General features: G+C 56.5%; 207 protein-coding genes, 2 tRNA genes, 4 pseudogenes and 1 other annotated feature. Of the genes and pseudogenes, 92 read left to right on the plus strand and 121 right to left on the minus strand.

Annotated features, from left to right (window positions below; translation table 11 throughout):
• Window positions 1–189: 189 nt before the first annotated feature.
• Window positions 190–4,092, minus strand: coding sequence for an ATP-dependent RNA helicase HrpA (gene hrpA / locus M8013_RS08855; RefSeq protein WP_271267431.1), 3,903 nt, complete (start codon window positions 4,090–4,092; stop codon window positions 190–192).
• 203 nt (window positions 4,093–4,295) lie between these two features.
• On the opposite strand from hrpA, the gene azoR reads away from it, so the two are divergent.
• Window positions 4,296–4,901, plus strand: a complete 606-nt coding sequence (gene azoR / locus M8013_RS08860) for an FMN-dependent NADH-azoreductase (RefSeq protein ID WP_271267432.1) — start codon at window positions 4,296–4,298, stop codon at window positions 4,899–4,901.
• Window positions 4,902–5,664: 763 nt separating this feature from the next.
• Here azoR and paaY read toward each other — a convergent pair.
• The 13 genes from paaY to paaA form a co-directional block, all read right to left on the minus strand.
• The gene (paaY, locus tag M8013_RS08865; protein ID WP_271267433.1) at window positions 5,665–6,261 is read right to left on the minus strand and encodes a phenylacetic acid degradation protein PaaY; all 597 of its coding nucleotides are present in this window, start codon (window positions 6,259–6,261) and stop codon (window positions 5,665–5,667) included.
• A gap of 10 nt (window positions 6,262–6,271) precedes the next feature.
• Window positions 6,272–7,207 carry a phenylacetic acid degradation operon negative regulatory protein PaaX gene (gene paaX, locus M8013_RS08870; protein ID WP_271267434.1) on the minus strand — a complete coding sequence of 312 codons (936 nt, stop codon included), beginning with the start codon at window positions 7,205–7,207 and terminating at the stop codon, window positions 6,272–6,274.
• A gap of 87 nt (window positions 7,208–7,294) precedes the next feature.
• A complete protein-coding gene (gene paaK / locus M8013_RS08875; protein WP_271267435.1) occupies window positions 7,295–8,614 on the minus strand; it encodes a phenylacetate--CoA ligase PaaK in 1,320 nt (439 codons plus the stop codon).
• A 27-nt stretch (window positions 8,615–8,641) separates the two neighbouring features.
• Window positions 8,642–9,847: a 3-oxoadipyl-CoA thiolase gene (gene pcaF, locus M8013_RS08880; RefSeq protein WP_271267436.1), complete on the minus strand. Its 1,206-nt coding sequence runs from the start codon at window positions 9,845–9,847 to the stop codon at window positions 8,642–8,644.
• A complete protein-coding gene (paaI, locus tag M8013_RS08885) occupies window positions 9,847–10,269 on the minus strand; it encodes a hydroxyphenylacetyl-CoA thioesterase PaaI (RefSeq protein WP_271267437.1) in 423 nt (140 codons plus the stop codon). Before paaI ends, pcaF begins: the two co-directional genes overlap by 1 nt.
• A complete protein-coding gene (paaH, locus tag M8013_RS08890; protein ID WP_271267438.1) occupies window positions 10,259–11,683 on the minus strand; it encodes a 3-hydroxyacyl-CoA dehydrogenase PaaH in 1,425 nt (474 codons plus the stop codon). Before paaH ends, paaI begins: the two co-directional genes overlap by 11 nt.
• A gap of 1 nt (window position 11,684) precedes the next feature.
• Window positions 11,685–12,470, minus strand: a complete 786-nt coding sequence (paaG, locus tag M8013_RS08895) for a 2-(1,2-epoxy-1,2-dihydrophenyl)acetyl-CoA isomerase PaaG (RefSeq protein ID WP_271267439.1) — start codon at window positions 12,468–12,470, stop codon at window positions 11,685–11,687.
• 2 nt (window positions 12,471–12,472) lie between these two features.
• Complete coding sequence (gene paaF, locus M8013_RS08900) at window positions 12,473–13,240, minus strand: 2,3-dehydroadipyl-CoA hydratase PaaF (protein ID WP_271267440.1); 768 nt, start codon at window positions 13,238–13,240, stop codon at window positions 12,473–12,475.
• Window positions 13,237–14,307 (minus strand): 1,2-phenylacetyl-CoA epoxidase subunit PaaE, encoded by a 1,071-nt coding sequence (gene paaE, locus M8013_RS08905; RefSeq protein WP_271267441.1) that lies wholly within the window; start codon window positions 14,305–14,307, stop codon window positions 13,237–13,239. The genes paaF and paaE overlap by 4 nt, the downstream gene beginning before the upstream one ends.
• 7 nt (window positions 14,308–14,314) lie before the next feature.
• Window positions 14,315–14,812, minus strand: a complete 498-nt coding sequence (gene paaD / locus M8013_RS08910; protein WP_271267442.1) for a 1,2-phenylacetyl-CoA epoxidase subunit PaaD — start codon at window positions 14,810–14,812, stop codon at window positions 14,315–14,317.
• A 14-nt stretch (window positions 14,813–14,826) separates the two neighbouring features.
• Window positions 14,827–15,573, minus strand: coding sequence for a 1,2-phenylacetyl-CoA epoxidase subunit PaaC (gene paaC / locus M8013_RS08915; RefSeq protein ID WP_271267443.1), 747 nt, complete (start codon window positions 15,571–15,573; stop codon window positions 14,827–14,829).
• Between the two features lie 8 nt (window positions 15,574–15,581).
• Complete coding sequence (gene paaB, locus M8013_RS08920; protein WP_271267444.1) at window positions 15,582–15,869, minus strand: 1,2-phenylacetyl-CoA epoxidase subunit PaaB; 288 nt, start codon at window positions 15,867–15,869, stop codon at window positions 15,582–15,584.
• An 11-nt stretch (window positions 15,870–15,880) separates the two neighbouring features.
• Window positions 15,881–16,810 carry a 1,2-phenylacetyl-CoA epoxidase subunit PaaA gene (gene paaA, locus M8013_RS08925; RefSeq protein WP_271267445.1) on the minus strand — a complete coding sequence of 310 codons (930 nt, stop codon included), beginning with the start codon at window positions 16,808–16,810 and terminating at the stop codon, window positions 15,881–15,883.
• 283 nt (window positions 16,811–17,093) lie between these two features.
• Here paaA and paaZ point away from each other — a divergent pair, with 283 nt between their 5' ends.
• Together paaZ and tynA are read left to right on the plus strand one after the other, a co-directional pair.
• Window positions 17,094–19,139, plus strand: a complete 2,046-nt coding sequence (gene paaZ, locus M8013_RS08930; RefSeq protein ID WP_271267446.1) for a phenylacetic acid degradation bifunctional protein PaaZ — start codon at window positions 17,094–17,096, stop codon at window positions 19,137–19,139.
• Between the two features lie 177 nt (window positions 19,140–19,316).
• A complete protein-coding gene (gene tynA / locus M8013_RS08935) occupies window positions 19,317–21,590 on the plus strand; it encodes a primary-amine oxidase (RefSeq protein WP_271267447.1) in 2,274 nt (757 codons plus the stop codon).
• A 209-nt stretch (window positions 21,591–21,799) separates the two neighbouring features.
• Here the strand turns inward: tynA and M8013_RS08940 are convergent, their stop codons facing one another.
• Window positions 21,800–23,299 carry an aldehyde dehydrogenase family protein gene (locus M8013_RS08940; RefSeq protein ID WP_271267448.1) on the minus strand — a complete coding sequence of 500 codons (1,500 nt, stop codon included), beginning with the start codon at window positions 23,297–23,299 and terminating at the stop codon, window positions 21,800–21,802.
• Window positions 23,300–23,535: 236 nt separating this feature from the next.
• On the opposite strand from M8013_RS08940, the gene feaR reads away from it, so the two are divergent.
• Window positions 23,536–24,444 carry a transcriptional regulator FeaR gene (gene feaR, locus M8013_RS08945; RefSeq protein WP_271267449.1) on the plus strand — a complete coding sequence of 303 codons (909 nt, stop codon included), beginning with the start codon at window positions 23,536–23,538 and terminating at the stop codon, window positions 24,442–24,444.
• Here feaR and M8013_RS08950 read toward each other — a convergent pair whose 3' ends face one another.
• From M8013_RS08950 to M8013_RS08960, 3 genes are read right to left on the minus strand one after another with little or no spacing between them, the layout of a single operon-like run.
• Entirely contained in the window at window positions 24,445–24,765 is a 321-nt protein-coding gene (locus M8013_RS08950) for a YdbL family probable chaperone protein (RefSeq protein WP_271267633.1), read from the minus strand.
• Between the two features lie 7 nt (window positions 24,766–24,772).
• On the minus strand, window positions 24,773–24,964 hold the full coding sequence (locus M8013_RS08955; protein WP_271267450.1) for a YnbE family lipoprotein: 192 nt from the start codon (window positions 24,962–24,964) through the stop codon (window positions 24,773–24,775).
• Window positions 24,961–27,600, minus strand: a complete 2,640-nt coding sequence (locus tag M8013_RS08960) for a YdbH family protein (RefSeq protein WP_271267451.1) — start codon at window positions 27,598–27,600, stop codon at window positions 24,961–24,963. Before M8013_RS08960 ends, M8013_RS08955 begins: the two co-directional genes overlap by 4 nt.
• Window positions 27,601–27,809: 209 nt before the next feature.
• Here M8013_RS08960 and M8013_RS08965 point away from each other — a divergent pair, with 209 nt between their 5' ends.
• Both M8013_RS08965 and hslJ read left to right on the plus strand, forming a co-directional pair.
• On the plus strand, window positions 27,810–28,799 hold the full coding sequence (locus tag M8013_RS08965; protein ID WP_271267452.1) for a 2-hydroxyacid dehydrogenase: 990 nt from the start codon (window positions 27,810–27,812) through the stop codon (window positions 28,797–28,799).
• Window positions 28,800–28,931: 132 nt separating this feature from the next.
• Window positions 28,932–29,348, plus strand: coding sequence for a heat shock protein HslJ (gene hslJ / locus M8013_RS08970; protein WP_271267453.1), 417 nt, complete (start codon window positions 28,932–28,934; stop codon window positions 29,346–29,348).
• On the opposite strand, the gene M8013_RS08975 is transcribed toward hslJ, so the two are convergent.
• The gene (locus M8013_RS08975) at window positions 29,349–29,615 is read right to left on the minus strand and encodes a putative hemolysin (RefSeq protein ID WP_271267454.1); all 267 of its coding nucleotides are present in this window, start codon (window positions 29,613–29,615) and stop codon (window positions 29,349–29,351) included.
• A gap of 266 nt (window positions 29,616–29,881) precedes the next feature.
• Here M8013_RS08975 and nifJ point away from each other — a divergent pair, with 266 nt between their 5' ends.
• The 4 genes from nifJ (at window position 29,882) to M8013_RS08995 (ending at window position 35,483) form a co-directional block, all read left to right on the plus strand.
• Entirely contained in the window at window positions 29,882–33,406 is a 3,525-nt protein-coding gene (gene nifJ, locus M8013_RS08980) for a pyruvate:ferredoxin (flavodoxin) oxidoreductase (protein WP_271267455.1), read from the plus strand.
• A 406-nt stretch (window positions 33,407–33,812) separates the two neighbouring features.
• The gene (gene ompC / locus M8013_RS08985) at window positions 33,813–34,922 is read left to right on the plus strand and encodes a porin OmpC (protein WP_271267456.1); all 1,110 of its coding nucleotides are present in this window, start codon (window positions 33,813–33,815) and stop codon (window positions 34,920–34,922) included.
• 200 nt (window positions 34,923–35,122) lie between these two features.
• Window positions 35,123–35,335, plus strand: coding sequence for a KTSC domain-containing protein (locus M8013_RS08990; protein WP_271267457.1), 213 nt, complete (start codon window positions 35,123–35,125; stop codon window positions 35,333–35,335).
• Window positions 35,336–35,357: 22 nt separating this feature from the next.
• Window positions 35,358–35,483 (plus strand): hypothetical protein, encoded by a 126-nt coding sequence (locus M8013_RS08995; protein WP_271267458.1) that lies wholly within the window; start codon window positions 35,358–35,360, stop codon window positions 35,481–35,483.
• Here M8013_RS08995 and M8013_RS09000 read toward each other — a convergent pair.
• The 3 genes from M8013_RS09000 to M8013_RS09010 form a co-directional block, all read right to left on the minus strand.
• Window positions 35,440–35,784 carry a hypothetical protein gene (locus M8013_RS09000; protein WP_271267634.1) on the minus strand — a complete coding sequence of 115 codons (345 nt, stop codon included), beginning with the start codon at window positions 35,782–35,784 and terminating at the stop codon, window positions 35,440–35,442. The genes M8013_RS08995 and M8013_RS09000 overlap by 44 nt on opposite strands.
• Window positions 35,785–35,829: 45 nt before the next feature.
• Window positions 35,830–36,336, minus strand: coding sequence for a hypothetical protein (locus tag M8013_RS09005; protein ID WP_271267459.1), 507 nt, complete (start codon window positions 36,334–36,336; stop codon window positions 35,830–35,832).
• A gap of 172 nt (window positions 36,337–36,508) precedes the next feature.
• The gene (locus M8013_RS09010; protein WP_271267460.1) at window positions 36,509–36,898 is read right to left on the minus strand and encodes a hypothetical protein; all 390 of its coding nucleotides are present in this window, start codon (window positions 36,896–36,898) and stop codon (window positions 36,509–36,511) included.
• 594 nt (window positions 36,899–37,492) lie between these two features.
• Between M8013_RS09010 and M8013_RS09015 the strand changes: the two genes are divergently transcribed.
• Window positions 37,493–38,143, plus strand: coding sequence for a hypothetical protein (locus M8013_RS09015; protein ID WP_271267461.1), 651 nt, complete (start codon window positions 37,493–37,495; stop codon window positions 38,141–38,143).
• Window positions 38,144–38,260: 117 nt separating this feature from the next.
• Here the strand turns inward: M8013_RS09015 and M8013_RS09020 are convergent.
• Window positions 38,261–38,458: pseudogene (locus tag M8013_RS09020) on the minus strand (hypothetical protein); the annotation flags it as partial.
• Here M8013_RS09020 and M8013_RS09025 point away from each other — a divergent pair.
• Together M8013_RS09025 and ttcA are read left to right on the plus strand one after the other, a co-directional pair.
• A pseudogene (locus M8013_RS09025) lies at window positions 38,459–39,298 on the plus strand (tyrosine-type recombinase/integrase); the annotation flags it as partial.
• Window positions 39,299–39,347: 49 nt separating this feature from the next.
• On the plus strand, window positions 39,348–40,283 hold the full coding sequence (gene ttcA, locus M8013_RS09030) for a tRNA 2-thiocytidine(32) synthetase TtcA (protein ID WP_271267463.1): 936 nt from the start codon (window positions 39,348–39,350) through the stop codon (window positions 40,281–40,283).
• Window positions 40,284–40,328: 45 nt separating this feature from the next.
• Here ttcA and dbpA read toward each other — a convergent pair whose 3' ends face one another.
• From dbpA to M8013_RS09050, 4 genes are all read right to left on the minus strand, one after another.
• Window positions 40,329–41,702, minus strand: coding sequence for an ATP-dependent RNA helicase DbpA (dbpA, locus tag M8013_RS09035; RefSeq protein WP_271267464.1), 1,374 nt, complete (start codon window positions 41,700–41,702; stop codon window positions 40,329–40,331).
• Between the two features lie 28 nt (window positions 41,703–41,730).
• Window positions 41,731–41,907: a proline-rich small protein YnaL gene (gene ynaL / locus M8013_RS09040; protein WP_271267465.1), complete on the minus strand. Its 177-nt coding sequence runs from the start codon at window positions 41,905–41,907 to the stop codon at window positions 41,731–41,733.
• A 275-nt stretch (window positions 41,908–42,182) separates the two neighbouring features.
• Complete coding sequence (zntB, locus tag M8013_RS09045) at window positions 42,183–43,166, minus strand: zinc transporter ZntB (RefSeq protein WP_271267466.1); 984 nt, start codon at window positions 43,164–43,166, stop codon at window positions 42,183–42,185.
• A 153-nt stretch (window positions 43,167–43,319) separates the two neighbouring features.
• A complete protein-coding gene (locus M8013_RS09050) occupies window positions 43,320–44,450 on the minus strand; it encodes a methyl-accepting chemotaxis protein (protein WP_271267467.1) in 1,131 nt (376 codons plus the stop codon).
• 444 nt (window positions 44,451–44,894) lie between these two features.
• Between M8013_RS09050 and M8013_RS09055 the strand changes: the two genes are divergently transcribed.
• The 3 genes from M8013_RS09055 to M8013_RS09065 all read left to right on the plus strand — a co-directional run bounded on the left by M8013_RS09055 (window position 44,895) and on the right by M8013_RS09065 (window position 48,959).
• On the plus strand, window positions 44,895–47,021 hold the full coding sequence (locus M8013_RS09055; RefSeq protein ID WP_271267468.1) for a putative bifunctional diguanylate cyclase/phosphodiesterase: 2,127 nt from the start codon (window positions 44,895–44,897) through the stop codon (window positions 47,019–47,021).
• A 95-nt stretch (window positions 47,022–47,116) separates the two neighbouring features.
• Window positions 47,117–48,346, plus strand: a complete 1,230-nt coding sequence (locus tag M8013_RS09060) for a GGDEF domain-containing protein (RefSeq protein WP_271267469.1) — start codon at window positions 47,117–47,119, stop codon at window positions 48,344–48,346.
• Window positions 48,347–48,392: 46 nt separating this feature from the next.
• Complete coding sequence (locus M8013_RS09065; protein ID WP_271267470.1) at window positions 48,393–48,959, plus strand: DJ-1/PfpI family protein; 567 nt, start codon at window positions 48,393–48,395, stop codon at window positions 48,957–48,959.
• 61 nt (window positions 48,960–49,020) lie between these two features.
• Here M8013_RS09065 and M8013_RS09070 read toward each other — a convergent pair whose 3' ends face one another.
• Window positions 49,021–50,637: a peptide ABC transporter substrate-binding protein gene (locus M8013_RS09070; RefSeq protein ID WP_271267471.1), complete on the minus strand. Its 1,617-nt coding sequence runs from the start codon at window positions 50,635–50,637 to the stop codon at window positions 49,021–49,023.
• Window positions 50,638–50,822: 185 nt separating this feature from the next.
• Between M8013_RS09070 and mpaA the strand changes: the two genes are divergently transcribed.
• A complete protein-coding gene (gene mpaA, locus M8013_RS09075) occupies window positions 50,823–51,536 on the plus strand; it encodes a murein tripeptide amidase MpaA (protein WP_271267472.1) in 714 nt (237 codons plus the stop codon).
• On the opposite strand, the gene ycjG is transcribed toward mpaA, so the two are convergent.
• Complete coding sequence (ycjG, locus tag M8013_RS09080; protein WP_271267473.1) at window positions 51,527–52,492, minus strand: L-Ala-D/L-Glu epimerase; 966 nt, start codon at window positions 52,490–52,492, stop codon at window positions 51,527–51,529. The genes mpaA and ycjG overlap by 10 nt on opposite strands.
• Window positions 52,493–52,597: 105 nt before the next feature.
• Here ycjG and tpx point away from each other — a divergent pair, with 105 nt between their 5' ends.
• Window positions 52,598–53,104 carry a thiol peroxidase gene (gene tpx, locus M8013_RS09085; RefSeq protein WP_271267474.1) on the plus strand — a complete coding sequence of 169 codons (507 nt, stop codon included), beginning with the start codon at window positions 52,598–52,600 and terminating at the stop codon, window positions 53,102–53,104.
• A gap of 39 nt (window positions 53,105–53,143) precedes the next feature.
• Here tpx and tyrR read toward each other — a convergent pair whose 3' ends face one another.
• The 7 genes from tyrR to pspA all read right to left on the minus strand — a co-directional run bounded on the left by tyrR (window position 53,144) and on the right by pspA (window position 58,914).
• Window positions 53,144–54,685 carry a transcriptional regulator TyrR gene (tyrR, locus tag M8013_RS09090; RefSeq protein ID WP_271267475.1) on the minus strand — a complete coding sequence of 514 codons (1,542 nt, stop codon included), beginning with the start codon at window positions 54,683–54,685 and terminating at the stop codon, window positions 53,144–53,146.
• 128 nt (window positions 54,686–54,813) lie between these two features.
• Complete coding sequence (locus M8013_RS09095; RefSeq protein ID WP_271267476.1) at window positions 54,814–55,863, minus strand: YcjF family protein; 1,050 nt, start codon at window positions 55,861–55,863, stop codon at window positions 54,814–54,816.
• A complete protein-coding gene (locus tag M8013_RS09100) occupies window positions 55,860–57,257 on the minus strand; it encodes a YcjX family GTP-binding protein (protein ID WP_271267477.1) in 1,398 nt (465 codons plus the stop codon). The genes M8013_RS09095 and M8013_RS09100 overlap by 4 nt, the downstream gene beginning before the upstream one ends.
• 114 nt (window positions 57,258–57,371) lie before the next feature.
• Entirely contained in the window at window positions 57,372–57,590 is a 219-nt protein-coding gene (pspD, locus tag M8013_RS09105; RefSeq protein ID WP_271267478.1) for a phage shock protein PspD, read from the minus strand.
• Window positions 57,591–57,604: 14 nt separating this feature from the next.
• Window positions 57,605–57,964 carry an envelope stress response membrane protein PspC gene (gene pspC, locus M8013_RS09110; protein WP_271267479.1) on the minus strand — a complete coding sequence of 120 codons (360 nt, stop codon included), beginning with the start codon at window positions 57,962–57,964 and terminating at the stop codon, window positions 57,605–57,607.
• Complete coding sequence (gene pspB / locus M8013_RS09115; protein WP_271267480.1) at window positions 57,964–58,188, minus strand: envelope stress response membrane protein PspB; 225 nt, start codon at window positions 58,186–58,188, stop codon at window positions 57,964–57,966. Before pspB ends, pspC begins: the two co-directional genes overlap by 1 nt.
• A 57-nt stretch (window positions 58,189–58,245) precedes the next feature.
• Window positions 58,246–58,914 (minus strand): phage shock protein PspA, encoded by a 669-nt coding sequence (gene pspA / locus M8013_RS09120; RefSeq protein WP_271267481.1) that lies wholly within the window; start codon window positions 58,912–58,914, stop codon window positions 58,246–58,248.
• Window positions 58,915–59,065: 151 nt separating this feature from the next.
• Here pspA and pspF point away from each other — a divergent pair, with 151 nt between their 5' ends.
• The 10 genes from pspF to pdeR all read left to right on the plus strand — a co-directional run bounded on the left by pspF (window position 59,066) and on the right by pdeR (window position 71,872).
• On the plus strand, window positions 59,066–60,058 hold the full coding sequence (gene pspF / locus M8013_RS09125; protein ID WP_271267482.1) for a phage shock protein operon transcriptional activator: 993 nt from the start codon (window positions 59,066–59,068) through the stop codon (window positions 60,056–60,058).
• Window positions 60,059–60,146: 88 nt separating this feature from the next.
• Complete coding sequence (gene sapA, locus M8013_RS09130) at window positions 60,147–61,787, plus strand: ABC transporter substrate-binding protein SapA (RefSeq protein WP_271267483.1); 1,641 nt, start codon at window positions 60,147–60,149, stop codon at window positions 61,785–61,787.
• A complete protein-coding gene (gene sapB, locus M8013_RS09135; protein WP_271267484.1) occupies window positions 61,784–62,749 on the plus strand; it encodes a putrescine export ABC transporter permease SapB in 966 nt (321 codons plus the stop codon). The genes sapA and sapB overlap by 4 nt, the downstream gene beginning before the upstream one ends.
• On the plus strand, window positions 62,736–63,626 hold the full coding sequence (sapC, locus tag M8013_RS09140) for a putrescine export ABC transporter permease SapC (RefSeq protein ID WP_271267485.1): 891 nt from the start codon (window positions 62,736–62,738) through the stop codon (window positions 63,624–63,626). Before sapB ends, sapC begins: the two co-directional genes overlap by 14 nt.
• Complete coding sequence (sapD, locus tag M8013_RS09145; protein WP_271267486.1) at window positions 63,626–64,618, plus strand: putrescine export ABC transporter ATP-binding protein SapD; 993 nt, start codon at window positions 63,626–63,628, stop codon at window positions 64,616–64,618. Before sapC ends, sapD begins: the two co-directional genes overlap by 1 nt.
• Window position 64,619: 1 nt before the next feature.
• Window positions 64,620–65,426, plus strand: a complete 807-nt coding sequence (gene sapF, locus M8013_RS09150; protein WP_271267487.1) for a putrescine export ABC transporter ATP-binding protein SapF — start codon at window positions 64,620–64,622, stop codon at window positions 65,424–65,426.
• 124 nt (window positions 65,427–65,550) lie between these two features.
• Window positions 65,551–66,339 (plus strand): enoyl-ACP reductase FabI, encoded by a 789-nt coding sequence (gene fabI / locus M8013_RS09155; RefSeq protein WP_271267488.1) that lies wholly within the window; start codon window positions 65,551–65,553, stop codon window positions 66,337–66,339.
• Between the two features lie 184 nt (window positions 66,340–66,523).
• The gene (locus M8013_RS09160; RefSeq protein WP_271267489.1) at window positions 66,524–67,531 is read left to right on the plus strand and encodes a CMD domain-containing protein; all 1,008 of its coding nucleotides are present in this window, start codon (window positions 66,524–66,526) and stop codon (window positions 67,529–67,531) included.
• Between the two features lie 88 nt (window positions 67,532–67,619).
• Window positions 67,620–69,554 carry an exoribonuclease II gene (locus M8013_RS09165; RefSeq protein ID WP_271267490.1) on the plus strand — a complete coding sequence of 645 codons (1,935 nt, stop codon included), beginning with the start codon at window positions 67,620–67,622 and terminating at the stop codon, window positions 69,552–69,554.
• A 326-nt stretch (window positions 69,555–69,880) separates the two neighbouring features.
• Complete coding sequence (pdeR, locus tag M8013_RS09170) at window positions 69,881–71,872, plus strand: cyclic di-GMP phosphodiesterase (RefSeq protein ID WP_271267491.1); 1,992 nt, start codon at window positions 69,881–69,883, stop codon at window positions 71,870–71,872.
• Here the strand turns inward: pdeR and M8013_RS09175 are convergent.
• Window positions 71,869–72,738, minus strand: coding sequence for a crotonase/enoyl-CoA hydratase family protein (locus tag M8013_RS09175; RefSeq protein WP_271267492.1), 870 nt, complete (start codon window positions 72,736–72,738; stop codon window positions 71,869–71,871). The genes pdeR and M8013_RS09175 overlap by 4 nt on opposite strands.
• A gap of 193 nt (window positions 72,739–72,931) precedes the next feature.
• Here M8013_RS09175 and yciZ point away from each other — a divergent pair, with 193 nt between their 5' ends.
• From yciZ to osmB, 3 genes are all read left to right on the plus strand, one after another.
• Window positions 72,932–73,114 carry a protein YciZ/DeoL gene (yciZ, locus tag M8013_RS09180; protein WP_271267493.1) on the plus strand — a complete coding sequence of 61 codons (183 nt, stop codon included), beginning with the start codon at window positions 72,932–72,934 and terminating at the stop codon, window positions 73,112–73,114.
• A gap of 66 nt (window positions 73,115–73,180) precedes the next feature.
• The gene (gene yciT, locus M8013_RS09185) at window positions 73,181–73,933 is read left to right on the plus strand and encodes a DNA-binding transcriptional regulator YciT (RefSeq protein ID WP_271267494.1); all 753 of its coding nucleotides are present in this window, start codon (window positions 73,181–73,183) and stop codon (window positions 73,931–73,933) included.
• 266 nt (window positions 73,934–74,199) lie between these two features.
• Window positions 74,200–74,424 (plus strand): osmotically-inducible lipoprotein OsmB, encoded by a 225-nt coding sequence (gene osmB, locus M8013_RS09190; protein ID WP_271267495.1) that lies wholly within the window; start codon window positions 74,200–74,202, stop codon window positions 74,422–74,424.
• A gap of 103 nt (window positions 74,425–74,527) precedes the next feature.
• Here osmB and yciH read toward each other — a convergent pair whose 3' ends face one another.
• From yciH to pgpB, 5 genes are all read right to left on the minus strand, one after another.
• Complete coding sequence (yciH, locus tag M8013_RS09195; RefSeq protein ID WP_271267496.1) at window positions 74,528–74,854, minus strand: stress response translation initiation inhibitor YciH; 327 nt, start codon at window positions 74,852–74,854, stop codon at window positions 74,528–74,530.
• Window positions 74,854–75,588 (minus strand): orotidine-5'-phosphate decarboxylase, encoded by a 735-nt coding sequence (pyrF, locus tag M8013_RS09200; RefSeq protein WP_271267497.1) that lies wholly within the window; start codon window positions 75,586–75,588, stop codon window positions 74,854–74,856. The genes yciH and pyrF overlap by 1 nt, the downstream gene beginning before the upstream one ends.
• A gap of 183 nt (window positions 75,589–75,771) precedes the next feature.
• Window positions 75,772–76,941, minus strand: coding sequence for a lipopolysaccharide assembly protein LapB (gene lapB, locus M8013_RS09205; protein WP_271267498.1), 1,170 nt, complete (start codon window positions 76,939–76,941; stop codon window positions 75,772–75,774).
• A 6-nt stretch (window positions 76,942–76,947) separates the two neighbouring features.
• Complete coding sequence (locus M8013_RS09210; RefSeq protein ID WP_271267499.1) at window positions 76,948–77,256, minus strand: LapA family protein; 309 nt, start codon at window positions 77,254–77,256, stop codon at window positions 76,948–76,950.
• Window positions 77,257–77,407: 151 nt separating this feature from the next.
• Window positions 77,408–78,172 (minus strand): phosphatidylglycerophosphatase B, encoded by a 765-nt coding sequence (gene pgpB / locus M8013_RS09215; protein ID WP_271267500.1) that lies wholly within the window; start codon window positions 78,170–78,172, stop codon window positions 77,408–77,410.
• A gap of 196 nt (window positions 78,173–78,368) precedes the next feature.
• Here pgpB and ribA point away from each other — a divergent pair, with 196 nt between their 5' ends.
• On the plus strand, window positions 78,369–78,959 hold the full coding sequence (gene ribA / locus M8013_RS09220; protein WP_271267501.1) for a GTP cyclohydrolase II: 591 nt from the start codon (window positions 78,369–78,371) through the stop codon (window positions 78,957–78,959).
• Between the two features lie 48 nt (window positions 78,960–79,007).
• Here ribA and acnA read toward each other — a convergent pair whose 3' ends face one another.
• The 5 genes from acnA to topA form a co-directional block, all read right to left on the minus strand.
• Window positions 79,008–81,683 (minus strand): aconitate hydratase AcnA, encoded by a 2,676-nt coding sequence (acnA, locus tag M8013_RS09225; RefSeq protein ID WP_271267502.1) that lies wholly within the window; start codon window positions 81,681–81,683, stop codon window positions 79,008–79,010.
• A 171-nt stretch (window positions 81,684–81,854) separates the two neighbouring features.
• The gene (ymiC, locus tag M8013_RS09230; protein ID WP_271267503.1) at window positions 81,855–81,956 is read right to left on the minus strand and encodes a small membrane protein YmiC; all 102 of its coding nucleotides are present in this window, start codon (window positions 81,954–81,956) and stop codon (window positions 81,855–81,857) included.
• 300 nt (window positions 81,957–82,256) lie between these two features.
• Window positions 82,257–82,397 (minus strand): YmiA family putative membrane protein, encoded by a 141-nt coding sequence (locus M8013_RS09235; protein ID WP_271267504.1) that lies wholly within the window; start codon window positions 82,395–82,397, stop codon window positions 82,257–82,259.
• A gap of 334 nt (window positions 82,398–82,731) precedes the next feature.
• Window positions 82,732–83,706: an HTH-type transcriptional regulator CysB gene (gene cysB / locus M8013_RS09240; RefSeq protein WP_271267505.1), complete on the minus strand. Its 975-nt coding sequence runs from the start codon at window positions 83,704–83,706 to the stop codon at window positions 82,732–82,734.
• A gap of 184 nt (window positions 83,707–83,890) precedes the next feature.
• A complete protein-coding gene (gene topA / locus M8013_RS09245) occupies window positions 83,891–86,488 on the minus strand; it encodes a type I DNA topoisomerase (protein WP_271267506.1) in 2,598 nt (865 codons plus the stop codon).
• Between the two features lie 398 nt (window positions 86,489–86,886).
• On the opposite strand from topA, the gene M8013_RS09250 reads away from it, so the two are divergent.
• Window positions 86,887–87,138 (plus strand): YciN family protein, encoded by a 252-nt coding sequence (locus M8013_RS09250; RefSeq protein WP_271267507.1) that lies wholly within the window; start codon window positions 86,887–86,889, stop codon window positions 87,136–87,138.
• Window positions 87,139–87,171: 33 nt separating this feature from the next.
• Here M8013_RS09250 and sohB read toward each other — a convergent pair whose 3' ends face one another.
• A complete protein-coding gene (gene sohB, locus M8013_RS09255; RefSeq protein WP_271267508.1) occupies window positions 87,172–88,218 on the minus strand; it encodes a protease SohB in 1,047 nt (348 codons plus the stop codon).
• Window positions 88,219–88,468: 250 nt separating this feature from the next.
• On the opposite strand from sohB, the gene M8013_RS09260 reads away from it, so the two are divergent.
• Window positions 88,469–89,230, plus strand: coding sequence for a YciK family oxidoreductase (locus M8013_RS09260; RefSeq protein ID WP_271267509.1), 762 nt, complete (start codon window positions 88,469–88,471; stop codon window positions 89,228–89,230).
• The gene (gene cobO / locus M8013_RS09265) at window positions 89,227–89,817 is read left to right on the plus strand and encodes a cob(I)yrinic acid a,c-diamide adenosyltransferase (protein ID WP_271267510.1); all 591 of its coding nucleotides are present in this window, start codon (window positions 89,227–89,229) and stop codon (window positions 89,815–89,817) included. The genes M8013_RS09260 and cobO overlap by 4 nt, the downstream gene beginning before the upstream one ends.
• Before the next feature lie 31 nt (window positions 89,818–89,848).
• On the opposite strand, the gene rluB is transcribed toward cobO, so the two are convergent.
• From rluB to rnm, 3 genes are all read right to left on the minus strand, one after another.
• Window positions 89,849–90,733 carry a 23S rRNA pseudouridine(2605) synthase RluB gene (rluB, locus tag M8013_RS09270; protein WP_271267511.1) on the minus strand — a complete coding sequence of 295 codons (885 nt, stop codon included), beginning with the start codon at window positions 90,731–90,733 and terminating at the stop codon, window positions 89,849–89,851.
• 99 nt (window positions 90,734–90,832) lie between these two features.
• Window positions 90,833–91,453, minus strand: a complete 621-nt coding sequence (locus M8013_RS09275; protein ID WP_271267512.1) for an L-threonylcarbamoyladenylate synthase — start codon at window positions 91,451–91,453, stop codon at window positions 90,833–90,835.
• Window positions 91,450–92,331: an RNase RNM gene (gene rnm, locus M8013_RS09280; protein WP_271267513.1), complete on the minus strand. Its 882-nt coding sequence runs from the start codon at window positions 92,329–92,331 to the stop codon at window positions 91,450–91,452. Before rnm ends, M8013_RS09275 begins: the two co-directional genes overlap by 4 nt.
• A 159-nt stretch (window positions 92,332–92,490) precedes the next feature.
• Window positions 92,491–92,585: a sequence feature (Trp leader region), on the plus strand.
• A 24-nt stretch (window positions 92,586–92,609) separates the two neighbouring features.
• Here rnm and M8013_RS09285 point away from each other — a divergent pair.
• The 6 genes from M8013_RS09285 (at window position 92,610) to M8013_RS09310 (ending at window position 99,568) form a co-directional block, all read left to right on the plus strand.
• The gene (locus M8013_RS09285) at window positions 92,610–94,172 is read left to right on the plus strand and encodes an anthranilate synthase component 1 (RefSeq protein WP_271267514.1); all 1,563 of its coding nucleotides are present in this window, start codon (window positions 92,610–92,612) and stop codon (window positions 94,170–94,172) included.
• Window positions 94,172–95,767: a bifunctional anthranilate synthase glutamate amidotransferase component TrpG/anthranilate phosphoribosyltransferase TrpD gene (gene trpD, locus M8013_RS09290; RefSeq protein WP_271267515.1), complete on the plus strand. Its 1,596-nt coding sequence runs from the start codon at window positions 94,172–94,174 to the stop codon at window positions 95,765–95,767. Before M8013_RS09285 ends, trpD begins: the two co-directional genes overlap by 1 nt.
• A 3-nt stretch (window positions 95,768–95,770) precedes the next feature.
• Window positions 95,771–97,129 carry a bifunctional indole-3-glycerol-phosphate synthase TrpC/phosphoribosylanthranilate isomerase TrpF gene (trpCF, locus tag M8013_RS09295; protein WP_271267516.1) on the plus strand — a complete coding sequence of 453 codons (1,359 nt, stop codon included), beginning with the start codon at window positions 95,771–95,773 and terminating at the stop codon, window positions 97,127–97,129.
• Between the two features lie 10 nt (window positions 97,130–97,139).
• On the plus strand, window positions 97,140–98,333 hold the full coding sequence (gene trpB / locus M8013_RS09300) for a tryptophan synthase subunit beta (protein ID WP_271267517.1): 1,194 nt from the start codon (window positions 97,140–97,142) through the stop codon (window positions 98,331–98,333).
• Window positions 98,333–99,142 (plus strand): tryptophan synthase subunit alpha, encoded by an 810-nt coding sequence (trpA, locus tag M8013_RS09305; protein WP_271267518.1) that lies wholly within the window; start codon window positions 98,333–98,335, stop codon window positions 99,140–99,142. Before trpB ends, trpA begins: the two co-directional genes overlap by 1 nt.
• A 153-nt stretch (window positions 99,143–99,295) precedes the next feature.
• Entirely contained in the window at window positions 99,296–99,568 is a 273-nt protein-coding gene (locus M8013_RS09310) for an ElaB/YgaM/YqjD family protein (protein WP_271267519.1), read from the plus strand.
• Between the two features lie 27 nt (window positions 99,569–99,595).
• Here M8013_RS09310 and ompW read toward each other — a convergent pair whose 3' ends face one another.
• On the minus strand, window positions 99,596–100,228 hold the full coding sequence (gene ompW, locus M8013_RS09315; protein ID WP_271267520.1) for an outer membrane protein OmpW: 633 nt from the start codon (window positions 100,226–100,228) through the stop codon (window positions 99,596–99,598).
• 216 nt (window positions 100,229–100,444) lie between these two features.
• On the opposite strand from ompW, the pseudogene M8013_RS09320 reads away from it, so the two are divergent.
• The 4 genes and pseudogenes from M8013_RS09320 to yciA form a co-directional block, all read left to right on the plus strand.
• Window positions 100,445–100,543: pseudogene (locus M8013_RS09320) on the plus strand (YkgJ family cysteine cluster protein); the annotation flags it as partial.
• A 25-nt stretch (window positions 100,544–100,568) separates the two neighbouring features.
• Window positions 100,569–101,312, plus strand: coding sequence for a YciC family protein (locus M8013_RS09325; RefSeq protein ID WP_271267521.1), 744 nt, complete (start codon window positions 100,569–100,571; stop codon window positions 101,310–101,312).
• 56 nt (window positions 101,313–101,368) lie between these two features.
• Window positions 101,369–101,908, plus strand: coding sequence for a septation protein A (locus M8013_RS09330; RefSeq protein WP_271267522.1), 540 nt, complete (start codon window positions 101,369–101,371; stop codon window positions 101,906–101,908).
• 55 nt (window positions 101,909–101,963) lie between these two features.
• Window positions 101,964–102,359, plus strand: a complete 396-nt coding sequence (gene yciA, locus M8013_RS09335) for an acyl-CoA thioester hydrolase YciA (protein ID WP_271267523.1) — start codon at window positions 101,964–101,966, stop codon at window positions 102,357–102,359.
• A 30-nt stretch (window positions 102,360–102,389) separates the two neighbouring features.
• Here the strand turns inward: yciA and tonB are convergent, their stop codons facing one another.
• The gene (gene tonB / locus M8013_RS09340) at window positions 102,390–103,115 is read right to left on the minus strand and encodes a TonB system transport protein TonB (RefSeq protein ID WP_271267635.1); all 726 of its coding nucleotides are present in this window, start codon (window positions 103,113–103,115) and stop codon (window positions 102,390–102,392) included.
• Window positions 103,116–103,378: 263 nt separating this feature from the next.
• On the opposite strand from tonB, the gene M8013_RS09345 reads away from it, so the two are divergent.
• The gene (locus M8013_RS09345; RefSeq protein ID WP_271267524.1) at window positions 103,379–103,675 is read left to right on the plus strand and encodes a YciI family protein; all 297 of its coding nucleotides are present in this window, start codon (window positions 103,379–103,381) and stop codon (window positions 103,673–103,675) included.
• 30 nt (window positions 103,676–103,705) lie between these two features.
• Here the strand turns inward: M8013_RS09345 and leuE are convergent, their stop codons facing one another.
• Entirely contained in the window at window positions 103,706–104,341 is a 636-nt protein-coding gene (gene leuE / locus M8013_RS09350) for a leucine efflux protein LeuE (protein ID WP_271267525.1), read from the minus strand.
• Window positions 104,342–104,410: 69 nt separating this feature from the next.
• Window positions 104,411–104,584, minus strand: a complete 174-nt coding sequence (locus M8013_RS09355; RefSeq protein ID WP_271267526.1) for a YciY family protein — start codon at window positions 104,582–104,584, stop codon at window positions 104,411–104,413.
• 142 nt (window positions 104,585–104,726) lie between these two features.
• Between M8013_RS09355 and cls the strand changes: the two genes are divergently transcribed.
• Together cls and M8013_RS09365 are read left to right on the plus strand one after the other, a co-directional pair.
• On the plus strand, window positions 104,727–106,187 hold the full coding sequence (gene cls / locus M8013_RS09360) for a cardiolipin synthase (protein ID WP_271267527.1): 1,461 nt from the start codon (window positions 104,727–104,729) through the stop codon (window positions 106,185–106,187).
• 32 nt (window positions 106,188–106,219) lie between these two features.
• The gene (locus M8013_RS09365) at window positions 106,220–106,549 is read left to right on the plus strand and encodes an HI1450 family dsDNA-mimic protein (RefSeq protein WP_271267528.1); all 330 of its coding nucleotides are present in this window, start codon (window positions 106,220–106,222) and stop codon (window positions 106,547–106,549) included.
• 42 nt (window positions 106,550–106,591) lie between these two features.
• Here the strand turns inward: M8013_RS09365 and oppF are convergent, their stop codons facing one another.
• The 6 genes from oppF to M8013_RS09395 all read right to left on the minus strand — a co-directional run bounded on the left by oppF (window position 106,592) and on the right by M8013_RS09395 (window position 113,599).
• The gene (gene oppF, locus M8013_RS09370; RefSeq protein WP_271267529.1) at window positions 106,592–107,596 is read right to left on the minus strand and encodes a murein tripeptide/oligopeptide ABC transporter ATP-binding protein OppF; all 1,005 of its coding nucleotides are present in this window, start codon (window positions 107,594–107,596) and stop codon (window positions 106,592–106,594) included.
• Window positions 107,593–108,606, minus strand: a complete 1,014-nt coding sequence (oppD, locus tag M8013_RS09375; RefSeq protein ID WP_271267530.1) for an ABC transporter ATP-binding protein — start codon at window positions 108,604–108,606, stop codon at window positions 107,593–107,595. Before oppD ends, oppF begins: the two co-directional genes overlap by 4 nt.
• An 11-nt stretch (window positions 108,607–108,617) precedes the next feature.
• The gene (gene oppC, locus M8013_RS09380) at window positions 108,618–109,526 is read right to left on the minus strand and encodes an oligopeptide ABC transporter permease OppC (RefSeq protein ID WP_271267531.1); all 909 of its coding nucleotides are present in this window, start codon (window positions 109,524–109,526) and stop codon (window positions 108,618–108,620) included.
• Between the two features lie 14 nt (window positions 109,527–109,540).
• Complete coding sequence (oppB, locus tag M8013_RS09385; RefSeq protein WP_271267532.1) at window positions 109,541–110,461, minus strand: oligopeptide ABC transporter permease OppB; 921 nt, start codon at window positions 110,459–110,461, stop codon at window positions 109,541–109,543.
• An 85-nt stretch (window positions 110,462–110,546) separates the two neighbouring features.
• Window positions 110,547–112,178 carry an oligopeptide ABC transporter substrate-binding protein OppA gene (gene oppA / locus M8013_RS09390; RefSeq protein ID WP_271267533.1) on the minus strand — a complete coding sequence of 544 codons (1,632 nt, stop codon included), beginning with the start codon at window positions 112,176–112,178 and terminating at the stop codon, window positions 110,547–110,549.
• 773 nt (window positions 112,179–112,951) lie between these two features.
• Window positions 112,952–113,599 (minus strand): YchE family NAAT transporter, encoded by a 648-nt coding sequence (locus M8013_RS09395; RefSeq protein ID WP_271267534.1) that lies wholly within the window; start codon window positions 113,597–113,599, stop codon window positions 112,952–112,954.
• A gap of 479 nt (window positions 113,600–114,078) precedes the next feature.
• On the opposite strand from M8013_RS09395, the gene adhE reads away from it, so the two are divergent.
• Window positions 114,079–116,754, plus strand: a complete 2,676-nt coding sequence (gene adhE / locus M8013_RS09400) for a bifunctional acetaldehyde-CoA/alcohol dehydrogenase (protein WP_271267535.1) — start codon at window positions 114,079–114,081, stop codon at window positions 116,752–116,754.
• 84 nt (window positions 116,755–116,838) lie between these two features.
• On the opposite strand, the gene tdk is transcribed toward adhE, so the two are convergent.
• Window positions 116,839–117,453 carry a thymidine kinase gene (gene tdk / locus M8013_RS09405; protein WP_271267536.1) on the minus strand — a complete coding sequence of 205 codons (615 nt, stop codon included), beginning with the start codon at window positions 117,451–117,453 and terminating at the stop codon, window positions 116,839–116,841.
• Window positions 117,454–117,998: 545 nt separating this feature from the next.
• On the opposite strand from tdk, the gene hns reads away from it, so the two are divergent.
• A complete protein-coding gene (gene hns / locus M8013_RS09410; RefSeq protein WP_271267537.1) occupies window positions 117,999–118,412 on the plus strand; it encodes a histone-like nucleoid-structuring protein H-NS in 414 nt (137 codons plus the stop codon).
• A 200-nt stretch (window positions 118,413–118,612) separates the two neighbouring features.
• On the opposite strand, the gene galU is transcribed toward hns, so the two are convergent.
• The 3 genes from galU to rssA form a co-directional block, all read right to left on the minus strand.
• Window positions 118,613–119,521 (minus strand): UTP--glucose-1-phosphate uridylyltransferase GalU, encoded by a 909-nt coding sequence (gene galU, locus M8013_RS09415; protein WP_271267538.1) that lies wholly within the window; start codon window positions 119,519–119,521, stop codon window positions 118,613–118,615.
• Window positions 119,522–119,721: 200 nt separating this feature from the next.
• Window positions 119,722–120,735: a two-component system response regulator RssB gene (rssB, locus tag M8013_RS09420; RefSeq protein WP_271267539.1), complete on the minus strand. Its 1,014-nt coding sequence runs from the start codon at window positions 120,733–120,735 to the stop codon at window positions 119,722–119,724.
• Between the two features lie 89 nt (window positions 120,736–120,824).
• Window positions 120,825–121,727 carry a patatin-like phospholipase RssA gene (gene rssA, locus M8013_RS09425; RefSeq protein WP_271267540.1) on the minus strand — a complete coding sequence of 301 codons (903 nt, stop codon included), beginning with the start codon at window positions 121,725–121,727 and terminating at the stop codon, window positions 120,825–120,827.
• Between the two features lie 115 nt (window positions 121,728–121,842).
• Here rssA and M8013_RS09430 point away from each other — a divergent pair, with 115 nt between their 5' ends.
• The 4 genes from M8013_RS09430 to M8013_RS09445 all read left to right on the plus strand — a co-directional run bounded on the left by M8013_RS09430 (window position 121,843) and on the right by M8013_RS09445 (window position 123,553).
• Window positions 121,843–122,301 (plus strand): YchJ family protein, encoded by a 459-nt coding sequence (locus M8013_RS09430; protein ID WP_271267541.1) that lies wholly within the window; start codon window positions 121,843–121,845, stop codon window positions 122,299–122,301.
• Between the two features lie 48 nt (window positions 122,302–122,349).
• Window positions 122,350–123,192, plus strand: a complete 843-nt coding sequence (gene purU / locus M8013_RS09435) for a formyltetrahydrofolate deformylase (protein ID WP_271267542.1) — start codon at window positions 122,350–122,352, stop codon at window positions 123,190–123,192.
• 156 nt (window positions 123,193–123,348) lie between these two features.
• A tRNA-Tyr gene (locus M8013_RS09440) sits at window positions 123,349–123,433 on the plus strand.
• 35 nt (window positions 123,434–123,468) lie between these two features.
• A tRNA-Tyr gene (locus tag M8013_RS09445) sits at window positions 123,469–123,553 on the plus strand.
• A gap of 122 nt (window positions 123,554–123,675) precedes the next feature.
• On the opposite strand, the gene M8013_RS09450 is transcribed toward M8013_RS09445, so the two are convergent.
• Entirely contained in the window at window positions 123,676–124,119 is a 444-nt protein-coding gene (locus M8013_RS09450) for an Lrp/AsnC family transcriptional regulator (protein ID WP_271267543.1), read from the minus strand.
• A 108-nt stretch (window positions 124,120–124,227) separates the two neighbouring features.
• Between M8013_RS09450 and M8013_RS09455 the strand changes: the two genes are divergently transcribed.
• Window positions 124,228–125,121 carry a DMT family transporter gene (locus tag M8013_RS09455; RefSeq protein ID WP_271267544.1) on the plus strand — a complete coding sequence of 298 codons (894 nt, stop codon included), beginning with the start codon at window positions 124,228–124,230 and terminating at the stop codon, window positions 125,119–125,121.
• A 1-nt stretch (window position 125,122) separates the two neighbouring features.
• Here the strand turns inward: M8013_RS09455 and narI are convergent, their stop codons facing one another.
• From narI to M8013_RS09480, 5 genes are all read right to left on the minus strand, one after another.
• On the minus strand, window positions 125,123–125,800 hold the full coding sequence (narI, locus tag M8013_RS09460) for a respiratory nitrate reductase subunit gamma (protein ID WP_271267545.1): 678 nt from the start codon (window positions 125,798–125,800) through the stop codon (window positions 125,123–125,125).
• Window positions 125,800–126,510: a nitrate reductase molybdenum cofactor assembly chaperone gene (narJ, locus tag M8013_RS09465; protein ID WP_271267546.1), complete on the minus strand. Its 711-nt coding sequence runs from the start codon at window positions 126,508–126,510 to the stop codon at window positions 125,800–125,802. The genes narI and narJ overlap by 1 nt, the downstream gene beginning before the upstream one ends.
• On the minus strand, window positions 126,507–128,042 hold the full coding sequence (gene narH / locus M8013_RS09470; RefSeq protein WP_271267547.1) for a nitrate reductase subunit beta: 1,536 nt from the start codon (window positions 128,040–128,042) through the stop codon (window positions 126,507–126,509). The genes narJ and narH overlap by 4 nt, the downstream gene beginning before the upstream one ends.
• Entirely contained in the window at window positions 128,039–131,782 is a 3,744-nt protein-coding gene (locus M8013_RS09475; RefSeq protein ID WP_271267548.1) for a nitrate reductase subunit alpha, read from the minus strand. Before M8013_RS09475 ends, narH begins: the two co-directional genes overlap by 4 nt.
• Window positions 131,783–132,162: 380 nt before the next feature.
• Entirely contained in the window at window positions 132,163–133,557 is a 1,395-nt protein-coding gene (locus tag M8013_RS09480; RefSeq protein ID WP_271267549.1) for a NarK family nitrate/nitrite MFS transporter, read from the minus strand.
• Window positions 133,558–133,865: 308 nt separating this feature from the next.
• Between M8013_RS09480 and narX the strand changes: the two genes are divergently transcribed.
• Together narX and narL are read left to right on the plus strand one after the other, a co-directional pair.
• The gene (gene narX, locus M8013_RS09485; protein ID WP_271267550.1) at window positions 133,866–135,662 is read left to right on the plus strand and encodes a nitrate/nitrite two-component system sensor histidine kinase NarX; all 1,797 of its coding nucleotides are present in this window, start codon (window positions 133,866–133,868) and stop codon (window positions 135,660–135,662) included.
• Window positions 135,655–136,305, plus strand: a complete 651-nt coding sequence (gene narL / locus M8013_RS09490) for a two-component system response regulator NarL (RefSeq protein ID WP_271267551.1) — start codon at window positions 135,655–135,657, stop codon at window positions 136,303–136,305. The genes narX and narL overlap by 8 nt, the downstream gene beginning before the upstream one ends.
• A gap of 1 nt (window position 136,306) precedes the next feature.
• On the opposite strand, the gene M8013_RS09495 is transcribed toward narL, so the two are convergent.
• The 7 genes from M8013_RS09495 to nasR form a co-directional block, all read right to left on the minus strand.
• On the minus strand, window positions 136,307–137,713 hold the full coding sequence (locus M8013_RS09495) for a YchO/YchP family invasin (RefSeq protein WP_271267552.1): 1,407 nt from the start codon (window positions 137,711–137,713) through the stop codon (window positions 136,307–136,309).
• Window positions 137,714–137,872: 159 nt separating this feature from the next.
• The gene (locus M8013_RS09500) at window positions 137,873–140,401 is read right to left on the minus strand and encodes a nitrate reductase (RefSeq protein WP_271267553.1); all 2,529 of its coding nucleotides are present in this window, start codon (window positions 140,399–140,401) and stop codon (window positions 137,873–137,875) included.
• Complete coding sequence (gene nirB, locus M8013_RS09505; RefSeq protein ID WP_271267554.1) at window positions 140,398–144,384, minus strand: nitrite reductase large subunit NirB; 3,987 nt, start codon at window positions 144,382–144,384, stop codon at window positions 140,398–140,400. The genes M8013_RS09500 and nirB overlap by 4 nt, the downstream gene beginning before the upstream one ends.
• Window positions 144,385–144,394: 10 nt before the next feature.
• Window positions 144,395–145,183: an ABC transporter ATP-binding protein gene (locus M8013_RS09510; RefSeq protein WP_271267555.1), complete on the minus strand. Its 789-nt coding sequence runs from the start codon at window positions 145,181–145,183 to the stop codon at window positions 144,395–144,397.
• A gap of 9 nt (window positions 145,184–145,192) precedes the next feature.
• Complete coding sequence (gene ntrB, locus M8013_RS09515) at window positions 145,193–146,071, minus strand: nitrate ABC transporter permease (protein WP_271267556.1); 879 nt, start codon at window positions 146,069–146,071, stop codon at window positions 145,193–145,195.
• A 1-nt stretch (window position 146,072) separates the two neighbouring features.
• Complete coding sequence (locus M8013_RS09520; RefSeq protein WP_271267557.1) at window positions 146,073–147,320, minus strand: CmpA/NrtA family ABC transporter substrate-binding protein; 1,248 nt, start codon at window positions 147,318–147,320, stop codon at window positions 146,073–146,075.
• 228 nt (window positions 147,321–147,548) lie between these two features.
• Window positions 147,549–148,715 carry a nitrate regulatory protein NasR gene (nasR, locus tag M8013_RS09525; protein ID WP_271267558.1) on the minus strand — a complete coding sequence of 389 codons (1,167 nt, stop codon included), beginning with the start codon at window positions 148,713–148,715 and terminating at the stop codon, window positions 147,549–147,551.
• A 73-nt stretch (window positions 148,716–148,788) separates the two neighbouring features.
• Here nasR and M8013_RS09530 point away from each other — a divergent pair, with 73 nt between their 5' ends.
• From M8013_RS09530 to M8013_RS09540, 3 genes are all read left to right on the plus strand, one after another.
• Window positions 148,789–149,142, plus strand: a complete 354-nt coding sequence (locus tag M8013_RS09530; protein ID WP_271267559.1) for a DsrE/DsrF/TusD sulfur relay family protein — start codon at window positions 148,789–148,791, stop codon at window positions 149,140–149,142.
• A gap of 106 nt (window positions 149,143–149,248) precedes the next feature.
• Entirely contained in the window at window positions 149,249–151,033 is a 1,785-nt protein-coding gene (locus M8013_RS09535; protein WP_271267560.1) for a methyl-accepting chemotaxis protein, read from the plus strand.
• Between the two features lie 211 nt (window positions 151,034–151,244).
• Window positions 151,245–151,487 (plus strand): DUF1883 domain-containing protein, encoded by a 243-nt coding sequence (locus tag M8013_RS09540; RefSeq protein ID WP_271267561.1) that lies wholly within the window; start codon window positions 151,245–151,247, stop codon window positions 151,485–151,487.
• Between the two features lie 41 nt (window positions 151,488–151,528).
• On the opposite strand, the gene M8013_RS09545 is transcribed toward M8013_RS09540, so the two are convergent.
• Complete coding sequence (locus M8013_RS09545) at window positions 151,529–152,224, minus strand: gamma-glutamylcyclotransferase (protein WP_271267562.1); 696 nt, start codon at window positions 152,222–152,224, stop codon at window positions 151,529–151,531.
• 193 nt (window positions 152,225–152,417) lie between these two features.
• Window positions 152,418–152,648 carry a putative cation transport regulator ChaB gene (gene chaB, locus M8013_RS09550; protein WP_271267563.1) on the minus strand — a complete coding sequence of 77 codons (231 nt, stop codon included), beginning with the start codon at window positions 152,646–152,648 and terminating at the stop codon, window positions 152,418–152,420.
• A gap of 269 nt (window positions 152,649–152,917) precedes the next feature.
• Here chaB and chaA point away from each other — a divergent pair, with 269 nt between their 5' ends.
• Window positions 152,918–154,012 carry a sodium-potassium/proton antiporter ChaA gene (chaA, locus tag M8013_RS09555; protein ID WP_271267564.1) on the plus strand — a complete coding sequence of 365 codons (1,095 nt, stop codon included), beginning with the start codon at window positions 152,918–152,920 and terminating at the stop codon, window positions 154,010–154,012.
• A 125-nt stretch (window positions 154,013–154,137) separates the two neighbouring features.
• On the opposite strand, the gene kdsA is transcribed toward chaA, so the two are convergent.
• From kdsA to hemA, 6 genes are read right to left on the minus strand one after another with little or no spacing between them, the layout of a single operon-like run.
• Window positions 154,138–154,992, minus strand: a complete 855-nt coding sequence (gene kdsA / locus M8013_RS09560) for a 3-deoxy-8-phosphooctulonate synthase (RefSeq protein WP_271267565.1) — start codon at window positions 154,990–154,992, stop codon at window positions 154,138–154,140.
• A gap of 36 nt (window positions 154,993–155,028) precedes the next feature.
• The gene (sirB1, locus tag M8013_RS09565; RefSeq protein WP_271267566.1) at window positions 155,029–155,838 is read right to left on the minus strand and encodes an invasion regulator SirB1; all 810 of its coding nucleotides are present in this window, start codon (window positions 155,836–155,838) and stop codon (window positions 155,029–155,031) included.
• 3 nt (window positions 155,839–155,841) lie between these two features.
• On the minus strand, window positions 155,842–156,234 hold the full coding sequence (gene sirB2 / locus M8013_RS09570) for an invasion regulator SirB2 (RefSeq protein ID WP_271267567.1): 393 nt from the start codon (window positions 156,232–156,234) through the stop codon (window positions 155,842–155,844).
• Window positions 156,231–157,061 carry a peptide chain release factor N(5)-glutamine methyltransferase gene (gene prmC, locus M8013_RS09575; protein WP_271267568.1) on the minus strand — a complete coding sequence of 277 codons (831 nt, stop codon included), beginning with the start codon at window positions 157,059–157,061 and terminating at the stop codon, window positions 156,231–156,233. The genes sirB2 and prmC overlap by 4 nt, the downstream gene beginning before the upstream one ends.
• Window positions 157,061–158,143, minus strand: coding sequence for a peptide chain release factor 1 (gene prfA, locus M8013_RS09580; RefSeq protein ID WP_271267569.1), 1,083 nt, complete (start codon window positions 158,141–158,143; stop codon window positions 157,061–157,063). Before prfA ends, prmC begins: the two co-directional genes overlap by 1 nt.
• A gap of 43 nt (window positions 158,144–158,186) precedes the next feature.
• Window positions 158,187–159,443 carry a glutamyl-tRNA reductase gene (gene hemA / locus M8013_RS09585; protein WP_271267570.1) on the minus strand — a complete coding sequence of 419 codons (1,257 nt, stop codon included), beginning with the start codon at window positions 159,441–159,443 and terminating at the stop codon, window positions 158,187–158,189.
• Window positions 159,444–159,653: 210 nt separating this feature from the next.
• Between hemA and lolB the strand changes: the two genes are divergently transcribed.
• The 4 genes from lolB to dauA all read left to right on the plus strand — a co-directional run bounded on the left by lolB (window position 159,654) and on the right by dauA (window position 164,018).
• Window positions 159,654–160,265, plus strand: a complete 612-nt coding sequence (lolB, locus tag M8013_RS09590; protein WP_271267571.1) for a lipoprotein insertase outer membrane protein LolB — start codon at window positions 159,654–159,656, stop codon at window positions 160,263–160,265.
• Window positions 160,265–161,131, plus strand: a complete 867-nt coding sequence (gene ispE, locus M8013_RS09595) for a 4-(cytidine 5'-diphospho)-2-C-methyl-D-erythritol kinase (RefSeq protein ID WP_271267636.1) — start codon at window positions 160,265–160,267, stop codon at window positions 161,129–161,131. Before lolB ends, ispE begins: the two co-directional genes overlap by 1 nt.
• Before the next feature lie 124 nt (window positions 161,132–161,255).
• A complete protein-coding gene (gene prs, locus M8013_RS09600) occupies window positions 161,256–162,203 on the plus strand; it encodes a ribose-phosphate diphosphokinase (protein WP_003856663.1) in 948 nt (315 codons plus the stop codon).
• Window positions 162,204–162,323: 120 nt separating this feature from the next.
• On the plus strand, window positions 162,324–164,018 hold the full coding sequence (dauA, locus tag M8013_RS09605; protein WP_271267572.1) for a C4-dicarboxylic acid transporter DauA: 1,695 nt from the start codon (window positions 162,324–162,326) through the stop codon (window positions 164,016–164,018).
• Here the strand turns inward: dauA and M8013_RS09610 are convergent.
• Window positions 164,004–165,047, minus strand: coding sequence for a MerR family transcriptional regulator (locus M8013_RS09610; RefSeq protein WP_271267573.1), 1,044 nt, complete (start codon window positions 165,045–165,047; stop codon window positions 164,004–164,006). The genes dauA and M8013_RS09610 overlap by 15 nt on opposite strands.
• 124 nt (window positions 165,048–165,171) lie before the next feature.
• Complete coding sequence (gene ychH / locus M8013_RS09615) at window positions 165,172–165,447, minus strand: stress-induced protein YchH (protein WP_271267574.1); 276 nt, start codon at window positions 165,445–165,447, stop codon at window positions 165,172–165,174.
• 274 nt (window positions 165,448–165,721) lie between these two features.
• Between ychH and pth the strand changes: the two genes are divergently transcribed.
• Both pth and ychF read left to right on the plus strand, forming a co-directional pair.
• Window positions 165,722–166,306 carry an aminoacyl-tRNA hydrolase gene (gene pth, locus M8013_RS09620; RefSeq protein WP_271267575.1) on the plus strand — a complete coding sequence of 195 codons (585 nt, stop codon included), beginning with the start codon at window positions 165,722–165,724 and terminating at the stop codon, window positions 166,304–166,306.
• 126 nt (window positions 166,307–166,432) lie between these two features.
• Entirely contained in the window at window positions 166,433–167,527 is a 1,095-nt protein-coding gene (gene ychF, locus M8013_RS09625) for a redox-regulated ATPase YchF (protein WP_271267576.1), read from the plus strand.
• Window positions 167,528–167,612: 85 nt separating this feature from the next.
• On the opposite strand, the gene M8013_RS09630 is transcribed toward ychF, so the two are convergent.
• Window positions 167,613–168,854: a VWA domain-containing protein gene (locus M8013_RS09630; RefSeq protein WP_271267577.1), complete on the minus strand. Its 1,242-nt coding sequence runs from the start codon at window positions 168,852–168,854 to the stop codon at window positions 167,613–167,615.
• A 323-nt stretch (window positions 168,855–169,177) separates the two neighbouring features.
• Here M8013_RS09630 and M8013_RS09635 point away from each other — a divergent pair, with 323 nt between their 5' ends.
• The 6 genes and pseudogenes from M8013_RS09635 to M8013_RS09660 all read left to right on the plus strand — a co-directional run bounded on the left by M8013_RS09635 (window position 169,178) and on the right by M8013_RS09660 (window position 175,324).
• Entirely contained in the window at window positions 169,178–169,816 is a 639-nt protein-coding gene (locus M8013_RS09635) for a vWA domain-containing protein (RefSeq protein WP_271267578.1), read from the plus strand.
• Between the two features lie 21 nt (window positions 169,817–169,837).
• A complete protein-coding gene (locus tag M8013_RS09640; protein ID WP_271267579.1) occupies window positions 169,838–170,479 on the plus strand; it encodes a TerD family protein in 642 nt (213 codons plus the stop codon).
• Window positions 170,479–171,117: a vWA domain-containing protein gene (locus tag M8013_RS09645; RefSeq protein ID WP_271267580.1), complete on the plus strand. Its 639-nt coding sequence runs from the start codon at window positions 170,479–170,481 to the stop codon at window positions 171,115–171,117. The genes M8013_RS09640 and M8013_RS09645 overlap by 1 nt, the downstream gene beginning before the upstream one ends.
• A gap of 87 nt (window positions 171,118–171,204) precedes the next feature.
• Window positions 171,205–172,245 carry a TerY-C metal binding domain-containing protein gene (locus M8013_RS09650; RefSeq protein WP_271267581.1) on the plus strand — a complete coding sequence of 347 codons (1,041 nt, stop codon included), beginning with the start codon at window positions 171,205–171,207 and terminating at the stop codon, window positions 172,243–172,245.
• A 242-nt stretch (window positions 172,246–172,487) separates the two neighbouring features.
• Window positions 172,488–173,798, plus strand: a pseudogene (locus M8013_RS09655) (PP2C family serine/threonine-protein phosphatase); the annotation flags it as partial.
• Between the two features lie 26 nt (window positions 173,799–173,824).
• Entirely contained in the window at window positions 173,825–175,324 is a 1,500-nt protein-coding gene (locus tag M8013_RS09660) for a helix-hairpin-helix domain-containing protein (protein WP_271267583.1), read from the plus strand.
• 73 nt (window positions 175,325–175,397) lie between these two features.
• On the opposite strand, the gene M8013_RS09665 is transcribed toward M8013_RS09660, so the two are convergent.
• Both M8013_RS09665 and M8013_RS09670 read right to left on the minus strand, forming a co-directional pair.
• On the minus strand, window positions 175,398–177,455 hold the full coding sequence (locus M8013_RS09665) for a beta-galactosidase (RefSeq protein ID WP_271267584.1): 2,058 nt from the start codon (window positions 177,453–177,455) through the stop codon (window positions 175,398–175,400).
• 11 nt (window positions 177,456–177,466) lie between these two features.
• Entirely contained in the window at window positions 177,467–178,699 is a 1,233-nt protein-coding gene (locus tag M8013_RS09670; RefSeq protein ID WP_271267585.1) for an oligosaccharide MFS transporter, read from the minus strand.
• Window positions 178,700–179,042: 343 nt separating this feature from the next.
• On the opposite strand from M8013_RS09670, the gene M8013_RS09675 reads away from it, so the two are divergent.
• Window positions 179,043–180,056, plus strand: a complete 1,014-nt coding sequence (locus tag M8013_RS09675; RefSeq protein WP_418939532.1) for a LacI family DNA-binding transcriptional regulator — start codon at window positions 179,043–179,045, stop codon at window positions 180,054–180,056.
• A 23-nt stretch (window positions 180,057–180,079) separates the two neighbouring features.
• Here the strand turns inward: M8013_RS09675 and M8013_RS09680 are convergent, their stop codons facing one another.
• The 6 genes from M8013_RS09680 to ftrA form a co-directional block, all read right to left on the minus strand.
• Entirely contained in the window at window positions 180,080–181,087 is a 1,008-nt protein-coding gene (locus M8013_RS09680; RefSeq protein ID WP_271267586.1) for a LacI family DNA-binding transcriptional regulator, read from the minus strand.
• Between the two features lie 118 nt (window positions 181,088–181,205).
• Entirely contained in the window at window positions 181,206–182,552 is a 1,347-nt protein-coding gene (locus M8013_RS09685; protein ID WP_271267587.1) for an MFS transporter, read from the minus strand.
• 196 nt (window positions 182,553–182,748) lie between these two features.
• Complete coding sequence (locus M8013_RS09690) at window positions 182,749–183,687, minus strand: dihydrodipicolinate synthase family protein (protein ID WP_271267588.1); 939 nt, start codon at window positions 183,685–183,687, stop codon at window positions 182,749–182,751.
• A gap of 10 nt (window positions 183,688–183,697) precedes the next feature.
• Window positions 183,698–185,344: a signal transduction protein gene (locus M8013_RS09695; protein ID WP_271267589.1), complete on the minus strand. Its 1,647-nt coding sequence runs from the start codon at window positions 185,342–185,344 to the stop codon at window positions 183,698–183,700.
• A gap of 20 nt (window positions 185,345–185,364) precedes the next feature.
• On the minus strand, window positions 185,365–186,957 hold the full coding sequence (locus M8013_RS09700; protein WP_271267590.1) for an FGGY-family carbohydrate kinase: 1,593 nt from the start codon (window positions 186,955–186,957) through the stop codon (window positions 185,365–185,367).
• A 294-nt stretch (window positions 186,958–187,251) separates the two neighbouring features.
• Window positions 187,252–188,223 (minus strand): transcriptional regulator FtrA, encoded by a 972-nt coding sequence (gene ftrA / locus M8013_RS09705; protein ID WP_271267591.1) that lies wholly within the window; start codon window positions 188,221–188,223, stop codon window positions 187,252–187,254.
• A 110-nt stretch (window positions 188,224–188,333) separates the two neighbouring features.
• On the opposite strand from ftrA, the gene M8013_RS09710 reads away from it, so the two are divergent.
• From M8013_RS09710 to M8013_RS09730, 5 genes are all read left to right on the plus strand, one after another.
• Window positions 188,334–188,729: a rhodanese-like domain-containing protein gene (locus tag M8013_RS09710; protein ID WP_271267592.1), complete on the plus strand. Its 396-nt coding sequence runs from the start codon at window positions 188,334–188,336 to the stop codon at window positions 188,727–188,729.
• Between the two features lie 108 nt (window positions 188,730–188,837).
• Window positions 188,838–189,341, plus strand: a complete 504-nt coding sequence (locus M8013_RS09715; protein ID WP_271267593.1) for a DUF1993 domain-containing protein — start codon at window positions 188,838–188,840, stop codon at window positions 189,339–189,341.
• Between the two features lie 213 nt (window positions 189,342–189,554).
• Entirely contained in the window at window positions 189,555–191,855 is a 2,301-nt protein-coding gene (locus M8013_RS09720; protein ID WP_271267594.1) for an FdhF/YdeP family oxidoreductase, read from the plus strand.
• Between the two features lie 95 nt (window positions 191,856–191,950).
• Window positions 191,951–192,358, plus strand: a complete 408-nt coding sequence (locus M8013_RS09725; RefSeq protein ID WP_271267595.1) for an antitoxin Xre-like helix-turn-helix domain-containing protein — start codon at window positions 191,951–191,953, stop codon at window positions 192,356–192,358.
• Window positions 192,355–193,050, plus strand: a complete 696-nt coding sequence (locus M8013_RS09730) for an RES family NAD+ phosphorylase (protein WP_271267596.1) — start codon at window positions 192,355–192,357, stop codon at window positions 193,048–193,050. The genes M8013_RS09725 and M8013_RS09730 overlap by 4 nt, the downstream gene beginning before the upstream one ends.
• On the opposite strand, the gene M8013_RS09735 is transcribed toward M8013_RS09730, so the two are convergent.
• Window positions 193,047–193,370 (minus strand): AzlD domain-containing protein, encoded by a 324-nt coding sequence (locus M8013_RS09735; RefSeq protein WP_271267597.1) that lies wholly within the window; start codon window positions 193,368–193,370, stop codon window positions 193,047–193,049. The two genes, M8013_RS09730 and M8013_RS09735, sit on opposite strands and share 4 nt — an antisense overlap.
• 1 nt (window position 193,371) lies before the next feature.
• On the minus strand, window positions 193,372–194,106 hold the full coding sequence (locus M8013_RS09740; protein WP_271267598.1) for an AzlC family ABC transporter permease: 735 nt from the start codon (window positions 194,104–194,106) through the stop codon (window positions 193,372–193,374).
• Window positions 194,107–194,220: 114 nt separating this feature from the next.
• Between M8013_RS09740 and M8013_RS09745 the strand changes: the two genes are divergently transcribed.
• A complete protein-coding gene (locus M8013_RS09745; protein WP_271267599.1) occupies window positions 194,221–195,057 on the plus strand; it encodes an AraC family transcriptional regulator in 837 nt (278 codons plus the stop codon).
• Between the two features lie 381 nt (window positions 195,058–195,438).
• On the opposite strand, the gene M8013_RS09750 is transcribed toward M8013_RS09745, so the two are convergent.
• A complete protein-coding gene (locus tag M8013_RS09750) occupies window positions 195,439–196,575 on the minus strand; it encodes an alpha/beta hydrolase (protein ID WP_271267600.1) in 1,137 nt (378 codons plus the stop codon).
• Between the two features lie 167 nt (window positions 196,576–196,742).
• Between M8013_RS09750 and M8013_RS09755 the strand changes: the two genes are divergently transcribed.
• The 5 genes from M8013_RS09755 (at window position 196,743) to M8013_RS09775 (ending at window position 201,523) form a co-directional block, all read left to right on the plus strand.
• Window positions 196,743–197,627, plus strand: coding sequence for a LysR family transcriptional regulator (locus M8013_RS09755; RefSeq protein WP_271267601.1), 885 nt, complete (start codon window positions 196,743–196,745; stop codon window positions 197,625–197,627).
• A 33-nt stretch (window positions 197,628–197,660) separates the two neighbouring features.
• Window positions 197,661–198,911: an MFS transporter gene (locus tag M8013_RS09760; protein ID WP_271267602.1), complete on the plus strand. Its 1,251-nt coding sequence runs from the start codon at window positions 197,661–197,663 to the stop codon at window positions 198,909–198,911.
• A 129-nt stretch (window positions 198,912–199,040) separates the two neighbouring features.
• A complete protein-coding gene (locus M8013_RS09765) occupies window positions 199,041–200,018 on the plus strand; it encodes a DUF1852 domain-containing protein (protein WP_271267603.1) in 978 nt (325 codons plus the stop codon).
• 27 nt (window positions 200,019–200,045) lie between these two features.
• A complete protein-coding gene (locus M8013_RS09770) occupies window positions 200,046–201,077 on the plus strand; it encodes a methionine synthase (protein WP_271267604.1) in 1,032 nt (343 codons plus the stop codon).
• A 296-nt stretch (window positions 201,078–201,373) separates the two neighbouring features.
• Window positions 201,374–201,523, plus strand: coding sequence for a hypothetical protein (locus M8013_RS09775; protein WP_271267605.1), 150 nt, complete (start codon window positions 201,374–201,376; stop codon window positions 201,521–201,523).
• Window positions 201,524–201,599: 76 nt separating this feature from the next.
• On the opposite strand, the gene M8013_RS09780 is transcribed toward M8013_RS09775, so the two are convergent.
• Window positions 201,600–202,481 carry a LysR family transcriptional regulator gene (locus M8013_RS09780; RefSeq protein WP_271267606.1) on the minus strand — a complete coding sequence of 294 codons (882 nt, stop codon included), beginning with the start codon at window positions 202,479–202,481 and terminating at the stop codon, window positions 201,600–201,602.
• Between the two features lie 108 nt (window positions 202,482–202,589).
• Here M8013_RS09780 and M8013_RS09785 point away from each other — a divergent pair, with 108 nt between their 5' ends.
• Both M8013_RS09785 and M8013_RS09790 read left to right on the plus strand, forming a co-directional pair.
• Window positions 202,590–203,240 carry a DsbA family protein gene (locus tag M8013_RS09785; protein WP_271267607.1) on the plus strand — a complete coding sequence of 217 codons (651 nt, stop codon included), beginning with the start codon at window positions 202,590–202,592 and terminating at the stop codon, window positions 203,238–203,240.
• Window positions 203,241–203,248: 8 nt separating this feature from the next.
• Window positions 203,249–204,100, plus strand: a complete 852-nt coding sequence (locus M8013_RS09790; RefSeq protein WP_271267608.1) for a Vmh family MBL fold metallo-hydrolase — start codon at window positions 203,249–203,251, stop codon at window positions 204,098–204,100.
• Between the two features lie 340 nt (window positions 204,101–204,440).
• On the opposite strand, the gene M8013_RS09795 is transcribed toward M8013_RS09790, so the two are convergent.
• Together M8013_RS09795 and M8013_RS09800 are read right to left on the minus strand one after the other, a co-directional pair.
• A complete protein-coding gene (locus M8013_RS09795) occupies window positions 204,441–204,818 on the minus strand; it encodes a RidA family protein (RefSeq protein WP_271267609.1) in 378 nt (125 codons plus the stop codon).
• A gap of 43 nt (window positions 204,819–204,861) precedes the next feature.
• Window positions 204,862–205,599 carry an SDR family oxidoreductase gene (locus M8013_RS09800; RefSeq protein WP_271267610.1) on the minus strand — a complete coding sequence of 246 codons (738 nt, stop codon included), beginning with the start codon at window positions 205,597–205,599 and terminating at the stop codon, window positions 204,862–204,864.
• A 522-nt stretch (window positions 205,600–206,121) separates the two neighbouring features.
• Between M8013_RS09800 and M8013_RS09805 the strand changes: the two genes are divergently transcribed.
• Window positions 206,122–206,577, plus strand: a complete 456-nt coding sequence (locus tag M8013_RS09805; protein WP_271267611.1) for a hypothetical protein — start codon at window positions 206,122–206,124, stop codon at window positions 206,575–206,577.
• Between the two features lie 67 nt (window positions 206,578–206,644).
• On the opposite strand, the gene M8013_RS09810 is transcribed toward M8013_RS09805, so the two are convergent.
• Window positions 206,645–206,887: a hypothetical protein gene (locus M8013_RS09810; protein WP_271267612.1), complete on the minus strand. Its 243-nt coding sequence runs from the start codon at window positions 206,885–206,887 to the stop codon at window positions 206,645–206,647.
• A 285-nt stretch (window positions 206,888–207,172) separates the two neighbouring features.
• Here M8013_RS09810 and M8013_RS09815 point away from each other — a divergent pair, with 285 nt between their 5' ends.
• From M8013_RS09815 to M8013_RS09825, 3 genes are all read left to right on the plus strand, one after another.
• Window positions 207,173–207,691, plus strand: coding sequence for a DUF2778 domain-containing protein (locus tag M8013_RS09815; protein ID WP_271267613.1), 519 nt, complete (start codon window positions 207,173–207,175; stop codon window positions 207,689–207,691).
• A gap of 248 nt (window positions 207,692–207,939) precedes the next feature.
• On the plus strand, window positions 207,940–208,431 hold the full coding sequence (locus M8013_RS09820; RefSeq protein WP_271267614.1) for an Hcp family type VI secretion system effector: 492 nt from the start codon (window positions 207,940–207,942) through the stop codon (window positions 208,429–208,431).
• 322 nt (window positions 208,432–208,753) lie between these two features.
• Complete coding sequence (locus M8013_RS09825; RefSeq protein ID WP_271267615.1) at window positions 208,754–209,572, plus strand: HAD family hydrolase; 819 nt, start codon at window positions 208,754–208,756, stop codon at window positions 209,570–209,572.
• Between the two features lie 139 nt (window positions 209,573–209,711).
• Here M8013_RS09825 and catA read toward each other — a convergent pair whose 3' ends face one another.
• From catA to M8013_RS09910, 17 genes are all read right to left on the minus strand, one after another.
• On the minus strand, window positions 209,712–210,638 hold the full coding sequence (catA, locus tag M8013_RS09830; RefSeq protein ID WP_271267616.1) for a catechol 1,2-dioxygenase: 927 nt from the start codon (window positions 210,636–210,638) through the stop codon (window positions 209,712–209,714).
• Window positions 210,639–210,682: 44 nt separating this feature from the next.
• The gene (gene catC, locus M8013_RS09835; RefSeq protein ID WP_271267617.1) at window positions 210,683–210,973 is read right to left on the minus strand and encodes a muconolactone Delta-isomerase; all 291 of its coding nucleotides are present in this window, start codon (window positions 210,971–210,973) and stop codon (window positions 210,683–210,685) included.
• Window positions 210,974–210,984: 11 nt separating this feature from the next.
• Window positions 210,985–212,100: a muconate/chloromuconate family cycloisomerase gene (locus M8013_RS09840; RefSeq protein ID WP_271267618.1), complete on the minus strand. Its 1,116-nt coding sequence runs from the start codon at window positions 212,098–212,100 to the stop codon at window positions 210,985–210,987.
• Window positions 212,097–212,864, minus strand: coding sequence for a 3-oxoadipate enol-lactonase (pcaD, locus tag M8013_RS09845; RefSeq protein WP_271267619.1), 768 nt, complete (start codon window positions 212,862–212,864; stop codon window positions 212,097–212,099). Before pcaD ends, M8013_RS09840 begins: the two co-directional genes overlap by 4 nt.
• Window positions 212,865–213,527 carry a 3-oxoacid CoA-transferase subunit B gene (locus M8013_RS09850; RefSeq protein WP_271267620.1) on the minus strand — a complete coding sequence of 221 codons (663 nt, stop codon included), beginning with the start codon at window positions 213,525–213,527 and terminating at the stop codon, window positions 212,865–212,867.
• 9 nt (window positions 213,528–213,536) lie between these two features.
• Complete coding sequence (locus M8013_RS09855; protein WP_271267621.1) at window positions 213,537–214,223, minus strand: 3-oxoacid CoA-transferase subunit A; 687 nt, start codon at window positions 214,221–214,223, stop codon at window positions 213,537–213,539.
• A complete protein-coding gene (locus M8013_RS09860; protein WP_418939533.1) occupies window positions 214,220–215,482 on the minus strand; it encodes an MFS transporter in 1,263 nt (420 codons plus the stop codon). Before M8013_RS09860 ends, M8013_RS09855 begins: the two co-directional genes overlap by 4 nt.
• A gap of 84 nt (window positions 215,483–215,566) precedes the next feature.
• Complete coding sequence (locus M8013_RS09865; protein ID WP_271267623.1) at window positions 215,567–216,061, minus strand: flavin reductase; 495 nt, start codon at window positions 216,059–216,061, stop codon at window positions 215,567–215,569.
• A gap of 10 nt (window positions 216,062–216,071) precedes the next feature.
• On the minus strand, window positions 216,072–217,004 hold the full coding sequence (locus M8013_RS09870; protein WP_271267624.1) for a PDR/VanB family oxidoreductase: 933 nt from the start codon (window positions 217,002–217,004) through the stop codon (window positions 216,072–216,074).
• A gap of 9 nt (window positions 217,005–217,013) precedes the next feature.
• The gene (locus tag M8013_RS09875; protein WP_271267625.1) at window positions 217,014–217,754 is read right to left on the minus strand and encodes an SDR family NAD(P)-dependent oxidoreductase; all 741 of its coding nucleotides are present in this window, start codon (window positions 217,752–217,754) and stop codon (window positions 217,014–217,016) included.
• Between the two features lie 10 nt (window positions 217,755–217,764).
• Window positions 217,765–218,244, minus strand: coding sequence for an aromatic-ring-hydroxylating dioxygenase subunit beta (locus M8013_RS09880; protein ID WP_336264248.1), 480 nt, complete (start codon window positions 218,242–218,244; stop codon window positions 217,765–217,767).
• Window positions 218,244–219,557, minus strand: a complete 1,314-nt coding sequence (locus tag M8013_RS09885; RefSeq protein WP_271267627.1) for an aromatic ring-hydroxylating oxygenase subunit alpha — start codon at window positions 219,555–219,557, stop codon at window positions 218,244–218,246. Before M8013_RS09885 ends, M8013_RS09880 begins: the two co-directional genes overlap by 1 nt.
• Before the next feature lie 4 nt (window positions 219,558–219,561).
• Window positions 219,562–220,098, minus strand: a complete 537-nt coding sequence (locus M8013_RS09890) for a nuclear transport factor 2 family protein (RefSeq protein ID WP_271267628.1) — start codon at window positions 220,096–220,098, stop codon at window positions 219,562–219,564.
• A gap of 11 nt (window positions 220,099–220,109) precedes the next feature.
• The gene (locus M8013_RS09895) at window positions 220,110–220,466 is read right to left on the minus strand and encodes an IacB protein (protein WP_271267629.1); all 357 of its coding nucleotides are present in this window, start codon (window positions 220,464–220,466) and stop codon (window positions 220,110–220,112) included.
• A gap of 21 nt (window positions 220,467–220,487) precedes the next feature.
• A complete protein-coding gene (locus M8013_RS09900) occupies window positions 220,488–221,615 on the minus strand; it encodes an acyl-CoA dehydrogenase family protein (protein WP_271267630.1) in 1,128 nt (375 codons plus the stop codon).
• Window positions 221,616–221,717: 102 nt separating this feature from the next.
• Complete coding sequence (locus M8013_RS09905; RefSeq protein ID WP_271267637.1) at window positions 221,718–222,842, minus strand: amidase; 1,125 nt, start codon at window positions 222,840–222,842, stop codon at window positions 221,718–221,720.
• A 333-nt stretch (window positions 222,843–223,175) separates the two neighbouring features.
• Window positions 223,176–223,640 carry a MarR family winged helix-turn-helix transcriptional regulator gene (locus M8013_RS09910; protein WP_271267631.1) on the minus strand — a complete coding sequence of 155 codons (465 nt, stop codon included), beginning with the start codon at window positions 223,638–223,640 and terminating at the stop codon, window positions 223,176–223,178.
• Window positions 223,641–223,917: 277 nt separating this feature from the next.
• Between M8013_RS09910 and hpaX the strand changes: the two genes are divergently transcribed.
• Entirely contained in the window at window positions 223,918–225,306 is a 1,389-nt protein-coding gene (hpaX, locus tag M8013_RS09915; protein WP_271267632.1) for a 4-hydroxyphenylacetate permease, read from the plus strand.
• Window positions 225,307–225,593: the final 287 nt, after the last annotated feature.

Below are 225,593 nucleotides of genomic sequence, written 5' to 3' on the forward strand. Positions count from 1 at the left end.
TGTGGTGGTACAGCACGAAAGTGGGGGTGATCGACCTGAAGAAAAAGTCGATCACCATGGGTAAAGGGTGTTAAAAAGTGTTCACCATGTCCCCGAACACCTGTTTACCATGTCCCCGGTCTGTACACCCACCGGGAGAGGGAGAAAACAATAAAAACGGTAACCCGAAGGTTACCGTTTTGCGTTTACCTACGCTGAAATCTGCTCCATCGCCTGCAGAATACGCTTATCGGAGATCGGATACGGAGTCCCCAGCTGTTGGGCAAAGAAGCTGACCCGCAGCTCTTCGATCATCCAGCGGATCTCCTGCACGTCCTCGTCGTCGCGGCGCGCAGGCGGCAGTTTGTTCAGCCACTGCTGCCAGCGCTGCTGCACGCTCTCAACCTTCAGCATTTGCACCCGGTCGCGATGCGGATCGACAGCCATCTTCTCCAGACGCTTTTCAATCGCCTGCAGGTAGCGCAGCGTGTCGCCCAGACGTTTGTAACCGTTGCCGGTGACAAACCCGCGGTACACCAGCCCGGCCATCTGCGATTTCACATCGGACAGCCCCAGCGCCATAGTCATATCCACCCGCCCTTTCAGGCGCTTGTTGATATTGAACACCGCGGTCAGTATCTGCTCGACCTGCTTCGCAATGGTAACCACGGTTTCGTTGAGCTCAGCGCGCACTTTTTCGTGCAGCGTCGCAAAACCTTCTTCGGTCCACACCGGGCCACCCGCCGCATTGATCAGCTGATCCACGCCGCAGGAGATGCAGTCGTCTATCAGATCCAGCACTTTGCCGTACGGGTTGAAGTAGAGTCCGAGCTTGGCTTTGTTCGGCAGTTTTTCGTGCAGATACTTGATCGGCGACGGGATGTTCAACAGCAGTAACCGGCGCAGACCGCGCCACATCGCCTGCTGCTGTTCCTGCGGATTGTCGAAAAGCTTGATCGCCACGCTGTCGCGTTCATCCACCAGCGCTGGCCAGGCTTTCACCTTGTAGTTGCCGCGCTTCTGCTCGTAACTTTCCGGCAGTTGACCAAAGCTCCAGATATGCAGCCCGCTCTGTTCGATACCGTCGTCCGCCACAGCGGATAAGGTCTCCTGCACTTTGCCTTTCAGAGCATCTTTCAGTTCGGTCAGGGAACGGCCTTCCTGCAGCTTTTTGTTCTTGTCGTCCAGCACGCGGAAGCTGATTTTCAGGTGATCGGGCACCTGATCCCAGTGCCAGTCGTCCCGGTCAATGGTGACGCCGGTCATCCTGCGCAGCTCGCGCTCGAGCGAATCCAGCAGCGGCAGCTCCAGCGGCGTGGCGCGCCCGAGGAACGCTTCGGCATAGTTCGGCGCAGGCACAAAGTTGCGGCGCACCGGTTTGGGAAGCGATTTAATCAGAGCAATGATCAGCTCCCGGCGCAGGCCTGGGATTTGCCACTCAAAGCCGCTCTCTTCGACCTGGTTGAGCAGCGGCAGCGGAATGTGGACGGTCACGCCGTCGGCATCGGTGCCCGGCTCAAACTGATAGGTCAGGCGCAGCTTGAGGTTGCCCTGATGCCAGAAGTTCGGATAGTCCAGCTTGCTGACCTGCTCCGCCCCCTCTTTAATCAGCATGCTCTTTTCAAAGTTGAGCAGATCCGGGGTCTCGCGGCTGACCGTTTTCCACCAGCTGTCAAAGTGACGGGCAGAGACCACATCGTGGCTGATACGCTGGTCGTAGAACTCAAACAGCGCCTCGTCATCCACCAGAATGTCGCGACGGCGAGACTTGTGCTCCAGCTCTTCGACTTCGTTACGCAGCTTCAGGTTTTCGCGGAAGAAAGCGTGGCGGGTCTGCCAGTCGCCCTCCACCAGCGCGTGGCGAATAAACAGCTCGCGCGACAGAGCCGGATCGATTTGGCTGTAGTTAACCTTCCGCGCGGCCACCACCGGCAGGCCGTAGACGGTGACTTTTTCAGTCGCCATCACCGCACCCTGCGCCCGCTCCCAGTGCGGTTCACTGTAAGAACGTTTCAGCAGATGCTGCGCCACCGGCTCCACCCATTCCGGGTCTATGCGCGCGGCAATACGCCCCCACAGGCGGCTGGTTTCCACCAGCTCGGCGACCATGGTCCACTTCGGCGGCTTTTTGAACAAGCCAGAGCCGGGGAAAATGGAGAAACGGGCGTTGCGCGCGCCGGTAAATTCCTGCTTGTCGGTATCTTTCATCCCGATATGCGACAGCAGCCCGGTCAGCATCGAAACGTGAATTTCACGATACTCCGCCGGTTCGCTGTTCACCGGAATGCCCAGCTCTTTCACCACCTGGCGCAGCTGGGTGTAGATGTCCTGCCACTCGCGCACCCGCAGATAGTTCAGGAAATCCAGCTTGCACTGGCGGCGGAACTGGTTCGACGACAGCGCTTTCTGCTGCTCGCCGAGGTAGTTCCACAGGTTCACAAAGGCGAGGAAGTCAGACTCTTTGTCGTGGAAGCGACGGTGTTTTTCATCCGAGGCCTGCTGCTTGTCCATTGGCCGCTCGCGCGGGTCCTGAATAGAGAGCGCCGAGGTGATAATCATCGCCTCACGCACGCAGCCGTGTTTCTGCGCCTCCAGCACCATTCGCGCCAGACGCGGATCTACCGGCAGCTGGCTGAGCTGACGGCCCATCGGCGTCAGCTTGTAGACGGTGGCCTGCTCATCGGTGGTGATGGCGCCCAGCTCTTCCAGCAGGCGCACACCGTCCTGAATATTGCGCTTATCCGGCGCTTCGACGAACGGGAACGCGGCGATATCGCCCAGCCCCAGGGCGGTCATCTGCAAAATGACCGAGGCCAGGTTGGTACGCAGGATCTCCGGGTCGGTAAACTCTGGACGCGACAGGAAATCGTCTTCCGAATAGAGACGAATACAGATCCCTTCCGAGACGCGACCGCAGCGACCCTTACGCTGGTTGGCCGACGCCTGCGATACCGGCTCAATCGGCAGACGCTGCACTTTGGTGCGGTAGCTGTAACGGCTGATGCGCGCCGTACCAGGGTCAATCACATATTTAATGCCCGGCACGGTGAGCGAGGTTTCCGCCACGTTGGTCGCCAGCACGATGCGACGTCCGCTGTGCGCCTGGAATACGCGGTTCTGTTCGCTGTTCGACAGGCGCGCATATAGCGGTAAAATTTCGGTATGGCGCAGGTCGCGCTTGCTGAGCGCGTCGGCGGTATCGCGGATTTCGCGCTCGCCACTCATAAAGATCAGGATGTCGCCCGGGCTTTCATTGCCCAGTTCGTCCACCGCGTCAAAAATGGCCTGCAGCTGATCGCGATCGGTATCGTCCGCGTCTTCGACCATCGGGCGGTAGCGCACATCAACCGGATAGGTTCGCCCGGAGACTTCGATAATCGGCGCATTGTTGAAATGGCGCGAAAAACGTTCCGGGTCGATGGTCGCGGAGGTGATGATAATTTTCAGATCCGGCCGACGCGGCAGTAACTCCCGCAGGTAACCCAGCAGGAAGTCGATATTCAGGCTGCGCTCGTGCGCTTCATCGATGATGATGGTGTCGTACTGCATCAGCATGCGATCCTGCTGGATCTCCGCCAGCAGGATCCCGTCGGTCATCAGCTTGACCATGGTGTTGCCACTGACGTGATCGCTGAAACGCACTTTATAACCGATACAGCCGCCCGGCTCGGTTTGCAGTTCTTCGGCAATACGGTTCGCCACCGTGCGCGCCGCCAGTCGACGCGGCTGGGTGTGGCCGATCAGGCCTTTGATCCCGCGCCCCAGCTCCATACAGATTTTCGGCAGCTGAGTGGTTTTACCCGACCCGGTTTCACCGGCAACAATTACGACCTGGTGATCGCGCACGGCCTCGAGAATTTCCTGTTTCTTCTGACTGACGGGCAGGTTTTCTGGATAGGTGATCGTTGGTCGTGACGCTTCGCGCAGCACGACTTTACCGGCAGCCTGTTCAATCTCGTTGGCCATCTCCTGATAAATAGCCTGTTGTGCATCAGGATTTTTAACCTTCTTCACGCCCTGCAGGCGGCGGGCAAACCGCTGTTTGTCACGCAACATCAGCGATTCAAGCTGTTGCATGAGCATCGCGAAGGTGAGTTTTTGTTGTTCTGTCATAGCGTTAGGGGGCAGTGCACTGCCGGATAAATTCTCTTTGTAATGATAGGTATAGAGTACCACATCGCAGGTTTTTACGCCTTATTCAAAAAATTCGAACATAGGCTTCGATATATTGCGCTATCCCTGCGACAGGATTGTGAATAGAGTGTCATCAAGCAACGGGGCAACCCCCCTAATCAAATACAAAAAAGGAATCACCCATGAGCAAAGTATTAGTTCTGAAATCCAGTATTCTGGCAGGGTACTCTCAGTCTGGTCAGCTGTCCGATTATTTCGTTGAGCAGTGGCGCGAACAGCACAGCGCAGATGAAATCACCGTCCGCGACCTGGCCGCTCAGCCAATTCCGGTACTGGATGGTGAACTGGTTGGCGCGCTGCGTCCAAGCGATGCCCCACTCACGCCACGTCAGCAGGAAGCGCTGGCGCTGTCCGACGAGCTGATTGCCGAGCTTCAGGCGCACGACGTTATCGTGATCAACGCCCCGATGTACAATTTCAACATCCCAACGCAGCTGAAAAACTACTTCGACCTGATTGCACGTGCTGGCGTAACCTTCCGCTACACCGAGAAAGGCCCGGAAGGTCTGGTAACCGGTAAGCGCGCGGTTGTGCTGTCAAGCCGTGGCGGTATCCATAAAGATACCCCAACCGACCTGATTGCCCCGTACCTGTCCGTGTTCCTGGGCTTTATCGGCATCACCGACGTGAACTTCGTGTTTGCAGAAGGGATTGCTTACGGTCCGGAAGTGGCAACCAAAGCGCAGACCGATGCCAAAGCGGCAATCGACAGCCTGGTTACTGCATAAGATTTCCCACTCCCACCGCCCGGTGGGAGTTTTTTTATCCCCCTGCGCATCCTCCTTTTGGCCAATAAGTCGTGGCATTATTCGGGTTATTTTTTCAATTCAACGGGATAACATGCACTGGCCGCGCACTGAATGGGCATCCGGCAAAACCCCAAAAATGAAAAAGCCCCAGCGATGATTTGCCGGGGCCTTTAGGGTTCTACCAAATTAATATTTAACATTCATCAACTTAATTACACACTACAACTTCTAAAATGTACGTATTCTCACAGGATTACCATTGAAGCCAGTTAACGCTACCTCCTGATAAGTGATTGAAATAACATTTATCCTGTCGTGTACATCACCCTCGCGATATATACTTTTGATGCGTGGCCTTAATGCTTCGCGATATTCTCAACTGCATACTGAATCGTACCCAAATCGCGAATATTACTCTTTGAAACAAGACCTTACATCATCGCGGTTACTTCCCCATTATGCGATTGTCGATATTTACTGCATGGCCTGAAAGCGTGTTCACACTGGTTTGTACTGATTACCAGGACCCAAACTACAATACTTCGTGGCCATTATCGCATCTCGTTACTGCTTTATTACCACACCGTGAAACCTTTATTTCTCTGCGGTGCTTGAGTTCTAATTTACTCATTATAGACGCAGTGTCAACCCTCTAATCACCAACAATTAAATTTTATTGTTTAATATCATTAAATCAGATAATTACGTGATCCCGATCGGGTTTTAGCGGCCATTGTGCTGCTCAGCGAGACGATTTGGGGCGTAAATTTTCGTCAAATACCAGCCTTTTGCGGTCCGGCTCTGCCGCTCGCAGCGGTTCGACCTGGTGCATTGTCTGTTTGCAGCGCTCAACCAGGGTTTGATATTCCCGCGTGCCTTGCTGCTTCCACGCCAGCTCCTGCTCGCTCAGCACCCGTATCGCTTTGGCCGGGCTGCCGATGATCAGATGGTTAGCGGGCATCTCGGCTTTGGCTTTCACAAAGGCCGCCGCGCCCACGATGCTGTTTTCACCGATCACCGCGCCATCCATCACCACCGCATTCATTCCCACCAGCGCGTTACGGCGGATGATGCAGCCATGCAGAATGGCACCGTGACCAATATGCCCCTCTTCTTCCACCACGGTGTCCTGTTCCGGGAAGCCGTGCATGATGCAGTTATCCTGGATATTGGCCCCGTCCTGTACCACGATGCGGCCAAAGTCACCGCGCAGGCTGGCATTCGGCCCCACGTACACGCCCTTCCCCAGGATCACATCGCCAATCAGCACTGCTGTCGGGTGGACATAGCTCTCTTCCGGGACCACCGGCGTCATGCCGTCGATTTGATATACAGGCACATAACCTCCGTTACGCGAGCGTCAGGCCGCCAAAGCGTTGCCAGTAAGAGGAGCCCGGCGACGGCAGTTCACCGACCGTGGTTTCCCCTTTTTCACTGACAAACGCCAGCGCACCCGGCGCCACACGCTGATAAATGTTGATACACAACTGGCGGGCCGTTTGCCCCGCCCAGTGCGACGGGAGTAACTCTTCCGGCAACAGCGGATCTTTGAGCACCACCCGACGATAAAAATGGATCAGCAGTAGCTGGATCTGGAAGCAGCGTTCCGGCGTCAGCTCATCCGACGCGGCCTCCCGCAGCAGCGGCAACAGCGGACGGAACGAGTCGATAAAGGTTTCGTACATTACGTTCTGTTCGCTGAGCTGCCAGCACTCTTCTACCCGGGAACGCAGTGCGGCACGCGAGAGCGCCAGCGGCGAGTGGGCTTCAAAGCAGATCACGTTTTCCGCGACCCCCGCTTCGTGCAGCAGCGCCTGGACATCTGCCAGCTGCTGCGAAGGCGAGGCCATCAGGCTGGGGGCCAGCGTGCCGAACCCCTGCCAGATCAGCTGCTTTTTCACCTCCGCGAGGGTGGTTTTGTCCATCCCTTCGGAGAGCAGCAGCAGCCATTTCCCATCCCAGGCGGGTAATTCTGCGCGATAAATCTTCGCCTCGGCGCGTCGGGTTAAGCGTAGCCCTTTATCGCTCAGCCGATAAAAGCTGCGCCTGCCGATGCGCGACACATCCAGCCAGCCTTCTTTGTTGAGACGAAACAGCGCGGTGCGCACAAAGCGCTCGCCGAATCCCATCCCTTCCAGCAGTGCCGCCAGACTCCCCAACCAGACTTCGCCGCCGCGATGGGATAACGCGTCGCCGTACAGGGAAGCGATCAAGGAGGTGCCGCTGATGGGAACGGAGCTAACCGCGTGCTGAATAAAGCTGTCGAGTTTACTCATGTGATTCATTCTGTTGTGATTATTATGTTGGATGAATCATAGCATAGCCCCCAGGCTGCGGCCCTCCCCTAAAATGGAGAGGGCCGCAGCAGCGGATTAGCCGTTGGCGGCGACCTTACGCAGATCGAACACCCGGCAGGCTTTGCCTTCAGAGCGCGGGATGCTGCCGCAATTAACGATGGTCACGTCGGTGGAGATCCCGACCATTGATTTGATGCGATGGCGCAGCTCGTGGCACACGTGGCAGCGCTGTTCGTGGTTCAACGTCAGGCTGCTCTCTTTCAACTCCACCTTCACCGAAAGCGAATCAAGATGGCCCCGGCGATTGACCTCCAGCTGGTAGTGCGGCGACAGATGCTCAAACTTGACGATCTCCTCTTCCAGCTGTGACGGGAAGACGTTGACGCCACGAATGATCAGCATGTCGTCGCTGCGTCCGCTGATGCGATCCATCCGGCGCATGGTGCGGGCCGTTCCCGGCAGCAGACGCGTCAGGTCGCGGGTGCGGTAGCGGATCACCGGCAGCGCTTCTTTGGTCAGGGTGGTGAACAACAGTTCGCCCTGCTCGCCGTCGTTCAGCGGCGTGCCGTCGTTCGGGTTGACGATCTCCGGGTAGAAATGATCTTCCCAGATGGTCGGGCCATCGGCGGTTTCGATGCACTCCATCGCCACCCCCGGACCCATCACTTCCGACAGGCCATAGATGTCCAGAGCGGTAATGCCGAGGCGTTTTTCGATTTCGCGGCGCATCGCCAGCGTCCACGGCTCAGCACCAAATACGCCGACGCGCAGAGAGCATTTGCTGGCATCGCCGCCCATCTGGCGCTCAAGTTCTTCAATCAGGTTGAGGCAGTAGGACGGCGTTACCATGATCATATCCGGCTGGAAATCGCGGATCAGCTGGGCCTGTTTCTCGGTCTGGCCGCCGGACATCGGGATCACCGTCGCGCCTAAACGCTCGGCGCCGTAGTGCGCCCCCAGTCCCCCGGTGAACAGCCCGTAGCCATAGGCAACGTGAATTTTGTCTTTTGCGCTGCCGCCTGCCGCACGCAGGGAGCGCGCCACAATGTTTGCCCATGTATCAATGTCGTTCTGGGTATAGCCCACCACGGTGGGTTTGCCGGTGGTGCCAGACGAGGCATGAATGCGCACCACCTGCTCCATCGGCACGGCAAAGGTATCAAACGGGTAGTTGTCGCGCAGATCCTGTTTGGTGGTGCACGGGAATTTGCGGATATCCGCCAGCTCTTTGAAATCATCAGGATGGACACCCGCCGCATCGAACTTGCGTTTGTACATCGGCACGTTGTTGTACGCGTGTTCTAAGGTCCATTTCATGCGCGTGGTTTGCAGCGCGCGCAGTTCATCCATGGAGGCGGTTTCGATCGGGTCAAGCTTTGTCGTTGTCGTTGTCATCGTAGGGTACTCACATTTTATTATTGCTTAGACACGCTCAAGGATCAGGGCAATACCCTGACCAACACCGATGCACATCGTGCAAAGCGCATAGCGCCCTTTACGACGATGTAGCTCGTGGCTGGCAGCCAACGCCAGTCGGGCTCCACTCATTCCCAGCGGATGGCCTAAGGCAATCGCGCCACCGTTGGGGTTAACCTGCGAGGCATCGTCCGGGAGCCCCAGCTCGCGCAGGACACCCAGCGCCTGCGACGCAAAGGCTTCATTCAGTTCAATCACGTCCATATCGTGAATGCTCAGACCAGCACGCTCCAGCACCCGGCGGGTGGCGGGTACCGGGCCAAGACCCATCAGACGCGGTTCGACCCCGGCGGTGGCCATCGCCACGATGCGGGTACGCGGGGTTAAGCCCTGTGCGGCCGCCATCTTCTCGCTGGCGACAATCAACGCTGCGGCACCGTCGTTCACCCCGGAGGCGTTGCCTGCGGTGACGACGCCGCCTGCGCGGAACGGGGCTTTCAGCCCGGCCAGCATTTCGAGGGTGGTCTCCGGGCGCAGGTGCTCGTCATGTACCACTTCGGTGACCGCACCTTTTTTACCTTTGATGAGAACCGGCACGATTTCCTGCGCCAGAATGCCGTTGGCCTGGGCCTGCGCAGTACGCTGCTGGCTGCGCCAGGCGAAGGCGTCCTGGTCTTCGCGGGAAATTCGTAACAATTCCGCTACATTCTCTGCCGTTTCCGGCATGCTGTCAGAACCAAATTGTTGTGCCATGAGCGGGTTCACAAAACGCCAGCCGATGGTGGTATCGAAAATTTCATTCTGGCGCTGGAAGGCACTGGTGGCTTTGCCCATCACGAACGGCGCGCGGGACATGGACTCCACACCACCGGCAATCATCAAGTCCGCATCACCGGCGCGAATAGCGCGGGCGGCAAAGCCCAGCGCATCCAGACCGGAGCCGCACAGACGGTTCAGCGTGGTGCCGGAAACAGTCTGCGGCAACCCGGCCAGCAGCAGCGACATGCGCGCCACGTTGCGGTTGTCTTCCCCTGCCTGGTTGGCGCAGCCAAAGATCACATCGTCGATGCACTCGGCGTCGAGATGCGGGTTACGCACCAGCAGCTCGCGCAGCGGGATTGCGCCCAGGTCGTCCGTTCGGACGCCAGACAATGCGCCGCCGTAGCGACCAATAGGGGTACGGATCCCGTCACAAATAAAGGCGTCACGCATTATGCTTCTCCTGTGATCGTGCCGCCGATGCGGTGGGATTTCCCACGGAACAGGGCCACGGTTTTTTGCTGTTGATTAACAATTTCAATGTCGTATACGCCGGTCAGTTTTCCCTGATGGCGAACCTGTGCGGTGGCGGTCAGCTTGTCGTGGGCAAACGCCGGGCGAACAAAATCAATGGTGCAGCCCGAGGCCACCGCCGCCAGCCCCTGGCTGTTGCAGGCGTAGGCGAAAGCGGTATCGGCGAGGGTAAACAGCTGTCCGCCGTGGCAGCTTTTGTGGCCGTTCAGCATCTGTGGGGTCACGGTCATGGTCAGAACCGCCACGCCGTCATCCATCTCGATAATGTCGATGCCATAGGCCTGGGCGCAGGCATCGTTTTCGTACATGGCGCGGGCGTTGCGCCAGGCGTTAGGACTCATAGCTACTCTCCAGAAGCGCACGCTGGCGCAGCAGGGAACATGGGCGGTAACGTTCTTCGCCATAGTGGCGTTGCAGGTTTTCCAGAAGGATCAGCAGCCGCTGCCAGCCGAGCTGCTCGCCCCAGGCCAGCGGACCACGCGGATAGTTGACCCCAAGGCGCATAGCGGTATCGATATCCTGTTCGCTGGCAACCCCTTTTTGCAGGGCATCGAGGGCTTCATTGACGATCATCGCCACGGTACGCCAGATAAGCAGGCCCGGATAATCGGCGACCTGCAGGACGCGCTTCCCCTGCTGCTGCAGGTGATACACTGCTTTACGGGTCGCTGATGTCGGGTTGCTGGCCGCAGCGGCAATCACCGCCACCTCGCCTTCCAGGCGATCGACCACCACCACCGGATGCCCGAGACGGGTGGCCAGCGCCTGGGCCGTTTCGCCCTGAGTTTCAATCAGCAGCACATCGTCCAGCTCGGTGACACCGTCACTTCTCTTCGCCACGTGCACCGCGCTGTCGGTCTCGCTCACGGCCTCCAGCCAACCTGCTGTCGGTTTGTCGCTGTGCCAGCTATAGACGCCCTGGCCGCTCTTCTTACCCAGTCGCCCCGCCAGCACCAGCTCCTGCTGCACCAGCGACGGCAGGAAACGACGCTCCTGCCAGAAGGCGTTAAACACCGAGCAGGTCACGGCAAAGTTGACGTCCTGGCCGATCATGTCGGTCAGCTCCAGCGGCCCCATTGGGAAACCCGCCCCTTCGCGCAGCGCAGCGTCAATCGCTTCCGGGGCAGCAACCTGCTCCTCCAGCGCGCGCCAGGCTTCGGCGTAGTACGCACGCGCCACGCGGTTAACGATAAAGCCAGGCGTGGACTGGCAGCGCACCGGCTGTTTACCCCAGTTCACCGCCAGTTCGCAGAGCTGTGCGACCACCTCTTCCGAGGTCGCCAACCCGCTCACCACTTCCACCAGCTTCATCACCGGAGCCGGGTTAAAGAAGTGCAGGCCAGCCACGCGCTCAGGGTGGCGCACATCGGCGGCAATCGCGGTAATCGAGATTGACGACGTGTTACTGGTCAACAGCGTTTTTTCCGGGCAGATCGTCGCCAGTTCGGCGAACAGCGCCTTTTTGATCTCCATACGTTCAGAGGCGGCTTCAATCACCAGGTCGGCTGCCGCCAGCGAGCGGATGTCGGTCACCGGGATCAAACGCTGCAAGGTCTGATCGCAGACGCTGACGCTGAGCTTGCCGCGCGTCACCCGGGATTGCAGACGAGTACGGATCCCGTCGATGGCGCGGGAGATGGCGTCTGCATTGATATCGTAAATCAGCACCGGGTGACCGTGGCTGGCGGCCACTTCGGCAATGCCGGCCCCCATGATGCCGCTGCCAATCACCGCGACGGTATGAATCGTGGTCATCTTATTTCCCCGTAAACTGCGGCGTGCGCTTGTTGAGAAATGCGCTGACGCCTTCGCGGTAGTCGGCGCTGCGTCCAGCCAGGCGCTGGTAATCGCGCTCGAGATCCAGCTGGGCATCGAGGGTGTTGGTTTCGGCGGCGTTGATCGCCTGCTTGATCAGCCCCAGGCCAAAGGTCGGCTGCGCGGCCAGATGGACTGCCAGCTGCTGGGCGGTAGCGGCCAGCTCGCCGTCATCCACCACCTGCCAGATCATCCCCCAGGCCTGCGCCTGTTCGGCGCTGATTTTCTCGCCGAGCAGCGCCAGGCCCATCGCCCGCGCGCGGCCCGTCAGGCGCGGCAGCAGCCAGGTGCCGCCGGAATCCGGCACCAGTCCCAGCTTGCTGAAGGCCATTACAAAGTTAACCGAACGGGCGGCAATGACGATGTCGCAGCCCAACGCCAGCGTGGCCCCGGCCCCGGCGGCGACGCCGTTCACCGCGCAGATCACCGGCTTGGGCAGTTTTGCCAGACGCTTAACCAGCGGGTTGTAAAATTTCTCGACCGACATACCCAGATCCGGCGCGGGGCTGTTCGGATCGACGTTACGATCGTTCAGGTCCTGTCCGGCGCAAAAGCCGCGTCCGGCACCGGTCACTAACAGACAACGCACGGCATCGTCGCGCTCGGCCTGGGTCAGGCACGCCGCCAGCTGCTGGTGCATCTCCTCATTAAAGCTGTTGAGACGCTCCGGGCGGTTCAGGGTAATCGTCATGACGCCCTGCTCAACGTGACTCAGAATGAAATCCATGGTTAGCGTCCTTTGAATTCAGGGGTGCGTTTTTGCAGAAAGGCGCTGATGCCTTCGCGACGATCTTCGGTGGCCGAGAGCAGCGTAAACAACTGACGCTCCTGGACCAGCCCGGCCTGCAGCGCCATCTCCTGCGACTGGCGTAACGCCTGCTTTGCCGTCTGCAGCGCCAGCGGCGAGTGGCGCGCCATCACTTCGGCCTGCTGCAGGGCATATTCGAGCAGCAGTTCCGGCGGGTAGATGTCGCTCACCAGCCCGGCGGCCAGCGCCTGGCGGGCGGTAATGCTTTCGCCGGTGAGCACCATTTTGCTGGCCAGCGATTTGCCAACGCAGCGGATCAGACGCTGGGTGCCGCCCGCGCCCGGCATAATGCCTAAGGTAATTTCCGGCAGGCCGAAGCGGGCGTTATCCCCGGCCACCACCACATCGCACAGCAGCACCAGTTCGCATCCGGCACCCAGCGCGTAGCCGTTAACGGCGGCAATCAGCGGTTTGCTGAAGGCATTGATCCGCGCCCACAGCTGCGGGCGAACGTCGTTGAGGGTGGCAGGCAGATCTTTGTCGGCCATTTCATTCAGATCGGCCCCGGCAGCAAAAAAACGATCGCTGCCGGCAATCACGCACACTGAGATATCGCTGTCGGCGGCGGCCGCTTCAAGCGTGGTTGCCAGCTCGCTCAGCAGGGCATTGTTCAGCGCGTTACGGGCAGCCGGACGATGCAGCGTCAGCTGCAGGACCCGCCCGTGACGGGTAACGATTAATTCGCTCATGCCATCCCCTTCGCATCAAAGTCCACAACGACATCCGCGGTCAGCGGCAGTGACTGGCAGCTCAGCACATAGCCTGCGGCCACTTCGTCCGGCTCGAGGCTGTAGTTGGTGACCATCTCCACCTTGCCGCGCAGCACTTTGCATTTGCAGGTGGCGCAGACTCCGCCTTTGCAGGCATACGGCAGATCCGCGCCCTGGCGCAGAGCAGCGTCGAGAATACTTTCGTCGTCGGCGTTGAAGGTGATTTCGCGGTCGCGTCCGTCCTGGCGCACCGTCACTTTTTGCCCGTCAACCTGCATCGCGTGCGCCCGCTTCACCGGGGTACCAGGGGTGTTAAAGCGCTCGAGGTGCAGCGATTTTTCCGCCATGCCCAGCGCTTTTAGCGTCAGCTCAGCGTCATCCATCATGGCCGCCGGGCCGCAGATAAAGGCCTCGTCAAACTGGCTAAAGTCGACCAGATGACGCGCCAGCGCGTGCAATTTTTCGCCGTCGATTCGCCCGTGCAGCAGTTCGCTGTCCAGCGTCTCCTGGCTGAAGATGTGAATCACCTGCAGGCGCGTCGGATAGTGGTCTTTCAGGTCGGCAAGCGCTTCGCGGAACATCATGCTCTGGCTGCTGCGGTTGCCGTAAATCAGAGTGAAATGGCTGTTGGGTTCAGTTTTCAGGGTGCTGGAGATGATCGCCAGCATTGGGGTGATCCCGGAGCCTGCGGCGATCGCCAGATAGCAGCCTTCACGCTCGGCCTGCGGCTGGTAACCAAACTGCCCCTGCGGCACCATCACCTCCAGCGCCATCCCTTGTTTAATCTCATCCCGGGCATAGCGCGAAAAGCGCCCGCCGTCGATGGCTTTGACCGCGACACTGATCTCACCCGGCTGGACGCTGCGACAAATAGAGTAGCAGCGGCGCAGCTCTTCCCCCGCGAGGCGGGTTTTCAAGGTCAGGTGCTGACCCGGGCGGAAGCGATACGCCTCCTGCAACGCCTGGGGAACCGCGAAGGTGATGGTCACCGCGTCGCGGGTTTCGGGTTCGACTTTTGCCACCGTTAAGGCGTGAAACGTTGTCATGGCGACCTCAGATACATTTGAAATAATCGAAGGGTTCACGGCAGCTTTCGCAGCGATACAGCGCCTTGCAGGCCGTGGAACCAAATTCACTGATGATGCGGGTGTGGGTGCTGGCGCAGCGCGGACAGGTCACCTCGGCGGGCAGGTGCGCATGGCAGCTGTGTCCGGCTGGCGGGCTGATACCGTACTGGCGCAGGCGTTCGCGCGCATCCGGGGTCATCCAGTCGGTGGTCCAGGCCGGATCGAGCTGGATGGCGATATGCACCGGGGCGAAGCCGTGCGCGGTCAACGTGTCGCGGATCGCACCCATCAGATGGTCAGTTGCCGGGCAGCCGGAATAGGTCGGCGTAAAGCCGATCGCCCAGCCCTCACCCTGCGGCACCACGCTGCGCACCATGCCTAAGTCGGTAATGGTCAGCACCGGAATTTCCGGGTCCGGGATCTGGCTTAACAGCGACCAGATCTGCGGGATTTCTGCGGGGGCGATGTCGGCGAAACGTTGCATGGCGTTCTCCTGCGTTACCACTGCTGACCGGGGTTGACGCGCTGCAGATATTGCATCTCCGCCAGCATCGGTCCCAGATGTTCGGTGTGCAGACCCAGCCTGCCGCCGCTGCGATAGGCAGCTTCCTGCGGCACGCTCAGTTGGGCGGCGTTCAGCCCGGTCAGGACTTCGGCTTCCCACGCGTCGCGCAGGGTGCGCGGATCGACGGCGATGCCCGCATCACTTAAGGACAGGTCAATCTTGTCGGCTTCAAACAGCTCGGCGGTAAAGCGCCACAGGTCGTTGACCGCCTGCTGCATTTTTTGCCGCGACACCTCGGTGCCGTCACCCAGACGCTCAACCCAGCCGCGGCTAAAGCGCAGGTGATAGCGCACTTCTTTCAGCGACTTAGCGGCGATGGCGGCCAGCTGCGGATCGCGACTGCTGGTCAGGCGGGTGTACAGCGCCACGTGCCAGGCATCCATAAAGTACTGACGGGCAATGGTGTCGGCGAAGTTGCCGTTGGGTTGTTCCACCAGCAGCAGGTTGCTGAACTGGCGTTCGTCGCGCTGGAACGCCAGCGTGTCTTCGTCACCGCTGCCTTCCAGCTCGGCGGCGTAGGTTAAGAAATTGCGCGCCTGCCCCAGCAGGTCGAGGCCGATATTGGCCAGCGCCAGGTCGATCTCCAGTTCCGGCGCGTGGCCACACCACGCGCCCAGGCGCTGGGACAACACCAGACCGTTATCACCGAGTCGCAGAACATAAGCCGTTAACGTTTTCATTGGCGACCTCACATGTGCTCGATGCCATCAGGGATGGTGTAGAAGGTCGGATGGCGATAAACCTTGCTGTCCGCCGGATCGAAAAACTCACCGCGCTCTTCCGGCTGGGAGGCAATGATTTCGCTCGCCTTCACCACCCAGATGGAACAGCCTTCGCTGCGGCGGGTGTACGCGTCACGTGCGTTTTCCAGCGCCATGCGGTCGTCGGCGGCGTGCAGGCTGCCCACGTGACGGTGAGATAACCCCTGTTTGCTGCGGACAAACACTTCATATAACGGCCAGTATGTTTTGCTCATCTTGATTCCTCTTACGCGACGTGGCGGGCGTGGTGTTTTTCTGCGTGCGCCAGGGCGGCTTCACGTACCCACGTCCCCTCTTCCCAGGCTTTATTCTTGGCGGCCAGACGCTCGTGATTACAGACACCGCGTCCGTTGATCACCTCGTCAAATTCCTGCCAGTTGATCTCGCCAAAGCGGTAGTGACCGCTTTCGGCATCGAAATGCAGATCGGCATCCGGCACCGTCATCCCCAGCATCTCGACCTGCGAGACGGTGTTGTCGACAAAGCGCTGACGCAGTTCGTCATTGCCAAAACGTTTGATTTTCCACGCCAGGCTGCGGGCGCTGTTCGGCGAGTTGTCGTCGTTCGGGCCAAACATCATCAGCGCTGGCCACCAGAAGCGGTTGATCGCGTCCTGCAGCATCTGCCGCTGCGCGTCGTTGCCCGCCGCCAGCGCCATACAGGCTTCAAAGCCCTGACGCTGGTGGAAGCTCTCTTCTTTGCAGATTTTCACCATCGCACGGGCATACGGACCATAGGAGGTGCGGCACAGCGCCACCTGGTTAACGATGGCCGCGCCATCCACCAGCCAGCCAATCACGCCGATATCGGCCCAGCTCAAGGTGGGATAGTTAAAGATTGAGGAGTATTTCATCTTGCCGTCGAGCATCTTCTGGTAGATGTCTTCCCGGGCGCAGCCCAGCGTTTCCGCCGCGCTGTAGAGATACAGACCGTGGCCCGCTTCGTCCTGCACCTTGGCCAGCAGAATCGCCTTGCGGCGCAGCGTCGGGGCGCGGGCGATCCAGTTACCTTCCGGCAGCATGCCAACAATCTCGGAATGCGCGTGCTGACCAATCTGGCGGATCAGCGTTTTACGATACGCCTCAGGCATCCAGTCCTGCGGCTCGATGGCTGTCTCTTGCGCGATGCGCTGTTCAAAGCGTTGTTCTTCCGTCACGTCATCACCCTTATGATTCGTTTAACAAGTAACTTTAACTCAATGATGAATCACTTCGTTTCTTAAAAGTTACACAAAGGTTAAATATAACCCCAAGGATTGTTTGTTTATTTTGTGATGTGGCTCGCAAGCCTTTTACAGGGCGGCCTATGTGGTGGGCGGTAACACGCGGCAATAGTCAGGTCAGATCACATCATTAACATTTCATTAAAACATTCCTTGCATTTTATGATTCATAATCAAACTATCTATAGTGAAATCACGAACCACCTGGAGAAAGAACATGCAGCAGTTAGCCAGCTTCTTGTCCGGCGCCTGGCAGTCTGGCCGGGGCCGTGAGCGCACTATTTCGCACGCCATCAGCGGCGAAGCCCTCTGGAGCGTTACCAGCGAAGGGCTGGATATGGCCGCCGCGCGCCGCTACGCCATTGAGAAAGGCGGCGAAGCCCTTCATGCGATGACCTTTATCGAGCGCGCCGCGATGCTGAAAGCCGTCGCGAAACATCTGCTCAGCCACAAAGAGGCGTTCTATGCCCTGTCGGCGCAGACCGGTGCCACCCGCGCCGACAGCTGGGTGGATATCGAAGGCGGTATCGGGACGTTGTTTACCTTCGCCAGCCTCGGCAGCCGCGAGCTGCCGGACGACACCCTGTGGCCGGAAGATGAACTGATCCCCCTGTCAAAAGAAGGCGGGTTTGCCGCGCGTCACGTCCTGACCTCAAAATCCGGCGTGGCGGTGCACATCAACGCCTTTAACTTCCCCTGCTGGGGAATGCTGGAAAAACTGGCCCCAACCTGGCTTGCCGGAATGCCAGCCATCATCAAACCGGCCACCGCCACCGCGCAGGTGACCCAGGCGATGGTGAAAACGATTACCGACAGCGGCCTGGTGCCGGACGGAGCGATTAGCCTGATCTGCGGCGGTGCGGGGGATCTGCTTGACCAGCTGGACAGCCAGGACGTGGTGACCTTTACCGGCTCGGCGGTGACCGGCCAGATGCTGCGCGTGCACCCGAACATCGTCGCCCACTCGATTCCGTTCACCATGGAAGCGGATTCCCTGAACTGCTGCGTGCTGGGCGACGACGTCACCCCGGAGCAGCCGGAGTTTGCGCTGTTTATCCGCGAAGTGGTGCGTGAGATGACGGCGAAAGCCGGGCAAAAATGTACCGCCATCCGCCGCATTATCGTCCCGCAGGCGCAGGTTGACGCCGTCGGCCAGGCGCTGATCGCCCGGTTAGGCAACGTCCCGGTTGGCGATCCGGCGCAGGAAGGGATCAAAATGGGCGCGCTGGTCAATGCCGAACAGCGCGCTGACGTGCAGGAAAAAGTGAATACCCTGCTGGCCGCCGGTTGCCAGATTCTGTTGGGCGGGAAAGCCGACCTGAGCGCTGCAGGGGCCTTCTTCCCGCCAACGCTGCTGTTCTGCCCGCAGCCGGATGAAACCCCTGTCGTCCATGCCACCGAGGCGTTTGGCCCGGTCGCGACCGTAATGCCGTATCAGACCCGCGAGCACGCCATGAGCCTGGCCCGCGCCGGGGGGGGTAGCCTGGCCGGTACGCTGGTGACGGCGGATCTGCGTCTGGCACGTCAGTTTATTGCCGGGGCCGCCCGTGCCCACGGCCGTATTCAGATCCTCAACCAGGAGTCGGCGAAAGAATCAACCGGCCACGGCTCCCCGCTGCCGCAGCTGGTGCACGGCGGCCCCGGTCGCGCGGGCGGTGGCGAAGAGCTGGGCGGCCTGCGCGCAGTGAAGCACTACCTGCAGCGCACCGCGATTCAGGGCAGCCCGAGCATGCTGGCCGCCATCAGCCAGCAGTGGGTGCGCGGGGCCCAGGTGCAGGAGGACCGCGTCCATCCGTTCCGCAAACACTTCGAGGAGCTGCAGCCGGGCGACAGCCTGTTAACCCCACGTCGCACTCTGACCGAGACCGATATCGTCAACTTTGCCTGCCTGAGTGGGGATCATTTCTACGCTCATATGGACAAGATTGGCGCGGCAGAGTCCATTTTCGGCGAACGCGTGGTCCACGGTTACTTCCTGATTTCGGCTGCCGCCGGGCTGTTCGTCGATGCGGGCGTCGGGCCGGTGATTGCCAACTACGGAATGGAGAACCTGCGCTTTATCGAGCCGGTGAAGCCGGGCGACACCATCCAGGTGCGCCTGACCTGTAAACGTAAAACGCTGAAAAAACAGCGCACGGCGGAAGAGAAACCGACCGGCGTGGTGGAGTGGTCGGTGGAAATTTTCAACCAGCACCAGCAGCCGGTCGCCCTGTACTCGATCCTGACCCTCGTTTCGCGTCAGCGCGGAGATTTTGATTCCTGATCCCTCCCTTTTCCGGGTAGCGCCGTGCGCGTTACCCGGCTTCTGGCACATCTGACAAATAATCTGGCAAACGCAGGCAAACGGTGCACACCGCGATATTGCTATGTTGGCAATGAATAAACCGCGCGCAGAACAGCGGTCCTGAGTGGATAACAACATAAACAACAGAGGTTAATCATGGGAAGCTCCTCCATCCTTTCTCCACGTAAAACGGCGCTGGCGCTGGCCGTCGCCGGTCTTCTTTTTGCTCAACCGCAGGCGCTGGCGCACGGTGGTGCCGCGCATATGGTCGAGATGGATAAAACCCTGACCGAATTTGGTGCCGACGTGAAATGGGACGATTACGCCCAGCTCTACACCATCAGCAAAGACGGGGCGTTTATCAAAGTGAAGCCGGGCGCGAAAACCGCCATCGTCAACGGCAAGCCGCTCACCCTGCTGGTGCCGGTGGTGATGAAAGATAAAAAGGCGTGGATCTCTGATACCTTCGTCAACGACGTGTTCCAGTCGGGCCTCGATCAGACCTTCCAGGTAGAGAAAACTCCGCACCCGCTGAATGCGTTAAGCGCCGATGAGATTAAACAGGCCGTCGCGATCGTGAAAGCCTCGCCGGACTTTAAGCCGAACACCCGCTTCACCCAGATTGCGCTGGCCGAGCCGGATAAAGCCAAAGTGTGGGATTTTGTGCTGAACGGTACGGCGGTGGATGCCCCGCGCCAGGCCAATATCACCATGCTCGACGGCAAGTACATTGTCGAAGCGTTAGTTGATCTTAAAGACAAGACCATCCTGCACTGGGAGCCGATTAAAGACGCCCAGGGCATGGTGCTGCTGGATGACTTTATGGCGGTGCAGAGCATCATCAACGGCAGCAAAGAGTATGCCGATATCGTGAAAAAACGCGGTATCACTGACCCGAGCAAAGTGATCACCACCCCGCTTACCGTCGGCTACTTCGACGGTAAGGATGGCCTGAAGCAGGAAGACCGGCTGCTGAAAGTGGTGAGCTATCTGGACGTGGGCGATGGCAACTACTGGGCGCACCCGATCGAGAACCTGGTGGCGGTGGTCGATCTGGTCGAGAAGAAGATCGTCAAAATTGAAGAGGGCGCGGTGGTCCCGGTGCCGATGGAGCCGCGTCCGTATGACGGTCGCGACCGCGAACCTGTGGTGCATAAACCGCTGGAGATTACCGAGCCGGAAGGCAAGAACTACACCATCACCGGCAACATGATCCACTGGCAGAACTGGGATTTCCACCTGAGCCTCGACTCCCGCGTTGGGCCGATCATCTCTACCGTGACCTTTAACGACAACGGCAAAAAACGCCAGGTGATGTACGAAGGCTCGCTGGGCGGGATGATCGTGCCTTACGGCGACCCGGATGTGGGCTGGTACTTTAAAGCCTATCTGGATTCTGGCGACTACGGCATGGGTACCCTCACCTCGCCGCTGGTGCGCGGCAAAGATGTGCCGTCTAACGCCGTGATGCTGGATCAGACCATCCCGGATTACACCGGCCAGCCGATGAGCATCCCACGCGCCATTGCCGTTTTCGAACGTTACGCCGGACCGGAGTATAAGCACCAGGAGATGGGTCAACCCAACGTCAGCACCGAACGCCGCGAGCTGGTGGTGCGTTGGGTGAGCACCGTGGGCAACTACGACTATATCTTTGACTGGGTGTTCCACGAAAACGGCACCATCGGGATCAACGCCGGGGCCACCGGGATTGAGGCAGTGAAAGGCGTGATGGCCAAAACCATGCACGACCCGAGCGCCAAAGACGATACTCGATACGGCACGCTGATCGACCACAACATCGTCGGCACCACGCACCAGCACATCTATAACTTCCGTCTGGATATGGACGTGGACGGCACCAGCAACAGCCTGGTGGCGATGGATCCAGAAGTGAAACCCAACACCGCTGGCGGCCCGCGCACCAGTACTATCCAGGTTAATCAGTACAACATCGACACCGAGCAGCAGGCGGCACAGAAGTTTGACCCGGGCACCATTCGCCTGCTGAGCAACACCAGCAAAGAGAACCGCATGGGCAACCCGGTCTCGTACCAGATCATCCCTTATGCTGGCGGTACGCATCCGGTGGCCAGCGGCGCCAAATTTGCCCCGGACGAGTGGATTTATCATCGTCTGAGCTTTATGGACAAGCAGCTGTGGGTGACCCGCTACCATCCGAACGAGATGTACCCGGAAGGTAAATTCCCGAACCGCTCCACGCACGACACCGGTCTGGGCCAGTTTAGCAAGGATAATGAGTCGCTGGATAAGCAGGATAACGTGGTGTGGATGACCACCGGCACAACCCACGTGGCGCGCGCCGAAGAGTGGCCAATCATGCCAACGGAATGGGTCTATACCCTGCTTAAACCGTGGAATTTCTTCGATGAAACCCCGTCGCTGGGTAAAAAGAAAGACGCGCAGTAAGCAGTAAGCAGGTGTTGGCCGGGCGAATCGCCCGGCCTTTTTTTATGTGTGAGTCTGGTGTGGAATGTGAAAGTGTCGGGTGGCGGCTTCGCCTTACCCGACCTACAAGATCGTAGGCCCGTGCAAGCGCAGCGCCGCCGGGCGATTTAGTGCCAGGAAAGTAGGCCCGTGCAAGCGCAGCGCCGCCGGGCGATTTGGGGGGAAGTGTCTCAGTAACGCACGCACACCGATTTGGTTTCGCACCAGCCATCCAGCCAGTCCGGGCCGAAATCGCGGCCAGTCCCCGATTGCTTCATCCCGCCGAACGGTAGGTTGGCATCGATCAGGGTATGGCTGTTGACCCACACGGTGCCGGCCTGCAGACGGTCGGTGTACTCCAACGCTTTGCTGACGTTTTGCGTCCAGACGCTGGCGGTCAGGCCGTATTCGCTGTCGTTCGCCAGGCGCAACGCTTCTTCGCCGTCGGCGACGCGCACCAGGTTGACCACCGGGCCAAAGACCTCTTCACGGGTCAGACGCAGGCTGGCGTTCGGGTTCACCACCAGCGTTGGTGAGACGTAATACCCCTGGCCGTTCGGGCCACGGTTGCCAGTAATCAGCTCGGCGTGGTGCGACTGCGCCTCATCCAGGAACGTCTGCACTTTGTCGCAGTGGGCACGGGAGACCAGCGGGTTGATGTGCGCCTCCGGGGACATGCCCGGTCCGACGCTCAGGGATTTCACCGCCTGCTCAAAGTCGCTCACCAGCGTATCAAACAGCGGTGCTTCGATATAAATGCGCGAGCTGGCGGCACACACCTGGCCCTGATTCAGGAAGCTGCCGGTCATCAGCCCTTCAATGACCCATGACGGATCGGCATCTTTCAGCACGATAGCCGGGTTTTTACCCCCCAGTTCCAGCGTGACGCCAGTCAGACGATCGGCGGCGGAGCGCGCAATCTGCTTGCCGGTCGCCGTCGAGCCAGTAAAGCTCACCTTGGCGATATGCGGATGGGTGGTCAGCGCCGCTCCACAGACCGCGCCGCTGCCGGTCACCACGTTAAAGACGCCGTCCGGGATCCCGGCCTCGCTCGCCAGTTCGGCCACCCGCAACAGGGTCAGCGGCGTGGTTTCCGACGGCTTGATGACGATAGAACACCCTGCCGCCAACGCGGGCATCACTTTCCACATCCCAATCAACAGCGGGAAGTTCCACGGCACGATCCCGGCGACCACGCCAATCGGCTCTTTACGGGTCCACGCCTGATAGCGCGCGCCCTGCGGCATCGGGATCGAGAGATCCAGGGTTTTACCGGCGATTTTGGTGGTTAACCCGGCGGTATAGCGCATCCAGTTCAGGGTGCAGCCCACTTCAAAGGCGCGGGAGATATGAATCGATTTGCCCTGCTCAAGGGTTTCGAGCTGCGCCAGCTCTTCGGTGTGCTGCTCCACCAGATCGGCAAAGCGCAGCAGAATGCGTTCCCGCTCGGCGGGCAGTTTTCCGCACCAGCTGCGGGCGACAAAGGCCCGCCAGCCGGACATCACCGCGCGATCAACGTCCTGCGCGCTGGCATCCGCGGTGAAGGCAATTACCTGACCGGTTGCCGGGTTGAAAACCTCCAGACGCTTGTCGCTGTCGGATGCGGACTGGCGTCCTTCAACCCAGAGGCCGTGTTGCCTGTCTAAAAATTGCTGCACGCTCGGCAGTACTGCGACCTGTGTATCAGACATAGCTTTTCCTTATTATTCTCAGGGGGTCAACGCAGTCTAAGATGGCTTCCGGGATCGCGCTTTTATCTGTGTGACATTCGTTTTGCCGCCTGTGACAGGTACCGCAAAACGCGACAATACTGCCGTTTCGCCCGGGCAGAATGCCGATTTCTTTGCGGGTTTTCGCCCCCTGTCACGGGCAAAAAGAAACATATCTGCAACAATATTTAAACATTGGCAACGTAGCGGGTAACGACATGGTGTGTGCAAGCGAAAAGGACCAGTATCAGCAGTGGCTGGCGCAGATTAACCAGGTGTGCGGCAGCTTTGCCGGCCGGCCGCTGACGGGGGAGTTTTTTGGCGAGCTGGAATCCACCTGGACCGGTAACCTTAAACTCAGCACCGTGACCGCCAGTGGCGTAAACCTGTTTCGCACCCGCCAGGAGATCAAAACCAGCAACGATGCCTGGTTCTACACCGTCTTTCAGATTGAGGGCGAAGCCGGGCTGGAGCAGGACGATCGGCAGATTGTGCTGAACTCGGGCGATATCACCCTGATCGACGCCTCACGCCCCTGCTCGATCTACTGGCCGGAAAAGTCCCGCCAGATCTCGCTTTTGCTGCCGCGTCAGATCCTCGAACAGCATTTTCGTTTTCAGGAAGTGAGCTGCGCGCAAAAGCTCTCGCGCACCCTGCCTACCGTCCAGCTTAGCTATCGGTTATTGCAGGAGAGCATGAGCAACCCGGCGTTGAGCGAAACGGAAAGCGAAGCCGCGCTGGAGGCGATGGTCTGTCTGCTGCGCCCGGTGCTGCAGCAGCGCGACAGCATGCAGCCGCGCAAGGAGCGTCAGTTTACGCAGGTTCTGACCCTGATTGACGACCATATCCAGGCCGAGCATCTGCGCCCGGAGTGGATCGCCTCAGAAAGCGGCATGTCGGTGCGCAGCCTGTACCGGATGTTCGCGGAGAAAGGGCTGGTGGTGGCGCAGTATATTAAGAATCGCCGTCTGGATCTGTGCGCACAGATGCTGCGCGGCACCCGCGACGACGAAAAGCTGGCGGGTATTGGCTACAGCTGGGGCTTTACCGACCATAGCCACTTCTCGACCGCGTTTAAGCAACGTTTTGGTATTTCGCCTGGCGAATACCGCAAACGCCACCGCTAACTACTTCTGCAGCCATTTGCCGTTAATGCCCTGGACATACTCCCCGGGGTTAGCGCGCTCAACCAGCTTGCTGCCGGCCATTTTAGCCACTTCATCTACCGGAATATTGTTGCTGTCGGCAAGCTTTTGATAGCTGTCGGTGCGCGCTTTATTGATCTGCTCAACCAGCGCCAGCGTGTCGCGGTCCCGTTCACGCGGGGCGATATAGCCACTCAAGGTTTCGCCTACCCGCCCCTGGGCGCGAGCCTCGTTAAGCGTCAGCGCGGCGGCCGGGGCGCTGATGCCCAGCGTCAGGATCAGGAGAGCCAGTGTTTTTCTCATCATGACCTCAGAACAGATCGCTGCGCGACTTCAGCAGCGATTCCACGTCTTTATCCACTTTGATGTGGATCTCGTGTTCGATTTTGACATTCATATTGATGGTGATCGGCTCTTTCGACGCCGCCACTTCGATCCTCGGCGTACAGCCTGTCAGCAGCAGTATCATGCTCACGGTGAACCCACCGGCCAGCTTTTTCATGGTTGTTCCTTACATTCCTTGCCTGTCGGGCAGCGGTAATCCGGTAATGCTGCGTGTTGCTCCAGCCAGGTCTGCAGATTGTCGCCAAAACGCAGGCTGCGCCAGAGGGTAAACAGGTTCTCCTGATGGGTGTAGTTGAGATTGACGGCCTGGGTCTGGCCCTCAACGCGGCTGGCGCCACGCAGGGTCGATGCCAGGGTTAATTCACCCAGGTTATCCAGATTAAGTTTCGTCCACGACTGGGATATTTCCATATAGCGAAGCCAGTTAATCGCCCCCGCCGCCGTCTCGTTGTCTTTGACCATCGCATCGGCAGTGTCTTTGTCGATGCGCAGAGTCATCGGGCCGGCGTTAGTCAGCCAGCCATCTTTGATGATCCACTTCTCGTTGTCCAGCCAGAACGGCAGCGCTCCGCTGAACGGCCCGGACATGGCGAACTGTTTCGGATTGATGGCGCCGATCAGCTCGCTGGACGAGATATTCTGCACCCGCAGCAGGGCCGCATCGTGCTGAGGCAACCGCAGCTGCTGCATGGTCACCTTACCACCCAGCAGATCGACGCTGACATCGGTCAGCAGCAGCGGTCTGGCGTCACTCCAGGGGTAATCGCCCTGCAAATCGGCGGTGATGCTGCGCGCCGTGACCTGATTAACCACTTCCCCAATGCGCAGCGTCACCGGGCCCCTGGTACCCAGCGTCCAGGTTCCCTCGCTGAACCGAAACGGCAGGACGAAATCGACGCCGTTGATTTTGTTATCTGGCATCCAGACGCTGCCGCCGGTCAGTACGCCGTGACCGCCAGCCTCAAAGCCCTGATCGGGCGCGGCAGAAAACGCCACCTGGGCATACAGTTCGCCCTCGCGGAGGGTCATTTTCCAGTCCGGGGGGATCAGCGGCTGAAAGACGTTCAGGGATTGCTTCGGCCACCACGCCTGCCCGCGCAGGCGCTCTCCGTCCCAGCGGCCATTAACCTGCACCGGGCCGATAGCCTCGGCGTGCAGCGTGCCTTTGTACTGGAAGAGCGTGGGATTTGTGCCGTCGACGCTGAATTTAAGCGTTGAGGCCGGTAACACGCTGCCGCCGCTGAAGGTGGTTTGTTTGGCATCGAACGACAGCGCGCCGCTAAAGTGCGGCTGGTCGGGATCGCGCTGCCAGCGGATCGGGCTGTCCAGCACCAGACGCGGCTCGCTGGCCAGCATGGTGCCGTACTGCAGTTTGTCGAACCCGGTCGAGAGTTCGCTGAGTTCAATCACGCTGTCACGCCACTCCCCCCGACCCGCCACGTCCCAGCGGGCATTCATTGGCGTAAAGTGGCCGTCGCCCCAGTAGCGCCACTGCCACAAGCCGTTATCCGGCAAGAAATCATTGGCCCGGCCGTCGAGGTGCAGCGTGAAGTCACCCATTTCCTTCTCGTGAGCGCGCAGGATCGCCTGCAGTCGGCCATCAATCCCTTTTTGGGTGAGCGCGACCCCGGCCAGCGGCCAGCGCACTTCGTCGATATTCAGGGAATCAATGATTCGCCCGCGGGAACGCAGCAGCGCTCCTGACGCAAACGTCAGTCGGGGATCGGTCAGGCTGCCGGTCAGCGTTGCCGGCAGCCCGGCATACAGCGTCAGGTCATTCTGTTTGGCCTCGCCGGTTAACTGCAGCGGCATAGCGCTGTTATCCATACTCAGCTTGCCGGGGCCGAAGGTCAGCACCGCGTTGCCTTTCCCGGCATCGCCCTGCGTCAATACGTTCATTCGCCCGCTGATCAGGGCGTTTTCCGTCCCCTGCTGCCAGTTGTCGATTTTTAGCCCCAGCCGTCCACTCAGCGGGATGCCCGCCCGATCCCAGCGCCAGCGCCCGTCACTGATCGTCAACTGCTCGGGGGTGATCTGCCAGGGGAGATCGAGCAGCGGTTCGCCGCTCTCCCGGGCGACAAGCACCAGCTGTCCCTGGTTCTCTTTCCACGCCAGATCGGCATCCAGCAGCGAGGGAATTTGCGGCACCGAGAAGGTCGCCAGCGCATGCCCCTGCACCGGCAAACCGTCCGGCACCAGCGGGAGGGTAAATTCCCCCACCAGCGTGATGGGCTGTTTATAATCAGGCAGATTGAGGATGACATCGCTGATGGTTAACGACTGGCCGCGCAGTTTGCCGCGCAGGCTGAACTGCTCCCCGTCGTAGTGAATATCCTGCATCGTCGGGGTCAACGACGCGGTCAGTTTGCCCTGCCACTGCTGCCAGGGTGACAGCGTCAGGCGATCGATGGTCAGCCAGGTGTTGGGCAACATCGATTGCCATTCGGCGAGGGTTTTAGGCGCGGCAGGCGTGGGCTCGCTGGCGGGGATTTTACTCAGGCAATTGCTGTTAAGATCCAACGCAGCGATGTTGATTTTCCAGCGGCTCGGGTGGCTGAGGGTGGCATCTTCAACGCGGGCAATTTCGCAGTCATCCACCAGATAGCGCAGATCGGAAATCACCAGCGCGTTGCGGGTCAGACGCGGGCTTTTCTCAAAAGCAATTCTGGTGCCTGCGGGCAGCCAGACGCCGGCCAGGGTGGGTACCCACTGCGCAAGCGTAAGCAGCAGCGTCAGCGGCAATAAAATGATTAACAACAGAAGCGCGATCGCGGCTTTATATTTACCCTTCATGGGCAGTTAATATCCTGATTTAGCGAAAAAATTAGCCGGTATTGCCGAATAGTGTGGCATGTTTAGCCGGTCAGTTGAAGCGAACGCCAATTTTAAGGATAGTTGCTATAGAATGAGTTACCGAACTTATTGAATTCAATAATATTTTAAAAATTGTAAGATTATTTTAATCATGCTAACGTAGTTGAAAAATCACTGGAGAAAGTCTTATGAAACTCGCGGTATATAGCACAAAGCAGTACGACAAAAAGTATCTGCAACATGTTAACCAGGAGTATGGGTTCGAACTTGAATTTTTCGACTTTCTGCTTAACGAAAAAACCGCCAAAACTGCGCACGGCTGCGAAGCAGTGTGTATTTTCGTTAATGACGACGGCAGTCGTCCAGTGCTCGAAGAGCTGAAAAAGCACGGCGTTAAGTATATTGCCCTGCGCTGCGCGGGCTTTAACAACGTGGATCTGGATGCGGCGAAAGAGCTGGGTCTGAAAGTGGTCCGCGTCCCGGCCTACTCGCCGGAAGCGGTAGCCGAACATGCGATCGGCATGATGATGTCCTTAAACCGACGCATTCACCGTGCTTATCAACGCACCCGTGATGCCAACTTCTCACTGGAAGGCCTGACCGGTTTTACCATGTATGGCAAAACCGCCGGGGTGATCGGCACCGGTAAAATTGGCGTGGCGACGCTGCGAATTCTGAAAGGCTTCGGTATGCGCCTGTTGGCCTCCGATCCGTACCCAAGTGCGGCAGCGCTGGAGCTGGGCGTGGAGTATGTGGATCTGCCGACCCTGTTCGCGCAGTCCGACGTGATCTCCCTGCACTGCCCGCTAATGGCGGACAACTACCATCTGCTGAACGACGCCGCCTTTGCGCAGATGAAGGACGGGGTGATGATTATCAACACCAGCCGCGGTGGACTGATTGATTCTCAGGCTGCGATTGAAGCCCTGAAAACGCAAAAAATCGGTGCGCTGGGAATGGACGTGTACGAGAACGAACGCGATCTGTTCTTTGAAGACAAGTCTAACGATGTGATCCAGGATGACGTGTTCCGTCGCCTGTCCGCCTGTCATAACGTGCTGTTTACCGGCCACCAGGCATTTTTGACCGCCGAGGCGTTGATCAGCATTTCAGAAACCACGCTGGGTAATCTGCGCCAGCTGGAAAACGGCGAAGCCAGCCCGAACGAACTGGCCTGATTTTATCGCGGGCTCTCTTCTGCGGAAGAGAGCCTTTGCCGCCCTGTTTTCAGATTTTCCTGCATGACATTTCCCCTCCCCGCCATAAACTATGCTGTAGAAATCTATGAAGTGAATACATTGAGAAGAAACATGAAGACGCTCGTCGCAGTAACGATCCTGAGCATGGCGCTGGCTGGCTGTGTCAATCCGGGGAAAGCCTCTGTACAAGAAGAACAACTTCAAAAGCATCGTTTTGTTCTGGAGAATATAAACGGTAAAGCCGTCACGTCAGGGACGACGCCTGCGCCCGAGATTGCCTTCGGGGAAGACATGGCGGTCTCAGGCGTAATGTGTAATCGCTTTAGCGGACAGGCTAAGCTGTCTGATGGCGAACTGAAGGTGAAAGCGCTCGCCATGACGCGCAAACTCTGCGCCGAGCCGCAGCTGAATGAACTCGATCATGCCATTGGCACCATGCTACGTAACGGTACGCAGGTCGATTTGACCGAGGATCAGCTTACGCTGGCCACCGCCGATACCACGATGGTGTTTAAACGCGCAGAGTGATCAGTAATTTCCGCAAGATCCAACGGCAAGCGACTGTTCACTGCAACGTTTGCCGTTTGGCAGCGCACACATGCCGATGGCCGAGCCATCCAGTTGACGCGCAACGGACATTGCGCCGCCAATCATGGCGCAGTTAGCCTGCCCGGAATTGGACATCGCCGCTCTCATTCCCGGCGCGACGTGCGCGGCGGTGGCCTGCTGAACGGGTTCATTGCTACAGGCCGACAGTAACAACGCGGCACACCCAACCCAAAATCCTGCGCGCATATTTTTCCCCAAAGTGAATTGCAAAACCTATGCATAATAGGCATCCCGCCCCTTTCCGTCGAGAGCGACGCTGCGTTTTTCTGCGCTGTCAAAACAAATAGCGCCTGATTTCAGGCAAAAGTTTGATCAAACCCGTGATGGCGGGAATGCACAGGACACAAAAGCGAAAATCGAAAAAGCCGGCCTTTGCTAAAATGAAAGCATAACTACAGGATCCGTCGTTGTGTCACGGGTCCCTTTTTCTTTGCGCAATGTAAGGGTGTCATATGCAAACTATTGACGGGAATGGCGCAGTCGCGTCCGTCGCGTTCCGCGCCAGTGAAGTCATCGCCATCTACCCCATTACTCCGAGTTCTGCCATGGCGGAACAGGCTGACGCCTGGGCGGGCAATGGGCTGAAAAACGTCTGGGGCGATGTCCCACGCGTCGTCGAGATGCAGTCCGAGGCCGGGGCGATTGCCACCGTCCACGGGGCGCTGCAAACCGGGGCGCTGTCGACATCGTTTACCTCTTCCCAGGGGCTGCTGCTGATGATCCCGACGCTGTATAAGCTGGCGGGTCAGCTCACGCCTTTTGTGTTGCACGTTGCGGCTCGTACCATTGCCACCCACGCCCTGTCGATTTTTGGCGATCACTCCGACGTCATGGCCATACGCCAGACCGGCTGCGCGATGCTCTGCGCCAGCAGCGTGCAGGAGGCGCAGGATTTTGCGCTGATCTCGCATATCGCCACCCTGAATAGCCGCGTGCCGTTCATCCATTTCTTCGACGGTTTTCGCACCTCCCACGAAATTAACAAAATCGTGCCGGTCTCAGACAGCACGATTATGAAGCTGCTTCCGCAGGCCCAGATTGACGCCCACCGCGCCCGCGCGCTGAACCCGGAACACCCGGTGATCCGCGGCACCTCGGCCAACCCGGATACCTATTTCCAGTCCCGCGAGGCCACTAACCCGTGGTACAACGCGGTGTATGACCACGTCGAGCAGGCCATGGCCGACTTTGCCAGCGAAACCGGGCGTGACTATAAGCCGTTCGAGTTTTATGGCCACCCGCAGGCCGAGCGCGTGATTGTGATCATGGGCTCCGCCATCGGCACCTGCGAAGAAGTGGTCGACGAGCTGCTGAGCCAGGGTGAAAAGGTCGGCGTACTGAAAGTGCGTCTGTACCGCCCGTTCTCTGCCCGCCATCTGCTGTCGGTGTTGCCGGAAAGCGCGCGCAGCGTCGCGGTGCTGGATCGCACCAAAGAGCCCGGCGCACATGCCGAGCCGCTGTATCTGGACGTGATGACCGCCCTGGCAGAAGCCTTTAACAGCGGTGAGCGCGAGACGCTGCCGCGGGTGATTGGCGGGCGCTACGGCCTGTCGTCGAAAGAGTTCGGCCCGGACTGCGTGCTGGCGATCTTCAACGAGCTGAGCGCGGCGAAGCCGAAGCCGCGCTTTACCGTCGGTATTTATGATGATGTGACCAATCTCTCCCTGTCGTTACCGGAAAATACCCTGCCGTCGAGCGCGAAGCTCGAAGCGCTGTTCTACGGTCTGGGCAGCGACGGCAGCGTGTCGGCCACCAAAAACAACATCAAGATTATCGGTAACTCCACGCCGTGGTATGCGCAGGGGTATTTCGTCTATGACTCGAAAAAAGCCGGCGGCCTGACCGTGTCTCACCTGCGCGTCAGTGAACAGCCGATCCGCTCGGCGTACCTGATTTCGCAGGCCGATTTCGTGGGCTGTCACCAGCTGCAGTTTATCGACAAATACCAGATGGCCGAGCGCCTGAAACCGGGCGGCATTTTCCTGCTGAACACCCCGTACAGCGCCGACGAAGTGTGGGCCCGACTGCCGCAGGAAGTGCAGGCGGTACTGAATCAGAAAAAAGCGAAGCTGTTTGTGGTTAACGCGGCAAAAATCGCCCGCGAATGCGGCCTGGCGGCGCGTATTAACACCGTTATGCAGATGGCGTTTTTCCATCTGACGAAGATCCTGCCGGGCGACAGCGCCCTGATAGAGCTGCAGGGCGCGATCGCCAAGAGCTACAGCAGCAAAGGCCAGGAGCTGGTGGAACGTAACTGGCAGGCGCTGGCGCTGGCGCGCGAATCGCTGGCCGAAGTCCCGCTGCAGCCGGTGAATGCCCACAGCCCGAACCGTCCGCCGGTGGTCTCCGACGCGGCGCCTGATTTTGTCAAAACCGTGACTGCCGCCATGCTGGCCGGACTGGGCGACGCCCTGCCCGTCTCCGCGCTGCCGCCGGACGGCACCTGGCCGATGGGCACCACCCGCTGGGAAAAACGCAACATCGCCGAAGCGATCCCGATCTGGAAAGAGGAGCTGTGCACCCAGTGTAACCACTGCGTGGCCGCCTGCCCGCATTCGGCCATTCGCGCCAAAGTGGTTTCCCCGGAGGCAATGGACAGCGCCCCGGCCAGCCTGCACTCGCTGGATGTGAAATCCCGCGATATGCGCGGACAGAAATATGTCCTGCAGGTCGCGCCGGAAGATTGCACCGGCTGTAACCTGTGCGTGGAAGTGTGCCCGGCGAAAGATCGCCAGAACCCGGAAATCAAGGCCATCAATATGATGTCGCGCCTTGAACATGTGGAAGAAGAGAAAGTGAATTACGACTTCTTCCTCGACCTGCCGGAAATCGATCGCAACGCCCTTGAGCGCATCGACATCCGTACCTCGCAGCTGATCACCCCACTGTTTGAATACTCTGGTGCCTGTTCCGGCTGCGGTGAAACGCCATACATCAAGCTGCTGACCCAGCTGTACGGCGACCGGATGTTGATCGCCAACGCTACCGGCTGTTCGTCAATTTATGGCGGTAACCTGCCGTCGACGCCGTATACCACCGACGCCAACGGTCGCGGTCCGGCGTGGGCGAACTCCCTGTTCGAGGATAACGCCGAATTCGGTCTGGGCTTCCGCCTGACGGTCGATCAGCACCGCGTGCGCGTCATGCGCCTGCTGGAACAGTTTGCCGATACGATCCCAGCCGCGTTAAACGAGGCCCTGCACAGCGAGGCTACGCCGGACGTGCGTCGCCAGCAGGTGGCAGAGCTGCGGCAGGTGCTGGCGGGCGTAGAGGGGGCACAGCAGCTATTAACCGATGCCGATGCGCTGGTCGAGAAGTCGATCTGGCTGATTGGCGGTGACGGCTGGGCCTATGACATCGGCTTTGGCGGTCTGGATCATGTCCTCAGCCTGACCGAGAACGTGAACATTCTGGTGCTGGATACCCAGTGCTATTCCAATACCGGCGGCCAGGCATCGAAGGCCACGCCGCTCGGCGCGGTCACCAAGTTTGGTGAGCACGGTAAACGCAAATCGCGCAAAGACCTCGGCGTCAGCATGATGATGTACGGTCACGTGTATGTGGCGCAGATTTCGCTGGGGGCGCAGCTGAACCAGACGGTGAAAGCTATCCAGGAGGCGGAATCCTATCCGGGTCCGTCGCTGATTATCGCTTACAGCCCTTGCGAAGAGCACGGTTACGATCTGGCGCTCAGTCACGATCAGATGCGTCAGTTGACGGCAACCGGCTTCTGGCCGCTGTATCGCTTTGACCCGCGTCGTGCTGATGAAGGCAAACTGCCGCTGGCGCTGGACTCCCGGCCGCCGTCCGATGCGCTGGCTGAAACGCTGATGCAGGAGCAACGCTTCCGTCGTCTTAACGCCCAGCAGCCAGAGGTGGCGGAACAGTTGTGGAAGGACGCCGCAGCCGATCTGCAAAAGCGCTATGACTTCCTCGCGCAAATGGCTGGTAAAGCCGAAAAAACAGCCAGCGAATAACCGCCTCCGCCCGGCATAGCATTGCCGGGCATGACTCTCTGTATAAAAAAAGCCCAACGCAATAACGTTGGGCTGTTCCTAAAACAAATAAATAACAGCTTAATTTCTTAAAATGTATTTATTCTATAAATGGATAAGACTTCTTCAGGCATATAACAGGCCAGAGTTTACTGCGTTAGTCCATCTAAGAGTAATTTTTATTTTATATAAAACATCTTGATTCATTCATCCAAATTATGACCATTTCACCCGCATTAATTCCTTTAGAATTTACTTAATTGGTAACAATTATATTTTATAAGGAGTGGTAGGGAGTGATTTAGCATGTGACATCTTTCCAGCGCAGAAAGTTCAATGGAAAGTTTTAAAGTAATTAACTATAAAAACAGCATAAGGAATAGTCACAATGCAAAGAAAAGTACTGGCTCTGTTGATCCCTACCCTGCTGATGGCGGGCGCCGCACACGCAGCTGAAATTTATAATAAAGACGGCAACAAATTAGACCTGTACGGTAAAGTCGATGGTCTGCACTATTTCTCTGACGATAGCAGCGCTGATGGCGATCAGACTTATGTGCGTCTGGGCTTTAAGGGTGAAACCCAGATTAACGATATGCTGACTGGCTACGGTCAGTGGGAATATAACGTCCAGGCCAACAACACCGAAGGTTCCGGGAATCAGTCATGGACGCGTCTGGCGTTTGCCGGTCTGAAATTCGACCAGTACGGTTCATTCGATTACGGCCGTAATTACGGCGTGCTGTATGACGTTGAAGGCTGGACCGATATGCTGCCTGAGTTCGGCGGCGACACCTACTCCAAAGCGGATAACTTCATGACCGGCCGTGCGAACGGCGTGGCAACCTACCGTAACGCAGACTTCTACGGTCTGGTCGACGGCCTGAACTTTGCGCTGCAGTACCAGGGCAATAACGAAAGCGAAGGTAACGGTAACGAAGGCACCAACAACGGCCGTGGCACACGCAATCAGAACGGTGACGGTTTCGGTATCTCCTCGACCTATGATTTCGGCATGGGCTTTAGCGCAGGTGCGGCTTATACCTCTTCTGACCGTACCAACCAGCAGGTTACTCGCACCACTGCAGGCGGCGATAAAGCCGACGCCTGGACTACCGGTCTGAAATACGACGCCAATGATATCTACCTGGCGGCCATGTATTCTGAAACCCGTAACATGACCCCGTACGGAAATAACGAAAGTGCGGTGGCGAATAAGACGCAGAACGTCGAAGTAACGGCACAATACCAGTTTGATTCTGGTCTGCGTCCGGTGGTTTCTTACCTGCAGTCGAAAGGTAAAGACCTTGGCAACGGCCAGGGCGATCAGGATCTGGTTAAATATGCTGAAGTGGGCATGGCTTACTACTTCAATAAAAATATGTCCACCTACGTTGATTATAAAATTAACCTGCTGGACGAAGACGAACAGTTCTACAAAGATAATGGCATCAGCACCGATGACATTGTCGCCCTCGGTCTGGTTTACCAGTTCTGATGATATTGGCCCGCGTTTCGACGCGGGCTTACTCTTAATATTCTTAAAACAGTTTTCTGATCATTTAATTCAGTTGCTGAATTTTTGTTCATATCCTTTCGATCTGACCTGCCATCTTTTTCACACTTTTTGTTGCGCCAGCCTGGCCATTTGATAGAAGATAAATCTCATGTCTGCATTGCTGTAAAGGACCCGCTATTGTGAACCACCACGCCGTTAAATCTTCCCGTATCGCCTCTATTGCTTACGATAAATGTAGCGAGACGCTAGAAGTTCGCTTTCGCGATCGCAGCGCCTGGCAATATCAGAGTGTCCCGGTACGGATTTTTAACGATTTTTTGAACGTGGTCTCGAAAGGTCGCTTCTATGACGGCGTGGTGAAAGGTAAATTTAAAGAAACCAAAATTGCCTGATTCGCGCCTTAGGATTTCTACCATGTTTAATCACGTTGCGCTTGCCGCGTTGACCTTACTCACCTGCCTGTGGTTCGCACTTATTTTTGATGTCGCCAATATTGTCAGCCATCTTGGTGACGTGCTGCTGATTCTGGACGACGACTAATCGGCCGCTCTGCCCGGCGAACGATCAGATAAACCACGATGCAGGCCACCACCGGCACCAGAAAGTCCAGCAGGCTGCCCATATTCCATACCCGGTAATCAAAACCCCCGTACCACGGCATATTGGCGCGCTTACCCTGGCCAAACAGGGCAATCCAACGATACTCCGCCTGCGTTTGTTCCCGGGCGATAAACCAGATACAGCCCATTGCGCCCCCCACAATCCATCTTCCGCGGGTGAAGCCTAAAACACACTGCAGTACAACGGCCGCAAGGGCATGCCCCAGCGGCGATAAATCGATCATGTCCTGTCCTTCTTAACCAAAGCAAAACAGTATCAGCAAAACTTAGTGCTTATCCAACTGTTCAGCGCTCTTTTTAAGGTAAGCCTCCTGAAACATTTTTTCCGAGTAGGTCAGCGTCATTTCAGTCGAGAGATGCGGGGCATCGAGTTCAATCACATCATTATCATTTTCGTATCTGGCGTATTTATCCCCCACCACAGAGACGTTATGTTTTTGCACACTGTATTTTTGCGCCAGCATCTGGTGCATTTGATCAAATTTGCTTTTGTCGATATCAATGACCACCGCCGTCACTTTTCCCGCTTTATTGAAGATAACCGCGTTATTTTTGATCCCTTCCAGCACCAGTTCGTTCGTCGGGATCGAGTAGATATCCCCCTCGCTCCACTTGCTGCGCCCTTCGTGCTGAGCGGACGGCCAGGTTTTTGTGAACTGGTTCAAGGTAGTTTGCCCCAGCGTCAACCCTAGTGCCGTGGTGCTCGCATGCGCTGATGAAAACCCGGCGAGCAAAACAAAAACGCCTAACATCAAATGCCATCGCTTATTCATCGTTATCGCCTCAATGTGTCAATGCTGTGTTTTCTCGGCACATTTCGTACCTGCCCCTGTTCAAGCGTACAGGCGACGTCGGCATTTACACATGAGCCTTTATGGTGATTGCGTGAGGCGGGCACCGTACTAGTGAGTGAGTCGCGCAGGCTATAGATGGAAAACGGCCGCCTTAGCGACCGTCTGGTTTGTATCTGTTGAGGGCTTCAAACCAATCGTACTTATTTTGGGTGCCAATCTCCTTTTCACCCTCGTCCAACTTTTGCAGCAACCGGCGTTTGTTGGCGACATCCTGGTTAAAGAACCAGGGCGCCAGCCTTTTGGATAACGATTCATACCGCGTCAACGCAATACCTTCCCCCACATCCGGTTCGTATTGATCAAATTCGTTCTTAATATCCTGAAAATCCTGGTTCATACCACCGCCCTTACTCAGGTGAGAGAAAAATAAGTATGATTTAGCCGCTTCACATTTGCCATCGCCATCTAACCCGCGCATCTGCTGTAAAACGTGCTGACATTCACCGCCGTAATCCGTACCATACACGCCATACTTTTTCATGTTGACCTGCAGTCCCCCGGCCTGAACGGTGGGCGGCATGCACGGCGTTTGCCACGAACGAATTGAGCCATTATTAATGTCGCAAAATCAAGAAGCTACCAAGAAAGACCAGTACAACCTGAACAAGTCTCGCTAACCCCTTCAAAGCGTTGAAAATGGCGGTGTTTCCTTTATTTTCAAATGGTTAACCTCCAGCATTATCTACCTCAACCCCCAATAAGCTACATTTTGCATGCCCCATTTCGTGCCCCAAACAGATTCCAGCCGTTGGTTTGCCCCAATATTTGCCCCACGCTTTGCCACATACGAGAACTTTGCGCAGCTCCTTCCAGAAACAAACCGCCACCCTTTACCCGGCACACCTCCCTGTGCAAAATCACTACCGATCCGTTGTAAGACTTTTGGTGCGCACCGCTTCTTACTCCACATTTTATCTAGTGACTTAAGGAATATAGACAGACTAACATAACGAATTTATCAAAATGAAAGTTGTCACATACTTTCATCAATATGAAACACTTGACTTAACAATCGATTAATGGCTACTTTACCAAATGTGAAATATCTAAAAAAACAAAGGATGACATAGGTTTTATGGAATTTGAGATCAATACCAAATCGCTGGCTATAATCATTCCTGTGGCAATTTCTATCATTGGAGGCTCTTTTTATTTAGGCTTTACTATAAATTCAGCTCGTGTTGAGCATTTTAAAGACACCATTGAAGAATATAAAAAATCGAACCAACTTGATGCCCCAGGATTATTATCATCACTAAGACAGTCAGCGACTGCATTGACTTTATCTGCTACAGAGAGACGTGCACTCGATGAAGCAAAGGTTAGAGTTGACCAATATGCTAGTCGCATAGGTGTTTGTGAAGCGAAACTTAGCAGTACTGAAAATTCTTTAACAAACACAAAAGAAAATTTGGCTAAGGGTGAAGCCCAGTGCTCTGCATCAATCGTTAAGTTAAAGGAACAGATTGAGTCTTATGTGAAAGAATCAGCTGAAATAAAGACTAGAAGAGGTGGTTCGGTTGAATTGATTCCTAACAAGGCCAGGTTAGGATTAAGTGCGGTCTTTACCAATTCCGCAACGATTAATATAAACTCCGAGTCAATGAACATAAACATCGGTGAAGGAAAGGATATATTAATTGACAATATAAAATGTAAACTATGGCTTACGGAACTAGATGTGAGAAATGACCAGGCAACATTTAAATTTAACTGTTCGCTTTAAAATAAGTTATTAAATGCTGAAATTTCCATGTTAAATAAATATGTCCGCCATTCTCTCATTGCGGACCTTAAATTTTACAAAGAATGAGCATCGACTCCTGGTGCTGCGCACCGCTTCTCACACTACCCTCCTATCATCATAAATCTGCGTGATGAAGTACGTCACACGCCCCAATACTTCGACCTCTTCCAGCGCCACGCCCTCGATCGCTTCGCCGTCGTCGCAAATCAGTGACTGCCCCATGAGCTTTGCGAACTGCGTGCGGCCGCTGCTGAGGATTAGCAGCGCATCACCCTGCTTCGGGTGCGTAGCCGGTACCGTACAGAGTTGCTCGAGGGGCAGACGATGTATGAGTTGCATCGACGGTCGAACAAGATTGGGCGCAGCGTCAGGACCGTGGACAATTATATTTCGCTGCTCTGCTCAATTCTGCGATTCGCACATCGCTCTGGGTTTGCCACCGAAAAGGCTTTCACGGGAATAAAGAAGCTACAGAAAAGCAATCCCAAACCTGATCCGCTGTCTCGGGCTGAATTTGATCTGCTCATGGCGGCTAACCACGGGCAGAAGCGTAATCTGTGGCAGTTCGCCATCTACTCGGGTTTGAGACATGGGGAGCTGGCGGCGCTTGCCTGGGAAGATATCGATTTGGCTGGCGGTACCGTGAGCGTAAAGCGGAACCTGAATACACTGGGCATGTTTGGGCCACCTAAAACAGAAGCGGGCTTCAGAACCGTCACGTTACTTCAGCCCGCAATTGATGCTCTGCAGGCCCAGAGTGAATTAACAGCCCGATTCCCAAAAACGGAGATCACCTATCACCACCGTGAATATGGGCTGACTGAAAAGCAGAATGTGCATTTTGTTTTCATGCCCCGGGTAAGAAACGGCGCCCAGAAAGCTCACTACTCACTGGGCAGTATTGCAGCGCGTTGGGACTCTGCTGTAAAACGTGCTGGCATTCGCCGCCGCAATCCGTACCATACACGGCACACTTTCGCGTGCTGGTTATTATCGGCAGGCGCTAACCCGTCTTTTATTGCTAATCAGATGGGGCACGAAAATGCGCAGATGGTGTATGAAATCTATGCTACATGGATAGAAGAATTGAACAATGAACAGGTGGCTATGCTGAACGCGAAGCTGGCGCTTTAAAAGCGTTTTGCCCCACTGGTGCCCCATTTGATATTTGAGTAAAGAATAAATGCAACAAAATCAAGACATTACCAAGAAAGACCAGTACAACCTGAACAAATTACAGAAGCGTCTGCGCCGCAACGTTGGCGAAGCCATTGCGGACTACAACATGATTGAAGAAGGCGACCGGATCATGGTCTGCCTGTCTGGCGGCAAAGACAGCTATACCCTGCTCGAGATCCTGCGCAACCTGCAGCAAAGTGCGCCGATCAATTTTTCACTGGTGGCGGTCAACCTGGACCAAAAACAGCCTGGCTTCCCGGAACATATTCTGCCGGAATACCTGGAAAAGCTGGGCGTTGAGTACAAGATTGTCGAAGAGAACACTTACGGCATCGTCAAAGACAAGATCCCGGAAGGCAAAACCACCTGCTCGCTGTGCTCGCGTCTGCGTCGTGGCATTCTGTATCGCACGGCCACAGAGCTGGGTGCGACCAAGATTGCCCTCGGCCACCACCGGGACGACATCTTACAGACACTGTTCCTGAACATGTTCTACGGCGGCAAAATGAAAGGCATGCCGCCTAAGCTGATGAGCGACGACGGGAAGCATATCGTTATTCGCCCGCTCGCTTACTGCCGCGAAAAAGACATTGAGCGTTTTGCCGAAGCAAAAGGCTACCCGATCATCCCTTGCAACCTGTGCGGTTCGCAGCCAAACCTGCAGCGTCAGGTCATTGGCGATATGCTGCGCGACTGGGATAAACGCTACCCGGGCCGTATCGAAACCATGTTCAGCGCCATGCAGAACGTGGTGCCGTCGCACCTGAGCGATATTAACCTGTTTGATTTCAAAGGGATTAAGCACGGTTCTGACGTGGTAGACGGCGGCGATCTGGCGTTTGACCGCGAAGATATCCCGATGCAGCCAGCGGGCTGGCAGCCAGAAGAAGACGACAGTCAGCTGGATGAGATGCGTTTGAACGTGGTTGAAGTGAAGTAACTATCAGGCGTCTCAGAGGTGACTCTGAGACGCTTTCCCGCCCGCTTATTTCAGCAGACGGACTTTGCAGCTTTTGCCTTTAATCTTGCCGTCCTGCAGCTGTTTCCACGCTTTTTTCGCCACCGACTGACGCACCGCCACATACACATGCGCCGGGTGCACGGCAATTTTGCCGATATCCGCACCGTCCAGCCCAATATCACCGGTTAGCGCACCCAGCACGTCGCCAGGACGCATTTTGGCTTTTTTGCCACCGTCGATACACAGCGTGACCATCTCTGCAGCCAGCGGCACAATACCGACATTGGCAGGGGCTTCTACCCAGTTCAGTTTGATTTGCAGCATTTCAGCCAGAATGTTGGCGCGCTGCGCCTCTTCCGGTGCGCAGAAGCTGATTGCCAGACCGCTGTTACCCGCACGCGCGGTACGACCGATGCGGTGCACGTGCACCTCTGGATCCCAGGCCAGCTCGTAGTTAACCACCAGCTCCAGCGATTTGATATCCAGGCCACGGGCCGCGACATCGGTGGCGACCAACACGCGGGCGCTGCCGTTGGCAAAACGCACCAGGGTCTGGTCGCGATCGCGCTGCTCAAGATCGCCATGCAGAGACAACACGCTCTGGCCTGCTTCGGTCAGGGCATCGCATACTGCCTGACAATCTTTTTTGGTGTTACAAAACACCACGCAGGAGGCAGGCTGGTGCAGGCTGAGTAATTTTTGCAGCAGCGGGATTTTCCCGCGCTGGGTGGTATCGAAAAATTGCTGCTCAATCGCGGGCAGAGCATCAACGGAGTCAATTTCGATCGCCAGCGGATTTTGCTGTACGCGCCCGCTGATGGCGGCAATCGCCTCTGGCCAGGTGGCAGAGAACAGCAAGGTTTGACGCGTTGGCGGCGCAAAACGGGTCACTTCATCAATGGCGTCGCTAAAGCCCATATCCAGCATGCGGTCCGCTTCATCCAGCACCAGCGTTTGCAGCGCCTCGAGCGACACTGTGCCTTTCTGCAGGTGATCGAGCAAACGGCCTGGCGTGGCGACAATAATATGTGGCGCGTGCTGAAGGGAATCACGCTGTGCGCCAAATGGTTGTCCGCCGCAGAGGGTTAAAATTTTGGTGTTTGGCAGGAATCGCGCCAGACGGCGTAACTCACCCGCCACCTGCTCGGCCAGCTCACGCGTCGGGCACATCACCAGCGACTGCGTCTGATACAGGGTGGCATCAATTTGTTGTAACAGCCCAAGACCAAATGCCGCCGTTTTGCCACTGCCGGTTTTTGCCTGCACACGGACGTCACGTCCTTCAAGGATCGCGGGCAGCGCGGCGGCTTGTACAGGGGTCATCGTCAGGTAACCCAACTCGTTAAGGTTATCGAGTTGGGCGGCAGGCAGTACGTTCAGCGTTGAAAAAGCAGTCACAATTATTCTCGCGGTAAAAGGCTCACAGTCAGCAGGCGCGTATCCTCGCAGATCTCCGCCTCTGATGCGACATTTTAATCGGGACTTCGTCCGGCGGCGGATCGGGCATCGGCTGTGGGCGTGGGATCGGATCGGGAACAGGCACCGGATCGGTGGGGACCGGGTCGGATTGCCGTGTTTGCAGCAGTGACAATAGCAAGGTCATATTACCCTCCAGAAGAACGGAATGTCTCTTTTAGGGTAGTCGTTGCTGAGTGACAGGCAAAAAAAAGCCGACTTATTTAAGCCGGCGTCGTACGAATCAATTTTGCTATGCAGTAATTCAAAAAAGGAAGTAAGACAATATGGAGCGCAACGCCCATCGCTTGACGTTGCATTCACCTGCGGGAGTGATAGTGCACCTTGTGGGTAAACGGTTTATTGACTTCGCTCAATTAAAATAGCGTTTTAAGATATTCAGAAAGCGCTAAAAGCGTAAATTTACAACCATTTACTGCGATGCAACCACCATGCAACACCGCCAATCAAAACCACTAACATGATGCAAAATAGCGAGAAACCAAAACGGAACCCGCCACCGGGGATCCCCCCAAGATTGACGCCGAACAGCCCGGTTAAGAAAGTGCTGGGTAAAAAGACCATCGCCATCAACGACATGGTGTAGGTGCGTCGGGAGAGCGATTCCTGCATCACCTGGGCGATTTCATCGGTGAGGACCGCCGTGCGGGCAATACTGGCATCAATCTCGTCGAGGCCGCGTCCCAGTCGGTCGGCGATATCCTGCATTCTGCGACGCTGATCGTCACTCATCCAGCTGAGTCGCTCGCTGGCCAACCGCGCATAGACGTCGCGCTGGGGGGCCATATAGCGACGCATCACAATTAACTGTTTACGCAGCAGCGCCAGAACGCCGCGCGCGGGGGTTACCTGGTCGATCAGGTTATCTTCCAGATCGATAATTTTGTCGTGCAGCTCTTCGATGAATTCGCTGGCGTGATCGGTCAACGCATCGCAGACATCCACCAGCCAGCCACCGCAATCCTGCGGGCCGGAGCCCTCTCGTAAATCGCCGACCACATCGTCCAGTGCCAGGACTTTACGCTGACGGGTTGAAACAATCAGCCTTTCATCCATATACAGGCGCATCGCCACCAGCTGATCTGGCCTTTCATCGGTACTGCCATTTATGCAGCGCAGCGTAATTAAGGTGCCCTCTCCCATCCGGGTGACTCGCGGGCGTAAACTTTCTCCGGCCAGCGCATCGCGCACGTTGTTGGGCAACAGCGGCGTGGTGGCCAGCCAGTGCGCGCTTTCCGGGTGGGTGTAGTTGAGATGCAGCCAGCAGGGGTGCTGCTGGTCGATAATGTCGTCGTCCGTGAGCGGTCTGGCTCCGCCTTTGCCGTCGAATAACCACGCAAAAACCGCGTCAGGAACGTTAACTTCAGATCCTTTAATGCCTTCCACAGCGCCTCCGCTAATAGCAAATCATTGTTGTCAGTCTAGCCACCCTGAGACGTTAATCAACAATTTACCCCGGCATCGCGCTGAATTCGTTAATAAAAGAGAGTAATCCTGAAACTGCAGAGATAAAAAAGCCTGGCGAACCAGGCTGTTTTCTTAGAAGACGTGCTCCGCACGCGTTTGATAGCTAAAAGCGTGGGCGGTGGCTTCCGGTTCAAGATGGAAGTTACGGGTGCGGGTCTGCAGTTCAACCACCTGGCTTTTCAGCACCGCTGACGAGCCGGAAAGCTCTTCCACCATCACCACGTTGCTTTGAGTGATCTGCTCAAGGTCATTCAGCGCCACGGTGATTTGCGCAATGCCCTTCTCCTGCTCGTGGGTTGAGGTGGAGATTTCGTCCATCAGCTTGCTGACCTGCCCGGAACCGGTGACGATCTCATGCATATTTTTCTCGGCTTCGGCTACCACCATCGCCCCCTGGCTGACGTTGCTGTTGGTGACGTCGATCAGAGATTTGATGTTTTTAGCCGCTTCCGCACTGCGATGCGCCAGGCTGCGTACTTCGCCCGCCACAACCGAGAAGCCTTTGCCGTGATCGCCTGCGCGCGCCGCTTCGACGGCGGCATTCAGCGCCAGGATATTGGTCTGGAACGCGATGCCGTCGATCAGGGAGATGATCTCGGTCATCTGCTGGGCGCATTCGGTAATCGAGTGCATATTGTTGGCCACCAGCCCCATCAACTCGCCGCCTTTTCTGGCCTGCTGGGTTGCCAGACTTGCCCGCTCGTTAGCGAGCCGGGTGTTATCAGCGGTATTTTTAGTGGTCGCTGCCATCTGCTCCATGCTGGCAGAGGTCTGGATCAGGGAGGCTGATTGCAGTTCGGTCTTGGCCGACAGCGCCATGCTGCGGGCAGCCAGTTGTTCAGACAGGGTCATCGCCGTCTCGGAAGACGAACGGATTTCGCGTACCAGCGTAGCAAGATTGCCCGACAGCGTATTGATGCCTGGAATTAATCTGCCCGCGCAGTTGTTACCGAATTCAGGAATAGTGACGCCCAGATTGCCGGAGACCACCTCTTCAATACTTTTTTTAACGGTATTGATCGGCTGCACCAGATATTGGGTCATGTAAAACTGCAGGAAGAGATAAGCGACGATAAAAATAACATTAAGTACAATCAACAAAGATGTTTGCTGTGTGAAAAAAAACACCACCCCATCGATTAATAAAAACACAACCACCAGATAACTCAGAATAAAAGTCCTTACGCTAATGTTTCTAAGCATAATAGATCCTGCAACACTCTTTTTTAGTAGATATAAAACTTATAGCACCCGCTTTTTATTTTTTCACCTTCATTTCGTAGAGACAATTTCTTTGCGGTTAAGCACGCGTAATTTACCTTAAGTAGCGACATAAATCCGTGATAACGAAAACCAGCACCATGAGGCACTGTTAAACGCAATTTACGCGATCCAAGCGGATAAACATCGATTCAGCTACACATTAATAAATCTTAACTTAAGCCGTGGACAGTATCTTGCCTCTAAATATTTAGCGTGACTACACAATAGAATATTAAATATATTCTTGGCGTTTCGCCTGAAAAGCTATTAATGTTTTCTCAGACTTAATCCGATAACGCCTCAAATAAAGAATAGTGTGTTTTATAGCGTGGTCCCTTGCGGGCGACCTTTCTGTCTCTCTGAATGTTAAGCGTGAGAATGCTGATGATGTACATTTCGTGGGACCCTATTCTGATAGGGATCTCGTATCTCGTGGCTTTTATAGCCTCATTTGTCGCGCTGGATAGCGCTGGCAAAATACTGCTCGTCGGGCAAAGTACCTCCCTGTTCTGGCGGTTAGCCGGGGGCATTACCCTGGGAATGGGGATCTGGTCGATGCATTTTATCGGCATGCTGGCGATGCGTATGCCGATGATGATGAGTTACGACCTTGGGTTGACCCTTATTTCATTCGCCGTCTCGCTGGTTGCCACCACGCTCGCCATTAATATCGCCGTATCAGGCAGTTCGCTGTCGGCTTCTCGCTTGCTGTTGGCTACCGCGATCCTCAGTACCGGGGTGGTGTCGATGCACTACGTCGGCATGTCCGCCCTGATGAGCCACAGCGACATCCACTGGAATCTCTCCATTGTTCTACTTTCTATCCTGATTTCGATTGTCGCCTCGGGTGTCGGTTTATGGCTGGCCTTTCATCTGCGACACAATCATAAAGGGGCGGTGATGAACCGTATTGTCGCCGCGCTGGTGATGGGGGCAGCGGTCTGCGCCATGCACTATACCGGCATGGCGGCGGCACACTTTCATTCGGGTCAGCACCTGATGGTCGGTGGCGTCAGCGAAGCGGGACTTTCCGTTTGGGTCTCAGCCACCACTCTGGTGTTGCTCGGCATTATGCTGGTGATTTCCCTCGTCGATTCCCATAACCGCACCAACCGTCTGACCGAGAATTTGCGTCAGCTGAACAACCAGCTGGAACTTCAGGCGCGCTATGACGCCCTGACCGGCCTTGCCAATCGCCATCAAATGGATTCTCTCCTCCAGGAGGGATTGCGTCAGGCAAACGACGCGGGGAGCAAGTATGCGCTAATCTTCCTCGATCTGGATCGCTTCAAGGCGGTGAACGACACCTGGGGACACTTTGTCGGCGATGAACTGCTGATTAACGTCGTCGAGCGGATTAACGCCCGCTTAATGCCTGAGATGACCCTCGCCCGGATGGGTGGAGACGAGTTTGTGGTGCTGGGGCCCAACAGCAGCACTGCGCAGGTCACTGAATTATGTACGGCTCTGGTCAGCGACATGGGTAAGCCCTTTTACCTCTGCGGGCACACGCTGAATATCTCGCTGAGCGCGGGAATTAGCTTCTATCCAGACCACGGGCAGACGCTGCACGAGCTTAAGCTGAAAGCCGACACGGCGATGTATAACGTCAAAAATGACGGCCGTAACGGCTGGGCTATCTACCACGTGGGGATGTCACAGGTGCTCTCCGCCACGCCGGGGCTGCTGCAGGATCTTTCTCTGGCGCTCGCTCGCGCGCAGTTCGAAGTCTGGTATCAGCCAAAATATTGCGCCCAGCGCAACGATATCGTGGGTTTTGAGGCCCTGCTACGCTGGCGTCACCCGGAACAGGGCATCTTGCTGCCGGCGACCTTTTTACCGGCACTGGAAAAAACCGGCCTGATTATGCCGGTGGGTAACTGGATGATTGACGAGGCCTGCCGCCAGCTACAGATCTGGGATCAGGCCGGACATCCGTGGACGCTGGCGATTAATTTATCGCCCGTCCAGTTTGAACAGCCCGATATATTCTTCGTGGTGACAGAATCCTTGCGAAAATATGCGCTCCAGCCCGCGCGCCTGATCGTTGAGGTGACAGAGAGCTCCGCGCTTAAAAATCTCGACCGCAGTGTTCAGTTGCTTAATGAATTCAGCAAAGTGGGGATCACCGTTTCTATTGATGATTTCGGCACTAGATATTCAAACATGCTGATGTTAAATACACTGCCGGCGAAAGAGTTAAAAATTGATAAAAGTTTTATTAAGAATATGGGTCACAGTGAATCCAGCACCAATGTGGTGGCCACCATCATTAACGTGGCCCGCAGTATGAACATGAACGTTGTCGCGGAAGGCATTGAAACGCAAGACCAGCTGGCGTTATTAACCACTCTGGGGTGCAGTTACTTACAGGGCTTTTTATTTTCGCACCCCGTGCCCGCCGACAGAATTCAGGTATTAACCGAGCAACAACCCGCAGAAAATAAAACTATTCCAGTTGGTATAATTAATACGAATTACCCGGCAATCTCACAAAAAAATCCTGCCTGAATGCATGAAGTAGAGTATGTTTCAGAGAAACCCACGCGTGCCTGCTCCGTCGTGGACCTCTGGCACATGAATGTGCCGATAAATGGGATCGACATATGCCAGCAGGGTTTGATGCGCTGAATGTTCTGAACACGCCCGTCTGGCTGGTCTCGCCAGTTACCGAATATTTACTGTTTGCCAATTCGGCGGCAAAAGAGATGATGCACGACGCGACGCTGGCAACTCTACGTAAAGGGCCTAACTCCGCTCACGCCCAAAATGCCCTGTCGATGTATGTCCCGGATTTAAAACTCAAGCAGGACATTGTCGAGATCTGGACCATCGGGCCCCACAGCCAGCAGACCAGCCTCACCTGTCGGCTCTCCCTCGCCACCTTTGAAGGGTTCGGCGAAGTGATCGTCTTTGAAGGGATTGTTCGCCAACCGCCCACCGGCCTGAAAGCGACCCGTTCCACCTCCTACCAACGCAAGAAACAGGGTTTTTACGCCCGGTTTTTTCTGACCAACAGCGCGCCAATGCTGCTGATCGACCCCTCCCGCGACGGGCAGATTGTGGACGCTAATCTCGCCGCGCTCAATTTTTACGGTTACACCCACGATGCAATGTGCAATAAGCACACCTGGGAAATTAATACGCTGGGTCGTAACATCCTGCCGGTGATGACCGAGATCGCGCGTCTGCCGGGCGGCCATAAGCCGCTCAATTTTGTCCATCGTCTTGCTGACGGCAGCACCCGCCACGTACAAACCTACGCCGGGCCGATTGAGATCTACGGCGATAAGCTGATGCTGTGCATCATTCACGATATCACAGAGCAAAAAAGGCTCGAGCAGGAACTGGAGCATGCTGCCCAGCGCGATTCATTAACCGGCCTACTCAATCGCCGTCAGTTTTATCACCTCACCGATCAAACCTCGCCTGCCCAGCTTCCGGCGCAGCAGGAGTTCAGCCTGCTGCTGGTCGATACCGATCACTTTAAGCGCATCAACGATATGTTCGGCCACCAGAAAGGCGATGAAGTGTTGATCGCCCTTTCGCGGATGCTGGAAAGCGCATGTCGAAAAGATGATTACGTTTTCCGCTGGGGTGGCGAGGAGTTTGTCCTGCTGCTGCCCCGCACCTCGCTGGAAGCGGCTATGCAGGTCGCTGAAACCGTGCGTGCAGCGGTCGCGCACATTGCGCTGCCTGGCCTGCCGCGTTTTACCGTCAGTATTGGCGTGGCACGCCACAACCCGGACGAGAATATCGACGCGCTGTTTAAACGCGTCGATGATGCGCTGTATCGCGCCAAAAACGATGGGCGGAACAAAGTGCTGGCTGCGTGATGGCGCCCTCTGTACTTCACTTACTATTTTTTGAGGAGTGGTTTAGATGAGCAAAAAGATCCTGATGCTGGTCGGAGATTACGCCGAAGATTACGAAACCATGGTGCCCTTCCAGGCACTGCAGATGATTGGCCACCGCGTTGACGCGGTCTGTCCGGATAAAGCCAAAGGTGATTATATTCAGACCGCGATCCATGATTTTGACGGTGCCCAAACCTACAGCGAAAAACCCGGCCACCGCTTTGTACTGAACGCCGATTTTGCCGAAGCGAAGGAGCAGGATTATGACGCACTGCTCATCCCCGGCGGGCGGGCCCCGGAATATCTCCGCTTAAATGAAGACGTGATCAAGCTGGTGCAGGCCTTTGATAAAGCCGGTAAACCGATTGCTGCCGTGTGCCACGGCCCGCAGCTGCTGGCCGCGGCAGGCATACTGAAAGATCGCACCTGCAGCGCATACCCGGCCTGTGCACCGGAAGTGCGGCTTAGCGGCGGGCATTTCGCCGACATCGGTATCGATCAGGCGCACGTTGACGGCAATCTGGTCACCGCCCCCGCCTGGCCTGCCCATCCCCAATGGCTGGCGAAATTTGCCGAACTGTTGAATAAATAACCCAGATAAAAAAAACGCCAGACCTCGCGACCGAGGCTGGCGCTTTTTTCTGCGCTAACGCTTAGTGTTTCTCGATATACATCGTGCGACTGTAGGCAACGTCTTCCGGATTATTGATCGGGTAACCCTTCACCCACGGCTTGATTAAACGCCCGTTGGTGTACTGGTAGATCGGTGCAATCGGCGCTTTTTCGGCGAGGATTTTTTCCGCCATGTTGTAATCGGTGTTGCGAGCTTTCACCGTTGTCTCCAGCGCAGCCTGGCTAATCACTTTGTCATATGCCGGATCGTTAAAGCGCGAAATGTTGCCGGTATGGGTGGAGGTCAGCAACGAGAGGAACGTTGACGGCTCGTTGTAATCCCCTACCCACGAGGCGCGGATCACATCAAAGTTCCCGGTATTGCGGCTGTCGATGTAGGTTTTCCACTCCTGATTTTGCAGCTTCACCTCTACGCCAAGGTTTTTCTTCCACATCGACGCCACCGCGATGGCAATCTTCTGGTGGTTTTCCGAGGTGTTGTACAGCAGGGTAAGCTTCAGCGGTTTCTGCGCATTGTAGCCCGCCGCCTGCAGCAGGGTTTTGGCCTGCGCATTCATCTCTTCCTGGCTCATTTGCTCGAACGGCGACGGCTCCGGGGTAAACCCGGCGGTCACGTCAGGGGTAAAGTGCCACGCGGGCTTCTCGCCAGTGCCCAGCACTTTATCCGCCATGATCCGCCGATCGATGGTCATGCTCAGCGCCAGACGTACCCGCGCATCCGCCGTCGGGCCTTTCTGGGTGTTAAAGGCGTAATAGTAAGTGCCCAGCTGTGGCGGGGTGTACACCTGGCCCGGAATGTCTTTTAGCAGCTTCTGGTAAAGATTTTTCGGGAAGGATTCGGTGATGTCGATCCCGTCCGCGAGATAGCGTTTAGTGGCAGATGACTCCTGGTTAATCGGCACAAAGGTGACAGTCTGCAGCACCGTTTTGGCGTTATCCCAGTAGTGGCCGTTGCGCTCAACCACCAGCTTCTCATTAACCACCCGATCTTTCAGGGTATAGGCACCATTGCCGACCAGTGCACCCGGGCGAGTCCACTCCAGGCCGCTCTCGACGTTGGCTTTTTGCACCGGATAGAAAGCGAAGCTCGCCGTCAGGTTGGCAAACCACGGCAGCGGTTTATCAAGCTGGATGCGCAGCGTGCGGCTGTCGACTGCCGTCACCCCGAGCTTATCCGGCGTAGCTTTCCCGTCGATAATCGCCTGGGCATTGGTGATGCCCGCCAGTGCGGCAAACCAGGCAAAAGGCGACGTCGTTTTGGGATCGACCAGACGCTGCCAGCTATAGACAAAGTCTTGCGCCGTCACCGGAGTACCGTCTGACCACTGGGCATTATCGCGCAGGGTAAAGGTCCAGACGCGGTTATCGTTGCTCTGCCAACGGGTGGCGACACCGGGCACCAGATCACCCTTTTCGTTCTGATTGACCAGACCTTCAAACAGATCGCGAATCACCTGGATTTCAGGCAGACCCACCGCTTTTGCGGGATCGAGGGACGCGGGTTCGTCTTTAATATGACGCACCAGCTCCTGCTTTTGCGCCAGTTGCGTTCCGGCAGGAACGTCAGCCGCAAAGGCAGAAGAAGAGAGGCCGCAGAGCCACAAGGCAGAACAAATTACCGAAACCGGATGCTTCATGAGATCCCCTTTGAAAGGATGGGTAACGAGCAGATGCGTAATTATTTGTTTCAGAACAGGGTAATGCAAATTACTTCCATCGGAAAGTTGATATGCAGCCAATTTCTCTCCGGGCTGAAACTATTTGATTAACCGCGTGTTTTGCACAACACTGCCATTAAACTCTCTCTTTTTCAGGAACGTCTATGTCCTTTACCCGCCCAAGAACGGAACGCGGCGCTTTTCCACCGGGAACTGAACATTATGGCCGCTCGTTCCTCGGCGCGCCGTTAATCTGGTTCCCTGCACCGCAGGCCGATCGCAACAGCGGCCTGATCATCGCGGGCACCCACGGCGACGAAAACTCCTCGATTGTGACCCTCTCCTGTGCACTGCGCACCCTGGCCCCGGAACAGCGCCGCCACCACGTGGTGCTGACGGTCAACCCGGACGGCTGCCAGCTGGGGTTACGCGCGAACGCCCGTGGGGTGGATTTAAACCGCAACTTCCCGGCAGCCAACTGGCGCACCGGTGAAACGGTCTACCGCTGGAACAGCGCGGCGCAGGATCGGGACGTGGTGTTGCTGACGGGGGACAAACCCGGTTCCGAGCCGGAAACGCAGGCACTGTGTCAGCTGATTCACAAGCTGCATCCGGCTTGGGTGGTGTCGTTTCACGATCCGCTGGCCTGCATTGAAGACCCTAAACATACCCCGTTGGGAAGCTGGCTGGCGGATGCGTTTTCGCTGCCGCTGGTCACCAGCGTGGGATACGAAACGCCAGGGTCGTTTGGCAGCTGGTGCGCCGATTTAAATCTGCACTGTATTACCGCCGAGTTCCCGCCGATCTCGTCAGACGAGGCCAGCGAGACGTACCTGAACGCCATGACCGAGCTATTACGCTGGCAACATCAGAGATGAACCACGCCGGTGGTGAAGTGCAGCGCGGGAGAGACATCCACCGCCAGCCAGGTGGGGCCATCGAGATCGGCAAACATCACCTCGCCCGCCAGCGGTAAGGCAGCACCAATCGCCCGCGACGTGCAAAGCATGCAGCCGAGCATCAGGGCAAAACCGCCTCTGCGAGCCTCGGTCGCCAGTGCCAGTGCTTCGGTGATACCACCGGTTTTATCCAGCTTGATATTCACCATTTCGTAGCGCCCTTTCAGCGCGGGCAAGCTCGCGCGGGAGTGGCAGCTCTCATCGGCACAGATCGGCAGCGGATGGATAAAATTCTCCAGCGCCGCGTCGTCCCCGGCTGGCAGGGGTTGCTCGAGCATGGCGACTTTCAGATCTGCCAACAACTGGCAGCGAGCTGCCAGCCCTTCGCCATGCCAGGATTCGTTAGCATCGACAATCAGGGTGGCCAGCGGGACGGCATCCCGGATTGCCACCATCCGCTCGCTAATCAAATGATCGTCCAGCTTCACTTTCAGCAGTCGCGCCCCGGCGGCGTACAGCGCTTTGGCACTGGCCGCCATCTGCGCCGGTTCACCAATCACCACCGTCTGCGCGGTGACAACCGTCTGCGGCAGCGTCGCGCCGGTCAGGGCGGCAAGCGTCACACCCTGCTGGCGGGCGGCTAAATCCCACAGCGCGCTGTCAACGGCATTGCGCGCCGCGCCGGGCGGCAGCAGATTCTGCAGCGCTTCCCGCGTGAGCCCACGCTCCAGTTCCGGTACCAGCGACATCACCTGCGCCATCACCGAGGCGATACTCTCGCCATAGCGCGGATATGGCGTGCATTCACCGACCCCTTTCACGCCCTCTTCTTCAATCTCGACCACCACCACGCAGGCTTCACTCCGGGTTCCCCGGGAGATGACAAACGGGGTATGCAATGGCCAGGCTTCTTCGTAAACCTTGACGCTTCTCATCACTCACTCCTGTAGGGCGACATCGTGTAAATAGGGTTTGCCGTGTTATCAGCGGATGACATACACTAGCGGCGACGTTAACTATTTGTAAACAGGAAGATATCTATGTCACAACTCGTTCATTTCCAGGGCAACCCGGTTTCAGTTGCAGGATCCATTCCTCAGGCTGGTAGCAAAGCGCAGGCTTTTACTCTTGTAGCAAAAGATCTGTCTGACGTCGTGCTGAGCCAGTTTGCCGGCAAACGTAAAGTGCTGAACATTTTCCCAAGCATCGATACCGGCGTGTGCGCCGCTTCCGTGCGTAAATTCAACCAGCTGGCGACTGAAATGGACAACACTGTTGTGCTGTGCATCTCTGCCGACCTGCCGTTCGCCCAGTCCCGCTTCTGTGGTGCAGAAGGCCTGAGCAACGTAATCACCCTGTCCACCCTGCGTAGCCCTGAGTTTCTGCAGGATTACGGCGTCGGTATCGCTGAAGGCGCACTGAAAGGCCTGGCTGCCCGTGCCGTGGTCGTGGTTGACGAAAACGACACCGTCGTCTTCAGCCACCTGGTGAATGAAATCACCACCGAGCCGGACTACGCTGCCGCGCTGGACGCGCTGAAAGCGTAAGTGCAAAAAGAAAGCCTCCCGACGGAGGCTTTCTTGTTTTTACTCCTCGCCCTTCTTCTGGCTCAGACCATATTCACGCAGTTTATTGGCAATCGCGGTATGTGAAACGCCAAGCCGTTTCGCCAGCTTACGCGTGCTCGGATAGTTGCGATAAAGCTGCGTCAGCACCGAACGTTCAAAGCGGCTGGTAATGTCATCCAGCGATCCTTCCATCGCCTCTTCGCCCACCGCCACCGATCCGGCATCGTAGTCCGGCAGCAGAATATCCTGCGGACGCAGTTCATAGCCTTCGAGCTGGGTCAGCGCGCGATAAATCGCATTCTTCAACTGACGAATATTGCCCGGCCAGCCGTAACGGGTGAGCACGGTATTGAGATCGGCAGAGAACTTCGGTCGCGGGATCCCCTGCTCGTCGGCAAAGCGCGCCACAAACAGTTCAGTCAGCGGCATGATGTCCTGCGGACAGTCGCGCAGCGGCGGAATGTTGAGGGTCAACACGTTCAGACGATAGTAGAGATCTTCGCGGAAGACGCCCTTTTGCACCAGCTCGACCAGGTTCTTCTGGGTGGCGCAGATCACGCGCACATCGACATGTACCTCGTGATCTTCCCCTACCCGGCGGAAGGTCCCGTCGTTGAGGAATCGCAGCAGCTTGGCCTGCATCCGTGGCGACATTTCGCCAATCTCATCCAGCAGCACCGAGCCGCCGTTGGCCTGCTCGAAGAAACCTTTTTTGCCCTCCGGCGCGTGGCCGAAAAGCTCGCTTTCTACGGCATCTTCCGGGATCGAGGCACAGTTCAGCGCCAGATACGGTTTGGCCGAGCGTGGACCGGCCTGATGCACCGCATGGGCAAGCAGATCTTTACCCGTTCCGGTATCGCCGGTAATCAGCAAAGGTGCCGCCAGATTCGCCAGCTTACGCGCCTGATCGACCACATGACGCATTTTCGGGCTCACCGCCACAATCTGGTTGAAGGCGCTGACATCCTGGCTCGCCAGATTTTGTAGCTGACGCCCCATCCGCACTGTGGAGCGCAGCATGATCACTGACCCGGTAAGCGTGCTGAGGTTGTTTTCGCCCTGTAGATACACGGGGGTGATCTCCATCAGGAAATTCTGCCCGTTGATGACCACGTGTTCACTGTGCGTGGACTGCGGGTTACTCTCCAGCCAGCGCTGGAAATTGAAGCCAGGGATCAGCTGGGCGGCATTGTAGCTGCTCAGTTTATCCTGCTCCTCAGCAAACAGCTGGCAGCTCGCCAGATTCGCGCGTTCAATTTTGCCTTTCAGATCAAGGGACAGGAAAGGTTCCGGCATCGCTTCCAGCAGCGCGCTCAGGGCCAGATGCTCACGCTCAGAGGGCATCCAGGGCACGGTGCGAACATCCGTAACGCCAGCGATACGGCGGATTTCAGCCATTAAACTACTGAATGTATCGAAGGCGATTTCAGCAAAGTTCAGGTAAATCTTCCCGATTGGGTCGATCTCGATTCCGCGCAGATCAATGCTACGCAAAACAAGGAGATCGAGTAACTCGCGAGTCAGGCCGAGACGGTCCTTACAAAACACTTCCAGACGCATGGGAAAATCACTCTATAAGCCAGTAACCCTGAAATGATAAGCCAGATATCGACAATCGGGAAGATGGCTGTCAACAAATATTGACAGCCTGAGAGTGGAGTGACGGAGTTTTGTGCGCGCGTCGGCAGTTACTGCGGTTTTTTAGTCAGCGTTTCTTTTAACTGGCCGATTAATTCACGACGGAAATCACCCAGACGCGGTTTATCGTCCTCTGTCCACGGCAGTGGACGGCACAGCTCCATCGCTTTAATCCCCAATCGGGCAGTCAGTAGCCCTGCGCCAATCCCCTGCGCCGCACGCGCCGACAGTCTGGCGGCCAGATCCTGCGACATCCAGTCCATCCCCACTTCACGCACCAGTTCGCTGGCTCCGGCAAAGGCGATGTTCAGCAGCACCAGGCGGAACAGCCGCAGGCGGCTGTAATATCCCAGCTCAATACCATACAGCGTGGCAATGCGGTTAATCAGGCGTAAATTGCGCCACGCGATAAAGGCCATATCCACCAGCGCCAGCGGGCTGACGGCAATCATCAACGTGGATTCGGCGGCCGAGCGGCTGATCTCGCGCCGGGCCTGGGCATCCAGCACCGGCTGGACCAGGTGGATATACAGGGAAACCACTTCCCGGTCGTTTTGGGTTTCGTGGATCGCGGCATACCAGCGCTGCAGCGCCGGATGCGACTGATCGAGCCCGGCCTGCTGCGCCAGTTTTTCGCAAAACGCCCGCCCTTTGCCGGTGCCGTGGCTGTGGAGCAGATCCCGGGCTTCGTCACGCTCGTGCGCACGCTGGCGTAGTCGCCACAGCCGTCGCCACTCGCTGGCAATCGAGCCAATGCCCGCGCCGACGATCAACGCCCCGGCAGCACAGCCGCCCAGCGCGACCCAGTCCTGGGTTTGCCAGGCATTCATTGCCCACTGCACGCCCTGGCCAATCACCGTCACGCCCGAGAGCAGCAGCCCGGCGTTGACCATTTTTCGCCACAGGCTGCGTTTCGGGCGCAGCGCGGCGTCAACCACCGCTTCGGCCTGCCCCTCTTCTGCGGGCAACATCTCGGTGACCGCCGGGGCAAAATGCTCAGCCTCGGCGTCAGCAAAAATTTGTGCCGTTTTAAAAGCTTCGCGATTCTCCTGCTCCAGTGTGCCGGTAAAATCGATGCGCGGTTTCAACGGTTCGGTCATCGCAACTTATCTCCAATTAAAAACTCCAGCGCGGCATCGAGACGAATATGCGGCAGCGGCTGGTCAACATTCATCATCTGCGGGCGAAACGCCTCAAACTGGAAGCCCTGATTTTGCCAGAATGCCTGGCCCGGCAGCCGGGCCGGCACTTCCCCCGGATAGACCGTCAGCGGCTCGCCGTCGCTCAGTCGGTTGCCGCGCAGCGCCGGGATTTTTTCGCCGTTGACGTCAATCAGCCCGCTCTGGGTTGCCTGCACCGAGGCCAGCCCCAGACAGTCCATGCTGATGCCTTCAAAGGCGGCATTTTGCCACGCATCCTGCACCAGTTGTTGCAGCAGGGAGACCATATTGGCGTGCTGATCGACCGTAACGTGGTCAGCCTTGGTAGCGGCAAACAGCAGCTTGTCGATCACCGGGGAGAACAAGCGCCGGAACAGCGTGCGCTGTCCGTAATGAAAGCTCTGCATCAGTTGAGTCAGCGCGAGGCGCATATCGTTGAACGCCTGCGGCCCGCCGTTGAGCGGCTGCAGACAGTCCACCAGCACAATCTGGCGATCGAAGCGCAGGAAATGGTTTTTATAAAAGCCTTTCACCACCTTCTCGCAGTAATAGTGAAAACGCTCGCGCAGCATGCCCGCGTTGGTGTGTTTATCGGCCTGGGCCAGCTTCGACTCGCCCACGCCATCCACATCCGGCCACGGGAAAAATTGCAGCGCCGGCGCGCCCGCCATATCACCGGGCAGCACAAAGCGTCCCGGCTGGATAAAGTGCAGGCCGTGGTGTTTACAGGTATGCAGATACTCGGTCCAGGCATCGGCGATGGCCGCCAGCCGGTTTTCATCGGCCGGGGCCAGCGGATCCAGCCCGGCGCACAGCGCGCGCCATTTAGCCGACCACTCGGCACGCTGTCCGTGCAGCAAACCGGTCATCTGCCGGGACCAGCTCAAATAATCCTGCGCCAGCATCGGCAGGTCGAGCAGCCATTCACCGGGGTAATCGACGATCTCCAGATACAGGGTGGAGGTATCGCGGAAGTGGCGCATCAGGGAGTCGTTTGAGCGGTAGCGCAGCGCCAGGCGGATTTCGCTTACCCCACGGGTCGGCGTCGGCCAGGTCGGGGGCGATCCATACAGCTGCGCCAGCCCTTCATCATAGGTAAAACGCGGAATACCAAAATCGCGCTGCGGCACGCGCTTGACCCCGAGCAGGCGCTCTTCACGCACCGCGCTCAGCAGCGGAAGACGCGCCCCCGCGTGCAGGTTCAGCAGTTGATTGACCATCGCCGTGATAAAGGCGGTTTTGCCGCTGCGGCTCAGGCCGGTCACCGCCAGTCGCAAATGACGATCCACGCCGCGATTGACCAAAGAATTGAATTCGTTTTTAAGTCGCTTCATCGCCGTCCTGTTTTGCCTGAAGGAATTAATAAGATGCTTAAAAATATGACATGGGGACAATCAGAAGGGAATTAAAGCCGCAAAACGGCACCTCCGGGGCTGTGCCGTTGCAGATTATTTCAACTTACCGGAAAGGCGCAGCGCCAGCTTTTTCAGTAACGGCTCCAGCGCCACGGCCAGCAGCATTCTGACCGGTTTACGGGCAACAGACTTGATCGCCCAGCCCGCCACCCCGGCGGGACCATAACGCAGCGCCGTCAGTAAGACTAACTTTCCTGCAATTTTAAGGCCGGGTTTCACTTTTTGACCGGCCTGTTGCCAGCGTTGATTCATCGCATTTCTCTCGGTTAAAGCTGACGAAAACGGCTGCGCAGCGAGAAGGTGTCGGAGGTGACATACCGCTCCATCGTGCGCAGGCGTTGCTCACCTGCCGCCAGTTCGGCGTCGACCGTATCCAGCAGCTCGCTGCTGGTTGGGGCATCTTCACTGTTCATCGCGCTGTCCGGCATCGGATCGAGCACGAAGGATAAAATGATATAGGCCACCAGGGTAATAAAGGCCAGGCCAAAGAAAATGGAGAGCACCGTCACCACGCGTACCAACTTCACCGGCACGTCGAGATAATGCGCCAGCCCGGCGCAGACACCCCGCACCATCCCCTGCTGAGGAATACGCCACAGCTTTTTATTCAGATTAATTCCGCCCATTAACGATCCCTCCAGTTCGGATGTTCCGCATCCAGGATGGCTTCCAGCGCCTGAATACGTTCACGCATTTTTTTCGCGTCGTCAGTTAATTGTCCCAGCCGCTGCTGTTCGCTTTGCGAGAGCTCTCCCCGGGAAGAACGGTTGCTGTAATGCAGCCACAGCCAGATCGGCAAAACAAACAGCACGAAAATGGTCAGCGGAATGGCCAGGAAAAGTGCGCTCATGTCTACTCCTTGTCTTACGATGAGTGGCGGCGCCGGCAAAAGGCGCCGCTGTTGTTATTATTGGTTGTCTTGTTTCATTCTGGCTTTCAGCGCGGCCAGCTGTTCGCTGATTTCATCATCGGCCTGCAGATCGGCAAACTGCTGATCCAGCGATTTCTGTTTGCCAAAGCCGTGGCTTTCCGCTTCGGCTTCCATTTGATCAATGCGGCGCTCAAAGGATTCAAAACGCGCCATCGCCTCATCAATTTTGCCACTGTCGAGCTGACGGCGCACGTCGCGGGAAGAACTCGCCGCCTGATGACGCAAGGTCAGCGCCTGCTGACGCGCACGGGTTTCACTCAGTTTGTTCTCAAGCTCAGCGATCTCTTTTTTCATCCGGGCGAGCGTTTCGTCCACCAGGGTGGTTTCTTGCTCCAGCGTCGCCACGATATCGGTCAGTTTCTGTTTTTCGATCAGCGCCGAGCGGGCCAGATCGTCTTTCTCTTTCCGCAGCGCCAGCTCCGCTTTTTCCTGCCATTCAGTCTGCTGAGCCGTGGCCTGTTCGATACGGCGCGACAACTGTTTCTTCTCTGCCAGCGCGCGGGCAGAGGTGGAGCGCACTTCAACCAGCGTATCTTCCATTTCCTGAATCATCAGACGCACCAGCTTCTGCGGATCCTCGGCCTTTTCCAGCAGCGTGTTGATGTTGGCGTTCACGATGTCGGCAAAACGAGAAAAAATACCCATAATTCAATCCTCACATTTCTGTTATCGGGCTAAGCCCTGCTGAATAGTTAATACAATTCCCGTGCCAGTTTTTTATGTTGTTGATTTAAAACAAGGTGATTGCTTTTTCGCCCGATCAGCCCTACTCTCGCTTAGTGAATCACACCAACAAATGGTTAATTTCATCATGGCAGAATTCAAAGACAATTTGTTAGGGGAAGCCAACAGCTTTCTCGAAGTGCTGGAGCAGGTTTCGCGCCTCGCCCCTCTCAATAAGCCGGTGCTGATTATCGGCGAACGCGGAACCGGCAAAGAGCTGATCGCGAACCGGCTGCACTATCTTTCTGCGCGCTGGGACGGGCCTTTTATCTCGCTAAACTGCGCCGCGTTGAACGAAAATTTGCTTGATACGGAGCTGTTTGGCCACGAGGCTGGCGCGTTTACCGGCGCACAGAAACGTCATCCGGGGCGCTTTGAGCGTGCCGACGGCGGGACGCTGTTCCTCGATGAGCTGGCAACCGCCCCGATGCTGGTGCAGGAAAAACTGCTGCGTGTCATTGAATACGGCGAACTGGAGCGCGTGGGTGGCAGCCAGCCGCTGCAGGTGAACGTCCGGCTGGTCTGCGCGACTAACGCTAATCTGCCGGAGATGGTCGAGCAGGATAAGTTCCGTGCCGACCTGCTCGACAGGCTGGCGTTTGACGTAGTACAGCTCCCGCCCCTGCGCGAACGGCGCAGCGATATCATGCTGCTGGCGGAGCAGTTCGCTATTCAGATGTGCCGCGAACTGGGCCTGCCGCTGTTCCCGGGCTTTAGCGACAGCGCCCGCGAGACGCTGCTGGGCTATCGCTGGCCGGGCAACATCCGCGAGTTGAAAAACGTGGTTGAGCGTTCGGTCTACCGCCACGGCAGCAGCGAGACGGAACTCGATCAGATCGTGATCGACCCGTTTTATCGCCCGGCACCGTCGCAGCCTGACGCGCCGCCATCGGCCCATTCGCCTGCCCTGCCGTTGGATTTGCGTCAGTTCCAGCTGGATCAGGAAAAGCAGCTGCTGGAACGGAGTCTGAACGAGGCAAAATTTAATCAGAAACGCGCGGCTGAACTCCTGGGTCTGACCTACCATCAATTAAGGGCATTGCTCAAAAAGCATCAAATGCGCTGACATTATCGGCACTTACCCGCAGACATTTTTACGAAGCAGGTGTAAGTGCGATACACTTTGCAGATCGTCACTAAAAACCCTAAAAATTATGCGTCTGGTTTTCTCGTCCCTGATTGCGCTCGGTCTGTTATGCAGCCAGGCTTTTGCCGCGCCCACGCCTGCAAACCGTGGCGATATTCGCGACAGCGGCTTTGTCTACTGCGTAAGCGGGCAGGTCAATACCTTCAATCCGCAGAAAGCCAGCAGCGGCCTGATCGTCGATACCCTCGCCGCTCAGCTGTACGACCGCTTGCTGGATGTGGATCCTTATACCTATCGGCTGGTGCCGGAGCTGGCAGAAAGCTGGGAAGTGTTAGACAACGGCGCGACTTACCGTTTCCGGCTGCGCGACGATGTCGAATTCCAGACCACCCCGTGGTTTAAACCGACCCGTAAGCTCAACGCCGACGATGTGGTGTTTACCTTCCAGCGCATCTTTAACCGCACCCATGCCTGGCACTACGTTAACGGCGGCAGTTTCCCCTATTTCGACAGTCTGCAGTTTGCCGATACGGTCAAAAATGTGCGCAAGCTTGATAACCGCACGGTGGAGTTCACCCTCGCGCGTCCGGATGCCTCTTTCCTGTGGCACCTGGCCACCCACTACGCCTCGGTGATGTCCGACGAATATGCCACCCAATTGACGCTACAGGATAAGCAGGAGCAGATTGACCGCCAGCCCGTGGGCACCGGTCCATTCCAGATAGCTGAATATCGCGCTGGCCAGTACGTGCGCCTGCAGCGGCACGAAAAATTCTGGCGCGGTACGCCGCTGATGCCGCAGGTAGTGGTCGATTTAGGCTCTGGCGGGACGGGCCGATTGTCGAAGCTGCTGACCGGCGAATGCGATGTGCTGGCCTGGCCCGCCGCCAGCCAGCTGTCGATCCTGCGTGACGATCCGCGTCTGCGCCTGACGCTGCGCCCCGGCATGAATATCGCCTACCTTGCGTTTAACACCAACAAGCCACCGCTGAATAACCCTGCGGTGCGCCACGCGCTGGCACTGGCGATCAATAACCAACGCCTGATGCAGTCCATCTATTACGGTACCGCCGAAACCGCCGCCTCAATCTTGCCGCGCGCCTCGTGGGCTTACGATAGCGAGGCTAAAATTACCGAATACAATCCGGATAAAGCCCGCGAACAGCTCAAAGCGCTGGGGGCGAGTAATCTCACCCTGCAGCTCTGGGTGCCCACCAGCTCGCAGCCCTGGAACCCCAGCCCGCTGAAAACCGCCGAGCTGCTGCAGGCAGACCTGGCACAGGTGGGGGTGAAGGTGGTGATTGTGCCGGTGGAGGGCCGTTTTCAGGAGGCGCGCCTGATGGACATGAATCATGATTTGACCCTGTCAGGCTGGGCGACGGACAGTAACGACCCGGACAGTTTCTTCCGCCCGTTATTAAGCTGTGCGGCTATTGATTCGCAGACCAACTACGCCCACTGGTGTCACCGCGAGTTCGACGGCATCCTGCGTAAAGCGCTCTCGACCCAGCAACTGGCGGCCCGCATCGATGCTTACGATGAAGCCCAGCAAATTCTGGCCAATGAGCTGCCGGTGCTGCCGCTGGCCTCGTCATTGCGTTTGCAGGCATATCGTTACGACATTAAAGGGCTGGTGCTCAGCCCATTTGGTAACGCTTCGTTTGCCGGCGTGTCCCGCGTCGAACAAGAAGAGGTGAAAAAACCGTGATTATTTTTACCTTACGTCGGCTACTGCTGCTGCTGGTCACCCTCTTCTGTCTGACCTTTATTGGCTTCAGTCTGAGCTATTTTACCCCCCATGCGCCGCTGCAGGGTGCCTCGCTGTGGAATGCGTGGCGATTCTGGTTTGAAGGGCTGCTGCACTGGGACTTTGGCGTCTCCAGTATTAACGGTCAACCGATTGCCGAGCAGCTTAAAGAGGTCTTTCCCGCCACCATGGAGTTGTGCATTCTGGCGTTCGGCTTTGCACTGATGGTGGGGATCCCAGTCGGGATGCTCGCCGGGATCACCCGCAACAAATGGCAGGACAAGCTGATCAGCGCTGTCGCCCTGCTTGGTTTTTCAATCCCCGTGTTCTGGCTGGCGCTGCTGCTGACGCTGTTCTTCTCCCTGACCCTTGGCTGGTTGCCGGTTTCCGGGCGCTTTGACCTGCTGTATACGGTAAAAACCGTCACCGGATTTGCGATTATTGACGCCTGGCTGTCTGATTCCGTCTGGCGAGACGAAATGATTGTCAGCGCGGTGCGGCACATGGTGCTGCCAGTGCTGACGCTCGCCGTGGCACCCACCACCGAAGTGATCCGCCTGATGCGCATCAGCACCATTGAGGTGTTTGACCAGAACTACGTCAAAGCCGCCGCCACGCGCGGGCTGTCGCGCCTGACGATTTTGCGCCGCCACGTGCTGCACAACGCCCTGCCGCCGGTGATCCCACGGCTCGGCCTGCAGTTCTCCACCATGCTGACGCTGGCAATGATCACCGAAATGGTCTTTAGCTGGCCAGGCCTTGGGCGCTGGCTGATCAACGCTATTCGCCAGCAGGACTATGCCGCCATCTCCGCCGGTGTGATGGTCATTGGCGCGCTGGTGATCATCGTTAACGTGATATCCGATATTCTGGGCGCTATGGCTAACCCGCTGAAACATAAGGAATGGTATGCCTTACGATAGCGTTTACAGTGAAAAGCGCACCCCGGGTGCGCTGCGCACCGTGTGGCGAAAATTCTACGGCGACACTACGGCCATGATCGGCCTGTACGGCTGCGGCGGCCTGGTGCTGCTGTGCGTGCTGGGATCTTGGTTTGCGCCCTACGGCCTCGACCAGCAGTTTCTCGGCTATCAGCTGCTGCCGCCTTCCTGGTCGCGCTACGGCGAAGTGTCGTTCTTCCTCGGCACCGACGATCTGGGACGTGATGTATTAAGCCGTCTGTTGAGCGGTGCGGCACCGACCGTCGGCGGGGCATTTGTGGTGACGCTGGCCGCCACCGTCTGCGGGCTGCTGCTGGGTATTTTCGCAGGCGCGACTCACGGGCTGCGCTCGGCAGTTATGAACCATATTCTGGATACTTTGCTGTCGATCCCGTCCCTGCTGCTGGCCATCATCGTGGTGGCCTTCGCCGGGCCGCATCTCACGCACGCGATGTTTGCCGTCTGGCTGGCCCTGCTGCCGCGCATGGTGCGCTCGGTGTACAGCTTGGTTCACGACGAGCTGGAAAAAGAGTACGTGGTCGCCGCCCGCCTGGATGGCGCCACCACCACCAATATTCTGTGGTTTGCGGTACTGCCCAATATCACCTCCGGGATGGTCACCGAAATCACCCGTGCGCTGTCGATGGCAATCCTCGACATCGCCGCGCTGGGCTTTCTCGATCTCGGCGCGCAGCTGCCTTCCCCGGAATGGGGTGCCATGCTGGGCGATGCGCTGGAACTGATTTACGTTGCCCCCTGGACGGTGATGCTGCCCGGTGCGGCGATCATGGTCAGCGTCCTGCTGGTTAACCTGCTGGGCGACGGCATACGCCGCGCCATTGTGGCGGGGGTGGAATAATGCCGTTATTGGATATTCGCAACCTGACGATCGAGTTTAAAACCGGTGAAGGCTGGGTAAAGGCCGTTGACCGGGTGAGCATCACCCTAAGCGAAGGCGAGATCCGCGGGCTGGTGGGCGAATCGGGCTCCGGTAAAAGCCTGATTGCCAAGGCGATCTGTGGCGTGGCAAAGGACAACTGGCGGGTCACTGCCGACCGCATGCGCTTTGACGATATCGACCTGCTGCGCCTCTCCGCACGCGAACGGCGCAAGCTGGTGGGCCATAACGTGTCGATGATTTTCCAGGAGCCGCAGTCCTGTCTTGATCCGTCGGAACGGGTCGGCAAACAGCTGATGCAAAACATTCCCGGCTGGACCTATAAAGGCCGCTGGTGGCGACGTGTTGGCTGGCGCAAACGGCGGGCCATCGAGTTGCTGCACCGGGTGGGCATTAAAGACCATAAAGATGCGATGCGCAGCTTCCCTTACGAGCTGACCGACGGTGAGTGTCAGAAGGTGATGATCGCGATTGCGCTGGCCAACCAGCCGCGCCTGCTGATCGCCGACGAACCGACTAACGCCATGGAACCGACCACCCAGGCGCAGATTTTCCGTCTGCTCACAAGGCTGAATCAGAACAATAACACCACGATTTTGCTGATCAGCCACGACCTGCAAATGTTGAGCAAGTGGGCGGATAAAATCGATGTGATGTATTGCGGACAAACGGTCGAAACCGCGGTCAGTGAAGATCTGATCGCCACCCCGCATCACCCGTATACCCAGGCGTTAATCCGCGCGATCCCCGATTTTGGTAGCTCGATGCCGCATAAAAGCCGCCTCAACACCCTGCCGGGGGCGATCCCACTGCTGGAACAACTGCCGATCGGCTGCCGACTGGGGCCGCGCTGTCCGTATGCTCAACGCGAATGTATTGAAACCCCGCGCCTTGCCGGAGCCAAAAACCATATGTATGCCTGCCATTTCCCGCTGAACATGGAGAGAGAGTGACATGGTCGAAACCTTGCTGGAAGTGCGCAACCTGAGTAAGACCTTTCGCTATCGCACCGGCCTGTTCCATCGCCAGACCGTCGAAGCGGTTAAGCCAATGAGCTTTACCCTGCGAGAAAAGCAGACTCTGGCGATCATTGGCGAGAACGGCTCGGGAAAATCGACGCTGGCGAAAATGCTGGCCGGGATGATCGAGCCGTCGGACGGTGAAGTGCTGATTGACGACCATCTGCTGAAATTTGGCGATTACTCGTTTCGTAGCCAGCGGATCCGCATGATTTTTCAGGATCCGTCAACTTCACTAAATCCGCGCCAGCGCATCTCGCAGATCCTCGATTTTCCCCTGCGGTTGAACACCGACCTCGAGTTTGAGGCACGCCGCAAGCAGATCATCGAAACCCTGCGCATGGTCGGGCTGCTGCCCGATCACGTCAGCTATTATCCGCACATGCTGGCACCTGGCCAGAAGCAGCGTCTGGGCCTGGCCCGCGCGCTGATCCTGCGTCCTAAAGTCATTATTGCCGACGAAGCGCTGGCCTCGCTGGATATGTCGATGCGTTCACAGTTAATCAACCTGATGCTGGAGTTGCAGGAGAAACAGGGTATCTCCTATATCTATGTGACTCAGCACCTGGGGATGATGAAGCACATCAGCGATCAGGTGCTGGTGATGCATGAAGGCGCTGTCGTGGAGCGCGGCAGTACCGCCTCCGTGCTGGCCTCCCCGCTTCACGACCTGACAAAACGTTTAATCGCCGGGCATTTTGGCGAAGCCTTAACCGCCGATGCCTGGCGAAAAGACCGCTGACCCGCCCTGTATCAAGTGGTCGGATTAACACTGTACGCGGCTCATGCTATTATCGCCGCGTTTTAACGACGGTTGTCCATTCAGACGACAGCCGCCACAACAATGAATATAAGGATTAAGAGCTATGGGTTTTCTTTCCGGTAAGCGCATTCTGGTGACTGGCGTTGCCAGCAAACTGTCCATCGCATACGGCATCGCACAGGCTATGCATCGCGAAGGCGCTGAGCTGGCATTCACCTACCAGAACGAGAAGCTGAAAGGCCGCGTAGAAGAATTTGCCGCGCAGCTGGGTTCAAGCATTGTTCTGGAATGTGACGTTGCTCAAGACGAAAGCATCGACGGCATGTTTGCTGAGCTTGCAAAAACCTGGCCGAAATTTGACGGTTTCGTTCACTCCATCGGTTTCGCACCAGGCGATCAGCTGGATGGCGACTACGTGAATGCCGTGACCCGCGAAGGCTTCAAAATCGCCCACGACATCAGCTCCTACAGCTTCGTTGCGATGGCCAAAGCCTGCCGCGAGATGCTGAACCCAGGTTCAGCGCTGCTGACCCTGTCCTACCTAGGTGCTGAGCGCGCGATCCCGAACTACAACGTGATGGGTCTGGCGAAAGCCTCTCTGGAAGCTAACGTGCGCTACATGGCGAACGCGATGGGCCCGGAAGGCGTGCGCGTCAACGGTATCTCTGCCGGTCCAATCCGTACACTGGCAGCATCGGGCATTAAAGACTTCCGTAAGATGCTGGCACACTGCGAAGCGGTCACCCCAATCCGTCGCACCGTGACCATCGAAGACGTGGGTAACTCTGCGGCATTCCTGTGCTCAAACCTCTCTGCCGGTATCTCTGGCGAAGTGGTTCACGTTGATGGCGGTTTCAACATCGCTGCAATGAACGAGCTGGAAATCAAATAAGTTCGTTACCTTCCCGTGAAGACGGGAAGGTCTGCCCGGCAGCAAATGCCTGCCGGGCCTGCTCCTTCCGCCCTCTTCCCCCTTCGTTATTCCGTTCTGCTATTTGTTATCACCTAACAATATTTTTCTGCTTATCCGCCATACGCCAGGATATTGATCGCCATTTTGAGATCAAGGAACGCACATGGAACAACGCCGAATTTCTGGCAAAGGCCACTGGTATCACGAGACCCAGTCCAGCAGCCGCCCGACGGAAGTCCTGCCTTTGGTTCCCGAAGCCGCACAGGTTAACGACCGCTTTTTACTGAACGTGGTGTTACCCGCCTCGCTGTTGACGGCCTGCGAACGCTGGTTGAACCCGGCCAGGGCATTGTGTGACCTCTTTTTCCCGCGCAGCGTAGCGGTATGCCGCCTGCGTACCCTCAGCGCCTATGATCGGTTAAGCACCGCGCTGACCGTGGCTCAGGCGTGCGGAGTACAGCGCCTGTGTAATCACTACGCCGCGCTGCTCGCCCCGCTCCCCGGTCCCGACTCTTCCCGTGAAAGTAATCGCCGCCTCGCCCAGATAACCCAGTACGCCCGCCAGCTTGCCAGCTCCCCCGATGTCATCGACAACAAGGCGCAGCAGCAACTCGATGAAGTGGGCCTGACGGTGTACGACATTGTGACCCTCAATCAGATTATCGGCTTTATCGGTTTTCAGGCGCGCGTGGTGGCGGTGTTTCAGGCGCTACTCGGCCATCCTGTGCGTTGGCTTCCGGGTCATCACATCCCGCCGCACGCCCTGATAAACACGCATGACGGCGAGCTGGATGCGTGGGTTTCGGTGGTGCCGGAAGTCGAACTGCGTTACGCCAGCAGCCAGCAGCTTGAATCGCTGGCACGCTGGCAGGCTGAACCCCTGTTACGGGAACTGACGCCGGTACTGTGCCACGAGCCTGCACAACTTGACTTAGCGGGCGACATTCTGGTCAGTGGGCTTGACGCCCGCCCTCGTCTGGCCGCCGTTGATAGTGCACTGTCGCGCGCGGTCGAACAGCTCTCCCGCTCGCCGGATCAGTTCAGCGCGGCCCATTTTACTCCCCTGACGGATGCAGGTGTTCCGGTGGCGCAGGCGATCAGTCTGCTGACCTGGAGCGCGTTTTGCGGCTGGCTTAATCGCCTGAAAATCGCCATCCGCCGGGGCGAATAACCATACAAATCGCCTAAAGAGCGCTTGCTGTAGTAAGCAGAATCGCGTAAAACTGTCAGCCGCTCAATGGCCACCAAAATAGATCATTATGCTCCAGGATAACCCGCTGCTAGCGCAGCTTAAACAGCAACTGCATTCCCAAACGCCGCGTGCCGAAGGGGTCGTAAAAGCCACGGAAAAAGGCTTTGGCTTCCTTGAAGTCGATGCACAGAAAAGTTACTTCATTCCGCCTCCGCAGATGAAGAAAGTGATGCACGGCGATCGTGTCACCGCGGTTATTCATACTGAAAAGGATCGTGAGTCTGCCGAACCTGAAGTCTTGATTGAGCCGTTCCTGACCCGCTTTGTCGGTAAGATTCTGAAGAAAGATGACCGTCTTTCCATCATTCCGGACCATCCGCTGCTAAGAGACGCGATTCCCTGCCGCGCCGAACGTGGCGTTGAGCACGATTTTAAAGAGGGTGACTGGGCCGTGGCTGAAATGCGCCGCCATCCTCTGAAAGGCGACCGTGGATTTTATGCTGAGCTCACCCAATTTATTACCTTCGGCGACGATCACTTCGTGCCGTGGTGGGTGACACTGGCACGCCATAATCTGGAAAAAGAAGCGCCAGAAGGCGCGGCAACAGAGATGCGCGACGAAGGTCTTGAGCGCCGCGATCTGACCGCCCTGAACTTTGTCACCATCGACAGCGCCAGCACCGAAGATATGGACGATGCGCTGTATGTGGAAGAGGCGGCCGACGGCAAACTGCTGTTAACTGTGGCAATCGCCGATCCTACCGCATGGATTGCTGAAGGCACCAACCTGGACGATTCGGCCAAAATCCGCGCCTTCACCAACTATCTGCCGGGCTTTAACATCCCGATGCTGCCACGTGAGCTTTCCGATAACCTGTGTTCGCTGCGCGCCAATGAAGTGCGTCCGGTGTTGGCGTGCCGGATGACGGTTGCTGCCGACGGGACTATCGAAGAGAACATTGAGTTCTTCGCTGCCTTAATCGAATCCAAAGCGAAACTGGTCTACGACGAGGTTTCTGACTGGCTGGAAAACAGCGGCAACTGGAGTCCTGAAAACGACGCCATTGCCGACCAAATCCGCCTGCTCCAGCGCATCTGCCTGAGCCGCAGCGAGTGGCGTAAAACCCACGCACTGGTGTTCAAAGATCGCCCTGACTACCGTTTTATCCTCGGTGAAAAAGGCGAAGTGTTGGAAATCGTTGCCGAGCCGCGTCGCATTGCTAACCGTATTGTTGAAGAGTCGATGATTGCGGCTAACATCTGTGCCGCTCGCGTGCTGCGCGACAGACTTGGGTTTGGTATTTACAACGTGCATACCGGTTTTGACCCGGCGAACAGCGAAGCGCTGGCTGCCCTGCTGAAAACCCACGATGTGCATGTTGACCCGCAGGAAGTGCTGACCCTCGACGGTTTCTGCAAGCTGCGTCGCGAGCTGGATGCCCAGCCTTCTGGTTTCCTCGACAGCCGCATTCGTCGTTTCCAGTCCTTTGCTGAAATCAGCACTGAGCCAGGTCCGCACTTCGGCCTGGGGCTTGAAGCGTACGCCACCTGGACCTCTCCGATCCGTAAGTATGGCGATATGGTCAACCATCGTCTGCTGAAAGCGATTGTTAAAGGTGAATCCATTGCGCGCCCTGGTGACGATACCACCGTGCAGATGGCGGAGCGTCGTCGCCTTAACCGCATGGCAGAACGTGATGTCGGTGACTGGCTGTATGCCCGCTACCTGAAAGATAAAGCCGGGACCGAAACGCGTTTTGCGGCCGAAATCATCGATGTCAGCCGCGGCGGGATGCGCGTACGACTGGTCGATAACGGCGCAGTGGCGTTTATTCCGGCACCGTTCCTGCACGCCGTGCGCGACGAAATGGTGTGCAGTCAGGAAAACGGTACTGTCCAGATCAAAGGTGAACAGGTTTATAAAGTGACCGAGGTGATCGACGTGACGATTGCGGAAGTCCGCATGGAAACCCGTAGCGTGATTGCCCGCCCTGCCCTCTGACAGATAGCGCATAAAATGTCGGTTTCTTTCGTCCAGAAAGAGCCGACATTTTTTTATCCCGCGTTAAACCTCGCATTCATCACTTTTCCTTAATCTTTTCTCCCCGAAATCGTGAAAAGCGATCACAATTATTATCGGTAGCGTGATGAGCGTTTAATCAGTTACCGGAATATTCATTCGTCTGTATCCTTTTTTGTCATTCTCGTTCTAATATAAGATTACTGGAAAAAACAATAACTTTACGTCGGAACTCGCGCGGCCCCTTTGCGGATCACCCGACTGGAAATGCACACATTGCGTGCAATTAAGCGTGCCCGGGAGATAGCATGATTGACGATCTGGAGCAAAATTTGCTGTTTCGTTACATGGGCACCAATAGCCCCTGGTGGCGACTGACAGCGGACAGCAATGCGCTCCATCTGGCGGCCAGCGAAAACGCCGATACCACTCAGGTCATTGCGCTTGATGATGACCAGGCCGGCAACATCCGCCAGATGACGGTGATCACCTCCAGTATTACCATGACCCTTTCCCTGTACGGTACCGACGTTCCCGTGCATCTCATTGGCCGCAAAATCAGCAAGAAAGAGTGGGCAGGTACTGCCTCCGCCTGGAATGACACCCCCTCCGTGGCGCGCGATTTAGCGCAGGGCCTCTCCTTCGCCGAGCAGGTGGTTTCTGAAGCCAACTCGGTGATTGTGATCCTCGACAGGCTCGGCAACATTCAGCGTTTCAATCGCCTCAGCGAAGAATATACCGGCATGAAGGAGCAGGAGGTTATCGGCCAGAATGTCTTCCGCCTGTTTATGAGCCGTGGCGAAGCGGCAGCCTCCCGCCGCAATATCAGCGGTTTTTTCCGCGACGGCAGCTCCTATGAAGTGGAGCGCTGGATCAAAACCCGCAAAGGCCAGCGCCTGTTCCTTTTTCGTAACAAATTTGTGCACAGCGGCAGCGGCAAAAATGAAATATTTCTTATCTGTTCCGGCACGGATATTACGGAAGAACGCCGGGCGCAGGAGCGCCTTCGCGTGCTCGCCAATACCGATACCATCACCGGCCTGCCTAACCGCAACGCAATCCACGACCTGATCAGCGACGCAATAGACAATCGCGGTGATACTCAGGTTGGCGTGGTTTATCTCGATCTCGATAACTTCAAAAAGGTGAACGACGCCTACGGGCATATGTTTGGCGACCAGCTGTTGCAGGCCGTTGCGCTGGCGATCCTCAGCTGCCTCGAGGATGGGCAGATACTTGCCCGTCTGGGCGGTGATGAATTTATTGTGCTGGCAACCGACACCGCGCAAGGCACGCTGGAAGCGATGGCTTCGCGGATCCTGACCCGGCTGCGTCAGCCGTTTCGCATTGGCTTAATCGAAATTTATACCGGCTGTTCGCTGGGGATCTCACTGGCTCCGCAGCACGGCGTGGATCGTGAAAGCGTAATCCGTAATGCTGATACCGCGATGTACACTGCCAAAGAGAACGGGCGCGGCAAGTTCTGCGTCTTCTCGCCGGAAATGAATCAACGTGTCTTCGAATACCTGTGGCTGGATACGAACCTGCGTAAAGCGCTGGATAACGACCAACTGGTGCTTCATTACCAGCCGAAGGTCACCTGGCGCGGCGAGGTCCGCAGCCTGGAGGCACTGGTGCGCTGGCAGTCACCTGAACGTGGACTTATCCCGCCGCTGGAGTTTATCTCTTACGCCGAAGAGTCCGGGCTTATCGTCCCGCTGGGGCGCTGGGTGATGCTGGATGTGGTGCGTCAGGTAGCGAAGTGGCGCGATAAAGGCATCAATTTACGCGTGGCGGTTAACGTCTCTGCCCGTCAGCTGGCGGATCAGACCATCTTTAGCGATTTGAAACAGGCACTGAAGGATCTGAATTTTGAATATTGTCCGATCGACGTCGAACTGACCGAAAGCTGCCTGATTGAAAACGAAGAGCAGGCGCTGTCGGTTATTCAGCAATTCAGCAAGCTGGGGGCACAAATCCACCTCGACGACTTTGGTACCGGCTACTCCTCGCTCTCACAGTTGGCCCGTTTCCCTATCGATGCCATCAAGCTGGATCAGGCTTTTGTGCGCGATATTCATAAGCAGTCTGTTTCGCAGTCGCTGGTGCGCGCTATTGTTGCCGTTGCGCAGGCGCTGAATTTGCAGGTGATTGCCGAAGGGGTAGAGAGTGCGAAAGAAGACGCCTTTCTGACGAAGAACGGCGTCAATGAGCGACAAGGTTTTTTATTTGCTAAACCGATGCCCGTTGTCGCATTCGAGCGCTGGTTTAAACGCTACCAGGCGCGCAATGCGCGTTAACTGGCTTTACGCAGACCAGATGCCGTGTGGCGATCCTGTAACGTCACCAGGCGCTGCATATAGGCGACATCCTTCGGTTCCAGGCAGAATGCCGCATCCACCCAGTCTTCGGTGATGTCCATTAGCTCGCTGCGCGGCAACTGCAATACCCGCTGCCGGGCGCGCAGCATGGCTCTGACACCGTTCATTTTCGGTTGTAACGTGTCGATAAAAGTCCGCGTTGCCACATAGCCTTGTCCCGGCTCGAACAGCACGTCTACCAGCCCGTATTGCTCATGCCATTCCGCCGTATGCGACTCCCCTTTATAGATCAGCTCTTCCGCCAGCTTCATGCCTGAACGGCGGGCGACCAGCGAGTAGCCCCCCATTCCCGGAAAAAGGTTGAAGGCAATTTCCGGGAATCCTAAGCGTGCATCGCGTTGGGCAAGGATAAAATGGTGCGCCAACGCCGCTTCGAACCCGCCACCGAGCGCGCTGCCCTCGACCATCGATAGCGAAATCGCGCCGGTATCAAAGCCGCGTGAGGCGGCATGAACACAGTCCACGCAGGCGCGAGCATACGCGCGCAGCGCTTCGCGACGACCGTTCTGAATACACTCAACGAAAAAGCGCAAATCACCACCGGCGTTATACATCTCCGGCACCAGCGATCCCGTAACCCAAAAATCGACAGCAAACCCGGACTGTCGCACCAGCCACGACATATTCATGATTTCCTCGATCAACGCGTGGTTGAAGCATGGACGTGGCTGGGCACGCAGCATCATCCACACGGTGTGTCTTTCCTCCTCGTAATAGCCAGCAAGTTGGGTGAATCGTGCAGAATCGGTAAAGAGTTTACAGGTAGCCTGATTGATAATTGTCATAGTCCAATTCCTCATAGAAAAAAGCGCCTTGCGCGCAGAATTAGACTAATCCACTACTAAAGCATGCTGTATAAATATGCATTAAAATATCACTTTCGTTAATGGACTTTGCTTAGCACACTTTTTCCCTTCTCTTTTGCCTTCGTTTTCTGCATCATTAAAATTATTACCTTTACGTTTTAGGGACGAGATTATGTCTGATATCGATGCACTGAAAGTGGCACAACGTATTGATACCGTGCTGGATATTCTGGTGGCAGGTGATGTGAATTCTGCGGTGCGTAATCTTGAGATATTAAAGTCAGAATTACTGTCTCAGGCTGGCGCAGAGAAAATACCTGATACCGTACAGTCTAAGGCCCCGTGGGAAGTATAAACGTCTACCCGACTCTTCTTTATGTCAGTTTTCAACTAACGGTGCTGCCGTTTTAATATGGATGCTATGAACTCCCGACAACAAATTATTCTACAGATGGTGATCGACACAGGGCGAGTGAGTGTCGTTGAGTTGGCAAAAGCAACCGGCGTGTCGGAAGTCACCATCCGCCAGGATCTCAATCTTCTGGAAAAAATGAGTTTCCTTCGCCGTGCGCACGGCTACGCTGAACCGCTGGACAGTGAAGACGTCGAAACGCGAATGATGAATAACTACGCCCTGAAGCGCGAGCTGGCAGAGTTTGCCGCGTCGCTGGTCAACAATGGCGAAACGGTCTTCATCGAGAACGGCAGTAGCAATGCCTTGCTCGCCCGCACGCTGGCAGAGCAGAAAGACGTTACCATTGTTACCGTGAGCAGCTACATCGCCCATCTGCTGAAAGAAACCCGCAGCGAAGTCATTTTGCTGGGCGGCATCTATCAGAAGAAAAGTGAAAGCATGGTTGGCCCGCTGACGCGCCAGTATGTGCAGCAGGTCCATTTCAGCAAGGCATTTATCGGCATCGACGGCTGGCAGCCCGAGACCGGCTTTACCGGCCGGGATATGATGCGTTCAGACGTGGTCAATGCGGTGCTGGAGAAAGGCTGTGAAGCGATCGTTCTGACCGACAGCTCCAAGTTTGGTGCGGTTCACCCTTACACGATGGGTCCTGTATCGCGCTTTAGCCGGGTGATCACCGACGAAGGACTGAAACAGGCGCACTGCGAGAGACTGCAACACGACGGCCTGATCGTCGATATCGTCAGCAAACCTGCCTGACCCCGCCTCTACGCCCGCACCGTCGGGCGAAATCCCCCCTTATTGTCTGAGACTATTCTGAGCAATCCTTTAAGACTATTTACCTGTTGGATCAGTGATAAAGACGTAAAATTAATGTTAGCGATATAACAGGAAGTGACTATCACCTGCGTGATCTTGTTAACACCTGCGCGAACAGGTTTCATAGGAAACGGCGCTTAAGTATCTATTTAGATTATACTTAAAGTGAAATTTTCCCGTGATTCAATATTTCAGGAGAATGAATTATGTCTTTTACTTTAAATAGCAAAAAAATTGCCGCTGCGTTGCTGGCGACCACATTGGTAATGTCTCTGAGCGCATGTTCTAGCTGGGATAAACGTAGCCGCAACACCGCGATTGGCGCAGGTGCGGGTGCTGTTGGTGGTGCAGTCTTAACTGACGGTAGTGCGCTGGGTACCTTGGGTGGTGCCGCAGTTGGTGGGATTATCGGTCATCAGGTAGGCAAATAAATACGACACTGATAGCCACTGCAGTATTTTGAGGCCCCTTAATTTCTGACCTCAACGACGCACAAGAACGTTAAGCCACGGTTCAGACCGTGGCTTATTTATTTCAGCCGCCCGCTAACTTCACTTTCATCCCTTTCGCTTCCAGCAGGGATTTGATCAGGTCGCGTTTATCGCCCTGAATCTCAATGATGCCGTCCTTAACCGACCCGCCGCAGCCGCACTTCTTCTTCAGCTCAGCTGCAATCAGCACCAGCGTGGCGTCGTCGGCATCAATGCCCGTCACCAGACAAACACCCTTCCCTTTGCGCCCGCTTGTCTGGCGCTGAATGCGCACAATACCGTCGCCCTTTGGACGCTCTGCGGTCTCTTTTGGTTCATCGATCCGTCCGGTATCGGTCGAGTAGACCAGGCGGCTATTATTGTCGCGCATTACGCCCCCTTAAGTGATGCGTTGATGGCTTTCAGGGTGTTCGCCGGATCGGCAGACTGGGTCACCGGGCGTCCAATAACCATATAGTCCACGCCGGCCGCAAGCGCCTGCTCAGGGGTCATAATACGGCGCTGATCGCCTGCTTCACTGCCCTGCGGGCGGATACCCGGCGTCACCAGCTTGAAGTCCTGGCCGATGGCGCTTTTAAAACGAACGGCTTCCTGGGCAGAACACACCACCCCGTCGAGGCCGCAGCTGTGGGTCAATCGCGCCAGCCGTTCAGCATGTTCGGCAGGTGACAGTGTCACACCCAAATCCAATAAGTCACTGGCTTCCATGCTGGTGAGCACGGTGACAGCAATCAACAAAGGGGCATCTTTACCAAAAGGCACTAAGGCTTCACGCGCGGCGGTCATCATGCGTGCCCCACCCGACGCATGGACGTTAACCATCCAAACACCCAGCTCGGCCGCTGCGGCGACTGCATGGGCGGTGGTATTAGGAATATCGTGGAATTTCAGGTCGAGAAACACGTCAAAACCGCGCTGCTGCATATCGCGGACGATTTGCGGCCCAAACAAGGTGAACATCTCTTTACCGATTTTCAGGCGACAGTCGCGCGGATCGATACGATCGACGAACGCCAGGGCGTTATCGCGATTGTTGTAATCCAGGGCAACAACAACAGGAGATTCAGTAACTACGCGGGAAGATGATGTTGCTACAGACGTCATGACCGGACCTTCTCGTCGATGAGCGCCGCGTCGGCGCGGGAGTGATAAACGGCGTGCATTCTACCTGCGGATCAGCAAAATTAACAGGTCCGATTTTTATTCCTGCCAGGCGAGAAACCGCACCGTACCATCATGACGAACAAACCATAAGTATGTTGTAACTAAAATGGGAATTTTTTTAAATTACTGTCCATCGAGGCCGCGAATCGGCTTGATGGTGGACCACGCCCGGCAGGACGGACAGTGCCAGTACAGGGTATACGCGGTGAAGCCACACTTCTGGCAGCGATAGCGCGGCTTACTGCGCACTTGCTCACCCACCATGTCGCGCAACACCATCAGGCTCTCTTTGGCGCGCCCTTCTTCGGCATCGTGCAGGTGATAATCCATCAGCTTATGGAAGACACGCATGGTTGGATGACGCTGCAGCTGGCGGGTAATATAGACCTGTGCGGTGTCGCTGCCTTCGTGTTCCTGAACGACGTCGGCCAGCATCAGCTCCGCCATCGCGCCGGTGTTCTGCTCCACGCAACGGCGCAGGAAAGCGACCCACTCATCGGGTTTGCCCAACTGCTGATAGCAGGTTTGCAGCATTTCCAGCGTTTCGCTGACCAGCTCTTTATCCTGGTCAATCACCCGGAGCAGGCTTTCCACCGCTTTTTGATACTCGCCGTTGGCCATGAAGACGCGCCCCATCATGATGGAGATACGCGCGCTGCTGCGATCGGCGGCGGCGCCCTTCTTCAACAGGGCCATGGCTTTATCCATATCGTCGTTGCCCATCTGCTGGAGCGCCAGCTCACAGTAGAAATGGGCAATTTCGCCACGCTGCTTGTCTTTACCCAGCTTCACCAGCCGCTCGGCAACGTCGATGGCTTTCTGCCAGTCGCTGGTCGCCTGATAAATTTGCAGGAGCTGTTGCAGGGCGCTAACGCGAAAATCGGTTTCATCCACCAACTGGTTAAACATGTCTTCGGCGCGATCGTACAGCCCTGCGGCCATATAGTCGCGGCCGAGCTGCTGCACAGCCAAAAGGCGCTGTTCATAGGTTAATGACGCGCTTTCCATTAAGGTCTGATGAATACGGATAGCGCGATCAACTTCACCGCGCGAACGGAACAGGTTGCCGAGGGTAAGATGGGCCTCAACGGTTCCGGTATCCTCTTTTAGCATCTCGAGGAACAGGTCTACCGCTTTATCCTGTTGGTTGCTCAGGAGGAAGTTCACCCCGGTAACGTAGTCACGCGAGAGACGGTTCGCTTCATCCTGTTTTGTTTGTTGCGCACTTCTGCGACCCATATACCAGCCATAGGCTGCGGCGACAGGCAAAAGCAGAAACAACAACTCCAGCATCTTCGATTATTCCTTCGTTACCGGCACACTTGAACTTACCGGAACGTCGGTCGTGGGCGCAATTTGATATTCAAGACGTTTGATTTTACGTTCGGCGCGGGCAAGTGATACCCGGACTTTAAGCCAGAACAGGCCGCAAATTAGCCAGCCGATAACAAACCCCGCGGCGAATAATACCGCCAACAGGCTGGAAATGCGGTACTCGCCCTGTGCCAGCAGGTAATTAAACGTAACCTGTTGATCGTTTTGCGCACCTAATGTGACTGAAATGACAAAAATCGCCAACACCAGTAAGAAAATGAGTAGATATTTCACATTACTTCCCTTTATGTGGTTTGAGCGAATAAAGAGTGTTCAACATAGCGTAACCAGCCCTATAAATTACCATTTTCAAGGCGGCCGCGATACGGAAAAAGCGTCGCGCCCGCCTTAGATCTACGGCTTAATATGATAATTTCAACCTCGGTCAGCTTTCTTCCTCGCGGTTGGCTATTTCCCGGTTCTCTTCTGCAGGCGGCGTCAGCGGCCCACAGACGCGTTGAGCAAGCCAGGTCGCGAGCGTCACCAGCAGCCAGGCTATCAGAGTGGCGACAATCAAATCCCGCGGCCAGTGCATCCCCAGCAGTAAACGACTCCCCATCACCCCTGTCGCCCATACCAGCAGCACGGCGATAGTCAGGGTGCGTCGGCGTGGCCAAAGCAGCCCGACGCCCAGCAGCGCCCAGCTTGCGGCAAACATGGTGTGCCCGGACGGGAAGGCAAATCCGGTCTCTTTCTGCCAGTGCTTACGTAAAAAAGGCGGAACATTCTGTTGTTCAATAAGCTGTTCTTTCACCAACTCACCGCGCGCCTTACGCTTTAAATTGTAGAAGTCGGTGACCGGAACATGGTGCGTTTTTTCCAGCCAGACGACAAAAGGTCGCGGCTCCTGAACGCGATCCTTGACCCAGGACTTAACGCCCTGGCCAATCAGGATCGCCGCGCCGAGAATGGCGAACAGCATGATGGCGGCGCGCAGGCGAAAGCGCAGGCACCACAAAAACCAGCCGCACAGTAACGTGTGCGTGATGATCCCCCAGGGCTGGGTGACCGTTTCGGTTATCCAGAACAGCGCTTTTAGCCATCCACTGTTAGCTCCTGGCTGCCACTGCCAGCCCGAGATCCAGACGGCTGCGGGCATGATGAGCAAGATCCCCGCACCAACCGCCGTGCGGCGGGCAATATTAAGCATGTCGTCTCCTTTTTCGATAAGCCTCACAATCATAACCGAAAATTAACATCAGGGTAAAAATGTCGGATTGTGCGTTTAACGTTCGTATAGGTGGGCGTAACTAGGTGAACCCGCGCGGCTTGTGGCAAAATAAGAGGATACCGACAGCCAAACAGGCGAAAGACACCCCGCGTGTCAGCATTTTCTGGAGAATCACATGCAGCTTAAACGTGTGGCAGAAGCCAATCTGCCAACCCCATGGGGCGATTTCCTGATGGTGGGTTTTGAAGAACTGGCAACCGGGCAGGACCATGTGGCGTTAGTGTTCGGCGATACGTCCGGGCAGATGCCGGTTCTGGCTCGCGTTCACTCTGAGTGCCTGACGGGTGATGCGCTGTTTAGCCTGCGCTGTGATTGCGGTTTTCAACTGGAAGCAGCCCTCTCGCACATCGCTGAAGAGGGTCGCGGCATCCTGCTGTATCACCGCCAGGAAGGTCGTAATATCGGCTTGCTGAATAAGATCCGTGCCTATGCTCTGCAGGATCAAGGGTATGACACCGTCGAAGCTAACCATCAGTTAGGCTTTGCTGCCGATGAGCGTGATTTCACCCTGTGTGCGGATATGTTCAAGCTGCTGGGTGTGAATGAAGTGCGTCTGCTGACCAATAACCCACGCAAGGTCGAGATCCTGACCGAGGCGGGCATTAACATCGTTGAGCGCGTACCGCTGATCGTGGGCCGTAATCCGAAAAACGCGCACTACCTGGATACCAAAGCAGCGAAGCTCGGGCATCTGCTGAGCGAGTAAACGCGTTAGGCCCGGCGACGACAGGCTCGCCGGGCAGTTTTACCCGCATTAATTCAGCATATTACGAATCACGTAGTGCAGTATGCCGTCGTTCTGGTAGTACGTTAGCTCTGTAGCCGTGTCGATGCGGCAGCGACAGTCCAGCATCTCGATTTGCCCATCCGCGCGCGTCAGTTTGACCGGTACGGTGGCACCCGGCGTCAGGTTCTGCAGATCCGCCACATCAATACGTTCCTCCCCCGACAGCCCCAGCGTTTTACGCGATGCCCCCAGCGGAAACTCAAGCGGCAAAATCCCCATTCCGATCAGATTTGACCGGTGGATACGCTCAAAGGATTCGGCGATCACCACCCTTACCCCCAGCAACCTGGGTCCTTTGGCCGCCCAGTCGCGACTGGAGCCTGAGCCATACTCTTTCCCGGCAATAACCGCCAGCGGCACACCCGCCTGCTGATATTTCATGGCGGCGTCATAGATCGAGACCACCTCGGTACCCGGTAGATAGCGGGTCATCCCGCCCTCGATGCCGGGGACCATCTCATTGCGGATACGGATGTTGGCGAAAGTGCCGCGCATCATCACCTCGTGGTTACCACGCCGCGAACCGTAGGAGTTAAAATCGCGGCGCTCCACGCCACGCCCTTGCAGATAGCGCCCTGCCGGACTGTCCGCTTTGATGCTCCCCGCCGGGGAGATATGGTCGGTAGTGACCGAGTCGCCGAGGATGGCCAGCACCCGCGCGCCGTGAATGTCTTCCAGCGGTTTAGGCTGCGCCTGCATCTCGTCGAAGAACGGCGACAGGCGAATATAGGTGGAATCATCCTGCCAGCTGTAAGTGTCTGAGCGCGCAACGTCGATAGATTTCCACTCCGGTGTACCTTCAAACACTTCGGCATACTCTTTGCGGAACATGTCGGTGGAAACCTTCTCAACCGCACGGGCGATCTCCTGCGCCGACGGCCAGATATCTTTCAGATAAACCGGATCGCCTTTGCGGTCCTGTCCCAGCGGGTCGGTCGCCAGATTGATGTTCATGTTCCCGGCCAGCGCATAGGCCACCACCAGCGGCGGTGAGGCCAGCCAGTTGGTTTTGACCAGCGGATGAATACGCCCTTCAAAGTTACGGTTGCCCGACAACACCGCCCCGACCGTTAAATCGCCCTGCTTGATGGCGGTTTCGATCGGGTCGGGAAGTGGCCCTGAGTTGCCGATACAGGTGGTACAGCCGTAACCCACGAGGTTAAAGCCCAGCTCATCCAGATACGGCGTGAGCCTGGCCTGCGCCAGATAGTCCGACACCACTTTCGATCCCGGTGCCAGCGAGGCTTTTACCCACGGCTGGCGTTTTAATCCAAGGGTGACGGCTTTTTTCGCCAGCAGCCCCGCCGCCATCAACACGCTCGGGTTGGAGGTATTGGTGCAGGAGGTGATCGCCGCGATCACCACGGCGCCGTCCGGCAGTTGATACGAGTGCCCGTTCATCACGTAATCAATCGGTCGCCGATCTTTCTGCGCGCTGTTGACCTCCAGCTCATTGCTGGCAGCAAACGCCTTCGGCACATCACCTAACGCCACACGATCCTGGGGACGTTTAGGCCCGGCAAGACTGGCTTCCACGATGCCCATATCCAGCTCGAGGGTACTGGTAAAGACTGGTTCATCCCCGGTATTTCGCCACATCCCCTGTGCTTTAGCATACGCTTCTACCAGCGCAACCTGTTCGCTGCTGCGCCCGCTGAGACGCATATAATCCAGCGTTACGCCGTCAATCGGGAAAAAGCCGCAGGTCGCGCCATACTCGGGCGCCATATTGGCGATGGTGGCCCGGTCAGCCAGCGGCAGGGAGTCGAGCCCGTCGCCGTAGAATTCAACAAATTTACCCACCACGCCGTGCTTACGCAGCATCTGGGTGACGGTTAAGACCAGATCCGTGGCAGTAATGCCTTCGTTCAGTTTGCCCGTCAGTTTAAATCCGACCACATCGGGGATCAGCATCGATACCGGCTGACCCAACATCGCGGCCTCTGCCTCAATCCCACCGACACCCCAACCCAACACGCCAAGCCCGTTGATCATGGTAGTGTGCGAGTCGGTACCCACCAACGTGTCCGGGTAGGCAACCCACTCTTTACCCTGTAGCTCGCTCCACACCGCTTTGCCAAGGTATTCCAGATTAACCTGGTGACAAATGCCGGTGCCGGGCGGCACAACGCTGAAACGGCTGAACGCCTGCTGGCCCCACTTCAGAAACACGTAGCGCTCGTGGTTACGCTCCATCTCCAGGCGCACGTTTTCTTCAAACGCGTCCTCATCACCAAAGTGGTCTACGGTCACCGAATGGTCAATAACGAGATCGACGGGGGAAAGTGGATTCACTTTGGCGGTATCGCCGCCGAGGCGTTTGACGGCTTCACGCATCGCCGCCAGATCCACCACGGCCGGGACGCCGGTGAAATCCTGCATCAGCACCCTGGCCGGACGATAGGCGATTTCGCGGTCGGCATGGGCATTCTGCAGCCACCCCGCCAGCGCGTGGATATCCTCCGCCGTCACCGAGTCGCCATCCTGCCAGCGCAGGAGATTTTCCAGTAGCACTTTAAGTGATTTGGGGAGACGCGTGATGTCCCCAAGCTCCCTGGCGGCCAGCGGCAAGCTGTAGTAGTGGTAGGTTTTGTTCTCAGCCTGCAATGTGTCCTTACTGGCTTCGCGTAAGGTTAACGACATAAGCTCCTCCTTAATTACCGGGATTGCGATACCCCGACGTTTACCGGGGTCGTAATTAAAGATAACACATCATAGCTGTAACGATTTGATAACAACCCGAATTGATAAATGCGCAGGAGAAAAGCGGGACGTGAAAACAAAAAAACCCCGCGGTTGCGAGGTTTTTATCATTCAGTGGAGCGCGAGCCAGATGAGCTGACACCAGAAGAGGAGCGACAGCGAAAAAGCCCCTACCCATGACCAGTATTTAGCACCACAGATATTATTCAGCATTGCACTACCCATCATCTGTTTATTCGTTGTGGCTGAGTTTGACTCAGGTCGGTACTGCTGATGTGTATTTATTAAAGAGTACATAAGCGCAGTGGATTATTATCATTACCGCACTGCGTAATAAAAATTATTGTTTTTTAGGTTCGTCTTCTGCGAACGCATCAATAAACGCTTGCTGTTGGGGTGTCAGTTTCCAGGAGGCCGGGACCTTGTCCGCAGCTTCTTTCCGGGCTTTACGGGGCGCATCTGTCTTCTGACCCTTCGGTTTGACTGCTTCAGTACGCCCCTGAACCGCCATACTTAACCCCAATATTTCCAGACCAGCAGTGCCACCACCACCCAGAACAGGGTGGAACCGAGAAATACCGCCAGCCAGGCTTTACGCTTCAGCGCTGGGTCCCTTTGCGGTTCTTGACTTCCTGACGGCATTGCAAACCTCATACAATCGACATCGCTTATCATTTGGATACCAAACAATTGGTATAACTAATCATGGTTGAGATAAATCCTAAAGAAACTTTAGTCTAAAATCCAGCGAATTTTCGAATCGTCTGAGGGGAAATAGTTAATCTTATGAGCGGAAATAAATAATTGAATCGAGGAATTTGCGTAACGGTAAATTGTTTTCTATTTTTGTCGCCGGTTCACGACAGTTTTAACGATCGGTGCCGTAACAAGTAATATATTCTGATTTAACAATACAGATGAAGGGGTTTATTTCTAATCGAAGAGGAAATAACGGTATCTTCTCCAGGGGAAAAGATACCGGAGGTGATTATTTTTCCGGAAGCTTTATATCTTTAAACATCTCTTCAATATCTTCGTTTGACCGCAATGCCACGGCCGTATCGACGACATCACGAGTGAGATGTGGGGCAAATCGCTGAATAAAATCATACATGTAGCTGCGCAGGAAGGTGCTGCGACGGAAGCCAATTTTGGTGGTGCTGTGGCTGAATACGCCCTGCGTATCCAGACGTACTAAGTCCGGGTCGGCAATCGGATCCACCGCCATGCTGGCAATCACCCCTACCCCCAGGCCAAGGCGTACGTAGGTTTTAATGACATCTGCATCGGTGGCGGTAAAGACGATGCGTGGCGTCAGCCCTGCACGATTAAAGGCAGTGTCCAGCTCCGAGCGACCGGTAAAGCCGAAGGTATAGGTGACCAACGGATACTGGGCCAGCTCTTCAATCGAGACAGAGGTTTTAGCGGCCAGCGGATGTTCCGGGGTGACCACAATCGAGCGGTTCCAGTGGTAGCATGGCAGCATCACCAGATCGTCGTACAGGTGCAGTGCTTCGGTGGCGATAGCGAAATCGGCATTGCCTTTGGAGACCGCTTCGGCGATTTGCGTTGGCGAACCCTGATGCATATGCAGCGACACGCGAGGATAGCGCTCGATGAAGCCTTTGATCACGCCCGGCAAGGCATAGCGCGCCTGCGTATGGGTGGTGGCGATATACAACGAGCCTTTGTCGGGCCAGGTATGTTCCCCTGCCACAGATTTAATGGCTTCGACTTTCGACAGCACCTCGCGGGCGATGCGGATAATCTCCTGCCCCGCAGGCGTCACCTGAGTGAGATGTTTGCCGCTGCGGGCGAAAATCTGGATCCCAAGTTCATCTTCAAGCATACGAACCTGCTTACTGATACCGGGCTGTGACGTGTAGAGACCTTCTGCGGTCGAGGAGACATTGAGGTTATGGTTGACCACCTCAACGATATAGCGGAGCTGCTGTAGTTTCATGCCAGACCATCCGATTTAGCGCACACGGGCAATCGCTTAAGACGATTTAATAATAAGAAGAGGGTTAACTATAACCACTATATCAGTTATATCTTTGCTGTATAGCCCGTAACAAAAAATAATAACAGCCATAAAAAAAGGGCCGGAGTTCGGCCCTTTACAGGTAACTTACGCTAAGTAAGGCTTATTTTTTGCCTTCAACCCATTTACCGTCGATGTAGAACGCCGACCATCCGGTCGCTTTCCCGTCTTTTTCAGCTGCAACGTACTGCTGCTTAGTTTTACGGCTAAATCGCACCACAGTCTTATTACCCTCTGGATCCTGCTGAGGCGCATCGGCCAGATAACGCAGTTTTTCTGCCAGACGATCGCGGAAACGGTACAGTTCTTCCACCAGCGGCGCGCGGGTTTCGCGCGATTTGGGGAAGGTGTTCGCGGCCAGGAAGACGCCCGCTGCGCCGTCACGCAGTACGAAGTACGCATCGGACTTCTCGCACGGCAGTTCTGGCAATGGCACCGGATCTTCCTTCGGTGGCGCGACTTCGCCGTTACGCAGGATCTTACGCGTGTTCTTACACTCTTCGTTGGTACAGGCCATGTATTTACCAAAACGCCCCATTTTCAGGTGCATTTCAGAACCACATTTTTCACACTCAACAATCGGGCCGTCATAACCCTTGATGCGGAACTCGCCCTCTTCAATCTCGTAGCCGTCGCAGGTCGGGTTATTACCACAGACATGCAGCTTGCGTTTAGGATCGATCAGGTAGCTGTCCATGGCGGTTCCGCACTTGTTACAGCGGCGTTTGGCGCGCAATGCGTTGGTTTCCGCATCGTCACCTTCCAGCACGTTCAGCACTTCGTTTTCCGGCACCAGGTTGATGGTGGTCTTGCAGCGCTCTTTCGGCGACAGTGCATAGCCTGAACAACCCAGGAAGACGCCTGTCGTCGCGGTACGGATCCCCATCTGGCGGCTACAGGTCGGACAGTCGATGCTGGTCAGCACCATCTGGTTCGGCAGCATGCCGCCCTCTTCAGGGTCTTTTTCGGCTTTTTCCAGCTGGCTGGTGAAGTCGCCGAAGAAGCTGTCGAGCACCTTCTTCCACTCGGCTTCGTGGTTGGCCACCTGGTCGAGGCTGTTTTCCATCTGCGCGGTAAAGTCGTAGTTCATCAGCTCGCGGAAGTTAGCTTCCAGGCGATCGGTGACGATCTCACCCATCTTTTCGGCGTAGAAGCGACGGTTCTCTGTCCGCACATAGCCGCGATCCTGAATGGTCGAAATGATCGACGCATAGGTGGACGGACGGCCAATACCGCGTTTTTCCAGCTCTTTAACCAGAGATGCTTCACTGAAGCGGGCTGGCGGTTTGGTGAAGTGCTGCGCAGGCAACAATTCAACCAGCGTCAGTTCATCACCGGCGTTCACCGCAGGCAGAGTTTTGTCTTCATCGCCCTTACGCAGCGCAGGCATCACTTTGGTCCAGCCATCAAAGCGCAGGATACGTCCGCGCGCTTTAAGACGGAACTCACCGGCACCCACGGTCAGCGTGGTGGAGTCGTACTGCGCAGGCGTCATCTGACAGGCAACGAACTGGCGCCAGATCAGCTGATACAGCTTCTGCGCGTCTGCTTCCATATCTTTCAGCGATTCAGCCAGCACCGAGACATCAGAAGGACGAATCGCTTCGTGCGCTTCCTGCGAGTTCTCTTTGCTGTTGTACTGGTTGGCGTTCTCCGGCAGGTATTTTTTGCCAAAGTTGTCGCCAATGTAATCACGCACCATGCTTACCGCGTCCTGGCTCAGATTGGTGGAGTCAGTACGCATGTAAGTGATGTGGCCAGCTTCATACAGGCGCTGCGCCATCATCATGGTTTTCTTCACGCCATAGCCCAGACGGGTACTTGCCGCCTGCTGCAGGGTGGAAGTGATAAACGGCGCGCCAGGTTTGCTGCTGGTCGGTTTGTCTTCACGATCCAACACCTGATAGCGGGCTTTTTCCAGCACGGCCACCGCAGCCATGGTCTGTTCACGTTTTTCAGGACGGAACGGCTTGTCTTTATGGTGAGAGACTTCCAGCGGCAACGTGTCGCCGCCTGGCGTCGTCACGTTGGCGTCAATTTCCCAGAACTCTTCTGGCACGAACGCTTTAATTTCACGTTCACGTTCAACCACCAGACGAACGGCAACCGACTGGACGCGGCCTGCAGACAGACCGCGAGCAATCTTTTTCCACAGCAGCGGAGAGACCATGTAACCCACCACGCGGTCCATAAAGCGGCGCGCCTGCTGGGCGTTAACGCGATCGATATTTAGCTCGCCCGGCTTTTCGAAAGCCTGGCGAATTGCATTTTTAGTTATTTCGTTGAACACCACGCGGCTGTAGCGTGAGTCATCACCCCCGATCACTTCCCGCAGGTGCCATGCAATGGCCTCCCCTTCGCGGTCAAGGTCGGTTGCGAGATAGATGTGGTCGGCTTTTTCTGCCAGCTGTTTCAGCTCGGAGACGACTTTCTCTTTGCCCGGCAGCACTTCGTACTGTGCCTGCCAGTTGTCCCATGGGTTAACCCCCATGCGATTCACGAGCGCGCTACGTTCATCCTTTTTAGGCTTTTTGGCCCCTTTGGTGGAGGTAGAGTCGGCGCTCTTCTTGCTGGCTGAGCCACTGGTCGGCAGATCGCGGATATGACCTACGCTGGACTTAACCACGTAGTCATTACCCAAATATTTATTGATCGTTTTGGCTTTTGCCGGGGACTCAACGATAACGAGAGCTTTACCCATATTCACCTTTACCTAAATTTTGTTTCTTCCAGGAATACGTCGCGTGAGTTCACCTTCCACTGGCGACGAGACATTTATATAGCGGCGTCATCAGTGGATATCAACCCCCTTTTCGGATCAGGTGTAAAAACAGCATCACCCAGGTGGTTGAGATAACAGGATTTATCTCGCATCATTGTGACTTCACGACGAGACTTAGGTCGAATGTCAAGCAAATCTATTGCCAGATTGACGAAAGCGCACACTCTACCTGATAAAATCTGTTACGCAACTTTATTAGCATGCAAAAGCAAATCGCGCCAGCGTCTCCCCTGTTGCACTGAGTGCACTAAAACGGGGAAAATTTGCTCCCGCCACCGCTGCGGCGTAGACTAATGTCACTGTTTAAGGAGTGGATAATGCAGCAAACTACCCAACCTATTGACCGAGCCACCTTGCTTATTGAAGCAAATAAACTCATTCGTGAACATGAAGACACCATGGCAGGGATCGAAGCCACGGGTGTTGAACAGCGCAACAGCGTGCTGGTGTTCAGCGGCGAATACTACCTGGATGAGCAGGGCCTGCCGACCCCGAAAAGCACGGCGGTATTTAATATGTTTAAATACCTGGCGCACGCGCTCTCGGAGAAGTATCACCTGGTCGATTAATGTAAAACGCGAGGCACAAGCCTCGCGTTTTATTCAGAGCAGCGGTTTTTGCCCGCGCTGCCACCAACGTAACAGCAGACGATCCGCGCTCTCTGCGGCGCTGTTGGTAAACCTGTCCATCAGCTTTTTGCGTCGCGTGTAGCGAACGCCCACCAGCTCGCGACCTTCCATCAGCCCCAGCAGCAAATCATCACTGGTTCCTACCTGGTCTACCAGTCCTTTTTCCAGCGCCTGCGTACCGTACCAGTGTTCACCGGTTGCCACCTGATCGATATCCAGCGTTGGACGCATCTGCTTCACAAAGCCTTTAAACAGCAGATGGGTGTCATTGAGGTCTTCGCGGAATTTCTGCCGCCCCTCTTCGGTGTTCTCACCCAACAGGGTCAGCGTACGCTTGTACTGGCCCGCGGTATGAAGCTCGATATCAATCTCTTTATTCTTCAGGAAGCGATTGAAGTTCGGGATCTGCGCTACCACGCCAATAGAACCAATAATTGAAAACGGCGCAGCTACGATTTTATCGGCCACGCAGGCCATCATGTAGCCACCGCTGGCAGCCACTTTATCCACCGCCACCGTCAGCGGGATCTGCTTGTCACGCAGGCGTTGCAGCTGGGACGACGCCAGCCCATAGCCGTGAACCACACCGCCGGGGCTTTCAAGACGCAAGACGACCTGATCCTCAGTGCGTGCCACGGCAAGCACTGCGGTCACTTCTTCACGCAGCGAGGTCACTTCGTGCGCATCCATACTGCCGTTGAAATCCAGCACATAGACGCGCGGTTTAGCGACATCTTCACGGTGCCCTTGTTTGGCTTGCAGCTTCGCGGTTTTCGCCTCGAGCTTGTGCTTTTTCTTCTGCGCTTTGTGCCACATTTTTTGCTGATGACGGTCGAGCAGCGCTACCGACATCTCTTCCTGCATCTCGGTGTACTGCTCGCTCAATCGGGTAATACGCAACTCGCCGCGCTGACGTTTGCGCTGCGTCAGATTCATAATGAGCACGGCGACGATTGCAATGGCAATCACTACCGTCGCAATCTTGGCCAAAAACAAACCATATTCAGAAAGTAATTCCACACGACCACCTTGATTTAACCACTTGTTTTATCACTCAGTGTACATCAGCCTGTGCCAGGCGTCTCGCCCCTGACGATACGCTTGCGAGCCTGCTTCAGGAATGTTTACTGACGAGAAAAATGTTTTGCAAATTGTTAATTTTACAGTGAACTCTCCGATAGACTGATTGAAATCCTGCGCGCTTTCGGGCATAAAGCCGAAAAGTACCCGCACAGCATGGGTAGCGCCAACGCGCGCCAGAGGAGTCACCTTGCACTATCAACCGCAAAAAGATCTACTGCAAAATCGTATTATCCTGGTCACCGGCGCCAGCGACGGCATTGGCCGCGAAGCCGCGTTGACCTACGCCCGCCACGGAGCCCACGTCATCCTGCTGGGTCGTAATGAAGAGAAACTGCACGACGTTATTCGCACCATCCACGATGAGGGGGGGCACGCCGCGCGCGGATACATTCTCGACCTGCTGACCTGCACCCCAGAAAGTTGCCAGGCGCTGGCCCAGCGTATAGCGGCCGACTACCCGCGTCTGGACGGCGTGTTACATAATGCCGGTTTACTCGGTGAAGTGTGCCCGATGGATCAACAGACGCCGGCCATCTGGCAGCAGGTGATGCAGGTGAACGTCAACGGCACCTTTTTCCTTACCCAGGCACTGCTTCCTTTATTACTCCAGTCAGATTCTGGTTCGCTGGTGTTCACCTCCTCCAGCGTCGGACGTCAGGGCCGTGCCAACTGGGGCGCCTATGCCGCATCGAAATTCGCTACCGAAGGGATGATGCAGGTGCTGGCCGAAGAGTACCAAAGCCGCCATCTGCGCGTGAACTGTATCAATCCCGGTGGTACGCGCACCAAAATGCGCGCCAGCGCGTTTCCAGGCGAAGATCCGAACAAACTGAAAACCCCTGCCGACATCATGCCGCTCTATCTATGGCTGATGGGCGATGACAGTCGCCGCAAAACCGGTATGACCTTTGATGCCCAACCAGGCCGTAAACCAGGAATTTCTCAATGAGTGATGAACGTCATCAGCAGCGCCAGCAGCGCCTGAAAGATCAGGTCGATGCCCGCATCGCCGCCGCGCGGGACGAGCGCGGCATTATTATCGTCTTCACCGGCAACGGCAAAGGCAAAACCACCGCCGCCTTTGGCACCGCGACACGGGCTGTCGGGCATGGGCAAAAAGTGGGCGTAATTCAGTTTATCAAAGGTGAATGGCCGAACGGCGAGCGTAATCTGCTGGAGCCGCATGGGGTAGAATTTCAGGTGATGGCGACCGGGTTTACCTGGGATACACAGAACCGGGAAACAGACACTGCCGCCTGCCTGGCGGTGTGGGATCACGCAAAGCGGATGCTGGCGGATCCGGCGCTGAATATGGTCCTGCTGGACGAAATTACTTATATGGTGGCGTACGATTACTTAGCGTTGCAGGATGTTCTGGATGCGTTGAATAACCGCCCCGCGCATCAGACGGTGATTGTCACCGGGCGCGGTTGCCACCGGGATATTATGGAGATGGCCGATACCGTCAGCGAGCTGCGTCCGGTCAAACATGCATTTGACGCCGGCGTTAAAGCGCAAATCGGCATCGACTATTAATAAAAAACCCGCCGAGGCGGGTTTTGTCTTTTTAGCCGTTGTTGTTTCGGCTGCCAGAGCGGCGATTATTGCTGTTGCTGCTGACCTGGCTGTGACGTTTGACCGCACGGCGAATCTGGTTCGCTTTCATGCGACGACGATCTTTTTCAACCGCCACTTTCGACAGGCTTTCTGGAGGCAGTGATACCAGCTCACGCAGATAGTTGGTCTGGGTTAAATCCAGCTCCGTATAGCCGCCGCGAGGCAGGCTTTTTGGCAGCAGGATATCACCGTAACGCACACGGATCAGACGGCTAACCTGCACGCCAACTGCTTCCCACAGACGACGCACCTCACGGTTACGCCCTTCTGTCAGGGTGACGTTGTACCACTGGTTAATGCCTTCGCCACCGGTAAACTTGATGGTTTTAAACGCGGCCGGGCCATCTTCAAGCTGAACGCCACGGGACAGATCGCGGATTTTATTTTCGTCCACTTCACCGAACACGCGTACGGCGTATTCACGTTCCACTTCACGGCTTGGGTGCATCAGACGGTTTGCCAGCTCACCATCGGTAGTGAACAGCAGCAGACCACAGGTGTTCACGTCCAGACGCCCCACGGCGATCCAGCGCGCACCGCGTAGCTTAGGCAGACGGTCAAATACCGTTGGGCGGCCTTCCGGATCGTTACGGGTACAGAGCTCGCCTTCCGGCTTGTAGTACGCCAGTACGCGGCAAATCTGCTCTGCGGACTCTTTCACTGAGATCAGGTGACCGTCGATACGGATTTTGAGACCGGCGACGATTTCCACACGATCGCCCAGCGTGGCGATTTTACCGTCCACACTGACGCGACCTGCTTCGATAATGGTTTCGATTTCACGGCGTGAACCGTGGCCGGCGCGGGCCAGCACTTTCTGTAACTTCTCGCTCATTGAGCTTCCTTCAGGTGTCGCCTTCACAGGCGTCGAATAGGGTCATTATAGCGGGTTCACCGCTAAACTTATGGCCGCGTAGTATAGCGGCTTCCACCCTTACAAGAAAGGTTTAACGTCACCCACGCCTTCACGGACTACCACTGGCGCATCTTCGGTTAGATCAATCACCGTCGTGGGCTGCTGGCCGAGATAGCCGCCGTGAATAATCAAATCCACCTGCTTCTCGAGGCGATCTTTGATCTCTTCCGGGTCGGACTCGGTAAATTCGCTACCCGGCAGCATCAGGGATGTCGAGAGCATCGGCTCGCCAAGGACCTCCAGCAGCGCCTGGGCGATCGGGTTCGACGGCACGCGCATGCCAATGGTTTTGCGTTTTTCCTGCAGCAGACGGCGCGGCACCTCTTTAGTGCCCTTCAGGATAAAGGTGTAATTACCTGGCGTATTATTTTTGATCAGTCGGAACGCCACGTTATCTACGTAGGAGTATGTCGACAGCTCAGAGAGATCCCGGCACATCAAGGTAAAGTTATGCCCGTTGGGAATATGCCGGATCCGGCAGATACGCTCCATCGCGCCTTTGTCTTCAATCTTACAGCCCAGCGCGTAGCCTGAATCAGTCGGATAGACAATGACCCCGCCCTTACGCACGATCTCCACGGCCTGATTGATCAAACGCGCCTGCGGATTGTCAGGATGGATATAAAAAAATTGACTCATACTACCCTCTCTTCAATTGGCGTCGGCTGTTCCCAAAGTTGCCACACCGGCTCGACGCCAGCGGGTAACCAGAGTTTGCGTCCCAGCTCAATCCATGGACAAGGTTGATGGAAATCAGAGCCCTGGGAGGCAAAGAGCCCATACTGGCGGGCATACTCAGCCAGTTGACTGCGCTCGTTGGGCGCCTGCTGGCACTGCGCGACTTCCATCGCATCACCGCCCTGTTCGGCAAAGTACGCCAGCAGACGTTTCAGCCATTTGGCGGAGAGGTTATACCGCCCCGGATGGGCCAGCACCGCCTTGCCGCCAGAATGATGAATGACATCAATAGCTTGTTCTATTGTACACCACTGTGGCGGAACGTATCCCGTTTTCCCCCGCGCGAGATACTTTTTAAACACGTCCGCGATGTTATTCGCTTTGCCTTGTGCAACCAGAAAACGGGCAAAGTGTGCGCGGGTGACCGCCCCACCATTGGCCAGACTCAGCGCGCCTTCCCAGGCGCCGGGGATATGGGCTTTGTCCAGCCGTTCGGCGATCAGTTCGGCCCGCAAAACACGACGCGCCTTTTGCTCGTCAAGGAACGCCCGCATTGCCGGGTTATCAATATCAATGTTCAGCCCGACGATATGAATCTCGTGGTTTTCCCAGAGGGTCGAAATTTCTACCCCTGCGATCAGGGTCAGCGGTAATCCGCTGCGGGCAATTTCCGCCCGTGCGGGGGCAATGGCCTCGGTGGTATCGTGATCGGTGATCGCCAGCGTGCCGACGCGCATCTCATGAGCACGGTGGACAAGGGCTTCGGGCGTAAGCAGGCCATCAGAGGCCTGCGTGTGGCTGTGTAAATCATAAATCACTGCGTAATTCGTGTCGCTCAAAGCGGCTCCCGTCACTGATCGTCAATATCTGCGTCGCCATAATAACGGCATGTGGTGAAATTCTGAAATCCGGGGGTTGACATTAGGCCATCGAACTAGTTAACTAGTACGCAAGTTCACTCAACGAGGTATCTGCTCATGACGACACAAATCACTCTGCACAGCGGGTGGCGCGCATCCTGATTGTCGGGCAGTGTCGCACGTCTGCGTAAAGCATACAGATACCTGGCCCGCCACTGAGCGGGCCTTTTTTTGAACAGAATAAAGAGAACAACATAATGCAAACAGCCAAACCTACCCTTGAATTGCTGACCCGTGAGGCGGCGTATCGCCACAACCCTACGGCGCTGTTCCATCAGGTCTGCGGCGCCCGCCCGGCCACGCTGCTGCTGGAGTCGGCGGATATCGACAGCAAAGACGATCTGAAAAGCCTGCTGCTGGTCGACAGTGCCCTGCGCATCACCGCCCTGGGCAATACCGTTACCCTGCAAGCTCTGTCGGCAAACGGTGCGGCGCTGCTCTCTCTGCTGGATGGCGTACTGCCAGCAGGCATTGAAAATGAACCGCGTCCGGATGCCCGGATCCTGCACTTCCCGCCGGTCAGCCAACTGCTTGATGAAGATGCACGTCTCTGTTCGCTGTCAGTATTTGACGCCTTCCGCCTGTTGCAGAATCTGGTTAACGTGCCGGAAAACGAGCGTGAAGCCATGTTCTTTGGCGGGCTGTTTGCCTATGACCTGGTGGCCGGTTTCGAAGCACTGCCTGAACTGGAGCAGGGAAATCGCTGCCCGGATTACTGCTTCTATCTCGCCGAAACCTTACTGGTGATCGACCACCAGAAAAAGTATACCCGTATTCAGGCCAGCCTGTTTACCCCGCTGCCAGCCGAGAAACAGCGCCTTGAAGAGCGCATCGCCCAGTTGCAGGAGCAAATGACGGAAGCGCCGTCAGAGCTGCCGGTACAGCGCGTAGAGCAGATGCGCTGCGACTGTAGCCAGTCGGATGATGAGTTTGGTGTGGTCGTCCGCCAGATGCAAAAAGCGATTCGCGCGGGCGAGATTTTCCAGGTAGTACCTTCCCGCCGCTTCTCACTGCCCTGCCCGTCCCCGCTGGCGGCCTATGATGTGCTGAAGAAGAGTAACCCCAGCCCGTACATGTTCTTTATGCAGGATAACGATTTTACGCTATTCGGCGCATCACCGGAGAGCTCCCTGAAGTACGACGCCACCAGCCGCCAGATCGAAATTTATCCGATTGCCGGGACTCGCCCACGCGGTCGCCACGCCGACGGCTCTCTGGACCGCGATCTCGACAGCCGTATTGAGCTGGAGATGCGCACCGACCAGAAAGAGATGTCTGAGCACCTGATGCTGGTCGACCTGGCGCGTAACGATCTGGCGCGTATCTGTACCCCGGGTAGCCGCTATGTGGCCGACCTGACTAAAGTGGACCGCTACTCCTTCGTGATGCACCTGGTCTCCCGCGTGGTGGGCGAGCTGCGTCGCGATCTGGATGTGCTACACGCCTACCGCGCCTGCATGAACATGGGCACCCTGAGCGGGGCGCCAAAAGTGCGCGCCATGCAGCTTATCGCCCAGGCCGAAGGCCGTCGTCGCGGCAGCTATGGCGGCGCAGTCGGCTACTTCACGGCGCACGGCGATCTGGATACCTGCATTGTGATCCGCTCCGCCTACGTAGAAGAGGGGATTGCTACCGTTCAGGCCGGGGCGGGCGTCGTTCTGGATTCGGTGCCGCAGTCTGAAGCTGACGAAACCCGCAATAAAGCCCGCGCGGTACTGCGCGCCATTGCGACTGCCCATCACGCACAGGAGATTTTCTGATGGCTGACATTCTGCTGCTCGATAATATCGACTCATTTACCTATAACCTGGCGGATCAGCTGCGTGCGAGCGGCCATAACGTGGTGATTTACCGAAACCACGTTCCGGCGCAAACCTTAATTGAGCGTCTGGGTACTATGCAAAACCCGGTGCTGATGCTCTCCCCAGGCCCTGGCGCACCGAGCGAAGCCGGGTGTATGCCAGAACTGCTGACCCGCATGCGCGGCAAGCTGCCGATCATCGGCATCTGTCTGGGTCACCAGGCGATTGTCGAAGCCTACGGCGGCTATGTCGGCCAGGCCGGTGAGATCCTGCACGGCAAAGCCTCCAGCATTGAACATGACGGCCAGGCGATGTTTGCCGGGCTGATGAATCCGCTGCCGGTGGCGCGTTATCACTCGCTGGTTGGAAGTAATATCCCGGCTGGCCTGACCATTAATGCCCACTTTAACGGGATGGTGATGGCCGTGCGTCACGACGCGGACCGGGTGTGCGGTTTGCAGTTCCACCCGGAGTCGATTCTGACTTCACAAGGGGCGCGCCTGCTGGAGCAGACGCTCAACTGGGCGCTGCAGAAGCTGGAGCAGACCAATAGCCTGCAGCCGATTCTGGAAAAACTGTATCAGGCGCAGACCCTGAGCCAGCAGGAGAGCCATCAGCTGTTCTCCGCCGTAGTGCGCGGCGAGCTGAAGCCCGAGCAGCTGGCTGCCGCACTGGTGAGTATGAAAGTGCGCGGTGAACAGCCGCAAGAGATCGCCGGTGCTGCCACCGCCCTGCTGGAAAACGCCGCCCCGTTCCCGCGCCCGGACTACCTGTTCGCCGACATCGTCGGCACCGGTGGTGACGGCAGCAACAGTATCAACATTTCTACCGCCAGCGCCTTTGTTGCCGCCGCCTGCGGCATGAAAGTGGCGAAGCACGGCAACCGCAGCGTCTCCAGTCGTTCCGGCTCGTCGGATCTGCTGGCCGCCTTCGGGATCAATCTGGAGATGAATGCCGAGAGATCACGCGATGCGCTGGACGATTTGGGCGTCTGCTTCCTGTTTGCACCCAAGTACCACACCGGATTCCGCCATGCGATGCCGGTACGCCAGCAGCTGAAAACCCGCACCCTGTTTAACGTGCTGGGGCCGCTGATCAACCCGGCTCACCCGCCGCTGGCGCTGATTGGCGTCTACAGCCCGGAGCTGGTGTTGCCAATTGCCGAAACTCTGCGCGTGCTGGGCTATCAGCGTGCAGCGGTGGTACACAGCGGCGGTATGGATGAAGTGTCTCTGCATGCGCCGACCCTGGTGGCCGAGCTGCATAACGGCGAAATTAAGAGCTATCAGTTGGAAGCGGCAGACTTTGGCTTAACCCCGTATCACCAGGAGCAGCTGGCAGGCGGCACCCCGGAAGAAAACCGTGACATTCTGACGCGCCTGTTACAAGGTAAAGGTGAAGCCGCGCATGAGGCCGCAGTGGCCGCCAACGTCGCCATGTTGATGCGTCTGCACGGTGAAGAAGATTTACAGGAAAACGCGCGTAAAGTGATGGATGTGTTGCGCTCAGGCGCAGCGTACGACCGAGTGACCGCACTTGCGGCAAGAGGATAAACAATGCAGACCGTGTTAGCGAAAATCGTTGCCGATAAGGCCATCTGGGTTGCAGCCCGCAAAGAACAGCAACCGCTCGCCAGCTTCCAGAATGAGGTCGTGCCAAGCAGCCGCCGTTTTTATGATGCCCTGCAGGGTGCACGCACCGCGTTTATCCTGGAGTGCAAAAAAGCCTCCCCGTCAAAAGGGGTGATCCGCGATGATTTCGACCCGGCGCAGATTGCCGCCGTGTATAAGCACCATGCGTCGGCGATTTCGGTCCTGACCGACGAGAAGTATTTTCAGGGCAGCTTCGATTTTCTGCCGGTGGTCAGCGGCATCGCCCCGCAGCCGATTTTGTGCAAAGACTTTATTATCGACGCGTATCAAATCTGGCTGGCGCGCTTTTATCAGGCCGACGCCTGCCTGCTGATGCTCTCCGTGCTGGACGATGAACAGTATCGCCAGCTCGCTGCGGTCGCACACAGCCTGAATATGGGCGTGCTGACTGAGGTGAGTAACGAAGAGGAACTCGAGCGAGCCATCGCCCTGAAGGCCAAGGTGGTAGGCATTAATAACCGCGACCTGCGCGATCTCTCTATCGACCTCAACCGCACGCGCCAGCTGGCGCCGCGTCTGGGTGCGGGCGTCACGGTGATCAGTGAGTCCGGGATCAATACCTATGCCCAGGTCCGTGAGCTGAGCCACTTCGCCAACGGTTTCCTGATTGGCTCCGCGATGATGGAGCAGGCCGATCTCGGTGCCGCAGTACGTCGCGTGCTGCTGGGTGAGAATAAAGTGTGTGGCCTGACGCGCGCGGAAGATGCCGTCGCGGCGCACGAAGCCGGGGCAATTTACGGCGGGCTGATTTTTGTTGAATCCTCCCCGCGTAACGTGACTGAGCTACAGGCTCGCCAGGTGATGGCTGCCGCACCATTACGCTACGTGGGCGTATTCCGCAACGCGGCAATTGCCGACGTCGCTGCCCGCGCCGAGACGTTGTCACTGGCCGCCGTTCAGCTGCACGGCAGTGAAGATCAGGCCTATATCGATGCCCTGCGCGCCGTGCTGGCACCGCAGGTACAAATCTGGAAAGCGCTGAGCGTCGACGACACCCTGCCGGCACGCACGCTCCAGCAGGTTGATAAATATGTTCTTGATAACGGCCAGGGCGGCAGCGGACAACGTTTCGACTGGTCGCTGCTCAACGGTAAGAAGCTGGACAATGTCCTGCTGGCCGGTGGCCTGAGCCCGGATAACTGCGTTGAAGCCGCCAAAGCAGGCTGCGCAGGTCTCGATTTCAATTCAGGCGTTGAGGCACAGCCCGGCATTAAAGATGCCAGCAAGTTGGCCTCGGTGTTTAAAACGCTGCGTGCATATTAAGGAAGAGAAGATGACCACATTATTAAATCCGTATTTTGGCGAATTCGGCGGCATGTATGTGCCGCAGATCCTGATGCCCGCACTGCGCCAGCTGGAAGAAGCCTTCGTCAGCGCGCAAAAAGACCCGATCTTCCAGGCTGAGTTTACCGACCTGCTGAAAAACTACGCCGGGCGTCCTACCGCTCTGACCAAATGTCGCAACCTGACCGAAGGGACCCGCACCACGCTGTATCTGAAGCGTGAAGATTTACTCCACGGCGGCGCGCATAAAACCAACCAGGTGCTGGGTCAGGCGCTGCTGGCAAAACGAATGGGTAAAACCGAAATCATCGCCGAGACCGGTGCCGGTCAGCACGGCGTGGCCTCCGCACTCGCCAGCGCCCTGCTCGGCCTGAAATGCCGTATCTACATGGGAGCCAAAGATGTCGAGCGCCAGTCGCCGAACGTGTTCCGTATGCGCCTGATGGGTGCCGAAGTGATCCCAGTACACAGCGGTTCCTCCACCCTGAAAGATGCCTGCAACGAAGCGCTGCGCGACTGGTCTGGCAATTATGAGAACGCCCACTACATGTTGGGTACCGCTGCGGGCCCGCACCCGTTCCCGACCATTGTGCGTGAATTCCAGCGCATGATCGGCGAAGAGACCAAAGCGCAGATCCTCGAAAAAGAGGGGCGTCTGCCGGATGCGGTGATCGCCTGCGTCGGCGGTGGTTCTAACGCCATCGGCATGTTTGCCGACTTTATTGACGACGAACGTGTGGGGCTAATTGGCGTCGAGCCTGCCGGTCATGGCATCGAATCCGGCGAACATGGTGCGCCGCTGAAGCATGGCCGCGTGGGGATTTACTTCGGCATGAAATCGCCGATGATGCAGACCGACGAAGGGCAGATTGAAGAGTCTTACTCTATTTCTGCCGGGCTGGATTTCCCGTCTGTTGGGCCGCAGCACGCGCACCTGAACAGCATTGGCCGCGCGGAATATGTCTCGATTACCGATGACGAAGCGCTGGACGCGTTCAAAATCCTGTGCCGTCAGGAAGGCATTATCCCGGCGCTGGAGTCGTCTCACGCGCTGGCCCATGCGCTGAAAATGATCAAAGAAAACCCGGAAAAAGAGCAACTGCTGGTGGTGAACCTTTCCGGTCGCGGTGATAAAGATATCTTCACCGTTCACGATATTCTGAAAGCCCGAGGGGAAATGTAATGGAGCGTTACGATAACGTATTTGCTGAACTTAAGGCCCGCAAGGAAGGCGCATTTGTCCCCTTTGTGACCCTGGGCGATCCCTCCCCGGAGCAGTCGCTGAAAATTATCGATACCCTGATTGAAGCCGGTGCCGATGCGCTGGAACTCGGTATCCCGTTCTCGGATCCACTGGCCGACGGCCCGACGATCCAGAGCGCCGCCCTGCGCGCCTTTGCTGCGGGCGTCACGCCGACTCAGTGTTTTGAGATGCTGGCGACCATTCGCCAGAAGCACCCGACCATTCCGATCGGTCTGCTGATGTATGCCAATCTGGTGTTCAACCGCGGTATCGACGAATTCTACGCCGAGTGCGCCCGCGTTGGGGTGGACTCAGTGCTGATCGCCGATGTGCCGGTAGAAGAGTCCGCACCGTTCCGTCAGGCGGCGATGCGTCATAACGTTGCGCCGATCTTTATCTGCCCGCCAAACGCCGACGACGAACTGCTGCGCCAGATTGCCTCTCACGGCCGCGGGTATACCTACCTGCTGTCGCGTGCCGGGGTAACGGGTACCGAAACCAAAGCCGCACTGCCGTTGCATCACCTGGTAGAAAAACTGGCAGAATATCACGCCGCCCCGCCGCTGCAGGGCTTTGGTATTTCGGCCCCTGACCAGGTCGCCGGTGCGATCGATGCCGGGGCGGCCGGGGCGATTTCCGGTTCGGCGATCGTGAAAATCATCGAGAAAAACGTCGCCCAGCCGGAGCAAATGCTGAATGAACTGAAAACGTTCGTCAGCGCGATGAAAGCCGCAACCCGTCCGCAGTAACCTACCCGCCGCCTGGTGTCGCCAGGCGGCTTTTTGCAGAAATCACCTGCCTGAGACCGTATGGCCCCTTCCCTGTCTTAAGTAATAATCCCATTTTCTTCAGGATATCCTCATTGAGTCTATGCTTAACATTGACTACAAAAGGAGAACGTTATGTCAGATCCTAATTTTGATAATGATGCACAATATGCTGGTGAAAAAGCGAAGAACAAACTGGATGAGGCAGCCGGTGCGGCGCAGCAGAAGTTTGGCGAATTTGTTGATTCTCCAAAACATCAGTTGAAGGGTGCCGGGCGCAAATATGCCGCTCAGGCCAGTGACGTTGTTAGTGATGTGACCGACGCGGTTAAAAATAACCCCCTTAGCGGCCTCATTGCCGCAGGCGCGGTAGGTATTGTCCTCGGCCTGTTGCTGAGTCGTAAATAAAAAAGGCCCTTCGGGGCCTTCTTACATTTAGAAGCGATATCCCGCCGAGAACATAAACACCCACGGATCCAGGCGGGTACTGATATTTTGCTGCTCGCCCGCCGCTTTGAATTTCACTTCGGTGTCGATATCCATATACCAGACCGACATATTAATTAGCCAGTCGCGATTGATGAGATAGTCCAGCCCCGCCTGCCCCGCCACGCCCCAGGAATCTTTCAGACTCAGGTCGGAGAGACCTGCCGCTTTACCCGTGTCGTTAAACTTCTCATCAAAGAAGGTGGTGTAATTGACCCCGGCGCCAACATAGGGGCGAAGCTTGCTGCCAGCATCGCCGAAATACCACTGGGCCATCAGGGTGGGCGGCAGTTGGTGAACTGTGGCGATGTCCCCGGTTGGGCCGGTACCGACTTTGTGACGAAACGGCGTGGCCGCCAGCAGTTCAACGCCGACGTTATCGGTAGCCATCCAGGTAAAGGTCATCCCTGCCTGGGTATTGTTACTGACGTTAAAACCGCCCAAACCCAGAACATTGTCCGAGCCTTCCGTGGGCCGTACCGTGGCGGTCCCCAGGCGGAAAAAGAATTCGCCAGCTTCATGGGCAACTGCGCTTCCGGAAATACTGCTCAGAATCAGTGCTGCGAGCGCTGCTTTTTTCATATCCATTCCCTCGTTATGGTTTTATTGAAGGACGGAATATACCCACAAATGAGTAATAAGTGATCTCACCGCGATCACATTAGATTCAGCAATTTAACATTCATTGATCTAAATTAATCTTTTCAGCCTCTGGCAAAAAATGGTAGTGCCCTTCTGGATCAATTTTGCCGTTTCAGGCAAACAAAGCGAAGCGCGATACCCATTGCGCAAAATCAGCGCGAGGCATTACGAGCGCTTTACAAAGATATGCTTTTCCATACAAGCCTTGATACTGCCACCGGGCAGTTATCCAGGGTACAATTGCCCGCTAATTAACGCCTGCAATACTCAAGGAGAGTGCATGTCTATCACGGCGAATTCTGTCTACCGTGACACGGGGAATTTTTTCCGCAATCAGTTCGTTATCTTTTTACTGATCGCCTTGTTGTGCGCATTTATCACGGTGGTACTTGGTCATGCCTTTTCGCCGAGTGAGGAGCAAATTGCCAGCCTGAGCGACGGCGATAATATCGCCAGCAGCGTCGGGCTGTTTGAGATGGTGCAAAACATGTCGCCGGAGCAACAGCAGATCCTGCTGCGCGCTTCTGCTGCCTCGACCTTCTCCGGTTTAATTGGCAACGCCATTCTGGTGGGCGGCGTCTTGTTGATGATCCAACTGGTTTCCGCCGGGCAACGCGTTAGCGCTTTACGGGCGATTGGTGCCAGCGCCCCGCTGCTGCCAAAACTGTTTATCCTTATCTTTTTAACCACCATGCTTATCCAGATCGGGATTATGCTGGTCGTGGTCCCGGGCGTATTACTGGCTATCGTGCTGGCCTTCGCCCCGATCATGGTAGTGGAAGACAAGATGGGCATTTTTGTTGCCATGCGTAGCAGCATCCGGCTGGCATGGTCTAATATGCGTCTTGTTGCACCTGCGGTAATGGGCTGGCTGCTGGCTAAAACCTTGCTGCTGCTGTTCGCACCAAACCTTGCGATACTGACGCCAAACGTCGGCGCGGTGGTGGCAAATACGGTGAGTAATCTGATCTCCGCCGTGTTACTCGTTTATTTGTTCCGCCTGTATACGTTAATTCGTAAGTAATTTTTCTGATGGCCTGTGCCGTGCGCGCAGGCCATCGCCGATGATGGAATCGAAGAATGAAGCAGTTTCTTGATTTTTTACCCCTGGTTGTCTTTTTTGCCTTCTACAAACTTTATGACATCTACGCGGCAACGACCGCCCTGATCGTCGCCACGGCTGTGGTACTCATCTACAGCTGGGTGCGCTACCGTAAAGTCGAGAAAATGGCACTCATCACCTTTGTTCTGGTGGCGTTTTTTGGCGGGCTGACCGTCTTTTTCCACAACGATGAGTTTATTAAGTGGAAAGTCACCGTGATTTACGTCCTGTTCGCCGGTGCGCTGCTGTTCAGCCAGTGGGTCATGAAGAAGCCGCTTATTCAGCGCATGCTGGGTAAAGAGCTGACCCTGCCGCAGACCGTCTGGTCACGTTTGAATATCGCCTGGGCGGTGTTCTTTATTCTTTGCGGTCTGGCGAATATCTATATCGCCTTCTGGATGCCGCAGAATATCTGGGTCAACTTCAAAGTGTTTGGCCTGACCGCGCTGACGCTGGTTTTCACCCTGCTGAGCGGCGTATACATCTACCGCCACATGCCGCAAGACGACAAAAATTGATCCCTTTGCCCGGGTGGATACGCCCGGGTCACTTCGTTATAAGCTGAGCAAACCAATGACAACACAAGATGCGCCACAGGGCGAACTGGTCTTACGCACGCTGGCAATGCCTGCCGACACCAATGCGAATGGGGATATTTTTGGCGGCTGGTTGATGTCGCAGATGGATATGGGCGGCGCGATCCTCGCTAAAGAGATTGCCCAGGGTCGCGTGGTGACGGTGAGAGTCGACGGGATGACCTTTCTGCGACCGGTTGCGGTTGGGGATGTGGTCTGTTGTTATGCGCGCTGCGTTAAGCGCGGGAATACTTCGGTGTCGATTAACATTGAGGTCTGGGTGAAGAAGGTCTCTTCAGAGCCTATTGGTCAGCGCTATAAAGCCACCGAAGCCCTGTTTATTTACGTGGCGGTGGATAGCGAAGGCAAACCACGCACGTTGCCGCAGGCATAAAAAAAAGCCTCCTGTCGGAGGCTTTTCTCATTATTCCATCTGCGCCCCGCCGTTCAGGCGGAAAACAATATTCACGATCAATCCGCGGCCCGGTTTCCCGGCTTCATAGCGCCATTTGCGCATTGCCGTTTTCACTTCACGCTCGAACATATTTGCCGGCTGTGCAGAGAGCACTTCGACGTTCTCTACGCGACCGTCGGAGGTGACGTCAAACTTCACGCGTACGCGACCTTCGATACGTAACGCCTGTGCACGCGCCGGGTACTGCGGCTGATTACGCGCCAGCGAACGAGGGCCAGACGGTGCTGTCGCAACCGGTTTTGCCGTGGCCGGGGAACTGTTCATCACCGGACGAGCAGGCGCAGTATTTGGCGCAACCTGCGCAGCACGCGGCTCAACCGGGCGCTCTTCACGCTTCGGACGCTCTTCAACCTTTTGCACCGGCTTAGGCTTTGGCTTCGGTTTTGGCTTAGGTTCCGGCTTGTGGATCACCACAGGCGCCTCTTTTGGCGGCTCCGGGACGGGCTCAGGCTCGGGTTCCGGCTCAGGTTCAACAACCGGTTCCGGCGGCGGCGCCACTTGCACAGGCTCCAGATCGGCCGGTGTCACCATGGTGACCGAGATCGGCTGCGAAGGAGCTGGCATTTCAATAACTTGACTTACCGAGGTATAAAGCAGACCTGCAACAACGGCGCCATGAACCACGATGGAAAGCAGCGTCGGCCAGGGGAAGCGGCGAGGTAGATCGAAAGTCATGATAGTTGAACTGTTCGGGGTTGTAGCATAAGCCATACGTTTTCTGTGTTCTTAGCTAATTGATAATCATTTGCGTCAGAGTGTACCACCATGCGCCAGGTATGAAAATACCTCCGATTCAGCAGGAAGGCTCCAGTAGAGTACAGACGGCAGCAGAGTGACAGAACAAACGAGGACAATAGTAGTGGCGTTATCTTTACATTGCAGTCCCCGGCACTTTCACATAACGTAATTCCCACTTTTACCGCTTAAGGAGCTTCACCGTGCTTTACGTAATTTACGCGACAGATGTTGCTGACTCTCTCGAAAAACGTCTTTCCGTGCGCCCTGCCCATCTCGCGCGTTTGCAGCTGCTGCATGATGAAGGCAAATTACTGACCGCAGGCCCAATGCCGGCCGTCGACAGCAATGATCCCGGTGCGGCGGGCTTTACCGGCTCTACGGTGATTGCGGAGTTTGAATCGCTGGAAGCCGCGCTAGCCTGGGCGGAAGCCGACCCGTATGTTGCGGCAGGGGTATATGAGAACGTGGCGGTGAAGCCGTTCAAGAAAGTGTTTTAAGCGAGTAGAGGCTCCCGAGGGAGCCTTATCTTAATGCAGTGACGCCAGCCTTGCCGCAAATCCCACAAACAGCAGCCCTATCAATCCATTCCCCAGCTTCGCCAGTTTCTTTTTGGTTTTCAGGTAACGAGTGACAAACGCGCCGGAGAAAATCAGGAAGCTCATGTAGATAAAGCTAATGATTTCCAGGGTAATCGCGAGGACCATAAACGCCACACCAGTATTCTGGGCATTGACGTCAATAAACTGCACAAAGAACGAAACGTAAAACAGGATCGCTTTCGGGTTGGTCATGCTCAGGACTAACGAGCGTTTCATGATTGTTTTTGCCGGCTCAATGCCGCTATTTTCGCCCTGCTGTTTATGCCGCGCCACCGACCAAAGCATCTTGCCGCCCAGCCACAATAAATAGAATGCACCCAGGTAGCGGACAATATTAAACAGCACTGGGGTGGTCTGAATCAGCGCCGCGACGCCCGCCCACGCCAGGAACATCAATACCGCATCGCCGATGAAGACACCGCTCGCGGCCAGATAACCCTTTTTCACCCCGTGTCCAATACCGGTTTTTAAGACGAATAAGGTATTGGGGCCCGGAACCAGCACAATAAATATTGCGCCAACAACATAGGTCCAAAAATTAAGCACACCCAAATCCGCAAACATTTCATCCTCCTTTTCGAAATACGGGCGATAAAAAAACAACGGGCACCTCTGAGGGTGCCCTTATGCCATTCAGAGATCGTGAATGGCGAACAGCAACGCATTGCGATGACGGTTCAAACTGCATTTTCTGATAGCGTGGATACGCATATTACGGCGGGATTGAGCCTCCAGCCAACGCGCTTTACGACGACCAACCTGTCGTAACATGCGCCAGCGGCCTACTTCTGTTCTACTGCGCTTCATGTTTACAACTCTTCCCAAAACGGAGCGCTCATTATAGTCCCTTGCCTGCGGCAAACCAGCGCTTTTATCTACCGTTTTTATTTGCCAGAACAATCCTGACGCGTACACTCTTAACAATACGCTTTCAAAAGGATTTTTTACTATGACAACCTTCTACACCGTGGTGAGTTGGCTGGTCATTCTGGGATACTGGCTGCTGATCGCGGGGGTGACATTACGTATCCTGATGAAGCGCCGGGCGGTTCCCTCTGCCATGGCCTGGCTGTTAGTTATTTTTATTCTGCCGCTGGTCGGCATTATCGCGTATTTGTCTTTTGGTGAGCTCCACCTCGGTAAACGCCGGGCGGAACGCGCACGCGCCATGTGGCCCTCAACGGCGAAATGGCTCAACGATCTCAAGTCCTGCAAACATATCTTTGCCGAAGAAAACAGCAGCGTGGCGGCGTCGTTATTTCAGCTCTGCGAACGCCGCCAGGGCATTGGCGGAGTAAAAGGCAACCAGCTCCAGCTGATGACCACCTCCGACGACGTAATGAACGCGCTGATCCGCGATATACAACTGGCCCGCCATAACATCGAGATGGTGTTTTATATCTGGCAACCTGGCGGAATGGCCGATCAGGTCGCCGAGTCGCTGATGGCGGCTGCGCGCCGGGGCATTCACTGCCGGTTGATGCTCGATTCTGCGGGTAGCGTCGCTTTCTTTCGCAGCAACTGGGCACCGATGCTGCGCAACGCCGGTGTCGAAGTGGTCGAGGCATTAAAAGTCAATCTGCTGCGCGTGTTCCTGCGCCGGATGGATCTGCGACAGCACCGTAAAATGGTGATGATCGACAACTACATCGCCTATACCGGCAGTATGAATATGGTCGATCCGCGCTTCTTTAAACAGGATGCCGGCGTCGGTCAGTGGGTCGATTTGATGGCCCGTATGGAAGGCCCGGTCGCCACCGCGATGGGGATCGTCTACTCCTGCGACTGGGAGATCGAAACCGGTAAACGCATCCTGCCGCCGCCGCCGGACGCCAATATCATGCCGTTCGAACAGGCCAGCGGGCACACCATCCACACCATCGCCTCCGGCCCCGGCTTCCCGGAAGACTTGATCCATCAGGCGCTGCTGACGGCGGCCTACTCCGCGCGCGAATATCTGATCATGACCACGCCCTATTTTGTACCGAGCGACGATCTGCTGCATGCCATTTGCACCGCCGCCCAGCGCGGGGTCGATGTCAGTATAATCCTGCCGCGTAAGAATGATTCGGTGTTGGTTGGCTGGGCCAGCCGGGCTTTCTTCAGCGAACTGCTGGCAGCCGGGGTGAAGATCTATCAGTTCGAAGGCGGCCTGCTGCACACCAAAAGCGTGCTGGTCGACGGCGAACTGAGCCTGGTGGGGACGGTGAATCTGGATATGCGCAGCCTGTGGCTCAATTTTGAGATCACGCTGGTGATTGACGATGCCGGTTTTGGTGGTGATTTAGCGGCGGTGCAGGATGATTATATTTCGCGCTCGCGCCTGCTGGACGCCCGGTTGTGGGTGAAACGCCCGCTGTGGCACCGAATTGCCGAACGACTGTTTTACTTCTTTAGTCCGTTGCTGTAAAACGTGCCCAACGATGTTAAAAGGTAGTCATCATGGAAATGGATCTGAATAATCGCCTGACCGAAGACGAAACGCTCGAGCAGGCCTACGATATTTTTCTCGAACTGGCCGTCGATAATCTCGACCCGGCAGACGTCATTCTGTTCAACCTTCAGTTTGAAGAACGCGGCGGCGCTGAGCTGTTTGATCCGTCCGAAGACTGGGCCGAACATGTCGATTATGACCTCAACCCGGACTTTTTCGCCGAGGTGGTAATTGGTCTTGCTGAGACGGACGGTAGCGAGATTAACGACATCTTTGCCCGTGTGTTGCTGTGTCGCGAGAAAGACCACAAGTTGTGCCACATACTCTGGCGCGAATAAAAAAAGGCTGCGAATGCAGCCTTTTTTATGCGCTTCGCTCGCTTAGAGCGGGTCGACTTTCAGGCAGGAAACCGCATGACGGAAACTGCCTTCCAGCACCGGACGCGTTTTCGCACATTCCGGCCCGGCAATCGGGCAGCGCGTACGGAATACGCACCCTGATGGTGGGTTAATCGGCGACGGCAATTCCCCTTCCAGCAGCTGAATCTTTTTGTTCTTCTCGAGATCCGGATCGGGTACCGGCACCGCAGACATCAGCGCTTTGGTGTACGGGTGCAGAGGGTTGTGATAAACCTCATCATAAGTGCCCAGCTCAACCGCATGGCCGAGATACATCACCAGCACGCGATCGGAAATGTGCTTCACTACCGCCAGGTCGTGGGCGATAAAGATCAGCGACAGTCCCATCTCACGCTGCAGCTTTTGCAACAGGTTAACCACCTGCGCCTGAATGGACACGTCCAGTGCCGATACCGGTTCATCACAGATAATCAGCTTCGGCTCAAGGATCAGCGCACGGGCAATGCCGATACGCTGACACTGGCCGCCGGAGAACTCGTGCGGGTAACGGTTAACGAGGTTAGGCAGCAGACCCACCTTCATCATCATCGCTTTAACGCGATCACGAACTTCGAGACGCGACATTTTCGGATGATAGGTGCGCAGCGGCTCAGCAATGATTTCGCCAATGGTCATGCGCGGGTTCAGGGACGCCAGCGGATCCTGGAAAATCATCTGAATGTCACTGCGTACAGCGCGCCATTCGTCCGGTTTCATGCCCAGCAGATCTTTACCCAGCCAGGCAACTTTGCCTTCCGTTGCTTTTACCAGCCCGATAATTGCCCGGGCGAACGTCGATTTTCCGCAGCCCGACTCGCCCACTACGCCAAGGGTCTCCCCTTCGTACAGACGCAGGGTCACGCCATCAACAGCCTTGAGCGTTTTCGACGGCTGCCAGAACCACTGTTTGCCATCTTTAATGTCAAAGTGCACTTTCAGATCGGCGATTTCGAGCAGAACATTTCTTTTTTCGTCAATGGCGGTCATACCAGCTCCTCGAACGGCTTAAAGCAGGCACGCAGACGGCCTGGCGCAAACTCCTGCAGCGGCGGAGCGCTATTACAGATCTCCATCGCATGCGGACAGCGCGGCTGGAACGGACAGCCTTTCGGCAGACGCAGCAGGTTTGGCGGGTTGCCCGGAATGGTCAGCAGCGCTTCCCCTTCCGCATCGAGACGCGGTACGGCATTCAGCAGCCCGATCGAGTACGGGTGTGCCGGATGATAGAACACATCGCGCGCTACACCGTATTCCATGGTACGACCGGCATACATCACCAGCACTTTGTCACAGATCCCGGCAACCACGCCGAGATCGTGAGTAATCATGATGATCGCGGTATTGAACTCGCGCTTAAGCTCGTTCAGCAGGGTCATGATCTGTGCCTGAACGGTAACGTCCAGCGCAGTGGTTGGTTCATCGGCAATCAGCAGTTTTGGCCGACAGAGCAAGGCCATCGCGATCATCACACGCTGACGCATCCCACCGGAAAACTCATGCGGGTACATGCGCATACGCTTACGCGCTTCAGGCATTTTGACCGCGTCCAGCATCTTGACGGACTCTTCAAAGGCTGCGGCTTTGCCCAGCCCTTTATGCAGCATCAGTACTTCCATCAGCTGCTCACCCACACGCATGTACGGGTTCAGGGAGGTCATCGGATCCTGGAAAATCATCGAAATCTGCTCGGCGCGCAGTTTGTTCAGATCGCGCTCAGGCAGGTTAAGGATCTCTCTGCCGTTAAAGCTGGCGGATCCGCCGATTACACCGTTTTTCGCCAGCAGGCCCATCAGCGCGAATGCGGTCTGGGATTTACCGGAACCGGATTCGCCCACAATACCCAGCGTTTCGCCAGCCCGCAGGCTGAAGTTCAGATCGTTTACCGCTGTCACATCGCCATCCGGCGTTTTGAAGGTGACGCGCAGATCTTTGACATCCAGCAGCGTATTGCCCTGCTGATGTGCCTGTGGGGCAGATGCCGTTTCAATAATTGTCATGACGGCGCTCCTTAACGGTCTTTCGGGTCGAGGGCATCACGCAGGCCATCGCCGATAAAGTTGAAACAAAACAGGGTCACTACCAGGAAACCTGCCGGGAACAGCAGCAGCCACGGTGAAACCTCCATCGAGTTCGCGCCATCGCTCAACAACGCGCCCCAGCTGCTCAGCGGCTCTTGCGTACCGAGGCCGAGGAAGCTCAGGAAGGATTCAAACAGGATCATGCTTGGCACCAACAGGGAGGCGTACACCACCACCACACCCAGCACGTTCGGCACAATATGGCGAACCACGATATTACCGGTTGAGACCCCGCCCACCTGCGCCGCTTCGATAAACTCTTTGCGCTTCAGACTCAGGGTCTGGCCGCGCACGATACGCGCCATGTCCAGCCAGGAGACCATCCCAATCGCCACGAAGATCAGCAGGATGTTCTGACCAAAGAAGGTCACCAGCAGGATCACGAAGAACATAAACGGGAAGGAGTTGAGGATTTCGAGAATACGCATCATCACTGAATCCACTTTTCCGCCGAGATAGCCGGACAACGATCCATATAATGTGCCCAGAATCACCGCCACAAAGGCGGCAGCAATCCCGACCATCAACGATATACGGCCCCCGATGGCCACACGTACCAGCAGGTCACGCCCCGAAGAGTCAGTGCCAAAGTAGTGGCCAGATGCGGCATCCGGTGCACTGGACATCATGCCCCAGTCAGTATCGAAGTAGGTGAACTGCGACAGAATGGGTGCCAGGGTCACAAACAGGGCGATGATCACCAGCACCACGAGGCTGGCAACCGCCGCGCGGTTGTGCATAAAGCGACGACGCGCATCCTGCCAGAGACTGCGTCCTTCGACGTCCAGTTTTTCACTGAAGTTTTCCAGCGCCTCGCTATTTTTATTACTTAACATCATGGCGAGCTCCAGTGTCAGTAGCGGATTTTCGGATCGATAACGGCATACAGCACATCGACGATCGCGTTAAAGAGAATGGTCAGCGCACCAACGAGAATGGTCAGACTCAGTACCAGAGAGTAGTCACGGTTCAATGCGCCGTTAACAAACAGCTGGCCAATACCCGGCAGGCCATAGATGGTTTCAATAACCATGGAACCGGTAATGATGCCGACAAACGCAGGGCCTAAATAGGAGAGAACCGGCAGCAGCGCGGGCTTAAGCGCATGACGGAAGATGATCCGGCGCATCGGCAACCCTTTCGCCCGCGCGGTACGAATGAAGTTAGAGTTCAGAACTTCAATCATCGAACCGCGGGTGATACGGGAGATACTGGCGATATAGGCCAGCGATAACGCCACCATCGGCAGGATCATATATTGCGGTGCCCCTCCATTCCAGCCGCCGCCAGGCAGCCATTTGAGGGTGATGGCAAATATCATGACCAGTAAGGGCGCCACGACAAAACTCGGTATCACGACACCGGTCATTGCCACCCCCATAACGGTATAATCCCATTTGGTATTTTGATTCAGCGCGGCAATTACGCCCGCTGTGACGCCAAGAATAAGGGCCAGTAAAAATGCCGCAGCGCCTAATTTAGCCGAAACGGGGAAGCTGGACGCCACCAAATCGTTTACGGAATAGTCTTTATATTTAAATGAGGGTCCAAAATCGCCATGCGCCAGCTGCTTCAAATAATGAAAATACTGCGTGGAGATTGGATCGTTTAAATGATATTTCGCTTCGATATTCGCCATGACTTCGGGTGGCAGCGTACGTTCACCGGTGAATGGACTTCCCGGGGCGAGGCGCATCATAAAGAATGAGATCGTTATGAGAATAAATAGCGTTGGAATCGCTTCAAGACAGCGACGTAGGATAAATTTCAACATTGCCCGTACCTTCTGGCGTGTGCCTATATTGTATTACGTTGAGTAGACACCGTGGGGCAAGCATTGCCTGCCCCACTCATTGCCATTAATGCTTGATAATATACAAGTTTTTAACGTAGATGTTATCCATCGGGTCTTTACCGGTGTAGCCACCTACCCACGGTTTCACCAGACGGGCGTTCACGTAGTAGTAAACCGGCACGATCGCAGAGTCTTTATCGAGCTGCTGTTCTGCTTTCGCATACAGATCGGCACGCTGCGCTTCGTCAGTGACTTTCAGGGTATCGCCGATCAGCTTATCGAACGCCGGGCTCTTATAATGCGCGGTGTTGTTCGAGCTGTCGCTCAGCATGGTGTTCAGGAAGGAGGTCGGTTCGTTGTAGTCCGCACACCAGCCTGCACGCGCCACGTCAAAGGTGCCCTGATGACGGCTGTCCAGGAAGGTTTTCCACTCCTGGTTTTCCAGCTTCACGTTAGCGCCCAGGTTCTTCTTCCAGATGGAAGAGACGGCGATAGCCAGTTTTTTATGCAGATCGGAGGTGTTGTACAGCAGGTTAAAGGTCAGCGGTTTCTCAGCGGTGTAACCGGCTTCGGCCAGCAGTTTCTTCGCTTCTTCGTTACGTTTTTCCTGTGACCAGCCGAACCACTCTGGCTGGGTCAGTTTTGCACCATCGGTGTACGGCGGGGTGTAGCTGTATGCAGGCAGATCGCCCTGGTTTTTCACTTTGTTGACGATGATATCGCGGTCCAGTGCCAGCTTCAGGGCGGTACGCACGCGAACGTCATTGAATGGCGCTTTCTGGTTGTTGATTTCGTAGTAGTAAGTACACAGATACGGGTCAACGTGAACTTCTGCCGGGATCTCTTTTTTCAGCTTCTGGAACAGTTCAATCGGCATGTTGTTATAGGTCATGTCGATCTCACCGCTACGATAGCGGTTAACGTCAGTCACTTCGGAAGAGATTGGCAGGTAGGTGACCTGGTTAATAACGGTTTTCGCGTTATCCCAGTAGTTGGTATTACGCTCCAGGTCGATACGTTCGTTAACGACCCAGGATTTAAGCTTGTACGCGCCGTTGGTAACGATATTGGCAGGCTGAGTCCACTTCTCGCCAAATTTCTCAATCGCCGATTTAGGAACCGGGGAGACGGACGGGTGAACCAGCAGTTTGTAGAAATATGGAACAGGTTCGCTCAGGGTAACTTCGAACGTATTGTCATCAATCGCTTTTACGCCGAGGTCAGTAATCGGTTTTTTGCCCGTGATGATGTCATCGATATTGGCAATATGGCCGTACTGCAGATAGCTCGCATACGGAGAGGCCGTATTTGGATCGGCCAGGCGCTGCCAGCTATAAACGAAATCTTGTGCGGTAACCGGGGAACCGTCAGACCATTTTGCGTCTTTACGCAGGTGGAAAGTCCAGACTTTGCCGTCTTTGTTTTCCCATTTTTCGGCAACGCCCGCAACCGGGTGGCCGTCGACGTCAGAAACCAGCAGGCCTTCGAACAGATCGCGGTTAATGTTGGATTCCGGTACGCCTTCAATTTTGTGCGGATCAAGCGACTGCACTTCCGCGCCGTTGTTACGTACCAGCGTTTGCTTCTCAGCCAGCTGAACGCCAGCAGGAACGTCTGCAGCCATTGCAACGTTACCCGCGATGAGCGCAGTTAAGATTCCCGCTGCTACCAGACTTTTCTTTGTGATGATGGACATTGTGTTGATACTCCACTCTTTATAATGACTGGTTATTTACCAGTCTGTTTAATTCCCCTTTGGGGTTTCCTGACAACGTAGGAGTTTATGCAGCCGTCAGGCGTTTTTTTTACTACTTGCTATCACCGACTTTATTTTTACCAACGGCTCGTCTGGCCGTCTTGCGTCGATTCGTGACACGCCTCCCCTGTCGAGGCGTGTATCATATTTTTAAGACCAGAACCGCAAATGAAAAAAGTTCTCATCTTCATAATTTCTGCTGAAAATATAGGGCCGGAAAGTATCAAATGACATTCCCCGGTGCCAATACATTTTGCAAATTTGTTAACCAATTCTCTTTTATGACAGTGACCGTTACGCTGCGGACTACCCTACCACGCAATAAATACGCATAAAATCTTCAATATTCAATGAGATGGTGAATTTTATTGCGCCGATGTCTGTGCGGTGCAGTGTGCGACGGGTTGCGTGTACAAAAAATTAACAACTGTCTATTATTTAGCACATTCATCTATATGATTCATCAATTTACTAATATCATTTCATTAATCTCTCAGCAAGCCCCAGAGTATCGTGTGACTAAAATAACAGTCTTACTGCATGGAATGTGTACAGCACGCAACGGTCGTAAAAGGCAAGCTGTTGAAATTTAACAAAACAAAATTATTAGTAAAATTTATTATGGTTAGAGGGATTTTCAACTTTAATTATATGATTTGCTGATAATGACAAAAAAAACGGAGCCAATGGCTCCGTTTTTTCATATGAAAGGATTAGGCTAATAATCCTGGGAATATTGATTTGAGCCCGGTCACAATAAATTCAATGCCCAGCGCCATCAGCAATAGCCCCATGATACGGGTAATGACGTTAATACCCGTTTGCCCCAGCAGACGCACCAGCCAGGGCGCGATACGGAATACGCCCCAGCAGCAGAATGCAAACAACGCAATCGCCACCGAGAAGCCAATCAAGTGCATAATACTGTGGTAACGCGTTCCCCAGACGATCGTGGAGCTGATGGCTCCCGGTCCAGCCATCAGCGGTAACGCCAAGGGCACCACGCCGATGCTTTCACGCACGGCGGTTTCTGATTTTTCTTGTTTGTTCTGTTTGTCCTCACCCAGTTTGCCGCTGATCATCGACATGGCGATCGTCACCACCAGGATCCCACCCGCAATTCTGAACGAATCGATCGAGATGCCAAAAATCTGCAATATGGAATCGCCAAGATAGAGCGATGTCAGGAGGATGATCGCCACCGACAGATTTGCCGTCAGGTTGGTCTTATTTCTGGCGAGCGCGGTTTGATAGCTGGTCATACTGATGAAGACGGGAATAATGCCCACCGGGTTAACCAGGGCAAACAGACCGATAAAAAACTTGAAATAGGTTGGAAAATCAAAGAGGGAAGAACCCACTGTTAGCTCCGGCGATAAGCGAGACTGAATATAAAAAGAAGCACCCCAATAACCGCGCAGAAGATACGCTTTTTGACGGCATACTTCACCACAATATTGCTAAATCATAGGCCTCAATGCTGTAAAATATTTGTGTACTTAATGGTTTGATGTGGTTCAATTGATTTCGCAATTTTTTAACATTTGATATGACAAGTCAAAATACCCCTGCTGAAAGGTATCAGCTTATGGATAAATTGATACAGATCATGTTTTCCATACTCAGAAGTGAGTAATCTTGATTACGCCACCACGGAGATTCAGTTTCTGAAGGTAGGATTCTGATGGGAGGCTCTTTTAGTAAATCAGGGGGGCGATTTTACGTTAACACCTTGTTTTAATGTTAGTTACGCAAGTGGCAATGGCGCTGACTATACTGACTGTTTCCGTATCGTGCAGTTGATTTACTAAAAGAGTTTAACATTATCCAGGAGAGCATTATGGCTGTTACTAATGTCGCTGAACTTAACGCACTTGTAGAGCGCGTAAAAAAAGCCCAGCGTGAATATGCCAATTTCACCCAAGAACAGGTTGATAAAATCTTCCGCGCCGCCGCACTGGCCGCTGCAGATGCTCGTATCCCTCTCGCTAAAATGGCTGTTGCCGAATCCGGCATGGGTATCATTGAAGATAAAGTGATCAAAAACCACTTTGCTTCTGAGTATATCTACAACGCCTATAAAGATGAGAAGACGTGTGGCGTTCTGTCTGAAGATCACACGTTTGGTACTATCACTATTGCAGAGCCTATCGGCATTATCTGCGGTATCGTACCGACCACCAACCCAACGTCTACTGCGATCTTCAAATCTCTGATCAGCCTGAAGACCCGCAACGCAATCATTTTCTCTCCACACCCGCGTGCTAAAGATGCAACCAACAAAGCGGCAGACATCGTTCTGCAGGCAGCTATCGCGGCCGGCGCACCAAAAGATCTGATCGGCTGGATCGATCAACCTTCCGTGGAACTGTCTAACGCACTGATGCACCACCCTGACATTAACCTGATCCTCGCGACCGGCGGTCCAGGCATGGTTAAAGCGGCGTATAGCTCCGGTAAACCGGCTATCGGCGTAGGTGCAGGTAACACCCCGGTTGTTATCGACGAAACCGCCGATATCAAACGTGCCGTTGCCTCTGTTCTGATGTCAAAAACCTTCGATAACGGCGTAATTTGTGCTTCCGAGCAGTCCGTTGTGGTTGTTGATTCTGTATACGATGCGGTTCGCGAACGTTTCGCCAGCCACGGCGGCTACATGCTGCAGGGCAAAGAGCTGAAAGCCGTTCAGGACATCATCCTGAAAAATGGCGCGCTGAACGCCGCTATCGTGGGTCAGCCAGCGTATAAAATTGCTGAACTGGCCGGTTTCACCGTCCCGACTAGCACTAAGATCCTGATTGGTGAAGTGAAACTCGTTGACGAAAGCGAGCCGTTTGCTCACGAAAAACTGTCTCCAACTCTGGCAATGTATCGTGCAAAAGACTTTGACGACGCGGTTATCAAAGCGGAGAAACTGGTTGCAATGGGCGGTATCGGTCATACCTCTTGCCTGTACACCGACCAGGACAACCAGCCAGAGCGTGTTGCGCACTTCGGTCAGATGATGAAAACGGCACGTATCCTGATCAACACCCCGGCGTCTCAGGGTGGTATCGGTGACCTGTATAACTTTAAACTCGCGCCTTCCCTGACTCTGGGTTGTGGTTCATGGGGTGGTAACTCCATCTCTGAAAACGTTGGTCCTAAGCACCTGATCAACAAGAAAACCGTTGCTAAGCGAGCTGAGAACATGTTGTGGCACAAACTTCCGAAATCTATCTACTTCCGTCGTGGCTCTCTGCCAATCGCGCTGGATGAAGTGATTACTGATGGCCACAAACGTGCGCTCATCGTGACCGACCGTTTCCTGTTCAACAACGGCTACGCAGACCAGATCACCTCTGTTCTGAAAGCGGCTGGCGTAGAAGTTGACGTGTTCTTCGAAGTTGAAGCTGACCCAACCCTGAGCGTTGTTCGCAAAGGTGCAGAGCTGGCGAATTCCTTCAAACCAGACGTCATCATCGCGCTGGGCGGCGGCTCCCCAATGGATGCAGCCAAAATCATGTGGGTGATGTACGAACACCCAGAAACGCACTTCGAAGAACTGGCGCTGCGCTTTATGGATATCCGTAAACGTATCTACAAGTTCCCGAAAATGGGCGTGAAAGCGAAAATGATCGCCATCACCACCACTTCCGGTACCGGTTCTGAAGTGACTCCGTTTGCGGTTGTGACCGACGATGCAACCGGTCAGAAATACCCACTGGCAGATTACGCGCTGACCCCGGACATGGCGATTGTTGATGCCAACCTGGTTATGGACATGCCGAAATCACTGTGTGCATTCGGTGGTCTGGATGCGGTAACGCACGCCCTGGAAGCTTATGTTTCTGTACTGGCATCTGAATTCTCTGACGGCCAGGCGCTGCAAGCGCTGAAACTGCTGAAAGAAAACCTGCCAGCATCTTACAACGAAGGTTCTAAAAACCCGGTTGCCCGTGAGCGCGTACACAATGCCGCGACCATCGCAGGTATCGCGTTTGCGAACGCCTTCCTGGGTGTGTGTCACTCAATGGCGCACAAACTGGGCTCTCAGTTCCACATTCCTCACGGTCTGGCGAACGCCCTGCTGATTTCGAACGTTATTCGTTATAACGCCAACGATAACCCGACTAAGCAGACTGCATTCAGCCAGTATGACCGTCCACAGGCTCGTCGTCGTTATGCTGAAATCGCTGACCATCTGGGCCTGAGTGCTCCAGGTGACCGCACAGCTGCGAAAATCGAGAAACTGCTAGCATGGCTGGACAGCATTAAAGCTGAGCTGGGTATTCCTAAATCTATCCGCGAAGCCGGTGTTCAGGAAGCTGACTTCCTGGCTCACGTTGATAAGCTGTCTGAAGATGCCTTCGATGACCAGTGTACTGGTGCGAACCCACGCTACCCACTGATTGCTGAGCTGAAACAGATCCTGCTGGATACCTTCTACGGACGTGAGTACTCTGAAGCTGAAGCCGCTCCTGCTGCGGTAGAAGCAGCCGTAAAAGTGGACAAGAAAGCGAAGAAAAACGCGTAATTGACTGCGTAATAAAAAACCCGCCTCGGCGGGTTTTTTTATGTCTGTAGCACAGTGAGGACATGCGCCAATGAAATAGCGTCGCTAGCGGCGATACACTTCCTGAATGGCGGTAAGCGAGCCGACAAGCAACGCTTCTTTATAATGCCGACGACAGACCGACACATAGCGTTCATTACCGCCAATCACAACCTGTTCGCCTTCGGCATACGGTTTACCGGCATGATCGAGACGCAGCACCATACTCGCCTTGCGCCCGCAGAAGCAGATGGTTTTCAATTCCACCAGTTTGTCCGACCAGGCAAGCAAATACTGGCTACCTGTAAATAACTCACCGCGAAAATCGGTACGCAGACCATAGCAGAGCACTGGAATATCCAGTTCATCAACCACGTCGGAAAGCTCATGCACCTGTTGACGCGTCAAAAACTGGCATTCATCCACCAACACACAATGCACCTCTCCGGCAGCCACATCGGCACGAATTTCGTCCAACAGGTTAGTCTGCGGATTAAATAGTTTTGCCGGTGACGAGAGACCAATTCGTGAACTCACTTTCCCTGCGCCAAAACGGTCGTCAATTTCAGCAGTGTAGACCGCGGTGCGCATACCCCGTTCCTGATAATTGTAAGACGATTGCAGCAGTGCAGTCGACTTTCCGGCGTTCATTGCTGAATAGTAGAAATAAAGTTGTGCCATTGGCCGTAAAACCCTAATCAATGTGTATTATTCCCGATGCGGGATTGTACCATATTTTGTCTGGTCTTCTGCGCTACCGCGCACTGTACGGCCGTTACAGTACCGGCAAGCCCCGCCGGGATATAGCTTCGACAGTGATGAATCACATCAGAAAAGTGAAACAGGATGACGTTATAAGCGCGGTAAGTTGAGGAAAAATCTGTTTTTTTAACGGGAAGAGAACCCCCGAAATGATTCAATATTAATTAACAATTTCGACTGATAAACCCGTATAGCAGCCTAATACAAAAGGTTGATATTTATCCTTAGCAACTATATCACGCGAGAAAATTGTCCTAAAAATTGAGTTCACCGGCCGGTTTACAACGCGGCTGTTGATAACAAAATGTGCTTTATCCTGCTTGAATTTAAGTTAGTGATATTAATAATAGCGCCAGATATTAAGGAATTTTTGAATTCCTTACATTCTGACCTATTGCACATATCAATTTAAGCCTCTATTATTACCTCAACAAACCCCACTATATAAGTTTGAGATTACTACAATGAGCGAAGCACTTAAAATTCTGAACAACATCCGTACTCTTCGTGCCCAGGCAAGAGAATGTACTCTCGAAACGCTTGAAGAAATGCTGGAAAAATTAGAAGTCGTTGTAAATGAGCGCCGTGAAGAAGATAACGCCGCTGCTGCTGAAGTTGAAGAGCGTACGCGTAAACTGCAGCAATATCGTGAAATGCTGATCGCTGATGGTATTGATCCTAACGAATTGCTGAACAGCATGGCTGCCGCTAAAACAGGTGCTAAAGCTAAACGCGCTGCGCGCCCGGCTAAATATAGCTACATCGACGAGAACGGCGAATCTAAAACCTGGACCGGCCAGGGTCGTACACCTGCTGTTATCAAAAAAGCGATGGACGAGCAAGGTAAACAACTGGACGACTTCCTGATCCAGGAATAAGTCAGAACAGTTACTTAAAAATCCCGCTTAATGCGGGATTTTTTATGCCTGTATTTTATGCAGTGTGACATTCCGTTACATCGTGTCATATTACCTCCCGCCCCTGCGGTCTCTCCTTCACCGCGCGGCGTCGTTCAAGCGCCATAAAAAAACCGGTGTCGCAAGGCTTCACCGGTTTCGTTTAACACCAGAACAGACGATTAGTTTTTAATGCCCAGCGTCTCTTTCAGCCAGCCTTTAAATTCTTCACCCAGAGACTGGTGGCGAATACCGTATTCAACGAATGCCCGCATGTAACCGAGTTTATTACCGCAGTCATGGCTCTTACCTTTCATATGGTAGGCTTCAACGGTCTCTTTTTCGATCAGCATGTCGATAGCATCGGTCAACTGGATTTCATCGCCAGCACCTGGAGGGGTTTTCGCCAGCAGTTGCCAAATCTCTGCGCTCAGGACATAGCGCCCTACTACGGCCAGATTAGACGGCGCTACGTCGGCTTTAGGCTTCTCAACCACGCCAACCATTGGCACGCTGTCACCCGGGTTCATGCCGACACCTTTGCAATCGACCACGCCATACGCCGTCACGTCGTCTACAGGTTCAACCATAATCTGGCTGCTGCCGGTATCATCGAAGCGCTTAATCATATCGGCCAGGTTATCCTGGGACAAATCTGATTCAAATTCGTCGAGAATAACGTCTGGTAAAATAACCGCGACGGGCTCATTACCCACAACCGGATGCGCACACAGTACTGCATGGCCCAGGCCTTTTGCCAGACCCTGACGAACTTGCATAATAGTCACGTGCGGTGGGCAAATAGATTGCACTTCCTGCAGAAGTTGACGCTTTACGCGTTTTTCCAGCATGGCTTCCAGTTCGAAACTGGTATCGAAATGGTTTTCGATAGAGTTTTTGGATGAATGCGTTACCAGCACAATTTCAGTAATGCCAGCAGCAATACATTCGTTGACCACATACTGGATTAATGGCTTATCAACGAGCGGCAGCATCTCTTTAGGAATAGCCTTGGTTGCGGGCAACATCCTGGTTCCCAATCCTGCTACCGGGATAACGGCCTTTGTCACTTTCGAATTTAGGGCAGCCATTGAAACTCTCCTGAACTGTTCACGTTTTGAACTTTAGTCTGCATTAATAACGCGTTTAGTATATCAGTCTCAGGATGAAGTCCGGGTCTGAAAAGGACGCGCTACCGTTTAATTAGGATAAATACGACTGAAACTGGCAGTGATAGTAGCACCGCCTTTGAAACGAAGGTAAAGCTATCTACCGTTTAAATTCCAACTGATTATTCCGTGGACAACATTAAGCGCAGCCGCCCGCCGGCCCCCCAAATTTGGCATTGCCATGAGGGGCAGCGGTGACTTATTTGATTGAGATAAGTATTTCCTAACGTCCCTAACGGAACGCCGTTACTGACCTGTATATGATGTTCACCGGTATTAAGGGTGGCATTGAGCCCGGCGGACACCAACACGAGGTTCTTTAAGCCACTGTGGTAATAACCCACCAGCAGCGGAAATTGACCGGGTAAATTGGCCTGCCGCAGTAACTGGTTAACCTGTTTGAGCAAACTGCCTAACTCCGGAAGACGCTGGCCCTGATGCGAAAGTTGTTCCTGGAGTAAACCATTAAATAGCGCGCGCAGTAATAACGCTGCCAGGACGCCATTATCCCCTGCCCGGGTAACATCCAGACAATAAAAAGCCAAATCGTGATCGGATAAAGGAGCGATATCCAGAACCAGTCCGGACTGATCCGCCGCCACCAGTTGGCGGTAATTAATGCGACAATCGGAGATGGTCTGCTGCACCGGGGGCTGCAGCTCCTGCAGCAGTTTTGCCGCAGCGGCTGGATTATTGACCAGCGCATCCCAGTCCTGAAACAGACGTTCTTCTTCCTCAACGCGCGAATTAAACATATTCGGATACAGACAGGCCAGCACGGTTTCACGCAGGCGATTAAGATCTTTCACTGGCTTGAGCAGAACATCCTGCACGCCCAGGCGCAGCGCTTTGGCGATATCGGCCATATTTTCCGTGGCTGATATGACCAGAATTGGGATTTGATCGCCGGCATTACGCAGATGCTCCACCAGCTTAAGGCCATTCATGCGCGGCATCGCAATATCACAAATCATCAGGTCAGGTGTAATCCTGGCCAATTTTTCAAGCGCGTCGATGCCATCATTTGCCAGCGAGGTTGTTGCACCCAACGACGAAAGCCATGAATCCAGTAGGGAGCGGAAAACAGGCTCGTCTTCGACAATCAAAATTTGTTTTCCGGCTAATGGCTGCGTCATGGTTTCTCCCGGGGCTGACAGTAGATAAATAGTGGCATGCTATTGGTACTATCGCCTGTCAGATTTTGCTGAAGTCTTCAAAACAGTGCTCATGCCGAAGCCCGCACCAAAGGTAACAATTCATCCATTTTCTTTTCAACAGCCTGAGCGCCTGCGGTTATGGCCGCCTCGGCACGGTGGAAATCAAGCGTTGAAATTTGCGGACAAAAAGGTTGGATCAGGATATCCGGCGGGTCCCCTGCCATACGGTTGCGTTTCAGGCGGTTTTCCAGAACCTGAATCGAGGTGGTCATAATTTCCAGCGCAGTCGGTGCAGCGACCAGTTTACGCGCCGTGGCCCGGCTGATCCGCTCACGCAGACGTTCATGCCAGGCGAGTTCCTCAAGCCCGGCATCTTCTGAATGGGTATTCACTGGCATCAGCTCGTGCTGCATCAGATGAGCATCGTGCTGTAAATCGACAGCGATGACGATATCGGCGCCCATCGCTCGGGTCAGTGAGACGGGAATAGGGTTGACGACGCCGCCGTCCACCAGCCAGTAGCCATTATGGGGAACCGGCGCCATGAGGCCCGGCATGCTGCAGGAGGCGCGAACAGCAAGATGGAGATCGCCCTCGGTAAACCAGATCTCACGGCCGGTGCTGAGATTAGTGGCTACGGCGCCAAAGGGCATCTGGCAGTTGGAGAATTCGGACAGGGGCATCACCTGACGAAAGCGGTTAAATACGCGCTCACCGCGTAATAGCCCGCCACGCTGCCAGGAGAAGTCCATTAATCGCAGGACATCCCAGTAACTGAAGGATCGTACCCAGGTTTCCAGCTCGGGAAGTTTGCCGCAAGAATAGGCAGCCCCCACCAGCGATCCGATTGAGCACCCTGCGACAATATCAATTTCGATACCAAGACGTTGTAAGGCGTTAATGACACCAATGTGCGACCAGCCTCGGGCTGCACCTGAACCCAATGCCAGTCCAATTTTAACCTTTCTCATTAGCCCTTTTTAGCGTCCCCTGGATTCCTGACATAGCGTCATTGCAACTGCTCAGTTAACATGGTGCTACCACGGCGTTCAACGCCATTCATTTTAGTTTCAGGAAAAGAGTATCGTGTCTCAACTCTGTCCCTGCGGTAGCGCACTCGAGTATAGCCTATGTTGTCAGCGATATCTTACTGGTGAAGAGGTAGTGCCGGACCCGTCATCACTAATGCGTTCCCGCTACGCTGCTTTTGTGACGCGTAACGCAGACTACCTTATTAAGAGCTGGCACCCGTCATGTCACGCCGCTGATTTTCGTCAGGAAATCGAATCCGGTTTCGCTAACACAACCTGGGTCGGATTGACCCAGTATGAAACCGCCCCCGGCCGCGATGAAAACGAGGGTTTCGTCAGCTTTGTTGCTCGCTTTACTGAGCAAGGCAAAGCCGGTGCGATTATCGAGCGCTCCCGTTTCTTAAAGGAGAGCGGACAGTGGTACTATATTGACGGTACTCGTCCGCAGTTTGGTCGTAATGACCCCTGCCCCTGCGGTTCAGGTAAAAAATTTAAAAAGTGTTGCGGGCAATAGCGCCTGACAAACACCAGTCCAGCAAACACCTAACAGGATTTTCCGGCAATGCAATCGACACAACGCAAAGTGCTGCGCACCATTTGTCCCGATCAGAAAGGGCTTATCGCCCGTATAACCAATATTTGCTACAAGCATGAACTGAACATCGTGCAGAACAACGAGTTTGTTGATCACCGTACCGGCCGCTTCTTTATGCGTACCGAGCTGGAAGGTATTTTCAATGATGTGACGCTGCTGGCCGATCTGGATGGCGCGTTACCGGAAGGATCGGTGCGTGAATTGACCCCAGCGGGTCGCCGCCGGGTGGTTATTCTGGTGACCAAAGAGGCGCACTGCCTGGGCGACCTATTAATGAAAGCCAACTATGGCGGCCTGGATGTGGATATTGCCGCTGTTATTGGTAACCACGATACGTTGCGTACGCTGGTTGAGCGTTTCGATATTCCTTTTGAGCTGGTCAGCCATGAAGGCCACACCCGCGAAGAACACGACACCTTAATGGCGCAGGCGATCGAAGCCCATAACCCGGATTACGTGGTGTTGGCAAAATACATGCGCGTTCTGACCCCGACGTTTGTCTCGCGCTTCCCGAATAAGATCATCAATATTCACCATTCATTCTTACCGGCATTTATCGGCGCGCGACCTTATCACCAGGCGTACGAGCGCGGAGTGAAAATCATCGGTGCAACGGCGCACTATGTGAATGACAATCTTGATGAAGGTCCAATCATCATGCAGGACGTGATTCACGTTGATCACACCTACACGGCGGAAGACATGATGCGTGCCGGGCGCGACGTTGAGAAGAACGTCCTGAGCCGTGCGCTGTATCAGGTGCTGGCGCAGCGCGTATTTGTCTACGGCAACAGAACGATTATTCTTTAATCTTTCGCGCAATGAATTGATTACCTTTACATCTTTCCGGGTGAAATTCAGGCAAACGATTCATTTTCGCAAAGGAAGTCTTTACAGGGGCGCGTCATTTGATATGATGCGCCCCGCTTCCCGCAAGGAAGCAGGCCAGTAAATGCATTACCCCGTGGTGGGGTTCCCGAGCGGCCAAAGGGAGCAGACTGTAAATCTGCCGTCATCGACTTCGAAGGTTCGAATCCTTCCCCCACCACCATCTCAAAGCTTTACCTCAAAATGTGAATTACCCCTGGTGGGGTTCCCGAGCGGCCAAAGGGAGCAGACTGTAAATCTGCCGTCATCGACTTCGAAGGTTCGAATCCTTCCCCCACCACCATCACTTCAAAATCCTAAAATCCAGACTCACCAAATTCTTCGGTTTCCGCACACCTGTTTTCCGCGGTGGCGCTGCGCTTACCGGGGCTACAAAACCAAACGGTAAGCCGCCACCCGGCAAAACTACATCGGTGGCAACCGGCGCTTCACTGGCGAGCTTTTCACTATCGACGTATTGCACTGGGCATGCTCTGCCAACCCATCCAGCAACGTATCCAACTGCTCAATAGATCGCACCACCAGGCGGATAACAAAACAATCCTCGCCGGTCACTTTGTCGCTTTCAATACACTCTGGCATCGCCTGGATATAGCTATCCACCTTATGCAATAAACCCGGCAATGGCCGCACGCGAACCAGCGCCTGCAGCGTGTAACCTAATGCCGCCAGATTCACCCGGGCGCTGTATCCCTGAATAACGCCGCGCTCCTCCAGCCTTTTTAAACGCTCTGCCGTACTGGGTGACGTGAGCCCCACCCGACTGCTCAGCACCTTCAGCGACATCCGCGCCTCTTCCACCAGACAGGCCAGAATCTGCCGGTCAATCTCATCGATAAGGTAATCCATCGCATTCACCTAATTTATAAAAGCTAAACATCTCTGTTACCTTAAATCAGCCCTGTAAAACCGGATACGTTTTTTCGACAATAGAGGGCATTAATCAGGAGGTGTGTGATGCGTGAAGTTCAACAAGGCGTGTGGCAGATGTGTCTGGCAATGCTGATTTCCGGTTCCATTGGGGCCTTTGTTTTGCTCTCCGGCCTGCCGGTGACCGACGTCGTATTCTGGCGCTGTCTGATAGGCGCTATCGCGCTGTTTATCTTTATCCGCCTGAGCAAGCAGCCCTTTAGCCCGCTCACCCGTGTGACGTTGGCCTTAGCGGTACTGGGCGGTGTGGCGCTGGTCGTCAACTGGCTGCTGCTGTTCGCCGCTTTTGAACGCATCTCTATTGGCCTCTCCACGGTGGTCTATAACACTCAGCCATTTATGCTGGTGCTGATGGGGATGCTGCTCGGGGAGCGCGTAAGTCTGGTGAAATGGGGCTGGCTGGCGCTGGCGTTTGCCGGGGTAGTGATTTTACTCTCCAGCGAACTGACGCAGGGGCACGCTGCCGGCTGGTTGACGGGCATTGCCCTCGCTCTGGGCGCGGCGTTCTTCTATGCGCTGACCGCCATTATTACCCGCCAGCTCAAATCCCTGGCACCCCAGCACATCGCCTTTATTCAGGTGCTGACCGGGATCGTGATGCTGCTGCCGCTGGCACACAGGCCGGTCTTCTCCACCGACTTCCCGTGGGCGATCCTGCTGACGCTGGGCATTGTCCACACCGGTATTATGTATCAGCTGCTCTACAGCGCGATCCAGAAACTGCCGATGCCCATTACCGGCTCCCTGTCATTTATCTACCCGGTGATTGCGCTGATTGTTGATAACCTGGTGTTCGGTCATTCGCTCAATGCCACCCAGTTTGCGGGCGGCCTGCTGATCCTGTTCGCCGCGGCGGGCAACAACCTGGGTTGGGGCGAAAAAAAACCCCGCGCAAGCGGGGTTGGAATCAAACAAGTCTGAGTTAGCGACGTGCACGTACAATCTGGTATTTGCGCGTCAGGTACTCGACCGGCGCGCTCCAGATATGCACCAGACGGGAGAACGGGAACAGCAGGAACAGCGTCATCCCGAGCACAAGGTGCACGCGGAAGATAAACGCCACGCCGTCCAGATGCGCTGAGGCACCGCCGTGGAAGGTCACCACCGACTGCGCCCACCCGACCAGTTTGAGCATTTCGCTGCCGTCCATATGCTGAGCGGAGAACGGAATAGTCAGCAGACCCAGCGCACACTGCACCATCAGCAGGGTCAGGATCAGGATATCTGCCCCGGTAGTGGTGGCACGCACCCGCGGGCTGAACAGACGACGTTTCAGCAACAGCAGGCCACCGACCAGACACATCACGCCGCTGGCGCCGCCCATGATCATCGCCATCTTCTGCTTCACGTCCATCGGCAGGAAGGATTCATACATCCAGTGCGGGGTCAGCATCCCGAGGAAGTGACCGGCGAAGATCCCCAAAATCCCGATGTGGAACAGGTTTGACGCCAGGTTCATCCCCTTACGATCCAGCATCTGGCTGGAGCCTGCGCGCCAGGTGTACTGGCCGTAGTCATAGCGCAGCCAGCTGCCCACGAGGAATACCGAGCCCGCTATATACGGGTAGATATCAAAGAAGAACATATTCAGGAATTGCATTATTGCTGTCCTCCGTTAGAGATATTCAGATATTGCGGGGCAACGGCGCCGGCAAAACGGCGCTGATGAGCGGAGATCTCCGACTCGCCGCAGTTCTGGTCGGCCATAAACTTCACCTGCTCTTCTTCCCAGACGGCATCCAGCGCCTGCGGGGTATCGTCGCGTGCTTCGTCGGCAATTTTTTCTGCCACTTTTGCACTGTCGATAGCCGTGTTCGCCAGTTTTACCAGCAGATCGAACAGCACCGCATAGCAGCTCTCACGCTGCTGCAAACGGGCGCTAAGCAGGGCGAGGATCGGGGCAATATCCTGCAAACCCCCGATCGCGTCTTCTTTTGGCAACTGCGCCAGATATTCCAGGTACAGCGGCAGATGATCCGGCAGCTCGCGGCTGTCGATCTGCAGGCCGTGCTGCTCGTACTGCGCCATCAGATCGACCATCGCCTGACCACGGTCGCGGGATTCACCGTGAACGTGTTCGAACAGCAGCAGCGACGTGGCACGTCCGCGATCGAACAGCTGGCTATAGTCAGACTGCGCATCCAGCAGATCGCGCGCTAACAGGTCGCGCAGGAAAACGCCCAGCGTCTGGGCAGCCTCTTTATCCAGGTTTTCAGCTGACGCGAGTGCCTCGAAAAGTTCCTGTTGATGCTGCACAAGCGCAGCATCAGGGTACTCGAGCAGACGCGATACAATGACGAGTTCAATCATTGGTGCGGCTCCGTTTTGCTGGTCACATCCATCGCATCAATACGACGGCTGTTGAACAGGTTGAATTTGGTGTCTGACCCGTGGCAACCGTCGCCAAAGGTGAAGCCACAACCGCTTTTTTCCGGGAAGGCGTCGCGAGCCTGTTCACGGTGGCTGCTCGGCACCACGAAACGATCTTCGTAGTTAGCAATCGCCAGATAACGGTACATCTCCTGCGCCTGGGCTTCGCTCAGGCCCACTTCTTCCAGCGCGCGGGTGTCGATGACGCCGTCAACGGTTTCCGCACGCTTGAAGTGGCGCATCGCCAGCATCCGTTTCAGTGCCAACAGTACCGGCTGGGTATCGCCTGCGGTGAGCAGGTTTGCCAGGTACTGAACCGGGATACGCAGGCTGTCCACGTCTGGCAGAATGCCGTTACCGCCCAGTTCGCCCGCATCGGCGGCGGACTGAATCGGTGACAGAGGTGGCACATACCAAACCATTGGCAGGGTGCGGTATTCCGGGTGCAGCGGCAGAGCCAGCTTCCAGTCCATCGCCATTTTGTACACCGGCGACTGCTGGGCGGCGTCGATGACGCTCTGCGGAACGCCATCGGCAAGCGCCTGCTCGATCACTTTTGGATCGTTCGGATCGAGGAACACGTCCAGCTGACGCTGATACAGATCTTTTTCGTGTTCGGTGCTTGCCGCGCTCTCAATCGCATCGGCGTCATACAGCAGGACGCCGAGATAACGGATACGGCCTACGCAGCTTTCTGAACACACGGTCGGCTGGCCGGCCTCAATACGCGGATAACAGAAGATGCACTTCTCGGACTTGCCGCTTTTCCAGTTGAAGTAGATTTTCTTATACGGGCAGCCGGTAATACACATCCGCCAGCCGCGGCACTTGTCCTGGTCGATAAGGACGATACCGTCTTCTTCACGCTTGTAGATGGCTCCGCTCGGGCAGGTCGCGACACAGGCCGGGTTCAGGCAGTGTTCGCACAGGCGCGGGAGATACATCATGAAGGTGTTCTCAAACTGGCCGTACATTGCTTTCTGCATGTTCTCGAAGTTTTTGTCTTTCGACAGCTTCTCAAACTCGCCGCCCAGATCGTCTTCCCAGTTCGGGCCTTTCTCGATCTTGGCCATACGCTGACCGGTGATCAGCGACCGTGGACGGGCGATAGGCTGATGTTTGCCTTCCGCTGCGTTATGCAGATTCTGATAGTCAAAATCGAACGGTTCGTAGTAATCATCGATCCCCGGCATGTGCGGGTTGGCGAAGATTTTACCCAGCAGCAGCGCCCGGTTACCCATGCGCGGCTGGATTTTGCCGTTGATCTTACGGATCCAACCGCCCTTCCATTTTTCCTGGTTTTCCCAGTCGGTCGGGAAGCCGGTACCGGGCTTGGTTTCAACGTTGTTGAACCAGGCGTACTCGGTACCTTCGCGGCTGGTCCAGACGTTTTTACAGGTGACTGAGCAGGTATGACAGCCAATGCATTTATCCAGATTCAGCACCATGCCGACTTGTGAACGAATTTTCATTTTACGCTCTCCTGTACCTGGTCATTTCCTTCGCCGTCTAACCAGTCAATATTTTTCATTTTACGTACCACCACAAACTCATCGCGGTTTGAACCCACGGTGCCGTAGTAGTTAAAGCTGTAAGCCAGCTGGGCATAACCGCCGATCATATGGGTCGGCTTCGGCGTAATACGGGTCACCGAGTTATGAATACCGCCGCGCTGCTGGGTGATCTCTGAACCCGGCAGGTTCACGATGCGTTCCTGCGCGTGGTACATCATCGTCATCCCGGCAGGTACACGTTGGCTCACCACCGCACGCGCAGTCAGGGCACCGTTGCTGTTGAACACTTCGATCCAGTCGTTATCGACGATCTGCAGATCTTTCGCATCCGCTTCACTCATCCAGACAATCGGGCCACCGCGTCCCAGCGTCAGCATCAACAGGTTGTCGCTGTACGTAGAGTGAATGCCCCATTTCTGGTGCGGCGTCAGGAAGTTCAACGCTTTTTCCGGATAGCCATTCGACTTCTCGCCCATTACTTCTTTCACCGAGCGGGTATCAATCGGCGGACGGTAGACCAGCAGGCTTTCACCAAAATCACGCATCCACTGGTGATCCTGATACAGCGACTGACGGCCCGTCAGGGTGCGCCATGGGATCAGCTCGTGAACGTTGGTGTAGCCCGCGTTATAGGACACATGTTCATCTTCGAGGCCGGACCAGGTCGGGCTGGAGATGATCTTGCGCGGCTGGGCCTGAATATCGCGGAAGCGAATTTTTTCGTCTTCTTTATTCAGCGCCAGGTGCGTATGGTCACGACCGGTAAACTCACTCAATGCAGCCCAGGCTTTCACCGCCACCTGACCGTTCGTTTCCGGTGCCAGAGTCAGGATCATCTCAGCGGCATCAATGGCGGTATTCAGCATTGGCTGGCCTTTGGCCGGGCCGTCTGCTTTGGTGTAATTGAGCTTGCGCAGCAGATCCATTTCGCTCTGGGTATTCCAGGCAATCCCTTTACCGCCGTTACCGATTTTTTCCATCAGCGGGCCGATAGAGGTAAAGCGTTCGTAGGTTGCCGGATAATCGCGTTCAACCGGGATAATGTGCGGGGCGGTTTTGCCTGGAATCAGGTCGCATTCGCCTTTTTTCCAGTCCTTCACGTCCAGCGGCTGTGCCAGTTCAGCAGCAGAATCGTGCTGGATTGGCAGCGTAACCACATCCGTTTCAACACCCAGGTGACCGACGCACACTTCGGAGAATTTCTTCGCGATGCCTTTATAGATTTCCCAGTCGCTTTTCGATTCCCATGCCGGGTCAACGGCAGCAGACAGCGGATGAATAAACGGATGCATATCCGAGGTATTCATATCGTCTTTTTCATACCAGGTGGCGGTTGGCAGCACGATGTCGGAGTAGAGACAGGTGCTCGACAGACGGAAGTCCAGCGTCACTACCAGATCCAGCTTGCCGTCGAGGCCGTTATCCTGCCATTCCACTTCTTCAGGCTTCACGCCGCCCTGCTTGCCCAGATCTTTACCCTGAATACCGTGATCGGTACCGAGCAGATACTTGAGCATGTACTCGTGGCCTTTACCGGATGAACCCAGCAGGTTTGAGCGCCAGATAAACAGGTTGCGCGGGTGGTTTTTGCCGTTTTCAGGCTGCTCGGCCGCAAAGCGGATAGAGCCGTCTTTCAGAGATTTAACGGTGTAATCCACCGGTGACATCCCGGCTTTCTTCGCCTCTTCGGCAATACGCAGTGGGTTAGTGCCCAGCTGCGGCGCAGACGGCAGCCAGCCCATGCGCTCGGCACGCACGTTGAAGTCAATCAGGTGGCCGGTGTAGCGGGATTTATCCGCCATCGGCGACAGCAGTTCCTGCGCCGTAACGGTTTCATAGCGCCACTGGCTGGAGTGGTTATAGAAGTAGGAGGTGCTGTTCATGTGACGCGCAGGACGCTGCCAGTCAAGGCCAAACGCCAGCGGCTGCCAGCCGGTCTGCGGACGCAGTTTTTCCTGGCCAACATAGTGTGCCCAGCCGCCGCCGCTTTGACCGATACAGCCGCAGAACACCAGCATGTTGATCAGGCCGCGATAGTTCATATCGAGGTGGTACCAGTGGTTCAGACCCGCCCCGACGATGATCATTGAACGACCGTGGGTTTTGTCGGCGTTTTCCGCAAACTCACGCGCGATACGGGTGATCTGCGCACGCGGCACGCCGGTGATCTGCTCAGCCCACGCCGGAGTATAGGCTTTGATTTCGTCGTAGTTGGTCGCACAATTTTCATCGTTCAGACCGCGTTCCAGACCGTAGTTGGCCATGGTCAGATCGTAAACGGTGGTCACCAGCGCGGTAGAACCGTCGGCCAGCTGCAGGCGCTTAACCGGCAGCTTGTGCAGCAGGATGTTTTCCAGCTCCACTTTATTGAAATGTTCGGTGCCTTCGCCACCAAAGTACGGGAAGCCGACTTCAGCGATATCATCCTGGCTACCCAGCATGCTAAGGCGCAGATCGGTTTCTTCGCCTGACGTCGCATCGCGTTGCTCGAGGTTCCACTTGCCTTTCTCACCCCAGCGGAAACCAATGGACCCGTTCGGGGCCACCATCTCGCCATTGCTGCTGTAAGCGACGGTTTTCCATTCCGGATTGTTTTCCTGACCGAGTGCATCCACCAGGTCTGCTGCACGCAGCATACGGCCTGCCGCATAGTACCCGTCGCGCTCTTCCAGCATCACCAGCATCGGCATGTCGGTGTATTTGCGCACGTAGTCGGTGAAATACTGGCTTGGTTTATCGAGGTGGAACTCACGCAGCATCACGTGGCCCATCGCCAGTGCCATCGCGGCATCGGTACCCTGCTTCGGTGCCAGCCACAGGTCGCACAGTTTGGCGATCTCGGCGTAGTCCGGGGTAATGGCAACGGTTTTGGTGCCTTTGTAGCGCACTTCGGTAAAGAAGTGGGCGTCCGGGGTACGGGTCTGCGGCACGTTAGAGCCCCAGGCAAGGATATAGCTGGAGTTGTACCAGTCGGCAGATTCCGGTACGTCGGTCTGCTCGCCCCAGGTCTGCGGAGACGCAGGCGGTAAGTCGCAGTACCAGTCGTAGAAGCTCAGGCAGGTGCCGCCAATCAGCGACAGGTAGCGCGCGCCGGAGGCGTAAGAAACCATCGACATCGCCGGGATCGGTGAGAAGCCTGCCACACGGTCCGGGCCGTAGGTTTTAACGGTATAAACGTTAGAAGCGGCAATCAGCTCGTTAACTTCTTTCCACGAGGAGCGCACAAAGCCGCCGCGACCACGCGCCTGCTTAAAGCTTTTCGCTTTGTCTGCGTCTTCAATGATTGAGGCCCAGGCATCAACCGGATCGCTGTGCTGTATTTTTGCTTCACGCCACATTTTCATCAGGCGTTTGCGCATCAGCGGGTATTTCAGGCGGTTGGCGCTGTACAGATACCAGGAATAGCTGGCGCCACGCGGACAGCCGCGCGGTTCGTGGTTCGGCATATCCGGACGTGTACGCGGATAGTCGGTCTGCTGCACTTCCCAGGTCACCAGACCGTTTTTAACGAAGATCTTCCAGCTGCAGGAGCCGGTGCAGTTCACACCGTGCGTGGAACGAACGACTTTGTCATGCTGCCAACGTTGACGGTAACCATCTTCCCAGTCCCGGTTGGTCTCCAGAACCTGGCCGTGCCCATCGGCAAAAGTTTCGCCCTTCTGTTTGAAGTAGCGAAACCGGTCCAAAAATTTGCTCATCGGGTATCTCCTGTGTGGAGCCTGTGGCTCTCTAAATCGACATTGCTGATTTGCAGCGAAGGTAACGCTATGAAAGATGGCGAGAATTGATAACGATCAAGGCGGGTCAGGTCTGTTGCGGAGGGCTTATCTTTTACTACCCCCAAGGGAGTACGGACTTCTGTTTTGCATCACGCTGATAAATAAGGGTTTTTATGATTAGTCGTACAAAACAAACCGCATCATTCCCTGTGCAGAGTTTTAAGGAGTAGACGATTCTGCTAAGCGATAGCGATCACAGTGCTACCCCCTGGCGTGGCCGTCATCCCTTTAAGTATGTTGTAACTAAAAACCACTAAAAAAAAGCGCGGCACCAGGCCGCGCAAACGGATAATCACTACTTACTTTTTATTAGAATGACGTCCATATACCAGCCAGGTGACAAACACGCAGGCGATATAGAATACGAGGAACACTTTCATAGCATCTGCCGGGGAGCCGGTCAGCTCCAGAGAGAGACCAAATGCTTTTGGAATAAAGAACCCGCCAATCGCGCCAATCGCCGAGATAAAGCCCAGCGCCGCAGCCGTATCGGTGGCCGCTTCACGCATGGCCTGCTGCTCGTCGCCGCCCTGCGCTTTGACGCGCTCCATGGTCATTTTACGGAAGATCATCGAGATCATCTGGAAGGTGGAGGCGCTCCCCAGCCCGGCGGTCAGGAACAGCACCATAAACACCGCGAAGAAGGCGCTAAAGTTACCGCCCACGCCATTGACTGGCAGCGTCAGGAACAGCAGCGCACAGAAAATCGCCATCACCACAAAGTTTACCAGCGTCACGCGCGTCCCGCCCAGACGGTCAGAAATCATCCCACCGGTCGAACGGGCCAGCGCGCCAACGAACGGACCGAAGAAGGCGAACTGCAGGATCTGCACGTCCGGGAACTGGGTTTTCGACAGCATCGCAAATCCGGCGGAGAAGCCGATAAACGAGCCGAACGTGGCCAGATACAGCAAGGCCATGATCCACAGATGGGCACGTTTCAGTACCGGCAGCTGTTCGCGCAGCGACGCTTTCGACGCCGCCAGATCGTTCATACCAAACCATGCGGCGAGGGTAAATATCACCAGGAACGGAACCCAAATCCACGCAGCGTTCTGCAGGAACAGGTGCGATCCATCCGCCTGCTCAACGCCGGAGCCGCCAAAAACAGCAAAAATAGAGACCGAGATCGCCAGCGGCGCAATCAGCTGCATGACGCTGACGCCCATATTACCCAGACCGCCGTTCAGCCCCAGCGCCCCACCCTGCTTATGTTTCGGGAAGAAGAAGCTGATGTTGGCCATGCTGGAGGCAAAGTTAGCCCCGGCGAAGCCGCACAGCAGTGAGATCGTCACGAAGACGCTGAATGGCGTGGTGATATCCTGTACCGCAAAGCCCAGCCACACGCACGGGATAATCATGATCCCGGTACTGAACGCCGTCCAGCGGCGTCCGCCAAACAGCGGCACCATAAACGCATAAGGCACACGCAACAGCGCACCCGACAGCGCCGGCAAGGCCGTTAGCATAAACAGCTGATCGGTAGTAAATTTGAAGCCCACTTTTGGCAGGTTGACCGCCACGGCGCTGAACAGCATCCATACACAGAACGCCAGCAGCAGACAGGGAATAGAAATCCACAGATTACGACTTGCAACACGTTGACCACGCTGTTCCCAAAACGCCGGATCCTCCGGACGCCACTCGGTAATAACCGCGCCAGATTCCCTTTCGGGAGAAGATGAGTGACTCATAGACACCTCTGATTCTTAAAAGTTGGACAAAGATCAGGGTTTTAAGCTGGCGGTAAGTTGATATAAATCAAAGGAAAAGGTAGCTAATTCAGAAGTAAAACATGGCCATTACCCTTTGTGAGTAGGGTTTTTCGCCAGAAAAGGTGTGGTTTTTCACGCTGCTGCTCTTGCTGGATCCTCCTCCTCTCCCATTCACCCGTTTAATGGCAATTAGGGAGTAATCCTTTTGGGGTATGGGTATACTCCGGGGTATGCCTGAGAATAGGGCTCCTTCCAAGTCCAGGCATTGTCAGGAGCCAGACTGCTCTATGTTTAAACGCTGTTTTTCACCGCTGACGCTGGTTAATCAACTGGTGCTGATCGTCATGCTGTCCACCGCCATCGGGGTGACGGGGATGGCGATTTCCGGCTGGCTGGTGCAGGGCGTCCAGGGCAACGCGCACGCCATTAATAAAGCCGGTTCACTGCGGATGCAGAGCTACCGACTGCTGGCGGCGGTCCCGCTGGCGCCTGCCAATCAAGCCCTGCTGGACGAAATGGAAGTGACCGTGTTCAGCCCGGCACTGAAAGAGGCCGCGCGTCGTGAAAACCAGCAGCCAAAACTGATGGCGCTGCAGGGCTACTGGCACAGCCAGCTGGAGCCGGGCCTCCGGCAGGCGCAAAGCCCTGAGACGGTGGCCGAGGACGTGGCGAATTTTGTCAGCCGGCTGGACGATCTGGTTAGCGCCTTCGACTCCAGCACCGAACAGCGCATCGCGCGGGTGGTGCTGATGCAGCAGCTGATGGCCGTCTTTATGGGCCTGCTGCTGGTGTTTACCATTATCTGGCTGCGCGCCAGGCTGCTTCGCCCATGGCGACAGCTGCTGGCAATGGCTCGCGCCGTGACCCAGCGTGATTTTACCCAACGTGCGCAGGTGAGCGGACGCAATGAGATGGCGATGCTCGGCGACGCGCTGAATACCATGTCCGGCGAGCTGGCCGAAAGCTACGCGGTGCTGGAACAGCGGGTGCGGGAAAAAACCGCCGGACTGGAACAAAAAAACGAAATTCTCTCCTTCCTGTGGCAGGCTAACCGTCGTCTGCATTCGCAGGTACCGCTGTGCGAACGGCTATCACCAGTGCTGAACGGCCTGCAAAACCTGACCCAGCTGCACGATATCGAGCTGCGCGTCTACGACACCGAAGATGAAGAGAACCATCAGGAATTTACCTGTCAGTCGGATCTGAGCTGCGATGAAAAGGGTTGTCATCTTTGCCCGCGCGACCTGCCCTCTCACTCGAATAGTGGGACGACGCTGAAGTGGCGACTGGCCGACAATCTGATGCAGTACGGTATTTTGCTGGCGACGCTGCCCGCAGGGCGCCATCTGAGCCACGATCAGCAGCAACTGGTCGATACGCTGGTTGAGCAGCTCACCGCCACGCTGGCCCTCGACCGCCATCAGGAAAAACAGCAACAGCTGATTGTGATGGAAGAACGCGCCACCATTGCCCGGGAGCTGCACGACTCCATCGCCCAGTCGCTGTCGTGTATGAAGATGCAGGTCAGCTGCCTGCAGATGCAGGACACCGACCTGCCGGACAACAGCAAACAGCTGCTGAGCCAGATCCGCAACGAGTTGAATACCTCCTGGGTGCAGCTGCGCGAGCTGCTGACCACCTTCCGTCTGCAGCTGACGGAGCCCGGCCTGCGCCCGGCGCTGGAGGCCAGCTGTCAGGAATTCAGCGCCCGGATCGGGTTTACGGTATCGCTCGACTACCAGCTGCCGCCGCGCTTTGTGCCGTCCCACCAGGCCATCCATCTGCTGCAGATCGCGCGCGAAGCGTTAAGCAACGCGCTCAAACATTCCGGGGCGACCGCAGTTGCCCTGTTCGTGAGCCATCATGACAATCAGGTCAAACTCACGGTTCGTGATAACGGCTCTGGCGTGCCGGAAAACGCCGAAAGAAATAATCACTACGGCTTAATCATTATGCGCGACCGTGCGCAAAGCTTACGTGGTGATTGTCAGGTTCGCCGCGGCGAGTCTGGCGGTACCGACGTCACCGTCACCTTTATTCCCGAAAAGCCTCTTTTCACTGCCCAAGGAGAACACCATGTCTAGTCAGGAGCCTGCAACAATCCTGTTAATCGACGATCATCCGATGCTGCGCACCGGCGTAAAACAACTTATCAGCATGGCGTCGGATATCACCGTCGTGGGCGAAGCCAGCAATGGCGAACAGGGCATTGAACTGGCCGAAGCGCTGGATCCTGACTTGATCCTGCTCGACCTGAATATGCCGGGGATGAACGGGTTAGAAACGCTGGATAAGCTGCGGGAAAAATCGCTCTCCGGCCGTGTGGTCGTTTTCAGCGTCTCTAACCATGAAGAAGACGTGGTCACCGCCCTCAAACGCGGTGCGGACGGCTATCTGCTGAAAGACATGGAGCCGGAAGAACTGCTGAAAGCCCTGCAACAGGCCGCCGCAGGCGACATGGTGTTGAGCGAAGCCCTGACCCCGGTGCTGGCGGCGAGTCTGCGCGCCAACCGCGCCACCTCCGATCGCGACGTCACCCAGTTGACCCCGCGCGAGCGCGATATCCTCAAGCTGATTGCCCAGGGTCTGCCGAACAAGATGATCGCCCGCCGTCTGGATATCACCGAAAGTACGGTGAAGGTACACGTCAAACATATGCTGAAGAAGATGAAGCTGAAATCGCGCGTGGAAGCGGCGGTGTGGGTGCATCAGGATCGTATTTTCTAGTTCAGTCGTCCGGTAGCAGGGTCCAGCGCGGATCGTCTTCCGGGAACGTCAGCAGCGGCGGCGTCAGTGCGAGTGTGATCTCATTGGAAGAGACACGCTGCCCCTCATCATCCTCGACCACCACCGACAGATGCCAGCGGTTGCTCGCCCCTTCACTGCTGTCCCAGGCCGGCAGAATAATACTCCACCCCTCGCTGCTATCGGCTTTCGCCGGTGAGGTCAGGCTCAGCGCCTGCACATCCCCCTGCCAGTAGAGCTGCCGCACGCCGTGACGGCTGCGAATATCCATTTTCAACACCACCGTCTCACCCGGCTGCAGATCCCACGGCGGCGTCGCCAGCCAGGCCGAGAGCGTCTTCAGCTGACGAAACTCCATCACCGGCAGGTTCTGACGTTCCGGTGGATCGTAGCGGCTGCCGCGCAGCGAGCGACTGTCGGCCACTTCGCTGGCAGAGAGCTGTTTGGTGAGCGGCACGCCAAAGCGGTAGTTGAGCTTCATGCCGAGGTTATTCTGGCTGACGCCGCTTTCACCTTGCTTATGGGCGGCAGAGAAAGTCAGCAGCGGCACCGGGGTATAGTTCAGCCCCAGGTTCACCGCCAGCGGATTGTGGTAGCCCGTCCCGGACTGGAACAGATCGACGTTGTCGCCAAAATACTGTTCAAAGCTGACGCTGGTATTGAGGTGATGATAAAACGGCAGCCAGGCTTTAGCGGTCACGTCATAGCCGCGCGCCATCCGCTGCTCTTCGGTGGTCGAGCTGTTATGCCAGCCGGCTAACGGCTGATAAAAATTCGCCGACAGGCGCAGGTATTCGCCCCAGGCTTCAGCCCCCAGCCCGGCGCGCTGCAGGTTTTCATCCAGCAGATTATCGTAAAAAGTGTTGTAGCCCAGCAGCCAGCTGCCCGCCACCCAGCGCTGACCGATCCCCGCATTGCTCACCAGCCCGTCATCCTGTTGGGTCAGACCAAGCTGGCTCCAGGTCAGATACTGGTTATTGTCCTGCCAGGGGATAAACCAGCTGCCGCTGCTGCCGGTGAAACGCCCTTCGTCATTGACCAGCAGATTGACGGTGGCATTCCCCCACGGCGATAGCCAGGATTCAATGTGGTGATTCACTTCCTGGCTGACGGCATCGCGCACCTGACCAAAAGCAAACTGACGGGCCTGCTCTTCGGCGGTCAGACCATTATCGACCTGACTCGCTTCGCCAAACGCCTTCGCCATCTCGGCCAGATGCTTTTCGCCCTCGCGCGTGGGGGCGGCCATACCTAAATCCGGCAAACCATCGCCGTTGTTATCAAAGGGGTTTTGCGCCTGCTGCACGAAGGAATTCGGGGCAGCCTGAACGGCTCCGACCAAAAAGAGGGAGAGTAAAAGCAGAGGACGAAAGCGGGACAATACGGCCATCAACGTCGTGTATTAGCGCCTGTGTTTATGAAAATACGCTGAATACCTTAACGTGATTTGGAAACAATTGCAGCTTTAAGGGAAATTCCAGGAATAACCTGATGCCTGATGGCGCTAAGGGAAACGTAGGTCGGGTAAGCATAGCGCCACCCGACGCGTTTACGCCTTCACACACAGCATCGCCTTCAGCTCTGGCACGCAGGATCCGCAGTTGGTCCCGCAGCGCAATTTTGCCCCCAGCGCCGCTGCCGAGTCGCACCCTTCGGCAATCGCCTCGCGGATAGCGTTTTCCCCGATACTGAAACAGCTACAGATAATCCGGCCTTGATCGACCTGCTCTCCGGGGCTTTGCCCGTTCAGCAGCGCGTGACGCTCAGCCAGCTGCTGTGGTGCGCTGCGAAACGCCTGTTCGATATAAGACTGCGCCAGCGTGGGCAAGGCGCTGCCTTCCCAGTACCCCAGCATTAACGTGCCGTCGAGCCAGGCCAGCAGGCTGCTGCGATCTCCCACCTGGGCGACCTGCAGCTGCCAGCCCTGCCCGGTGCAGTGTGCCATCAGCCACGCCAGCAGCGGTTTATCGCCCGCGAGGGTCAGGCGCAACACCCCGGCGGTCGCCTTACGCCACCAGCATACCGAGCTGGGCAACGGGAGTTCGTCGCGGCTGTACAGTTCCCCCTGCCAGGCGGGTTGCCAGGGCATCAACCGCACCGCAGTCTGTTTGCTCTCCGGCTGGCCGGAATGCGGATCGCAGCGCCCTTCCACCAGCGCATTGATCTTACCCTGCCGCGAGAAACAGCTGTTCCAGTGCATCGGAGCAAACAGCTCCCCTGCCCGCTGCCCGCTATTAATCTGCGCTCGCGCCACCATCAGCCCGCGCGCGGAGCTGATACGGGCCAGCTGGCCGTCCTGCACGCCAAGGCGCGCGGCATCTGCGGGGGAGATGTCCACCGTCGGCTCGTCGCGGTGCTGCATCAGGCGGGGAACATAGCCAGTGCGCGTCATGGTGTGCCACTGATCGCGAATACGCCCGCTATTAAGAATAAAGGGATACAGCGCATCGGGGGTCGCGCCGTGCGTCTGCGGGACGACCGGCACCCGGCGGGCGCGGGTCAGCGCCTCAGGGTCAATCGGCCACTGCCAGGGCACCAGACCGTCCCACTGGGCGCGGGTCAGCGAGGCCAGTTCCGCCAGGTTAAACACCCGCTCGCCGTGATTTTCAAAGGCGGACAGCGCCGCATGCTCGGCAAAGATGGCATGAGGATGATCCCAGGCGAAGGCCGCGCCGTGACCGAGTTGCTGTGCAATGCGGGCGATAATCCACCAGTCGGGTTTTGCTTCGCCTGGGGCTGGCAGAAAGCTGCGCTGGCGCGAGATCCGCCGCTCGGAGTTGGTGACGGTGCCGTCTTTTTCGCCCCAGCCGAGTGCCGGGAAGCGAATGTGGGCGAAGCGGCTGGTGTCGGTATCGCGCATCACCTCGGAGACCATCACCAGCGGACAGGCGGCCAGTGCCTGGCACACCGCATGGCTGTCGGGCAGCGATACCGCCGGGTTGGTACCCATGATCCACACCGCTTTCACCTCGCCCCGGGCAATGGCGTCAAACAGCTCCACCGCCATCAGCCCCGGGGTCTGCGCCAGCCGCTCGCTGCCCCAGAAGCGCGCCACCCGGCTGAGATCGTCCGGGGTAAAATTCATGTGCGCCGCCAGCTGGTTTGCCAGCCCGCCCACTTCGCGCCCGCCCATCGCGTTGGGCTGCCCGGTCAGTGAAAAAGGCCCACAGCCGCTGCGGCCAATTTTGCCGCTCGCCAGATGGACGTTGATGATCGCATTACACTTATCGCTGCCGCTGACGGACTGATTAATGCCCATGGTGTAGAGCGTAACCGCGCGCGGAGCAGCGATAAACCAGGCATAAAAAGTGGCGACCGCCTCTTCCGCCAGACCGCAAAACGCCGCCACCCGCGCCAGCGGCCAGTCGTGGGCCAGCTGCTGCGCGTCGCCCTCTTCGCCGTCAATGGCGTTTAGCAGGCCGACAAACAGCCCCGCGTCGCTGCCGGGGGCCAGATCCAGATGCAGATCGGCGATATCGCAGGTGGCGGTGCGTCTGGGGTCGATCACCACCACTTTCATCGCCGGATTAGCGTTGCGCGCCTGCACCAGCCGCTGATAGAGCACCGGATGGGTCCAGGCGGCGTTAGAGCCCACCAGCACCACCAGATCGGTCTGTTCGATGTCGTCGTAACTGCACGGCACAATGTCTTCGCCAAAGGCCCGCTTGTAGCCGACCACCGCCGAGGACATGCACAGCCGGGAGTTGGTATCGATGTTGGCCGCGCCGATAAAGCCTTTCATCAGCTTGTTGGCGGCGTAGTAATCTTCGGTCAGCAGCTGGCCGGAGGCGTAAAACGCCACCGCCTGCGGACCATGGATATCGATTATCTCCCGCAGCCGCGAGCCCGCCGTGTCCAGCGCGTGATCCCAGCTCACCGGCTGATCATCCACCTCCGGGTACAGCAGGCGACCTGCTAACCCGGTGGTTTCGCCTAACGCCGAGCCTTTAACGCACAGGCGGCCACGATTTGCCGGATGGCTCTCATCGCCGCGCACGCTGACCTCGTCGGCGTCAACCCGGGCGATCACCCCGCAGCCGACGCCGCAGTAAGGACAGGTGGTCCGGGTTTCGGTCATGAGGCCTCCGCGCGCATCACCAGTTCTTCGCTACCCACCAGCACCCGGTTGCCGTCAATTTTTACCGGCCAGGCGCGCACAGCCACTTCGCCGGTCTCGAACTGACGCCCGTCGCGCAGGCGGATCCGCGTTTTGTACAGCGGGGAAATCACTACCGGCTCGCCGCCCGCATCCCCGAGGATGCCGCGCGACAGCACGCTGGCATCATTGCCCGGCTCCCGGTCTTCAAGGGCATAAATCGCCTTGCCGAAGCGGAACAGCGCAATCTGCTGCTGGCCCAGTCGCGCACCAATCCCGGCCTGCTCGGGGATCTCTTCGACGGTGCAAACATCCTGCCAGCGCTTGTTTGCCACCGGTTCGGCGTCGCTTCCCAGCGTGCGGAACTGCGCCAGACGGCCAGGGTCCTGCAGGGTGGTTTGCCATTCGCACTGGTAGGTTTCCACCACGCGGGCCATCTCCTGCTCCAGCTCGTCGGCCAGACCAAGGCTGTCGTCGATGATCACCTCGCGCAGGTAGTCCAGCCCGCCTTCGAGGTTATCCATCCAGGTGCTGGTACGCTGCAGACGGTCGGCGGTGCGGATGTAAAACATCAGGAAGCGATCAACGTAGCGCAGCAGCGTGGCATCGTCGAGATCGCTGGCAAACAGATCCGCATGGCGCGGCTTCATGCCGCCATTGCCGCACAGATACAGGTTCCAGCCCTTGTCGGTGGCAATCACCCCTACGTCTTTGCTCTGGGCTTCGGCGCATTCGCGGGTGCAGCCCGACACCGCCATCTTGATCTTATGCGGCGCGCGCAGCCCCTTGTAGCGGTTCTCCAGCACCACTGCCAGCCCGGTGGAGTCCTGCACGCCGTAGCGACACCAGGTCGAGCCGACGCAGGATTTCACCGTGCGCAGGGATTTCCCGTAGGCGTGACCGGTCTCGAATCCGGCGTCGATCAGCAACTGCCAGATCTCCGGCAGTTGCTCCAGCCGGGCGCCAAACAGGTCGATACGCTGCCCGCCGGTGATTTTGCTGTACAGCTGATAACGTTTGGCGATCTGGCCGATGGCGATCAGCCCGTCGGCGGTCACTTCCCCCGCCGCCATGCGCGGCACAATCGAATACGTGCCGTCTTTCTGGATATTGGCAAAGAAGCGGTCGTTGGTATCCTGCAGCGGCAGATGGGCCGGTTTCAGCAGGTATTCGTTCCAGCAAGAGGCCAGCACCGACCCGACCAGCGGTTTGCAGATTTCGCACCCGTGGCCGTGGCCGTAGCGGCTGATCAGTTGGTCAAAGGTGTGGATGCGGTTGACGCGCACCAGGTGGTAGATCTCCTGCCGCGAATAGGCGAAGTGCTCGCAGATATCCTTTTTCACCTCCACGCCCTGAGCGGCAAGCTGGAACTCCATTACCTGTTTCACCAGCGCGGTACAGCCCCCGCAGCCGGTACCGGCTTTGGTGCACTGTTTCACCGCGCCAATCTCGGTCGCACCATCGCTCACCGCCTGGCAAATATCGCCCTTGCTGACGTTGTGACAGGAGCAAATCTGCGCGCTGTCCGGCAGCGCCGCCACGCCCAGCGCTTTCGGCGCACTTCCGGCTACCGCAGGTAAGATCAGGGTTTCCGGATCTTTCGGCAGGTTGATGTCGTTGAGCATCATCTGCACCAGAGTGGCGTATTCGCTGGCATCGCCGACCAGCACCCCGCCGAGCAAGGTTTTGCTGTCGGCGCTGACCACGATTTTCTTGTAGATCTGCTGTGGGCCGTGGGTCCACTGGTAGCTCTGGGAACCCGGCGTGCGGCCATGCGCATCGCCGAACGAGGCTACGTCGACGCCGAGCAGCTTCAGCTTGGTGCTCATGTCTGCGCCGGTAAAGGCGTTGGCTTCTCCGGCCAGCACGGCACTGGCCACCCGCGCCATCTGGTAACCGGGGGCCACCAGACCGTACACTTTGCCGTCCCAGACCGCGCATTCGCCGATGGCGAAAACATCGTTATCCGAGGTGCGACACTGGTTATCGATGCCGATCCCGCCGCGCTCACCTAACGCCAGGCCACACTCGCGGGCCAGCGCATCCTGCGGGCGGATCCCGGCGGAGAACACCACAATGTCGGTCGCCAGCTCGCTGCCGTCGGCGAAGCGCAGCACCATGCCGCTGTCGGTCTGCGCAATCTCAGTGGTGGCCTTGCTGGTGTGTACGCCCACCCCGAGGGCTTCGATTTTACGGCGCAGCATCGCCGCCCCGTCGTTATCCAGCTGCACCGCCATCAGGTTCGGCGCAAACTCCACCACGTGGGTTTCGAGCCCTAACTGTTTCAGGGCATTGGCAGCCTCCAGCCCCAGCAGCCCGCCGCCAATCACCACCCCGGTGCGTGAACCTTTTGCGTGGGCGGCAATCTGGTCGAGATCGTCAAGGGTGCGGTAGACAAAGCAGCCCGCCAGCTCGCGTCCCGGCACCGGCGGCACAAACGGGTAGGATCCGGTGGCCATCACCAGCTTATCCCAGTGGGTTTCGTGCCCGCCCGCGGTGCGCACCACCCGGGCCTCACGGTCGATCGCCACAATTTGCTGGGAGAGGCGCAGCTCGATGCCGTTTTCAGCAAAGAAATCGCCCGCCACCATCGACAGCGAATCGGCGCTGCGTCCGGCAAAGTACTCCGAAAGATGGACCCGGTCATAGGCGGCATAACGCTCTTCGCCGAAGACCACGATCTGGTATTGCTGATGCAGATTGCGGTTTACGCAGTCTTCAAGAAAATGGTGGCCGACCATACCGTGCCCAACCACCACCAGAGTAGGTTTTGTCATAGCGTTCTGTCCTGCAACCTGCGGCTGCGTAGTGAATCGATCGAACAGCCAGTCCGCCTGGGCGGGCTCTGGCTTAGCCAGTAAATCAGTGAGGGTGGCCGCACTGCGGCAATCCCCCATCAACAGCACGCCTGCCAGCGTGCCGTTTCGGATCAGTAAACGACGATAGTGGCGGGTCAGCGGATCCCAGCTGGTCCACACCGCATCGTTCGGTTGAGCATTCACCTGCCCGGCGCTGAACAACTCAAGGCCAGTGACTTTCAGGCGCATGCCGCTGTCGCTCGGGATAAACGGGGTGGCGCAGTCGCCTGTCAGCCGGGCGGCAAGGATCTCCGCCTGCGCCAGGCACGGTGCCACCAGGCCCCACGTCTGACCGTCTATTTCGCAGCACTCACCGATAGCGCTGATATTGCCTAACCCGGTGCGCATCTGGTCATCCACCTGGATGCCCCGCCCGCACGGCACGCCGCTTTCCTGCGCCAGGGCGACGTTCGGCGTGACGCCCGTCGCCAGCAGCACCCGGCTGGCAGCCAGCTGGCGGCCGTTGCTGAGGGTGACGCTGTCGGCTGTAATTTGTGCCAGCCCGGTGTTCAGCTCGCAGTGGATCCCGCGCGCATCGAGCGCCTCCTCAAGCAGCCATCCGGCGTGGCTGTCGAGCTGCTGGTCCATCAACCACGCGCCGCGATGCACCAGCGTGACGTTGTCACATTGCTGCTGTAATGCCGCCGCCGCTTCCACGCCCAACACCCCGCCGCCCAGCACTACCGCCGGGCCAGGGGTGGTGAGAATGGCGTTCACGTCGTCAAGGGTGCGAAAGGTAAAGACGTTGGGCAGTTGGCTGCCGGGGATCGGCGGCACAAACGCCTGCGATCCGCTAGCAAACACCAGCTCATCCCACGCCAGTTCACGCCGGTCGGTACGGAGTGTGTGCGCCAGGGCATTCACCGCCTGTACCCGCTCGCCGCTGAGCACCGTCACCTCGCGCTGGCGATACCATTCGTCATCGTGCAGCCGGGTAGCAGCGGCACTTTTTTCGCCCCCGAGCACCGGCGAAAGCTGAATGCGGTTGTAAGCGGGCCCCGCCTCATCGCCAATCACTGTGATGGCGAAGCGGCCGGGGGCGCGGTCGGTCAGCGATTCGATCAGCCGCGTCGCCGCCAACCCGTTTCCAATGATGACCAGGCGCATGGGGCGCTCCTCAGGCCGCTTTCGGCTGTTTTTCGTAGAGGAAATGCAGGATCTGCTGACGCATATGGTGATAGCGGCTGTCTTCTGCCAGCTGCACCCGGTTGCGCGGGCGCGGCAGATCGACGCGTAAAATCTCACCGACCGTCGCAGCCGGGCCGTTAGTCATCATCAGCACCCGATCCGAAAGCAGCACCGCCTCGTCCACGTCGTGGGTGATCAGCACAATGGTGGTGTTCAGCTCCTGCTGGATTTTCATTACTGAATCCTGCAGATGGGCGCGGGTCAGGGCGTCGAGGGCGCCAAATGGCTCATCCATCAGCAGCACTTTCGGCTTCATTGCCAGCGCGCGGGCGATGCCGACGCGCTGCTTCATGCCGCCGGAAATTTCGCCAGGGCGTTTGTGGATGGCGTGCCCCATCTGTACCCGATCGAGGTTGTGTTCGATCCACTCCCGACGCTCCGCTTTGCTCATGCTGCGGCGGAACACCTGATCGACCGCCAGCGCCACGTTGTCGAAACAGGTCAGCCACGGCAGCAGGGAGTGGTTCTGGAACACCACCGCCCGCTCCGGGCCGGGTCCGGCGATTTCGCGGTTATCACAGAGAAGCCCGCCTTCGGTGGGCAAGGTGATGCCCGCGATCAGGTTCAGCAACGTTGATTTGCCGCAGCCGGAGTGGCCGATCAGGCTGACGGTCTCGCCTTCGTGAATATCAAATGAGACGTTCTGCAGTGCCAGAAACTCGCCGCTGGCGGTGGAAAAACGTTGGCTGACGGCCTGGACCTGAATTAATGGTTTCATGTGCGCTCCTTATTTTTCCTGCCAGCTGAAACGGCGGGCGATCAGCATCAGCCCTTGCTCCAGCAGTAAACCGACCACGCCGATAATGACGATGGCGATGAGAATGTTTTCGACGTTGAGGTTGTTCCACTCGTTCCAGATCCAGAAGCCAATACCTAAGCCCCCGGTGAGCATCTCTGCCGCGACGATCACCAGCCACGCGATGCCGATGGAGAGGCGCACCCCGGTCAGGACCGCAGGCAGCACCGCCGGGAACAGAATGCGGCGCATCACCGTCCACTCGGAGAGCTGTAACACCCGCGCCACGTTGAGGTAATCCTCGGGAATGCGGCGCACGCCTTCGGCGGTGTTAATGACCATCGGCCAGATTGAGCAGATAAAAATGGTCCAGCTGGAGGCGGGCTCCGCTTTCTGGAACAGCAGCAGACCAATGGGCAGCCAGGCCAACGGGCTGACCGGGCGCAGTAGCGCAATCAGCGGGTTGAACATGCGGGCCAGAAAGGTGAAGCGGCCAATCAGGAACCCCAGCGGGATACCGACCAGCGCCGCCAGGCCAAAGCCGATGGCTACGCGTTGCAGCGAGGCCAGCACGTTCCAGCCCACCCCCATGTCGTTGGGTCCGTCGCGGTAGAACGGATCGGCAAACAACGTGATGGCTGAATCCAGGGTGCTCAGTGGAGTCGGAAACCCTTTACTGTTGAGCGCGGCCAACTGCCAGGCCAGCACCAGCAGCCCAAGGCCGAGCACGGCCGGGATCAGCCGCTGCAGCAGGCCATTGATCTGGCGGGCGAAGGCCGGTGCGCGGCGGCGTACCTGAACCGGCGGCAGGGTGATCACTTCACCGCTAACCGGCGCGGCAGGTGCCGCTTGGGTGTTTACTTTTTTCATATCAGGCCCCTGTACGGTGAATGGCAAAACTGTTCGCGAATGCTTTCGGATCGGTACCGTTCCAGACGGTGCCGTCCATCAGTCGGCTGCTGCGCAGCGGTGACGAAGGCGTGGAAATCCCGCCTACCGCGGTGGCGGCGTCCTGCCAGATATCGGTGCGGTTGATGCGGCTGGCGATGGCGGCGTAGTCCGGGTCGGTTTTCAGCAGCCCCCAGCGGCGGAACTGGGTTAAGAACCACATGCCGTCCGAGTGCCACGGATAACTGACCGCCCCCTCGCCGAAGAAGCGAATCGGGTTGGCATCCTGCCAGCGCTGCCCGACCCCGTTGTCGTACTCGCCCAGCATCCGCCCGGTGAGGTACTGTTCTTTGGTGTTGAGCCAGGCGCGACGGGCCAGCAGCTGGGCGGTCTCTTGCTTGTTCTGCGGTGAGGCATCGATCCAGCGCTGCGCCTCCAGCAGCGCGCTGACCAGCGCCCGGGCGGTGTTCGGGTTGGCCTCCACCCACTCCTGGCGGGTGCCGAGGATTTTTTCCGGGTGATCCGGCCACACCGACTGGGAAGTGGCGGCGGTAAAACCGATGCGGTCGTTGATAGCGCGGGCGTTCCATGGCTCGCCGACGCAAAAGCCGACCATGTTGCCGATGCGCATGTTCATCACCATCTGTGGCGGCGGGACCACCACGGTGCGCACGTCATCGAACGGATTGATCCCCGCGCTCGCCAGCCAGTAGTAGAGCCACATGGCGTGAGTGCCGGTCGGGAAGGTATGGGCGAAGGTGTAGCTGCCCGGTGCCTGCTGGCCAATCAGCTTTTTCAGCCCCTCGACGTCGCGCACGCCCTGCTGGGCCAGCTCGCTCGAGAGGGTGATCGCCTGCCCGTTCTGATTGAGGGTCATCAGGTTGGCCATTGGCTTAGGTTTGCCGGCGATCCCCAGCTCCAGACCGTACAGCAGGCCGTACAGAATATGGGCGGCATCGAGTTCACCGGCCACCAGCTTGTCGCGGACGGCGGCCCAGCTGGCCTCTTTGGTCGGCACCAGGGTGAAGCCGTATTTTTTATCGAATCCTTTCCAGGCCGCGATCGCCAGCGGCGCGCAGTCGGTCAGCGGGATAAAGCCGACGCGTACGGTATCGAGCTCCGGCTTATCGGAACCTGCGGCCCATGCGGTCTGCATCAGGCCTGGCAACATCATTGCCCCGCCCGCCAGCGCGCTGGCCTGTAAAAAACGCCGTCTTGTCCATTCCACCATGCTCACTCCCGAAAAAAATGCCAAAAAAAAGCGCCCGACAGTGCCGAAGCACTGCAGGACGCCTTTATCCTTAAGACTGACGCACCGCCGTTGGCGCGCCGTCTAAAATTGTTAATAAACTAATGCAAAGGTGATGCCAGCTTTTAAAGTCTTATAATGCGGGCGTTTTCTGCCAGCCAGCCGGGTAAACGCACCTCAATCATGCAGACGTTGCCCACTCGGGGTGCATTATTGCTGCCACAGCGCTTTCACCGTCAGCAGCGCCCGGGCGATATCCACCATCCGCTGATTTTTATCCATCGCCATTTTGCGCAGCTGGCACCAGGCCTGCTCCTCACTCATCTGCTGGTGGGTCATCAGTACGCTTTTCGCTTTATCGATGACTTTGCGCTCCTCCAGCGTGTCGCGCATCGAGGCCAGCTGGCGGGAGAGTTGTTCGATCTCTCGCGCCTGCTGACGCACCAGCGGCAGGAGCGGTTTTTGCGGATACAGCGCCAGCGGCTCATCCATCAGCGGCTCTTCTGCCGGGTAGTCGTCCGCCCGACTGATGAGCGCATCCACCGCCAGCATCAGGTCGGCAATCTGCAGCTCTTCCAGGGCGCGCAGCTGCTCCAGCCGCGCGGTTTGCAGAGAGAACCAGTGCATCGCCAGCACGCCTTTATCCGCAGCGGGCTGGCGGGTGCAGGCCAGACGCCGCAGCTGTTCGGTCTCGGCACCCGGCACGCTCTGGGTATAGTGATCGTGTAGCCCGGCGGGCGTCAGGGAGAGAAACACCTCGAAGCAGGCCTGCTGTCCGTCGATCCGATCCACCAGGGTCTGGCGCATCTCATCGCTGAAAAAGCCCTGGGTAAAGCCGATGGCCCCCAGCGCGCGCTCCTGCCCCACCAGCTCTTTTCCCTGCATCAGGCTGTAGAGCGCGACAAATCTGCCCGCGATTTGCGGATCGTCAATGCTGTCATTGAGCTGCGGCACGATACTGAGCAGGTTGCGCAGCGTGCGACTATAGTGTTCCATCGCCGTGGTCGCGGGCAGTGAACAGGCTGTGATCGCCTCGCGTAACGTCGGCAGTTGCTCCAGACTTTGCAGGGCGCTGGCGACGCGTTCGCACAGGGTACTGCTGGCCATCAGCGGCGTGCCGAGCGCACGGTGAAGCGCCTGCAGCTGATCGTCGACCAGCGCGCGGCTGGCCTTGCACTCAAGGGCATACAGCGTACCCTGCGAGCAGAGCCAGATATTCGACGCCCCGCGTTCGCACTGGAGCATATGCGCCAGGTGGCTAATCCGGCTCACCAGAGTGCCAAGCTGCGCCAGTTTGCAAAGCTGCTGTTTGCGCATCAGTCTGGCGTGCTGGAACCATTCAGTGGCGCCGGGTAGACGGCCAGTGATTATCGTCATGCTTACTCTCCCGGGTCAGTGTGTTAAACAGAGGTAAGCAATTTTCATGCCTTATCAACTATCAGGAGTCACAATGCAGAAGATCGTGATTGTCGCCAACGGGGCGGCCTACGGCAGCGAATCGTTATTCAACAGCCTGCGGCTGGCCATCGCCCTGCGCGAACAGGGAGACGAGCTGGATTTACGCCTGTTTTTAATGTCCGATGCGGTGACCGCCGGGCTGCGCGGCCAGAAACCGGCCGAGGGCTATAACATCCAGCAGATGCTGGAGATCCTGACCGCGCAAAATGTACCGGTGAAGCTGTGCAAAACCTGCACCGACGGGCGTGGGATCAGCGCTCTGCCGCTGATTGACGGGGTTGAAATTGGTACGCTGGTGGAACTGGCGCAGTGGACACTGGCCGCCGATAAATTATTAACATTTTAATAATTCCCCATAGAATATATTTTTTGCTTATGACCGCGGTTCCAGCATCAAGTTTACCTGCTCATTGCCGATAGGCTTTTTACAACAACACAGCAGGTATCACATTATGTTCAGGTCAATTCGCGCTCGTATTATCGCGGCGACAGTCGGTTGTCTGGTCGTCGCGCTCCTTCTTAATACCGTCATTAATTTCCAGGTAACGCGCGAGGACAACCAGCAGTCGCAGCGCGATATGCTGGCCAGCACGCGCGCCAGCCACAGCCTGGCGATCGGTGACTGGGTCAACAGCAAGATGATGGTGATTAATTCCCTGCAGAGTGTCGCCCTGAGCGACGATCCGGTGCCGATGTTTAAACAGCTGGCGCAAGCGGGTGGCTTTATTAACGTCTATGTCGGCTATGCCAGCAAAACGGCGAAATTCTCTGAACCTGCCGGGGTGCCTGACGATTACGATCCGACCATCCGCCCGTGGTATCAGCAGGCGGCCAAAGAAGACCGTCCTGTGGTGACCGCCCCGTATGTTGATACTGGCACCAAAAAACTGGTGGTGACCTTTGCGGTCCCGGTGAAAGAGAACGGCGAGCTGAAAGCGGTGCTGGCGGGTGACGTAGCGATGGACAACGTGATCGCCAACGTACAAGGCATCCACCCGACGCCGGCCAGCAGCGGCCTGCTGATCGACAGCGACGGGACGGTGATTGCCGCCAACGATCCGGCGTTAACGCTGAAGCGATTTAACGACGTGATCAGCGGCGTGGATCTGGATGCCCTGAAACGCGGCGACAGCGTGGTGGGTCAGTTTAACGGGGTGACCAAAACCTTTGCCGCCGCGCCGATTACCGGAACCCAGTGGCAGCTGGTTGTGGCCCTCGACAGCGCGGATGCCACTGCGGGGATGCGCACGTTAGTCAAGGCCTCGGCCCTGTCGCTGGCGATCCTGGTTCTGCTCAGCGGGGCGGTGGTTCACCTGGTGATTGCCCGCCTGCTGAAAAGACTGTCGGAAATCCGCGATGCGATGCACGCCATTGCCAACGGCACCAACGATCTTTCCCAGCGTCTGCCGGAAAAAGGCGACGACGAAGTGGCGCAGATCGCCCATGCCTTTAACGCCTTCAGCGACAAGCTCTCGGTGGTGATGGTGCAGCTGCGCGATGCCAGCACCTCGGTGAAAAATGCGGCCCAGGAAATTGCCGCCGGTAACCGGGACCTCTCCGGTCGTACCGAACAGGCGGCCTCCAGCCTGCGTGAAACCGCCAGCGCCGTCGAGCAGATCACCGCCTCGGTGGCCCAGTCGACCGAATCGGCGGCGGTGGCTAACGAACAGGCGGGCAAAGCTTCCGAAGCGGCAACCCGCGGCGGCAGCGTGGTATCCCAGGCGATCACCACCATGCAGTCGATTGAGGCCGCCTCAACCAAAATTGGCGACATCACCAGCGTGATCGACGGTATTGCCTTCCAGACCAACATTCTGGCCCTTAACGCCGCCGTTGAAGCCGCGCGCGCGGGCGAACAGGGTCGTGGCTTTGCGGTGGTGGCGGGCGAAGTGCGCAGTCTCGCCAGCCGCAGCGCCCAGGCGGCGAAGGAGATCAAAACCCTGATCGATTCCACCACCAACAGCGTGGCGACCGGGTCACGCTACGTGCACCTGGCCGGACAGAGCATGGATGAGATTGTCACCAGCATCGGCAGCATGTCGGGGATCATGCGGGAAATCACCGTCGCGACCAGCGAGCAGATGAAAGGCATTCAGGAGATCAACCGGGCGGTGACGCACCTCGACGGCATGGTGCAGCAAAACGCCGAACTGGTGGTGCAATCGGCCGCTGCGGCCAGCGCCCTGCAAGGTCAGGCGGGTGAGCTCGCTGAAACCGCCGGACATTTCCGCATTTAATGTTAACTCCCTGCCTGAAAGCCGTGGATTGCGGCGTCAGCTGAAAGCTTTCAGGCAGATTGTCATTTTTGTTTAAGGGTTATGACATTTTTTGATCAAAATCAGCATCGGTTGCCTTCCCCTTTGGTGTTATGTCATGAGCGAATTGTGAACAACATCACGCTCAGGATTAACCGCAAGGAGAGCGTTGTTTCCAGAAACGGGGTAAAAAATGGCACTGGTGAAAGCAAGTTTGAAATTATTTGGCGGGGATACAGTGGTGGTGCGTTGCTCAGAGCGTTGTCATATTCATCTGATGAACCACAAAGCGACGCGCAAAACGCAGGCGGATATTTTAAGCGTTCAGGACCGGGACAGCGCGTGGCTTACGGTGCCGTATACCGGCACCTGGGAAGTGCTGATTGACAGCCACAGTCAATCGCTTGAGCATTCGATAAGCTTCGTCGCCGCGTAATAAAACTGACCCGGTGCGCCGCAAGGCCACCGGGTATTTTTTCAGGCAAAGCCCGCACGCAGTTGAGTCTCGGGCAGGCTACTTTCCAGTAATGCCCGCACTTTCGACACCAGCTCATTCAGACAATCATCCTGCATGCCGAGGCGCGTCAATTCCTGATCGAGCGAGAACAGGTACTGCGCATTGGTGCCAAGTGGCCCGCTGGCGGCAGCGATCAGCGGCGCTATTACCTGCGTGCGCGTATCGGCCTCAAACAGCGGATGGCGCGGATCCATTATAAAGACCAGCGCGTTGACGGTGCGTCCGTCGTCGAGATCCAGCTTGCACCAGCTCGGCATATAGCAGCCGGTGATCATTTCGCGCTTCCACAGCAGCGCCAGCTCCTCTTCCAGCGTCGCATCCGGCAGGCGATAGGCCACGCCGGTGGTGCGTCCGCCCTCTTTCAGTGCAAGCATCCGACCTGGCTGGCAGGCACTGCCGCGTCCGGCGGTCAGGCGCAAACAGAATGCGCGATGCCAGCCCGGCAGCGACCCGGTGGCGGACTCTTGATAATCCAGCGCCGGGTTCCACATCAGCGAACCATAACCAAAGAGCCACACCGGGCCCGCATCCGGGCGGCACGCCAGCGTCGCAGCCAGCGATGCTGCACGCTGTTCTGCCGACCAGAGCAGCGACTCTTCAATATCACCAAAGGCCGTTTTACAGTCGGCCTTCATCAGAAAATCACGCGTAATCATATTGCACCTCTGCCACTGCCCGCTTCCTTACGATAACTTTTTATGAACCTTCCAGGTCTTTTTACTGCTCAATTAGAAAGCAGTTACAGTGACGATATGCAATAAATCGGCCGCATGCAACACAGGGGTAAAATAACCGCCTTAAATATCAAATTTCAGCCTGCTAACTATTCAACGTGCGTTAATCAGCGGGCTATTTTTTCCTGTGCCATTTGTCGTCGTCCCCTTTTTCGTAATCGTGTTTCACTGCCGCCCAGGCCACGCGGTGCGCGGTCTCCTCACGGCTGGCATCGTCCCGCCGATCGTCTTTATCCTTATACTGTTCCCAGGCGCTGTTGAAGGATTCTTTGTAGATCTCCTGGGCATGCGCGGGCAATACATGCTGGACACTGTCGGGTAAATCGCTTTTCGTTTTGTATGGCATTGCAAACCCCTATTTTTAATCACTTGTTAAGTGTGGTACACGTTGCTGAGGGCTTCCAGCCTTAAGAACAAACTGATTTTCTCGTTTTATAATTCACTGTTATTAAGGATATATTTAATAAAAATGTCTTATTATGACGCACTCAATCATAAAAATTGCCAAACCGTAAATTCAGGTAAAAAATAAGCAGGAATTACCGCTATTCTGTTAATGTAACGTTCTGCTATTACTATCTATAATTACAAGCACCTGCAAACATGGAGAATCACATGACAACCACACATGAGACGGTGAAAACCCGTCATAAGGAGACGTCTCTCATCTTCCCGCTGCTGGCGCTGGCGGTGCTGTTCTTCTGGGGAAATAGCCAGACGCTGCCAGTGGTCATCGGCATTAACATCATTGCCCTTATCGGTATTTTGAGTAGCGCGTTTAGCGTTGTGCGCCATGCTGACGTGCTGGCCCACCGCCTCGGTGAACCCTACGGTTCCCTGATTTTAAGTCTTTCTGTCGTTATCCTCGAAGTGAGCCTTATTTCCGCCCTGATGGCGACCGGCGACGCAGCGCCGACGCTGATGCGCGACACCCTCTATTCAATCATTATGATTGTCACCGGCGGTCTGGTTGGCTTCTCACTGCTGCTGGGCGGGCGCAAATTTGCCACCCAGTATGTGAATCTGTTCGGTATTAAACAGTATTTGATCGCCCTCTTCCCGCTGGCGATTATCGTGCTGGTGTTCCCGATGGCGCTGCCGGGGGCCAACTTTACGACCGGTCAGGCACTGCTGGTGGCGCTGATCTCCGCCGCGATGTACGGCGTGTTTTTACTGATTCAGACCAAAACCCACCAAAGCCTGTTCGTGTATGAGCATGAAGATGACGGCGACGACCCGCATCACGGCAAGCCGTCAGCGCACAGCAACCTGTGGCACTCGATTTGGCTGATCGTGCATCTAATTGCGGTCATCGCCGTCACCAAAATGAACGCTAACCCGCTGGAAACGCTGCTGACGGAAATGAACGCGCCGGTGGCCTTTACCGGCTTCCTGGTGGCGCTGTTGATCCTCTCCCCGGAAGGACTGGGAGCGCTGCGGGCGGTGCTGAACAATCAGGTGCAGCGCGCAATGAATCTGTTCTTTGGTTCGGTGCTGGCGACGATCTCCCTCACCGTTCCGGTAGTGACGCTGATTGCGTTCATGACCGGCAACGAACTGGTGTTCAGCCTTGGGACACCGGAGATGATTGTGATGCTGGCCTCACTGGTGCTGTGCCAGATTTCGTTCTCTACCGGACGCACCAACGTGCTGAACGGTGCGGCACACATGGCGCTGTTTATCGCGTATCTGATGACGATATTTGCCTAATCGGGTGCCCGGCGGCGCTGCGCTTGCACGGGCCTACGGGTTTTGTAGGTCGGGTAAGCGCAGCGCCACCCGGCAATTTAAGGCAAAAAAAAACCCGCCGAGGCGGGTTTTTTCATTTATGTCGATCAGTTGCTGGTGTCCAGCTCATCAAAGTTCTTAACCAGGTCATCAATCGCTTTAATCTGCTTCAGGAATGGCTCCAGCTTGTTCAGCGGCAGCGCGGACGGGCCGTCGCATTTGGCATTGGCGGGATCCGGGTGGGCTTCGATAAACAGCCCCGCCAGACCAGTCGCCATACCGGCACGCGCCAGCTCAGCAACCTGTGCACGGCGACCGCCGGAGGCAGCGCCAAACGGGTCGCGGCACTGCAGGGCATGGGTGACGTCGAAGATCACCGGGGACTGGTTTGACACGTTCTTCATGACGCTAAAGCCCAGCATATCCACAACCAGGTTGTCATAACCGAAGTTAGCCCCACGGTCGCAGAGGATCACTTTGTCGTTACCCCCTTCGATAAACTTATCGACGATGTTACCCATCTGGCCAGGGCTGACGAACTGCGGTTTTTTGACGTTGATAACAGCGCCGGTCTTCGCCATCGCTTCGACCAGGTCGGTCTGGCGGGCAAGGAACGCAGGCAGCTGGATCACGTCAACCACGTCAGCTACCGGCTGCGCCTGGCTGGCTTCATGAACATCGGTGATGATCTTCACGCCAAACGTCTGCTTCAGCTCCTGGAAAATCTTCATCCCCTCTTCCAGGCCCGGGCCACGGTAAGAGTGAATAGAGGAGCGGTTGGCTTTGTCAAAAGAGGCCTTAAACACATACGGAATACCCAGTTTCTGAGTAACGGTCACGTAGTGTTCGCAGATGCGCATCGCCAGATCGCGGGATTCCAGAACGTTCATGCCGCCGAACAGCACGAACGGCAGGTCGTTCGCGACGTTGATATCGCCAATGCTAACCACTTTTTGTTTCATAGGATCGCCTTATTCAGGAGTGAATCGGAATGATGATTAATGCAACGTAATCTGTTTATGCGCGATCGAGTTAATCTGCGCGCGAATCATTTCGCTGATCGGATCTTCCGGACACTGCTCAACGAAATAATTCAAATCTGTCAGCGCGACATGATCGCACTCAAGCTGGACGTAGATCAGACCGCGGTCGCGGATTTCGTACGGATCTTCCGGGTTAAACTGCAGCAGCACCTCGCTGGCGCGTAACGCCAGTTCCATCTGCCGCTCTTCCATCAGCGCAGATTTTAAGGTGTCCAGCAGCTTACGCACCACTTCGGCGTTGTCCGCTTCGTCCAGATCTTCATTGAACAGTTCGGCCACCGGGCTGATATTGCCCTTCAGCCAGACGTCCAGGGTGTGTTCATCGAGGGTATCGCCGTTGAACGGGTTAATTAACCACATCTCACCGTCGAGCCACTCGGCGCGCAGCAGCATCTGGGTCGGGAAGATGACCGGCACCAGCGGGATATCCAGACGGTGCGCCACCCACAGCAAAATCGCCCCCAGCGCCACCGCGCTGCCCTGGCGATGTTCCAGTACCTGATCCAGCCACAGCGCATCGGAAAGACGATACACGCCGCGCTTATCGCTAAAGCCCCATTCGCCGTAGAACAGCTCAATCAGCTTTTCCAGCTGCCAGTCCTGCGGACGCGCCTGATTAATCTCTTCACGCGCCAGACTCACCAGCTTCTCCAGCTCGTCGTAGACGTTCTGCGAGACAAAATCATCGCGGATCATCTCCGAGACCTGGATCATGCCATCGCACAGCGGCACTTTATTAAATTCGTAATCGGCCAAAGACTTCATGACTTACCCCAGTAACGGTATTCTTGTGGTGGCGAGTTTAATGATGATGTACAGCACCACCAGCCCCAGCAGAAAAGCGATAAAGCCCACCTGCTGGCTGCGCGGACGATGACGCCCTAGCGCAATAAAACCCAAAACGATGTAGATGATAACGCCAAACAGCTTTTCAGTCAGCCATGCGCCATCATCGGTAAACGGCAGATAACCGGTCATCCACATCAACCCGGCGCCCGAGAGAAACAGCACGGTATCGATACAGTGCGGCGCGATCCGCACCCAGCGGGCATTGATAAGCTGATTATCGCTGTAACGCCACCAGTAGCGCAGCGCAAAAAAACTGACCGTCAGCGCGACGGCAGCAATATGCACAGCGATCAGCAGCGAAAATCCGTTCATGCCCACATGCCTACGGTAAGACGTTCATTGCCGCCATAATCGCGGCAGGTTTCCACCTGCTGATAGCCCGCCTGCTGGAACAGCGCACGCACCGCCTCACCCTGGGTCCAGCCGTGCTCCAGCAGCAGCCAGCCGCCGCGCACCAGATGTTGGCGGGCCTCAGTAATAATATGGCTCAGATCCGCCAACCCCTGCCCGGCGGCAACCAGCGCACTGCGTGGTTCGAAGCGCACATCGCCCTCGCCCAGATGAGGATCGGCTTCGTCGATATAGGGTGGATTGCTGACGATCGTCTCAAACTGCCGGTCGGCTAGCGCCGAAAACCAGCTGCTGTGGATAACCGTAACGTTGGGCAGTGCCAGACGATCGGCGTTGCGTTGCGCCAGCGCCACCGCGTCGGGCATTACGTCAACCGCCGTGACCTGACAGTCCGGGCGTTCACTGGCCAGCGCCAGGGCGATCGCCCCGGTGCCAGTGCCTAAATCCAGAATGCGCGCGGGCGACGCGGGCAACCGTGCCAGCGCCTGCTCCACCAGACATTCGGTATCCGGGCGCGGGATCAGCGTCGCCGCCGAAACGTACAGCGGCAGCGACCAGAACTCACGCTCGCCCACCAGATGCGCCACCGGCTCACCGGTTTTGCGCCGGGCCAGCAGCGTAGCCAGCTGCGTTTCTTCGTCACTGCTCAGCACGGTCTCACCAAAGGCGAGAATATAGGTCCGCGCCCTGCCGGTGACGTGCCCCAGCAGGATCTCCGCGTCGCGACGCGGACTGTCGCTGGCGCTGAGTTCGCTGACCGCGTGACGTAGCCAGTGCTGAAAATCCATTAGTCCTGCTCTGCCAGCGCCGCCAGCTGATCGGCCTGGTACTCTTGCACAATCGGCTCGATCAATGAATCCAGCTTGCCTTCCATCGTCTCATCCAGACGGTACAGCGTCAGGTTGATGCGGTGGTCGGTGACGCGCCCCTGCGGGAAGTTATAGGTGCGGTTGCGGTCGCTGCGATCGCCGCTGCCCAGCAGGTTGCGACGGGTTGACGCTTCAGCCTGCTGGCGTTTGGCAATTTCAGCCGCGCGAATACGCGCACCCAGCACCGACAGCGCTTTGGCTTTGTTTTTGTGCTGGGAACGTTCGTCCTGACACTCCACCACAATGCCAGTTGGCAGGTGGGTAATACGGATCGCGGAGTCGGTGGTGTTAACGTGCTGACCGCCAGCCCCGGACGAACGGAATGTATCGATACGCAGCTCGGACGGGTTGATGTCCGGCAGCTCGGCTTCTGGCAGCTCGGGCATGACCGCCACGGTGCAGGCGGAGGTGTGGATACGCCCCTGCGATTCGGTGGCCGGGACGCGCTGAACGCGATGACCGCCAGACTCAAACTTCAGACGGCCATACACGCCGTCGCCGCTGATCTTGGCGATCACTTCTTTATAGCCGCCGTGCTCGCCTTCGTTGGCGCTGATGATCTCTACGCGCCAGCGGCGAGATTCTGCATAGCGGCTGTACATGCGGAACAGATCCCCGGCAAACAGCGCCGCTTCATCCCCACCGGTCCCGGCGCGGATTTCGACAAAGGCGTTGCGTTCATCATCCGGATCTTTTGGCAGCAGCAGCACCTGCAGCTGTTGCTCCATCTCTTCCGCGCGGGCTTTGGCGTCCTGCAACTCTTCCTGCGCCATTTCGCGCATTTCCGGGTCGTCGAGCATCATCTGCGCGGTTTCGATATCTTCCTGAACCTGACGCCACTCGGTAAAGCAGCGTGAAACATCACTTAATTGTGCATACTCGCGCGACAACGCGCGAAAACGGTCCTGGTCAGCAATAGTCGCGGCATCGCCGAGCAGCGCCTGAACTTCTTCATGGCGCTCGTGCAGCGCTTCCAGTTTGGCGACGATAGAGGGCTTCATAGGCGTAGGGGCACCTTGTAATAAAAATTATGGGTATAGTGCGCTATTCCAGCCCGAGGCTGTCGCGCAGAATGGTCAGGCGTTCGTCGTCCCCGTCACGGGCGGCCTGTTGAAGTGATTTGGTTGGGGCATGGATCAGGCGATTGGTCAGTTTCCATGCCAGTTCCTGCATGATGACCTGCGGGTCGCCGCCCTGTTCCAGGGAAGCCAGCGCTTTGGCAGTCAGTTCATTACGCACCTGTTCCGCCTGACCGCGGTATTCACGAATGGTCTCGCTGACGCTTTGCGCGCGCAGCCAGGCCATAAATTCGCTGGTTTCCTGCTCGACGATCGTCTCCGCCTGCACCGCTGCTGCTTTACGCTGGGCAAGGTTGTGCGAAATGATGCTTTGCAGATCGTCCACGCTGTACAGATAGGCGTTCGCCAGCTTGCCCACCTCCGGCTCGACATCGCGCGGAACGGCGATATCCACCAACAGCATCGGCTGATTGCGGCGCGATTTAAGGGCGCGCTCAACCATGCCTTTGCCGATGATCGGCAGCGGGCTGGCGGTAGAGCTGATAATGATATCGGCCTCTTTCAGGCGCGCGTCGATGTCGCTCAGGGCGATCACTTCTGCACCGACTTCGTCTGCCAACGCCTGAGCGCGCTCGCGGGTTCGGTTGGCGATAATCATTTTTTTAACTTTGTGCTCGCGAAGATGACGGGCGACCAGCTCGATGGTTTCACCCGCGCCGACCAGCAGCACCGAAACCGTCGATAAGGATTCAAAGATTTGTCGCGCCAGAGTACAGGCCGCGAACGCAACCGAAACCGCACTGGCACCAATGTCGGTTTCGGTTCGCACACGCTTGGCAACAGAGAAAGATTTCTGGAACATACGTTCCAGCTCGCTGGCCTTAAGATGGCCTTTTTGCGAATCGGCAAAGGCTTTTTTGACCTGACCGAGGATCTGCGGCTCGCCCAGCACCAGCGAATCCAGACCGCTGGCGACGCGCATCAAATGGCTAACGGCGTCGTTATCCTGATGCCAGTAAAGGCTGTTGCGCAGCTCGTCTTCGTTCAGCTTATGGTATTCGCATAACCAGCGGATCAGCGCCTCTTGCAGATTGTCCTGCTCGGCCACGCTGAGGTACAGCTCAGTACGGTTACACGTCGACAGCACCACGCCACCCTGCACCATTGGCTGGGAAAGGAGACTTTCCAGCGCCTGGTCGAGCGTATCCGGCGAAAACGTTACGCGTTCTCGCAGTGAAACCGGGGCTGTTTTGTGGTTAATACCGAGTGCTAAAAGGGTCATATGAGCGGGAGTAGTACCAGCGTTAATAAGGTTAGCAGGCCGCATCATACAGGATGCGCGAGATCAATAAAAGAGACTGCCCCCTTTCGGAGTAATAGGTGTTCCGCGCTAATTTCATGATTTAAGACAATATGAGCGTAGACGCTGCCATAAGCGGGCGCTAGCATTAAGGGATATAACTGCCACGTATCTCAAGGATTTGTCATCATTATGACCAGACTGATTCGCCTGCTGCCCCTGGCCGCGCTGGTGCTGACCGCATGTTCCATCACCCCGCCGAAAGGCCCGGGCAAAAGCCCAGACTCGCCACAGTGGCGCCAGCATCAACAGGACGTGCGCGCGTTAAGCCAGTATCAGACGCGCGGCGCCTTTGCTTATCTGTCCGACCAGCAGAAAGTGTATGCGCGCTTCTTCTGGCAACAAACCGGCCAGGATCGCTATCGCCTGCTGTTGCTGAATCCGCTTGGCAGCACGGAAATGGAGCTGATTGCCCAGCCGGGCTCTGCGCAAATCACCGATAATAAAGGCCAGAAATACACCGGTACCGATGCCGAAGAGATGATTGGTAAGCTGACCGGGATGCCGATTCCGATTACCAGCCTGCGCCAGTGGATCCTTGGCCTGCCGGGTGAGGCCACCGATTATAAACTCGACGACCAGTATCGCCTGAGCGAAGTGAACTACAGCCAGAACGGCAAAAACTGGAAAGTGGTGTACGGCGGCTACGACAGCAACAGCAAACCGGCCCTGCCGTCGAGCCTGGAACTGACCGAGGGTAGCGAGCGTATTAAGCTCAAAATGGATAACTGGATTGTCAAATGATGAGCCACTGGCCTTCACCGGCAAAGCTGAACCTGTTTTTGTACATTACTGGCCAGCGCGCTGACGGGTATCACACCCTGCAGACGCTGTTTCAGTTTATCGACTTCGGCGACACGATTTCGATTGAGCCGCGCGAGGACGGACAGGTTCGGTTGTTGACGCCGGTGGCAGGCGTACCGGATGAAGAGAATCTGATCGTGCGCGCTGCGCGCTTGCTGATGGCCTCTGCGGCGCAGTCTAGTCGTTTACCTGCCGGCAGCGGCGCGGATATCTGCGTCGAGAAACGCCTGCCGATGGGCGGCGGGCTGGGCGGCGGGTCATCTAACGCCGCCACGGTGCTGGTGGTGCTCAATCACCTGTGGGGCTGTGGACTGTCGGTTGATGAACTGGCGGCGCTGGGGTTAAGCCTCGGAGCCGACGTACCGGTATTTGTGCGCGGGCATGCCGCCTTTGCCGAAGGGGTGGGCGAAATCCTGACCCCGGTCGATCCAGCAGAAAAATGGTATCTGGTAGCCCACCCTGGCGTCAGCATTCCAACGCCGGTTATCTTTAAGGATCCGGACCTTCCGCGTAACACCCCGGTTCGGTCAATAGAAACGTTATTAAATTGTGAATTTGGCAACGATTGTGAGGTTATCGCAAGAAAACGTTTTCGCGAGGTTGATGTCGCGCTTTCCTGGCTGTTAGAATACGCGCCGTCGCGCCTGACTGGCACAGGGGCCTGTGTCTTTGCTGAATTTGACACGGAATCTGCTGCACGTCAGGTGCTCGAGCTGGCTCCAGAGTGGCTGCATGGTTTTGTAGCGCGTGGTATGAACACCTCCCCGCTACAGCAGACCATTCTGGCGCAATCTGAGTTTCGGTGACAACGTCACCCTGTTCCAGACGTTGCATCGCGCTCTTTAATACACCGCCTGGATAGCATTCGCCTGGCCCGCACAGTTTACGGTGAAGCTATCCACCATTGGACGCATGCCTGAGGTTCTTCTCGTGCCTGATATGAAGCTTTTTGCTGGTAACGCCACCCCGGAACTAGCACAACGTATTGCCAACCGCCTGTACACTTCTCTTGGCGACGCCGCCGTAGGTCGCTTTAGCGATGGCGAAGTCAGCGTACAAATTAACGAAAATGTACGCGGTGGTGATATTTTCATCATCCAGTCCACCTGTGCTCCAACTAACGACAACCTGATGGAATTGGTTGTTATGGTCGATGCTCTGCGCCGCGCTTCCGCTGGCCGTATCACTGCTGTTATTCCTTACTTTGGTTATGCACGTCAGGACCGTCGCGTCCGTTCGGCTCGTGTGCCAATTACCGCTAAAGTTGTCGCTGATTTCCTCTCAAGCGTTGGCGTTGACCGTGTTCTGACGGTTGACCTGCACGCCGAGCAGATTCAGGGCTTCTTTGACGTTCCAGTTGATAACGTATTCGGTAGCCCAATTCTGCTCGAAGATATGCTGCAGCTGAACCTGGACAACCCAATCGTGGTTTCTCCGGACATCGGCGGCGTGGTTCGCGCTCGCGCTATCGCGAAACTGCTGAACGATACCGACATGGCCATCATCGACAAGCGTCGTCCGCGCGCTAACGTTTCTCAGGTGATGCACATCATCGGTGACGTAGCGGGCCGCGACTGCGTGCTGGTTGACGACATGATCGACACCGGCGGCACTCTGTGCAAAGCCGCCGAAGCGCTGAAAGAGCGTGGTGCTAAACGCGTATTCGCTTACGCTACCCACCCGATCTTCTCTGGCAATGCTGTAAACAACCTGCGCAACTCCGTCATCGATGAAGTTGTGGTGTGTGACACCATCCCACTGAGCGACGAAATCAAAGCCCTGCCTAACGTGCGTACTTTGACTCTGTCCGGGATGCTGGCCGAAGCGATTCGTCGTATCAGCAACGAAGAATCCATCTCTGCAATGTTCGAGCACTAATCGGACGCAGTCTAAAAACCCGCTACGGCGGGTTTTTTTGTCTGTAGCTTTTATTTGTATGACCAATGCCTCCTTCACCTGCCATTGACATGACAGATGATGCGCCCAGGGATGATAATTGTGAAAAACCCCATTTCCTCACATGTTCTGCCGTTCCGCGCCCTCATCGACGCTTGCTGGAAAGAAAAATACACCCTGTCACGCTTTACCCGTGACCTGATCGCCGGGATAACCGTCGGCATTATTGCCATTCCGCTGGCGATGGCGCTGGCCATTGGCAGCGGCGTTGCGCCGCAGTATGGCCTGTACACCGCCGCCGTGGCCGGGATCGTGATCGCCCTGACCGGCGGCTCGCGCTTTAGCGTCTCCGGGCCGACCGCCGCCTTTGTGGTGATCCTCTACCCCGTCTCCCAGCAGTTCGGCCTGTCAGGATTACTGGTCGCCACCCTGATGTCGGGGGTCTTTTTGATTCTGTTCGGCCTGGCGCGCTTCGGCAGGCTAATTGAGTACATTCCGCTTTCGGTGACCCTGGGCTTTACCTCCGGGATCGGCATTACCATCGGGACCATGCAGATTAAGGATTTCCTCGGTTTGCAGTTGGCCCACGTGCCGGAACACTATTTACAGAAAGTGGGCGCGCTGGCGATGGCACTGCCGACCACCAACCCCGGTGACGCCGCGATCGGCATTGTTACGCTGGGCACCTTAATTCTCTGGCCACGGCTGGGCATCCGCCTGCCGGGGCATCTGCCTGCGCTGCTGCTGGGCTGCGCGGTGATGGGGGCGGTCAATCTGCTGGGCGGCCACGTCGCCACCATTGGCTCGCAATTTCACTATGTGCTGGCCGATGGTTCGCAGGGCAACGGTATTCCGCAGCTCCTGCCGCAGCTGATCCTGCCGTGGGATCTGCCCGGCTCCAGCTTCACCCTGAGCTGGGACTCCCTGCGCGCCCTGCTCCCTGCCGCCTTTTCGATGGCGATGCTCGGCGCGATTGAGTCGCTGCTGTGCGCGGTGGTGCTGGACGGTATGACCGGCACCAAGCACAAAGCCAACAACGAACTTGTCGGCCAGGGGCTGGGCAACATCATCGCCCCGTTCTTTGGCGGCATCACCGCCACCGCCGCGATTGCACGCTCGGCGGCAAACGTCCGCGCCGGGGCCACGTCACCGGTGTCGGCGGTGATCCACGCCATACTGGTGATCCTCGCCCTGCTGGTGCTGGCCCCGCTGCTGTCGTGGCTGCCGCTGTCGGCGATGGCCGCCCTGCTGCTGATGGTGGCCTGGAACATGAGCGAGGCGCATAAGGTGCTGAACCTGCTGCGCCGCGCGCCGAAGGACGACATCATCGTGATGCTGATGTGTATGTCCCTGACCGTGCTGTTTGATATGGTGATCGCCATCAGCGTCGGGATTGTGCTGGCTTCGCTGCTGTTTATGCGCCGCATAGCGCGTATGACCCGGCTGGCGGCGGTCAACGTCGAGGTACCGGACGATGTGCTGGTGCTGAGGGTGATCGGCCCGCTGTTCTTTGCGGCAGCGGAAGGTTTGTTCAACGATCTGGCCTCACGCCTCGACGGTAAGCGGATTGTGGTGCTGAAATGGGATGCGGTGCCGGTATTGGATGCTGGCGGGCTGGATGCCTTCCAGCGCTTTGTCGAGCACCTGCCCGAAGGCTGTGAACTGCGGGTGAGTAATCTGGAGTTTCAGCCTTTGCGCACCATGGCGCGGGCGGGCGTGCAGCCTGTCCCTGGCCGCCTGGCGTTCTACCCTAATCGCGATGCGGCCCTGGCCGACCTGTCATTACCCGCGCGCTGAAAAGCGCCGTTGCATCATCACCCCAATCGCCTGCTGGAGCCACTCAAGCACCGCAGGCGTCATCCAGGTGCCTTTCATCAGATGCGGTTCCTGCTGCATCGCCACCCGGAATTTTTGCTGGGTGGCCGGGTCGGTTCCGGCATAGGACTGGAACAGCGCCAGCCAGTTTTCTGCCAGTTTCTGCGCCGCATCCGACGACGGGTCGAGTGACTCACCCTGCGCCTGGTGCAGCTTTGCCACCAGCGGCGGCCACTCCATCATTCGATCAAAATAGTGAGCGCGGGTAAACGCCATCTCTTGCGGGGATAAATAGCGCTGCCAGATGAGGAGCTTCGACTCCGCAAACGCCCGGGTAACGTAGTCGATCATCCCGGCGGTGATGCCGGTTTGCTCGCGCATCTGCGGCTCAACGCTGTGCATCTCATTCATGCGGGTCAGGAAGTCGGGCCTGCCTGCAGTGTCTTGCTCCAGACGCAGCATCCAGCGCGTCGCAAGATCCATGGCCCGTGGATCGGCCACCTCGACATGCTGTTTCAGCAGCGCGTTGGCCTCCTCCACCAGGGCGGTCCAGATATCCGCCAGCTGTTCTTTCTGCGCCGCAAACGGCAACTGCTGCAACTCTTCGTGACTAAACCAGCGATCGTACATGTTCATTAACTCCAGAGTCTGTAGCCAGGACTCGAGATCGGGTGCCGCATTCGCCGTGAGCCCGGCATGCAAATCCGTTAGCCTGTCGCGCAGGGTATTGATGCTGCGGACCTGCTTGTCCAGCAAACGAATTTGCGCGTCGAGAAGCTCAGCCAGTGCGAGCGGCTCCTTATCCAGAAAGTCCCTGATTTCGGCAAGTTCCAGCCCCGACTTTGCCAGTGCCTGGATCATATGCAGGCGCTGAACATCAGCCAGGTTATACAGCCGGTACCCGGCCGCGCTTCTGGCAGAAGGCAGCAACAACCCTGTTTGTTCGTAATGATGTAATGTTCTTACGGTGATCCCGGCCCGCCTGGCCAGTTCCCCCACCTGAATCAACATAACGGCTCCTTCATGTGTGCCAGTTGCGTCACTCTGATGCCTTACGTTACGTGAGGGTCAACAAAAGATGCAAAAAAAAACGGTTCCCACAGGAACCGTTTCTCGTACCGTCCGACATTAATTTCTAGCTATGCTTATGCTCATCGCGGCGGCAGCGTTTATCGTAGTGGCGCACCCACCAGTATCGGTCGCAGACTTGTTCGTGGCCGCTGACGCGGGCGCCTGCCAGCCAGAGAACGGCACCCAGAAAGATGCTCAGGACCGCGCCATGGGCGAAGTATTGCGGCAGGTCGAGCTGTGGAAGCTGGTTTAAAATGGAATAACCGACGCCAACAACCATGACGACTAATCCTAACCCCATCAGCACGTTACCGAGTAACGAAGCGTTTTTGCGTTTCATCTGTCACCTCCGGAACTTTGGGTCGTAGGGTGAATGTCACCCTAATCCTTGTGTGTAAAGTATAGACAACACCCCTTTTGGTGATTGCGTCAGCGATCACAATTACGCATATCAGCGTAACAAAACTTTACAAATAAGCCTTTGAGTAGCATGAAATTCTAATGGTTCAGCAGAGTAATTATTCTGATTGAATGCATCGGTTCGCAGAATTTTGTCAAGCGGCGCGGCAGACAGTACACTACGCGCCAGACTTAGCACTTTCAGGAACTAAAACGTGACGATTAAACTGATTGTCGGCCTGGCCAACCCCGGTGCGGAATATGCGGCCACCCGCCACAATGCGGGCGCCTGGTATGTTGATCTGCTGGCGGAGCGGCTGCGCGCGCCACTGCGTGAAGAACCTAAATTCTTTGGGTTTACCTCGCGCGTGAATCTGGCCGGGGCCGATGTGCGTCTGCTGGTGCCGACCACGTTTATGAACTTAAGCGGCAAAGCCGTTGCCGCGCTGGCGACCTTTTATCGTATCAACCCGGATGAAATCCTGGTCGCGCATGACGAACTGGATCTGCCACCAGGCGTGGCGAAGTTCAAACTCGGCGGCGGCCACGGTGGGCATAACGGCTTAAAAGACATCATCAGCAAATTGGGTAATAACCCGAATTTTCACCGTTTACGCGTGGGTATTGGCCATCCGGGCGATAAAAACAAAGTTGTCGGTTTTGTGCTGGGTAAACCGCCGGTTTCCGAGCAGAAACTGATCGACGATGCGGTAGACGAAGCGGTGCGTTGCACCGAAGTCTGGCTGAAAGAAGGGTTAATCAAAGCCACTAACCGTCTTCACGCTTTCAAAGCGCAATAACCGGCGCGAAACGCCTTTTTTGCCCCGTAGCCTGCAGGTTACGTGTATAATGAGCGCAGTTATTTACTTTTCTTCGACTCGTTAAGCCTAACGCGTTGAATATCAAGATATTAAGGTGATTCAGACATGGGATTCAAATGCGGTATCGTTGGTCTGCCTAACGTAGGCAAATCCACCCTGTTTAACGCGCTGACTAAAGCGGGCATCGAAGCGGCTAACTTCCCGTTCTGCACAATCGAGCCAAACACCGGTGTCGTGCCAATGCCCGATCCCCGTCTGGACCAGCTGGCCGAGATCGTTAAGCCTCAGCGTATCCTGCCAACCACCATGGAATTCGTGGACATCGCAGGCCTGGTAAAAGGCGCATCGAAAGGCGAAGGCCTGGGCAACCAGTTCCTGACTAACATTCGTGAAACCGAAGCCATCGGTCACGTAGTGCGTTGCTTCGAAAACGACAACATCATCCACGTAAACAACAAAGTGGATCCGGCTGACGACATCGAAGTCATCAACACCGAGCTGGCGCTGTCTGACCTGGACACCTGCGAGCGCGCCCTGCACCGGGTGCAGAAAAAGGCCAAAGGTGGCGATAAAGACGCGAAAGCGGAACAAGCTGCGCTGGAAAAATGTCTGCCACAGCTGGAAAACGCAGGCATGCTGCGTGCGCTGAAAAACCTGACTGAAGAAGACAAAGCGGCGATCAAATACCTGAGCTTCCTGACGCTGAAACCAACCATGTACATCGCTAACGTCAACGAAGACGGTTTCGAGAACAACCCGTATCTGGATACCGTGCGCGAAATCGCTGCAGGCGAAGGTTCTGTTGTGGTTGCCGTCTGCGCGGCGGTTGAATCCGACATCGCGGAGCTGGACGACGCTGACCGTGAAGAGTTCATGGCCGAGCTGGGCATTGAAGAGCCAGGTCTGAACCGCGTGATCCGCGCCGGTTACGAGCTGCTGAACCTGCAGACCTACTTCACCGCAGGCGTAAAAGAAGTGCGTGCATGGACCATCCCTGTCGGGGCCACCGCGCCACAGGCGGCGGGTAAAATCCACACCGACTTCGAGAAAGGCTTTATCCGCGCCCAGACTATCGCGTTTGAAGACTTCATCGCCTTTAAAGGCGAGCAAGGCGCGAAAGAAGCCGGCAAGATGCGTGCAGAAGGAAAAGAGTACATCGTTAAAGATGGCGATGTGATGAACTTCCTGTTCAACGTCTAAATAAAATTTGTCGTTGCATGAGGTTTTCCTTAATCTCATGCAAACTAAAAATCCACGCCCTGGCGTGGATTTTTTTATTACAGCGTTACAGGATCCCTATTCTTTTGGTTTCATCAATCCAGGGCCTGAACTCTTCCAGTAAATTATCATATAAACTTTCATCGCTGATTGAGCCGAAATCATCCATCGCAAAGAAATGGGTGTTATCCACCCGTCGATCGGTGAAGTTATCGAGGTTTTTCAGGATGCCGTAGTTTGTCCCGCCCAAACCGACAAACTTCCAGAAAATGGGATAGTCTGCAGAGCGGCGGATGGCATCTTTAATCGCACGGGTCTTGCTGATCCCACCATCCGTAATAAATACGACGTATACCGGTATTTTTGAATCCTTGAAGTAATCGACAATCTCTTCCATCACTGGCGGTTCATTGTTCGTCCCCCCCAGACCTGGCAGATTCTCCCATGCCGAACGTTTGCCACCGCCCCTGATCGTCGCAATATAATCATCCAGGTTATCCAGCGTCACGTCAGGATATTTCTTATGACGCTCGCCAAAACCCCAGACATCCATATCCCCATCATCATCGAACTGCGCAGCCAGAACAGCGATGCGATCCAGTACAGACTGGACATTGCCCTTGCTGAATTGCCCGCTCATTGAACCCGACGCATCCAGGACAAAGGCAACTGCGGCTTCCAGCGAATCGAGTTTGTTTTTGGTGAGGCTAACGGTGGCTTTTTTAGCCAGGCTGATAAGGCGAGGCGATTTATTCTCCAGTTTCTTTTCCAGACTAATACGGGCCGGTTTGGCCTCCTGTGGCACAGGCTGAGCAACGTCCACACCAAAACTGATGGCTAAGGGTTCAAGGCCGCCATTAAAACCATGACCCAGGGCACGCATTTTCCATGCACCATTGTGGCGGTATATTTCGGCCAGTATGATCGCTTTTTCACTGCGCCCTTGCGTTTCAGCTTTAAATTCAGCGATCCCTGGCGCCTGCAGGCTCAACATATTAAGGCCGCTAATATTTTCATTACCGTCAATAACGACTGTAACTGCAATTTTGCTGATTACGGGTGGAACACGGTCCAGCGCAATATCAATAGTGGATTGCTGAGGCCCGGTCGATAGTTTTACAGACCCTTCCGGCGAGGACAGATTATTGAAAAAAATAAAGTCGGCATCGCCACTGACTTTCCCCTGCGCATTAAGCATAAACAGGCAAGTGTCAGACTCTCCATTAAAACCCTTATGACCAGGGTACTGGAGGTGTAGCGTGATCAATGGATCCTGCAAAGGGATATTTTGTCCCGGCTGTAAGTGCATACTTGTCTCTCCTTGTTGACTATTATTAATCTCTGCCACCTTTGACACGAGCAATCCACCATTTTGCTGGATGTGGATCCGCCTGCTGCTTAATGCAGATTAAACGTACACGCTAACTTATAACGTCGGATTTACCTTGCCTACAAAATAGGGTGTCTTGACACAGACTTGTGCTACACATCAATCTTTACGCATGTCACACTTTTTATCTTCGGCGATGGGGCAACCAGCATGGCGGAAATAAAACACGGGTCAAATGAGATCCTCAATCCAGCGCCCGCTATTTCCCTCCTCCTTTTAACGCACTTCAGAAGGAATGACATTTGAGACGTTTACCCGTATATCTGCTGCTCGACACCTCCGGCTCCATGCACGGAGAACCGATCGAAGCGGTAAAGAATGGTGTTCAAACACTGCTTACCACGCTGAAACAGGATCCCTACGCACTGGAAACCGCCTATGTTTCGGTGATCACTTTCGACTCCTCAGCCCGTCAGGCGGTTCCGCTCACCGATCTGTTGAGTTTCCAGATGCCAACATTAGCGGCCAGCGGGACAACGTCGCTTGGCGAAGCACTTTCTCTTGCGGCGAGTTCTATCGCCACTGAAGTCCAGAAAACCACCGCCGACACCAAAGGTGACTGGCGACCGCTGGTTTTCCTGATGACCGATGGTTCTCCAACTGACGACTGGCGCAAAGGCCTGAGTGACTTTAAAGCAGCCAGAACCGGTGTTGTCGTCGCCTGTGCGGCGGGACACGATGCCGATACCAGCGTACTAAAAGAGATAACAGAGATCGTGCTGCAACTGGATACGGCGGACAGTTCGTCGATCAAAGCCTTCTTCAAGTGGGTCAGTGCGAGCATCTCCGTGGGCAGCCAGAAAGTGGAGTCCAATAAAAAAGAGGTGATTGGTCTTGACGATCTGCCACCACCGCCGCCGGAAGTTAACGTCGTTTTATAACTTTTTAATTAAGGGGATGTTATGTCTGTCAGTCTGAGCAAAGGCCAGGGCGTTAGCCTGAAAAAAAACGAATTTGATCTCTCCTCTGTCACTATCGGCCTGGGATGGGATATTAACGAAGAGAAGAAAGGCTTTCTGGGCGGCATTTTCGGCAAGAAAGAAGAAGAGTACGATCTGGATGTGGTGGCTTTTCTGTGTAACGCCGCCGGCAAGGTGACCGATCGTGGCACGCTGGAAAATGGCAAACCGACTCTGGTTAACGGCGACATCATCTTTTTCAACAGCCTTCGCCATAAATCCGGTGATATCTGGCTGACGGGTGATAACCGGACCGGCGCGGGTGACGGTGACGACGAACAGATCATTGCCCGGCTGAATTCACTGGATGCCCGGTATGAGAAAATTGTGTTTATCGTGCAGATCTATAACGGGGAAAAACTGCAGCAGCATTTTGGAAAAGTGCAGAATGCCTTTATCCGCGCGGTCGATGCCCGCAACGTTGAGATGGCACGGTTCGACCTTTCTGGCGGCCCGGCCTTCACCGATCAACGCTCAATGGTGTTTGCCGAACTCATCCGCGAGCCCACGGGCTGGAAACTCAACGCTATAGGTGAGCCTTCACCTTCGGATTCGTTTGTCTCCCATCTGAGGAACTATATCTGATGCGCCGCTTACCCGTTTACCTGGTTATCGACACATCAGGCTCAATGCGCGGTGAGTCCATCCATTCGGTTAACGTCGGTATTCAGGCGATGCTAAGCGCCCTGCGTCAGGATCCCTATGCCCTCGAAAGCGTGCATATCTCGATCATCACCTACGATAACGACGCCCGGGAGTTTATTCCGCTCACGCCTCTGGAAGATTTCCAGTTTACGGACATTGTCGTACCCAGCGCCGGGGGGACCTTCACGGGAGCCGCGCTGGAATGCCTGATGCATTGCGTTAACCGGGATGTTCAGCGCTCCGATGGCGATCAAAAAGGCGACTGGCGTCCGCTGGTCTTCCTGATGACTGACGGCACACCTTCCGATGCCTGGGCATATGGCGAGGCCGTCAAGGCGATTCGCGGGAGAGCGTTCGGATCCATCATCGCCTGCGCGGTGGGACCGAAAGCCGGTCATGAGCACTTAAAACAGCTCACGGATAAGGTGGTGTCTCTGGAAACCCTGGATTCAACCGCCTTTGCCGGTTTCTTTAAATGGGTTTCGGCCAGCGTCTCTTCCGGCAGTACGAGTGCGGGGGTCAATGCGGGCACTGATACGCTGCCCCCTCCTCCGCCTGAGATTCAGCTGGTGCTCTGATCGACCCGAGAAGCACGCTGTAGCTTGCGGTGCTTCTCTTACAGTACGATTTTTCTGTTGGCTGGCCCCAGCCAGACGAGGATTTCTATGAGACGCCTACCCGTGTTTTTTGTTCTGGACTGCTCGGAGTCCATGATGGGTGAAAACCTGAAAAAAATGACTGATGGTCTGCACATGATCGTCGCCGATTTAAGGAAGGATCCCCACGCCCTGGAAACGGCCTGGGTGTCAGTTATCGCCTTTGCGGGTATCGCCCGCACGATTGTGCCGCTTCATGAGATTGCCTCTTTCTACCCTCCTCGCCTGCCCGTTGGCGGCGGTACCAGCCTCGGCGCGGCATTGCGTGAGCTGACCGCACAGATTGATAGCCAGGTCAGAAAAACCACCCACGAAGCCAAAGGTGACTGGAAACCGGTGGTGTATCTGCTGACGGACGGCCGGCCGACCGACGACACCACCGCAGACGTTAAGCGCTGGAAAGAACACTACGCCAGTAAAGTCAATCTCATTGCCGTAGGACTGGGGCCATCAGCAGATCTCAATGTCCTGAGGCAGCTGACAGAAAACGTCATGCTGTTTACCGAGTCTCAGGAAGGCGATTTTACCCGCTTCATCAAGTGGATCACCGCCTCCGTTACCGCCCACAGCCGCAGCGTTGGCGATGAAAAACAGCCGGAGCTGAACCAGACAGACTATATCGTCCGCCTGGCGAAAGACGAGGTCATCAGAGCGTACGATGAAAACTGCGTGACCCTGACCGGTCGTTGCAGCAAAACGCGTCGCCCCTATCTGATGAAATATGAGCGTCCTCCCGCAAAAGCGTCGGGGCTGGATTTCAGCCTCAATCTGAATAGCTTCAATATTGCCGGATGCTATCCCATCGATGAGGACTATTTCGCGTGGTCCGATCCTTCGGTGTCCGGGGTACAGGTCAATACCAGCGAACTGCACGGTGTCCCGGGATGCCCCCATTGTGGAAATGCCAGCGCATTTGCCATGTGTTCCTGTGGCAAGTTGCTGTGCATTGATGGCCCGGACGATGTCATTTGCCCGTGGTGCGAAAAGGGGCTGAGCTTCAGCAACGATGGCGGAGACGCCAATTTTGACGTAAGCAGAGGGAGAGGCTAATGAGCCAGAACCTGTCACTGGAACAGAAGATCATAGACTTGATCCTGTCAGAGCGCGGCCACAGGCTTGAAACCGAGTCGCTGCACACTTTTTCACAGGATCCCGCCCTGGGTGACCCGCTAGCGGTGCTTATTCAGCGCATTGATAGCCTGATGTCGACCCCACCCGCCCCGGTCGAGGAACCTGAAACGCTCCGCACCGCTGGTACAGAGAGCGAAACACCCGCAGAAGAACCCCCAGCTCCCACGCTGTGGAAGCTGATGCCGTATTATGCGTTTGATAAGCCCGCAACAACCGACGAAGCCGCGCCGGCCTCTGCGGCACTCCAGCCCGGGCAGATACCCACAGAACAACAGCGTGCCCAGATGCCCGTAAAACAGCCCGCCCCTCCGCAGGCGAGAATCACGCTCCCCAACGCCCGGGCGGGTGAGCATTTCTCATCGCCGGTTACCCTCACTCTCGATAATGGCCAGCAGGCCAGCATCATTGATGTCGTTTTTCCCCGGGATATCGGCCTCTCATACGCGAGAGAACAGCAGGCGATCGCCGGTATACCGACGGATAGTGGGGATTTTACCCTGACGGTTATCTGGTCTTGTGCATCCCATGAGCGTGGCGAAACACAGCAGCTGTTTGTTGTGAATCCCGACCCGCAAAGCCTCTGGAAAGTGATTGAGCCCCCGGCGAACGCGCCGTATCCAAAGTCTCATCTGGACGTCGAAGGTCTGGTCAGTGGCGATGTCAGGATTGCGGCCGCAAGCCGCAGGGGACGTTCCCATGAGCATGCTGGAAGTTTCAGAGACGATGATTTCTACATCAACCACAGCAATGAGTCAGGCTGGTCCATTATGCTGGTCGCGGATGGCGCGGGCAGCGCGATAAATTCTCGCGAAGGCTCGCGTATCGCCGCCTGCACGGCCGGTGACTATCTTTTCAGCCAGCTTAATGGGCAACGCGGTACTGCCCTCAAAGAACACATTATGGCGTGGGGACCGGGCGAACAGCAGGCAACGATAAACGCCATGCTGCACCATTTCAAACAGGCGGCGACGCTGGCGGTCAACAGCATTCAGAACGAAGCCATTCATGCCGACCAGCCGCTGAAATCGTACTCCACAACGCTACTGGCAACGGTTTCACTGCGCATAGGCGAGGAACTGTTCGCCGCCGCATTCTGGCTCGGCGATGGTGCGATAGCCGCATACAGCCCTTCGGGCAAAGTCAGGATCCTTGGCAATCCCGACAGCGGCGAGTACGCGGGGCAAACGCGATTTCTCGATCAGAGCATTATTGCCGACACCGCCTTTACCGGACGCATCAGCGTGGGCAAATGGCGTGATGTGTCGCATTTGATTCTGATGACTGACGGTGTTTCCGACCCCCGGTTTGAGACCGATAATGGGCTGCGCAGCGACGAAAAATGGACCCGCTTCGTCAACGAAATTTCGCCTTTGCTGGCTAATGCAGACCAGGCACCAGCCGGGTTGGGGGAATGGCTGAACTTTTTCTCCCCGGGGAATCATGACGATCGAACCCTCGTGGTCTCGTGGTGAGTGGCACGCTTCAGGGGTGATTAACGATGGCAAATATTATTACGTGTACAACCAAGGACGGTCAGACAGTCCAGTATGTCGATGAGGTAATAGGTTCAGGCGCCATGAAGGATGTCTATTTTTCGCCTGACAAATCCTACGTCGTGGCTTTTTATCATAAGCCGCAGAATGAGCAGGCCCGGGAACGCATTGATATGATCACCGGCCGCTACCGGCAAAACATCTTCGGGCAGGCGGGCGGCGACTACTGGAAGGATCTCTTTTGCTGGCCGACTCACGTGGTCGAGCATGACAATAAAATTGGGATCGTCGTCCCGACTTACCAGAGCCATTTTTTCTTTAAGCATGGCTCAAAGAATGATGACTTCCTGGGCATCAAAGGCCGGGAAAAAGAGGGGAAATGGTTCGCCAGCGCCAGCAACCAGAATAAGTTTCTCGACCCGCGTGAACGGGGAAATACGCTGACCTATCTCAAGGTCTGTCTGCTGTTAACCCGCGCCGTCAGAAGGATGCACGCGGCGGGGCTCTGCCACAGCGACCTGAGCTATAAGAACGTGCTGGTGGATCCTGAATTGGGGCATGCCTGCATTATTGATGTCGACGGGCTGGTTGTGCCAGGCAAGTACCCGCCCGATGTGGTCGGCACTCCGGATTTTATTGCCCCCGAAGTGGTAAAAACCAGCCATCTGCCCAAGGAAGACCCAAACAGGGTACTCCCGAGCATCGCCACCGACCGCCATGCGCTGTCGGTTTTGATCTACATGTACCTGTTTTTCCGCCATCCGCTTCGGGGTGGGAAAATTCATGACATGGCGGATGAAATGCGGGATGAAACCTTATCGATGGGGGAAAAGGCGCTGTTCATTGAGCATCCGACTGATAGCAGCAACGCCGTGAAGGTCAACCAGCTGTCACCGTTCTCTCTTCCCTGGGCCGATCCCACTAAAATCCCCTACACCATTATGGGGCCGTACCTGACACCGCTGTTTGAACGGGCCTTTATCGAGGGTCTGCATGACGCGACAAAACGCCCGACCGCAGATGAGTGGGAAAGCGCGCTGGTCAAAACGGTAGACCTGATCCAGCCCTGCCAGAACAAGGACTGCGATCAAAAATGGTATGTTTTCTCTGGTAAAACCCGACCGGCTTGCCCGTACTGCGGTACCGCCTACAAAGGTAAGTTACCGATCCTTAACCTCTATTCCTCGCGCAAAGCAGGCAGTTACCGGCCGGACGATCACCGGCTCATGGTCTGGAGCGGTCAGTCTATTTATGCCTGGCATGTTAATCGCCTCATTGCCCCCAATGAACGCACTACGCCAGAGCAAAAGAAACGGGTGGGCTACTTTGTTTTCCACAACGATCAGTGGTGGTTGGTAAACGAAGGGATCCAGGGGCTGATGTCGTTACCGGATAAGCGTGTGGTTGCCGTGGGCGAGAAGATAGAACTCAAAGATAATGCCCAGTTCGTTTTCTCGCAGGAGGAAGGTGGCCGACTGGTGGTGGTGCAGTTGGTAGACAACTAACCGTTCTTCGGTCATAAAAAATCCACGCCATGGCGTGGATTTTTTTATCTTGTTGCATCGCGGACTCAGCGCATCACGCGCCCGCTAAAAACACCTCAACCCCAAACGCGGGCATCGCATACTGATGGCCGATCAGCCGATCGCCCGCCAGCAACGGTGCCAGCCCCCGGCTCTCTTCTGCCAGCTCCAGCGTCACCGCCTGGTCGCTGTAGTTCTGCACAAAGAGATAGCTCTGCCCCGCGTTGTGCCTTGTCGTGGCGACAACCCCGGTCGGCAGCGGCATCGTGGTGCAGGCGGTGATGCCATGTTGGCCCGCAATCGTCCGGTAGAAATCATGCAGAAACTCACCCTCGGTTCTTGCCGCCAGATAATAAGCCTGCCCTTTGCCGTACTGATTACGGGTAAGAGCGGGCCTGCCAGCGTAAAAGTCCTGTTGATACACGGCCAACACTTCTGCCGTCTCCGCATGGATTAAATCGCAGAGTTCCTTGCAGGTGTACGCACTCACCGAGCTGTTCCAGTCCGACGCGGTGATGGCAAGCTGGTTTGTCTGCCCGTCATAGAGGCTGTCGATCTCTTCTGACCAGATGCCGAGTACCTCACGCAGCGGGCCGGGGAAACCGGTGGTGAAGCACAGATCGTCCGGGTTAACGATCCCCGTCCAGTAAGTGGCAATAAACACGCCGCCCGCCTCGACAAACTGATTTACTCGTTCGGCAAAGGCTTCGTCCACCATATACAGCATCGGAGCGATCAGCAGGCGATAGCCACTGAGTTCAGACTGACGGGAAACAATATCCAGCGGAATATTTTGCTGCCACAGCGCCTGATAATGCTGCTGCACCGTCTCTTCAAACTTGATACCGGCGTTGCGCGGCCCGGCAGCGTCATTTACTGCCCAGCGGTTGTCCCAGTCATAGACCATCGCCACCTCTGCCCGATAGTCGCCCCCCGCCACATTGGCCAGTTTTTCGAGCGCCGCCCCCACCTGCTTCACATCCTGCCCGACGCGGGTATTAAGATGGCCAACGTGATCCACCACCGCACCGTGAAATTTCTCAACCGAGCCGCGGCTTTTGCGCCACTGGAAATACTGCACCGAGTCCGAGCCATGGGCCACCGCCTGCATCGCCGACAGCAGATGCATCCCCGGTTTTTTGAGCTTACTGATCGCCTGCCAGTTGGTGGTGCCTGGCGTGGATTCCATCAACAAGAACGGCAGGCCGGGTTTCAGGCTGCGCATCAGATCAAAAGTGAACGCCGTATACGCGGCCACCTCCTGCTGATCCGGTGTCTGGTGCCACTGCGGGTAGCTGTCCCACGAAATGAAATCAACTTCCTGCGCCAGGCGCCAGTAATCGTAGTCGTAGAACACCCCGTGGAAGTTAGTGGTGGCGGGCAAAGACGGGTTATAGGGTTTCACCGCCTGAATTTCATGACGGCAAAACAGCGCAACCTGCTCGCTCACAAAGCGTCGCCAGTCGATATTCAGGGCATGGACAGACTGTTCACCTGTTGGCCCTGGGGAATGGATCTGGCTCCAGCTTGAATAATCATGGCTCCAGAATGAAGTCCACCAGCGCTGATTCACATTTTCCAGCGTCTGATACTTGTTCTTGAGCCAGTCGCGAAACGCATGCTGGCAGTTATCGCAGTGGCACTCGCCGCCATACTCATTGGAGATATGCCAGGCCAAAACCGCAGGATGATGCGCGTACCGTTTTGCCAGCTGTTGGTTAATGTTGCCGGTTAACCGTAAATACTCTGGTGAGGAGGGACAGTGATTATGTCGTTCCCCGTGCAGGTTTTTGCTTTGATCGCTATTCGTGCGTAACACCTCGGGGTATTTTTCGGATACCCAGGCCGGTTTCGCGCCGCTCGGCGTCGCGAGGAAAACAAAAATCCCGTTCGCGTGCAGCGTATCCAGCACATTATCTAACCAGCCAAACTGATATTCGCCCTCAGCGGGCTCCAGCCTGGACCAGCTGAATATGCCCACCGACATCACATTGCATTTTGTCTCTTTCATCATGGCGATATCTTTTTCAAGAATATCGGGCTGATCGAGCCACTGGTCAGGATTATAATCCGCACCGTGTAATAAATTGAGTTGCGTAAATAACCTGCTCATAACCACCTCCATTATGCTAAAGACCCGCTCTTCACAGAGAGATCAATGACTTTGTCTTTTCTGTCCCGGAGGGCAAACACCGAGAACAGGGTAAAGAGTCCTGAAATAACGCCAAGAATGATGTACGTGTTGGCAAAACCAATGGTGTCGTAGAAATGGCCGACCACCGGGGAGTAAACCGTAGTAGCAATGGAGGCCGCAAACAGCACTAATAAGTAGATGGTGGAGGACAGTTTGTGATCGAAGTTCTGCGCAATAAACTTAAAGACCGAGATCAGGATCAGCGGTTTTTCGATAGCGTGCATCATCTTCACCGCAGCAATCCACACCGGGCCCAGCGGAACGGCGGAGCCCAAAATACGCACCGACATAATGGTTCCGGCAATCACCAGCGCCCACTTAGCGCCAACGCGGTTCACAAACCACGGCATCAGCCCAAGGAATAAGGTTTCGCCGCAAACCTGAACCGACGCCAGGGTGCCGTACCATTTATTGCCTTCGTCAACGCTCGGGAACTGTAACGAGAAATACTGCGCAAACTGCTGGTCGTAGGTGTCATAGATCTGGGTAACAAACAGGGTAAAGATAATCAGCATCCAGAACTGTCTGTCTTTCATCAACTCCAGTACGTTCCCCACTTTCAAAGAAGAGGTCATTTTTTCTTCTTCAAGGGTGACGGTAATTTTGGTCAGCGTGAAGCAAATCGCGGCTAATACAATCGCAATACTGGCCAGCCAGAAGGACAGATTTGGGTTGTCGTTAATATTGCGGCCGACAATATAGGCTGCCGCCGCCCAACCTAATGAACCCCACATTCTCACCCGTCCGTATTCGAACGAATAGCGACGAGAAATTTTGTCGATATAAGAATCAATTACCCCACAGCCGGAGTTAAAAATAACCCCCAGATAAATCCCGCCTAATACCGCCCCGAGCCAGAAAGAGCTCACCAGCAGCGGCGCATACACGTAAATAAAGAACGGCCCGACGGGCAGCAGCAGTGCCACAATCAAAAAGATTAACGATTTTTTGGTGCCGAATTTATCCGAGATATAGCCAAAGAAAGGCTGCATGGTCAGCGCGATAAAGGCGTTAATGGCGTACAACCAGCCGGTTTTGGTGGCGCTGATCCCCAGATGCTGTGTGGTCCAGATAACAAAGAAGGCCATCGTCGATGACCAGGCAAACAGGTACAGAAAATCGAAAATGCTTAAAAGAATGTAGTTCCTTTTACCGGTAACCATATTTTTCTTCCTCAACAAGGAACAGGATCAGGGCTTCGCTGAATGCTCAGCGAATAGCGTTGTTTGTCGGTCAGGCTTATTTGCGACGTCACACTGATTTTGTTCACTGTTAAAATGTATGACGTTCACATCCGCGTGCTACATACAATACCTGGCAAATGACGCAAACAACTCCCCGCACCGAAAACTGCAATCGACCTCACAGAACGCAATTTATTAAGCGTAAAAAGGTGAACAGGATCGCGAAATCACACCATGTGAACGTATGACATTTTGATATAATGTTGGGAAATCACAGCAATGAAACGCGCTGTTTACGCCACGTAAAAAGAAAGGATTGAGGGTGAACAAAAACAGAAATGCGACGCTGGAAGATGTCGCTCGCCATGCCGGGGTCTCCTACCAAACCGTCTCCCGGGTGCTCAATAAATCGGTAAACGTGGCCGAAAAAACGCGCGTTCGTGTCGAACAGGCGATTGAGGATCTGCGCTACGTGCCTAACCGTCTGGCGCAGCAGCTGGTCGGCAAACGGGCCCAGACGCTGGGATTAATCACCACCTCCCTTGCGCTGCATGCCCCGTCGCAAATTGCCGCATCAGTAAAAAAACATGCCCGTGAAGCGGGTTATCAGGTGCTGATTTCGATGATTGATGAGAGCGACGCCACGGCGATCCAGCAGTCGATCAACGATTTTAAATCCCAGTTTATCGAAAAAATCCTGATCAACGTCCCGCTGGAAACCCCTCTCGCGCAGCAACTGGCTCAACACAACAGCGATGTCACCTGCCTGTTTCTCGACGTCGCCCCGGACAGCGGCGTGTTTCACGTGATCTTTGATCCGGCAAACGGCACCCAGGAGAGCGTAAAGCGCTTATGCGAACTGGGCCACAACGACATCGCGCTGATGCCCGGTCCGCAGCAGGCTATTTCGGCTAAATTACGCCTGGAAAACTGGTTAAGCAGCCTGGCGACATGCAATAAAACGCCCGCCGCAGTGATTTTCGGTACCTGGGATGCGCAAAGCGGTTATGACGGGGCGCAGCAGCTTATCGACAGTAAGGTAGCGTTTAGCGCCCTGCTGGTCGGGAACGACCAGATGGCACTCGGCGCGCTGAGCGCATTAAGCAAGGCACGCATCGCGGTACCTGAGCAGGTGTCGGTAATTGGCTACGATGACAGTTATGAAAGCGCCTTTTTCATTCCGGCGCTCACTACGGTGCGACTGGACCTCGACGCTCAGGGTAAAGAAGCGGTGGCCAGGCTGCTCGCCGCCACAGAGGCCAGCACACCCGGCAATGACATTTTGCCTGCAGAATTTATTGCCCGGGATTCGATTGCCGTCAACCGCCAGGGATAACGCAGGCCGCGCGAGCGGCTTCGCTACAGGCTTGCCCGCGCGCGATGGATCAACGTCATCGGCACAATCGCGCGGACATTCTCGTCCCCGCCATTGATCAGATGCAGCATCGCGTCCACCGCTTGCTCTGCCCAGGCGTCCTCATTCTGGCGAACCGACCAGATATTATTGGATAAAAATCCCAGCATCGGGTGTTCATCGAAGGTGCCGATATTAATATCCGCCGGGATAAAACCGAAATGGGAACGCAGTACGCTGAGCGCGCCCTCCAGCACCGGCAGAGAAGAGGCGATAAACGCCGGTGGCGCCGCGTTGTGCCGGGCCAGAAACTGCTGCATCAGCTTTTCGCCGTCTTCGCGCCGGTTGTGCGCGGTCTCGAGGATCCACTGCTGGCAATCCGCAATCCCCTGCGCTTCCAGCACCGAGGTGTAGCCCTTCATACGCTCTTTGATGGTCGGCTGCTCGGTGTCACCGGCCATAAAGAAGAGTGGCAGCTGGCCCGCGCTGAACATCGCCTGGGTCAGGGCGATACTGCCCCGGCGGTTATCGCTCACCACCAGCGAGGTGTCGGTGCCGTCGAAATCACGGTCCAGCAGCACCAGCGGGCGCGAAGTGCGTTTCAGGTGATGGTTTTGCGCCTGCAGCGACGAAGGCACGACGAACAGGCCATCGACGTTACGATCAACCAGCGCATCGACCAACGCATTTTCCTGCTTCAAATCGCTGTAGGTGCAGCTGATCATCAGCTGATATCCCGCTTCGCGACAGCGGATCTCCAGCTTTTCGGCAAGGGTGGCAAAAAAGACGTTCGACAGGCGGGGAATGATAAGACCCAGAGTATCGGTCTTATTCAGCTTCAGGCTGCGGGCGGCGTGGTTGACGGTATAGCCGTGTTCAGCCACGTAGTCATTGATGCGCTTTTGCGTTTTTTCGCTGATCCGATATTGCCGGGCTTTGTTGTTCAGCACCAGGCGCACGGTGGTGATGGAAATGTTCAGCGCGGTCGCAATGGTCTCGACTGTTTTGGCCATGGGGTACTGAGTCCGGTGAATGACAAAGTGTTAATTTATCATTTTTGCTGCTTCGAAGCAGCAACAGACGATGAAAAGCGCCGATCGCGGCCAGGGCTTTCACCCTGGCCGACTCGCATTACAGAGGGTCTTTGGTTAAATCCCGTTTAGAGGTTTCCGGTGCACGCCATGCCGCATAGGCGGCCACCAGCGCAGCAATCACTACGTAGCTGGCCACCAGCGTCCAGTCATTGTTGTCGAGCGCGGTTAAGCCCTTGGCGATAAACGGCGTAAAGCCCCCCGCCACAATCGCACCCAACTGCGCACCAATCGACGCCCCGCTGTAGCGCACTTTCGGGCCGAACATCTCGGTAAAGAAGGACGGTTGCACCGCGTTAATGGAGTTGTGGGCGATGTTAATCAGCAGCACATAGCCGAGCACCATCAGCACAAAGGATCCGCTTTCCAGCAGCCAGAAGAACGGGAAGGCCATCGCCGCCGCAAACAACGCGCCGAAGATGTACACCGGTCGGCGGCCCACTTTGTCGGACAGGGCACCAAACAGCGCATGCATCGGGAAGGCCAGTACGCAGGTCATCATCACCACGCCGAGCATGGTCTGTTTTTCGATCCCTAAAGTACCCGTCGCATAGGAGACGGCAAACACCGTACACATAAAGAACGGTACGCTTTCCGCAAAGCGCAGCAGCATGATCAACACAATGCTGCGCCACTGGGTACGCAGTACCTTCACCACCGGGCTTTCTTCTTTTTTAGCTTGTTTACTTTGCGCTTCGCGACGACGCACTTCCTGGAACACGGGGGTTTCATCGAGCCGACGACGCATATACAGGCCAACCAGAACCAGCACCACGCTCAGCATAAACGGAATGCGCCATCCCCAGGAGAACAGCTGCTCATCGGGCAACATCATCACCAGCGCGAAAATGCCCGTCGCCAGCAGTTGGCCAGAGAAGCCGCCGGTCTGTGGAATTGCACCGAGCAGGCCACGACGATTAGCGGGTACGCTTTCGACCACCATCAGCATCGCACCGCCCCACTCCCCACCGACCAGGAAGCCCTGGATAAAGCGCAGGATCACCAGCATCACCGGGGCCCAGATCCCAATCATGTCGTAGGAAGGCAGGCAACCAATCAGGAAGGTCGCGGTTCCCATCCCGCCGAGGGTAATCAGCAGCGTAATTTTACGCCCCAGCGTATCGCCCATATGACCAAAAAAGATGCCGCCCAGCGGACGCGCAATAAAGCCGACGCCAAAGGTGGCAAACGAGGCAAGAATACCGACCATCGGGCTGACGGTCGGGAAAAAGACCTTGCTGAAAATCAGCGCGCTCGCCAGGCCATACAGCAGAAAATCATAAAATTCGATGCTGTTACCGATCCAGCTTGAAACCACCACCCGACGAATACTCGCTTTATCGAGTACCGCCTTTTGCGTGACCGGCATATCAAGAGTGACTGACATAATATTAACCTCATGGGTTTCATCAGAGTGCGTGGCGCAGTCCGACGTCGCCTGCCATTACGCTGGCAGACGAAAGTTGTAGGGTGCTGGATACATGTTTTTATTTTTCAGTTACTGCGTCATCGTGACCGATGACCTTTTGCTGCACGCTCGTTAATCCATTAAGGGGCGTTAAACGCACAAAATCTTCTTTAATTCAAAGTGATAACTGTTTTTTCAACGCGTCGCCGAGACGCATCATACTGTTAATGGCCTCTGGATAAAAACTTGCCGCGTACGACTGGCTACTTCTCGACCGACAGGCGTAAGCGCTGAAGTTACCAATTTGCTGCTGCCAGAACTTGGCGCACACCGGGTAGTCCAGATTTTCGGCCAGCGCTGCGGTGGATAAGTAATCTGCCAGCAGCTCGGCTTTGTGCGGTTCCTGGCGCCAGTTTTCAAACAGCCAGACGTACAGCTCGGGGTGGAAATTGGCCATCACGCCGCTGTAGGCCTGACAGCCTGCGCGCAGCGAGGCCAGCAGCGTCTGGCTGTTGGCGTTGGCCAGATGCAGGCGGCTGCCTTCGCTCAGGCGCAGGCGGCGCTCCATCACCGGCAATGCACAGCTGGTGTCTTTGATAAAGGTGTAGCGACCGCTACTGGCACACCAGGCAATCACCTCATCCGATAACAGCCGCTTATAGGGATACGGGCATTCATAAATGCCGAGGTCGATGCGCGCCGGCAGAGCGGCGGTGAGCTGCTGCAAACCGCTCAACACCTGCGCATCGCTCTCGTCGGCCTGCGCAAGCCGGTTGCTGATCAGGATCAAACCGTCGATCCCGGTCTGGGTCATCGCTGTTAGCTGTTCAATCTGCTGGCTGGTACCCGTCGCGGTATGCCCCGATGCCACCACCGGCACACGCCCCTCGACCCGCTCAACGATAAACTGCACCACTTTGCGGGCTTCATCGTCGCTTAAAAAGAACATCTCGCTCGACTGGCAGGCTGCGAACAACCCGTGAACCCCGGCATTCAGATACCACTGAACCAGTTTCTCCAGCGCGGGCCAGTCGATTTCTCGCCGTTCGTTAAACGGGGTCAGCATCACCGGCCAGACGCCGGTATATTTATTGGCTTCAGTACGTTCTTGCATGCTCTCACCTTTACAGTAATTTGATGGCATCGCCCGCAACCCACACGCGGATCCCCTGGGTTAGCGACTGGGCGACAAACGCCCGGAAAATCGTCTCCAGATGTTCCTCATCGACGTACGCCACCGTCAGGTGGTTACTCTGATGCCCGGCCATCAGGGCATCGCGGCTCACGCCATCCAGCACCGCGTTCAGCAGCGGCCATTCATAGTTAGTGGCGCGACGGCGGCGTTCAAACTCCGCCGACGGCAGTTCAACGGCATGCCCGGTGCCGATGTGCATCATCACCTCAGTGCCCTCATAGTGTGCGCGGGCCCAGATAAAGCGCCCCGCTTTGCCCTGTCCGGCGATGGTGGAACCGCCCGCCGGGAAGAACATGGCAGGTTGACGATAACCGGTCGCCCCGGCAATTCCCCCTTTCAGGTGGGCAAACGGCACGGCGCCGGAGATCTCCAGATCCCAGTAGAAGGTTCCCTGATAGTCACTGCCCCAGCGGATATCGTGCAGAGTGGTTTCTGCGGGTTGCCCGAACGCCTCCAGCAGCCGCCACAGCATGGTCTGCGGGATCGCCGTGCCCATATCCACCTCGTTAATACAAGGAATGGCTTTGTCGGGCCAGATAATGTCACCCTGCTCATCCGGGATCGGGAAGCGATCGGCATTGCCGATTGCCCCCTCGGCAAAGTCAGAGGCGGCACAGCTGTCTTTCAGCCCCTGCTGATACTGCACGCCGACGGCCGACAGGCCAAAGCGCTTCACAAAGCGCGCCATGGCGATCATCATCGCGCACTGCTCCAGCACCTGTTCGCGGGTCAATTCGCTGGCACCGTCGCTGCCAAAACGGAACTGCATCCCGCGCTCCTCATACCAGCGCAGGCACGCTTCGCGCAGCGCCGGTGGCACTTTCTGCATCTCCACCAGCAGGGCCGACTGGGATAACGACTCCACCGGCATCCCGACCTTGACCATCGCCTGCTGCGGGAACACCCCGTTAATCATCCCCATGCAGAAGGTGTCGAACAGGCCGACGATAGCTTTGTGCTGCAGAATATACTCGCCCACCTGCCGCCCCTGCTGCCCGGCTTCGGTAGCCATCACCGCATGGGTCGCCGCGACCGGGTGCAGGTAGTTAAGGGCATGATTCACCGCGCCATCACGCAGCCAGGTCGCCAGCTTTTGCTCAAACATCGGGTCGTCAAAATTCTCCGACCACAGGCGGGAGTAGTTTTTGCCGAGGCTGGTTAAACTGCCCGCCATGCACAGCATCCCGACCAGACCGGGCCAGGTGCCGTCGAAATTCGCCAGCAGCAATACCGGGCCGCGATGATGTACCAGCGACGGCGCGATATGGTGCGAATACTGCCAGGCGGTGAGCAGGACAATCAGCGGCGCGTCAGGATCGATGGCCGCAAACAGGTCGCTGCCCTCGCGCTGACTGCTGATAAAACCATGCCCGCGTTCGGCATTCACGGGATGGGCGCGACGCATGCGATAGCCGTGGCGCTCCAGCGCCGCCTGCAGCTTCTGCTCAAATTTTTGCTGTACCGGCCAGCAGGCCAGATTGGCAGACTCGCGCAGATCGGCGTTGGTGACCATCAGGATCTCGTGGTCCTGAGCCACGACAGGCGTGGGTGCCGCCGGTAAATTCAGTGTCAGCATATTCAGTTCCTTCATCGTTGTTATTTGACCCATTTGTGCATCGCCTGCTGCGCCTGCTGCTGCGGGTGATACATCTCCAGATAAACCTGATACTTCGCCTGGTGAAAATCCGCCGTCGCGGGATCGGCCCTGACAACCCCACCGGATCGCACCATCGCATCGGCCGCCAACGGCAGCGTGGCGTATTGCCCGCAGGCCACCGCCCCCATCAGCGCGGCCCCCAGCGTGACGGCGTCTTCTTCGGCGCTCAGGGCGATATCGCATCCGGTGATATTGGCGTACTCGCGCAGCCACAGCGGGTTTTTGGTCGCGCCCCCGCAGGCGGTGATCCGTTGAATATCGTGTCCGGCGTCACGCAGGGTATCGATAATGTGTCGGGTGCCGTAGGCGATGGCCTGCAGGGTCGCCAGATACAGCCGGGCCAGCCCATCCTGGCCGGATTCCAGCGTCAGGCCGCTGACGACACCCCGGGCAAACGGATTAGCCCGGGGCGAGCGATTTCCGTGGTGATCGGCCAGCACGTGCAGCTGCGCGGTCGGCCAGGCTTCGCGCGCTTCCAGCGCCGCCACCCACTGGTTGAGGACGGTATACACGCTCTCCCCCAGCACGGTCGCCTGCGCCTGCAGTTTCGGCCAGAGGGCGCTCTGGCGAAGGGTCCACTCCACCAGCGCCCCCGCTGCACTCTGCCCGCCCTCGTTCAGCCAGCGATCCGGCAGCATCGCCCCCCAGTACGGGCCCCATACCCCGGGCACCATTACCGCCTCAGGGCTGACCAACATATGGCAATTCGAGGTACCGCTAATCAACGCCAGATTGCCCGCCGAGTTCGACGCCACCAGCGCCAGACCGCCCGCATGGGCATCAATCATGCCGCTGGAGACGATCACGGCCTCCGGGAGGCCAAATGCTGCCGCTGTGGCGGCATTCAGCGTTCCGGCACGAACGCCGGGGGCTAACACGCTGGCCGGGATCTTGCCCGGCAGTTCATCCAGCCCCACCGCCGCCAGCAGCGTATGGCTGAAGCTGGCTTTGTGCGCCAGATAATTCCATTTGCAGGCCAGGGTGCAGACGCTGGCGACATCGGCTCCGGTCGCCCGCCACACCAGATAATCGGCCAGATCGAACAACCGCCAGGCGCGCTGGTAGCGCTCGGGAAAGTGCCGTTTCAGCCACAGCACTTTCGGCAGCTCCATTTCAACGCTCACCTCACCGCCCACATAGCGCAGGGCCTCATCGCCGGTGGCGTTAATGTCGAGGGTCTCCTCGGTGGCACGGTGATCCATCCACATGATGATGTCCCGCTCGGCTTCACCCTGCTCTGCGACAGAAATCCCGCGCCCTTCGCGGTCCACCACCACCAGCGAGCAGGTCGCGTCAAAACCGATACTGCACACCGCCTGAGCAGGGATCGCCGCATCCGCTATCGCCTCGCGTACCGATTCGCATACCGCCTGCCAGATATCCTCTGACGACTGTTCGACAAAATTCGCCCGCGAAGAGAACTGCTGAATGGGGCGAACGGCGAACGCCCGTCGCTGACCTCTGCGGTCAAAAATCCCGGCTCTGACGCTGGCGGAACCCACATCAATGCCAATGAAAAATGGTTCGTTCATGATGCTAACCCTGAAAGCTAACTCGAGTTAGCAATTTAGATGCAGCCCATCCGCGCGACAAAGACTTTGCGTGGATTATGTGATGGCGTTCATGATCAATAATTTATGTGAATGTTTATAAAGGGGAATATTTTGGAGCTGCAGCCTGAAGGGTGAAAATCGCGTAGTGCTTCTGGAATTGCCCGGCGGCGCTTCGCTTGCACGGGCCTACAAATACCCAATAATACTTTGATATAAAAGGTTTTGTAGGCTGGGTAAGCGCAGCGCCACCCGGCAGAAATATGGGCGCAAACGTCAAGCCGACTTCGCCCCAGGTTCTGCAAATCGTTTCCGGTATGCCGCCGGCGTGGTTGTAAAATGGTGTTTAAAGTGATGACGCAGCGTCGCCACGCTGCCGAACCCAGCCAGCTCCGCGATCCGCTCAAGCGATAACGCACTGTTTTCCAGTAAATCCTGACAGCGCGCCAGACGGGCGTTGAGTAACCACTGAGCCGGGGTGCTGCCGGTGGTGGCGGCAAAACGGCGTAAGAAGGTGCGCGGGCTCATGCCGACAAACGCCGCCAGCGAGGCAACGCTGTGCGGGGCGGCGAGATGGGTATGCAGATGATCAAACAGCGATCCGAGGCGATGCCCCTCGTAGGCAACGGGAACGGCCTGCTGGATAAACTGGGCTTGCCCGCCATCGCGATGCGGGGACACAACCAGCCGACGCGCCACCTGATTTGCCGCCACCGAGCCATAGTCCCGGCGGACCAGATGCAGGCACAGGTCGATACCCGCAGCGCTCCCTGCGGAAGTCAGCACGTCGCCGTTATCGATATACAGCACGTCCGGCGTGACCTGAATGGCCGGGTAACGCTGCTGCAGTAAGTCGGTATAGCGCCAGTGAGTGGTGGCCTGTCGATGGTCGAGCAATCCGGCGGCGGCCAGCACAAACACCCCGGAGCAGATCGACATCACCCGCGCCCCCCGCTGATGCGCCGCCACCAGCCGGTGGCAAAGCGCGGCGGGCACCGGCGTCTCCGCGCCTCGCCAGCCGGGCACCACGATGGTTCCGGCCTGATCCAGCAGCTCCAGGCCACCATCAACCACCAGCCGGACGCCGCCCGTAGCACACAACTCCCCCTGATCCACGCCCGCGACCGCAAAGCGATACCAGTTCTCGCCCATTTCAGGGCGCGCCAGGCCAAAAATTTCGACGGCCACGCCGAATTCAAAGGTGCATAAGCCGTCATAGGCCAGCACCACTACCAGAGGATTGTTCACCGCCGCACCCGCGTTATTTTGTCATGATCTTGATGGTATATGGCATTTCTGCCAGCTGTCAAAACCACACCGCGCCCCTAGAGTAAAGACTCAATCTACAAGGAGAGAATATGAGCTACGTAATTGATTATCCTGCCGCTGATGCCGATCGCGCTGCTGCGCACTTTTTACAACGACTGAGTGTGGAAACGGATTGCGACGATGTGCACAGTGCCATCAAAAACGGCGACATGGATTTTGTGCTGCTGCACGTGGTGGGCAGCCCGCAGGCGTTTGCCCGCCGTCATATTCCGGGGGCCCTCCACCTGCGCCATCGGGATATCGACGCGCACCGCATGGCGGCGTGGCCCGCCGGGACTCTGTTTGTGGTCTACTGCGCCGGGCCACACTGCAACGGTGCCGATCGGGCGGCGCTCAAGCTGGCGCAGCTGGGCCTTCCGGTCAAAATCATGATCGGCGGTCTGACCGGCTGGGCCGACGAGGGTTTTGCGTTTAACGCGGCCTAAGGCGGCGCGCGTTTGCGCCTGACAAATCGGCTGTTTCGGTTTACCCTGGCATACCGGCCAGGCGCGTAGCGTCTGACCGGGCACTCAATAACGATTAAGGAGTTTGCAATGTCACTGTATAGCGAAACAAAAGCACAGTTCATCCATGGGCTGCATAACCTGAGCGCGATCCTCGAAAAAGCGCGCATCTGGGCGCAAGAAAACGGCACCACCGAAAGTGCATTGCTGGAAGCAAAACTGGCGGACGATATGTTCCCGCTGGTGCGTCAGGTGCAGGTGACCTGCGATATGGCGAAGCGCGGTGTGGCCCGTCTGGCCGATATCGACGCCCCGGTGATGGAAGATAACGAGAGCACAATTGAGCAGTTACAGACCCGGATCGCCACCACCCTCACGTGGTTAGAATCGGTGGCTGATGCGCAGCTTGACGGTGACGATGAGCGCCCGATCATGGTGAAAGCGCGTGAACATGAACTGCATTTCACAGCCCGTAGCTTTGTCTTCTCCTTCGCCGTGCCAAATTTCTATTTCCATTTCACCACCGCTTACGACATTTTGCGTCAGGCAGGCGTACCGCTTGGAAAACGTGACTTCTTAGGCAAGATTAACTGATCCTGCACCGGCCATGACCTCCCTGTCAGGGCCGACATTGGCCTTATCTACCCGTCGCCGGATACTGGGTGTGTGCCGGAATATCCACCGCCTGGCGGCCCGGGATCGGGTGGCAGGGGGAATTGCCTGACGAGCTTGTGCCACACTCAAAGGAAGCGTCATTACTGCTGGCTGAAATCAGCCGCCACCCCGATACCCCCCACAGGAGCATTCATGAGTAACCACAGACGACAGGTTCCAGGCATTCACCACTACGCCGGCCCGGCGGGCGGTTGGGGGGCCTTAAAAGCCACGGCGATTGCGGTGCGCACGCAGATGGATGTCTTTGACGCGCCTGCGACTCTGCTGCGCACCAACCAGCCCGACGGTTTTGACTGTCCGGGCTGCGCGTGGCCCGACAAAGAACACAAGTCCACCTTTCAGTTTTGCGAGAACGGTGCCAAAGCGGTGACGTGGGAAGCCACCACAAAGCGCGTCACCCCGGAATTTCTGGCGCAGCACACCGTCAGCGACCTGTGGCAACAACCCGATTTCGAGATCGAGGGGCTGGGCCGCCTGACGCACCCGCTCGCGTATCATCCGCAGAGCGACACCTTTCGCCCGGTCAGCTGGGAGCAGGCTTTTGCCCGCATCGGCGAGGTGCTGCGCGAGCTTTCGCCGGATCGGGTCGAGTTTTACACCTCGGGGCGCGCCTCGAACGAAGCGGCGTTCCTGTATCAGCTGTTTGCCCGCGAGCTGGGCAGCAATAATTTTCCCGACTGCTCCAACCTGTGTCATCAGGCCACCAGCATCGGCCTGCCCCGCTCCATCGGGATCGGCAAAGGCACCGTCTCGCTGGAGGATTTTGATCGCACCGAGCTGGTTATCTCCATCGGACATAATCCGGGCACCAATCATCCGCGAATGATGGGCACCCTGCACGAGCTCGCCCGTCGGGGCGTGCCGATCATCGTCTTTAACCCGCTGCGGGAAACGGCGCTGGAGCGCTTTGCCGATCCGCAAAGCGTGGTCGAGATGGCAACCTACAGCGCGACCGACATCGCCTCGACGTACTTCCAGGTCAAAGCCGGGGGCGACGCCGCAGCGCTGAAAGGCATTGCGAAGCATCTGCTGGTGCTGGACGCCGCACGCGGTAACGTGCTGGATCACGACTTTATCGCCCGTCACACCGCCGGTTTCGCCGAGTTTGCCGCCGATATCGCCGCCACGGACTGGGAGGCCATCGAGCAGGGTTCCGGCTTATTACGCCCGCAGCTGGAAAGCGTCGCCGAGGCCTACGCGAAATCGAACGCCACTATCATCACCTACGGCATGGGCATAACCCAGCACAACAAGGGCACCGCCAACGTGCGCCTGATTGCCGATTTACTGCTGCTGCGCGGCAATATTGGCAAGCCCGGGGCGGGGATTTGCCCGCTGCGCGGCCACTCCAACGTACAGGGCAACCGGACGGTGGGGATCAACGAAAAACCGTCGGCGGCGTTTCTGAATAAGCTGGAAGAGGTGTTCGGCTTTACCCCGCCGTCTGCTCCCGGCCACGACGCGGTGCAGGCCGCGCAGGCGATGCTCGACGGGCAGGCTAAGGCGCTGATTTGTCTTGGCGGTAACTATGCGGTGGCGATGCCCGACCCCGCCCAGGCCTTCGCCGCGCTGCACAAGCTGGACCTCAGCGTGCACGTGGCCACCCGGCTCAACCGCACCCATCTGCTGGTGGGGAAAGAGACCTTTATTTTCCCTTGTCTCGGACGCACGGAGCTGGATATGCAGCGTGCGGGCCCACAGTCGATTACCGTCGAGGACTCCATGTCGATGGTGCATGCCTCGCACGGTAAACTCCCCCCGGCTTCGCCGTTGCTGCGTTCGGAACCGGCGATCGTCGCCGGGATCGCCCACGCCACCCTGCCCGACAGCCGCATCGACTGGCTGGAGCTGGTGGCCGATTACGACCGCATCCGCGAACGAATCGAGCAGACCCTGCCGGGCTTTGACAACTTCAACGCGCGGATCAGGATCCCCGGCGGTTTTCGGCTGCCGCTGCCGCCGACCGAGCGCATCTGGCCCACCGCCACCGGCAAAGCGATGTTCTCGCTGTTTGAGGGCGTCGAGGAGAACAGTCCGGGCGTTGGCGAAAATGTGCTGCGCCTCGTCACCCTGCGCAGTCACGATCAGTACAACACCACGCTGTATGCCCTCGACGACCGTTATCGCGGGGTATTTGGCCGTCGCGACGTGCTGTTTATGAACGAAGAAGATATGCAGCAACTCGGGCTGGAGCACGGCGACCGGGTGGATATCACCACCGCGCTGCCCGGCAGCACGCAGCGTCTCGACGACATTACGCTGGTGGCGTATCGCATTGCCCAGGGTACGGTGGCGGCGTATTACCCTGAAGCCAACGTACTGGTTCCCCTCGACTATCTGGATAAAGAGAGCGGCACCCCGTCGTACAAATCGGTACCCGTGCAGTTGACCCTGCGCTCAAAAGAGATCCGACAGCCACCGAAAGGCCGTTAACGAGGGAACACGGCATGCTGTCTTCGAATGGACAAATTTGGATATTTAGTCCATGCTGAGACAACATAACTCTTTCTTAGCACAGGGAGCATCCCATGACGAAGCACCTGAACCCGGCCTCACTAGCCCGCGGCGATCGCGATTTAATTGCCATCCGTGCCGCTATGAACATCCTGGACAAATGGGGCTGCAACAATGAGCAGCAGCAGAACATTCTGCAACTCTCGCGGGCGGCGCTGTACAAGTACCGCCACAGCGACACGCAGAGCGCCTCCCTGAGCCATGACCAGCTCACCCGGATCAGCTACCTGCTGAATATGCATTCGGCCCTGCGCATCGTGTTCAGCAACCCCGAGAACGTGTACGGGTTTATGGCCATGGCCAATCACAATGCCTATTTCAACGGCGCCACCCCGCTGTCGTTTATTGAGGGAGGCGAGTTTGGCAACCTGCATGAAGTGGCGAAGCGCGTCGACGTGCTGCGCGGAGGCCTGGCCGGATGATCGATGATCCGATCCCCACAACGGCACTGCTTCCGCTGAAGGGCTACCGCCTGCTGCACACCAAGTATCCGGCCATCTACGTGTTCGAAGACGTTGCCAGCCCGGAAGAGTTTGACGTTCTGTACGAGATCCAGAAATTAACCAACCCGCGCCTGTCCATCGAGGTGGGGAACCTTAACCTGCTTCCTCGCGAGGAGTGGGTGCTGGGGATCCGGGGTGCGCATTACGCCATGGCCGCCTTCACTCACGTCAATCCTGACGGCAGTCGCTTTTCAAACGGCGATTTTGGTATTTATTATCTGGGTGACAGCGAGGAGACGGCGCTGGCCGAGATTGTCTACCATTGCCAGCAATACTGGCAGAACGTGCCCGAACTGAAGTTCGAACGCTTCGAATACCGCTGCCTGGAGACAGAGTTGGGCAACGCCGCTTTTGCCGACATTACCGGCCTGCCGGGTACGCATCCCTGGTACCATCCCACGGACTACAGCGAGCCGCAGCAGCTGGGCGCCCGATTACGGGTAACCGGCGTAACCGGCGTGACCTACCGCTCGGTTCGCAGGCCTGCCGGGATTTGCTGGGCGCTCTTAACGCCCAAACCCATCACCAGCATTATTCAGTCATCCCTGCACCAGGTCATCTGGGATAAGGGGATTGTCAGCGTCAGCCAGGTGACGTCGGTGCGGGTTTAAGTTGCCAGAAAATAGCCAGCGGCGGTAAACGCCACTACCCCGGCAAGCACCGTGGCAAACAGTCCGCGAGTGATGATCCCCACCAGAGTGGCAAACCCCGCCGCCAGCAGCGCAATGCTGATCCCGGAAGGGGTCATCGCGGGCTTACTTAACAGCTCGGCGGTCACCAGCGCGGCCATAATGGCGGTGGGAATAAAGCTCAGCCACTGCTGCACGACGCCAGGCAGACGAAAGCGGGACAGCAGCAACACCGGCACGGTGCGCATCAGGGCTGTCACCAGCGCAGAGGCCAAAATCGCCAGCACAATATGTCTTTCCATCCTATTTTCCTTTCCGGGTGCGTAACAGCACTGTTGCCAGCGTCGCCGCGAGAGAGGCAGCGACAATCACCACCAGACTGAGCGAACCACTTCCGGCGCAGACCAGCGTGATCGCCACTGCGACGGCAATGTTCAGGGTTTCCAGCATTTTGCGGCGGCTGGCAAACCACATCATCAGGATCAGGCCGATAAACATCGACACCAGGCTGAAGCCCAGTCCTTCCATCAGTGACGCCGGTAAGGTGGTGGCCAGCCAGGCGCCCATTACGCAGGCAACAATCCAGTTCAGCCAGGCCGTCACGTTCAGGCCCAGCATCCAGGCGTAGCTGATTTTGCCCTGCGGGCTGCCGTGCTGCACCGCCACGCCAAAGGTTTCGTCCGTCAGGAGCAGCCCGCTGACCATTTTTTGCAACGTGCTGTAGTCGCGAAAAAACACGCTCATTGATGAGCTCATCAGTAGGTAGCGCAGGTTAACCAGCAGCACGCTCAGCACCACTGACGCCATTTCGGCCCCGGCGGCCCACAGGGAATAAAACAGAAACTGCGCCGACCCGGCGTACAGGGCGGCAGCCAGCAGGGCAATTTGCCCGGTGGTAAAACCGGAGAGCGTGCCAATCGCTCCGGCGGCAAAGCCAATGCTCCAGTAGCCCGGAATGGTCGGCAGGCAGGCCGCAACACCGGCACGGAATTCGCCCGACGTGGACGTAGCCTGTCCGGTGTTTATCTTCATCAACATCTCTTTTTCCCTTATATTACTTAGCTCAATAACAATCTTACGAATTAGCTGGAATCGCTATAGTAAAATCCTGCTCAGCCGTGAAATTTACGCAGGCAGGAAGAGGAAGCGGACGTGGTGCAACAAAAACGCGATGAGATCAGCCTGTGGCGCGACAGCCAGCTGCACGGTGGGATGGAGATCCTGCAGGCCACCTGCTATGAGCACAGCTACCCGCCGCACTTTCATGATGAATTTGTGATCGCGGCGTTTGCCCGTGGGGCGCAGCGTACCCGGGTGTGCCGGGAAAACGGCATTGCCGCGGCGGGTTCAGTGATGATTATCGCCCCCGGTGAAGTACACACCGGTGAAGCGGTGCAGCGTGATGAAGGCTGGGATTACTGTGCGTTTTATCCGGGTGAAAGCCTGGTCAATGAGGTCGCGCAAACGGTAATCAGCGGCAAAGGTGAAGTGAATTTCGGTACGCGCGGCATTCGCCACGATCCGCAGATGGCCCGCCGCATGCTGCAGGCGGCGGGAGTGATCAAACAGAGTCAGGATCCGCTGGAAAAAGAGTGCGTGATGTATCAGATCCTCAACCTGCTGGTGGGTCATTACGGCGAGCGCACTGTTAAAGGATCGCGTCAGGGCTTTTTGCGCGCGGATATCCGCCACGCCATCGACTTTTTGCACTGCTCCTATACCCAGTCCCTGTCGGTGAAAGAGATTGCGCAGGTGGCAGGCTTAAGTGAATTCTATTTTATGCGCACTTTCCAGAAGATGACCGGACTGTCCGTGCACCAGTATTTGACGCAAATCCGCCTGATGCGTGCCAAAGCGCTGCTGGCCAAAGGGATCAGCGCGGCGCAGGTGGCCAGCGACATCGGGTTCTTTGATCAGAGCCATTTGATTAAACACTTCCGGGCGCATTTTGGTACGACACCGGGGTTGTTTGCGGCGGCGTCCTTGTAGGGTGAGGCCACCTGCACAGACAGGACGTACTGGTTTAGGGGTGAATATGCGGCTGAGGGGGTGGTTCCGTTCACTTTACGCTCCTTGCTACTTGATATGACCGAACCGGTGAACGTGCCATGGCGGCTCAATCCCCGCCGCCCTGGCAACCCGGGCTCCCGGCAAGTAAATCGTCGCTTCGCGATACCCTCGGCTTGTTCCTTCCGGCTTCGGGTCGGGCGAGATCCTGCATCCATGCAGGTCACGCCCTCTCGGCCTTCAGGAAACGCCTCAGCGATTTACAGCCGGACCAGGGCGTCGCTGTAACCTCTTTAATCTCTTATCGTTATTCCATTGCTTAGCGCAAAACAATCACTGGGTATCCCTCAGGGTTTTACTGGGTTATTTCAGGCTGGTTTTAAAGAACTGCTCAAAGCGGGCAAACGGTATTTTACCGGCGGCGTTGTCGTATAAATCCACATGGTTTGCACCCGGGACCACCACCAGCTCTTTGTGCTTGCTGCCAACGGCCTTAAACGCATCTTCAGCAAAGTAGCGTGAGTGCGCCTTTTCACCGGTGACGATAAGCGTCGGGATGGTGATTTCATTGGCATAGCTCAGCAGCGGCATGTTCATGAACGACAGCGGCATGGTCGCGGTCCATGCGCCGGTGGAGTTAACCGAGCGTTCGTGGAACCCGCGCGGCATCCGGTAGTAATCATAGAACTCTTTCAACACCGGATGCGGATTGGCAGGTAATGCCTCGGGCAGAATACGTTCCCCCGCGCTGACCTTGCCGTTCTGGTCGACATTCAGATCATGGCCACCGTGGGCGAAGGCACCGCTCTCGGCATCTTTCCAGCGCTGCGCGTTCAGATACTCCAGCACCGCATGGCGATCGGCTGATGAATAACGGTCTTTGCCGTCGCCAACCCCGTGACCCATCGCCCGGCTCATGTCGTACATCACGCTGGTGGCGACCGCTTTGACGCGGGTATCCATCGAGGCGGCATTCAGCGCCATCCCGCCCCAGCCGCAGATCCCGAGGATACCGATACGGTTACGATCCACCTCTTTTTGTAACCCGAGGAAATCCACCGCCGCGCTAAAGTCTTCGGTATTGATATCCGGCGAGGCGACGTTACGCGGGCTGCCGCCCGACTCTCCGGTGTAAGAAGGATCGAACGCAAGGGTCACAAAGCCCTCTTCCGCCAGGGTCTGGGCATACAGACCGCTGGATTGCTCTTTGACCGCGCCAAAAGGCCCGCTGACCGCAATTGCTGCCAGCTTGCGATCGCCGATATCTTTCGGCAGGTACAGATCGGCCACCAGGGTGATGCCGTAACGGTTCTGGAAGCTCACCTTGCGGTGATCGACTTTGGTACTCTCGGCGAAGGTCTTGTCCCATTTCTGGATCATTGAAACGGGGACGTTCGGATTAGTTGTATCAGCATAACTCATTGTTGTGACTCCACTTAATGATGCACAGAGCAGCATTGCGGGTAGTGCGATTGTCAGTTTTTGGGTAAACGCCTTCATGAAAGATCCCCTCAAATACAGGATTCAGGTACAGGTTTCATACGGACAACGCTGCTGTGCTTTGTTGCAATGAGGGGGATTATAGTTAGCAGAAATAGTGCTGATTAGAGGGCGAACGGTGCTAGGATTCATATCAAATTGTTATAAACAAGCACGGGTACTCCTCGATGGCAAAGCGGGAAAACTACAATGAGCTGTACCTGTTTATGCAGGTGGCGCGGGAAGGCAGTTTTACCGCCGCAGCGCAGCGGCTTGGGCTGGCACAATCGGGGGTCAGCCGTTCGGTGCGTGACCTTGAAGCGCGGCTGGGTGTGCAACTGCTGGTGCGCACCACCCGTAAGCTGTCGCTGACCCAGGCGGGGGAGCAACTCTATCAGACCACGGAATCCGGGTTTGACGCGTTAGATCTGGGGCTGGCGACGCTGGCCCATTATCGTCAGACCCCTTCCGGCACCGTGCGCATCAATGCCAGCCAGCACGCCATCGATAAATGTCTTCTGCCAAAGCTGGCGGTGTTTAAACAGCGATACCCGGATATCCGACTGGAGCTGATGAACGAAAGCCGCTTTGTCGATATTATCGCCGAGCGATTCGATGCCGGGGTGCGTCTGGGCCCCGAGGTAGGCCAGGGCATGATCGCAGTGCGCATTACCCCCGACATGGAGATGGCCGTGGTGGCGACACCGGAGCATTTTCGCCGTTACGGTTTCCCCCTCTTGCCGGCTGATTTAGCGAGCCATCCCTGTATTGCCTACCAGTTTGCTGACGGCAGTCTGTATCAGTGGGAGCTCAATCAGGACGGTAAAAAAATCACCCATCAACCGCAGGGACAGTGGGCCCTGTCGGACAGCTACATGGAAGCCGAAGCGGCCCGGCTGGGGCTGGGGCTGGCGTATGTGCCTGTCGAACTGGTGGCCGATGACCTGGAACGCGGGGTATTGATTCGGGTGTTGCAGCGTTACAGCCTGCGCATGGAGGGGTTATTCCTGTATTATCCGCATCGCAACGTCTCACCCGCCCTGCGAGCCGTCATTGATACCCTAAAAATCTGACCGACTGCCTTTAACTGCGAAGCCATTTAAAAAATGAATAACGACAATAAACGCGCGCATGCCTTTCACTTTTCCCCCTTTCGCCATCTGTTTTTTGCACGCTTGCTCACCGTACTGGGCAACGGTATCGCCCCCATTGCGCTGGCGTTTGCAGTGCTGGATATCGGCGGTTCGGTCTCTGATTTAGGCTGGGTGGTGGCCTCCCGTTCGATTTTTAATGTCGCCTTTCTGCTGCTCGGAGGCGTGCTGGCAGACCGCTATTCACGCAGCCGGGTGCTGGTCTCCTCTTCACTGATTGCCGCCGTTTCGCAGGCGATGGTGGCCTGGTCGGTGCTCGACGGTTCCGCCACGGTCATCAGCCTGGCCCTGCTCGGCGCGGTGAACGGTGCCGCTGCCGGGATCACCTTACCGGCCTCTTCTGCGCTGGTTCCCCAGACGGTTCCCGGAAAAAGTCTGCGCCAGGCCAATGCGTTTATCCAGCTCGGGGTGTACAGCGGGACGGTGATCGGCGCGTCGTTAGGGGGGATCCTGATAAGCAGTGTTGGGCCCGGTTGGGGACTGGCCATTGATGCGCTGGGTTTCGCCGCCGCCGCCCCGCTGTATCGTTTGATTCGCGTTGCGCGCGTCGACGCTGGCGCAACGCAAAGCAATATCCTGCAGGATCTCAAAGAAGGCTGGCAGGAGTTCGCCAGCCGGGCCTGGGTGTGGTCGATTGTCGTGCAGTTCACCATTATCAACGCCGCCTTCAGCGGGGTGATGATGGTGCTCGGTCCGGTGATCGCCGATGCCTCTTTTGGTCGGGCGCACTGGGGGATGATCATTGCGGCGCAAAGCGTGGGCCTGATCGTGGGGTCCTCTCTCGCCCTGCGCTGGCGTCCACGCCGGGATCTGTTTATCGGCGTGCTGTTAACGGCCTTATGCGCATTGCCCATTTTCATGCTGAGCCAGCTTGCGCCCACACCGTGGCTGATTGGCGCATTTTTTATCGCGGGCGTCGCGTTCGGCCTGTTTGGGGTGGCCTGGGCTCAATCGCTACAGACGCATATCCCGCCCGAAAAGCTGGCCCGGGTGTATGCCTATGACGCGGTGGGATCGTTTGTCGCCATTCCCTTTGGGGAGCTGATCGCCGGCCCGCTGGCCGTGCAGTACGGCTCCAGCAACGTGCTGCTGGTTGCCGCCATTGCCGTGGTGATCGCGACCCTGGGTGCCGCGCTGGTGCCGGCCATTCGACGGCTCGATAATGCGCCGCAGATAACATCCCACACTGCCGTGAAAGATTCATGATGAGACCGCCTCACGCTGCAACATGAAGATATCTCATGTTGTAGTGAAATTTAGTCGCTATCACTGTTGCTGAGGCTCTGGCATAACGTATGTAATGTTAACGACTTAGCAACATGAAGACTGAATATAATGAATAATGATTTCACATTTACGATAAAACACAGTCGTTTCGACGAGAATTATAATCCTTCGGAAAACACGCGGATTACCACTAACTTTGCCAACCTGGCCCGCGGGGAAAGCCGCGAGCAGAATCTGCGTAATACCTTAGTGATGATTGATAACCGTTTCAACGCGCTGGCGCACTGGGATAATCCCAACGGCGATCGTTATTCCGTCGAGCTGGAAATCGTTTCTGTGGAGATGAATATTGGCGACAGTCATCAAGCCTTCCCGGCAATTGAAATCCTGAAAACCAATATTATTGATAAAAAAACCAATGAACGCATCGAGGGTATTGTCGGGAATAACTTCTCGTCATACGTTCGCGATTATGATTTCAGCGTCCGCCTGCTGGATCACAATAAAGACCAGTCTGCGTTCAGCATCCCGGATGACTTTGGTGATTTGCATGGCAATATCTTCCGCCATTTTGCTAACTCAGCAGAATACAAAGCCAACTTCAGCAAAGCACCGGTGATCTGCCTGAGCGTGTCGAATAAAAATACCTATTCGCGCATCGGCAACGTGCATCCGGTGTTAGGCATCGAATATCAACAGCACGGGACGTCGCTGACCGAAACCTACTTCAAGAAAATGGGTCTGCAGGTGCGCTATTTCATGCCGCCAAACAGCGCCGCGCCGCTGGCGTTTTATTTCTCCGGTGATTTACTGCGTGATTATTCGTTTGTCGAGCTGATCGCCACCATCAGCACGATGGAGACTTTCCAGAAAATTTATCGCCCGGAGATTTACAACGCCAACTCAACCGCCGGGCAATATTATCAGCCGAACCTGAATAACCAGGATCATTCGTTAACGAAAATTGTTTACGATCGCGAAGAGCGTAGTCAGTTAGCGATTGAGCAGGGCAAGTTCACAGAAAAGCATTTCATCAAACCTTACAAGAATATTCTTGAGCAATGGTCTGCTAACTACGCTGTTTAATTAATTATAAATATAAGGTCACCTGCTATGAAAACATTGCTCCCCACTTCGACTGCGGGCAGTTTACCGAAACCGTCCTGGCTTGCAGAGCCAGAGAAGCTGTGGTCGCCGTGGAAATTAGAAAACGACGAATTAATCGAAGGGAAAAAGGATGCGCTAAGTTTGTCTCTGTTCGACCAGCTGCGCGCCGGGATTGATATCGTCAGCGACGGCGAGCAGACGCGCCAGCACTTTGTTACCACCTTTATCGAACACCTCAGCGGCGTTGATTTTGAGAAACGCGAAGTCGTTAAAATTCGTAATCGCTACGACGCCAGCGTGCCGACCGTCGTCGGGGCGGTAGAACGTCAAAAGCCGGTATTCGTTGAGGACGCCAAATTCTTGCGTCAGCTCACCCGACAGCCGATTAAATGGGCGCTGCCCGGGCCGATGACGATGATCGATACGCTGTATGACGCCCACTATAAAAGCCGCGAAAAGCTGGCCTGGGAATTCGCCAAAATTCTTAACCAGGAAGCCCGGGAATTAGAGGCCGCCGGTGTCGATATTATCCAGTTTGATGAACCCGCTTTTAACGTCTTCTTTGATGAAGTGAACGACTGGGGCATCGCTGCCTTAGAACGCGCCGTTGAAGGGCTGAAGTGCGAAACGGCGGTGCATATCTGCTACGGCTATGGCATCAAAGCCAATACCGACTGGAAAAAGACGCTGGGCACCGAGTGGCGGCAATACGAAGAAGCCTTCCCAAAACTGCAGCAATCGGCGATCGACATTGTGTCGCTGGAGTGCCACAACTCGCGGGTGCCGATGGATCTGCTGGAACTGATCCGTGGTAAAAAAGTGATGGTCGGGGCCATTGATGTGGCGACCAACACCGTTGAAACCGCAGAAGAGGTGGCGGATACACTGCGCAAAGCGCTGCAGTTCGTCGATGCCGATAAGCTCTACCCGTCCACCAACTGCGGCATGGCGCCGTTATCGCGCCGGGTGGCTAACGGCAAACTCAACGCGCTGCGTGCCGGTGCAGAGATTATCCGCAACGAACTTTCCGCGAAGTAACCTCCCCTTCTGGCTGCCTGTTACCTCCCCCGGAGGAACACGCAGCCAGACTATACCAAGACTAAATCATGACAACAACATGACTATTACAATCCTGGGAAATGCTATTCACTAACAATTTGATGGCTATTAATGACTCACAGGCGTATCGTTTTCGGTCTACAGCGACATAAGCCCGTGCTTATGACGATCCCTTCACTTGCTGGCTGTTGAAGCCTAACGGGGAAATAATGAGTCACTGTGATCCACAATGCCCATGCCAGAACCCAGATGCGCCGAAATACCCTTCGGGAAAGATGTTCCGCAATCAACAGGGTGAATCGATGCTGGTGGTGAAGAAAGCCGGCACTTTCCCGGATGCGCGTTACACGATTATGAACATCCGTACCGGAAAAGAGACCGAGCATTCCTATCCGGCGTTGGTGCGCAAAGAGACCGGCAAGTGATCCCAGGTGGGGTTGCAAACGTCATGACCGCTTCGGCGGTCTTTTTTTTGTCAACATCAGCCCTTTTTCGCGTTTGTTAGGCTTGCAGCAGATGCTGTTTGATGGCATCGAGAAACAGGTTAAGCGCCGCATGCTGATGATCGCGGGACTGATACAACCCGTAAATGCCCAGCGGCTGCGGTTCCAGCTGTGGCAACACCCGAACAAGACGCCCGCTCTCCAGTCCGGTTTGCGCCTCAATGGCAGGCACCATCGCCAGGCCAACGCCCGCGGCGGCCATATCGCACAACAGTAACGAGATCCCGGCACTGAAATTACCGCTCACCGCCACCGACATCGCCCCTTTCTCTGCATCACGAAAAGACCACGACTGCCCGGAAAAACGGCTGTAGTGCAAACAGTTATGCTGCGCGAGATCGTCCGGCGTGGTCGGCACGCCTGCTCGCGCCAGGTACGCTGGCGAGGCGCACAACACGGACTGACACGTTCCGAGAACGCGCGCGATAGCTCCCGGTTCGGGTTCGTTGGTAATGCGGATCGCCAGATCGATGCGCTCCCCCACCAGACTGACCGGATGGTTATTGATATCGACCTCAATGCGCAACGCGGGATAGCGGGCGAGAAATGGCGGGATCACCGGCCCCAGCAGATGCGTCGCCGTAAAATGGGCGCAGGCGATCCGAAGCGTACCTGACGGCGTAATGCGGGTAGCATCGCCCTCAATGCCCTGCGATAACAGGGCCAGCTGTCGGGTTTTCTCCAGCGTTTTCTCACCCGCCGGGGTGATGGTCAGCCGCCGGGTTGAGCGGTGGATCAGTCGCGCCCCGGCCCATTTTTCCATCTCATCGAGATAGCGGCTGACCATCGGCCGGGATATCCCAAGCGATCGGGCCGCCGCGCTCAGGCTGCCGAGTTCGCAGATTCGGTTGTAGGTAATCGCCGCCATGATCCTGTCCATTGCCACTCCATCTGATCGTTTTATGAAACTCAGCATGTATTGTTTCAGGAATTCTATCAGACGTGCAAATCCGTAGAATGCGCTTACCCCAAAACGGAGAAAATTGTCATGGCATTTCAGGCCGGGCTTTACTGGATTATCGATCCCCTGTGCGGCTGGAGCTATGGCGCTCTGCCGCTGCTTAACCGCATCGCCGAGGACTTTCCCGCGCAGCATATCTTGCCGGGCGGGCTGTTTATTGGCACCCATCGTCGACAGCTGGACGCCAGCTGGCTGGCGCACGTTAACGAGCATGATGCCCGTATCGCCACCTTAACCGGGATGGCGTTTGGCGCGAATTATCGCCAGATGCTGCTGACCAACAGCCAGTTGGTTCTCGACTCCCTGCCGACCACGCGCGGATTGCTGGCGGCACAGCGATTTGCCCTGCCCGGCGCCGACCTGACGTTTCTCAACGCCGTTCAGCGGGCCTGGTATCAGGACGGGCAAAACATCACCGACCCTGAGGTAGTTAATCAGATCCTGGGCCAGACGGCAGGGCCTGACATCCGGCTCGGGCAAATTCAGGAAAATGAAGCGCTGGAAAGTATTCAACATGCGCGGCTGTTAATGGCGATGGTCAACGGCCAGGGGTTCCCCACGGCGGCGATTATCGACACGGACGGGACCCGCACGCTGCTGCCTGTCGGACGTTATTACGGCGAACCGGAGGCCTTTTTCGCACTGGTTAAAACGCAACTCACCCGGATACACAACTAAGGATCACCATGAACATGAAATCCCTCTCGCTGGTATTAACGCTGGCCGCCGCGCCCGTATTCGCCGCGCCGCTGCACCTTGAAGTCTACAACCCGCAGGACAAAGGCATTTTCCCGGTATCGTCCACGCTGGTTTCCGGCCCGACAGAAGCGGTGTTGTTTGATGCCCAGTTCAGCGTCAAAGACGGCGAGCAGCTGGTGAAGTTAATCAAAGCCCGTGGCAAAACCCTGAAAGAGATTGTGATCACCTCCGGCGATCCGGATTTCTATTTCGGACTTGAGCCACTGGTGGCCGCCTTCCCGCAGGCAAAAGTGGTGGCTTCTCCGACGGTTGTCGAGCACATCAAGGCCACCAAAGACGCCAAGCTGGCCTTCTGGGGCCCGCAGATGAAGGACGGCGCACCGACGAAAATCATCGTGCCACAGGCGACCCACGCCACCCGCTTTACCGTCGACGGCGAAGCGCTGGAACTGAAACACGCGGGTGAATATGCCGCGTATGTGTGGATCCCGGCGAACAAGGCGATTCTGGGCGGAACCGGCATTGCCTCTGGCATCCATGTCTGGACGGCGGACACACAGACTCCGGCAGTGCGTCAGGGCTGGATGACGGTGCTTAGCGAAATGCATTACCTGAAACCGCAGCAGGTCATCCCTGGCCACTATCTGGGGGCTCGCCCGGCAAACGACGCAGCCATCACCTTCACCCACAGCTACCTGCAAAAATTTGAGCAGACGCTTGCCAGCCAGAAAGGATCGGCAGCGGTTATCGGCGCAATGAAAGCGGCGTACACGGGTCTGGCGGATGAGAGCTCGCTCGAACTGAGCGCGAAGGTCAATACCGGCGAGATGAAGTGGTAAGTCGGGTCGAAACCTCTACCCGTTGAAGGGGTTTGTAGGCCGGGCAAGCGAAGCGCCCCCGGCATTGCCCTTTAAAGAGGACGCGTTGCGCCCTCAGTTTTTTTGTTAAGTGACGCCGCGACGTTTAACAAATTCTGAGCATCTGACTGTTACTGTCAGTGAAGGCACATGACAAATGAAAAAAATGTTCTACGATTCTTATAGAATACAACGAAGAACATGGAGTTTCTGATGATTAGTGCCTTGTTGACCGCCTCTTTCGCTCTGTTGATTGTAACCGGGCTTGTTAGCGTCCTGAAACAGTTGATCAATACCTTGTGTGGTACGGAACATCATTGAGTCAAAGCCCGAATATCGCCTCGATCTCTATTGTGAGGTCAGGCGAGAAGAGGCGACTGACCTCAACGAGCGAACTGGCTGGCAAGTGCTCACCGTAATTTCGGTACAGCACTTCGCGTAGCGCGTTGATCTGCTCAAAAGAGGTGATGAAGATTGTCACTTTGATAAGGGCTGAAAAATCAGTACCTTCTATGCTGGCGATTGTTCTGATTTGGCGAAATATTTCTTCAGCCTGCTCAGCAATGCCCTGGTGTTGGGCCGCTGAGCCAAACGCCGTCAGGCCAGAAATATAGAGCGTGTTATGGTGCTTAACGGAATGAACGTAGGGCGCCTTTACTTCACCTAATTCAGAATAATTTTTCCTGATTACATCATTCATATCAATAATCCTTTTGTAAAAAGAACAATTAACAAACTTAGCCCTAAACACCCAGATCTTCGCGAGTTGGACCTTGAAAGTAGATGCTGCTTATATGGCAACTACGCGGTTGAGACAGCACAAAACGAATCGTTTCCCAGATCGACCGCCCATTCATCAGACGCTCCCCCATCCTGGATTGACTATCGACACAAGTATCTAAGCCTGTCAGTTCAAAATCCGGCGGGTACAACCCGGTCACACGTATATTTTCTTCGGACAACTGCTGTGACAGTTTAGTTGTAAACCCGCTAAGCCCATGCTTGCTGGCAAAAAAAGCGGGGTGCGCAATGGAATTCGTAAAATTCGGGACCCCGCATGAAGATATAATTGAGATGATATCAGCACTGTCTGAACGTCTTAACCCTGCCAGTAAAGCCTGAGTGAGTAAAATCGAACCTGTCAGACCTGAACTGACGGTATTGATAATTTCTGTGTCCGGCTGATCGTCTAACCTCCCTGACAACCACTGAGCAGCATTGAGGATTAATATGTCGATCGGCTTGTCTGACGTTAAAAGCTGCGATGAAAACTGAGAAATGGACTCAGGTTGGGTTAAATCACAGATATACCCTTTCGCAATGCCGTTTTCAGTCGCGATGATGCTGCAGGTTTTTTGAATATCATCATCGTGCCGCGCGCAAAAATCCACCTCCACACCCTCTCTTGCCAGCCACACGCACAGCGCCTGGCCGAATCCCCCTCCTCCACCGGTAATAACCGCTCTTTTACCTCTCAGCATCTCATGCATCCTTTTTTAATGTCTGTGTGTGAGCCAGGTATACATGAGGAGGTAGAGGGACATCTTTCCGTTAGTGCCATTCTCACACCAGGCATATAAATGACCTGCTCCGCAAACCGGGCCCAGCGTGGTCATCAGCTTCGGGATTTGGCCATCCGGCGAGCGGTTTTGTAGGCCGGGCAAGCGAAGCGCCCCCCGGCATTACCCTTTCTGGAAGACGCCTCGCAAACCCCAAAGTAACCCTGTGTAATTCAGGGTTTAGCCTTTTATTCATTGTCGGGGCCTCGTAAAGTGACTGCGTTGCGGCACATCCGCAATCGGGCGTAGGAACCCGTACCTCACGACACGACAATTATTTTGTCGCGACAGCGTTTATCCCGTTAAAATCACGGTGGCGCTGGCGGAGCAGCCGAAAGGCTGGCCGTTTTGTCGTGTACGGCATTCCTACCTCCGTCAGCGCTACCACTCATGAGCGTAGGAACTCATGAGGTGGTTTGGAGATATTTTAAAAAGGAATACAACATGACTACTGTCTCTAATCTGTCTTACTGCCAACCTCAAGAATGCATTATTCATCAACTCACCACCCTGCCCCTTCCAGCAACTGCAGATCTGTTTGAGGTTGCCGATCGCTGCGCCGCGCTGGTGAGTGTGCTGGTCGAAACAGAAGACGCCGCAACATGCACCGCGCTCTGCGAACGTCTGCTGCAATCCCTGCGCCAGCAGCGAGAACTCTGCGATGCAGATCTGCCGCCGTACCTGATCGCACAGCTGATCGTGGGCGAAAAACTCACCTCCTGCGTACCGGACTGCTGGCAGGAGACGGCGACCCAAGTGGATTACGCTGTGGCGCTATCGCAGGCTATTTTGAGCGGAACGCTGCCCACTGATGTCGCCAGAGAACTTACAGGTTTGCTGCACGATCTGGTCTGGCTGTTGGCTGAGTTTGTGAAGGAGCCGTATATCACGGCGCACTGAGTGCGGTTAAAGATTAGCGAGGTGTAATGGTAAGAAAGCCCGGCCTCGAAGACCGGGCTTAGTATGGTCAAACGTGCTTTTTTCTCAGTCTGGCGACAACGAAAATCAACAGCGTGTTGATGATTACTGACGCGCACAGAACGGATACCATGAATAAATCATTCCAGTTCTGCTCGGTAATAAAACCAGCACGATCGCTGTAACGTTCGAACAGATAAACCTCGGGTAAGAGCAGGTAAAATGCTGAGAAAATCAGGAGAAAGGACAAGAATTGAATAATCCACAGTCTTGCCTTTTTGGCTGGCGTCATTATCGGGAAGCCTTAGTTGCGTGATGAATATTGAGTGAGGAAGTTAGAATAAATCGGAAGCATATACTACATCATCTTATCATTGATATTAATTATGGCATGAGCACTTCGACCAACATCAATTACAACACCGTGTAAAAATTACAATCACCACTATTACAACCCCATCAATAGCACAACTCACATTAACAGATAAAACAATTCATGTGCTCATATTTGTTATTTCAGATTTGGAATAGAGTGTAGTACGATGCCCTGAGTCTGTGTAAGGGAATAAGGTGGCGTATGGCATTGCAGGGAAAAATGATTTTGAACGGTGCTGATTATGCGCCCTTCAATTTGTACGGCGTTGGCGTCTTTATGGCGCACTCTGGGAAAGGCGTATACCGAAACAAAGGCGCTTGCGGAGTAATTCCAAATGACGGTCCATTGCCTCCCGGTAAATACTGGATTGTCGACCGTGGCGCAGGCGGCGGTGGGTCATGGATTAAAGCAAAATCGCAGGATCTGGTTAACAGAACGTTTTACGGCGCAGAATTTGATCGTGATGAGTGGTTTGCCCTTTATAAGGACGATTGGGGTATAGATGACGGAACGTGGGTGAATGGCGTGAGTCGCGGATTATTCCGCCTTCATCCGGGTACGATTTCTGAAGGCTGTATTACGATAGCCCACAATTCTGACTATGCTCTTATCCGAAACGCTTTGCTGAGAACATCACTTGTACGGGTTCCCTGTCAGCGTTCTCTCATGGCTCGGGGTTGGGTAGAGGTGGTAAATACCTATGGCAACAACTGTCCGTAGGACATTAAAAATCGCATTTTACCTTCTTCTTTCGGTGTGTGTGGGCCGCTCGTTGGGGAGTCCTGAAATATGGATGAATCATAGTATCGCTCAATGGATTGGGCACTTATTATATGGTCCGGGAGAAATCGGCGCAGATAATTTTTATGACATCTATTTCTATATATCGATAATCACTGTTTTTCCTATAACAACCGTTATCTATATTTTAACAATGAAGTTACTCAAAAGAATAAGGAGATCTTGAAATGCCAATCCCTCCATACTTGTGGCTAAAGGACGACGGCGGCGCTGACATTAAGGGTTCAGTTGATGTCCAGGACCGTGAAGGAAGTATCGAAATTATCGGTATGAGCCACGGGATTAACCTGCCCGTAGATAGTGCCAATGGCAAAATAACGGGTACGCGGCAACATTCATCTATGATGTTAGAAAAAGAGGTAGATAGCTCTACACCCTATCTCTACAAGGCCGCGGCAACTGGTCAAACGCTCAAAAGTGCCGAACTTCGTTTCTACCATATTAACGACGCAGGGCAAGAAGTCTGTTATTACATCGTATTAATGGAAAATGTAAAAATCACAGGCGTTAATTGTGGCGTGCCAAACGTGAAAATATCCGGTAATGATAAAATAAATCATGTCGAAAGCATCAGCTTACAATATGAGAAAATAACCTGGCGCATTGTAGATGGAAATATTATGTTCAAAGACGCATGGAATGAGCGTCCGACAGCGTAAACAAAGAGGGCGGATTGCGCCCTCAGTTTTTTATGTAGCTTAGTGTTCAATAATAGCCCGACCTGATACGTCGCCGAACCAAAGAAAAGGTATTACTACCATCTAATTATACTAATAAAAATAAAATGGCCAGTTGGTCGAGCAGGTTTTGACACACTGCTCATATCAACATTGGCCACTTTTAAATCGATAGTAATATTTTGACATAAATAGGCTGGAGTAGTAATAATGTAGTTTCTATCTCTGGGATCACTGAACTGCCTCCACCTAACATTGCATACTATGTTACATAGTTTTGCGTAACCTTAAGTAGGTGTTACCAATGAAATGTGCATTAATTTATGATTTTGATGGAACTTTAGCAGAAGGCGATTGTGCCCAACACGGACTTATGCCTGCTTTAGGAATTGATGATATTGCTTCTTTCTGGCAGTCCGTTAAAAAACGTGCTCAGGATGATGATGGAGATGAAATATTGTCTTACCTTGGGCTTCTTGCTGAGAAAGCTAATGAGCTTGGCTCTCAAGAGTTAACTGTTGCCAACTTGATAAAACATGGAAAATCAATCCCGTTATTCCCCGGAGTTGAAGGTTGGTTTGAACGAATAAATGACTATGCTCAAGAACACGATTTGCAATTACATCATTACATAATTTCTAGTGGCTTAGATGCAATGATAAGAGGGACAGCCATAGGTTCTAAATTCCGTGATATCTATGCATGTAAATATCATTACTCTACTGATGGTAAAATCGTTACCTGGCCAGCACAAGCAATCAATTACACTACAAAAACTCAGTTTTTATTTAGGATAAATAAAGGCATTCGCAACTCATGGGATAATGCTGCCATCAATAGATTCATAGAACCTGAAGATCGCGAGATCCCTTTCCAAAAAATGATATACTTTGGAGATGGAGACACAGATATTCCTGCAATGAAAATGGTTCGATATCAAGGTGGCGTTTCTTTGGCTGTATTTGATAACAAAAAATGGAATAGTAAGGCTACGCAAGAAAAGGTTGAGAAGTTAATAGCTGAAGAGAGGGCTAATTATGTTGTCCCTGCTTTGTATGATGAGGGGAGCCAATTGGATGTTACAGTAAAAGGTCTATTACAATTATTTAAGAGGAAGGGGTAACCAGGCAGCGACGTCTGCCACAGACCCTTATCACCACACAAACCATACATTCCCAAACTCCATAATACCCGCTCCCCCATAAAAACAAAAAAACCGGGCCCGCCTCACCGCGGACCCGGCCTATTCAACCAAAAAAAACCTACTCTTTCACGCGCGCCCGCTTCCCTCTCCCCTCTTCCTCACTCCCGGTCGCTCCCACCAGCGTAAAACTAAAATTCACCTCCGTATGCTCCCCCTCAATATCGCGCTGCTTCGCTACGGCACTGTCCGTAATCTTCACCGGATCCGCAATCAGCTCCGCACGGGTCGCAAAGGCAAAGTCATCCCACAGATACTCATCGCCGTTCAGGTTGATCTGCGTGGTCAAATGTTTGTACCCCGGTGCCGACACAAAGAAATGCACATGCGCCGGGCGGTTGCCGTGGCGGCCCAGGGCGGTTAGCAGCTTCTGGGTTGGGCCATCCGGCGGGCAGCCGTAGCCGCATGGCACGATGCTGCGCACCGCGTAACGCCCTTGTTCGTCGGTCAGGATGCGGCGGCGCAGGTTGTATTCGCTCTGGGACTGGTCAAAGAACGAATAGCCGCCGAGGGTGTTGGCATGCCAGATATCGACAATCGCCCCCGCCACCGGTTTGCCGTTCAGATCGGTGACCTGGCCCTGCAGCCACATGGTTTCGGCCTGCTCGCTGCCGTCATCCATGCGAGCGAAGCTCTGGCTCAGCGGGGCGTTGGCGACGTACAGCGGCCCTTCGATGGTGCGCGGGGTACCCACTTCCTCGCCGGATGCCGCCTCTTTCTCGTCGGCACGCATGTCCAGATAGTGTTCCAGACCCAGACCGGCGGCCAGCAGGGCCGCTTCCTGGCGTCCGCCCAGCTCGTTGAGGTAGTTCACCGCCAGCCAGAACTCTTCATCGGTGATGTCGAACTGCTTGATGGTCTTGCACACATCGCTCAGTAGCTGATGCATGATGTTTTTAAAACGGTCGTTGCCACCGGTGGAATTTAAGCCGCTGCTGATGGCCAGTAAAGTGTCCAGCTCGGTTTGATGTACAGGGTTCTGTGACATTGCTTATTCCTCGTTGTAGGGTACGTTTGTTGTTGTTATTTCTACTATTTTTGCTCGACATAAATGGACGACGGATGCACACACAGCGGCTGCACGGTTATCTCCATCCACGGGTACAGCGGCAGCGCGGTCAGGATGTCGTGCAGCTCCTGGTTATCCGCCACGTCAAAAATGCTGACGTTGGCGTACTGGCCGACCACGCGCCAGATGTGCGGCCATTTCCCCTCGCGCTGTAACTGTTGGGAGTAGGCTTTCTCTTTGGCTTTAATCTCATCAACCTGCGCTGCAGGCAGGGACGACGGGATGTTGACCGTCATTTCCACTTTAAACAGCATCGCGTTCTCCTTTATTTACGTGCGTAGTAACCCAGCTTCTCTTCGTCGATCTCGACGCCCAGGCCCGGCCCCTGCGGTAACGTCACCTGTCCGTGTCTGAAATCCAGCGGACGCACCACGATGTCATCTTTGAGCAGCAGCGGGCCGAACATCTCGGTGCCCCACTGCAGGTTGAGGGTGGACCAGGCATGTAACGAGGCGACCGTACCGAGCGTGCCTTCCAGCATGGTGCCGCCGTACAGCGCCACGCCCGCCGCCTGCGCCACGTGCGCCAGCTTCAGGGCCTGCACCGGGCCGCCCGCCTTGGCAATCTTCAGAGCGTACACGCCGGTAAAACCGTTGCTCGCCAGGGCATAGCCGTCGTGGCTGGTTGCCACCGCTTCGTCGGCCAGAATCGGCACCGCAAAGCGCTGGCTGAGGGCGATAAGCCCTTGCCGATCCCACAGCGGGATCGGCTGCTCTACCAGGTCGATACCGCCGTCCTGCAACCGGGCTATCCCTTTGAGGGCAGTGGTCAGGTCCCACGCCTGATTGACGTCGACGCGGATGCTGACGTCATCCCCCAGCGCGGCCTTGATCGCCAGCGCGTGGCGGATATCGACATCCAGCCCGCGCGCGCCAATCTTCAGCTTGAAGGTGTCGTGCCGCCCTTCCGCCAGCAGGCGCTGGCCCTCTTCAATATCTTTCTCGGTGTCGCCGCTGGCTAAGGTCCACAGCACCGGCAGGCGCGTGGTGAGCGCGCCGCCCAGCAGGGAACTGACCGGCAGGCCCAACGCTTTGCCCTGGGCATCGAGAAACGCGGTTTCCAGCGCTGATTTGGCAAAGGTATTGCCCTTGACGTGGGCATTCATTTTGTCGGCCAGCGCCGCCGGGCCGCTGAACGTCTGGCCGCACAGCAGCGGGGCCAGATAGGTTTCAATCGCCAATTTGATCGCTTCCGGGCTTTCTGCGCCGTAGCTCAGGCCGCCGATGGTGGTGGCTTCGCCCCAGCCGATCAGGCCGTTGGCGCACTGCATTCTGACGATCGCCAGCGTCTGGCAACCCATGGTGGCCATCGACAGCTTGTGCGGGCGAATGGTCGGGATGTCCACCAGCCAGCAGGCCAGGGATTCAAGGGTGATACTCATGTCGCAGCTCCTGCGGTTAAAAAGGTCAGCACCTGTTGGTTAAATGCCGCCGGACAGGCGACGTTCGACAGGTGCGACGCGGGTAAGGTCACGCAGGCAGCCTGTTTTGCCTGAGCGGCTATCCACCCGGCGTCGTTCACGGTGGTCACCGGATCTTCAGCACCGGCGATCAGCAACATCGGGCGCAGCATCGCCGCCACGTCCGGGCGCAAATCCGCTGCCGCCAGCGCGTCACAGCAGACGGCATAGCCCTCCTTCGGGGTATTGGCCAGGCCATCCACCAGCAGTTTGACCACGCCAGGGTTGCTCTCCCGGTACGCCGGGGTGAACCAGCGCTCTGCCGCGCCGCTGGCAATCGGGGCCATCCCCTGCTGACGAACGGTGGCGGCACGCTGCAGCCAGCCTTTGGCTTCGCCGATTTTCGCCGCGGTATTCGCCACCACGATGCGCTCAAACCGCGACGGCGCGTGGCGGTTGAGCCACAGGCCGGTCATCCCGCCCAGCGAAATGCCGCAAAAAAAGGCCCGTTCCACATCCAGGTGATCAAGCAAGGCAATCACGTCCTGCCCGAGGGTGTCGAGGGTGATAACGCCGTCCACCAGCGGCGAGCGACCATGCCCGCGGGTGTTGTAGCGCAGCACGCGGAAGTGGCGGGTGAAGTCGGCCATCTGCGCCTGCCACATCGGCCAGGTGGTGCCCAGCGAGTTGGAGAGCACCAGCAGCGGAGCGTCTTCGGGGCCATCAAGGCGATAGTCCAGATCCATTCACGCCTCCTCGGTTTCGGCGTTCAGGGCAAAGGTCAGCGCCACCGGAGTGACCGACTGCAAAGACTCGGGCGTCACGTCGCCAAACAGCTCGCGCACCAGGATGCCGTCAGCTGTGATATCCATCACAGCCATGTCGGTGTAGATGCGGTCGATGCAGGCCATCCCGGTCAGCGGATAGCTGCAGGTTTTGACGATTTTGCACTCGCCCTGGCGGGTCAGATGTTCGGTCATCACATACACGCGCTTCGCGCCAATCGCCAGGTCCATCGCCCCGCCTACCGCCGGGATGGATGAAGGTTCGCCGGTACTCCAGTTCGCCAGGTCGCCGCGCTCGGAAACCTGATACGCCCCGAGCACGCAGATATCCAGGTGCCCGCCGCGCATCATGGTGAACGAGTCGCCGTGGTGGAAATAGCACCCGCCGTCGAGCAACGTCACCGGCTGTTTTCCGGCGTTGATCAGCTCTGGATCTTCAGCGCCCGGCGCAGGCGCAGGCCCCATCCCGAGAATGCCGTTTTCGCTGTGCAGGAAGATCTCGCGATCGGCGGGCAGGTAGTTGGCTATTCGGGTCGGCAGGCCGATCCCGAGGTTGACGTACGCCCCTTCCGGGATATCGCGGGCAATGCGTTCGGCCAGCTGCTGATGAGTCAATTTATTCACGTAGGCTCCTTAAGCGCTCTGGGTCTGACGCACGGTCGCCACCGGGACGATGCGCTGGACAAAAATCCCCGGCGTGACCACCGCTTCCGGGTCAAGCTCGCCCAGCGCCACGATCTCGCTCACCTGGGCGATAGTGCAGTTGGCGGCCGTCGCCATGATCGGCCCGAAGTTGCGCCCGGTTTTGTCGTAAATCAGGTTGCCCCAGCGGTCGGCTTTCAGCGCTTTGATCAGCGCAAAGTCGGCCTTCAGCGGGGTTTCAAAAACGTAATCTTTGCCGTCGATGTGGCGCGTCTCTTTGCCTGCCGCCAGCGCGGTGCCAAAGCCGGTGGGGGTGAAGATCCCGCCGAGCCCGGAACCCCCGGCCTGGATACGCGCCGCGAGGTTGCCCTGCGGCACCAGCTCCAGCTCGACTTCGCCACGACGATAGAGGTCGTCAAAGACCCAGGAGTCGGTCTGGCGCGGGAAAGAGCAAATCACTTTTTTCACGCAACCGGCCTTCAGCAGCGCCGCCAGGCCGTAGTCGCCGTTCCCGGCGTTGTTGCTGATTAAGGTCAGGTTGCGCGGCCTGCGGCGGATCAGGGCGTCAAGCAGTTCGGCGGGCTGTCCGGCCGGGCCGAAGCCCCCCACCATCACGATGGCACCGTCGAAAATGTCGGCCACCGCGCCGTCGATGGCGGCAATCCTTTTATCAATCATGGTGCTACCCCATTGTTGTTCTTGTCAGACGGCAGGCTGCGCAACGCAATCCATGCCAGCAGCGCATAGCCCATCAGCAGCAGAGAAACCGGCCACGAGGCGTCGAAGTACATCAGCATCGCCACCGCCAGCATCGGCCCCAGGCCACCGGAGAAGATCGAGCCCACTTCGTGGCCCAGCGCGAGGCCGGAGTAACGCACCCGCACCGGGAACAGGTCGCTCATAATGCAGGGCTGGGTGCCGATCATCGCCCCGTGGCAGAACGGCAGGCCGAGCAGCATCGCCAGCATGATCCAGCCGTAATCGCCGGTAGAGAGCAGCCAGAAGAACGGGAAAGCCATCACCAGCAGGCCGATTACGCCGATGTAGTAGACCGGCTTCAGGCCGATGCGATCCGACAGCGCGCCCCAGAACAGGATCGAGAAGAACTCCACCAGCATCGCCAGGGTAACGGCGCTGATGATCTCCCCGGTACTGATGCCAATGTGTTTGGCGTACACCACCGAGAAGGTGAAGAAGATATACGACGCGCCGTTCTCCGGCAGTCGCAGGGCAATGGCCTGCAGCAGCGCTTTCGGGTGCTCGCGGATAATCACCATCAGCGGGATCTTCTCGTGCTGGTCTTCCGGTTTGGCATGCGTAAAGGCCTTGCTCTCGCGGATGTTCTTGCGGATGTAAACCCCGACCAGGAAGATGACGATGCTCAGCAGGAACGGCACGCGCCAGCCCCAGCTCATCAGATCCTCTTCCGGCAGCCTCTGCACCAGGTAGAAGGCGAAGGCCGATAACACAAACCCACCCGATACCCCCATCTGGCTCCAGGCGGTGTAGAACCCGCGACGGTCTGCCGGGGCGTTTTCGCTCAGCATTAACACCCCGCCGCCCCACTCCCCGCCGGACGCCACGCCCTGTAAGAAGCGCAGGGCGATCAGCGACAACGGTGCCCAGATGCCAATCTGTGAATAGACCGGCAGCAGGCCGATGACAAAGGTAGTCGCCCCCATCAGGGTCAGGGTCATGATCAGCGTCATCTTGCGGCTGTAGCGATCCCCGAGATGACCGAAGACGATCCCGCCCAGCGGACGGGCGAGAAAGCCCACCGCAAAGCCGGAAAACGCCAGCAGCGTGCCCTGCATCGGGTCACCGCCGACCGGGAAGAACAGCGGGCCAAACACCAGCGCCGCCGCGGTGCCGTACAGGAAAAAGTCGTACCACTCCAGCGCGTTGCCCAGCACCGAGGCAAACACCAGCTTGCGCATCTGCCCGGCATCTTGGGGGATCGCCGCCGGGGCGGTCTGTTCAGTCACGACATTGCTCATCCGCGTGTCCTTTTATTGTGGGTTTTACGCCTGTACGTCATGCCCGACGGCATGGTAGCGGCGGTTAAAGTAGACCAGCCCACGCGGCGCTTCGCTGATGCGCACCGCCTGCACCTGGCAGTAGAAAACCGTGTGGCTGCCCACTTCGTGACAGGTGTCGATCACGCAGTCGAAACTGGCGACCGACGAACTCAGCACCGGCGCGCCGCTGGCCAGCACCTGCCAGGCGTCGTGACCAAACCGCTCCTCGGAGCGCAGGCTGGCGTTGGCGAACACCCCGGAGAGATGCTGGTGATCGCTCGACAGCACGTTGACGCACAGGGTGCCGTTGTGTTTGAAGTGTTCGTTGGCAAAGGAGTTGCGGTTCATACAGACCAGCAGCGTCGGCGGCGAGTCCGTGACGCTGCAAACGGCAGAGGCGGTAAAGCCAAATTTGCCCGCCGGGCCGTCGGTGGTGATAACTGAGACCGCGCTCCCCAGCTGCGCCATGGCATTACGAAATTCGGTTTGCAGTGTCATAAGGGTTTCCTCACAGATCGATGACTAAACGCGCGCTTTTCGCACGGGAACAACACAACAAAATCTGATCGCCGTCGGCTTTCTCTTCATCGGTGAGATAGCTGTCGCGGTGATCCGGCTCGCCTTCCAGCACGTCGGTCAGGCAGCTGCCGCAGATCCCCTGCTTGCAGGAGACGCAGACTTTCAGCCCGGCGAGCGCGAGGGCTTCGACGATGCTCTGGTTCTCAAGTACCTGCACGGTGATGCCGCTGGTTGCGGCAAACACCTCAAAGGCCGCGCCACCGGTCTGCACCTCGGCGCTGAAACACTCCTGATGCACCTGCTCCGGGCGATAGCCGTGGCGGGTCGCCTGCTCGGTAATGGCCTCCATCAGGCGCGTCGGGCCGCAGGTGTAAACATGGGTATTCGCCGGGACGTCGCTCAGTACCGCCGCCAGGTTCAGCCGTTGCGCATCGCTGAAGTGCATCTGCACGCGGTCGGCATACGGCGACTGCTCCAGTTGGGGGATAAACGCCGCCCGATCCCGCGTGCGGGCGCAGTAGTGCAAGCCGAACGATCGCCCGGCGGCGTGCAGCTCGGCCGCCATTGCCAGCATCGGGGTGATGCCAATCCCGCCGCCAATCAGCAGGCTGTGGCTGGCCTCGCCGTTAAGCGCAAACAGGTTGCGCGGGTCGCTGACCTGGATCCGATCCCCCACGTTGAGGGCATGCGCCGCCAGCGAGCCGCCCTGCGATTTGCTGTCTTTCAGAATGCCGAGCTGGTAGTGCTGGCGATTTTTAGGGTCGCCGCACAGGGAATACGGACGCACCAGGTCAGCTGTCAGATGCAGATCGATATGCGCCCCGGCGCTGAAGACCGGAAGGTCGATACCCTCAGAGTGCGCCAGCGTCAGCAGCACCACCTCGCCCTGCAACTCTCGCCCGATAACCTGTAATGTCAGCATGTTGACTCCTTAACGCATAAACAGACCGCCGTTGATGTCCCAGGTCGCCCCGGTGACAAACGACGCCTGCTCAGATGCCAGCAAGGCCACGGCCTGGGCGACAAATTCGGCTTCACCTAACTGGCCGACCGGGATCATCGCCAGCAGCCCGGCCATTTTTTCTTCCGGCACCAGGGCGTGAACCATCGGCAGATCCAGCGGGCCGGGGGCGATGGCATTAACGGTGACGCCAGATTTGCTCAGCTCGCGGGCAAAGATTTTGGTCAGGGTCAGGATCCCGCCCTTCGAGGCCGCGTAGTGCGCCCCGCTTGCGGTGCCGCCGTTCTGCCCGGCTAACGAGGCCAGGTTGACGATGCGGCCATAACCCTGGCGGGCGAAGTAGCGCCCCATGGTCTGGCAGCCGACAAAGGTGCCGCGCAGGTTGGTGCTGATCACCCGGTCGAACTCGTCCACCGGGATGTCCATTACCGGCGTCGCCAGGGTCAGCGCGGCGTTGTTTACCAGCACCTGCAGGCTGCCGAAGCGTTCAATCGTGGCCTCGAGCGCCTGCGTGAAATCCTGCGGCTGACGAATATCCAGCCCCAGCGCCAGCACCCTGCCCTGGCCGTCATCCAGACGATCGGCCGCTTGCCGGGCGCGGTTGAGATCGACATCGGTCAGCACCAGCTGGTACCCCTGCTTGAGCAGGTGGGCGGCGATGGTGTTGCCCAGCCCGGCGGCGGCGCCGGTGACTAATACGGTTTGCGTCATGAACGGCTCCTCAGAGGATGTAGCCGATGCTGTGCAGCACATCGTCGCTGTTAACCAGGCGGATCACCTTCTGGGTAATCAGCCACCTGCCGTCCTGCGGTTTCAGCTGCCAGGTAATATCCGCCGCGTAGTGACGGCTATGGCCTTTGCGGTGCTCCCACAGGGACTGCGCCCCGCGCACCACCAGCAGATCCTCGCGGGATTCCAGCAGGCGGAAACGCGACAGGGTGCGCAGGGTGCGGGCGCGCGGCGTGGTGGAGATCGACTCGCCGCTGTACAGACGCTTCACCCGGCGCTCGCGCATGTGGTGATCGTCGAAGGCGTAATTCAGGGTATTTTTAAAATCGCTTTCGTTGGGGTCGATCGGCACCACATACAGGCCGTCGTGTTGCCACAGTTCCAGCCAGGCGTTGAACTCGCCCTGGTCCAGCAGATCGCCTTCGAGATTGATTACGGACATCGCCGTAAACAGGGCAGAATCGGGGGTCATCATTGTTCCGTCTCCGTCATTAACTTTTTCCACTGCTGGTAGGCGGCACGCATCCCGGTTTCGGCGCTGACATCGCTGCGCAGGCCATCGTCGGTGCGGTATTCCCCGGCCAGCCCGCGATTGAGCATGATCCACAGGTCATCTCCGGCGGTGGCCCCGCGCTGAACCCGCTCCCAGGCTTCGGAGTCGTCCGGGGTGCCAAAGCCCATCGGGCCCTGGAAGTGTTCGTGCAGACGCAGGCGCGCCTGGTTAGCAATTTCTGGCCCGCCGTCCATGGTGATCACCGCGTGGTGAATTTCGGTTTCCATCACCGAGATCGGCTGCAGGACGCGGAAGAAGGCCATCGAACAGGCGATATTCGGGAACAGGTTGAGGTTAAAGCCGGAGCCGCCCACCGCGCGCACGATGCGACGTACCTGATCTTCGTCGTGCTCTTTACGCAGTGCGTCCGCCAGCTCAACAAAGCGTTCCGGGATTGGCGCATCGAGGTTGGCCTCCAGATCCACCAGCTCCGGGATCATCACCATCACGCTGTGGCCGTTGCCGAGATCTTCGACATAGCCGCTGCCGTCGACAAAGTTCAGCATCTCTTCGGTCTGCTTATCGACCGAACTGAGGAACGAGCGGTGCACCACCGGGAAGTGGTAGCCGTCAGTGGTGTTCTCGAGCTGGATCTTCCAGTTGCCCGGAAAGCGGAAGCGGTGCGCAGGCCCGGTCTTGATCGGGTAGCCCGCGCCCTGCTTCATAAACAGATCCATCCATTTTTTGGCCGCGCCGAGGAAATCCTCCAGCGGTTCGATCTGCTCGTTAAAGGTGGCGAACACCATGCCGGCGTACTGCTCGGTGCGCAGCGACACCAGACCCAGTTCGTTTTTCTCAAGTCTGTCGGCATAGCTCTCCGGGTGCGGCACGCCGCGCAGGCTGCCGTCCAGCGCGTAGCCCCAGCCGTGGTACGGGCAGACGAAGCTGTTGGTTTTGCCGCTGCGGTGTTCGCACACCGTGGCCGCGCGGTGGCGGCAGCGGTTCAGCAGGGTATGAACGGTGCCTTTACGGTCGCGCACCACGATCACCGGCTGGGTGCCGATCTCGGTGGTTTTAAAGCTGCCGGTGTCCGGGATTTCGCTGACGTGCGCCACCCAGACCCAGGTTTTGCTGAAAATACGATCCAGCTCGAGCTGGAACAGCGCGTCGGAGGTATACAGCGAGGTGTGCACGCGATCGGCCTGCACCAGCCCGGCAATCTCTTCGCGCCCCGGAACCGGCTGCGTGGTGGTATCGATATTTTTGACATTGATGATGTGGTCACACTGCATGTTGTTACTCCTGCTCGTCTTCGACGGTCTGGTTTTTGTCAGGTACCGGTAACGCATCCGTCGCGTGCCAGTGGCTCACCGGCCTGCTGAACAGGTTGCGGGTGGTGAAATGGTGGATGGTCATTTCATCAGCCTCGCGACGGAAAATAATCTTGATCTCCGCCGCATTCAGATGCGCGCCCCCGGCGGTAAAGGCGGAGGTTTGCAGCATCAGCCAGCGGCCGTGCAGCTCGCCATCGGCCTCGTGATACAGGGCTTCTGAGCATAAAAAGTGGGCGTTCATGGCAAAGTGCGCGGGCTGGCGGACATAGCCCGCCATCATCGCCACGATCGCCGCACGTCCCTGATGTTTGCCCAGCCGGGTGGCATACGGCTCACCCAGCCCTTGCCAACAGGCACCTTCGCTGAACAGCGCGCCAATGGCCTGCACCGTCTCGATGCTGTCCAGCCGATCGCACAGACGCATGTAGTGGCTGATGCAGACGCGGGCGGCCTGCTGATCCTCGAGCTGCTGTAAACGCAGCGCATCCTGTGGGCTCATGAGTGACTCCGTTACTGAATAATCAGTTCGCGACCGACGCGGGCTTCGATCTTGCAGTACTTCCACAGCTTGCTGCCGCCCTCGCCCACCGGGGTGGTGCGGAACAGGTTGCAGACGGCGGCCACGCTCTCGAGGGTGTCGGCATCCGCCAGCACATAGGTGGTCCACGGGGCGGTGGTTGACGGGCCGACCATCAGGCGGTCGTCATCCATGTTGCCGATAACCCGGATCCCCGGCGTTTCGTCGATACCCTTCATCATCACGCCGAATGCGCCCCATACCTGTTTGGCTTCTGCCGGGGTGGCATCAAAAAAGTTCTGGTTTACGCCGATGCAAAACAGCACGCGTGAGGTTGTTGTCTGGCTCATCTGTTGCTCCTGTCGTTTAAATTACAAATAACCTGGCAGTGGTTTACCGCCGAAATAGACCGTTCCGGCATTGAGATAAGAGAGGTCGCCCATAAAGGCGTGCTGGGTGATCACCAGCGTGTCCCGCACGTAGCGCTGCAAAGGACTTTTCATGGTGATGCCGCCCATGCCGTTCAGCGCCAGCACCTGACGGGTCACCTCGGCGGCGATGCGCGTCACGTGGGTGGACGACAACCGCAGGGCATTGATCTGCTCGCTGGCGGGTTCATCCCCGGCAAGGATCGTCTGCCAGACATCGTCGATGGCGTCGTAGAACCAGGCCCGGGCCGAGCGCAGATCCGCTTCGCAGCGAGCAATCTGCATCTGCGCCTGCGGGCGATCCGCCAGGCACGGCGCGCCGGTTACCGACTGTTGACGATGGGCAATGGCATAAATTTCGGTCAGCGCCGCGCGGGCCACGCCGAGGGCCACCACCGACAGCACCTGGGTTGCCAGCGACAGCACCGGATAGCGGTACAGCGCGCCCTCGAGGTTGAGCGCCCCGCCGCGCACGAAGGTCCACTCTTTTGGCACGTACGCATCGTTAACCAGCAGATCGTGGCTGCCGGTGCCCGCCAGGCCGACGGTGTTCCACACCGGGTCGATCTGTACGCTGTCGCGGGGCAGCACCGCCATCCGCGGCAGGGTTTCACCGCTTTGGGGCAGAATGCCGACGCCAAACACCGAGGCACCCATGCTGCCGCTGGCAAAACCCCAGCGCCCGCTGACGCGATAGCCGCCGTCCGCCAGCAGCGCTTTCTGCGGCGGGAAGATGCCGCCCGCAAAGACCACGTCCGGGCCGTCGCGGTAGAGTTCTTGCAGGGTATCCGGCGGCAGCGCGCCGAGATAAAACGGGCTCATGCCGAAGCTGGCGACCCAGCCTGCGGAGCCATCGGCGGTGGCGATCTGCTCGATAAGCTCGCAGAACTGCGCCGGGGAGCACTCATCGCCGCCGTAGATTTTCGGCACCAGCGCGCGGTAAACGCCCACCTGCTTAAACCGGGTGATGATGTCGTCAGAGATATGACGCTGTTGCTCAAAATCTTCGCTGCGGGCCGCAACGTCATTCAGCAGTGGAACGAGTTCCTCACGAACATGAACAGCAGACATAGCTTCCTCCCGAAAAGAGTGTGCGGCCCGCAGCAAGACGAGCGCTGCCGCAATGAGTGGTACTCACTGAATTTTTGTTACGTCAGGTGAAGAAACGGGGGGTTAGTGGCGTCGTCGCCCGGTCAGCCATTCAGCGGCCTGCACCAGCAGACCGTCCTGGCCTTTGGCCGCCACCAGCTGCAGCGCCACCGGACGACCCTCAAGGCTGCCCATCGGCAGGGTCAGCGCCGGGTGACCGCTGAGATTGAACGGGCGCACCAGCCGGGTGAGGTTCACCACGCTGAGTGGATCCTCGGCCTCCGCCAGCGTCGGCGGCAGTTCCGGCAGGGTCGCCAGCGCCAGCAGCGGGGTTTTGACCAGTTGGGCATCTACCGCGGCAGTGAAGGTCTGGCGAGTCTGTTCGGCGGTATTCAGCGCGTCGGCGTTGATGCTCTCCCCGGCGCGGATGCGGGTGGCAACGTCGGCAGAGACTCGCCCGTCCCTCAGCAGCGGGTTAAACGCCTGCCAGTTTTCATGGCTGATAAGGGTCAGCCCGGCGCGGTGGGCATCGTTAAGCAGCGGCAGGTCAATCTGCTGCGGATGCAGGCCGTATTGGGCAAGCGCGTTCAGCAGCAAAGCATCGATGTCAGGCGTTGCGGCCGGGATAAAGCCGATGGCAGGCAGCACGGTTAGCGGGGCGTTCACCACAATAGCGAGACGGGTCAGCACCTGGCGCAGGACGCAGGCCTGGCGGGCAAAGATTCCCACGCAGTCCAGCGAGCTGTGGGCGGGCATCACCCCTTCCCGGCTCAGCGCGCCAAAGGTCGGCTTCAGGCCGAGCACGCCGCAGCAGGCGGCGGGCATCCGCACCGAGCCGCCGGTGTCGGTCCCGAGGGCGAAATCCACCTCACCGGAGGCCACCACCGCGGCCGATCCGCTGGACGAACCGCCAGGGATCAGCGCCGGAAACGGGGGGTTAAGCGGCGTACCGCTCCACGGGTTGATGCCAGTGACGCCAAACGCCAGCTCGTGCAGCGTGGTTTTGCCGGTCAGGACGCAGCGCTGTTGTAACAGCGTCGCCACCACGCCGGCATGCTGTGTCGCCGCCGGGCGGTTTGCCAGCGCCGGGCAGCCGGCGCGGGTCGGATAGCCGGCGATGTCCAGCGTGTCTTTTACCGCGAAACAGAGGTCACCCTCGCCGAGGGTAAACCGTTGTACGTAACCATTGCTCTCAGTGACTGGCTGCATCATTCATACCTTAACCAGAAAAAACGAATCATATTGGGGTGAGCAGTCTGCGCTGCGTCTTCAACCCGAGTGAAGTAAACCAATCATGAGATATTTAGATGAATATTCAAGTAATAATTCACGTTAATTTCACCAACCAGTAACAATGAAACATTTTTATAACATTTGCGCAAAGTGACTCAGGGTGATGAAAAATAACAATAAACTTTCCGTGGAAATGAAAAAAAAGCCGCTCTGATGTTCAGAGCGGCTTTCAATAAAGTGGTTGTTTTACAGGTGGTTATCTGGAATGTTTAAGGCTGTCACAAAACCGCAATTCTGTCTGCTGGCGGGTCAGAGATCGTTGAGATTATCGAGCACCTTGGCCAGGGAGAGGTTCATTTTATCCCGCTGCGCGGCGCTCATGCCCTTAAAACCCTTCTCAAAAACCTTGCTGGCCAGGCGATGTGCATCGGCCACTTTTTCGCGTCCGGCATCGGTGAGCATCACTTCCGTGACTCTGGCATCCTGCGTACTGCTGGCGGTGGTGACCATCCCGTCATCGCGCAAGCGACCGACGATTTTGGTGACGGTCGGCATTTTGGTCATCGCGTACTCGGAAATTTGCGAGATGCTGGCTTTGCCGTACTGCTCGGTGATCATCAGCACCCGAAAGCGGGAGACATCAAGCTGCACCTTTTTCAGTTCAATTTCCATCACTTGCGTATAGCGCGCGTAGACGTTAACTATCCAGTAAAACGGGAACGCGTCGCGATGAAAGCCGGAATCGATGTCCGACGATGGGGGGAGTTGACTCATGAGGTTCCTTTCCAGAAGCGGCGCAATGGCGGCAATTATACCCGCTATTTCCCGCCCGCTATAGCCTCTTCACATCTGCCAGTTGGGGTTGCGGCACAGCGAGGCGGACGAAAGCCGATCGATATCGCATTACGATTCAAAAATGCTACGTGATTAACAAATGTGTATCATTTTTTAAACATATAATTGACGTCCATGCCTGCGGTTTTCTATACGTTAGCCACGTGTTCAGGTTGCACGGGACAACGATACCTATAATCGCAATGTGGAGCATTTCATGAACGACAGTCCATCGATGGATCAGGCACGCTCCGACGTGCTCGCTCCACCTTCTTCTGCCGACGCCGCGCTCGATCCGCGCCAGCAGATCGTGATCAAAAAGTTGTTCCGCAGACTGATCACTTTTTTGTTCATTCTGTTCGTCTTCTCGTACCTCGACCGCATCAACATTGGCTTTGCCGGCCTGACGATGGGCAAAGACCTGGGCCTGACCAGCACCATGTTTGGCCTCGCCACTACGCTGTTTTACGTGATGTACGTGATCTGCGGGATCCCCAGCAACGTGATGCTGAGTATCGTGGGTGCGCGGCGCTGGATCGCTATTCTGATGGTGGTGTGGGGGATTGCATCCACCGCCACCATGTTCGCCACCGGCCCTGGTAGTTTGTATGTGCTGCGCATGATGGTGGGGATCGCTGAAGCGGGCTTCCTGCCGGGCCTGCTGCTGTATTTAACCTTCTGGTTCCCGGCGCAGTACCGCGCCCGCGCCAACGCCCTGTTTATGATTGCCATGCCGGTGACGATGGCGCTCGGGTCGCTGGCCTCGGGGTATATTCTGAACCTCGACGGTGTCATGAACCTGAAAGGCTGGCAGTGGCTGTTCCTGCTGGAAGGCTTCCCGTCGGTGATTCTGGGCTTTGTGGTCTGGTTCTGGCTGGATGACAGCCCGTCGAAGGCGCGCTGGCTGACCGACGACGACAAAGCCTGTCTGAAAGAGATGCTCGAGGCGGATCGCCTGAACGCCATCAGTACCCAGCAGCGGGAACACGCGGCGATGGTGCCGACGCAGCGCAGCATGTTCCGCGAGCTGTTCACCCCGACGATCATGCTCTACACGCTGGCCTACTTCTGCCTGACCAATACTCTGAGCGCCCTGAGCGTCTGGACACCGCTGATCCTGCGCAGTTTTAACCAGGAGAGCAGCAACGTGACAATCGGCCTGCTGAGCGCCATTCCGCAGGTGTGTACCATCGTGGCGATGGTGTGGTGGAGCAAGCGTTCGGACAAGTACAACGAGCGTAAGATCCACACCCTGCTGCCGTACCTGTTTGCTGCCGCAGGCTGGATCCTGACCGCTTCAAGCCACGACCCGATGCTGCAGTTCACCGGAATTATCATGGCGTCGGCCGGAGCCTTTGCGGCAATGGTCATTTTCTGGACCACGCCCGACCGGGCTATCTCGCTGCGCGCCCGTGCGCTGGGCATTGCGGTGATCAACGCCACCGGGATGACCGGTGCCGCGCTGGGGCCGCTGCTGATGGGCTGGATGAAAGATGTGACCGGCAACTTTAATGCCGGGATCTTTATGGTCGCCGGGTTCCTGGTGCTGGGCGCGGTGGTAATTGCGTTGATTCCGATGCAGAAAGCTGAAGCCCGGGCTTCCTGATTTGCACGGACGGTTCCCTCTCCTTTTTGGGGAGAGGGTTAGGGTAAGGGGACATGCTGGCACCTGTGGTGGTTCCGTTCACTTTACCGTCCTTGCTTCTCTGCCATCACCGAACCGGTGAACGTGTAAAGGGGGCTATCGCGCCCCCTTTACAATCCCATCTCCCGGCAAAGAAAATCGTCGCTACGCGATACCCTCAGCTTATTCCTCCAGGCTTTCGGGTCGGGCACCAGCCTGCATCCATGCAGGCTATGCCCTCTCGGCGCATCCCTGCGCCTCGCCCCGGC

This window comes from Silvania confinis (genome assembly GCF_025564085.1).
GTDB lineage: Bacteria > Pseudomonadota > Gammaproteobacteria > Enterobacterales > Enterobacteriaceae > Enterobacter > Enterobacter confinis.

Excerpts from the sequence above, each read along its gene's own strand:
- M8013_RS09895 (WP_271267629.1), bottom strand. The coding sequence starts at position 220,466 with ATGAGCCAGACAACAACCTCACGCGTGCTGTTTTGCATCGGCGTAAAC.
- paaD (WP_271267442.1), bottom strand. The coding sequence starts at position 14,812 with ATGCAACGTTTCGCCGACATCGCCCCCGCAGAAATCCCGCAGATCTGG.
- M8013_RS09060 (WP_271267469.1), top strand. The coding sequence starts at position 47,117 with ATGCCAGCAGGGTTTGATGCGCTGAATGTTCTGAACACGCCCGTCTGG.
- M8013_RS09815 (WP_271267613.1), top strand. The coding sequence starts at position 207,173 with ATGGCATTGCAGGGAAAAATGATTTTGAACGGTGCTGATTATGCGCCC.
- M8013_RS09740 (WP_271267598.1), bottom strand. The coding sequence starts at position 194,106 with ATGTTGATGAAGATAAACACCGGACAGGCTACGTCCACGTCGGGCGAA.
- M8013_RS09510 (WP_271267555.1), bottom strand. The coding sequence starts at position 145,183 with ATGAAACCATTAATTCAGGTCCAGGCCGTCAGCCAACGTTTTTCCACC.
- mpaA (WP_271267472.1), top strand. The coding sequence starts at position 50,823 with ATGTCCTTTACCCGCCCAAGAACGGAACGCGGCGCTTTTCCACCGGGA.
- M8013_RS09720 (WP_271267594.1), top strand. The coding sequence starts at position 189,555 with ATGAGTAACCACAGACGACAGGTTCCAGGCATTCACCACTACGCCGGC.
- oppB (WP_271267532.1), bottom strand. The coding sequence starts at position 110,461 with ATGTTGAAATTTATCCTACGTCGCTGTCTTGAAGCGATTCCAACGCTA.
- yciZ (WP_271267493.1), top strand. The coding sequence starts at position 72,932 with ATGTCTGATATCGATGCACTGAAAGTGGCACAACGTATTGATACCGTG.
- narJ (WP_271267546.1), bottom strand. The coding sequence starts at position 126,510 with ATGATTGAACTCGTCATTGTATCGCGTCTGCTCGAGTACCCTGATGCT.
- M8013_RS09880 (WP_336264248.1), bottom strand. The coding sequence starts at position 218,244 with ATGACCCCCGATTCTGCCCTGTTTACGGCGATGTCCGTAATCAATCTC.
- M8013_RS09690 (WP_271267588.1), bottom strand. The coding sequence starts at position 183,687 with ATGCAAGAACGTACTGAAGCCAATAAATATACCGGCGTCTGGCCGGTG.
- M8013_RS09670 (WP_271267585.1), bottom strand. The coding sequence starts at position 178,699 with ATGGTTACCGGTAAAAGGAACTACATTCTTTTAAGCATTTTCGATTTT.
- osmB (WP_271267495.1), top strand. The coding sequence starts at position 74,200 with ATGTCTTTTACTTTAAATAGCAAAAAAATTGCCGCTGCGTTGCTGGCG.
- M8013_RS09860 (WP_418939533.1), bottom strand. The coding sequence starts at position 215,482 with ATGCGCAAGCTGGTGTTTGCCTCGGTGCTGGGCAACGCGCTGGAGTGG.
- leuE (WP_271267525.1), bottom strand. The coding sequence starts at position 104,341 with ATGTTTGCGGATTTGGGTGTGCTTAATTTTTGGACCTATGTTGTTGGC.
- chaA (WP_271267564.1), top strand. The coding sequence starts at position 152,918 with ATGACAACCACACATGAGACGGTGAAAACCCGTCATAAGGAGACGTCT.
- cysB (WP_271267505.1), bottom strand. The coding sequence starts at position 83,706 with ATGAAACTACAGCAGCTCCGCTATATCGTTGAGGTGGTCAACCATAAC.
- lolB (WP_271267571.1), top strand. The coding sequence starts at position 159,654 with ATGACCAGACTGATTCGCCTGCTGCCCCTGGCCGCGCTGGTGCTGACC.
- rluB (WP_271267511.1), bottom strand. The coding sequence starts at position 90,733 with ATGAGCGAGAAGTTACAGAAAGTGCTGGCCCGCGCCGGCCACGGTTCA.
- paaB (WP_271267444.1), bottom strand. The coding sequence starts at position 15,869 with ATGAGCAAAACATACTGGCCGTTATATGAAGTGTTTGTCCGCAGCAAA.
- oppC (WP_271267531.1), bottom strand. The coding sequence starts at position 109,526 with ATGATGTTAAGTAATAAAAATAGCGAGGCGCTGGAAAACTTCAGTGAA.
- nifJ (WP_271267455.1), top strand. The coding sequence starts at position 29,882 with ATGCAAACTATTGACGGGAATGGCGCAGTCGCGTCCGTCGCGTTCCGC.
- M8013_RS09695 (WP_271267589.1), bottom strand. The coding sequence starts at position 185,344 with ATGCTGACACTGAATTTACCGGCGGCACCCACGCCTGTCGTGGCTCAG.
- M8013_RS09050 (WP_271267467.1), bottom strand. The coding sequence starts at position 44,450 with ATGCTTAGAAACATTAGCGTAAGGACTTTTATTCTGAGTTATCTGGTG.
- adhE (WP_271267535.1), top strand. The coding sequence starts at position 114,079 with ATGGCTGTTACTAATGTCGCTGAACTTAACGCACTTGTAGAGCGCGTA.
- ychH (WP_271267574.1), bottom strand. The coding sequence starts at position 165,447 with ATGAAACGCAAAAACGCTTCGTTACTCGGTAACGTGCTGATGGGGTTA.
- M8013_RS09010 (WP_271267460.1), bottom strand. The coding sequence starts at position 36,898 with ATGAAAAAGTATGGCGTGTATGGTACGGATTACGGCGGTGAATGTCAG.
- cls (WP_271267527.1), top strand. The coding sequence starts at position 104,727 with ATGACAACCTTCTACACCGTGGTGAGTTGGCTGGTCATTCTGGGATAC.
- M8013_RS09785 (WP_271267607.1), top strand. The coding sequence starts at position 202,590 with ATGGCATTTCAGGCCGGGCTTTACTGGATTATCGATCCCCTGTGCGGC.
- ompW (WP_271267520.1), bottom strand. The coding sequence starts at position 100,228 with ATGAAAAAAGCAGCGCTCGCAGCACTGATTCTGAGCAGTATTTCCGGA.
- M8013_RS09355 (WP_271267526.1), bottom strand. The coding sequence starts at position 104,584 with ATGAAGCGCAGTAGAACAGAAGTAGGCCGCTGGCGCATGTTACGACAG.
- M8013_RS09365 (WP_271267528.1), top strand. The coding sequence starts at position 106,220 with ATGGAAATGGATCTGAATAATCGCCTGACCGAAGACGAAACGCTCGAG.
- M8013_RS09840 (WP_271267618.1), bottom strand. The coding sequence starts at position 212,100 with ATGAGTATCACCCTTGAATCCCTGGCCTGCTGGCTGGTGGACATCCCG.
- M8013_RS09810 (WP_271267612.1), bottom strand. The coding sequence starts at position 206,887 with ATGACGCCAGCCAAAAAGGCAAGACTGTGGATTATTCAATTCTTGTCC.
- M8013_RS09905 (WP_271267637.1), bottom strand. The coding sequence starts at position 222,842 with ATGCAGCCAGTCACTGAGAGCAATGGTTACGTACAACGGTTTACCCTC.
- hpaX (WP_271267632.1), top strand. The coding sequence starts at position 223,918 with ATGAACGACAGTCCATCGATGGATCAGGCACGCTCCGACGTGCTCGCT.
- M8013_RS09750 (WP_271267600.1), bottom strand. The coding sequence starts at position 196,575 with ATGAAGGCGTTTACCCAAAAACTGACAATCGCACTACCCGCAATGCTG.
- M8013_RS09235 (WP_271267504.1), bottom strand. The coding sequence starts at position 82,397 with ATGAGGTTTGCAATGCCGTCAGGAAGTCAAGAACCGCAAAGGGACCCA.
- M8013_RS09665 (WP_271267584.1), bottom strand. The coding sequence starts at position 177,455 with ATGAGCAGGTTATTTACGCAACTCAATTTATTACACGGTGCGGATTAT.
- M8013_RS09725 (WP_271267595.1), top strand. The coding sequence starts at position 191,951 with ATGACGAAGCACCTGAACCCGGCCTCACTAGCCCGCGGCGATCGCGAT.
- paaZ (WP_271267446.1), top strand. The coding sequence starts at position 17,094 with ATGCAGCAGTTAGCCAGCTTCTTGTCCGGCGCCTGGCAGTCTGGCCGG.
- tyrR (WP_271267475.1), bottom strand. The coding sequence starts at position 54,685 with ATGCGTCTGGAAGTGTTTTGTAAGGACCGTCTCGGCCTGACTCGCGAG.
- feaR (WP_271267449.1), top strand. The coding sequence starts at position 23,536 with ATGGTGTGTGCAAGCGAAAAGGACCAGTATCAGCAGTGGCTGGCGCAG.
- M8013_RS09455 (WP_271267544.1), top strand. The coding sequence starts at position 124,228 with ATGCGTGAAGTTCAACAAGGCGTGTGGCAGATGTGTCTGGCAATGCTG.
- M8013_RS09055 (WP_271267468.1), top strand. The coding sequence starts at position 44,895 with ATGATGTACATTTCGTGGGACCCTATTCTGATAGGGATCTCGTATCTC.
- ycjG (WP_271267473.1), bottom strand. The coding sequence starts at position 52,492 with ATGAGAAGCGTCAAGGTTTACGAAGAAGCCTGGCCATTGCATACCCCG.
- M8013_RS09660 (WP_271267583.1), top strand. The coding sequence starts at position 173,825 with ATGGCAAATATTATTACGTGTACAACCAAGGACGGTCAGACAGTCCAG.
- M8013_RS08950 (WP_271267633.1), bottom strand. The coding sequence starts at position 24,765 with ATGAGAAAAACACTGGCTCTCCTGATCCTGACGCTGGGCATCAGCGCC.
- catC (WP_271267617.1), bottom strand. The coding sequence starts at position 210,973 with ATGCTGTTTAAAGTGGAAATGACGGTCAACATCCCGTCGTCCCTGCCT.
- ribA (WP_271267501.1), top strand. The coding sequence starts at position 78,369 with ATGCAGCTTAAACGTGTGGCAGAAGCCAATCTGCCAACCCCATGGGGC.
- M8013_RS09890 (WP_271267628.1), bottom strand. The coding sequence starts at position 220,098 with ATGAGCCCACAGGATGCGCTGCGTTTACAGCAGCTCGAGGATCAGCAG.
- pspA (WP_271267481.1), bottom strand. The coding sequence starts at position 58,914 with ATGGGTATTTTTTCTCGTTTTGCCGACATCGTGAACGCCAACATCAAC.
- trpB (WP_271267517.1), top strand. The coding sequence starts at position 97,140 with ATGACCACATTATTAAATCCGTATTTTGGCGAATTCGGCGGCATGTAT.
- hns (WP_271267537.1), top strand. The coding sequence starts at position 117,999 with ATGAGCGAAGCACTTAAAATTCTGAACAACATCCGTACTCTTCGTGCC.
- sapF (WP_271267487.1), top strand. The coding sequence starts at position 64,620 with ATGGTCGAAACCTTGCTGGAAGTGCGCAACCTGAGTAAGACCTTTCGC.
- hrpA (WP_271267431.1), bottom strand. The coding sequence starts at position 4,092 with ATGACAGAACAACAAAAACTCACCTTCGCGATGCTCATGCAACAGCTT.
- M8013_RS08965 (WP_271267452.1), top strand. The coding sequence starts at position 27,810 with ATGAAACTCGCGGTATATAGCACAAAGCAGTACGACAAAAAGTATCTG.
- M8013_RS09005 (WP_271267459.1), bottom strand. The coding sequence starts at position 36,336 with ATGAATAAGCGATGGCATTTGATGTTAGGCGTTTTTGTTTTGCTCGCC.
- hemA (WP_271267570.1), bottom strand. The coding sequence starts at position 159,443 with ATGACCCTTTTAGCACTCGGTATTAACCACAAAACAGCCCCGGTTTCA.
- trpA (WP_271267518.1), top strand. The coding sequence starts at position 98,333 with ATGGAGCGTTACGATAACGTATTTGCTGAACTTAAGGCCCGCAAGGAA.
- M8013_RS09870 (WP_271267624.1), bottom strand. The coding sequence starts at position 217,004 with ATGCTGACATTACAGGTTATCGGGCGAGAGTTGCAGGGCGAGGTGGTG.
- paaH (WP_271267438.1), bottom strand. The coding sequence starts at position 11,683 with ATGACCACGATTCATACCGTCGCGGTGATTGGCAGCGGCATCATGGGG.
- paaG (WP_271267439.1), bottom strand. The coding sequence starts at position 12,470 with ATGGATTTCATTCTGAGTCACGTTGAGCAGGGCGTCATGACGATTACC.
- trpCF (WP_271267516.1), top strand. The coding sequence starts at position 95,771 with ATGCAGACCGTGTTAGCGAAAATCGTTGCCGATAAGGCCATCTGGGTT.
- narH (WP_271267547.1), bottom strand. The coding sequence starts at position 128,042 with ATGAAAATTCGTTCACAAGTCGGCATGGTGCTGAATCTGGATAAATGC.
- nirB (WP_271267554.1), bottom strand. The coding sequence starts at position 144,384 with ATGCGCCTGGTCATCATTGGAAACGGGTTGGCGGCGACGCGGCTGATC.
- M8013_RS09285 (WP_271267514.1), top strand. The coding sequence starts at position 92,610 with ATGCAAACAGCCAAACCTACCCTTGAATTGCTGACCCGTGAGGCGGCG.
- nasR (WP_271267558.1), bottom strand. The coding sequence starts at position 148,715 with ATGACGATAATCACTGGCCGTCTACCCGGCGCCACTGAATGGTTCCAG.
- M8013_RS09875 (WP_271267625.1), bottom strand. The coding sequence starts at position 217,754 with ATGACGCAAACCGTATTAGTCACCGGCGCCGCCGCCGGGCTGGGCAAC.
- pspD (WP_271267478.1), bottom strand. The coding sequence starts at position 57,590 with ATGAATCAACGCTGGCAACAGGCCGGTCAAAAAGTGAAACCCGGCCTT.
- M8013_RS09535 (WP_271267560.1), top strand. The coding sequence starts at position 149,249 with ATGTTCAGGTCAATTCGCGCTCGTATTATCGCGGCGACAGTCGGTTGT.
- M8013_RS09160 (WP_271267489.1), top strand. The coding sequence starts at position 66,524 with ATGGAACAACGCCGAATTTCTGGCAAAGGCCACTGGTATCACGAGACC.
- M8013_RS09780 (WP_271267606.1), bottom strand. The coding sequence starts at position 202,481 with ATGGACAGGATCATGGCGGCGATTACCTACAACCGAATCTGCGAACTC.
- ynaL (WP_271267465.1), bottom strand. The coding sequence starts at position 41,907 with ATGACCTTGCTATTGTCACTGCTGCAAACACGGCAATCCGACCCGGTC.
- purU (WP_271267542.1), top strand. The coding sequence starts at position 122,350 with ATGCAATCGACACAACGCAAAGTGCTGCGCACCATTTGTCCCGATCAG.
- M8013_RS09520 (WP_271267557.1), bottom strand. The coding sequence starts at position 147,320 with ATGGTGGAATGGACAAGACGGCGTTTTTTACAGGCCAGCGCGCTGGCG.
- tpx (WP_271267474.1), top strand. The coding sequence starts at position 52,598 with ATGTCACAACTCGTTCATTTCCAGGGCAACCCGGTTTCAGTTGCAGGA.
- M8013_RS09645 (WP_271267580.1), top strand. The coding sequence starts at position 170,479 with ATGCGCCGCTTACCCGTTTACCTGGTTATCGACACATCAGGCTCAATG.
- yciH (WP_271267496.1), bottom strand. The coding sequence starts at position 74,854 with ATGCGCGACAATAATAGCCGCCTGGTCTACTCGACCGATACCGGACGG.
- ychF (WP_271267576.1), top strand. The coding sequence starts at position 166,433 with ATGGGATTCAAATGCGGTATCGTTGGTCTGCCTAACGTAGGCAAATCC.
- M8013_RS09790 (WP_271267608.1), top strand. The coding sequence starts at position 203,249 with ATGAACATGAAATCCCTCTCGCTGGTATTAACGCTGGCCGCCGCGCCC.
- cobO (WP_271267510.1), top strand. The coding sequence starts at position 89,227 with ATGAGTGATGAACGTCATCAGCAGCGCCAGCAGCGCCTGAAAGATCAG.
- M8013_RS09330 (WP_271267522.1), top strand. The coding sequence starts at position 101,369 with ATGAAGCAGTTTCTTGATTTTTTACCCCTGGTTGTCTTTTTTGCCTTC.
- pcaF (WP_271267436.1), bottom strand. The coding sequence starts at position 9,847 with ATGCGTGACGCCTTTATTTGTGACGGGATCCGTACCCCTATTGGTCGC.
- azoR (WP_271267432.1), top strand. The coding sequence starts at position 4,296 with ATGAGCAAAGTATTAGTTCTGAAATCCAGTATTCTGGCAGGGTACTCT.
- M8013_RS09805 (WP_271267611.1), top strand. The coding sequence starts at position 206,122 with ATGACTACTGTCTCTAATCTGTCTTACTGCCAACCTCAAGAATGCATT.
- rssA (WP_271267540.1), bottom strand. The coding sequence starts at position 121,727 with ATGAGAAAGGTTAAAATTGGACTGGCATTGGGTTCAGGTGCAGCCCGA.
- topA (WP_271267506.1), bottom strand. The coding sequence starts at position 86,488 with ATGGGTAAAGCTCTCGTTATCGTTGAGTCCCCGGCAAAAGCCAAAACG.
- pspF (WP_271267482.1), top strand. The coding sequence starts at position 59,066 with ATGGTTAATTTCATCATGGCAGAATTCAAAGACAATTTGTTAGGGGAA.
- M8013_RS09015 (WP_271267461.1), top strand. The coding sequence starts at position 37,493 with ATGGAATTTGAGATCAATACCAAATCGCTGGCTATAATCATTCCTGTG.
- M8013_RS09685 (WP_271267587.1), bottom strand. The coding sequence starts at position 182,552 with ATGTCAGTCACTCTTGATATGCCGGTCACGCAAAAGGCGGTACTCGAT.
- acnA (WP_271267502.1), bottom strand. The coding sequence starts at position 81,683 with ATGTCGTTAACCTTACGCGAAGCCAGTAAGGACACATTGCAGGCTGAG.
- M8013_RS09610 (WP_271267573.1), bottom strand. The coding sequence starts at position 165,047 with ATGTTGATTCAGGTGGGGGAACTGGCCAGGCGGGCCGGGATCACCGTA.
- M8013_RS09100 (WP_271267477.1), bottom strand. The coding sequence starts at position 57,257 with ATGAAGCGACTTAAAAACGAATTCAATTCTTTGGTCAATCGCGGCGTG.
- M8013_RS09710 (WP_271267592.1), top strand. The coding sequence starts at position 188,334 with ATGAGCTACGTAATTGATTATCCTGCCGCTGATGCCGATCGCGCTGCT.
- oppA (WP_271267533.1), bottom strand. The coding sequence starts at position 112,178 with ATGTCCATCATCACAAAGAAAAGTCTGGTAGCAGCGGGAATCTTAACT.
- kdsA (WP_271267565.1), bottom strand. The coding sequence starts at position 154,992 with ATGAAACAAAAAGTGGTTAGCATTGGCGATATCAACGTCGCGAACGAC.
- M8013_RS09070 (WP_271267471.1), bottom strand. The coding sequence starts at position 50,637 with ATGAAGCATCCGGTTTCGGTAATTTGTTCTGCCTTGTGGCTCTGCGGC.
- M8013_RS09630 (WP_271267577.1), bottom strand. The coding sequence starts at position 168,854 with ATGCACTTACAGCCGGGACAAAATATCCCTTTGCAGGATCCATTGATC.
- ymiC (WP_271267503.1), bottom strand. The coding sequence starts at position 81,956 with ATGCTGAATAATATCTGTGGTGCTAAATACTGGTCATGGGTAGGGGCT.
- M8013_RS08975 (WP_271267454.1), bottom strand. The coding sequence starts at position 29,615 with ATGCGCGCAGGATTTTGGGTTGGGTGTGCCGCGTTGTTACTGTCGGCC.
- M8013_RS09820 (WP_271267614.1), top strand. The coding sequence starts at position 207,940 with ATGCCAATCCCTCCATACTTGTGGCTAAAGGACGACGGCGGCGCTGAC.
- sirB2 (WP_271267567.1), bottom strand. The coding sequence starts at position 156,234 with ATGAACGGATTTTCGCTGCTGATCGCTGTGCATATTGCTGCCGTCGCG.
- ispE (WP_271267636.1), top strand. The coding sequence starts at position 160,265 with ATGAGCCACTGGCCTTCACCGGCAAAGCTGAACCTGTTTTTGTACATT.
- pyrF (WP_271267497.1), bottom strand. The coding sequence starts at position 75,588 with ATGACGTCTGTAGCAACATCATCTTCCCGCGTAGTTACTGAATCTCCT.
- yciT (WP_271267494.1), top strand. The coding sequence starts at position 73,181 with ATGAACTCCCGACAACAAATTATTCTACAGATGGTGATCGACACAGGG.
- M8013_RS09250 (WP_271267507.1), top strand. The coding sequence starts at position 86,887 with ATGCAGCAAACTACCCAACCTATTGACCGAGCCACCTTGCTTATTGAA.
- yciA (WP_271267523.1), top strand. The coding sequence starts at position 101,964 with ATGACAACACAAGATGCGCCACAGGGCGAACTGGTCTTACGCACGCTG.
- M8013_RS09795 (WP_271267609.1), bottom strand. The coding sequence starts at position 204,818 with ATGAATGATGTAATCAGGAAAAATTATTCTGAATTAGGTGAAGTAAAG.
- M8013_RS09735 (WP_271267597.1), bottom strand. The coding sequence starts at position 193,370 with ATGGAAAGACATATTGTGCTGGCGATTTTGGCCTCTGCGCTGGTGACA.
- sirB1 (WP_271267566.1), bottom strand. The coding sequence starts at position 155,838 with ATGAAGTCTTTGGCCGATTACGAATTTAATAAAGTGCCGCTGTGCGAT.
- M8013_RS09325 (WP_271267521.1), top strand. The coding sequence starts at position 100,569 with ATGTCTATCACGGCGAATTCTGTCTACCGTGACACGGGGAATTTTTTC.
- ntrB (WP_271267556.1), bottom strand. The coding sequence starts at position 146,071 with ATGAAAAAAGTAAACACCCAAGCGGCACCTGCCGCGCCGGTTAGCGGT.
- hslJ (WP_271267453.1), top strand. The coding sequence starts at position 28,932 with ATGAAGACGCTCGTCGCAGTAACGATCCTGAGCATGGCGCTGGCTGGC.
- sapA (WP_271267483.1), top strand. The coding sequence starts at position 60,147 with ATGCGTCTGGTTTTCTCGTCCCTGATTGCGCTCGGTCTGTTATGCAGC.
- paaC (WP_271267443.1), bottom strand. The coding sequence starts at position 15,573 with ATGAAAACGTTAACGGCTTATGTTCTGCGACTCGGTGATAACGGTCTG.
- M8013_RS09495 (WP_271267552.1), bottom strand. The coding sequence starts at position 137,713 with ATGGCCGTATTGTCCCGCTTTCGTCCTCTGCTTTTACTCTCCCTCTTT.
- M8013_RS09755 (WP_271267601.1), top strand. The coding sequence starts at position 196,743 with ATGGCAAAGCGGGAAAACTACAATGAGCTGTACCTGTTTATGCAGGTG.
- M8013_RS09540 (WP_271267561.1), top strand. The coding sequence starts at position 151,245 with ATGGCACTGGTGAAAGCAAGTTTGAAATTATTTGGCGGGGATACAGTG.
- M8013_RS09450 (WP_271267543.1), bottom strand. The coding sequence starts at position 124,119 with ATGGATTACCTTATCGATGAGATTGACCGGCAGATTCTGGCCTGTCTG.
- oppD (WP_271267530.1), bottom strand. The coding sequence starts at position 108,606 with ATGACAATTATTGAAACGGCATCTGCCCCACAGGCACATCAGCAGGGC.
- pgpB (WP_271267500.1), bottom strand. The coding sequence starts at position 78,172 with ATGCTTAATATTGCCCGCCGCACGGCGGTTGGTGCGGGGATCTTGCTC.
- prmC (WP_271267568.1), bottom strand. The coding sequence starts at position 157,061 with ATGGATTTTCAGCACTGGCTACGTCACGCGGTCAGCGAACTCAGCGCC.
- M8013_RS09855 (WP_271267621.1), bottom strand. The coding sequence starts at position 214,223 with ATGATTGATAAAAGGATTGCCGCCATCGACGGCGCGGTGGCCGACATT.
- M8013_RS09730 (WP_271267596.1), top strand. The coding sequence starts at position 192,355 with ATGATCGATGATCCGATCCCCACAACGGCACTGCTTCCGCTGAAGGGC.
- oppF (WP_271267529.1), bottom strand. The coding sequence starts at position 107,596 with ATGACCGCCATTGACGAAAAAAGAAATGTTCTGCTCGAAATCGCCGAT.
- paaE (WP_271267441.1), bottom strand. The coding sequence starts at position 14,307 with ATGACAACGTTTCACGCCTTAACGGTGGCAAAAGTCGAACCCGAAACC.
- M8013_RS09825 (WP_271267615.1), top strand. The coding sequence starts at position 208,754 with ATGAAATGTGCATTAATTTATGATTTTGATGGAACTTTAGCAGAAGGC.
- M8013_RS09715 (WP_271267593.1), top strand. The coding sequence starts at position 188,838 with ATGTCACTGTATAGCGAAACAAAAGCACAGTTCATCCATGGGCTGCAT.
- catA (WP_271267616.1), bottom strand. The coding sequence starts at position 210,638 with ATGTCACAGAACCCTGTACATCAAACCGAGCTGGACACTTTACTGGCC.
- M8013_RS08940 (WP_271267448.1), bottom strand. The coding sequence starts at position 23,299 with ATGTCTGATACACAGGTCGCAGTACTGCCGAGCGTGCAGCAATTTTTA.
- M8013_RS09900 (WP_271267630.1), bottom strand. The coding sequence starts at position 221,615 with ATGTCTGCTGTTCATGTTCGTGAGGAACTCGTTCCACTGCTGAATGAC.
- M8013_RS08955 (WP_271267450.1), bottom strand. The coding sequence starts at position 24,964 with ATGAAAAAGCTGGCCGGTGGGTTCACCGTGAGCATGATACTGCTGCTG.
- M8013_RS09275 (WP_271267512.1), bottom strand. The coding sequence starts at position 91,453 with ATGAGTCAATTTTTTTATATCCATCCTGACAATCCGCAGGCGCGTTTG.
- narI (WP_271267545.1), bottom strand. The coding sequence starts at position 125,800 with ATGCAATTCCTGAATATGTTCTTCTTTGATATCTACCCGTATATAGCG.
- rssB (WP_271267539.1), bottom strand. The coding sequence starts at position 120,735 with ATGACGCAGCCATTAGCCGGAAAACAAATTTTGATTGTCGAAGACGAG.
- M8013_RS08960 (WP_271267451.1), bottom strand. The coding sequence starts at position 27,600 with ATGAAGGGTAAATATAAAGCCGCGATCGCGCTTCTGTTGTTAATCATT.
- trpD (WP_271267515.1), top strand. The coding sequence starts at position 94,172 with ATGGCTGACATTCTGCTGCTCGATAATATCGACTCATTTACCTATAAC.
- paaF (WP_271267440.1), bottom strand. The coding sequence starts at position 13,240 with ATGAGCGAATTAATCGTTACCCGTCACGGGCGGGTCCTGCAGCTGACG.
- pspC (WP_271267479.1), bottom strand. The coding sequence starts at position 57,964 with ATGGGCGGAATTAATCTGAATAAAAAGCTGTGGCGTATTCCTCAGCAG.
- M8013_RS09175 (WP_271267492.1), bottom strand. The coding sequence starts at position 72,738 with ATGACAATTATCAATCAGGCTACCTGTAAACTCTTTACCGATTCTGCA.
- chaB (WP_271267563.1), bottom strand. The coding sequence starts at position 152,648 with ATGCCATACAAAACGAAAAGCGATTTACCCGACAGTGTCCAGCATGTA.
- M8013_RS09765 (WP_271267603.1), top strand. The coding sequence starts at position 199,041 with ATGAATAATGATTTCACATTTACGATAAAACACAGTCGTTTCGACGAG.
- M8013_RS09310 (WP_271267519.1), top strand. The coding sequence starts at position 99,296 with ATGTCAGATCCTAATTTTGATAATGATGCACAATATGCTGGTGAAAAA.
- M8013_RS09480 (WP_271267549.1), bottom strand. The coding sequence starts at position 133,557 with ATGAGTCACTCATCTTCTCCCGAAAGGGAATCTGGCGCGGTTATTACC.
- M8013_RS09865 (WP_271267623.1), bottom strand. The coding sequence starts at position 216,061 with ATGACACTGCAAACCGAATTTCGTAATGCCATGGCGCAGCTGGGGAGC.
- paaI (WP_271267437.1), bottom strand. The coding sequence starts at position 10,269 with ATGAGTCCTAACGCCTGGCGCAACGCCCGCGCCATGTACGAAAACGAT.
- M8013_RS09640 (WP_271267579.1), top strand. The coding sequence starts at position 169,838 with ATGTCTGTCAGTCTGAGCAAAGGCCAGGGCGTTAGCCTGAAAAAAAAC.
- tdk (WP_271267536.1), bottom strand. The coding sequence starts at position 117,453 with ATGGCACAACTTTATTTCTACTATTCAGCAATGAACGCCGGAAAGTCG.
- paaK (WP_271267435.1), bottom strand. The coding sequence starts at position 8,614 with ATGACAACGACAACGACAAAGCTTGACCCGATCGAAACCGCCTCCATG.
- M8013_RS09545 (WP_271267562.1), bottom strand. The coding sequence starts at position 152,224 with ATGATTACGCGTGATTTTCTGATGAAGGCCGACTGTAAAACGGCCTTT.
- M8013_RS09475 (WP_271267548.1), bottom strand. The coding sequence starts at position 131,782 with ATGAGCAAATTTTTGGACCGGTTTCGCTACTTCAAACAGAAGGGCGAA.
- narL (WP_271267551.1), top strand. The coding sequence starts at position 135,655 with ATGTCTAGTCAGGAGCCTGCAACAATCCTGTTAATCGACGATCATCCG.
- pdeR (WP_271267491.1), top strand. The coding sequence starts at position 69,881 with ATGATTGACGATCTGGAGCAAAATTTGCTGTTTCGTTACATGGGCACC.
- M8013_RS09770 (WP_271267604.1), top strand. The coding sequence starts at position 200,046 with ATGAAAACATTGCTCCCCACTTCGACTGCGGGCAGTTTACCGAAACCG.
- pcaD (WP_271267619.1), bottom strand. The coding sequence starts at position 212,864 with ATGGATCTGGACTATCGCCTTGATGGCCCCGAAGACGCTCCGCTGCTG.
- fabI (WP_271267488.1), top strand. The coding sequence starts at position 65,551 with ATGGGTTTTCTTTCCGGTAAGCGCATTCTGGTGACTGGCGTTGCCAGC.
- sapC (WP_271267485.1), top strand. The coding sequence starts at position 62,736 with ATGCCTTACGATAGCGTTTACAGTGAAAAGCGCACCCCGGGTGCGCTG.
- lapB (WP_271267498.1), bottom strand. The coding sequence starts at position 76,941 with ATGCTGGAGTTGTTGTTTCTGCTTTTGCCTGTCGCCGCAGCCTATGGC.
- tynA (WP_271267447.1), top strand. The coding sequence starts at position 19,317 with ATGGGAAGCTCCTCCATCCTTTCTCCACGTAAAACGGCGCTGGCGCTG.
- M8013_RS09800 (WP_271267610.1), bottom strand. The coding sequence starts at position 205,599 with ATGCTGAGAGGTAAAAGAGCGGTTATTACCGGTGGAGGAGGGGGATTC.
- M8013_RS09680 (WP_271267586.1), bottom strand. The coding sequence starts at position 181,087 with ATGGCCAAAACAGTCGAGACCATTGCGACCGCGCTGAACATTTCCATC.
- M8013_RS09910 (WP_271267631.1), bottom strand. The coding sequence starts at position 223,640 with ATGAGTCAACTCCCCCCATCGTCGGACATCGATTCCGGCTTTCATCGC.
- M8013_RS09775 (WP_271267605.1), top strand. The coding sequence starts at position 201,374 with ATGTTCCGCAATCAACAGGGTGAATCGATGCTGGTGGTGAAGAAAGCC.
- M8013_RS09760 (WP_271267602.1), top strand. The coding sequence starts at position 197,661 with ATGAATAACGACAATAAACGCGCGCATGCCTTTCACTTTTCCCCCTTT.
- M8013_RS09700 (WP_271267590.1), bottom strand. The coding sequence starts at position 186,957 with ATGAACGAACCATTTTTCATTGGCATTGATGTGGGTTCCGCCAGCGTC.
- M8013_RS09165 (WP_271267490.1), top strand. The coding sequence starts at position 67,620 with ATGCTCCAGGATAACCCGCTGCTAGCGCAGCTTAAACAGCAACTGCAT.
- M8013_RS09650 (WP_271267581.1), top strand. The coding sequence starts at position 171,205 with ATGAGACGCCTACCCGTGTTTTTTGTTCTGGACTGCTCGGAGTCCATG.
- M8013_RS09530 (WP_271267559.1), top strand. The coding sequence starts at position 148,789 with ATGCAGAAGATCGTGATTGTCGCCAACGGGGCGGCCTACGGCAGCGAA.
- prfA (WP_271267569.1), bottom strand. The coding sequence starts at position 158,143 with ATGAAGCCCTCTATCGTCGCCAAACTGGAAGCGCTGCACGAGCGCCAT.
- sapD (WP_271267486.1), top strand. The coding sequence starts at position 63,626 with ATGCCGTTATTGGATATTCGCAACCTGACGATCGAGTTTAAAACCGGT.
- paaX (WP_271267434.1), bottom strand. The coding sequence starts at position 7,207 with ATGAATCACATGAGTAAACTCGACAGCTTTATTCAGCACGCGGTTAGC.
- M8013_RS08995 (WP_271267458.1), top strand. The coding sequence starts at position 35,358 with ATGTTTAATCACGTTGCGCTTGCCGCGTTGACCTTACTCACCTGCCTG.
- tonB (WP_271267635.1), bottom strand. The coding sequence starts at position 103,115 with ATGACTTTCGATCTACCTCGCCGCTTCCCCTGGCCGACGCTGCTTTCC.
- ttcA (WP_271267463.1), top strand. The coding sequence starts at position 39,348 with ATGCAACAAAATCAAGACATTACCAAGAAAGACCAGTACAACCTGAAC.
- M8013_RS09500 (WP_271267553.1), bottom strand. The coding sequence starts at position 140,401 with ATGACCGAAACCCGGACCACCTGTCCTTACTGCGGCGTCGGCTGCGGG.
- M8013_RS09095 (WP_271267476.1), bottom strand. The coding sequence starts at position 55,863 with ATGACCGAACCGTTGAAACCGCGCATCGATTTTACCGGCACACTGGAG.
- ompC (WP_271267456.1), top strand. The coding sequence starts at position 33,813 with ATGCAAAGAAAAGTACTGGCTCTGTTGATCCCTACCCTGCTGATGGCG.
- M8013_RS09885 (WP_271267627.1), bottom strand. The coding sequence starts at position 219,557 with ATGCAGTGTGACCACATCATCAATGTCAAAAATATCGATACCACCACG.
- pspB (WP_271267480.1), bottom strand. The coding sequence starts at position 58,188 with ATGAGCGCACTTTTCCTGGCCATTCCGCTGACCATTTTCGTGCTGTTT.
- galU (WP_271267538.1), bottom strand. The coding sequence starts at position 119,521 with ATGGCTGCCCTAAATTCGAAAGTGACAAAGGCCGTTATCCCGGTAGCA.
- narX (WP_271267550.1), top strand. The coding sequence starts at position 133,866 with ATGTTTAAACGCTGTTTTTCACCGCTGACGCTGGTTAATCAACTGGTG.
- M8013_RS09065 (WP_271267470.1), top strand. The coding sequence starts at position 48,393 with ATGAGCAAAAAGATCCTGATGCTGGTCGGAGATTACGCCGAAGATTAC.